The organism is Kitasatospora cystarginea (assembly GCF_039533515.1).
Lineage (GTDB): Bacteria > Actinomycetota > Actinomycetes > Streptomycetales > Streptomycetaceae > Kitasatospora > Kitasatospora cystarginea.
Genome location: NZ_BAAATR010000020.1, coordinates 1 through 167798 on the forward strand (window position 1 = coordinate 1; position 167798 = coordinate 167798).

General features: G+C 71.3%; 152 protein-coding genes, 1 tRNA gene and 1 pseudogene. 89 read left to right on the top strand and 65 right to left on the bottom strand.

Features of this window, described 5'->3' with window-relative positions; all coding sequences use genetic code 11:
• A partial coding sequence (locus ABD369_RS21620; RefSeq protein ID WP_344638134.1) for an amino acid--tRNA ligase-related protein occupies nt 1-831 on the top strand: 831 nt, incomplete at its 5' end.
• A 242-nt stretch (nt 832-1073) separates the two neighbouring features.
• Nucleotides 1074-1934 (top strand): hypothetical protein, encoded by an 861-nt coding sequence (locus ABD369_RS21625; protein ID WP_344638135.1) that lies wholly within the window; start codon nt 1074-1076, stop codon nt 1932-1934.
• On the opposite strand, the gene ABD369_RS41210 is transcribed toward ABD369_RS21625, so the two are convergent.
• From ABD369_RS41210 to ABD369_RS21645, 4 genes are all read right to left on the bottom strand, one after another.
• Nucleotides 1846-2226 carry an NUDIX hydrolase gene (locus ABD369_RS41210; RefSeq protein ID WP_425557714.1) on the bottom strand — a complete coding sequence of 127 codons (381 nt, stop codon included), beginning with the start codon at nt 2224-2226 and terminating at the stop codon, nt 1846-1848. The genes ABD369_RS21625 and ABD369_RS41210 overlap by 89 nt on opposite strands.
• 109 nt (nt 2227-2335) lie before the next feature.
• The gene (locus ABD369_RS21635) at nt 2336-3190 is read right to left on the bottom strand and encodes a hypothetical protein (RefSeq protein ID WP_344638136.1); all 855 of its coding nucleotides are present in this window, start codon (nt 3188-3190) and stop codon (nt 2336-2338) included.
• A gap of 129 nt (nt 3191-3319) precedes the next feature.
• Nucleotides 3320-4033 carry a hypothetical protein gene (locus ABD369_RS21640; protein WP_344638137.1) on the bottom strand — a complete coding sequence of 238 codons (714 nt, stop codon included), beginning with the start codon at nt 4031-4033 and terminating at the stop codon, nt 3320-3322.
• A 106-nt stretch (nt 4034-4139) separates the two neighbouring features.
• Nucleotides 4140-4781, bottom strand: coding sequence for an aldo-keto reductase family protein (locus ABD369_RS21645; RefSeq protein ID WP_344638138.1), 642 nt, complete (start codon nt 4779-4781; stop codon nt 4140-4142).
• On the opposite strand from ABD369_RS21645, the gene ABD369_RS21650 reads away from it, so the two are divergent.
• The 3 genes from ABD369_RS21650 (at nt 4671) to ABD369_RS21660 (ending at nt 8052) form a co-directional block, all read left to right on the top strand.
• Entirely contained in the window at nt 4671-5447 is a 777-nt protein-coding gene (locus tag ABD369_RS21650) for an NsdA family TPR-like regulatory protein (protein WP_486327276.1), read from the top strand. The genes ABD369_RS21645 and ABD369_RS21650 overlap by 111 nt on opposite strands.
• A gap of 48 nt (nt 5448-5495) precedes the next feature.
• Nucleotides 5496-6179, top strand: coding sequence for a RibD family protein (locus ABD369_RS21655; RefSeq protein ID WP_344638140.1), 684 nt, complete (start codon nt 5496-5498; stop codon nt 6177-6179).
• A gap of 208 nt (nt 6180-6387) precedes the next feature.
• Complete coding sequence (locus tag ABD369_RS21660; RefSeq protein WP_344638269.1) at nt 6388-8052, top strand: S9 family peptidase; 1665 nt, start codon at nt 6388-6390, stop codon at nt 8050-8052.
• Nucleotides 8053-8335: 283 nt separating this feature from the next.
• On the opposite strand, the gene ABD369_RS21665 is transcribed toward ABD369_RS21660, so the two are convergent.
• From ABD369_RS21665 to ABD369_RS21685, 5 genes are all read right to left on the bottom strand, one after another.
• Nucleotides 8336-9037, bottom strand: coding sequence for an NsdA family TPR-like regulatory protein (locus ABD369_RS21665; protein WP_486327272.1), 702 nt, complete (start codon nt 9035-9037; stop codon nt 8336-8338).
• A 108-nt stretch (nt 9038-9145) separates the two neighbouring features.
• Nucleotides 9146-9991 (bottom strand): hypothetical protein, encoded by an 846-nt coding sequence (locus tag ABD369_RS21670; RefSeq protein ID WP_344638142.1) that lies wholly within the window; start codon nt 9989-9991, stop codon nt 9146-9148.
• Nucleotides 9972-10817: an aldo/keto reductase gene (locus tag ABD369_RS21675; protein WP_344638143.1), complete on the bottom strand. Its 846-nt coding sequence runs from the start codon at nt 10815-10817 to the stop codon at nt 9972-9974. The genes ABD369_RS21670 and ABD369_RS21675 overlap by 20 nt, the downstream gene beginning before the upstream one ends.
• Nucleotides 10814-12004: a cupin domain-containing protein gene (locus ABD369_RS21680; protein WP_344638144.1), complete on the bottom strand. Its 1191-nt coding sequence runs from the start codon at nt 12002-12004 to the stop codon at nt 10814-10816. The genes ABD369_RS21675 and ABD369_RS21680 overlap by 4 nt, the downstream gene beginning before the upstream one ends.
• Nucleotides 12005-12018: 14 nt before the next feature.
• A complete protein-coding gene (locus ABD369_RS21685; RefSeq protein WP_344638145.1) occupies nt 12019-12159 on the bottom strand; it encodes a hypothetical protein in 141 nt (46 codons plus the stop codon).
• A 252-nt stretch (nt 12160-12411) separates the two neighbouring features.
• Here ABD369_RS21685 and ABD369_RS21690 point away from each other — a divergent pair, with 252 nt between their 5' ends.
• On the top strand, nt 12412-13449 hold the full coding sequence (locus ABD369_RS21690; protein WP_344638146.1) for an NAD-dependent epimerase/dehydratase family protein: 1038 nt from the start codon (nt 12412-12414) through the stop codon (nt 13447-13449).
• 71 nt (nt 13450-13520) lie between these two features.
• On the opposite strand, the gene ABD369_RS21695 is transcribed toward ABD369_RS21690, so the two are convergent.
• Nucleotides 13521-14846: an NsdA family TPR-like regulatory protein gene (locus ABD369_RS21695; RefSeq protein WP_344638147.1), complete on the bottom strand. Its 1326-nt coding sequence runs from the start codon at nt 14844-14846 to the stop codon at nt 13521-13523.
• Nucleotides 14847-15076: 230 nt separating this feature from the next.
• Here ABD369_RS21695 and ABD369_RS21700 point away from each other — a divergent pair, with 230 nt between their 5' ends.
• From ABD369_RS21700 to ABD369_RS21735, 8 genes are all read left to right on the top strand, one after another.
• On the top strand, nt 15077-15247 hold the full coding sequence (locus tag ABD369_RS21700; protein WP_344638148.1) for a hypothetical protein: 171 nt from the start codon (nt 15077-15079) through the stop codon (nt 15245-15247).
• Nucleotides 15244-15636 carry a roadblock/LC7 domain-containing protein gene (locus tag ABD369_RS21705; RefSeq protein WP_344638149.1) on the top strand — a complete coding sequence of 131 codons (393 nt, stop codon included), beginning with the start codon at nt 15244-15246 and terminating at the stop codon, nt 15634-15636. Before ABD369_RS21700 ends, ABD369_RS21705 begins: the two co-directional genes overlap by 4 nt.
• Nucleotides 15637-15737: 101 nt before the next feature.
• Nucleotides 15738-17084 (top strand): Mur ligase domain-containing protein, encoded by a 1347-nt coding sequence (locus tag ABD369_RS21710; RefSeq protein WP_344638150.1) that lies wholly within the window; start codon nt 15738-15740, stop codon nt 17082-17084.
• Between the two features lie 70 nt (nt 17085-17154).
• Nucleotides 17155-17679, top strand: coding sequence for a helix-turn-helix transcriptional regulator (locus ABD369_RS21715; protein ID WP_344638151.1), 525 nt, complete (start codon nt 17155-17157; stop codon nt 17677-17679).
• A complete protein-coding gene (locus ABD369_RS21720; protein ID WP_344638152.1) occupies nt 17679-17897 on the top strand; it encodes a hypothetical protein in 219 nt (72 codons plus the stop codon). Before ABD369_RS21715 ends, ABD369_RS21720 begins: the two co-directional genes overlap by 1 nt.
• A complete protein-coding gene (locus ABD369_RS21725; protein ID WP_344638153.1) occupies nt 17894-19519 on the top strand; it encodes a LuxR C-terminal-related transcriptional regulator in 1626 nt (541 codons plus the stop codon). Before ABD369_RS21720 ends, ABD369_RS21725 begins: the two co-directional genes overlap by 4 nt.
• Nucleotides 19520-20032: 513 nt before the next feature.
• Nucleotides 20033-21901: a glycoside hydrolase family 15 protein gene (locus tag ABD369_RS21730; RefSeq protein WP_344638154.1), complete on the top strand. Its 1869-nt coding sequence runs from the start codon at nt 20033-20035 to the stop codon at nt 21899-21901.
• A gap of 268 nt (nt 21902-22169) precedes the next feature.
• On the top strand, nt 22170-22304 hold the full coding sequence (locus tag ABD369_RS21735; RefSeq protein WP_344638155.1) for a hypothetical protein: 135 nt from the start codon (nt 22170-22172) through the stop codon (nt 22302-22304).
• Between the two features lie 168 nt (nt 22305-22472).
• Here ABD369_RS21735 and ABD369_RS21740 read toward each other — a convergent pair whose 3' ends face one another.
• Nucleotides 22473-22904 (bottom strand): NUDIX hydrolase, encoded by a 432-nt coding sequence (locus ABD369_RS21740; protein ID WP_344638156.1) that lies wholly within the window; start codon nt 22902-22904, stop codon nt 22473-22475.
• 485 nt (nt 22905-23389) lie between these two features.
• On the opposite strand from ABD369_RS21740, the gene ABD369_RS21745 reads away from it, so the two are divergent.
• Nucleotides 23390-24151 carry an SGNH/GDSL hydrolase family protein gene (locus ABD369_RS21745; protein ID WP_344638157.1) on the top strand — a complete coding sequence of 254 codons (762 nt, stop codon included), beginning with the start codon at nt 23390-23392 and terminating at the stop codon, nt 24149-24151.
• 234 nt (nt 24152-24385) lie between these two features.
• On the opposite strand, the gene ABD369_RS21750 is transcribed toward ABD369_RS21745, so the two are convergent.
• Both ABD369_RS21750 and ABD369_RS21755 read right to left on the bottom strand, forming a co-directional pair.
• A complete protein-coding gene (locus tag ABD369_RS21750) occupies nt 24386-25156 on the bottom strand; it encodes a methyltransferase (protein WP_344638158.1) in 771 nt (256 codons plus the stop codon).
• Between the two features lie 94 nt (nt 25157-25250).
• Nucleotides 25251-26495 carry an NsdA family TPR-like regulatory protein gene (locus ABD369_RS21755; RefSeq protein ID WP_344638159.1) on the bottom strand — a complete coding sequence of 415 codons (1245 nt, stop codon included), beginning with the start codon at nt 26493-26495 and terminating at the stop codon, nt 25251-25253.
• A gap of 199 nt (nt 26496-26694) precedes the next feature.
• Between ABD369_RS21755 and ABD369_RS21760 the strand changes: the two genes are divergently transcribed.
• The 3 genes from ABD369_RS21760 to ABD369_RS21770 are packed head-to-tail and all read left to right on the top strand — an operon-like array spanning nt 26695 to nt 29811.
• Nucleotides 26695-28293, top strand: coding sequence for an NAD(P)-dependent oxidoreductase (locus ABD369_RS21760; protein WP_344638160.1), 1599 nt, complete (start codon nt 26695-26697; stop codon nt 28291-28293).
• A complete protein-coding gene (locus tag ABD369_RS21765) occupies nt 28290-28904 on the top strand; it encodes a hypothetical protein (RefSeq protein WP_344638161.1) in 615 nt (204 codons plus the stop codon). Before ABD369_RS21760 ends, ABD369_RS21765 begins: the two co-directional genes overlap by 4 nt.
• On the top strand, nt 28873-29811 hold the full coding sequence (locus ABD369_RS21770) for a DUF3500 domain-containing protein (protein WP_344638162.1): 939 nt from the start codon (nt 28873-28875) through the stop codon (nt 29809-29811). The genes ABD369_RS21765 and ABD369_RS21770 overlap by 32 nt, the downstream gene beginning before the upstream one ends.
• Nucleotides 29812-29889: 78 nt before the next feature.
• Here ABD369_RS21770 and ABD369_RS21775 read toward each other — a convergent pair whose 3' ends face one another.
• The 3 genes from ABD369_RS21775 to nrdR all read right to left on the bottom strand — a co-directional run bounded on the left by ABD369_RS21775 (nt 29890) and on the right by nrdR (nt 34122).
• Entirely contained in the window at nt 29890-30717 is an 828-nt protein-coding gene (locus ABD369_RS21775) for an SDR family oxidoreductase (RefSeq protein ID WP_344638270.1), read from the bottom strand.
• Nucleotides 30718-30850: 133 nt separating this feature from the next.
• Nucleotides 30851-33652 (bottom strand): vitamin B12-dependent ribonucleotide reductase, encoded by a 2802-nt coding sequence (locus tag ABD369_RS21780; RefSeq protein ID WP_344638163.1) that lies wholly within the window; start codon nt 33650-33652, stop codon nt 30851-30853.
• Nucleotides 33649-34122 (bottom strand): transcriptional regulator NrdR, encoded by a 474-nt coding sequence (nrdR, locus tag ABD369_RS21785; RefSeq protein ID WP_344638164.1) that lies wholly within the window; start codon nt 34120-34122, stop codon nt 33649-33651. The genes ABD369_RS21780 and nrdR overlap by 4 nt, the downstream gene beginning before the upstream one ends.
• Nucleotides 34123-34883: 761 nt before the next feature.
• Here nrdR and ABD369_RS21790 point away from each other — a divergent pair.
• Nucleotides 34884-37049, top strand: coding sequence for a B12-binding domain-containing radical SAM protein (locus tag ABD369_RS21790; protein WP_344638165.1), 2166 nt, complete (start codon nt 34884-34886; stop codon nt 37047-37049).
• A gap of 44 nt (nt 37050-37093) precedes the next feature.
• Here ABD369_RS21790 and ABD369_RS21795 read toward each other — a convergent pair whose 3' ends face one another.
• Nucleotides 37094-37708, bottom strand: a complete 615-nt coding sequence (locus ABD369_RS21795) for a hypothetical protein (RefSeq protein ID WP_344638166.1) — start codon at nt 37706-37708, stop codon at nt 37094-37096.
• Nucleotides 37709-37833: 125 nt separating this feature from the next.
• Here ABD369_RS21795 and ABD369_RS21800 point away from each other — a divergent pair, with 125 nt between their 5' ends.
• Both ABD369_RS21800 and ABD369_RS21805 read left to right on the top strand, forming a co-directional pair.
• Nucleotides 37834-38874: an aldo/keto reductase gene (locus tag ABD369_RS21800; RefSeq protein WP_344638167.1), complete on the top strand. Its 1041-nt coding sequence runs from the start codon at nt 37834-37836 to the stop codon at nt 38872-38874.
• Entirely contained in the window at nt 38871-39689 is an 819-nt protein-coding gene (locus tag ABD369_RS21805; RefSeq protein WP_344638168.1) for an endonuclease/exonuclease/phosphatase family protein, read from the top strand. Before ABD369_RS21800 ends, ABD369_RS21805 begins: the two co-directional genes overlap by 4 nt.
• A 154-nt stretch (nt 39690-39843) precedes the next feature.
• On the opposite strand, the gene ABD369_RS21810 is transcribed toward ABD369_RS21805, so the two are convergent.
• From ABD369_RS21810 to ABD369_RS21825, 4 genes are all read right to left on the bottom strand, one after another.
• Complete coding sequence (locus tag ABD369_RS21810; protein ID WP_344638169.1) at nt 39844-40326, bottom strand: SAM-dependent methyltransferase; 483 nt, start codon at nt 40324-40326, stop codon at nt 39844-39846.
• Nucleotides 40327-40355: 29 nt separating this feature from the next.
• Nucleotides 40356-41702: an NsdA family TPR-like regulatory protein gene (locus ABD369_RS21815; protein WP_344638271.1), complete on the bottom strand. Its 1347-nt coding sequence runs from the start codon at nt 41700-41702 to the stop codon at nt 40356-40358.
• A gap of 368 nt (nt 41703-42070) precedes the next feature.
• On the bottom strand, nt 42071-42970 hold the full coding sequence (locus tag ABD369_RS21820; protein WP_344638170.1) for a phosphotransferase family protein: 900 nt from the start codon (nt 42968-42970) through the stop codon (nt 42071-42073).
• Nucleotides 42971-43003: 33 nt separating this feature from the next.
• Entirely contained in the window at nt 43004-44368 is a 1365-nt protein-coding gene (locus ABD369_RS21825; protein ID WP_344638171.1) for an NsdA family TPR-like regulatory protein, read from the bottom strand.
• Between the two features lie 282 nt (nt 44369-44650).
• Here ABD369_RS21825 and ABD369_RS21830 point away from each other — a divergent pair, with 282 nt between their 5' ends.
• The 6 genes from ABD369_RS21830 (at nt 44651) to ABD369_RS21855 (ending at nt 49561) form a co-directional block, all read left to right on the top strand.
• Entirely contained in the window at nt 44651-45256 is a 606-nt protein-coding gene (locus tag ABD369_RS21830) for an ATP-binding protein (RefSeq protein ID WP_344638172.1), read from the top strand.
• A gap of 26 nt (nt 45257-45282) precedes the next feature.
• Nucleotides 45283-45792, top strand: a complete 510-nt coding sequence (locus tag ABD369_RS21835; RefSeq protein WP_344638173.1) for a hypothetical protein — start codon at nt 45283-45285, stop codon at nt 45790-45792.
• A gap of 148 nt (nt 45793-45940) precedes the next feature.
• Nucleotides 45941-46414 (top strand): hypothetical protein, encoded by a 474-nt coding sequence (locus ABD369_RS21840; protein WP_344638174.1) that lies wholly within the window; start codon nt 45941-45943, stop codon nt 46412-46414.
• Nucleotides 46415-46518: 104 nt separating this feature from the next.
• A complete protein-coding gene (locus tag ABD369_RS21845) occupies nt 46519-48039 on the top strand; it encodes a hypothetical protein (RefSeq protein ID WP_344638175.1) in 1521 nt (506 codons plus the stop codon).
• 38 nt (nt 48040-48077) lie between these two features.
• A complete protein-coding gene (locus ABD369_RS21850; RefSeq protein WP_344638176.1) occupies nt 48078-49103 on the top strand; it encodes an asparaginase in 1026 nt (341 codons plus the stop codon).
• A complete protein-coding gene (locus tag ABD369_RS21855; protein ID WP_344638177.1) occupies nt 49103-49561 on the top strand; it encodes a PPC domain-containing DNA-binding protein in 459 nt (152 codons plus the stop codon). Before ABD369_RS21850 ends, ABD369_RS21855 begins: the two co-directional genes overlap by 1 nt.
• 33 nt (nt 49562-49594) lie before the next feature.
• On the opposite strand, the gene ABD369_RS21860 is transcribed toward ABD369_RS21855, so the two are convergent.
• The gene (locus ABD369_RS21860) at nt 49595-50665 is read right to left on the bottom strand and encodes an aldo/keto reductase (RefSeq protein WP_344638272.1); all 1071 of its coding nucleotides are present in this window, start codon (nt 50663-50665) and stop codon (nt 49595-49597) included.
• Between the two features lie 508 nt (nt 50666-51173).
• On the opposite strand from ABD369_RS21860, the gene ABD369_RS21865 reads away from it, so the two are divergent.
• From ABD369_RS21865 to ABD369_RS21935, 15 genes are read left to right on the top strand one after another with little or no spacing between them, the layout of a single operon-like run.
• Complete coding sequence (locus tag ABD369_RS21865) at nt 51174-52475, top strand: ATP-binding protein (RefSeq protein ID WP_344638178.1); 1302 nt, start codon at nt 51174-51176, stop codon at nt 52473-52475.
• Entirely contained in the window at nt 52472-52894 is a 423-nt protein-coding gene (locus ABD369_RS21870; RefSeq protein ID WP_344638179.1) for a roadblock/LC7 domain-containing protein, read from the top strand. The genes ABD369_RS21865 and ABD369_RS21870 overlap by 4 nt, the downstream gene beginning before the upstream one ends.
• Before the next feature lie 35 nt (nt 52895-52929).
• Nucleotides 52930-53268 (top strand): DUF742 domain-containing protein, encoded by a 339-nt coding sequence (locus ABD369_RS21875; RefSeq protein WP_344638180.1) that lies wholly within the window; start codon nt 52930-52932, stop codon nt 53266-53268.
• Nucleotides 53222-53827, top strand: a complete 606-nt coding sequence (locus ABD369_RS21880) for a GTP-binding protein (protein ID WP_344638181.1) — start codon at nt 53222-53224, stop codon at nt 53825-53827. The genes ABD369_RS21875 and ABD369_RS21880 overlap by 47 nt, the downstream gene beginning before the upstream one ends.
• Complete coding sequence (locus ABD369_RS21885) at nt 53824-55122, top strand: cytochrome P450 (protein ID WP_344638182.1); 1299 nt, start codon at nt 53824-53826, stop codon at nt 55120-55122. The genes ABD369_RS21880 and ABD369_RS21885 overlap by 4 nt, the downstream gene beginning before the upstream one ends.
• Nucleotides 55029-56288 (top strand): cytochrome P450 family protein, encoded by a 1260-nt coding sequence (locus ABD369_RS21890; protein WP_344638183.1) that lies wholly within the window; start codon nt 55029-55031, stop codon nt 56286-56288. The genes ABD369_RS21885 and ABD369_RS21890 overlap by 94 nt, the downstream gene beginning before the upstream one ends.
• An 8-nt stretch (nt 56289-56296) precedes the next feature.
• Nucleotides 56297-56752: a hypothetical protein gene (locus ABD369_RS21895; protein WP_344638184.1), complete on the top strand. Its 456-nt coding sequence runs from the start codon at nt 56297-56299 to the stop codon at nt 56750-56752.
• A gap of 29 nt (nt 56753-56781) precedes the next feature.
• Nucleotides 56782-56976, top strand: a complete 195-nt coding sequence (locus ABD369_RS21900) for a DUF5999 family protein (protein ID WP_344638185.1) — start codon at nt 56782-56784, stop codon at nt 56974-56976.
• Nucleotides 56973-57848, top strand: a complete 876-nt coding sequence (locus tag ABD369_RS21905; protein WP_344638186.1) for an SAM-dependent methyltransferase — start codon at nt 56973-56975, stop codon at nt 57846-57848. Before ABD369_RS21900 ends, ABD369_RS21905 begins: the two co-directional genes overlap by 4 nt.
• Before the next feature lie 9 nt (nt 57849-57857).
• Nucleotides 57858-58346, top strand: coding sequence for a hypothetical protein (locus ABD369_RS21910; RefSeq protein ID WP_344638187.1), 489 nt, complete (start codon nt 57858-57860; stop codon nt 58344-58346).
• Nucleotides 58346-58552: a DUF5999 family protein gene (locus tag ABD369_RS21915; RefSeq protein ID WP_344638188.1), complete on the top strand. Its 207-nt coding sequence runs from the start codon at nt 58346-58348 to the stop codon at nt 58550-58552. The genes ABD369_RS21910 and ABD369_RS21915 overlap by 1 nt, the downstream gene beginning before the upstream one ends.
• Entirely contained in the window at nt 58549-59088 is a 540-nt protein-coding gene (locus ABD369_RS21920) for a hypothetical protein (RefSeq protein ID WP_344638189.1), read from the top strand. Before ABD369_RS21915 ends, ABD369_RS21920 begins: the two co-directional genes overlap by 4 nt.
• On the top strand, nt 59085-59588 hold the full coding sequence (locus tag ABD369_RS21925; protein WP_344638190.1) for a hypothetical protein: 504 nt from the start codon (nt 59085-59087) through the stop codon (nt 59586-59588). The genes ABD369_RS21920 and ABD369_RS21925 overlap by 4 nt, the downstream gene beginning before the upstream one ends.
• Nucleotides 59588-60499 carry a hypothetical protein gene (locus ABD369_RS21930; protein ID WP_344638191.1) on the top strand — a complete coding sequence of 304 codons (912 nt, stop codon included), beginning with the start codon at nt 59588-59590 and terminating at the stop codon, nt 60497-60499. The genes ABD369_RS21925 and ABD369_RS21930 overlap by 1 nt, the downstream gene beginning before the upstream one ends.
• Nucleotides 60478-61095, top strand: coding sequence for an HAD family hydrolase (locus ABD369_RS21935; protein WP_344638192.1), 618 nt, complete (start codon nt 60478-60480; stop codon nt 61093-61095). Before ABD369_RS21930 ends, ABD369_RS21935 begins: the two co-directional genes overlap by 22 nt.
• On the opposite strand, the gene ABD369_RS21940 is transcribed toward ABD369_RS21935, so the two are convergent.
• Nucleotides 61081-62367: a helix-turn-helix domain-containing protein gene (locus ABD369_RS21940; RefSeq protein ID WP_344638193.1), complete on the bottom strand. Its 1287-nt coding sequence runs from the start codon at nt 62365-62367 to the stop codon at nt 61081-61083. The genes ABD369_RS21935 and ABD369_RS21940 overlap by 15 nt on opposite strands.
• A gap of 233 nt (nt 62368-62600) precedes the next feature.
• Here ABD369_RS21940 and ABD369_RS21945 point away from each other — a divergent pair, with 233 nt between their 5' ends.
• The 26 genes from ABD369_RS21945 (at nt 62601) to ABD369_RS22070 (ending at nt 93533) form a co-directional block, all read left to right on the top strand.
• On the top strand, nt 62601-62777 hold the full coding sequence (locus ABD369_RS21945) for an FxLD family lanthipeptide (RefSeq protein WP_344638194.1): 177 nt from the start codon (nt 62601-62603) through the stop codon (nt 62775-62777).
• A 79-nt stretch (nt 62778-62856) separates the two neighbouring features.
• On the top strand, nt 62857-64893 hold the full coding sequence (locus ABD369_RS21950) for a lantibiotic dehydratase family protein (protein WP_344638195.1): 2037 nt from the start codon (nt 62857-62859) through the stop codon (nt 64891-64893).
• Nucleotides 64890-65963, top strand: a complete 1074-nt coding sequence (locus tag ABD369_RS21955; protein WP_344638196.1) for a lanthionine synthetase C family protein — start codon at nt 64890-64892, stop codon at nt 65961-65963. The genes ABD369_RS21950 and ABD369_RS21955 overlap by 4 nt, the downstream gene beginning before the upstream one ends.
• A gap of 46 nt (nt 65964-66009) precedes the next feature.
• On the top strand, nt 66010-68064 hold the full coding sequence (gene fxlM, locus ABD369_RS21960; RefSeq protein ID WP_344638197.1) for a methyltransferase, FxLD system: 2055 nt from the start codon (nt 66010-66012) through the stop codon (nt 68062-68064).
• Between the two features lie 3 nt (nt 68065-68067).
• The gene (locus ABD369_RS21965; RefSeq protein ID WP_344638198.1) at nt 68068-69156 is read left to right on the top strand and encodes a hypothetical protein; all 1089 of its coding nucleotides are present in this window, start codon (nt 68068-68070) and stop codon (nt 69154-69156) included.
• 334 nt (nt 69157-69490) lie between these two features.
• Nucleotides 69491-72901, top strand: a complete 3411-nt coding sequence (locus ABD369_RS21970) for an ATP-binding cassette domain-containing protein (RefSeq protein ID WP_344638199.1) — start codon at nt 69491-69493, stop codon at nt 72899-72901.
• Between the two features lie 29 nt (nt 72902-72930).
• The gene (locus ABD369_RS21975; RefSeq protein WP_344638200.1) at nt 72931-74379 is read left to right on the top strand and encodes an NUDIX domain-containing protein; all 1449 of its coding nucleotides are present in this window, start codon (nt 72931-72933) and stop codon (nt 74377-74379) included.
• 65 nt (nt 74380-74444) lie between these two features.
• Nucleotides 74445-74924, top strand: coding sequence for a GNAT family N-acetyltransferase (locus ABD369_RS21980; RefSeq protein ID WP_344638201.1), 480 nt, complete (start codon nt 74445-74447; stop codon nt 74922-74924).
• Nucleotides 74921-75874, top strand: a complete 954-nt coding sequence (locus tag ABD369_RS21985; protein ID WP_344638202.1) for an NUDIX hydrolase — start codon at nt 74921-74923, stop codon at nt 75872-75874. The genes ABD369_RS21980 and ABD369_RS21985 overlap by 4 nt, the downstream gene beginning before the upstream one ends.
• Nucleotides 75875-75899: 25 nt before the next feature.
• A complete protein-coding gene (locus tag ABD369_RS21990; protein WP_344638203.1) occupies nt 75900-76910 on the top strand; it encodes an NUDIX domain-containing protein in 1011 nt (336 codons plus the stop codon).
• Between the two features lie 46 nt (nt 76911-76956).
• Complete coding sequence (locus tag ABD369_RS21995; protein WP_344638204.1) at nt 76957-77214, top strand: hypothetical protein; 258 nt, start codon at nt 76957-76959, stop codon at nt 77212-77214.
• Nucleotides 77215-77705: 491 nt separating this feature from the next.
• Nucleotides 77706-79070 carry an NUDIX hydrolase gene (locus ABD369_RS22000; protein WP_344638205.1) on the top strand — a complete coding sequence of 455 codons (1365 nt, stop codon included), beginning with the start codon at nt 77706-77708 and terminating at the stop codon, nt 79068-79070.
• Entirely contained in the window at nt 79067-79651 is a 585-nt protein-coding gene (locus ABD369_RS22005) for an NUDIX domain-containing protein (protein WP_344638206.1), read from the top strand. The genes ABD369_RS22000 and ABD369_RS22005 overlap by 4 nt, the downstream gene beginning before the upstream one ends.
• On the top strand, nt 79648-80337 hold the full coding sequence (locus ABD369_RS22010) for an isochorismatase family protein (protein ID WP_344638207.1): 690 nt from the start codon (nt 79648-79650) through the stop codon (nt 80335-80337). The genes ABD369_RS22005 and ABD369_RS22010 overlap by 4 nt, the downstream gene beginning before the upstream one ends.
• Nucleotides 80334-81701, top strand: coding sequence for an MFS transporter (locus ABD369_RS22015; RefSeq protein WP_344638208.1), 1368 nt, complete (start codon nt 80334-80336; stop codon nt 81699-81701). Before ABD369_RS22010 ends, ABD369_RS22015 begins: the two co-directional genes overlap by 4 nt.
• 53 nt (nt 81702-81754) lie before the next feature.
• Nucleotides 81755-82543: a class I SAM-dependent methyltransferase gene (locus ABD369_RS22020; RefSeq protein ID WP_344638209.1), complete on the top strand. Its 789-nt coding sequence runs from the start codon at nt 81755-81757 to the stop codon at nt 82541-82543.
• A 29-nt stretch (nt 82544-82572) separates the two neighbouring features.
• Nucleotides 82573-83961 carry a phosphotransferase gene (locus tag ABD369_RS22025; protein ID WP_344638210.1) on the top strand — a complete coding sequence of 463 codons (1389 nt, stop codon included), beginning with the start codon at nt 82573-82575 and terminating at the stop codon, nt 83959-83961.
• A 37-nt stretch (nt 83962-83998) separates the two neighbouring features.
• Nucleotides 83999-84892 carry a protein phosphatase 2C domain-containing protein gene (locus ABD369_RS22030; protein ID WP_344638211.1) on the top strand — a complete coding sequence of 298 codons (894 nt, stop codon included), beginning with the start codon at nt 83999-84001 and terminating at the stop codon, nt 84890-84892.
• Between the two features lie 40 nt (nt 84893-84932).
• Nucleotides 84933-87272 carry a methyltransferase, FxLD system gene (gene fxlM / locus ABD369_RS22035; protein ID WP_344638212.1) on the top strand — a complete coding sequence of 780 codons (2340 nt, stop codon included), beginning with the start codon at nt 84933-84935 and terminating at the stop codon, nt 87270-87272.
• 81 nt (nt 87273-87353) lie between these two features.
• On the top strand, nt 87354-88235 hold the full coding sequence (locus ABD369_RS22040; protein WP_344638213.1) for a glycosyltransferase family 2 protein: 882 nt from the start codon (nt 87354-87356) through the stop codon (nt 88233-88235).
• Nucleotides 88236-88302: 67 nt separating this feature from the next.
• Complete coding sequence (locus ABD369_RS22045; protein ID WP_344638214.1) at nt 88303-89067, top strand: PIG-L deacetylase family protein; 765 nt, start codon at nt 88303-88305, stop codon at nt 89065-89067.
• Between the two features lie 57 nt (nt 89068-89124).
• Nucleotides 89125-89937, top strand: a complete 813-nt coding sequence (locus tag ABD369_RS22050; protein WP_344638215.1) for a methyltransferase domain-containing protein — start codon at nt 89125-89127, stop codon at nt 89935-89937.
• Nucleotides 89938-90073: 136 nt separating this feature from the next.
• Complete coding sequence (locus ABD369_RS22055; protein ID WP_344638216.1) at nt 90074-91048, top strand: hypothetical protein; 975 nt, start codon at nt 90074-90076, stop codon at nt 91046-91048.
• A gap of 113 nt (nt 91049-91161) precedes the next feature.
• On the top strand, nt 91162-92124 hold the full coding sequence (locus tag ABD369_RS22060; protein ID WP_344638217.1) for an endonuclease/exonuclease/phosphatase family protein: 963 nt from the start codon (nt 91162-91164) through the stop codon (nt 92122-92124).
• Nucleotides 92124-92795, top strand: coding sequence for a 2'-5' RNA ligase family protein (locus ABD369_RS22065; RefSeq protein WP_344638218.1), 672 nt, complete (start codon nt 92124-92126; stop codon nt 92793-92795). Before ABD369_RS22060 ends, ABD369_RS22065 begins: the two co-directional genes overlap by 1 nt.
• Before the next feature lie 63 nt (nt 92796-92858).
• On the top strand, nt 92859-93533 hold the full coding sequence (locus ABD369_RS22070) for a 2'-5' RNA ligase family protein (RefSeq protein ID WP_344638219.1): 675 nt from the start codon (nt 92859-92861) through the stop codon (nt 93531-93533).
• A gap of 196 nt (nt 93534-93729) precedes the next feature.
• Here the strand turns inward: ABD369_RS22070 and ABD369_RS22075 are convergent, their stop codons facing one another.
• Complete coding sequence (locus ABD369_RS22075; protein WP_344638220.1) at nt 93730-94116, bottom strand: 6-carboxytetrahydropterin synthase; 387 nt, start codon at nt 94114-94116, stop codon at nt 93730-93732.
• Nucleotides 94117-94343: 227 nt separating this feature from the next.
• Nucleotides 94344-97610, bottom strand: coding sequence for a Helicase associated domain protein (locus tag ABD369_RS22080; RefSeq protein ID WP_344638273.1), 3267 nt, complete (start codon nt 97608-97610; stop codon nt 94344-94346).
• On the opposite strand from ABD369_RS22080, the gene ABD369_RS22085 reads away from it, so the two are divergent.
• The 3 genes from ABD369_RS22085 (at nt 97504) to ABD369_RS22095 (ending at nt 101694) form a co-directional block, all read left to right on the top strand.
• The gene (locus ABD369_RS22085; RefSeq protein ID WP_344638283.1) at nt 97504-99681 is read left to right on the top strand and encodes a hypothetical protein; all 2178 of its coding nucleotides are present in this window, start codon (nt 97504-97506) and stop codon (nt 99679-99681) included. The genes ABD369_RS22080 and ABD369_RS22085 overlap by 107 nt on opposite strands.
• A gap of 97 nt (nt 99682-99778) precedes the next feature.
• The gene (locus ABD369_RS22090) at nt 99779-100513 is read left to right on the top strand and encodes a hypothetical protein (protein WP_344638221.1); all 735 of its coding nucleotides are present in this window, start codon (nt 99779-99781) and stop codon (nt 100511-100513) included.
• 32 nt (nt 100514-100545) lie between these two features.
• Nucleotides 100546-101694, top strand: coding sequence for a hypothetical protein (locus ABD369_RS22095; RefSeq protein ID WP_344638222.1), 1149 nt, complete (start codon nt 100546-100548; stop codon nt 101692-101694).
• A gap of 173 nt (nt 101695-101867) precedes the next feature.
• Here ABD369_RS22095 and ABD369_RS22100 read toward each other — a convergent pair whose 3' ends face one another.
• Complete coding sequence (locus tag ABD369_RS22100) at nt 101868-103049, bottom strand: NUDIX domain-containing protein (protein WP_344638223.1); 1182 nt, start codon at nt 103047-103049, stop codon at nt 101868-101870.
• Between the two features lie 638 nt (nt 103050-103687).
• Here ABD369_RS22100 and ABD369_RS22105 point away from each other — a divergent pair.
• Nucleotides 103688-104992, top strand: a complete 1305-nt coding sequence (locus tag ABD369_RS22105) for a UDP-glucose dehydrogenase family protein (protein WP_344638224.1) — start codon at nt 103688-103690, stop codon at nt 104990-104992.
• 393 nt (nt 104993-105385) lie between these two features.
• Here ABD369_RS22105 and ABD369_RS22110 read toward each other — a convergent pair whose 3' ends face one another.
• The 3 genes from ABD369_RS22110 to ABD369_RS22120 form a co-directional block, all read right to left on the bottom strand.
• The gene (locus ABD369_RS22110; protein WP_344638225.1) at nt 105386-105901 is read right to left on the bottom strand and encodes a glycosyltransferase; all 516 of its coding nucleotides are present in this window, start codon (nt 105899-105901) and stop codon (nt 105386-105388) included.
• Between the two features lie 331 nt (nt 105902-106232).
• Nucleotides 106233-106736, bottom strand: a complete 504-nt coding sequence (locus ABD369_RS22115) for an NUDIX domain-containing protein (protein WP_344638226.1) — start codon at nt 106734-106736, stop codon at nt 106233-106235.
• A 158-nt stretch (nt 106737-106894) separates the two neighbouring features.
• On the bottom strand, nt 106895-107068 hold the full coding sequence (locus ABD369_RS22120) for a hypothetical protein (RefSeq protein WP_344638227.1): 174 nt from the start codon (nt 107066-107068) through the stop codon (nt 106895-106897).
• A gap of 397 nt (nt 107069-107465) precedes the next feature.
• Between ABD369_RS22120 and ABD369_RS22125 the strand changes: the two genes are divergently transcribed.
• Nucleotides 107466-108239, top strand: coding sequence for a phytanoyl-CoA dioxygenase family protein (locus ABD369_RS22125; RefSeq protein WP_344638228.1), 774 nt, complete (start codon nt 107466-107468; stop codon nt 108237-108239).
• Here the strand turns inward: ABD369_RS22125 and ABD369_RS22130 are convergent.
• The gene (locus ABD369_RS22130) at nt 108220-109026 is read right to left on the bottom strand and encodes a class I SAM-dependent methyltransferase (protein ID WP_344638229.1); all 807 of its coding nucleotides are present in this window, start codon (nt 109024-109026) and stop codon (nt 108220-108222) included. The genes ABD369_RS22125 and ABD369_RS22130 overlap by 20 nt on opposite strands.
• A 171-nt stretch (nt 109027-109197) precedes the next feature.
• Here ABD369_RS22130 and ABD369_RS22135 point away from each other — a divergent pair, with 171 nt between their 5' ends.
• Nucleotides 109198-110061: a 5'-3' exonuclease gene (locus tag ABD369_RS22135; protein ID WP_344638230.1), complete on the top strand. Its 864-nt coding sequence runs from the start codon at nt 109198-109200 to the stop codon at nt 110059-110061.
• A gap of 103 nt (nt 110062-110164) precedes the next feature.
• Here the strand turns inward: ABD369_RS22135 and ABD369_RS22140 are convergent, their stop codons facing one another.
• Complete coding sequence (locus tag ABD369_RS22140) at nt 110165-110437, bottom strand: hypothetical protein (RefSeq protein WP_425557720.1); 273 nt, start codon at nt 110435-110437, stop codon at nt 110165-110167.
• A gap of 96 nt (nt 110438-110533) precedes the next feature.
• On the opposite strand from ABD369_RS22140, the gene ABD369_RS22145 reads away from it, so the two are divergent.
• The 3 genes from ABD369_RS22145 to ABD369_RS22155 all read left to right on the top strand — a co-directional run bounded on the left by ABD369_RS22145 (nt 110534) and on the right by ABD369_RS22155 (nt 112844).
• Complete coding sequence (locus tag ABD369_RS22145) at nt 110534-111169, top strand: helix-turn-helix domain-containing protein (RefSeq protein ID WP_344638231.1); 636 nt, start codon at nt 110534-110536, stop codon at nt 111167-111169.
• 131 nt (nt 111170-111300) lie between these two features.
• Nucleotides 111301-111603, top strand: a complete 303-nt coding sequence (locus ABD369_RS22150) for a helix-turn-helix domain-containing protein (protein WP_344638232.1) — start codon at nt 111301-111303, stop codon at nt 111601-111603.
• A complete protein-coding gene (locus ABD369_RS22155) occupies nt 111600-112844 on the top strand; it encodes a tyrosine-type recombinase/integrase (RefSeq protein WP_344638233.1) in 1245 nt (414 codons plus the stop codon). The genes ABD369_RS22150 and ABD369_RS22155 overlap by 4 nt, the downstream gene beginning before the upstream one ends.
• A gap of 386 nt (nt 112845-113230) precedes the next feature.
• Here the strand turns inward: ABD369_RS22155 and ABD369_RS22160 are convergent, their stop codons facing one another.
• The 6 genes from ABD369_RS22160 to ABD369_RS22185 form a co-directional block, all read right to left on the bottom strand.
• Nucleotides 113231-113947: a hypothetical protein gene (locus tag ABD369_RS22160; protein WP_344638234.1), complete on the bottom strand. Its 717-nt coding sequence runs from the start codon at nt 113945-113947 to the stop codon at nt 113231-113233.
• 22 nt (nt 113948-113969) lie between these two features.
• A complete protein-coding gene (locus tag ABD369_RS22165; RefSeq protein ID WP_344638235.1) occupies nt 113970-114662 on the bottom strand; it encodes a pentapeptide repeat-containing protein in 693 nt (230 codons plus the stop codon).
• Nucleotides 114663-114729: 67 nt separating this feature from the next.
• On the bottom strand, nt 114730-114900 hold the full coding sequence (amcA, locus tag ABD369_RS22170; RefSeq protein WP_344638236.1) for a multiple cyclophane-containing RiPP AmcA: 171 nt from the start codon (nt 114898-114900) through the stop codon (nt 114730-114732).
• Complete coding sequence (amcB, locus tag ABD369_RS22175) at nt 114897-116039, bottom strand: cyclophane-forming radical SAM peptide maturase AmcB (protein ID WP_344638237.1); 1143 nt, start codon at nt 116037-116039, stop codon at nt 114897-114899. The genes amcA and amcB overlap by 4 nt, the downstream gene beginning before the upstream one ends.
• 20 nt (nt 116040-116059) lie before the next feature.
• On the bottom strand, nt 116060-116242 hold the full coding sequence (locus ABD369_RS22180; protein WP_344638238.1) for a hypothetical protein: 183 nt from the start codon (nt 116240-116242) through the stop codon (nt 116060-116062).
• A complete protein-coding gene (locus tag ABD369_RS22185; RefSeq protein ID WP_344638275.1) occupies nt 116239-116532 on the bottom strand; it encodes an ATP-binding protein in 294 nt (97 codons plus the stop codon). The genes ABD369_RS22180 and ABD369_RS22185 overlap by 4 nt, the downstream gene beginning before the upstream one ends.
• Nucleotides 116533-117021: 489 nt before the next feature.
• On the opposite strand from ABD369_RS22185, the gene ABD369_RS22190 reads away from it, so the two are divergent.
• The 4 genes from ABD369_RS22190 to ABD369_RS22205 all read left to right on the top strand — a co-directional run bounded on the left by ABD369_RS22190 (nt 117022) and on the right by ABD369_RS22205 (nt 123812).
• Nucleotides 117022-118242: an NsdA family TPR-like regulatory protein gene (locus tag ABD369_RS22190; RefSeq protein WP_486327275.1), complete on the top strand. Its 1221-nt coding sequence runs from the start codon at nt 117022-117024 to the stop codon at nt 118240-118242.
• Complete coding sequence (locus tag ABD369_RS22195; RefSeq protein WP_425557721.1) at nt 118239-118766, top strand: GNAT family N-acetyltransferase; 528 nt, start codon at nt 118239-118241, stop codon at nt 118764-118766. Before ABD369_RS22190 ends, ABD369_RS22195 begins: the two co-directional genes overlap by 4 nt.
• A 312-nt stretch (nt 118767-119078) precedes the next feature.
• On the top strand, nt 119079-122912 hold the full coding sequence (locus ABD369_RS22200; RefSeq protein WP_344638240.1) for a DEAD/DEAH box helicase: 3834 nt from the start codon (nt 119079-119081) through the stop codon (nt 122910-122912).
• A 327-nt stretch (nt 122913-123239) separates the two neighbouring features.
• Nucleotides 123240-123812 (top strand): hypothetical protein, encoded by a 573-nt coding sequence (locus ABD369_RS22205; RefSeq protein WP_344638241.1) that lies wholly within the window; start codon nt 123240-123242, stop codon nt 123810-123812.
• Between the two features lie 63 nt (nt 123813-123875).
• Here the strand turns inward: ABD369_RS22205 and ABD369_RS22210 are convergent, their stop codons facing one another.
• The 8 genes from ABD369_RS22210 to ABD369_RS22245 form a co-directional block, all read right to left on the bottom strand.
• Nucleotides 123876-124529 carry a M15 family metallopeptidase gene (locus ABD369_RS22210; protein WP_344638242.1) on the bottom strand — a complete coding sequence of 218 codons (654 nt, stop codon included), beginning with the start codon at nt 124527-124529 and terminating at the stop codon, nt 123876-123878.
• A 141-nt stretch (nt 124530-124670) separates the two neighbouring features.
• Nucleotides 124671-125987: a hypothetical protein gene (locus ABD369_RS22215; protein WP_344638243.1), complete on the bottom strand. Its 1317-nt coding sequence runs from the start codon at nt 125985-125987 to the stop codon at nt 124671-124673.
• A gap of 13 nt (nt 125988-126000) precedes the next feature.
• Entirely contained in the window at nt 126001-126231 is a 231-nt protein-coding gene (locus ABD369_RS22220; protein ID WP_344638244.1) for a hypothetical protein, read from the bottom strand.
• 472 nt (nt 126232-126703) lie between these two features.
• Nucleotides 126704-126777 (bottom strand) — tRNA-Pro (locus ABD369_RS22225).
• Nucleotides 126778-126937: 160 nt separating this feature from the next.
• The gene (locus tag ABD369_RS22230; RefSeq protein ID WP_344638277.1) at nt 126938-128182 is read right to left on the bottom strand and encodes an MFS transporter; all 1245 of its coding nucleotides are present in this window, start codon (nt 128180-128182) and stop codon (nt 126938-126940) included.
• A gap of 258 nt (nt 128183-128440) precedes the next feature.
• On the bottom strand, nt 128441-129226 hold the full coding sequence (locus tag ABD369_RS22235; RefSeq protein ID WP_344638245.1) for a DUF1684 domain-containing protein: 786 nt from the start codon (nt 129224-129226) through the stop codon (nt 128441-128443).
• A gap of 322 nt (nt 129227-129548) precedes the next feature.
• On the bottom strand, nt 129549-130415 hold the full coding sequence (locus ABD369_RS22240) for an acyl-CoA thioesterase (protein ID WP_344638246.1): 867 nt from the start codon (nt 130413-130415) through the stop codon (nt 129549-129551).
• A 373-nt stretch (nt 130416-130788) separates the two neighbouring features.
• Nucleotides 130789-131493, bottom strand: coding sequence for an alpha-ketoglutarate-dependent dioxygenase AlkB family protein (locus tag ABD369_RS22245; protein ID WP_344638247.1), 705 nt, complete (start codon nt 131491-131493; stop codon nt 130789-130791).
• 248 nt (nt 131494-131741) lie between these two features.
• Here ABD369_RS22245 and ABD369_RS22250 point away from each other — a divergent pair, with 248 nt between their 5' ends.
• From ABD369_RS22250 to ABD369_RS41215, 3 genes are all read left to right on the top strand, one after another.
• Nucleotides 131742-132545 (top strand): MBL fold metallo-hydrolase, encoded by an 804-nt coding sequence (locus ABD369_RS22250; protein WP_344638248.1) that lies wholly within the window; start codon nt 131742-131744, stop codon nt 132543-132545.
• A gap of 264 nt (nt 132546-132809) precedes the next feature.
• On the top strand, nt 132810-133667 hold the full coding sequence (locus ABD369_RS22255) for a hypothetical protein (RefSeq protein WP_425557726.1): 858 nt from the start codon (nt 132810-132812) through the stop codon (nt 133665-133667).
• Nucleotides 133668-134076: 409 nt separating this feature from the next.
• Nucleotides 134077-134847 carry a hypothetical protein gene (locus tag ABD369_RS41215; protein ID WP_425557722.1) on the top strand — a complete coding sequence of 257 codons (771 nt, stop codon included), beginning with the start codon at nt 134077-134079 and terminating at the stop codon, nt 134845-134847.
• A gap of 272 nt (nt 134848-135119) precedes the next feature.
• On the opposite strand, the gene der is transcribed toward ABD369_RS41215, so the two are convergent.
• The 3 genes from der to ABD369_RS22275 form a co-directional block, all read right to left on the bottom strand.
• On the bottom strand, nt 135120-136577 hold the full coding sequence (der, locus tag ABD369_RS22265) for a ribosome biogenesis GTPase Der (RefSeq protein WP_344638250.1): 1458 nt from the start codon (nt 136575-136577) through the stop codon (nt 135120-135122).
• Nucleotides 136578-136739: 162 nt separating this feature from the next.
• Complete coding sequence (gene cmk, locus ABD369_RS22270; RefSeq protein WP_344638251.1) at nt 136740-137453, bottom strand: (d)CMP kinase; 714 nt, start codon at nt 137451-137453, stop codon at nt 136740-136742.
• Nucleotides 137454-137613: 160 nt separating this feature from the next.
• Nucleotides 137614-138699, bottom strand: coding sequence for a prephenate dehydrogenase (locus ABD369_RS22275; RefSeq protein ID WP_344638252.1), 1086 nt, complete (start codon nt 138697-138699; stop codon nt 137614-137616).
• 543 nt (nt 138700-139242) lie between these two features.
• Between ABD369_RS22275 and ABD369_RS22280 the strand changes: the two genes are divergently transcribed.
• The 3 genes from ABD369_RS22280 (at nt 139243) to ABD369_RS22290 (ending at nt 143558) form a co-directional block, all read left to right on the top strand.
• Nucleotides 139243-141546 (top strand): DUF4139 domain-containing protein, encoded by a 2304-nt coding sequence (locus tag ABD369_RS22280; RefSeq protein ID WP_344638253.1) that lies wholly within the window; start codon nt 139243-139245, stop codon nt 141544-141546.
• A gap of 3 nt (nt 141547-141549) precedes the next feature.
• Nucleotides 141550-143133: a mucoidy inhibitor MuiA family protein gene (locus tag ABD369_RS22285; protein WP_344638254.1), complete on the top strand. Its 1584-nt coding sequence runs from the start codon at nt 141550-141552 to the stop codon at nt 143131-143133.
• Between the two features lie 62 nt (nt 143134-143195).
• Nucleotides 143196-143558, top strand: a complete 363-nt coding sequence (locus tag ABD369_RS22290) for a DUF952 domain-containing protein (RefSeq protein ID WP_344638255.1) — start codon at nt 143196-143198, stop codon at nt 143556-143558.
• A gap of 196 nt (nt 143559-143754) precedes the next feature.
• On the opposite strand, the gene ABD369_RS22295 is transcribed toward ABD369_RS22290, so the two are convergent.
• From ABD369_RS22295 to pyrG, 10 genes are all read right to left on the bottom strand, one after another.
• Nucleotides 143755-144735, bottom strand: a complete 981-nt coding sequence (locus tag ABD369_RS22295) for a helix-turn-helix domain-containing protein (protein ID WP_344638256.1) — start codon at nt 144733-144735, stop codon at nt 143755-143757.
• A 243-nt stretch (nt 144736-144978) separates the two neighbouring features.
• A complete protein-coding gene (locus ABD369_RS22300) occupies nt 144979-146202 on the bottom strand; it encodes a pseudouridine synthase (protein ID WP_344638257.1) in 1224 nt (407 codons plus the stop codon).
• A 72-nt stretch (nt 146203-146274) separates the two neighbouring features.
• Nucleotides 146275-147105 carry an SMC-Scp complex subunit ScpB gene (scpB, locus tag ABD369_RS22305; RefSeq protein WP_425557723.1) on the bottom strand — a complete coding sequence of 277 codons (831 nt, stop codon included), beginning with the start codon at nt 147103-147105 and terminating at the stop codon, nt 146275-146277.
• Nucleotides 147102-147977 (bottom strand): segregation and condensation protein A, encoded by an 876-nt coding sequence (locus tag ABD369_RS22310; protein ID WP_344638258.1) that lies wholly within the window; start codon nt 147975-147977, stop codon nt 147102-147104. Before ABD369_RS22310 ends, scpB begins: the two co-directional genes overlap by 4 nt.
• Before the next feature lie 162 nt (nt 147978-148139).
• Complete coding sequence (locus tag ABD369_RS22315; protein WP_344638259.1) at nt 148140-148649, bottom strand: hypothetical protein; 510 nt, start codon at nt 148647-148649, stop codon at nt 148140-148142.
• Nucleotides 148650-148690: 41 nt separating this feature from the next.
• Complete coding sequence (locus ABD369_RS22320) at nt 148691-149860, bottom strand: ParA family protein (RefSeq protein ID WP_344638260.1); 1170 nt, start codon at nt 149858-149860, stop codon at nt 148691-148693.
• Nucleotides 149861-150282: 422 nt separating this feature from the next.
• Nucleotides 150283-151398 carry an alanine dehydrogenase gene (gene ald / locus ABD369_RS22325; RefSeq protein ID WP_344638261.1) on the bottom strand — a complete coding sequence of 372 codons (1116 nt, stop codon included), beginning with the start codon at nt 151396-151398 and terminating at the stop codon, nt 150283-150285.
• A gap of 242 nt (nt 151399-151640) precedes the next feature.
• Nucleotides 151641-154040 (bottom strand): tetratricopeptide repeat protein, encoded by a 2400-nt coding sequence (locus tag ABD369_RS22330; RefSeq protein ID WP_344638262.1) that lies wholly within the window; start codon nt 154038-154040, stop codon nt 151641-151643.
• Between the two features lie 346 nt (nt 154041-154386).
• Complete coding sequence (locus tag ABD369_RS22335) at nt 154387-155028, bottom strand: NUDIX domain-containing protein (protein WP_344638263.1); 642 nt, start codon at nt 155026-155028, stop codon at nt 154387-154389.
• 85 nt (nt 155029-155113) lie between these two features.
• Entirely contained in the window at nt 155114-156790 is a 1677-nt protein-coding gene (gene pyrG, locus ABD369_RS22340) for a CTP synthase (protein ID WP_425557724.1), read from the bottom strand.
• A gap of 699 nt (nt 156791-157489) precedes the next feature.
• Here pyrG and ABD369_RS22345 point away from each other — a divergent pair.
• A complete protein-coding gene (locus ABD369_RS22345; RefSeq protein WP_344638264.1) occupies nt 157490-159481 on the top strand; it encodes a glycoside hydrolase family 15 protein in 1992 nt (663 codons plus the stop codon).
• 57 nt (nt 159482-159538) lie between these two features.
• On the opposite strand, the gene ABD369_RS22350 is transcribed toward ABD369_RS22345, so the two are convergent.
• The 3 genes from ABD369_RS22350 to yczE all read right to left on the bottom strand — a co-directional run bounded on the left by ABD369_RS22350 (nt 159539) and on the right by yczE (nt 163593).
• Nucleotides 159539-160720, bottom strand: a complete 1182-nt coding sequence (locus ABD369_RS22350; protein WP_425557725.1) for a glycosyltransferase family 4 protein — start codon at nt 160718-160720, stop codon at nt 159539-159541.
• A gap of 310 nt (nt 160721-161030) precedes the next feature.
• Nucleotides 161031-162764 carry a DNA repair protein RecN gene (gene recN / locus ABD369_RS22355; RefSeq protein WP_344638281.1) on the bottom strand — a complete coding sequence of 578 codons (1734 nt, stop codon included), beginning with the start codon at nt 162762-162764 and terminating at the stop codon, nt 161031-161033.
• Between the two features lie 172 nt (nt 162765-162936).
• Nucleotides 162937-163593: a membrane protein YczE gene (yczE, locus tag ABD369_RS22360; protein ID WP_344638265.1), complete on the bottom strand. Its 657-nt coding sequence runs from the start codon at nt 163591-163593 to the stop codon at nt 162937-162939.
• Nucleotides 163594-163711: 118 nt separating this feature from the next.
• Here yczE and yczR point away from each other — a divergent pair, with 118 nt between their 5' ends.
• Nucleotides 163712-165214: a MocR-like transcription factor YczR gene (gene yczR / locus ABD369_RS22365; RefSeq protein WP_344638266.1), complete on the top strand. Its 1503-nt coding sequence runs from the start codon at nt 163712-163714 to the stop codon at nt 165212-165214.
• Nucleotides 165215-165353: 139 nt separating this feature from the next.
• On the opposite strand, the gene ABD369_RS22370 is transcribed toward yczR, so the two are convergent.
• From ABD369_RS22370 to ABD369_RS22385, 4 genes and pseudogenes are all read right to left on the bottom strand, one after another.
• The gene (locus tag ABD369_RS22370) at nt 165354-166256 is read right to left on the bottom strand and encodes an NAD kinase (protein ID WP_344638267.1); all 903 of its coding nucleotides are present in this window, start codon (nt 166254-166256) and stop codon (nt 165354-165356) included.
• A 147-nt stretch (nt 166257-166403) separates the two neighbouring features.
• Nucleotides 166404-167210 carry a TlyA family RNA methyltransferase gene (locus ABD369_RS22375; RefSeq protein WP_344638282.1) on the bottom strand — a complete coding sequence of 269 codons (807 nt, stop codon included), beginning with the start codon at nt 167208-167210 and terminating at the stop codon, nt 166404-166406.
• A 77-nt stretch (nt 167211-167287) separates the two neighbouring features.
• Entirely contained in the window at nt 167288-167452 is a 165-nt protein-coding gene (locus ABD369_RS22380) for a hypothetical protein (RefSeq protein ID WP_344638268.1), read from the bottom strand.
• Nucleotides 167445-167798 (bottom strand): annotated as a pseudogene (locus tag ABD369_RS22385) (hypothetical protein); the annotation flags it as partial. The pseudogene ABD369_RS22385 and the gene ABD369_RS22380, both read right to left, overlap by 8 nt.

The following is a 167798-nucleotide window of genomic DNA, read 5'->3' on the forward strand; positions in this document are numbered from 1 at the left end:
GTGAGTTGCCTACGCGTCACACACAGCGTCCTACCGGATTCCGCCTTCGGGCGGGCACGAAACCGCAATATTGATCACGACATCACACAGGCCCTAGCGCAGTCCCCGCAGTTCTTCAAACAGGCCATGGTCGGGGTCTTTGAGCGCGTCTACGAGACAGGCCCTGTGTTCCGGGCCGAGCCGCACGACACTGCCCGGCACCTGGCGCAGTACACGAGTCTGGACGCCGAACTGGGCTTCATCGCCGACCACCGCGAGGTGATGGCCGTGGTGCGTGAGGCGGTCGCGGGGATGGTGGAGTCAGTGGCCGCTCGCGCCGCGCAGGCGGTGGAGCTGCTGGCAGTGAAGCTGCCAGTGGTGCCGGCAGAGATTCCACAGGTCCATTTTTCGGAGGCCATGCGGATGCTGGGGACGGACGAGCCGGACCTTGCTCCAGCACATGAGCGGTGGCTCAGCGAGTGGGCGCTTCGGGAGCACGGGAGTGAGTTCCTGTTCGTCGTCGGGTACCCCATGAAGAAGCGGCCGTTCTACACGCACCCGGAGCCCGGAAGGCCCGAGTACTCCAACAGCTTCGACCTGCTGTTCCGTGGGCTGGAGCTGGTCACGGGCGGACAGCGGCTTCACCGTCATGGGGACTACCTGGCGGCGCTCGCGGCGCGTGGGGAGTCCGCGGAGCCCTACGCGAGCTACCTCCAGGCGTTCGCGCACGGGATGCCACCGCATGGTGGGTTCGCCCTGGGGCTTGAGCGGTGGACGGCCCGGCTTACGGAGGCCGACAACATCCGCCGTACGACGCTATTTCCCCGGGACCTGCACCGCCTGACTCCCTGAACAACGCGCAGGGCGCCCACCCGGACGACGTGCTGACCAGGTGGGCGCCTTGTGCGGTCTCGGCTTCGGTTTTGATGGCTGCGCAGTCAGGCGTGCCGTAGTAGAGGGTTGACCTGCTCGGCAGGGCTGCTGCCTGCCGCGTCAGGTCCGTTAGCTTGGCGACGGTGGCGGACCCAGCATCGAGTTCGACGACTCGATGGGAGCGGGCCTACGCACGGTGTCCCGCTGCTACGGTCGAAGGTATGTCGTTCTCGATGTCCTCCGATCGCGCTGTCGATTTGCGGATTGAATCGGTTGGTGAGGTTCTTGATCGTGTCGAGCGCTCTCTTGAAACTCGCTTAGACCGGGACACAGTGGTGCGTAAGCGCCGTTCTGTCGGGGCCCGCACGGGCCGCGGTACATGGGTACGGATCGAACGGCGAGCGCTCGACAAGATCGGAGGCCAGGGTTGGAACGGCACCGAGTGCGCCGCAGTTCTGGAAGGCATCGCGAAGCCCGCATGGTGCGCGGGCGCCGCCTGGCGGGATCTGGACGAGGCCGTGATGTGGCGAGCCGACGAGACCGGCCTCCTGCCTGGGAAGCCGGTCGGCACTAGCGTGCTGGCCACCGATCCCCGGCTGCCCGACACATGGTGGCAGGCGCTGAACTCCTCGCTGGACGCCCTCGCTTCTCACCACACGACACGCATTGCCACCCCGGACACCGTGGCCATCACCCAGGCTGGGGTCTCCGAGGCCATCCGTACGGCCTTTCCCGGAAACTTCGACACAGACATCACGCACTGGGTGCCAGCCCATGCCGATCTGAACTGGGCCAATGTGACCGGTGATCCACAGTTTTGCCTGTTCGATTGGGAAGACTGGGGGAACGCTCCTCGGGGCCTGGACGCCGCGCGACTCTGGGGCAATTCGCTTGCCGTCCCCGCGCTGGCCGACCGCGTGCGCCGAGAGCGGCGCCACGATCTGGAGAGCCGGGACGGCAGGCTGATGACGTTGCTCGTCTGCGCCGAAATCATCAGTCCTGGCACCCATCCCGAAGACCCCCGGCTCGATCCGGCCCGACGTGAAGCGGCACGGATCTTGGGGGAGCTTGAGGCAGGTTGACGGCGCCCCAGACGCAGAGGAGCCGCCGGTACTCGAGAACCGCGGTATCGCCTACCTCGTAGCCGCCGCGCTCCGGCTTGCCAGGCTCCGAGCCCGTCCTTGCCTGTGGGTTCATCGAGATGAAGCGGGCCTCGAAGACGTGCCGCACTCCGAGGCTGCCGTCCAGCGAGTCGGTGACGAGACGCACCAGCCGAATGTCGCGGACAATGCCAGGCAGCTCCTCGAAGACCTCCCGGTGCAGCGCTGCTTCCACGTCGGCATCCGTCTCCTCGACGCCGCCGCCAACCGTCACCCAGTAGGGAGCCTGTCCCGGCCTGATTCCGCTTGATCAGGAGCAGCTGGTCGCCACTGAGCAAGATCACTCGCGTGCTGCGTCTCACGATCTCCGGGATGTTGGCGCCTCACTTGGCGAATTCGGCCGCAGCGAGCACCGGCGGCTCAACACCGGTCAGTTCACGAGCGCGGTCGGCAAGCAGTGGCGCGAGTTCGGGGTACCAGCCACGGGCGACGGCTTGGAGCATCTCGGCCAGCGCGGCGAGTTCGCCGATCCGGCCAGCAGGAGTGTCGAGCACCGGAGCGAACTCGGACCGGATGCGCGCCGCGATGTCAGGGAGGAGCAGGCTGTTGGCGTGGAACAGGCCCGGGTCGAAGCCGACGGGCACCAGGCCCCAGCGCTCCCAATCGAGGATCATGAGCGGCGGGCCCGTCAGGTTGCCCCAGTGCAGGTCACCGTGACCCGTGACGCGCTCGATCGCCGTCGGCGCGGGAACGCCGAGGAACTGCGGGAAGGCCCTCTCGATCCAGGAGTCCCGCACGGTGCTCCGCGCTCCGTCCGCGTGCCCCTGCCAGCTGAGGGCGGTGCGCAGGGCGTTCCACCAATCGTCGGGCAGGTCGGGGTCACGTGCGAGGTCGGGGCGCCCTGGTGAAACGACGGGGTGGGGAACGTAATCGACCACGTCTGCCTGGTAGGCGTGGGCCTCCTCTGGCCAGTCGAGGACATCGTGAAGCCGCGGCCTTGGGATGTCATCCGAGAGCAGGGCAGCAGCTCCCGCGATGCCCTCGCCAGCGGGTCTGGCCGCGTTGGCTGACGTCGTGGACGCGACGCGCAGCCACCGGTCGCCGGCGCGCTGGCCGATGGTGCAGCCGAGGAACCCCCACACCGGGGCGCCTGTGCAGGTGAGCCCGAGGAGTGCAGCTGCCGTGGCGTGGGCGGCCTCCATTCGGACCCGGGTTGCCTCATCCGCTGGCCAGTACATGGATCACGCTCCTGAGTCGTTCGGCATCCAGCCGGGGTCGGGCACCGGCCACGCGCGATGGTTTGGGAACAGTCCTGCTATTACGACATCGAAGCCAGTGGTACCTGCCGCAGTCGACACGATCACCCCTCACTCTGCGAGTAGATGGCCCAGCCGGTGACGTAGCGGTGCCTCCAGTTCGAGGTTGTCTCCTCGTGTCGCGGTCTGCAACAGCTCGGTGATGACCACGAGTTCGGCGAATCGTCCTGCTGGGGTGTCGAGTAAATTCCCGAGGTGGCGGCGTACCTCGGCTGCGGTCTCGGGCACACGAAGGCTGTAGGCGTGCAGCAGGGCCGCGTCGTAGCCAGCGGGCGCGCGGCCCCAACCTTCCCAGTCGAGGATCGCGAACGCGGGGGCGGTGAGGTTGGCCCAGTGCAGGTCGCCGTGGGCCGTCGACCAGGCGGGGACCGTGGTGTCGATGGAGACGCCGAGGTATTGCGGCATGGCCCGGTCCAGGTATTCCTGGCGGACCGCCACGCGTTCTGTCGGTACGTCGGCGATGGCGTCAACGGCGGTGCTGAGTCCCGACCACCACTTGTGATCGAGATCAGGGGCTGTCCGGAGGATGGGTTCCACGGTGGTGACTGTTCGATCGGCGACCTTGTCATACAGCTCCGCCAGGTAGCCGTAGTCTCCTTCGGTCCAGGTGCGCCGATCGCGCAGGCGGGGGCGGGGGACCGCAGGAGGGATGAAGCGCTCCGCCTCCTGCGGTCCTTCCCAGAGCTTGCCGCCCGCCTTGTCGGCCGGAGCGCACACCAGCCGGAGCCAGCCCGCGCCGAGCGGCGTGGAGACCGGACGGCTCAAGGTGCGTCCTCGCCACCCCCATGCCTCGTCAGGCCCGACCGGAGTGGAGCGGAGAGCGACTGCCGCCGCCGCGTGCGTCTCGCGCATGCGTTTGGCAGTGTCGGGCTCAGGTTCCGAGAACATCCGTGATCCTTCGCAACGTTTCCTGGGACAGCGGCGGCCGACCGACCACGTCGGCAGCCTGCCTCCAGTGTTCCGGGTTCCCCGTCGACAGGAGGACACGACGCACACCTGGAGCTGATGCAACAACTGCCAAGGCAGATTGGACTGGTGTGCTGCCGGGGCTGATCAGGTCGGACAGCTCTTGAGTGATCATGCCGGGGATCTCGCCGCCGTGCAGCGGGGCGGAGGCGAAGACCTCCAGCTCGGCCTCGATCGCGTCGACCAGGACGCCGTGGCCGTCGAGCGCGTGCGCGACGGGCGCCAGATGGACCACCGAGATAGGGAGCTGGATGGCCCGCAGGTGGTGCTGCGGGCCACCGGCCTTGGAAGCGAGTTCGAGAAGAGTCGCTACATCGAGAAGTCCGCTGCTGAAGCCGCGCCACGTCGCGACGCCGTAAGCGCTGATCGTCCCATTGCTGCACGCCTCCTCCAGAGCGAGGAACGCGTCGGGACTGCGCAGGAGCACGTCCGGCTGATCCAGCACCTTCGCGGTGAGGCGACCGGTCGCGACCGGCGGGATCTTCTGCAAGTCCAGGCCGAGTACGCAGAATTCTGCAGCTGGCTGTACCAGGACAGCGGCGATCACGCAGCCGCCCAGTACTGGGCGGACCGAGCCGTAGATTGGTCAAGTGCCGCCGGGAATCAGGATTTGACCGTCTACGTCATGGCGCGGAAGTCGCAGCTCGCCGGCGACATGAAGGACTCTCTCGATGCCGTCGATCTCGCCGAGTCCGCCCAGCGGTTGGCCCGCCCGGGCAGCCGGCTCAGCGCGATGAGCGCGGTCTACGGCGCGCACGGCCATGCCCTCCTCGGCGACGAGATGGCATCACAACGTGCCTATGATCAGGCACTTTTGCTGGTCAGCAGGCCACCGGATGCAGAAGTGGGCCGCGGACGCTGGCTCGATGCGGCCTATGTGGAGGCTCAGCAGGCGCGGTCGCTGTCCCTGCTAGGCCGTCATCACGCGGCCGTAATCGGATTCGAGCGAGCCATCGGTGCCTTGCCAGCCTCCTACCGCCGAGACCGCGGCGTCTATCTCGCCCGTTCGGCCGTCGCACAGCTCCATGCCGGCGGCCCCGAGCAGGCCGCCGTTACTGCCTCGGAGGCCCTGTCGATTGCCACGGTCACCGGATCGGCGCGGATCTTCGGCGAGTTGGCCGCACTCGACGCCCTGCTGCAGCCGTGGCGCAGTGTTCCCGAAGTGGCCGATTTCCAGCAGTCTCTCGACAGCGTCATGCTCCGTGAAGTCTGATCACCAGTGGACTTCTTCTCGCCTCAATCCAAGAGAACGGACCGCACGATGGCCGACCGCCCATTCGTCCTGCTGAGCGTTGCCACCTCCGTCGACGGCCACATCGACGACACCTCCCCGCAGCGGCTGCTCCTGTCGAACGCCGAAGACTTCGACCGAGTCGACCAGGTCCGCGCCGAGTCGGACGCCATCCTCATCGGCGGCAACACCCTGCGCAGCGACAACCCCCGGCTGCTGGTCAACAGCGAGAAGCGCCGGGCCGACCGCGTAGCGGCCGGCAAGCCCGAGTACCCGCTCAAGGTCACAATCTCCGCCAGCGGCAACCTGGACCGGGATCTCAAGTTCTGGCACTTCGGCGACAAGAAGGTCGTCTATACCACCGACACCGCCGCCCCGAAGCTCCGCGAGACCCTGGACGGCCTCGCCGATGTCGTCAGCACGGGCCCGACCGTGGACTTCGGTGCGCTGCTCGACGACCTTGCCACCCGCGGCGCCGAGCGGCTCATGGTCGAGGGTGGCGGACAGATCCACACCCAGTTCCTGTCCCAGGGCCTGGCCGACGAGATCCACCTCGCCATCGCGCCCCTGCTCGTCGGCGACTCCGCCGCGCCGCGCTTCATTCACCCTGCCGACTACCCGGGCGGCAGCACCCGGCGAATGAAGCTGATCGACGCCCGGACGGTCGGGGATGTCGTCCTCCTGCGTTACGCCCCTAAGGAGAGCGGCGCCTGAGCTTTCCCCGCAGCAACAGAGAGCTGGCGAAGCCGCCGGGTAGCCTTCGAAGCCTTGGACATCGACGGGCCGAGGGGATCGGATGACCGGCGAGGAGAGCGGGCCGCTTCCGGCAGGGTGGGTGGCTCGCAAGCAGGTTTCGCATGATGAACTGCTCGCTTCGGGCAGTGCGTTGTGGTGGATCCAGTCCGATCCCGACTTGGGTGGGGTGCGCCGGCTGATGCGCGCGGGCCTCGGTACCGAGGCCCGCGCGCAGACACCGCCCGGCGTGTCCGTAGGTGGGCAACTCCACGCCTACGGCGGAGGCGACTTCGCGGTGGCTGCGGACACCCAGTGGGTGGTCGGAGACGACAGCAAGGTCTACCGGATTCAGGCAGGGTCGGAGCCGGTGCTGGTTGTTGCCGCCGACGACGGCTTCCAGTACGGCGACCTGCACCATGCTGCGAACGTCCTGCTCGCCGTTCGGGGCACCGATGCGGGAGACGAGATCGTCGAGATCGCAGAAGACGGCTGCGATGTCCGGGTCCTGGTCAGCTCCTCTGGTTTCCTCGCGGCACCGCGACTCCGCGACCGTGCGCTCGCGTATCTGGAGTGGGATGCCGACAGGATGCCGTGGGACTCCTCCCGGCTCCGTGTGATCGACTCGTTGCCCGGCCGGCCGGGCGCAGGCCGAGTGGTGGCCGGCGCCGACCAGGAGGCCGTCGTTCAACCGCTGTGGGGACCAGATGGGCTGCTGTACTTCATGTCCGACCGCACGGGGTGGTGGAACCTCTACCGCTGGACAGGCGGCTCTGTGGAGCCGGTCGCACCAATGGAGGCCGACTGCGCACCCGCTCCGTGGGAGGGCGGCTACCAGTCGTACACCTTCACCTCGTCCGGCGAGGTCCTGTTGACCGTCCACGACGGCATCCGCACAGAACTAGTGAGCGTCAACCGCAACGGCGCGCTGATCCGGCGCGCCACCAACCTGACGTCGATGAAGCCCTACGTCGCCGCGCTCGGCGAACAGGCGTTCATCATCGGATCGACCCCGACAAGCCGCCCGTCCGTACGCGCGGTCGACCTAAGCGAACCCAGGCAACCCGCGCTTCCGATCACCGGTGACTCAAAAGGCGAAGGGACCGCTGGGCCACCCGCATCGCCCCCGGCGGTGCGGACAGTCCGAACCGACCGCTCCTCCGTCCGCTACTTGCTCCACGTACCGGACGGTGGGCTGCCTGCTCCGCTGATCGTCCGCGCGCACCCTGGCCCTACCGACGACGTCCCGCTCCGCCTCGACTGGAGTGTTCAGTTCTTCGTCAGCCGGGGCTTCGCCGTGGCCGAGGTAGCGTACCGAGGCAGCACGGGGCAAGGTCGAGCCTTCCGTCAATCCCTGCACGGGCATTGGGGCGAGTACGACGTCGAGGACTGCGCAGCCGTCGCCTACCACCTTCTGGAGAGCGGCGACACGCTGCCGAAGGCCGTCTTCATCACCGGTGCAAGCGCCGGCGGGTACACCGCGCTGCATGCCGCGTGCCGTACGGATCCATTCACCGCAGCGACCGCGACTTCGGCCATCATCGACCCCGCGCGATGGGAGAAGGCCGTCCCGCGCTTTCAACGCCCACACGCCGCGATCCTGGCCGGACCGGCCGGAGAGATCCGCGCGGAGGCTGTCCGCCGGCCGGTCCTGCTGATCCACGGGACCGCTGACGAGATCGCCGCCGCTGACGACGCCCAGCGACTCGCGGAGGGCCTCGAAGCTCTCGGCCGCCCCTACGAGACCCTGTTTCTGGACAGCGTCGGCCACTACCTCTCAGCCCCGGCCGCGCTGGAGCAGGCTCTGCTGGCCGAGCTGGGCTTCTACGAGAGGCTCATGCGCCGCGAGCCATAGCCGTCGCAGCCTGGTCCGCTGCGGGGAGAACGTGCCGCGTGTACTCACGCAGGTCCGCCACCGCGGTGTAGTCGGCGTGGGCGTCGAGGCCCGCGAGAAGGCCAGCGACTCGCTGGACACAGCGCCCAGACGAGGTCCGAGCCGCGTAGCTGACGGCATCGTGGCCCGCCGCGCACGCCTGGTCGAGGTCGCCTGTTCGAAGCCAGGTCGAGGCGAGCAGGGCGGCGTCGATAGCCAAGCGACGGACCTTGTCGCGTCCCACCCCCTCGAGGGCATCAGAGAGTTAGCTTCGGGCGGCCGGGGATCGTCCGAGGTCGTGCAGGCAGTGCGCGACCTCATCCGCCAGGTAGGCGGGCGTGAAGTACTTGATCCATGCGGGCTCGTCCCCCGGCGACGAGGAGTCGAGCAATGACTCCGCCTGCAAGATCAGGGCACTGGCTTCCTGTTCCTGGCCCATCCGGGCGTGCGCGCGGGCTCGAACCGCAGTGATGGCAGCGCGGGTGGCCGGACTCGTGGTGGTGCCGACTGCGGCGCTGGCGGACTCCGCCCAGCGAAGGGCTGTGCGCGGCTGCTCACAATGCAAGGCGAGGTGGCCCAGGTTAACCGCAACGAGGTACGCCCCGTATGCGCGATCATCTGTCGCGGCGGTCAGGGTCAGCGCCCGCTGGTAGTAGGACTGCGCCAGAGCGGGGCTTCCGGTGTCGACGGCTTGGTAGCCGGCCAGTTCGAGGAAGCCGGTGGCCACGCGGGCTCGGGCGTTCACTGCATCGTCGCTCGCCGCAGGTCGTGAGAGAAGGACCGCGAGTTCGGTGTCGATATAGGTCGTCACCTGAGCGGCGAACGGGCCGGCCCCGTGGGTGTGGTCCAGCTGGCGGAACATTCCGAGCAGGCTCTCGGCGACCGACACCTCGTCTGTGGTAACCCACAACCGGCTGTCCATCAGCAACGGTGTAGCAGACGGACGACTGGCCACCCAGTCCGCCACCTGCGCTTCCGCACCACGCTGGCTCGGTCGAGTGCTGTGCCAAGACGCTGCTCAACGCGGTCGACGATGTGGTCGACCAGCTCAGTTCGCAGGTCCACCGCGCGATTATCAGGTACGGAGTTCGTCACGGTCGCTCAACGGCGGGTCGATCCCCAGGTTTCGTGCAGCTTGTGCAAGCAGAGGGGCCATGTCCTCATAGAAGCCGCGGTCGACCGCTTGGAGCATCTCGGCGAGGGCCACCAGTTTGCCGATCCGGCCAGCAGGCGTATCCAGCACGTCCGAGAACTGCACAAGGATGTGGTCCGCGACGGCGGGGACGTGGAGGCTGCTGACCCACAGGACCGCAGGGTCGTAGCCGACCGGCACCAGGCCCCAACGTTCCCAGTCGAGGATCTTGAGCGGCTCGGAGGTCAGGTTGGCCCACTGGAGATCACCGTGCCCGGTGATCCGCTCGATTTCGGCTGGGGCCGGGATACCGAGGTACTTCGGGAAGACCTCTTCGACCCATGTCTGGCGCAGAGTGATCTTCGTGCTCGGTGCTTCCGCGATACCGGCCAGCGCGTTCCGCAGCCCGGTCCACCAGCCGTCGTCCAGGCCGGGGTCATCGCGGAGGTCCGGGGTCGAGGAGACCGCGGAACCTACCAGGTCGAAGACGTCGGCCTGGTAGAACCAGCCGGCCTCCGTCCAGTCCACGGTGTCGTGGAGCCGGGGGCGCGGGACGGATGCGGGTACGAGCTGTTCAGCGCCGAGGGCGCCCTGGCCGGTCGGCCGGGGCGCCCGGAGGCGGCTACTTCTGGAGACCCGGAGCCAGACGTTCTCGGCCCGGCGGCCGACAGTGGTTCCGGAGGTGCCGAAGACCTGCGGTCCAGTGCACACCAGGCCGAGGAATCCGGCGGCCTTCTTGTGCGCTGCCGTCAGGTCGTGCCGGGTGTCGTCATCCGGCTGAAAGGACATCGAGCACCGTCCTGAGTCGTGCGTCGGGGATCGGCTGGGCGAGAGCGTCCCGGGCATCCTCCCAGTGCTGGAGGGTGCTGGTCGAGGTGAGGACGACGTCCAGAGCGGGGCAGGCACCGATCAGCTGGAACGCTGCGGTGTGCGGGGTCGATCCCGGCTGGATGAGGTTCACCAGTTCAGGTGTCATCAGGCCCGGCAGTTCACCGCCGTGCAGGGGTGCGGACGCGAACGTCACGATCCCGGCGTCGCGCGCGTGGACGAGCGGTCCGGCTCCGTCGAGGGCCTGGGCGATCGGCTCGGCCATGACGAGGCTGACCGGCAGCTGTACGCCAGCGAGGTGGTGGTTCGCCGACCCGGCCGCTTCGCCGGCCAGCGCGATCAGTTCGGCGACTGTGAACGCCTGCGTGGTGAAGCCGGCCCAGGTGGCGACGCCGTAGCCCCCGATGCGACCGGCCTGCGCGAACTCCTCCAGCACGGCGAACGCGGCACGGAGGTTGTGATGCAGTTGCTGCCGGTCATGGTTGGACCGTTCGGGGTTGTGGACGAAGACGATGTCGGCACGACCGAGGGCGGCGAGCGATTCCTCCGTCTGGGCGCGGACGTTCACGGGGGCAATGCTGTGGCGGCCGTCCGGGTAGAAGCCGGTCTTCGTCGTCACCTTGGCCGTCGGGTGCTCGGCGAGAACCGGGGCCAGGTCGCAGTGTGCCCGGCCGTGGGCGTAGTTGGGGGCGGTGTCGATCCACTTCGCCCCGGCCGTGAGAGCGGTGCGCGCCGCTTCGCCTACGGCGCGCACCCGGTAGGTCCCCAGGCCGAGAACGGAGCTCACCGGCTGGCCCTGACGACGGCGAGGGCCTGGCCCTGGACGAGGACGGTCAAGACACCAGCCACATCCTTGACCTCCAAGCCAGCGGCTTCGGCGAGTTGCCCGATGCTGACCGGGTCCCCGGTCAGCAGAGCTTGCAGAACGGGCGCGGCGCGCTCGGAGAAGTCCCACGCGGTTCCGGCGGCGGACAGGGTGACGGTCCCGGCGGCCGGGTTGCTCGCGATGTCGGCGCGCGGTGCGGTGATCCGCACCGCGATGTCCCTCTCCGCGGGGAGGGCGTCCACGTAGGGCAGGGACGGAGCCGGTCGGCCGAAGTGGGTGGTACCGGAGGACCAAGCCCAGCGGTCGATCAGGTCGGGGTCCGACAGCGCGGTGAGCACCGCGCTCCGCAGATCGGCCAGGTAGGCGGATTTATCGTCCGTTCCGGCGTGAAGCGGTACGTCCTTCCGGACGGCGGGGCTCTCGTGGAGTTCGTCCACCAGCCAGCCGAGAAGAGTGGCGCCGGTCTGGGCCACGAGCCCAAACGTGAGGTGCAGCGACTCGCTGCCCTGGTCAGCGGTGACGCGGTGCCACCATCCGCGCGGCAGATACAGGACATCGCCCGGGTGGAGGACGAAGTCCGCGACCGGCTCGCCCTCGGGGTCCTCCGGGGAGTCCACGTCGCGGAAGGTCGGGGCCTGCCTGGTCGGCTCCCACAGCCGCCAGCGCTTCGCCCCGTACTGCTGGACCACGACCACATCATGATCGTCCCAATGCCGGCCGAAGCCCTCCTGCTCAGTCCAAGAAGCGTAGGCGTTGGTCTGCACCGGCGTGCCGATGAAGCGCTCCAGCGCTTCGGCGGCGGTGCGGATCGACGGATGGATCTCGTCGATCGCGTCCACCACGAGCGAGGCGCCTTCGGCGAGCCGGGCGTGGAGCTGGGCGGGGTGCAGCCGGTTCCAGGTCACCCCACGCCGGTTGGTCGCGGGGGTCGAGTACCGGCCGACGGGGACGGTCTGCCCGTCCTGCGAAAGCCGCAGCCGGGGCGGCTCGATGCGGTGGGTGGCGAGAATGGTGTTCAGATCGTCCCAGGACAAGAGGGGAGCGGTGTCCGCCCCCTCAGCGGGGATCACGGCGTAGGAGCGGTGGAGCGCCTGGGTGAGGAACTGGTCCCCACCCAGGCGCACCGCCCACGAGGCGGTCTCAGGCATCGTGGGCGTCCTGCTCAGGTGTCGTTCTGGTCGGACTTGCCGCCAGTGTTGTCGGACGGCACGTCGGCCCGCGAACGCGCGGCCCGGATGCCACGGACGGCGACCAGCAGGCCGCCCTCCTCCTCCGGCTGGACCGGGGGTGCGGTGCTCTCCATCGGATCTCCTCTCCCCTTGGCGCTGCCCGGCCTTCCGGGGAATCGGAAGGGATCGCAGCGACTGAGCGCCCCAGTCTTCCGAGCAGTCCATGTCGGGGCCACGTCGTCCACCTGTCATCTCGGGAGCCGATTCGCACAGAGGTGTCATCGGGGTGTCATCTTCGCCACGATCACGCCCACGACGTGCGGCTTCTCGGTCGCCCCGGAGCGAAGGGGTGGCCATTGGGCAGCGGGCTGGGCAGGATTCCGGGCATGGACATCTTGGTGATCGGCGGGGGTTGGTTTCTGGGCAAGGCCGTCGTCGAGGAGGCGCTGGCGCGCGGCTGGGCAGTGACGACCTTCAACCGAGGGCGGTCCGGTGTGATGGTGCCCGGCGTACGGCAGGTGTTCGGTGACCGGACCTCGGTCGAGGATCTCGCCCGGTTGGCAGCGCAAGGCCCGTGGGATGCGGTGATCGACACGTCAGCTGCGGAGCAGCCGCCGAAGGTCGTGCTCGCGGGGGCAAAGGCGCTGGAAGGCACCACCGAGCGCTATGTCTACGTCTCGACGGTGTCGGTGTACGCCGGGTGGCCGGACCATCCGCTCAAGGTGGGTGATCCGTTGATGGACGGGCCGGCCGACGCCGATCGCAAGTACGGCAGGAACCCCGAGGGCTGGCGGGGGCCCAATCTGCACTATGGGAGGCAGAAGGCCGGCGGCGAGCGCGCGGTGGTCGAGACGTTCGGGGCGGAGCGGTCCTGGCTGGTTCGCCCCGGCGTGATCCTCGGTCCCCGCGAGTATGTTGGTCGGCTTCCGTGGTGGCTTCGGCGAGCCGAGCGCGGCGGTCAGATCCTGGCGCCCGGGTCTGCGAGCAAGAGCATCCAGCCGGTCGATGTCCGCGATGTCGCGCGCTTCGCCGTCGATCTCGCTGAACGGCCCGGTGGGGGCGTCTACAACGCCACCGCGCCGATTGGCCGGGACACGATGGGCAGTTTTCTGGGGGCCTGTCTCGCGATGGCGGGTGGCCGGGGCGAGCTGCGGTGGGTGCCGGATGAGGTGCTGCTGGAGCATGGCGTCCGGCAGTGGACGGAAGTGCCGCTGTGGCGGACGGGCGAGGGCGTCTGGCAGGTCAACTCCGAACCGGCGTACGCGGCCGGGTTCACCTGCCGTCCCTTGGAGGAGACGGTGCGGGACACATGGGAGTGGCTCCAGGCCGGCAACGTGCCGGTTCCGCACCCGCGGGCAGCCGCTCTCGGCATCGAGGCGGACCGCGAACGGACGATCCTGGCGGCTGTCGGCTCTCTGCGCTGAACAGGATCCAACGGACTGGGGCGGACTCGCACAAGCGCGGGTCCGCCCCAGTCCGTTGCGGCTGTGTTGTCCTACTCGATGACCAGCCGCGCGGCGGTGCCGCCGAGCTGTCTCGGGGCCGCGACTCGGGTGTACTCCTCCAGCGCCTCTCGAAGGGCGGCAGCGACCGGCGAGGTCCGGACAGGCTCGGTGGTGAGCAGTCTGCCGACGTGGACGACCCGCTCGACCAGGCCGTTAGCGCGCCGGTCGGGTGCGAGCACTGCGATGGGCTTCAGGACTTCGGCCGCTTCTTCGATTTCGCCGCCGAGGATCAACGCCGCTGCGAGGTCCGTGCGAGCCTCGGCGTCGATCCTGGAAATCCTCTGCCCAGCGGGCAGGCTGGCTTGCAGCTCCAGCACCCGCCGGGTGTGCTCCCGCGCGCGGGAGCCATCGCGCAGGAGCACGAACGTGGTGCCGTGAGAGCGGGCGAGCCGCTCGGGACCGTGGAGGAACTCTCCGGCCACCTCGTCATGGAGGCCGTCTCGTTCGAAGGTGTCGACGTCGAGGAAGCGCTCGACCGCCGCCGCGGCCCGCCGCTGGTCGCCGAGGTGCCCGTAGGCCCTGGCCTCGATTGCAGCGATGCGTGCTTGGCCGGCTGTGCCAACACCGGGGAAGGACTGCGCCTGACGGATGAAGCGGATCGCCTCACCTGGGCGCCCTTCCCAGTAGGCGAGCATGCCGAGCGTGCCAGCAGCGAAGGCGGCCAGCGGGGTGAAGCGGGTGACTTCGGCGTACATGCCTGCGGAACGGGCAAGTCGGTTGGCCTCACCGAGGGAGCCGAGGCCGAAGGCTGCCAAGGCCAGCAGCGCCGTCGTCTGACCGATCGCGATCAGCAACTGCTGCTTCTGCTCGGGGATGTGGGTGCGATCCAGAAGTCCTTCGGCGTTCGTCCGAAGCTGCCGGGCTTCGCGGAGCACGTCGAACGGTGGCCGGCTGTTGTAGGTACGGGCGAGTTGGCGAACGTCTTCCTGGACCTGTTCTATGGACAGGTCTGAGAGGAAGGCGGACGCTACGGAAGCGGCGTGGTCTGATGCTTCGCGTGCGGTCATCGCGAGTTCTCTTTCGAGGTCTTGCCGGGATACTGCCGTCGGGTCTCCCTCACGCGGCGGCGCCAGGAGTTCGGCGATCGTCCTGTCGAACATGTGCTGGATCGTCTGGGAGAACACGGAGGTCGGTCGGCTCACCGTCCCGGCGACCCAGCGCCTGAAAGTCGCCTCCGACATATCCAGGTTGCGGAAGCGTGGGTCTTTGAGGGTGCGCGCCAGCTCGTTCCCGGCGTTTCTGAGTTCCCTGTGGAAGTCCGGGAATTCCCATCCCGCCTTCTCGATCAGGGCACCCAGTAACGTCTTACTCGCCATGTCGCACGCCTCCGCCCCCGTGGTCTCGACCTGGCCCGGCCGCCGCCTGTGCGGGGAGAGCCTGGTCTAGCAATACCCGACAAGGGCGTTTCTCACTGCGGTATCTGACGAGATGACACCCCGGTGACGTGGTGATGACTCGGTGAGCGGTCAGATGACACCCAGCTGTTGTGGCGCTGCTTCAGCCAGGGCACGACAGTGGGTGGCCGATCAACGGATCACAGTGCGAAGTGACTCGGCTTCTTCTCACCCGCGTGCTCGGCATCCGGCCGCACCTGGCCGCCCTACCGGCGGTCTCGGCGCTGGGCGGTGACCCCGTGATCGCCGTGCTGGACGACGCTTGGCCGTCCCCTGCGCCGTCTTCCACCGCCACCCACCGACTGGCCAAGGAGCAACCGTGAAGCCCCACCCGCACCTCCCGGTCCTGCGCGATCTGGTCACCGATATCCCCGGTGCCGTCGCCGCCATCCACGTCAGCCCCGAGGGCCTCGTCGCGGGCACCTCCCCCGGAATCGCCCGCGACGAGGCCGACAAGTGGGCCGCCGTGATGGCGGCGCTTGGTGCCGTGAGCGCCAGGAGCGTCGGCATCGTCGGCGCTCATACGTCCGGTGAGTGCCCGTGGGGCCACAGCGTGATCGAGGACCAGTACGGCCAAACCCTCACGCTGGTCGGCGCGCCCGACCAGTCGATGCTCGCCGTGGTCGGTGCCAAGGACGCGGACCTGGGCAAGATCGTGGGCCGGATGATCGAACTTGCGGACCAGGCCCTCACCGCGGCGGCGCCGGTGTGAGCGCGACACCGGCCGGGACCGCCGGCCAGGTCCGCCCGCGCCCGCTGCCGCTGCCCGACGTCCTGGTGGCCCCTCACTTCCCTGACCCGCACAGTCCCGGCATGACCGGCCTCGCGTCCTACCTCGCCCGGCGCGGCGCCCGGGTGACGATCGCACCGCAGCAGGACGGCCGCCGCACCGAGCTGCTCCAGCGGCTCGACCGCACCGGGGCCGTGCTGCATCCCGTGGTCCCGGGCACGACGACCTCGCTGGTCTGGGGCGGGGACAACGCGGCGGTGCCGGAGATCCTGGATCTCGCGACCGGCCGGGGCCTGCCGAGCCTGGGCCACTCCCGGGCGGTCGAGCTGCTGGCCGGCACGGCGCCCACCGTCGTGGCCGTCGCGGGCAGCCACAGCACCGCGATGGCCGCCGCCGCCCTGACGTGCGCGCTGACCGTGCGTGACCCGGGCTGGATTCTCACCGCCGCCCCGTGCGGCGACGCGCCCGGCTATGACGGCAGCGGCGAGGTCCTGGTGGTGGATCTGTGTCCCGATACCGCGCTCCACGAGGCCGCCCCGCCCGGCTGGCGTCACCGCGCCCTGGGAGCGGGACTGCGCCCGGCGGTCACCCTGGTCACCGCCGTGGACGTCGCGCCCCCGGCGTTCGCGACCCGCGAGGAGGCGCTGGACGAGACCGAGGCCCTCGCCCGTCGCAGCGAAAGCGTGGTGGTGTGGGCCGGTCAGCCGGGCTGCGACGAGCTGCTGGAGCGCCTGCGCCGGGCACCGGGCCCCCGGGTGGTGACGGTGGGTCGGGGCGAGGGCGTGGACGTGGCTGTCCTCGGGCTGCTGTGGAGCGGTGAGGACCACCGCCTCACCATCGAGGCCGGCGGCGAGCGGTCCACCGTCACCGTGCCCGTCACGGGCACCCGGTCCGCGCTCGGCGTCGCCGCGGCGTTCGCGGCCGGCTGGGCGCTCGGTGTGTCCCCGGCGGACCTGGCCGACGGGCTTGGGGCGTTCCCGGGGGTCGAGCGGTCGCTGAGCCGCCTGGGCACGGTCGGCGGCGTCACCGTGATGGAGTCCCGTGCCCAGCACCCGGAGGAGATCGCCGCCGATCTCCAGGGCGCCCGGATGCTCACCGAGGGCGCCGTGGTCGCGGTGTACGAGCCGGTCGGCCACCAGCGCACCGTCGCACTCGCCCATCGGATCAGCGAAGCCCTGACCGCCGCCGACCACACGGTGCTGCTTCCCGTCCACTCGACCCCTGCCCGCTCCCAGCGCCACGACGACGGTGCCGAAGCCCTCGCGCGCGCCGGCTCCGGCGGCACGCTCGTGATCCCCGAGCCCGGACCGTGCCAGCCCAGCCCGGAGACCCTGGCCGCCTCCCTCGCCCACCGCGGCGACCTGATCCTCACCATCGGCCCCGACGCCGCCCGCCGGATCGGCCCCCGGCTGCTGGCCGCGCTTGACTAGCCCCGGCCCGCCCAGTAGCGGCCCGCCGACATTCCCGCTTTCACCCGATCTCTTCACGAGGAGCTTCGCCATGCCCGCTGCCCTGCCCGACAAGCCGGACCTGTCCGACGCCGAGGTCCTGCTGCTGCGCCAGGTGGCCGGTGGTCACCTGAACGCGGCGGTCAGCCGCGCCACCGGCATCGCCGAGGCGGCCGTCGGCCCCGCCATCACGGCGCTGACGTTCAAACTCGGCACGCCGCACCGCCACCGCGCCGCCGCCCTCGGCGTCGGCTGGGGGTGGGTACGGGTTGAGGACGTGCCCGTGTCCAACCCCACCAGCCTGCCGCTGCCCCTCCGTCAGCAAGAGGTGCTCGCCGGCCTGGTCGCCGGAGAGGAGCCAAAGGCGACCGCCGAGCGGCTCGGCCTCTCCGAGAAGACGGTTCGCACCTACATCCAGAAGATCCTTCGCACCCTCGGGGTTCGCTCCCGGCAGCAGGCGGCGGCCCTCGCCGTCCTCTCCGGCATCGTGTCGCTGAGCATCTTGGGCGACGGCTGGCCGGACACCACGCTCGGCAAGGCCGACGATCCGGCCGCGCAGCTGGCCGGGGTGAGCTGATGTCGCGCGGCACCCAGCTCTTGGCCGGCTCGCTCGCCGGGATGGCCTGCCTGCTGCTGGCGCTGGCGGCCGGTGCGACGACAGCGGCGGCGGTCCACCACGAGCACGTGGTACACGGACCCGTGGTGCTGGTCAGCACTACCGACGCCTTCGGCACGGTGCTGCTGCTCGCGGCCCGCCTGCTGGGCTCCGGCCTCGCGAGGGGAGGGGACCGGTGAGCGCCCGCGCTGCGCCGGGGAGGCTGACCGCACAGCAGGCGGCCGTCCTGGACCGGGTCGGCACGGGGATGAGCAACCGTGAGATCGCCGCCGCCCTCGCCCTGGGGCCAGACACCGTCAAGCGGTACCTGGCGCAGGCGTTCGTCCGCCTGGACGTGGCGGACCGGATCGCTGCCTTCGTGCGGGCCTGGCAGTCGGACCAGGTCCCACACACGCAACCGGTGACCGAGCCCCCGGCCCTGAGCGACGAGCAGACCCTGATCCTGCGGATCTGGGCGGCCGGCGGCGGAAAGCCGCACACCGCCCGCGCGCTCCGCGTCTCCCCGAGCACCGCGAACCGCCGCGAACAGGACATGCTCAACGCCCTCGGAACTTGCCACCGGGTGGTCGCCGTGCGCACCGCCCTTGAGCACCGGCTGATCGACCCCGACGGCGAGAGCCTGGCCGTCCTGTGCACCACACCCACGGCGGCCGATCCGGGCCAGGGCCGCACCCTCCGACTCCAGGAAGGCGAGACGAGCGATGCCGCACTCCGCACCGCCCGAGCCCACCCGACGCCCGGCCCCGACTCCGCGCCGGCGGGCCGCTTCGAGGAAGCCCTCTGCTCCGTCTCCGGAGTGATCGTGCACCTGGGCGCCCTGGCCGGAGTCGCGCCCGCGCCCAGCCTGCCGGAGATCCTGCTGGGCGCGGCCCCCCGCGACAAGACGCCGGCTGTCGTACTCCTGGTCCACCAGGCGCTGGCGCTCGGAGTGCCGTGCGCCCTGGTTATCCCGCCCGGAGCCGCCGATCCGGTCAAGGCTGTGATTTCGGCGGGCCTGGCCCGCGCCTGGTCGGGCGCCATCCGACAGGGGGCCACCAACCCCGGCAGCGCGTACGTGGTAGCAGCCCACCAGCTCGGCACGGTCCCCGACCAGTGCGTGGTGGTGTGCACCGGCGACCAAGCCCCGATCGCTGCGGAGGCTGGCCCCCGGCGGGTCCTGACCACCGCGACCGCCCCCGTCCGGACAGTGCCCCGCCGCCACCCGCTGCCCGCGATCACCGCGCGGGACCGGCAACTCGCTGAGCTGACCGCGCGGGGCTACGACGCCACCCAGATCGCCGAACGGCTCACCGTCGGCGAGCACCTGGTCCTCACCGAGCTGGCCGCGCTCCGACACCGCTTCGCGGCAGCGGACGACACCCAGCTCGTCGCCCGTCTGATCAGCGCCGAGCTGATCGACACCCGGCACCTGCGCGCCGAACTACCCGACCGCTACCTCGAACTCGACCAGGCGGAACGCGCCGTTCTCGCCCTGATGTGCGTGGGTGCGCTCCACCCGGACGGCGTGCACGCGGCCGGCCTCACCTGGCGTGAGGCCCACGCCGCTGAGGCCCGCGCCGTCCAGACGCTCTCCCCACGTCGCAGCCGCACCCACGCCGTAGCCGTCGCTCTGGTCACCGGCGCCGTCACCCTGCCCATCCCGCCACCCAGCACCCCTCCGGAACCCGAGATGCCTACTGCCGCACTGCCCAGTCGTCCACGCACGCCACCGTCCCGGCCGCCAGGTGGCCGCCTGGCACCTCACACGCACACCTGCCCGACAACCAGGAGCACGCCCACCCCCGCAGCCGCAGCTCGGTGAGGCCCGCCGCCACCGACGTTCTGCAGCACGAGCGGGCACCTTCGCTCCCGGCCCCGGGTAGCGGGCCGGTCGTCCTGCTCACTGGAGCGGCCACCGGACGCCCGAACTGGCAGAGCCAAGCCGTGCGGCTACTCGCCCAGGGCGGCTTCGCCGGGCCCGTGCTCGACCCCTTCGTGCCCGGTGACACCGACCTGCCATGGCGCACCGGCTGGCTCGACCGGGCGGAGGGGGCGGCCGATGTGTTGCTGTCCTGGCTTCCGCTGGGCCCGTGGCCGGTGGTCCGGGCGTACCGCGCCTACCTTGCCGACCACCTGCGCCCGCCGGTTGTCGTCGGCTGCCCGGCCGGTCCGGGCTGGCAGGCCACCACCCGGCTGCCTGGCGATGGACGTGCCCGGCCTGCCGGTGCACTCCACTCTCGACGCCACCGCGAACGCCGCTCTTGGCCAGGTCGCCGCCCGCACACGCCCGCGCCGCTGAGACCACCGCGTCCCTTTCTCACGTCAGGACAACCGGATGACCGTCTCCACCCCGCCGATCGAATCACTCGCCCCGATCGGCAACGGCCGCACCGCCGCGATCATCGACCGCACCGGCTCGATCGGCTGGCTGAGCCTGCCCGACTTCGACCAGCCGTCCGTCTTCGCCGACCTGCTCGGCAACCGCCGCCACGGCTTCTGGTCCCTGGCCCCCGTCGAAGCCCGGTCAGCCCCCGCCGGCTATCGCGCGTACCGGCCGGGCTCCCTCGTCCTCGACCAGGTCTGGGAGCTGCCGAGCGGAACCTTGCAGGTCACCGACTTCATGCCCGCCAGCCAGGACCCGTGCGCCCAGGTGATTCGCATCGCGCAGTGCCTCGACGGGCAGGTAACCGTCTCCTCCCGGCTCCTGCTCGCCCCCGGCTACGGTCTGGCCCGCGCCGTTCTGCGCAGAGTCGACGGCGAGGCGGGCACGCCGAGGTTCGCCGCCGAGCACCAGCGCGCCACGCTGTGGCTGGACGGCCCCGCGCACGCCACCGGCCGGCGCGGCCCCGCCACCAGTGACACCGTCCTGTCCGCAGGGCAGAAGGTGTCGTTCGCCCTGACGTGGCAGCAGCCCGGCGAAGCGGTGCCGCTGGTGCCCGACGCCGAGCGAGCGCTGGCCGACACCCTCGTGGAATGGGAGGACTGGAGCTCCCGATGCACCTACACCGGCCCCGACCGCGAAGCCGTCCTCTCTTCCGCGGCCTTCCTGGGCTCTCTCATCCACGTGCCCACCGGCGGCATCGTCGCCGCCGTCACCACCTCCCTCCCCGAGGAGATCGGCGGCGAACGGAACTGGGACTACCGGTACTGCTGGCTTCGGGACTCCGCGCTCACCGTCAGAGAACTGGTGCGCGCCGGCTCCTACCTCTCCCCGGTGCGGGCCTGGCGAAGCTGGCTGGTTGACACGATCGGCGACCCCGCGACCGTGCGCATCATGTACCGGCTGAACGGCGACAGTGACCTCACCGAGACCCCTCTCAGCCACCTGCCCGGGTACCAGGGCTCCCGGCCGGTGCGGATCGGCAACGGCGCGGCTGGCCAACTCCAGCTCGACGTCTTCGGGTACGTAGCGGACGCCCTGCTGGCCGCCGAGGACGCCGGCCTGGAGCCCGACCCCGACGCCGACGCCCTCCTGCTCGGCCTGGCCGACGTCGTCGCCGCCAACTGGGGCCAGCCTGACCAAGGCATCTGGGAGATGCGTGGCCCGGAACGGCACTTCACCTCCTCCAAGGTGATGGCATGGGTGGCGATCGACCGCACCCTCGCGCTGCTGGAGCGCCGCCCGAACACTGACGCGCCGACCCTGGCAGGCCTTCGCTCGCTCGCGTCCGCCATCCATGCGGACATCCTGGCCCACGGCTTCGACGCCGGACGCAACACCTTCGTGCAGTACTACGGCGGCCAGGAGTTGGACGCCTCGCTGCTGCTCCTCCCGCAGGTCGGCTTCCTGCCGCTGGACGACAAGCGGACGATCGGCACCGTCGAAGCCGTTCAGCGTGAACTGGCCACCTACGACGGACTCGTGCTGCGCTACCGCACGCACCAGGGGGCCGAGGACAACGTCGACGGCCTACGCGGCCACGAAGGCGCCTTCCTCGCCTGCTCGTTCTGGCTGGTCACCGCCCTGGCCCTCATCGGCCGGGACAACGAGGCCCGCGAACGCATGGACGCGCTGCTTGCCCTGCGCTCCGACGTCGGAGTCCTGGCTGAGGAGTACGACCCGAGCAGCGGTCGCCAACTCGGCAACACCCCCCAGGGCTTGAGCCACCTCGCGCTGATCAACGCCGCCTGTGCGCTCGCCCCCACCGCGGCCCCGACGCTAGCCCTCCCGCGCCAGCGCGCCAGCGCCGTCAGCTCTCGCTGACCACGGAACGCCCGCAGCTCCGACCGACTCGGCCCCGCGGCGGGCCCCACCCAGACCACTGCCCGGCGACGTGAACCCGGTGCTCCGCACCCGGAGCCGTGGCCGGCAGCCAGCACTCACATGAAGGAGACAACGATCGAGTGGGAAGACGCTGCTCGTCGGCAGCTTCAACCTGGAGCACGACGGCTACTCGTCCGACGGGCGCGGCGGCGGGAACCTCGATCGGTTCTACGCCGCTCACGAGGAACTCGCGAAGTACCCATTCGCCGTGCCCTTCCGCCAGGAGCTGACACACTCGCGCCAGCAGGGCGGCCAGCTGCTGTTCGAGGCGGAGCGGATGGTGTGGCGCAGGGCGCCGATGTCGGTGATCGTGCGCGAGCCGGTTTCGATGCGGGAGACGTAGCTGGTGGAGCAGCCGAGGAGGTCGGCGAATTCCTGTTTGCGGCAGACCGTGGAGTTCGCGGTAGAGCTGGAGGATCTCGGGCAGGGCGCGGCGACGCAGGATGTCTTGGGCTCTGGAGGTGGTCCAGTGCCAGCGGATGCCGCCGTGGGGATCGATCCGGGCCACCGGTCAGGTGCAGTCGTGCAGTTCGTACCAGCGGGCGATGGAGTCCTTGTAACCCTGCGGCATGTGCAGGCCGGGCACCTCGTCGCGGTGGAAGAGGCCGGCTTCCTTGTGCTCGTGGCTGACGATCGGGGGTCGGTGCGCGTCGGTGGCGGTGCAGCCGTAGGTGACGATGAAGACCTTGCGGCCGGGGATCGGCTCGTACATCCATGCGTCCAGCAGCGGGCCGGCGGTCGCCGTCCATCCGCTCTCTTCCTGGATCTCCGTGACCACCCGTTCCTCGGGTGTCTCCGTCCCCTCCAGCTTCCCGCCGGGCAGCTCCCATTCCTGGCGCTCGTTCTTCAGTAGCAGCACCCGTTGCTGCGGGTCGAGCACGACGCCCTTGATAGAGATCGGGAAAGCCGTTGGCACGTAGGGCTGTTCTGTCTGTCCGGTCATCGCTTCTTCCGGGGCGCGTGGGCGGGCACGGGCCTGTCGAAGGTAGCAGTCCGCCTCTTCTGCGCCCTGGGCACCCGCGGCCGAGGTATTCGCCGAACTGATCACGGACTACCTGAACATCTGACGGACCCGGCCACACGAGGGCGGGGCGCGCGGCGAGCCGCGCATCCCGCCTTTACCAGTGTCGGGTAGAGGAGTGCGGGGCCCTAAAGGAGCGGCGCGACGGTCGGGGTCTAATTGTCGGGGACGGGGCCCGGATCGTCGGTCCAGTAGGTGAATGAGGAGTTCATATCGGGGCGGCCCGGCCCAGAGACACGGTCACCACCCTTTGTCGCTCGCCCTCTGGACAGGCTCGACGGTCAGGCCGCTCCCCGTCCGCAGGGGCGATGTGAGCTGACTGTCCGACACGTCCATCTCGCAGCCGGTAACGTTGAAGGCGAGCCTCTGGCCATCATCCGCGTCGAGCGAACAGGACCGATTCCGCGATGACCAGTGCCACTGATCTGACTGTCGGCTTCTTCGGCACGTCGATCATGGAGCACCTCGAGGCATACAACACGCAGATGACCAATCAGGCCAACCTGCCCAAGGCTGGCACCATGGTCACCGTCGAGGGATGGCACCAGCGCGGCTGGGTCCACCGGCTCGCGCTGTCACTGCGCGCCGCCCGTCCGCATGTCACCTTCGACATTCGCAACCACGGTCAGGGCGGCGCCACAAGCCGTGACATCGCCAGCATCGTCGAAACCGACCGGGCCACCACCGGCACCGACTACGACCTGGTCTTCCTCGGCTGCGGCATCAACGACGTCTGGCGCCGCTACCAAGGCCGGCTGGCCGAGGCGGTCGACATCGACGAGTACAGCCGTCACCTCACCACCATGTTGAAGCAGCTGAGCGGATACTCCCGGCAGGTCGTCGTAGTCAGCGAGACCCCGTTCGGGCCGGTCGAGGCCCCGGGAACCGTCGTGGAGATGAACGTCGAGCTGGTCCGTTACAACAAGGCCGCCCGAGCTGCGGCCGACGTGTGCGGCGCGCTGTTCCTTGACGTGTGGACTCCAGTCGCCGCGGCCGCTCGTCACCTGCCTGCCGACGACGCCACAGCGGGGGTTTGGAACGACGGCGTCCACCTCAGCGAACTGGGCGACACCATCCTCCTCCAGGAGGCCGAACGCTTCCTCGCTGACCGACGAGTCATCGAGCAACTCGTCGACCATCCCCGTTCGGAGCGCGACCGTGCGCTCTAGGTTTACGGTCCGGTGATCGCCCGGAATCGGCCCGACGTTGCCTGACCACTGTCGGGGTGCTGGCGCTGGCCTGCCGACGCGGGCGGGCCGTGTGCACATCCGGGCGCTCGCCGCAGCGTTACGACTGCCCGCACCGGTCGGCAGCGGCGGCCGTGGCCGGAGGCATACCCGCCGAGAGACCGCCGGCCGTGCTCTGAACTGCTGCCGAGGCACAGGTCGCCCTGGCAAGCGGTGCTAGGCATGACGGGACACCAGATGGAACAGGCGCGCGACATCCCTGTAGGGCGAACGGCTGCCCGCCACCCATTCCAGGTCCAGCCATGCAGAGAAGTCTTCGCCTGGCGGTGTGTCGCCCAGGTGGTCGGTGAACACCCGGACGCCATACCACTGCACTGTCTCCAGCCCCTGTTCCCTCAGGCAGCGCTCGATGTCCGTCCGTCGGTGAGCCCGACTTTCTACGCCGAGCTTGCCGAGCTCCGACCGCCGGTTGATCACGTCCAAGGCCTCCTGCGGAGACCCTTCGAGAGCGGGGCGCATGGCCAACGCGTCGGCGTTCTTGGCCAAGATGGAAACTAGGCCGCCGCCCTTGCGAGCGCAGCGGCCGAGGCTGGCGACCAATGCCCCAGCGTCCTGGAGGTACATCAGGACGCCATGGCACAGGACGGCATCCCAATTGTCGCCGACCAGTTCCTGGGCGTCCTCGCCCCGTCCCTCAATCAGGTCCAGCGTGCCGGCGGCGGTCGCTCGCTCCCGTTTCCAGCGTGCCGCAGCGTGCTCCAGCATTGCCGGATCCGGGTCGAGAACTGTCACCGCTCGTCCCCGCGCGGCAAGGCGCAGCGCCTGGATGCCGGTGCCGCCGCCGACATCGAGAACGCGCAGCGGGCCGGGTGGCAAGTGGGTGTCGAGGGCGCGGGCCACCAACGCTTGGCGCAAGGCGCCCCGAAGGGTGGTTGCGTGGTGGATGTAGTCGGTTGAGAGACTGCCGCCGACCCAGCTGTTCTTCACGGGACGAGGGTAGCCAGTCGGTCTGTGCGGCGATCTGATGACACGGCCCACGCCGTTGCCCTCCCTTGTCGAGGGGGAGGGCGACGACGGTGGCCTACGACAGGGTGGCTCGCAGGGGGTCTGCGGACCGGTGAGCTCGGGCGCTCAGGATCTCAAGGACGGCGGTGAGGTGGTCGGCGGTCGGGCGACTCGGGATCGCCTGGTTGATCTGTGCTGCGTCCAGGGCGAGCTTGGCTGCCCGGTCGAGTTCGCCAGCACGCGCGGTCGCGTGAGCGCAGGAGGCCATGACGAGGGCGTCCTCTCGGCTCGAGGTCTGAGGAGCTGCCAGAAGTGCCTTCGTGACGGCGTCGTCCAGGGCAGGGTGGTTGAGGAAGCTGTACACCGAGACCGCTCGGGCGTGCAGCCGGCCTTCGGTGAAGAACTTGGTCCACAATTGGTCTGTGTCCGGGTGGGCCTCCTCGTAGCGGGCGTAGGCCCGTTCCAGGGACATGAGTGCACGCTCGCGTTGGCCGGTGGATGCCGCGTGTTCGGCCTCGAGTGCCGCCAGCCAGGCGGCGGCGGTGGCCAGACCTGGACCGCCCTTTGTGTGGTGCTGGGCGTCGGCGAGGATGTCGGCTGCCTTGCGCGGCGTGAGGGCGTAGGACATGTCGGCCATGACATTCGCCAGGAGCGGTGGGTGGCCGGCCTCCCGGGCTGCGTACCGGGCGACTTCGTAGTAGCTGAACGCCTCCGCGTTGCCTCCGAGTTCGAAGGCTGTGTACCCCGCCAGCGCCGCTGTGCCGGCCGCCTGGAGCGCGATTTCCGCTCGGTGATCGCCAGCGACTGAGAGCAGGGAGGTCAAGTAGTCGAGGTGCGAGTGGACGGGTGCCGTCAGCATGCCTGCCGGGTAGATCTGGCCGAGGGCATGCAGCTCGGTGGTTCGGCTCGCGGCGTCTTCGACGGTGCCCTCGTCTACTTGAGGAGGGATCAATGCTGCGGAGAGTCGGCCCCAGGGTTGGGCGGCCGCGCCGGTGGCAAGGTCCTTGGCGTCGGCGCCGAGTGTGCGGTCACCGGTCTGAGCGTTCTCCGTCATGGCTTCTGTGAGTCTCCGGTAGCGTCGGCTGGCTTCCACCGCACGGCGAATCTCGCCGATGGGGATGTCGTACCCGGCGGACAGCAGCGGGTACCAGAGTGGCTGAGGCAATCGCCGTTCGGTCTCCCAGCGCTTCAGGTTCTCCGGATCGAAATGCCCATCCCTCTTGTAGCCGGTCAGGTGCTCGGCCTGTTGAACTCGTGAACGGCCTGTCGCCTTTCGGGCCGCATGGAGAAGGTTCCCGATCCCGTCGGGGCTGATGGTCACAGCCACCCCCTGTGAGTACATACGTGCAGATACAGGGCTTGCGTGGCCCCCTTGTGGGGGCCGCAGACAGGATTGGCACCCTGCCTGGCACCTCGACGCGGGCGGTACGCCGAGAGTGAGATGACCGTACCGGAGATCCGCGGCGCTCGTATGCCGAAGGGTCAACTCCCATGATTCACAAGCCTTCCGGAGGTTCCCTGTGACGACCGTCATCGCAAACCGGCAGACCAGCAGGCTCACCCACCAGGTCAACTTCCGCGCCACCCCCCAGGAAGCAGCCGACGCCCTCAAGCACTACACCCACCGGTTCATCACCCTCGGGCTCACCTGCTCCAGCAACACAACCGACCACACCGAGGGTGTCTTCACCTCGCAGACCCGCATCACGCTGACCGGCGACCAGCAGCTCACCGCGAACCTGACCATCTGCCAGCCGGCCCGCGCGTTCTCCGCGGACGTCGACACCTACACCGCCACCGCCGTCATCTCCTCCGAGCGCTGCAACCAGGAACTCATCGACAACCTGTACAGCGAGCTCGACCACCTGCCGTACACCGGCACCGAACTCGCCCATCTGCGCCGCCAGTTCCCGCTCTGCCAGCAATTCGCCGCGAGCATGAACCCCGCCACCATGGCGAACGTCGCCTTCTACATGTCGATCCACCACATGGGCGACTTCGTGGCCATGATGGACGCCATGATCGCAATGGGTGCCAACCCGGCTCACATCACGATCATGGACAAGGGCTACCCCTACACCAACCGGGAGCGCGTCGACGGCTGGTTGCGCCACACCCTGGGCATCCAGGTCGACTACTACAAGGACCGCGCTGCATCCATCCGGGGCCACGTCGAGCGCGCCAAGAAGTCCGGCCTGAAGACGCTGATCATGGACGACGGCGGCTACACCTGGCCCGTGGTCGCCGAGCACCTCCCCCACGAGATGGACCACTTCATCGGCATCGTCGAGCAGACCATGTCGGGGATCTGGAAGCTGGAGGGCCAGCCGCTGCCCCTGCCGGTGTTCTCGGTCGCCGAGTCCGACCTGAAGGCGACCGTGGAACCCTACGGCGTGGCCGCGGCCGCGGTGCGCGCCCTGCACGACCGGATCCCCCACGAGAAGCTGGAAGGTCGCCCCGTTCTCGTTCTCGGCTACGGCCGCATCGGCCGACAGGTCGCGCTGATCCTGCGCGACATGCGGATGCGCGTGGCCGTCTACGACCCCAACACCGTGGCCCTCGTCTCCGCCCACGAGGAGGGCTTCGAGACCAGCCGCGACCTCAACGCGCTCATCGAGCGGCACCAACCGCTGCTGGTGTGCGGCAACGCCGGTCGCGGCAGCCTCGGCCGGGACAACCTGAAGGCGTTCAAGAACGACGCCTACCTCGTCTCCGGCACATCGCGCACCTACGAGTTCGACCTCGATGCCTTCGCCCAGGCAGCCGAGGAGGTGGTCGACCACGGCATCCTCGGCCACACCTACAAGCTGGCCGGCGGCGTCGAACTGTGCGTGGTCGGCCACGGTATGCCGCTGAACTTCTACCACGCCGAGTCACTGCCGAACCGGTACATCGACATGATCATCGCCGCGCTGCTCCAGGGCGGGACCACGCTCCTCAGCCCCGACAGCGGAGGCTTCCAGCCGGGTCACAACCTCGAGTTGACCAACGCGATCCTGGCCAGCTCGTCCGTCCTGGACACCTACCTGGACACCTACGCCGATCCGTCCGCCCCGCGCGACCTGCTCCTGCCCGCCGGCCGCCCGTACACCGGCATCCCGTGGACCTTCGACCAGTGACCGAGCGAGTCTTCGACGTCGACGGCGGCCAGGGTGAGGCGCGCACCGGCGTGCGCACCCTGGCCGCCACCGGCGCGAGCTTCTTCCGTTGCCTCCCCGTCTCCGAGCTGCCCGCGTACGCCCTCGCGCAAGCCGCCATGCCCGCGACTGCAGCGGTGACGCTCCACCACAGCACGCCGGCAGCCCCGGCAGGTCTGGATGTGCAGTTCGCTCTCCACCTTGCCGAGCACCGCCGCACCCGACTGGGACTACCCGCGGCGGTGGCAGCCGTCTCGACAACCCGCCCCGAGACGGGCACCTGCACCGACGTCCTCCGCATCCCTCACCTGACCTTGACCCGGGTTCGCGGTGAGACCACGGACACCGTCGTATGGGAGGTCATGGAGCAGCGGGTGGCCGCCGACTGGCTCGGTGGCCAGCCCCTTCCCGATCAGCAGTTCTTCGAGGACCACCTCCACGGCCTGCTCGCGCTTCGACGAGCCCACCGGGAAGGCCGCCTGGCCGAAAGCCGACTCGACCGGGCGCTGCGGGGCAGCTACCTGTCCATCCGCGCCGCATACCTCAACGAGGAGCTGGTCCGTGACCACATCACCGCGCTCACAACGATCTGAACGCCCGCAGGACACCATGGCTGAAGCAGCTGCCGGTCTGCTCGCGGGCCTGCGAGAGAAAGATCGGGTCACAGCGCGCATACCGTTCGACAACACCGAGCTGCGCCATCGCTTCAGCTACCTGCCCCGCCTCCACTCCGGGCTGAGCCTGTCCGGCATGCCGCAGATCAACCGCAAGGCAGTCATGAGGCTGCTCGCAACGGCCCTGAGCCCGATCGGCTATTCCAAGGCCGTTGCCGTGATGGGCCTGGAGGAGCTGCTCGACCGCCAGGAGGACTGGCGCAAGCGCCGGCACGTCCTCGACTACTGGGTGGCGGTGTTCGGCGAACCGGGCGCGGCGCCGTGGGGCTGGCGATTCGAGGGCCACCATCTTTCCGTCACGATGACGATCACCGATCAAGGAATCGCGACCACGCCGCTGTTCCTTGGCGCCCATCCGGCCCGTGTCGAAGGGCCCACCGGGCCCGTCCTGGCCCCGCTCGGCGATGAGGACGAACTCGGCCTGGCCCTCCTGGCCGCTTTACCTCCGGATCTCGTCGACAAGGCGCGGGTGAGTGTGCAGGCACCAGCGGACATCCACTCCGGGGCGAGCCCGCACTTCACTGAGACAATCAAGCCGCAGGGACTGGCCGCCGAGGAGATGCCGGGTGAGGCGCGCATCCTCCTCGGCCGCCTCGTGGACTGCTACGACAGCGTCCTCAACCCTGACGTGCTGGCCGCGCAGCCAGAGCGGCAGACCGGCACCTCAGGCCTGCACTTCGCGTGGGAAGGCCCCGTTGACGGCTCCGGCCCGCGCTACTACCGGGTGCAGGGCAGAAGGTTGTTGATCGAGTACTCGCTGACTACCGGGCTGGCCGGCCACGTGCACAGCGTCCGCCGGGTGCCCGGCCTCGACTTCGGCGCGTAGCCCGCGGTCCCGTCTCCTCGAGGTCTACGCAGTCTCGTCGAGGCTTGAGCGTGGGCGCGCGTCGCATCGACGAGGAGCTCAGGCCCCCATGGCGAGGAACTGACGGGCGCCGCGCAACCCGGTGCGGATCCTGTCTTGAGTGGCACGGCAGTCGAGGCGAACGTCGAGCGCCCCGGGAAGCGCGCTGTCGGCCCGCAGTCCCGCGGGGAGCCGGGAGGCGTCGAGCCCGTCACGCCGGGCGATGAGGACGCCGAGTTCGTGACGGCTCACAGCATCGGCTCCTGCCAGGTGGTGGACGCCGGGCACGTCGCAGGCCGCGAGTTCCAGAAGGGCGGCGGCCACGTCGGCGACGTGCACCGGGCAGCGGATGTCGTCGGTGAACAGGACACCGTTGCGAGTACCGGCCGCGAGATCGTGCACCGCGCGCTCGTGCTCCGACCGCCGGTCACCGATGATCAGCGAGGTGCGGGCGACGACGGCATCCGGGTTGACGAGGCGGACACCGGTTTCCGCTGCCGCCTTCGCCGCGCCATAAGGGGTGAGAGGGTCAGGGAGACAGGATTCGTCGTAGTGGACGCGGGCGCCGGAGAACACCGCGTCACTGGATACATGGACCAGGCGGCTGCCGTACGTTGCCGCAGCCATCGCCAGGCGGACAGGGCCCTCGGCCGTGACCGCCCAATCGGATCCACCGCTCGTTGCGTTGACGATCACGCGCGGTTCCACCTCGGCCATGACTGCTTCGAGGCGGTCGGAGTCCCGCAGGTCCAGGGCGTGCCACGAGACCTCCGAAGTGCTGCCGGGCCTGGTCGCGAAGGTCGCAGCCACTGCTTGACCCGCGGCTGCCGCCTGACGGACCAACTCAGTACCCAGGAACCCGCTGCCGCCGATGATCAGGACTGTCATGACGCGACACAGTAAAGGAGGCGCTACCCAAACCCTGGTGAGACTGCTCAAACGCCACTGAGACGGGTCACCCGCTGGGGGTGGGACAGCACGTGCCGCCCCGCCCCCAGCGATTCGAACAGGATAGTGAAAACTAGCTGCATCCGCTGGTAGACCCGCACCCTTCGCATACGTAGCAGCTGCCGGCGCGGCGCATCTTCGTGCCGCACGAGAGGCAGAGCGGGGCGTCGGTCGCCACGCCGAGTTTCAACTCCAGAAGCTCCGCGGCGCTCCTCGCCGTTCGGGGCTCGGAAGCGGTCGGGACCGCGGGCTGGTTGACCGGCGCGGACTGCGCCAGACCCTCGACGTCGACCTCCTCCTCGTCGACCAGTTCATACGAACCGGTCTCGAGCTGGCGTGTCCGCTCCTCAACGGTGTAGATGCCGAGCGCGGAGCGGGTCTCGAAGGGCAGGAAGTCCAGTGCCAGGCGACGGAAGATGTAGTCGACGATCGACTGCGCCATCCGCACGTCCGGGTCGTCCGTCAGACCGGCCGGCTCGAAGCGCATGTTGGTGAACTTCGAGACGTAGGTCTCCAGCGGCACGCCGTACTGCAGGCCGACCGAGACGGCGATGGAGAAGGCGTCCATCATGCCCGCCAGGGTCGAACCCTGCTTGGACATCTTCAGGAAGACCTCGCCCAGACCATCGTCCGGGTAGGAGCTGGCGGTCATGTACCCCTTCGCGCCGCCGACCCTGAACGAGGTGGAGATTCCTGGCCGGCTCCGGGGCAGGCGCCGGCGCAACGCTGCCGGCGCAGCGGCCGGAGCAGCACCACCGGTGGTGGCGGACGTGGCGCTCTTGGCGGACAGCGGCTGGCCGACCTTGCAGTTGTCGCGGTACACCGCGACGCACTTCAGGCCGAGCTTCCAGCTCTCCAGGAGCAGGTTCTCGATGTCCTCGACCGTGGCCGACTCGGGCAGGTTGCACGTCTTGGAGATGGCCCCGGACAGGAACGGCTGGACGGCGGCCATCATGCGCACGTGACCCATGGGGTCGATCGCCCGCTCGCCGTTCGCGCAGTCGAACACCGGGTAGTGCGCGGGGTCCATACCCGGGGCGCCGACGACATGTCCGTGCTCTGTGATGTGGGCGACGATCGCCTCCCGGCCAGCCTTGCTGTAGCCGAGCGCGGCCAGCGCGCGCTCTACCGTGCCGTTGACCATCGTCATCGAGGCGCCGCCGACGAGCTTCTTGAACTTCACCAGGGAGAAGTCGGGTTCCACCCCGGTGGTGTCGACGCCCATCGTCAGGCCGCTGGTGCCCGTCGGGGCGAGCAGCGATGCCTGGGCGTTGCGCACGCCGTGCTTCTTGGCGAGCTTGCGGGCGTCCGTCCATGCCTGGCCGGCGGCGGCCCACACGTCGCCGTAGGTGTCGCTGGTGGCCCGGTCGTTGGCGGCCTGGTGGAGTTCCAGGACCTGTTGGTGGGCCTTGGCGTTGGGGGCGTAGCCGTCGTACGGGCCGACCTGAGCGGCGATCTCGGCCGATCGCCGGTAGGAGGTGCCGGTCATCAGCGAGGTGACCGCCCCGGCGAGGGAGCGGCCGCCGTCGGAGTCGTAGGGCAGGCCGGCTGCCATGAGCATCGCGCCCAGATTGGCGTATCCGATGCCGAGCTGCCGGTACGCCCGGGAGACCTTGGTGATCTTCTGGGTCGGGAAGTCCGCGAAGCAGATGGAGATGTCCATCGCGGTGATGACCAGCTCGACAACCTTGGCGAACAGGCCGCGGTCGAAGCTGCGGTCCTCGCGCAGAAAGCGCAGCAGGTTGAGCGAGGCCAGGTTGCAGGAGGAGTTGTCGAGGTGGACGTACTCGCTGCACGGGTTGGAGGCGTTGATCCGTCCGGACTCGGGGCAGGTGTGCCAGCGGTTGATCGTGTCGTCGAACTGGACGCCCGGGTCGGCGCACGCCCAGGCCGCCTCGGCGATGGACCGGAACAGGCCCTTGGCGTCGACCTCCTTGACGACCTCGCCGGTCAGGCGGGCGGTGAGCGGGAACCGCCCGCCGCTCTCCACGGCGCGCATGAAGGTGTCCGACAGGCGCACGGAGTTGTTGGCGTTCTGGAACTGCACTGAGGCAATGTCGGCGCCGTCCAGGTCCATGTCGAAGCCAGCGTCCCGCAGAACGCGGATCTTCTCCTCCTCGCGGACCTTGGTCTGAATGAACTCCTCCACGTCGGGGTGGTCGACGTCGAGCAGCACCATCTTGGCCGCCCGGCGGGTCGCGCCGCCGGACTTGATGGTGCCGGCCGACGCGTCCGCGCCGCGCATGAAGGAGACCGGCCCGGAAGCGGTGCCGCCGGAGGACAACAGCTCGCCGGAGGAACGCAGCCGGGACAGGTTCACCCCGGCCCCGGAGCCGCCCTTGAAGATCAGGCCCTCCTCCTTGTACCAGTCGAGGATCGAGTCGACGGAGTCGTCGACGGCCAGGATGAAGCAGGCAGAGACCTGCTGGGGGGACTTCGTCCCGACGTTGAACCACACCGGCGAGTTGAAGGTGAAGTACTGGTGGAGGATCGCGTGGGTCATCTCCTGCGCGAAGATCTCCGCGTCATCGGCGGTGGCGAAGTACCCGTTGTCCTCGCCGGCCTTGCGGTAGACCGACACGACCCGGTCGATGATCTGACGAAGGCTCCACTCCCGATGCTCCGTGCCGAGCGCACCGCGGAACCACTTCGAGGTCACGATGTCGACTGCCGTGTCGGTCCAGAAGTCCGGGAACTCGACGTCCTCCTGGCGGAAGTTCTCGGAGCCGTCGCGCCAGTTGGTCAGCACCACGGTCCGGCGGGTCCAGGTGACCTGGTCATAGGGGTGCTCGCCGACCTTGGTGAAGATCCGTTCGATCGTCAAGCCTTGGCTCGGGCGCTTGGTACGCGGGGCGGCCTGGGTCGAAGTCGTCATGACGTCACTCCAATTCGGTCGGCGGGCGGGACGAGGTCGAAGGTGTCCAGCTCGCGCCGGAAGTCCTCGACGTTCTGGAAGGCCTTGTAGACGGACGCGAAACGCAGGTATGCGACGGCGTCCAGCTGACGCAGGTGGGGTAGTACGGCCAAGCCGATCATGTCGGAGGCGATCTCGGTCTGCCCGGCGGCACGGAAGTGCTCCTCCACGGCGTGGCCGATCTTGGCGAGGTCGTCGCCAGCGACTGGGCGCCCCTGGCATGCCTTGCGCGCGCCGGAGATCACCTTCTCGCGATCGAACACCTCGGTCACACCGCAACGCTTCACCACGAGCAGGACCGAGCTCTCGACCGTACTGAACCGGTGGCCGCAGCGGTTGCACTGCCGGCGCCGCCGGATCGCTCTGCCGTCGTCGGTAGAGCGCGTGTCGATAACGCGGGAGTCAGGATGCTGGCACAGGTGGCAGTGCATGACGAATCCACCCTCAAGGCTAAGTGAAACACATCATCTAGTAGCTGAGTTGGCCTTTTGGACTAGATGTTGTGACGCTACTCGCTGCTCGTGATCAACAGCAAACTCCGTCAGTACCGGCGTGGCGCACCCAGTTGGCCGCGGGCTGGCGCGCGGACGAGCCGCAAAGAGCTGGCCTGACTGGCATTCAGATTTGCCAATCCGTGTCGCGCCGCGACCCCGGCCGAACTGCTGAACCACTCGAACGGAAGGCCTCGCTGGGCGGCCACTGAAATCGAACACGATGGGCTGGATGGCCCCGCTCGGCCCTGTGCGGACCGCTCATTCCACGGTGGCACCGCATCGACCGTCGCCGCACCCGGGAACACCGTCGTTTCGCCGTCGTTCGCTGCCTGGGACGCCTTGCACCACCCCCTGCGGGGGTCAGGAAAACGGTGGATAGCAACTGGTTAGTCCGATATCGTCCGACCCCGCGAACAACGCTCGAACGACGGTCATTTGGGATAGCGACGACGCCCGGACCACGGCAGGGTGAACCCGTCATCGCCCCGACGGTGCTGCCGCCGGCTGCTCAAGAACCCTGGCGGCATGGCCAGTTGATCCAACCAAGGCCATCACTACGCCACGAGTGCCTCTGGCGCTTTCGAGCTGGCCGGATCGCGGTCGAGCTCTGCCGCGTCCAGACCACAACTGCTCAAGGACCGGACAAGGCGGCGATGACAGGTCGCACCAACGTCGACCGGCCATCCTGGGAGGAAGCCATGACCACAGCCGTGCCCCTGTCCGCAGCGGCTCACCGGCTGCGCGACGTACTCGACGTGATCCAACCGGGAACTCCTGAGCACCTGATCGCCGAGTTGGACGGACTTCTGATTGACCCGAACGCGCTGCGGGCCACGCTTGGGCGCCACCTCGGCGAGTCTGCCCACCGAGTCCGGGTGTCGGGGACCCTGGACCGACGGCTCGTCTGCATCGAGCGCCCGGACGGCCGCTGGATCGTCGCAGACCTTGCCGGCCAAGCCCACACGAGCAGGAGCTGGCCGGCCTGGGCCACCGGGCACATCGAGCTCGAGACACCGAACTCCTGGCTCTCGAACGCTCTCATCGACGAGTCAGCGGCCCACCGGCTGTCCAAGCCCGACGTCCTGCTGGCCGCGCTCTACCACCCGGAGAACTTCCCCCTGCCGCGGTTCCCCCTCGGCATCAGCGACGTTGCCCGGGCAGCTCGCTCGACCCTCACCGGCACCGTCCGGCTCGCTGACATGCAGCTGGGCACCAGCATCCACGAACTCGTCAAGACCATTGCTGACCAGACTCCGGACATCCTCGGCATTAGCGCCACCTTCGGGCAGCACGACCTGCTCACCACGTTGTTGGACGCCGCCTTCAGCCTCGCCGAGCCGCCCCTGATCGTGGTCGGAGGGAGCCTGGTCGCCCGCAACGAGCGCATGCTGCTCGACCGCTACCCGGACCTGCTGGTGGCCCGTGGTGCGGGAGAACCGACCATCCGCGACGTCCTCGCGTACTGGCACGGCGAGATCAGCCGGGAGGAGGTGCAGGGGATCGGCTACACCGGCGCTGCCCGCGGCGAGGGAACCTTCCAGATCACCCGGCAGCGCACCACGGCCCGCCCCCGCGCCAGTGAGCAGCCCGCGGGCGACCTCTTCCCCGAACTCGACCTTCTGCCAGCCACGTTGGCGGCGAAGGGCGTCGGGCAGTGCGAGTGCTCCCGCGGCTGCACGAACTACTGCTCCTTCTGCCCGCGCGGCCACAAGGGCGCCTGGTTCGGCGGCGACCCCGGAGCTTTCCCGTGGTTCCTGGCAGAGGTCCGACGCGTCTACGACCGGTACCCGCACGTGCCGAAGGTGCTCTACGCCGTCGACGAGGAGTTCGTGGGCCACGAGGACGGAGCCGTTGACCGCACCCTGGCCATGGCCCGTACCCTGCACGGTGCCGGATTCCAGTGGGAGACCAGCTGCCGCGTCGACCAGGTCGTCCGGCTCGACCGGGACGACGCATGGCACTTGGAGCGGGCGGCCATGTGGCGCGAACTCCAGGACGAGGGACTGCGCCGCTGCCTGTTCGGCATCGAGTCCGGCGTCGACTCGATCCTCGAGCGGTTCAACAAGGAGACCACCAGCGACCAGAACGCCCGCGCGATCCGGACCCTCTCGACCCTCGGCGTGCCCACCAGGTACACCTACATCACCTTCGACCAGCTGATGACGCTGGAGGAGCTGAAGGCCACCTACGCCTTCCAGGGCAGGACCGACCTGCTGCTCAAGCCCCTTCCCCATCTGACGCCGCAGGAGATCGTCCTCGGGGTCCAGGACCCCGCCTTCATCGCGGAGCACTCCACCGGCCGCCCGTTCCACACCGCCGTCTCCTACATGCTGGTCAGCATGGAGTGCCTGACCGGTGCGGCGTACACACGCCAGGCCACGGCCGCCGGCCTCACGGGCGACGAGCTACCGCAGATGGGCCGGGTCGAGGCGCGCTTCCAGGACTGGCGCATCGGCCAGGCCAGCCACTGGGCGCAGCTGTGGGTGGACCGGCACTTCGCGCTCGACTACACGCTCAAGTCCCTGGAGAAGATCCTCGCCGGTGAGACGAGGAAGGCAGTTCGGGCGGCCCGCGTGGTGCTCAAGGACGCCGCCTACACCGTCTTCGGTCACCTGATCGAGGCGATCGATGCGGTTCCGCTCGGCACAGCCGAGTCGCTGGGCGCGGAGGGCATGGACCGGCACCTGCGCCGCACCCTGGAAGGCGACCTTGGGGAACTTGCCGACCGGCTGGCTGGCACCGTCCGCCAGGTCTCCCGCGTGCTGCCCCGCGACCTCGCCGTGCTGCTGGAGCACGAGCACACGCGGTGGGTGGCGAACTCGGACTGGCGCCTGATAAATGCCGCGGAGTCGTGCGGCACCTGATCGTGGTGGGCCGCCCCGGGCGGGGGCGGCCCACCACCGACCTGTCAGGACGCTGCCTTCTCGGGGATCGGCACCCAGTTGAACTCAGGGCAGAACCGGGCGTAGACGACGAGCTTCCACGCTGCGTAGTCCTCCAGTCGGCCGGCCTCGCGAAGGCGGTGCTTGATCCACAGGTGGCAGATCCGCTCCTCCTCGCTCATGCCTTCGGCGATCTGGTCGAGCATCCGGCAGGCGACTGTGAAGTCCTGCTCGGTGAGCGCGCTTAGATCGACCTCGATGCCGTCCAGCTCGAAGGAGAAGACGAGGCGGGTCGTGCTGAACGAGGTCCGCCGCTCGCCCAGGAAGGCGGCCTTGCCGTCGAGCGCGGCCATCAGCTGCTCGCGATCCTCGACCGGGAAGCCGATACCCAGGTCGAGGTCGGAGCTCTCAAGGTTGAGCCGTGTGCCGAGCGAGCCGACGTCCCGCGGCTCGCGGCCGGTCCACGTCCCGATGACGCTGGCCGCCTTGGCTCGGGCGGCGAGCAGCCGGGCATCGTGCTCGCGCATGGATGCGTAGAAGGCGGAGGCCCTGGCGAACTCGTCGTCGCTGAAGTCGGAACGCTCGGCCCAGCCCTTGGCGATGACGGCCTCGATGTCGAGGCCTGTGGGGTGTGTATGCACGAACGCCACCATAGTGAGCTTCATGGCGTTCCGTGGTGCTTTGCATGGACTTCTACCCTTGAGGAGACGAGCAGATGACAACAACCGAACTCCGGACTCTGGCACGCGGGTTGACCGTGAACCCGGTGGGTGTAGGCTGTTGGGCGATCGGCGGGCCGGACACGAACCTCGGCCTGCCGATGGGGTGGTCCACCGCGGACGACAGCGAGTCGCTGCGCGGTCTGGAGCGCGCCCTGGCCCTCGGCGCGACGCTGTTCGACACGGCCGACGTCTACGGCCACGGCCGGTCCGAGCGGCTGATCGGTCGTGCGATCCGAGCGGTTCCCCGCGACCAGGTCGTGCTGTCCAGCAAGGTCGGCTACCTCACCGAGGGCGCGGAGCATCCCTACGAGCCCGCGCACATGCGCCGCCGACTCGAGAGCACGCTCGCCAACCTGGGCGTCGACCACGTGGACATCTACTTCTTCCACAACAACAGCTTCGGCGACGACGACCGGTGGCTCGACGGGGCGATCGAGCAGATGCGCGCCTTTCAGCGAGAAGGCCTGGTACGTGCCGTCGGTATGCGCGGCCCGCACCGGTTCGTCCTCGACCGCCTCACCGTGCCCAAGGAGCAGCGAGAAGACAAGCAGGCCCGCTTCCTGGACCTGTTCCAGCGGATCCGTCCGGACTACATCGCCACCCGGTACAACGCGCTCACCCCCACGCCGCCCGCCGGCACTGAGAGCGTGTTCGACTTCGCAGAACGCCACGGCGCCTCGGTACTGATCAACAAGCCGCTCGCTCAAGGCCTGCTGGTCGGCAAGTACACCCCGTCGGCGCCACCCAGCTTCGGGTCGGGCGACCACCGACTGCGAAAGGCCTGGTTCGCGTCGGCGGCGATCCGCGTGATCGACGAGGGACTCCGGCCCCTGCGCGAACGTTTCGGTGCCTCCACCGGGGACCTGGCGCGTGTTGCCCTCCGCTTCTGCCTCCAGCGTGCCAGCAACGCTGCGGTCCTGGTCGGTTTCACGACCGAGGCCCAAGCCGAGCAGAATTACCAGTCGCTCGGCGAGCCGCTGTCGGACGACGACATCACCTTCGTACGCCAGGTGACAGGCGGTGTGCAGAAGCAGCTGGACTCTCTGGGCGAGGTGTTCCTCGATGAACTGGAGGCTCCCCGGTGACCCAGCAGTTGCTCTTCCCTGCCGAACAGGCCGCGGAGCCGTCGACGACCGAACTGCGCGTCCTCACACTGAATGTGCAGCACGCTTCACCCGCCCGCTCCCGGCGCCAGGCGGCCTGGCTCGCTGAGCAGGCCCATGCCGATGTCGTCGTGCTGACCGAGGTCGGAGCCGGCCCGGGCGGTGACGCGCTGGAGGAGGAACTGCGGAACATGGGGTACCGGTCGATGGTGGCCCCTTCGTCGAATGGCGACTACCGCACGGTGCTGGCGGCCCGTGCCGAGGGCATGACGGCTGCGCCGGCACCCGTGGAAGTACTCCCACACCGCTTCCCCCTCGCCCATCTGGCCGTGAGCGGGCAGCAGGTGGCGGTGGCCGGCCTTTACGTCCCGTCACGAGGCCCGAAGGAACGCCGGAACGAGGACAAGCGGAAGTTCCAGGCCGCCGTTGCATCCGCTCTGCCGGGCCTGCTCACACAACCCGATCGACTGCTGGTGGTGCTGGGCGACCTCAACGTCGTCGAGCCCGGCCACCAGCCGCACCACCCCGTGTTCGGCCCGTGGGAGTACGACTTCTACCGGGCCTTTGCCGAAGCCGGACTGACCGACGCCTACCGCACGGCCAACCCCGACGCAGTGGAGCACAGCTGGTACGGCCGCGGCGGCAACGGCTACCGCTTCGACCACGCCTTCACGAAGACAAACACCGAGCGGATCACGGCGTGCGCCTACCTCCATGAGACCCGGGCCAACGGGCTGAGCGATCACAGCGCGCTGGTCCTGCGGATCACCATCCCCGCGACAGAGCCAAGCCAGTGAACTCAGTGGGGAGTCAGCCGCTGCATGCTCCCCCTGCGGCATAGGGCTACGCCCGGGTGACAGCCGCCAGGAGCCCTGGCGGCACCCACCCTGCCCGCGACTGCAGGGCGCGGTAGGCCGACATGTCGCTGGGGCGCTTCGTCTCCGGCGTCGGTTACCGGGAGGGGTTCCAGTACTCCTGGAGCATCTCCCGGGGCCAAGCGGGTTCGTGGACCGCGCCGCGGGGCCCGAACTCCAAAAAGTACGGTGCGATGTCGATGACCGGGGTGCCGTTGACGGCATCGAGGTCCTCGATATGGATGTCTCGCCCTTCGACCTTGATCAGGCGGGGGTGAGAGATTCCGATCTGCGCCGGCCGCCGGTGGTTGCGGTGGACGAACGTTCCGGTTGGTGACCAGGCCGGGTTGTTGCGGGGGCTTCGCGCGCCCAGGTGGACGTCCGCGGGGCTGGCGAGGTGGAAATGGAAGACCACTTCGAGATGAGAGAAATCCTCGAGGCCTTCGAGCGTGTCAAGCGGCATCTCCGGCACGAGCCGAATGATCGACTGCACTCCGCCCCAGTAGTCGTCGCTGACCTCGCTTCGCGGGCTGACGACGTGGGCGATCACGGGGAGAGCGATTGTCTGCTGCGGACTCATGTCCTTTTCCTACTTCGGGGCTCAGGGGCTCAGACACTCTGAGCGAGGTATGTGGCGGCTCGACTGTCTACCTCGTGCACAGCTCTGATGCCGCGCGGGCGGTACGGAGAGAGTGCCTCACGCATCTGACGGGCGGTCTGCGCCGTTCGGCCGGAACGGACTCCGTCCATCAGATCCAGGGCGCGAGTCCAGGAGTCGCAGGCCTGCTCGATGCTGCCTTGCTGTGCCTGGATCGCCCCCTGGTAGCCGAGAGTCACGGCGTGGGTGCGCGGGAAGGCGGTCTGCCGTGTACGGACGCTGCGCCGGAATTGGCGAAGGGCGCCCTCTAGATCGCCGAGGTCGCGCAGGGTGCAGGCGGTCTCGTGCGCGAGGCTTGCCTCCCCGAAGAACCAGACCCGGCGCGGTTCGGTGTCACGTGCGTCGGCGCTGGCCAGGTCGTCCTCGGCCTGGTTCAAGGCCCGGGCTGCGCCCTTGGGGTCTCCTGTAGTAGCCAGGGTTCGGGCGTGGACGACCCCTAGGAGAGCCTGCTCTCGGCGGCAGGCCTCGCGGTAGCGTGCGCCCTCCACCGAGGCGGCGGCGATCCGAGACGCCGCACGGTGATGGCCGAGGTCATTGGCTTGATGCGCCATGGCCCGTAGCACGTGGCCGGACAGCGGATGGTTCTCGGCCTCCGTTGCCAGCTTCACCGCGTGGGCGAAATACCGCTGGGCTAAGCCGTGCTCAGCTGCGTCGAAGGCCATCCATCCGGCCAGGTATGCGAGCTCGCCTGCGGCAGAGAACGTCTGGCGGCGGAGTTCGTCGGTGACAAAGGAGCCGTGCAGGAGCGGCTCGACTTCGGTGACGAGGTACTGCACGACTGCGGACCTTCCGTGCCCTCCGCCGCGGCGCTGGTCCATCGCCGAGAAGAGCGCGCTCATGTCGCGTACCGCCTCAAGATCTCCCGCACCCACGCGCCGCGTGTGCGGAGACACAGGCGTAGGTCGCGCCCCGCGGGGCCTCGAGAGGCTGGCAGGCGAGGCAAGGGCGCCCGCTTGAAAGGCCAGAACGCTGAGGGCGCGGCGTCGATCTATGCTCAAGTCGGCTCTCCCGAGATCGGCAAGCGCGATTAGCGTATCGGCATCCCAGACATTCCCTGCGTCGTCGACTCCCTTCGTGCCGAACCCCAGCTGGCTCACTGGCACCGGGCGGCCAAGCCTGCGGCTGAAGGCCTGGGCGAGGAACACCGGCGTGCGGGGGTCCTCAGGGATCGCGCCTTCGACCCAGGCTTGGATGTGCGACCGGCCGATCAGAGCCAGCTCTGTGGCTCCGTTCTCTGCGGCCACGCGGGCGAACGCGGTGGCCGCCTTGGCCCGAGACCAGCCGGCCTCGGACAGCATGGCGTCCAACCGGTCGTTCCGCCTGCGAGCCGTCGGCATGGCGTCTCCTTGCCCCGAATGATCTTTGTTCACTTTGTGCAAGCCGAGGGCGTTGACAGCATGCCTCGGCGCCCGTTCAGGCAGTTTGCTCAATGTAGTGACTGCAGAAGCGCTCTGAGTATCCGTCGGCAGCTCTTCACCAGATTGCACCTGCGGAAGCAACGCGTCAGCGCATGGGACTCGTTCTACCCGACCAGGTGAAGAGCTGGCTGCGCGGCACGAATCGCGACGAGCGCGCGAACCGTTCTACGAGGCGAGGGAGGAAAGCGGTGGAAGCACGGGGCCTGGCCGGAGGTCCGGCGGCGCACCGGCGGCCCGCCGCCCGCGGGCTACAGGATGTTCCACGCCAGCGTGGAATCCGCCTGCCGCAGTCCGTCGATTCGGTTCCGGACCTCAGCCAGCGCGGCGGAGTGCGGCGGCGCTTTCTTGGCGTTCGTCGTGATCATGCGCAGCTCCCGCAGCGCGGACAATGTCCGGTAGCCCTCCCAGGCAGTCACGTCGAACCCGTAGGCGGTAGCGAAGGCCTTGTAGTGGTCCTGGCCGTAGCCGAAGCGGCGGCAGTGGATCTCCATGGTCACCAGGTCCCACTCAGGTTGTCCCAGCGAGGCGGTGTCCCAGTCGCACAGGACCGCCCGGCCCTCGAAGTGGAGGGCGTTGCGGTGCTGTGGGTCGCCCTGGATGACGCCGGGCCGCAGTTCGTATCGCACCGACGCGAGATCCCGCTCCAGGCCGTCCACCAGGGTGGAGAGGAACGTGTGCTCGTCATCCGGCAGGACGGCAATCGCGGCCAGGGAGCGCCGGATGGCGCCGACGGTGTCGACGGCGGGAAGCCTGACTGGTGGCTCAGGCAGCGCGTGGAGGCGGCGCAGCGGATCGGCGAGCAGTTCTGCTGCAACCGGGTGCTGCGACTGTGTGAGGTAGGTCCAGAAGGTGACCGGGTGCCCGTCGGGATCCAGCGGCTGGCGGACCGGGTGCAGGGGGGCGGTCGGGAAGTCCATGCTCTGCAGCCACTCGACAAGGCGCACGGTGCGCTGGACGTCGGCGAGTCGGGTTCCGCGGCGCGCGATCTTCACTACGACGGGCGCGGTGGCGAGCCGGACGACGGCGTTGGTGTGGCCGCGCAGGAGGATGGCGCCCGTGGGGTCCTCGCCGACTGCTTCGCAGGCGCGACGGAGGATCTCGGTCAGTTCGAGCGCGGCGAAGCCGCCGGCCGGAGTGGTGGTGGTCATGGTGGCCAGGCTGGTGGAGAGAGCCCGGGGTTGTCACATCGTGCCGGGCGGCAGGGCCAGGATCTCGCCGAGCTGCCGGGCGGGTCGGGCCGTGCGCTGAGAGACGGGCAGTATCGCGAGGACGTCACCGGCACGGGCGCCCAGGATCTTCGTCCGGTGGGCCGCCGGGACCCGGAGGTAAGCATCCACGGCCAGGTCGCAGGCCTCGCTGAGGCTCCGCTCGTGGGCCAGGCACATGGCTGCTTCCAAGCGCAGCAGGGCCGGGTCGATGCCGCTCTGGTCGGGGTACAGGCCCAGGGCCTCCTGCTGGACGCGGCGCGCCATCGTGGTCATGCCGAGGTAGGTGTAGGTGCCGCTGAAGTAGAGCAGCAGCCTGCGCCGTGGGAAGGCCCAGGCGTCCTCCACAGCTGCGCCGTGCTGGCACCGGTCGAAGACGTCCTGGGCATGCCGGATCGCGGTCAGGGCGCCTTCGTGGTCCCGCTGCCGGGCGAGAGCGCGTGCCTCGGCGGCTGCGGCGAAGGCGGCCGTTTCCGTGGGCCGGCGGCTGCTCAGATAGCGAGCTTCGCGCGCGAGCCGGGAGGCGAGGTCCAGCGGGCCGTAGTAGTAGGGCAGCATGGCGGCCTGAGCGCGGACGCGGGCGCGCAGTTCGGCGTTGCCGCTGTCGTCCGCCGCTGCCCGGGCTGTTCCGTACCAGCGCTGGGACTGCTGGATCCTGCCGAGCTTCATGAGTGCGTCCGCGATCAGCGTCGAGAGGACCGCGGTCATCTCGGACAGCCGTACCTGGGTCGCGGCCGGTTGGCGGGAAGCCGCGAGCATGCGGACCTCGCCGAGGTCGGAGAGCAGAAGGACGAGCATGTCGGTCGGTGGCGTGACCATGTAGCTCACGCGCAAGGCGGCCAGCCGCTCCTCGAGCTGGTCGAGTTGGGTGGTGCTGACGGTCGTGTCGGCCAGGGTCCGGTCGACGGCGATCCGCATCGACTCGGCAAGTTCGTCGAGCGACTCCTCGCTGCGAGTGCCGCGCCGACCTGGGGCGGGCTCGCCGGGGCGCGCTGCGACAGCTACCGAAGTGGATCGGGCAAGACCAAGGCCCGGCCGGTCGGTCTCATAGAGCTGGCACAGGATGGTGATCACGCGGTCCCGTGGGCGGCGTCCGGTCTCCCACGCCCGCAGTTGCTCGTCGGTCACGCCACCGGGATCCAGGTTCTGCGACCGGCACATCCCCTTGAGCTCGGTGAGGGCCTGAGCGAGGGTCCAGCCGCGGGCCAAGCGGTGCGCGCGCAGACGGCTCACACGGCAGCACGCTTCGAGCGCGTCCACGATTCTGGCCAGATCCCACTGCGCGGAGGCGGCCTCCGCGCGGAACCTGGTCGCGCACTGGCGCTCATGACTGAACGTCACAGCGGTCACCCCCAACGTCACAGTGACAGCCATCTTAGTGATGGGGCTCACAGTTGGATGCCGAACGGTCAGTCAGATTGGGGAATCAGCGGCCCGAAGTTGGGGATTCCCCAACTTCTCCCGCTTTCCTCAACTTCGGCGAGTTGTCCGATGTCCGCTCGTTCGGGAGCCTTGCGGGTCTCGGCGCTGGCGGCCGGAGCTCGGAAGCGCCGTCTCAGGAACGTCATCACGTCCGGCCTCGGCCTCGCGCCAGGTGCCGAACCAGTCGGAAGGAGCGCTGACATGGGCACGGATCTCCCCAAGATGCCGCCAGATCGGCCGATCGCGGTTCCCGCCCGCGTCTGCACCGCCGACATCGACGGACGGGTCGCACGCTGGCTCGCCACCCTCCCCTGGGACCAGGACCAGGCCGCCACGCCGGACTTCGCCTGTGCGGTGTACGCGGCAGAGCCACTCGCGGCCCGAGCAGCTCGGAACTTCGTGAAGGGCGTCCTCACGGGCTGGGGCCTGCTCGACCGCCTGGACGAAGCTCTCCTGGTGGTGAGCGAACTCGTCACGAATGCCGTCACACACGGCACCGTCACGAAGAGCGGGACGGTCAAGGTCGCGTTGGCCCGCGCCAAGGACTTCCTTGCCATCGTCGTCGAGGACGAGTGCCCGGCGCTCCCCCTTCAACGGGCCGCATCCGCCTCGGCTCTGAACGGCCGCGGGCTGGCACTTGTCGACAACGTCTCGGCCTATTGGACCGTGCTCCGCCGCTCCGGGCGGTTGGGGAAGTGGACGTGTGCCTTCCTGCCGCCGTCGACCGCTGGTGCGGTCGGGACGGTCCGGCCCCGAGATCCGGTGGCCGCGGGCCGGCCCGTGGTCGACCTCCTCGCCGCCGTCTGACGCGACCGATCTGCCCTGGGGGGACAGTGATCATCATGATGGAGAACGGGCCGGCACCGGGGGGTGCTCTGGGCCCCGCTCTCGGCAGGCTGCTCGGCGGAGTCGTGCTGGATATCGAGTACGTTCGCTCCCACGCCTTCCCCGAGCGCTACATCGACCCGTCGCCGGAACAGCGGGGGCTGTGCCAGGACTTCCTCCTCCAGGCCATGGTGTGGCTGCTCGACCGCGATCCGTCCTTGGCCGTCGTCATCGACGGGCTACCCGAAGGCGACCGCCACCATGAACCGATGCGTCGGCTCGCCGACCACTTGGGCCAGCAACTGTGGATCGTCACCATCGCCCAGTATGCCTGGAGCCCCGACGCGGCCAGCCGCCCGGCTGCCTGGCACGACCGGCTCCCGCGACCCGGTGGGACTGCTCCAAGGAACGGGAGCGGGTCGTGCCTGCGGATCACGGTAGAGCCGGGGCTCCCGGTAGAAGTATGCGCAGCGCTGATCCTTGAACGACTCGCCTCGACGCCGCCCGCTCGCGTATGAGGCGGCGACCAACCACTCCCGTAGGCTTCCGGACGAAAGCATGGACGATGCCATTGCCCGCGCCGAGCTCCCGCACCTCGCTGGACACCGTCGCGCACGTCGCACCACGCGTAGGTGACCGCTCCGTACCCGGGCGGGGCGCCGCATGATGCTGACGGTCGAGTCTGTCCTGGCCGGTCAGTTACTCCGGCACGCGAACGAGGTCCGGAGGCTGGCACTCGCCGCCACCCAGGGGCGCTACAGCTGGCTGGAGCAGTACCTGCGGGGGCGCACCGAGGCGACAGGCCTTCTGCGGGAGGTCGTCACCAACCACGGCTGGCCCACCTACTGGCTGGTCGGCGCGACGGCCAGCGACGCCGCCCTGTACCTCCTGCTCGAAGCCACCGCCCTGCACTTCCAGCGGCAATGCCGCGAGCTGATCGCCGCTGCGGTCGCCGGTGGCCTCACCCCGCCCGGCCACCTGACCTGCATCGACCACGTCATCTCTGTGGCAAGTGGCGAGCCGCCTCGCTACGCGGGCCATCCTCGGAGCTTCAGGTCGCCGGCACCGGTGAGCCCCAGCAGCGCCGGGGGCCGTCAGGCGCCGCCCAAGACAACGCGGATGGAGGGGGTTGCATCGTGAGCTTCACGGATTCTCTGGCCGAGGCCGACACCGACGCTGGACGCCGAAAAGCACCGCTGGCGGATGCGCGTGCTGAACGAACCACTGATCGGAGGTCACCGGGGATGACCACACCCCCACCGCCCACGCTGCTGCGAGTTCTGCTGGAGCGCCAGGGCTGTGCCACGTGGCCCTCCTTCCAGATCCACTTCCCGCAGGCCGCGAAGCGGGCCGCCACAGAACTCGGCAACACCCGGCTGGCGACGGTCCGCCCCACCGACAACACCTTCCGCCGGTGGCTGACCGGCGAGCAGGAGCCCCGCGGTGACGGACGGATCGTCTTGGAGCACTGGCTCGGCTTCAGCGTCGAGACACTCCTGCAGCCTGCCCCCTTACGACAGGTGATCCCGGCCCGCCAGCCGAACCCGCGCTCCGTCGCCGCCGCGCACTCGGCCACGTCAGGCTGGATGACCTCCAGCCTGACGCCGACCGAACTCACCCCTGGCACCGGAGGGCATTGGCGGCTCGCCGGCAACCGGGTCTTCGACGGCACGGCCGTCGCCACCCAGCTCTACGACGCGACCGCGAACGGCGACGTCCTGGTCCTCGACCAGGACGACCATCCCCACCTGAGGCAACTCGCCACCTCCTCGAGCCGATCGCTGCTGCTGACGTCCGCCGTCTCCGGCAACGATCCGGGCCTGTTCGTCCTGGACACCGCGCTCACGCGCTCCTACTTGGCTGGAAACCGCCCGGGACAACGCCTGTCAGTACCGACGGCACACCGTCTCGACGACCTGACTTACGGCCTGCTGTGGGCGTTGCTGAACACGGACGACAGCCTGCTGGCCGATGATCACGTCCTGGAGGAGGAGAGCGAATCCGTCAAGCAGTACTTGGCGATGACGCGCTCGGCCCCCTCGCGGGCCTCGATGCCGGACCTGTCCGCAGTCGGAGCGGCCTGGCTCGGCTCCAGCTTCTGCGCCCAGCACATCGTCCGGGGGCTGGAAAGCGCCACTGAGGTGCCTGTGTTCTGGACACGCGAGCAGTACGGGGAGGAAGGGTGTGCCTGGCTGCTCTTCCGCCACAAGCATGACTACCTGAGGACCATCAGCAGCCGGTTCGGCGGATCTGGGCAGACCCTCGGACGGGCGTTCTGCGTACCGGAGAAGGCCGTGCGCGACAGTGAGCGCTACGAGCGAATCCTGTTTTTCCTGTCCGTGGCGCTGATGGAGATGTACGGGCTCAAGGTCTGGTTGTGCACCGAGCCCGACTACGCGGAGGTCGACGGATTCGTCCTCGTCCCCGGCGAGCGGGCCATCCTCGCGAACTGGCTACGTGGGGATGCGATGTGGCACGTCGACACCATCGACAGGCGGGCCGACGTCCTCGGATACGGCCACGTCGTCGCTCACGCCCGCAGCCACTCCATCATGACCGGGGACACGCCCCAGCGACGCCTTCACGCCCTGGCCGACTACCTCCAGCTGGACTGGTCCTGGCTGACCAGCCGCTGCCGCGAGCTCGGGGACGGTGGCGCTGCGAGCATGCTCCGCCCCCGAAGCCGCCTGCTCACCCTCACGGAGGTCGACCGGACGCTGCGCTATGTCGGTGACCTGGCACCAGAGGTGACGAAGCGCCAGTAAGCTCCACCCGACCGAGCCCCCAAACGGAGGAAGCGCCCGTGCCAGTCGAAACCGATCGCCACACCATCCTGGTCGTCACCCTGGGCGGCACGATCGCCATGACGGCCGCCGATGTCGACGGCGGTGTGCGTCCGGCCCTGAGCGCAGAGGACCTCCTCGCCGCCGTCCCGGGGCTGGACCGTGTCGGTGTCGTCATCGAGACGTGGAACTTCGCCAGCCTGCCCGGCGCCTCCCTGACGATCGACGACATCGCCAGCCTGGCCCAGGGCCTGCACGACCGGCTGGCCGACGGCGCCATCCGCGGGGTGGTCGTCACGCAAGGCACCGACACTCTGGAGGAGACCTCTTACCTGCTGAGCCTGCTCTACTCCGGGGACGCGCCGGTGGTCGTCACCGGCGCGATGCGGCATCCACAGTTGGCCGGCGCCGACGGGCCGGCGAACCTGCTCGCCGCCATCACCACGGCGGCCTCCCCTCACGCGCGCGGGCTCGGCGTGCTCATCGCCTTCAACGACCAGATCCTCGACCCGGACCGGACCCGCAAGACCCACAGCACCAGCACCGCGACCTTCGCCGCACCTGACACCGGCGCACTCGGGCACATCGTCGAAGGACAGGTTCGCCTCCTGGCCGTCCCGGCCCACCGTCCCAGGCCGCTCCCGCTGCCCCTGACCCGCACCGCCAAGGTCGGACTGCTGACCGTCGCTCTCGGTGACGACGGCGAGATGCTCCGCGCGACCCAGGGACGGTTCGATGGCCTGGTCATCGCCGCATTCGGTGTCGGCCACGTTCCTGCGGCCCTGGTCGAACCGCTGGAGGAGACCGCCCTCAAGATTCCCGTCGTCCTTGCCTCCCGGACCGGCTCGGGCAGCACGCACACCTCCACGTACAGCTTCGACGGCTCGGAGAAGGATCTCCTCGCCCGAGGGCTGATCGGTGCCGGCTACCTTGACCCGCTCAAGGCCCGCCTTCTGCTCACCGCCCTGCTGCGCACTGGCGCCGACGACGACGCGATCCGCAAGGCGTTCGCCCCGATCGGCACCAGCGAGGATGGGCGCAGCTGATGCGGCACACCGAGATCACACCGGGCCGGCACTTCGCCCTGGCCTTCGACGACGGCGACGACTTCTTCAGCACGCTCCGGCAGTTCTGCGCCGACCACCAAGTCCGCCAAGGCTTCATTCCCATGTTCCTCGGAGGGTTCCGCCGCGTGCAGCTCGTCGGCGCCTGCGGCCCGCTCACCGACCCGGAGGCTCCGGTGTGGGAGCAGGTGGAGCTGTCCACCGTCGAGGCATTCGGAGCCGGCACCATTGCCCAGCACCCGGATACCGGGGCGTTCGACCCCCACGTCCACCTCGCCGTCGGCCTGAAAGCCCACCGAGCGGTCGGACACGTCAGCCATCTGCTGGGCGGGGAAGTGCAGTTCATCCACGAGATGCTGCTCATCGAGGTCATCGGACCTCAGATGCTGCGCCCACGCCTGGGACCCCACTCGGTGCCGACCTTGACCTTCGGCGATTGACCGCCCCCAGCGTGCCTTCGGGCGGCCCGGCGCTCAGCGCTGCCCGAGCACCGGGCCGACGCCTGCCGCGAGTGAGGACCGCAGCCTGGCATAGACACCACTGACGAGCTCGAGCTCCGCTTCGGTGAGCTGCGTGTCCTGACTCGTCAGATTGCTCTCCACCTGAAGCAGGTCGGTGAAGCCGACCAGGACACCCGCGCCGTGACTGCGCTGGAGGCAGTACCGCAGGGCGACGCTGGCGAGGTGACGCGGGTCCCCGCCGAAGCGCTCGCGCAGCGGGGCGAGCGCTCCGTGGACCAGTTCCAGCGCCGGCTGCTGAAACCAGGGGTGCGCCGAGCGATGGTCTCCGGAGCCGAAGCGGGTCTGAGCGGCAGGGTCGTACTTGCCAGTGAGCAGTCCGTGGGCCAGAGGCGCATGGATGAGCACGGCAGTCCCATGCCGTGCCGCGAAGTCGAAGATGTCCTCGTCGCCGATCATCACCGCGGGCCGCAGCCCGCTGAACTCGGTGAACAGCACATCGGGTTGGAGCCGCTCAAAGACTTGGCCGAACTTGGCGTCCCAGGTGGCATCGCCGCAGCCGGGTCCTCGGCTGATCGGGCTCGGCCCGCACATTCCGAGTGCCCCGGCCCAGCCGGCCGCGCGGAACGAGTGCATGGTCTCGATCGCGTCGTCCAGGAACTCCCGGGCGGGGCCGAACGACAGCGTGTCGAACGACACGATGGCGATGCGATCGTCCCCGACGTTCTGTGCCAACTGCTCCATCTGGTGGCGCATGTGGGTCGGCTGGTAGGCGTTGGGGGCCGTGCCGCGGAACCTGCCGATCCGCACACTGATCTGCAGCTCCTCTCCTTCCGACCCCAGCTCCGCACGCAACCGGCCGAGCAGGCGCTCGGAGTGGCCCAGCCCGTAGAGGTCGGAGGTGTCGAAGAGCCGCACACCCAGCTCCCAAGCCCGGCGAAGCCCGGAGAGGGCCTTCTCATCCGAGGCGGTCGACCATCCGGTCGGCACGCCGTCCGACTCGAAGGGGCCACCGATCGGCCAGCAGCCGATGCCTATCCGGCCGGGCGACATAACAGTGTGCAGGGGCGGAGTGGAGGGGGACACGGTCAACGGGGGCTCGCTCTCATCTGCGTGGACGGGGACGGGCGCCCTCATCAAGGGCAGTCCGGCCGCGGTGACCAGGCGCGGTGCGGCCAGGGCGCAGCGCGCTCCTGGGCGAGGTGGAGGTCGCGAACGCCTGATGCTCACGTTGGCATGGCAAGCGGCCTCGTCGCACCCCGCCAGGCCGTCGTTCAGCCGTCGTTCAGAGGCCATGGACAGTGGCGAACCGTCGACTCTTCGTCCTGAAATGCCGCAATAGAGCAGATTGCCTCCGTCGGTGAGGCGCGCCGAACAACGGCCGAACGACGGTCGTACGGGCTACCGACGACGAGGCGGCAGCGGCACTGTGGACACGCTCAATTGATCAATGCCGCTCGCACCATCACGGATACGCGTCGCGGCTTTCTCGGCCGCTCCCGCATCGCCGAGCACCGCCTACGGCTCCGGAAGAGCCCTCACCTCTGGGACCGCCCCCATGCTGATATCGGATGTCCTCGGCACAGCAGCTGCCGTGACCACCGTGTCGACTACCGGGCTGGCCGCTCTCTGGCTGGCCGCGCGTCGGCGCGCTGCGCTCGCCCTCACCACGAATGGCCGCCTAGAGGAACAGCTCGGCAACGCTGTGCGACAGGTCGCGGCCCTGAAGGAGCAGGGCGAGCTCCACGACGCCGAGCTCCAACACTTCACCTCCGTCCGCCTGCCGGCCTACCTCGCCTTCCTGGCGCACCCGCATGTGCCGGTGCCTGGCCCCCTGCATCCGGCCTCCCAGGGAAAACCCGGCGACGAGCCGTACCAACTCGTGCTCCGTCATATGAGCCAGGCCATCGTGGCGGAGCGTCAGCGCCTGAACTCCGCCGGGCAGGCAGTGCTGCGCGGAGCGGCGCAGCGGGTCCAAGCGATGGGCTACCAGCTGCAGGACCTCCTGGCTAACGCCCAGGAGCGTTTTCCCGACGAGAAGTTCGCCGAGGTGCTGCTGAGCGCCGACGCGCTGAACGAGCAGCTGCTGCGTCGGGTGCAGATCACGGCCGTTGCCTGCGGCGCTCCGCCCGGGCTGCGCCGGGACGACTCGCTGCTGGCCGACCTCGTGGCCGGTGCCCGGTCCCGGGTCCAGGGTTACGAGCGCATCCGCGTGACCAACCACCTTCAGCGGCACCTCGGGGTGGCTGCCCGGGCGGCCGAATCGGTCGCGATCATCCTGGGCGAGCTGATGGCCAACGCCGAGTACTACTCGCCGGCCTCACCGACCGTACCGATCGACGTCAGCCTCCACGAGACCGGCAGCGGTGCCGTCATCGTGGTCGAGGACGCGGGCGTCGGCATGACGATGGACGACTTCACCTTCGCCGAGCAGATGATCTCCGGTGCCCGCCCGGTCCTGCTGACCGAGCTCGGCGATCCACCTCGGACTGGGCTGGTGGCCGTCGGGCTCCTGGGCCGCCCGCTGGGGATCACCGTGACCCTGACCCGCTCCCGCTACAACGGCACCGCCACCACGGTGGTCGTGCCCGGTGATCTGCTCGTGCTCATGGATCCGGTGGCGCAGCCGGCATCCGTGATGGCCCCGATCCCGGTGGCCGCCACGGTCGCCGAGCCCGGGCACACCGAAGCCGGCGAGGTCAGGCCAGGACTCGGGCTGCCGCGCCGCCAGGGCAGGCGCGCCGCCATGCCCGAGCCCGTGCACGGGCCCGCCGGCGTGCGACGACGTGATCCCGAAGTCGTACGCGGCACCTACAGCGGGCTGCAGCGCGGTACGGCCGCGGGCCGCACCACGCTCACCCACGCATCCGACCCGGCAGAGAGGCCGATCCCGTGACCCGAGGTGTTCCGCTCGCCGCCGACGTGTCTCCGTTCGCCGACAGGCTCGCCGCCGTCGCCGGAGTGACGGCCGTGGTGTGCCTTTCCGCTGACGGGCTCCCCCTCGGCGCGTCCATGGGGCTGCCTGACGCCGCCCGAGACCGGACGGCCGCCATGGTCTGCAGTCTGCTCTCCGCCGCGGGCAGTTCTAGCCTGGCGATCAGTCAGGACGAGTGCGGCCGACCGGCCGTCGGGCAGGTGACCGTCGAGTTCGACCGCGGCTACCTGATTGTCATGCCGGCCGGGGAGAACAGCACCCTGGCTGTGCTCACCGCACCGGACGCGGACCTCGGCGTCGTCGCGTACGAGATTGCGCGCAACATCGCCACCTTCAGCACCAGGGCCTACGATGCGCCCGCCCGGACGGCAGCGCCATGACGGGCCGCCAGAGCCGACGTATCGTCCCCCCGTACGTGGCCACCGGCGGCCGCTCCCAAGCCCGGCACGACCTGGACCAGCTGACGTTCCTGCGCGTGCGCACCGGAGCGCAGGCACCCACCGGTCTCGACCCCCCTCACCGGCATCTGCTGAACGCCTTGGGTGGACCGGGCATGGCGCTGGCCGAGGCCGCCGCCGTCCTCCGCCTGCCGGTGGCGGTGGTGCGGGTGCTGGCGGGCGATCTGGTGGACGCCGTGCTGATCGAAGCGCACGCCCCGATCCTGCGCACGGACGCTCCCGACGTGGAAATCCTGGAAAGGGTCCTGGATGCTCTTCGAACCGCCGAGCTCGGCGCCCGCCAGCCGTCCGGCTGACGTGCCGGACATGCTCAAGGTGCTGGTCGTCGGCGGCTTCGGGGTCGGCAAGACCACCTTCATCACCACGGTGTCCGAGATCGCACCCGCGTACACCGAGGAGCGGATGACACAGGCCGGCCAGATCGTCGACCGGCTCGAGGACGTCCCGCACAAGACCACCACCACGGTGACCACCGACTTCGGTCGGCGCACTGTCGGGGACGGGCTGATCCTCTACCTCTTCGGCGCGCCCGGCCAGCAGCGGTTCCGCGAGCTGTGGGCTGACACGGCTCGCGGCGCAGCAGGCGTGCTGGTTCTGGTCGACACGCGGCGGCTGGGCGAGTCCTTCGAGGCGTTCGACGCCGTGGAGGACAGCAACCTGCCGTTCGTCGTGGCGGTCAACCGCTTCCCCGGGAGCGAGCCTGTGTCCGACGAGGTCCTGCTCGACCACCTCGGACTACCGCCCGCGACCCCGCTCATCGTGTGCGACGCCCGCGACCTCGCCAGCTCCCTGCGGGCACTGATCGCCCTGACCACCCACCTGATCGCCCTCGCTACCAGGACAAGCCGCCCATGACTGCCACCCCTCTGGCCGCGTTGCACGGGCCGGACTTCGCCCGTGACCCGCAGGCACTGTACGACTGGCTGCGCCTGCACGGCCCCGTCGTCCCGGTCGAGATCGCCCCCGGAATCCCCGCCTACCTGGTGATCGGCTACTGGGCGGCCCGCGAGGTCCTCCAGAACCCCGACATCTGGTCGAAAGACCCGACGATCTGGGCAGGCGGCCTGCCCCCCGACTCGCCGGTCCTGGGCATGCTCGGGCCCCGGCCCAACGCGCTGTTTGCCGACGGGCAGCAGCACGCACGCTACCGACGGGTCGTCACCGACTGCTTGGCCCGGATCGAGCCGCACCGGCTGCGCGACCTCGTGCACCAGGTCGCAGATAGCCTGATCGCCGAGTTCTCCGGCACCGGCACCGCCGACCTCGTCGGCCAGTACGCCCGCCAGCTCCCCCTGATCATCTTCAACCACCTGTTCGGCATGCCGGACGAGCGCGCACCCCAGCTCGTACGGGCACTGGCCGGCCTCATCGAAGCGACACGGGAGCAGGCCGCCCGGGCGACCGCCGACTTCGAGCAGTACCTGGCCGAACTGCTCTCCGCCAAGAAGGCGCAGCGCGGCAACGATCTGCCGTCGTGGCTCCTCGACCATCCTCTCGGACTGACCGAGGTCGAGGTCTTCCACCACATCGTCCTGCTGGTCGGCGCCGGCAACGAGCCGACCACCAACCTGATCTCCAACGCCCTGTCGCGGATGCTCTCCGACGACCGCTACTACAGCACCCTGGCCGGCGGAGCGCTGACCACCAGGCACGCTCTCGAGGACGTGCTGCGCAACGAACCGCCGATGGCGAACTACGGCGCTCACTACCCGCTGCGTGACACCGACCTTCACGGGACGCGCATCCCCGCCCGCCAGCTCGTGCTGGTCAGCTACGCGGCTGCGAACACCGACCCCGCCGGCCTGGACCGCAACCCGCTGGTCAACGGCGGCGCGCACCTGGCATGGTCGGCCGGCCCGCACACCTGCCCGGCCCAGAGCCCCGCAGTGATCATCGCCTCCACCGCGGTCGAGGACCTCACCAGCGCCCTGCCTGACCTTGAGCTCGCCGTTGCCCGCACAGACCTCGAGTGGCGCCCAGGCCCATTCCACCGCGCCCTGCACAGCCTGCCCGTCCACTTCACCCCCATCGCCCCCTCCAGCCGAGGAGCCCAACTGTGGCCCAGCATCGCATCCCGATCGACCCGACCGGCAGCGACCTTGCCGCTGAGGCCGCCCACCTCCGCGGCCTGGGCACCGCCGTCCCGGTAGAGCTGCCCGGCGGCATCCATGCCTGGGCGATCACCCGCCACCAGGCGCTGGCCGACCTCCTCCTCGACGAGAACATCAGCAAGGACCCCGCGCACTGGACGGCGTGGACCAGCGGAGAGATCGCCAGCAACCCCTCCGCCGCGTGGATCTACAACTGGGTCGGCGTCAAGAACATGTTCACCGCCTACGGCCCCGAGCACCGGCGGCTGCGCCGCCTGGTCCAGCCCGCGTTCACCGCCCGCCGGACGGCCGAACTCCAGCCCCGCATCGAGGAGATCACCCTCGCGCTGCTCGCCGACATGCACGCGAAGCCCGACGACGAGCCGGTCGACCTGCGCGCCGCCTTCGCGCACCCGCTGCCGATGGCCGTCATCAGCGAGCTTTTCGGGCTCGACGCGGGCGAGCGCACGGAGGTCGCCGGCTTCATCGAGCTGATCATGGACACCACCACCCCCCAGGAGAAGGCCGCCGCCGTACTCGGCCAGACCCGCGAGGCGCTCGCGCACCTGGTCGCCCGCAAGCGCCGCCAGCCGGGCCAGGACCTGACGAGCGCGCTGATAGCCGCCCGCGACGACCAGGACAAGCTCAGCGAAGCCGAACTCGTCGACACCCTGATCCTCATCCTGGGCGCCGGACACGAGACCACCGTGAACCTGATCGGCAACGCCGTCGTCGCGCTGCTCCAGCACCCCGACCAGCTCACCCTGCTCCTGGACGGCAAGGTGGAATGGAGCAGCGCCATCGAGGAGACCCTGCGATGGGCCCCGCCCATCGCCAACCTGCCCATGCGCTACGCCATCGAGCCCGTCACCGTGGACGGCACCCGCATCGGCAGCGGCGAGGCGATCCTGACCTCCTACGCGGCTGCCGGCTGGGATCCCGAGCACCACGGGCCCGACGCCCACCTGTTCGACATCACCCGTGAGCCCAGCGACCACCTCGCCTTCGGCCATGGCGTCCACCGCTGCATCGGTGCCCCCCTGGCCCGCGCCGAGGCCGGCATCGCGCTGCCCGCCCTCTTCGCCGCATTCCCCGACATGCGCCTGACCGGCGACGGCCTCGACCACGTGCCCAGCTTCATCGGCCACGGCCACCGCAAACCGCTCCTCCACCTGCACGGCGCCCACCCCACCCGCCCTGCCGGGATGAAGGCGCAGCTCCGATGAGACGGCCGGTGCGGACCGACGACGACTCCGACGCGATCGAGGACGAGTACGCCCTCCTCCCGTTCTGGGTTCCGCGCGTCGAGACGACCCGAATCCCCACCGGCCGCCACTGGGCCGCGGTCCGCGTCACCGCGGCGGACGCCGAGAAGGCCCACCGGCTGCTCGGCCCTGACAGCGGACCGGTCATCGCCAACCCGTACGCCGGCGTGTGGTTCTTCCTCCTGGACGACCTCGGCGCCACCTGGGAGCCCACCCGCACCGCCCGGCTCCTGCGCGAGGGCACGCTCATCGCGGTTCACCAGGGCCACGTGCGCCACGGGCGGGACGTGCACTGGGCCGTCCCGCCGGGCCTTGGCAGCACGCTCGCCGACGATCTCCGAGCCGCCCTCGACGGCAAACCCCCGCCGCGCCGTTGGCCACCAGCACGTTCCTCCGGCCAGCCAGGCCACCGCCTCGCGTCGTAGAACCAGCCCACCGAATCGAGACCCGCCGCATGTGCCAGCACAAGCCAACCTGCCCGTCGGCCGACGATGACGCCCGGCTGGCCGCCGTCCCGGTCACCGCTCGCCCCGAGCAGGGCTGGAGCCTGCTCTGCAACAGAGTCGTCGTCTTCGACGACACCGGCGCGCTGCTGCCCAGCGGCAAGAGCATCGCCCCGTACCGACCCGAGCCGGTCGCAGCGGCGTGAACACCACACACCTGCCACCACCGGCGAGGACGCCATGGGGAGCCGTCATCCCCGACCCGGGGGACGACCAGGCCGCGGGCCCGGACTTCAGCCGCGCGTCGTCGGCCCGGCTGACGAACTACCTGCTCGGCGGGCAGTCCCACCTGGCCGCCGACCGGAAGCTCGGCGACGCCCTGCTCACCGCCGCCCCCGACCGGGCCGCCGAGCAGACCGCCGTGGCCTGCCGGGCGTTCATGGCCACCACCACCGTCCACCTGGCCAGCATCGGCGTGCGCCAGTTCGTGGATCTCGGCTGCGGGCTGCCCGCGCCGAGCTGGCGCAAGGACACCCCTGAGCTCCACCAACTCGTCCACGAGTGTGCCGAGGACGCCCGGGTGCTCTACGTCGACATCGACCCGACCGTGATGACCCACGCCCGGGCCCTGCTCCGCGGTGCGCGCCCCGGCACCGTCGGACACCTGGAGGCCGACCTCACCGCGCCCGCGAAGGTCCTGACGAGCCCGGAACTGGCGGGCGCTATTGATCTGAAGGCACCAGTAGCGGTGAGCCTTCACGACGTGCTGCACCTGATCCCGGACCACCTCGCCTACCCGGCGGTGGAGGCCTACAAGCAGGCCCTGCCCTCCGGCAGCACCCTGACGATCAGCCACCAGGGCGGCGACAGCGCCCAACTGATGTCGGCGGCCTACCGGAGCGCAGAGGTGCGCTACCACCCACGCGGCCGCGACGAAGTGGCCCGCTTCTTCGACGGCTGGGAGCTGACCGGGCCCGGCGTCGCCCCGGTCTCGGAGTGGCCGTCCTCCTTGAGTCCCGACCGTTCGCAGGCGCTGCGCCGGGCCGGCGCCTACGCCGCAATCGCCCGGAAGCCATAGGAGGGCACCGTGCGACCACGCGAAACCGCCGCGCGGCTCCCTGCCGGGGCTTCGTTCCCGCACCGGCCCGTGTGGGTGCCGGCCCACACCATCCGGCTCTATTGCGGCCGCGACTTCGAAGCGCTGCGGTGCAACGAGGAGGAGGCGGACAAGGTGCTCGCCGCGATCGCCCCGAACTGCGGGCCGGTGATCACCTCGGCGCTCGGCTACAGCGATCTTCTCCTCCCGCCCGGGGAGCACTTCCGTCAGGACGTGCCTCGGGCCGATGGGGTCCGGATGATGCCGCCCGGCACGCAGATCGACGTGCCGCCCCTGACGGCCACCAGCGCCGATGGCCTGTACTGGCGGGTCCGCCCGGGAGTCGGCTCCACCTCGCTGGCCGCCGTCGCCGTCGCCCTGCGGCCGCCCGCAGTGCCGCGTCCCCAGACGGGTCCTGCCATTCCTCCCAGCCCACACCTCTCGCCTCTCCTCGGCCCGATCGCCCGAAGGATCACGTGATGCCCCGAACTCCCGGTCAGCCAGGACGCAGCACCTTGTCCCAGTACGACGCCCGGTGCCTGGGCGGCCGACGAGCTCAGCTCACTGCCCGCAGGCAGGGCTGGGGACGGCTCAAGAACGGCACGCGGGTCTTCGACGCCGGGGGCACTCTGGGACCCGATGGCCAGGTCATGCCCGCCATGCACGAGCGGGCGGTGACCGCGTGAGCACCGTCGCCTTGGTTCGTGCACTGACCGGCTTCTCCCGCGTCGTATCAACCGCGCCCCGCCTCACCAGCCAGGAGCTGGACACCCTCACGGGCGGCCCAGACGATCACGATCGGTTCGCCAACTGGCTCGCCACAGCCTCGCCCAGCGTGGTTGGAGCCGGCGCCGAGCCGTGGTCGGACCGCACCATGCTGGCCGAGATCGACGGCACGGGCCGGTTCGAGGTAGTGCGCCTGCTCACCCCGGTCGCCACCGCCGCGATCGCCCGGCTGCTGCAGGCGGGCGACCCCGTAGGCCCGATCCTGGCCAACCGCCCACGCCAGTGCTTCGAGTTGCTGTGCGACCCTGGCACCACCGACGACCCCGCGCTGTACGGCGCCGTCCGCTCAGGCCTCACCCTTGTATGCCCGCGCCCCGGCCGCACAGCCCGCGGCCGGTACTGGCTGTCGGTGCCTCAACCCGGACTGCTCACCCGGCCCGCCAACCTTGTTCGGGCGCTGCTCACGGACGCCCCGATACTGGGCGATGCGGAATGACTGGCCCCGCGTACCCCCCCGAGGCCACCGTCCTCGACAGCGCCACCCGCGCTATGGAGGTCGCGAACGAGTGCCAGCTGCCGGTGGCGCTGCTGGCCTCCGCCGACACGCGCTGCAACGGCGCCAACGTCGTGGACCTCACCGGACCGGCGTTCACCGCCTGCGGGTACGAGGACGGCAGCCACACTGAGGTCCACCGCCTTCCGGCCGCCACCGTCCGCTGCGAGTCACGCCGGAACCGGTTCACCCAGGCGGTACTCGCCGCGACCCTGCCCAACGGACAGGTCGACTCGGACGCCTACAGCGTCTTCGTCCGCGGCCGGCTCCAGGACGCCACGGTGAGCGCCGACGGGACGTGGCGAGCGTTCGCGACAGTCGTGAACGGAAGTTGGCTGGTGCTGGCAGTCGTGCCCGACCCCGCTGGCAAGGGCACCGCGCCGAACCTCCGTCTCATCCACCCCACCGCCCCGGCCGGTGCCCAAGAGAAAGGTGCCGTGTGATGGCCCAGACCCGGATGTTCGCCGCGGCCGCGAGCACCGGCGGCACGACGCTCATCCTCGACCCGACGACTGGTGCCGCCCACCAATGCCCGCAACCGGTAACCACCGGCCGAGCCGCCATGGACCACCAGCAGGTCACCGCCTGGGCCGAAGACAAGCAGACACCGATGCTCGCCATCAGCGGCGCCAGTCAGCTCTTCATCGACCAGCACCGGGTCCAGCAGTACCTCACCCGGGCCGGCATCGTCGCCGTGAACCTGCTCGCCGACCGCCTGGACAACGACCTCGTCCGCCTGGCCCAGCGCCTTAACCGCGAAGACGGGCTGCTGGTGACCGTGACGACCAACCAACCCGGCCTGCCGCGACTCGCCGACGCCCTCGCCAGGACCGTCCACGCCCTCCGGGTGCGGCTGCACGCACCCACCGAGAGCGAGCACGACCGGCTGACCCTGCCCCACCAGGGGACCTACCAGCAGTCGCTGAGTGGAATCAGGGCAGCGGTCGACGCCGGCGTGCCCGTCCAACTCCTGGTCGAGGCCCCGCCGCCCAGCCCCAGGGACGCCGCCCGAGCGGCGTTCGCGGTGGCCGCCGCCCACCGCGCCCTCCAGCTCCAGGTGAGCGGTCTCACCCTGCTGCCGCGCCCCGGCAGCGCCGCCCGTCCGGTCAGCCGCGTCGGCTGGCGCGAACCGGCAGGCCGGACATGGCTGCTGCGCCAGGTCCGCACCGCTGACCTGCCCGTCCCGACCCGGGTCGGCATCGGCCGCGCAGAGAGGGCGATGCCCAGCCTGGACGCCGTGGCCGCGTTCATCGCGGACGAGCTCCGGTATCACGCATGGTCAGTTCCGCTGGCTGGCCGCCACGATCGCGTGCTGACCCGTAGGCTTCGGGGATGGCAGCGTACCGTGGCGTGATCTTCGACTTCTTCGGTGTCCTGACCTTCAACATGGTCGAGGTCATCACCGGTTTCGAGACTCGGGAGGGGATTGCCAGCGGCACCTTCCTGCGTGCCTGGGCCGATCCGCGGGGCCAGGAGCTCTTCCGGCAGCTCGAGTTGGGTCGGATCACCCAGGCCGAATGGAACACAGACTTCGGCGCGCTGATGGGCGTCCCGCCGAAGGACTTGCTCGCCCGATACCTGCACGACGCCTTCCCGGTCTACCCGGTCATCGAGGTAGCTCGTCAAGCACGGGCCGCCGGTATCAGGACGGCGGTGTTGTCGAACAGTCTTGGGCGGGAGCCCTACGACCCGTATGCCGGCTTCGACCTGCACGGCACCTTCGACGAGGTGGTGCTGTCCGCAGAGCACGGAGTCCGCAAGCCTGACCCGGCGGTCTTCCGACTGACGCTCGGCAAGCTCGGCCTGCCGGCCGAGGAGTGCCTGTTCGTCGACGACAGCGAGGAGAATCTGGCTGCCGCTGCCGAACTGGGCCTTACCCCCGTGCTCGGCCTTGACGAGAAGGTGGTCGTCAGGCATCTGCGCGAGCTGCTGCGCCTACCCGGCCTCTAGGAAGTCGCGAATGGCGGGGTAAGCCGCGTGCTGGGCGAGCTTCTCCCGTAGGCCCTTCAGCTGGGAGGCCGAACGCACGGAGTCGACAGAGCCGAGGCAGGCCGCCGCGTGGCGTGCGGTGGCCACGGCGCCGTCCAGGTCGTCCAGCGCGAGATGCGCTTCCGCGGCCCGCGCGAGGTAGATGGCATGGCTGCGGGGATACTCCTCGTCGCCCGGATACGACGCCTCCATGCCGGCCTCAAACCGCCGCAGTGCCTCGGCCGGGTCGCCCAGTTCTAGGGCGGACGAGCCAGCGATCATCTCGATCTCGCCGTAATCCACCCAGTAGAGAGTCTTCGGGTCGTTGTCCCGACGCCCCTTGTCCAGGGCCGCCCGAGCAAGGTGGAGCTGATGCGCGGTCTCCTTCTTCGCGCCCGTCTTCGAGAGCGCGCGCGCCGTACGGGCGGCCAGCATGGCCTCCATGCGCGGAGTCCCGATGCCCTTGACCTGGGTGCGCGCAGTGTCGAGGAGAGCGACAGCCCGGCCGGCCTCATGAGCGGTGGAGTAGCACTGGACGGCGGCGAAACTCAGGGTGTAGGCCCCGCTTATCGGATCTCCCGCCTCGGCGGACGCCCGTAGCGAGGCGTCGAAGAAGCGCTGGGCGATTCCGGCGCGGTCCTGGTCGAAGGCGGCCCAGGCGACTTGGCGAGCCGCCTCTGCCGCGATCGAGTGCAGGCGGCCGAGCCCGGCGCTGGTGTAGCGCCGGGTCTTGATCAGCTTCACTGCCAGGGACAGCTCGCTGCGGGCGAGCTGGTAGACCTCGCCGCTGCCGAGTTCGTCGTCGAGGCGGCGCAGATGGTCCAGCCGGTCGTCCATGTGGGCCAGCAGGGCCGGGCTGCTCGGCAGGCCCGCAGGCGTCCGGGCAGGTCGCGACTCAAGTGCCGCGGCCCAACTACTTGCTGAAGCGGACAGTGCGAGACCTGCCGCGAGGAACCCTCTGCGATCCACCCCGCTCCCATCTACCAAATCGGTGAGGACCGACAGGGTTTCGTCCGTCGTCCACGGGGCGCTCCTGCCGGTCGCGGAGGCAGCCGCCAACCTGCTGGCGAACGCCCCACCGGTACGCAGCACCCGGTCGTAGGCAGCCGCCACGTCCGCGGTCACCGAACGGTTGCCGTTCTCAACGTTGCGAAGGTGCGCCTCGCCGTAGCCGGCCTCGCGGGCGAACCTCGCCCAGACCATGCCGAAAGCCCTGCGAGCCTCCCGCATATCGTCCCGAAGCTGGTTGGACATCGGCGGTGGCTCCTCGGAACTGAATCGGTAGTGAATCGGTGCACGCCATTGTTCCCCGGCCGCTGGCGGTGTGTGCTCGGTTCGGCACAGATCGCAACTGTTCCCGCCTCATGACGAGCGCGGGCGAGCTGCGGGGACGGGACGGGAGCTTTCGCCGACCGACTTCGGCAGCACCGGCCGCCCGGACCACCGGGAGGCATGTCCACTGCAACTGTTCCCGAGAAGGAGCGCAGATGAGTACGCCGACCGTCGAGCGAAGCAAGCAGGACGAGGGCGCCGACAACATCGGCGACCCGTTCGGCCTCGACATCACGTTCATCGAGAACACCCCGGCGACCGAGACGGCCCTGATGTGCAGCACCGGTGACACCTGCGGGAGCTCCTGCCCGAGCGCCTGCACGACGTCGTAGGTCGGGCGTGCGGTGCGGGACGTGACGAATCCCGCACCGCACCCCTCCCCCTTGCTCCTCCCCAAGAACGGAGTGGGTGATGACGCGTTCGCGCCCCAGCCTGTACCGCAGCACCGGCGACAGCATGTTGCGCGCCGCAGTAAGCCTGAGCGCGCCGAAGACGCCCGAGTGGCCGGGGCCGGGCGCCACAGGCGAGCAGTGGCGTGCGTGGCTGACCAGGGTTTGGGCCGACAACGCCTTCCGGCAGACCGTGGCCGGTGCCAGCCCGGACCTGGCGCACAGGGTCGAGGAGATCATCGCCGGGCGGTTGCCCAGCGCGCGCCGTCTGCGCCGGGCGGCGCTGGCGGTAGCCCGCTACACCATCCGCTACGCCCAGCGGTCCACACCGTTCGGCCGATTCGCGGGCGTTGCCCTGGTCGGCTTCGGGCCCGCGTCCGCGGTGCGCTTCGGCGACCAGCACGAGATAGTCGGCCGGCCGGACCCGGTAGCGCTGGACGCGGCCATCAGCGCTTGGGAGGCCGACAGCGAGCGGATGGCCGATGTCGAGGTCTGCGTCAACAACCTGGCCCGCCGTCAGAGCGGCCGCGTGTTCGTCCCATCCGAAGGACCGGCCGAGTACTCGCTGGCCCTGTCGCCCGCCCTCGCGCTCATTCTCGACGCGGCCCGGACGCCGATCGCCTACTCGGAGCTGGCGGACAAGCTCGCCGCCGAGTTCCCGCAGACGGAAAAGGCCCAGCGGACGGCACTGCTGGGTCAGCTGCTGCAGGTACGAGTGCTGCGGTCGCAGCTGCGCGCACCGGCCACCGTCGCCAACCCGCTCGGCCCCCTCCCCGGCTTGCCACGGGAGTCCTGCGATCGCACCGCCACGGTGGACCTGCGCCTCGACGCGGCGGTACGGCTTCCGCACGCCGTCGAGCGGGAGGCGCAGACCGCCACAGCCGTCCTGACCCGGCTCGCCACCCACCCGGCGGGCACGCCGGTGTGGCGCCGCTACACCGAGCGGTTCCTCGAGCGCTACGGCGAGGGCGCCGTGGTGGCGCTGGAGCAACTGACGGATCCCGGGCGGGGGCTGGGCCTGCCCGAGGGGTTCGGGCAAGTCGTGGAGCCTCCTCGTCCCATGACCCGCAGGGACCGGCTGCTGCTGGAACTGGCCGGCACGGCCGCCGCAGAGGGCACGCGCGCGGTGATGCTGTCCGGCGCGATGATCGAACGGCTGGAGGCCGCCGCCGGTGAACCGGCGGCGCTCACTCCGCCGCACCTGGAGGTGTGCGTGCAGGTCCAGGCCGGCTCGCTCCGGGCCCTGGACCGCGGCGACTTCCGGCTCCGGGTGGCGACGGTCTCCCGCGCGGCCGGTTCGATGACCGGCCGGTTCTGGCACCTGTTCCCGCAACTCGGCGAGCAGCACGCCACCCTGCCCATGGTCGAGCCCGGTGCCGAGCTGGCCCAGCTGTCCTTCCACGCCGGGCGCGTCCCGGCCGACCTGCTCACCCGCGCCCCGCAGGCGCTGCCCCGGGTGGTCAGCGTCGGGGAGTTCCGCCACCGCGGACCGGGAGTGCTCTTCCCCTGTGACCTGGCGGTCGGCGCCTGCGACGGCCGGCTCTACCTGGCCGAGGCCGCCACTGGCCGGCACCTGGAGCTGCTGGCCCCGACCGCGATCAACTTCCTGTGGAACAACTACACCCCGCCGCTGGCCCGGTTCCTGGCCGAGATCAGCCGCGCCGCCGCGCCGCAGGTGACGTGGTTCGACTGGGGCGCGGCCTGGACCCTCCCGTTCACCCCAGCCCTGCACTACCGGCGCACCGTCCTGGTGGCCGCCCGCTGGCAACTGCCCGCCCGGGCGCTGCCCGGCCGCGCCGCGACGCTCGAGCAGTGGGCGGGGCAGCTGCGCGCCTGGATGGGCCGCTTCAAGGTGCCGGAGCGCGTGCTGCTGGCCGAGGACGACCAGCAGCTGCCGCTCGACCTGAGCCTGGACATGCACCTGGACGTGCTGCGCGCGCACCTGGCCGCGAGCCCGACCGGAGTTGCGGTCCTGCACGAGGCGCCGCCGCCGGACGCGGACGGCTGGATCGGCGGGCGGGCGCACAGCATCGTCGTCCCGATGAAAGCGGCCTCATGACGTCGGCCATCGCCGTGCGGCGGTTCCAGGAGCTGTCCGAGGGGGCACTGGGAGTGGCACTGCTGCACATCGAGCGCGGTGACCTCGCCGCCGCCCGCCGACACCTGGCCCAGGCGGTGGCGGGCGGAGTCAGCACCGGGGGCAACGCGTCGCTGTTCCACGGCGCCCCGGCCGTGGAGTTCGTGCTCGGCCGTGCCGGAGCGCCCGCGCGCCAGGTGCGCGAGGCCGTCGACAAGGTCGTCTCCGCCCGCCTGGCCACCGCCGCCCGACGCCGCGACGGCGGGGAGCTGGCGCGCCTGGCGGAGTTCGACCTGATCCGGGGCCTGGCCGGCCTGGGCGCGCTGCTGCTCGCCCGCGAGCCCCTCTCCCCGCTGCTGCACCAGGTGCTCTCCTACCTGGTCTCGCTGGCCCAGCCGGTGCGCTCATGGGGCCGGGAAGTGCCGGGCTGGTGGTCGGGCGCCGGTCCGGCCGACGAGGAGATGCCCGGCGGTCACGGCAACCTCGGTGTCGCACACGGCGTGGCCGGCCCCTTGGCCGTGCTGGCCCTCGCCGCCCGCCACGGCGCCGAGGTGGCCGGGCAGCGCGCGGCCATCGACGTCTTCACCGCCTGGCTGGAGCGGCACGAGCATGGGTACTGGATCACGCTCGACCAGCTGTCCGCGCCCAAACCGCCCACGCCCGTAACGGCGCGCCCGTCCTGGTGCTACGGCCAGCTCGGCATCGCCCGCACGCGGCAGCTGGCCGCCCTCGCCCTTGGCAACCAGGCCCAGCGCGAGGCGGCGGAGAACGCCGCTTTGCGGGTCCTTGCCGACCCGGCCCGTCTCGACCACGTCACCGACGCCTCGCTGTGCCACGGCTGGGCCGGGCTGCTGGCCATCGTGCGCGCCATGGCCACCGACAGCACTGCCCCCGGCCGGTTCACGCCGTACGTCACTCATCTCACTGCCCGGCTGACGGGCACCCTGGGCGAGCTGCCCAAGCCCGGCTTCCTGGAGGGCCGCGCCGGCGCGCAGCTCGCGCTGGAAGGTACCGACGCCACCGGGTGGACCCGTGCCCTGCTGATCGCCTGAGCCCTGCCCAAAAACCGCGACTAAGAAGTAAGGAGCGCCGACGACCATGGACTTCGACGAGCAGGACCCCGCCATCACCATCGACGATGGCACCTGGTGGTACGCCAGTGTGGCGTTCCCCGGCGGCACGGTGAGCCCCCAGGCCGCCCGGGCCCTGTCGGCCGCCCTCGGCGAGCGGCGGTTCCACTTCCTGCGCAAGGACCAGGGGCTGCGCCTGCGCACCGAGCACCCCGCGGCCGACGTCCTGGACCAACTGGTCGCCGACCAGGTGGCCACCGGCTGGACCGGCAAGATCTACGAGCCGGAGACGGAGGCGTTCGGCGGCCCCGAGGCCATGGCCGTCGCACACGACCTGTTCTGCGCGGACAGCCGCTTCGCCCTGACCGAGACCGGCAACCCAGGCGGGCGGGAGCGCTGCATCCTGCTGCTGTCGATCATGCACCGGGCCGCCGGCCTCGACCCGTTCGAGATCGGCGACGTCTGGGTCAGGTTCGCCAGCACCCGCCCGGCGGTCGTCCCGCCCGCCGGTGCCGCGCGCGAGACGGCGGTCGCGGCCATGCGGCGGCTAATGAACGCCGACGCCGCCCTGCGGCCCGATGCCGAGCCCGGCTGGTCCGAACGCGTGGCCGCCTTCGAGGACGCCGGGCTGCGCCTGCGGCGCCTGGACGCCGACGGGCGGCTGGTGCGCGGCCTGCGCACCGTGCTCGCCCACCATGTGATCTTCACCTTCAACCGCGGCGCCGTCCCCGTCGACAGACAAGCCGCCGCCGCCTGGATGGCCCGTCAAGTCGCCTTCGCCGACGGCGAATCCGCCGACGTGTCGCCCGGCCCCTCTGCCACCCTGACCCCTAACCTCACACGGATGGAGACCACCCTGACCACCCAAGCCGACCCCGCCGACCTGCGCCAGGCGCTCGTCACCCGCCTCGTCGACGCCAACCAGCTGCGCACGCCCGACATCATCGCCGCCTTCCAGAGCACCGAGCGCGAGCAGTTCCTGCCCGGCGTCGACCTGGAAACCGCCTACGTCGAGGACGCCGTGCCGATCAAGCACGACGACAGCGGCGAGATGATCTCCTGCATCAGCGCCCCGTCGATCGTCGCCACCCAGCTCGAGCAGCTGGGTGCCCGCCCCGGCCACAAGATCCTGGAAGCCGGCGCCGCGACCGGCTACAACGCCGCGCTGCTGGGCAAACTGGTCGCCCCCGGCGGCCACGTGTGGACCCTGGACGTGGACCAGGACCTCGTCGATACCGCCGCCAAGCACCTGGCGGACAGCGGGGCCTCCAACGTGACCGCTGTCCTGGGCGACGGCGCCGTCGGCCTGCCCCAGTACGGCCCCTTCGACCGCATCCAGTTCACCGTCGGCGCCGGTGACATCCCGCTGGGGATCCTCGACCAGCTCGCCCCCGGCGGACGGCTGGTCCTGCCGATGCGGATCCGCGGCAGCATCTCCCGCAGCTTCGCGTTCGAGCGCGACGGCGAGGCGTGGAAGACCGTCTCCTGCGAGATGGCCACGTTCGTGCCCTTGCGCAAGGGCGTCTGCGACGACATCTACACCCTCGTCCCCCACGCCGGAGAGGGGAACGTGCGTCTGGAGACCTTCAGCGAGCAGGAGGTCGACCGCGAGGCAATGCGCATCGTGCTGGACCAGCCGCAGACCAAGGTCTACACCGGCGTGAAGTTCCGCCAGGGCGACCCGTGGCAGTGGGTGTACCTGTACCTGGCGTGCGTCCTGCCCAACGGGCTGTCCCGGATGCCCGGTTCCCGTCCGGGGTTCACCCCGCACTTCGGCTGGGGCTCGATGGCCGCCCTCGACGGCGACACCCTGGCCTACCTGACGGTGCGCGAGGGCGAGGACGACCGGGGCCGGTTCTGGGAGATCGGCGTCATCGGCCACGGCTCGCGCGCCGCCGCCCTCGCCGACCAGGTCGCCACCGAGATCCGCGAGTGGCACCAGGGCTGGGGCAACGACGCCCCGGAGCCCGGCTTCCGCATGGCCGTCGGCGACGCCCGCAGCCGGCTGACGGCGGCCGAGCCGCGCTTCATCGTCGAGAAGTCCAATAGCCGCATCGTCGTCGACTGGCCGCGCAGGGGCTGACCGATGGTTCCCGCGATAGCCAGTCGCATCCCGCTGGTGCGCCGCCCCAAGGCACCCGGGTTACCCCTGGAGAGGCGGATCAGCGAGCTCGGCGCGCTGGCCGTGCAGCCTGCGGGTGCGGGCCACCGTGATCTGGTGGCCCGCACCTGCGGGGTCCTCAACTACGCCGCGCTGATCGCCTCCGACGCCGCCCTGCCCGACCTGGCCGCCGAGCTGTGCTGGCGTCAGTACCGGGTCTTCGCCGACGCCGGGGCGCTCTCGGGGGACATCGCCGTGATGGCGCTCATGCCGGTGGTGAACATCGCCCGCCTGATGATCCGCGAAGGCGACGGCGAAGGCGCCTACGACGTGCTCCGGCGGCTCTACCGCGCAGCCCAGCAGCGGGGTGTCGCCGAGATCCGCAGCCACACCGTCGACCTGGCTGAGCTCAGCGCGACGCCGGGCGACCACCGCAAGGTCTGCGAGGAGCTGTGGGTCGCCGTGCTCACCGACGGCGCCCGGGCCCTGGCACGGATCGGCCGCTGGAGCGAGGCAGCCCAAGCTATGACCGCCCACCGCGGCGTCGGCAACCGACTTCTCGACGGCCGCCAGATCATGATCATGTCGCTTATGGAACGCGGCCTCGACCAGCAGGCCCGCGACATGATCGAGGCCACCAGCAGCACGGAGTCGTGGGAGGACTCCGTCGCGGCTCTCCTGCTCGCGTACTGCCGACCCGCCTCGCCACTACCAAAGCACGAACTCGACCGCGCCCTACGGGAAGCACTCGCGCTGACCAGCCCGCCCGACCCGGCCACCGCCGCGTTCCAGGCCCGCGTCGCCGTTGCCGCGCTCGACCTGGCCGACAGCGACACCGAGAGCAGTACCTCGCTGCGGCAGGCCCTCATCGACGTGGCGGCCCTGGACGCCTACGCCGCCCGCGACGTCCTGAACCACCAACAGACCCGATCACACCTGACCGTCGAACAGGAGCATCAGCTGTGCGCCGTGCTCGCCGCATCGGGACTCGGTGCCGGGCTTCGGCAGGAACACGTGGACGCGCTGGCCACCGCCGCGGACACCGCAGAGGAGGCACTTCGCGCCCTGCTCTGACCCGCGAACGATCCCACGCGACACCGTCCGACCGGTAACCCGGCGGCGCTGGAGGTGTCCATCAACTCGCCGGTCCAACACGAGAGTTTCCCTGAAGTGATGACAAGCGCCAGGACACGCCCATGGGCTGGTCCGCGCGCTGCCAGGATCTGCGCACCGACCGCAACGCCACCTTCGACCACCTCGGGAGAGCCATGTCCTCGGGCACGTCCCGCTCCGGGCCGCCGAACGTTCACCGCGCACCGCCGGTCGGCCCGGTAGGTGGTGCGGCGCCGTGCGTGGGCATCGACGACCGGTCACCGGTTCGGGCCGGCTGGAACCAGGACGGGGGTGGGTGTTGACCGGCGTTGAGGCGCAGGAGGCTGTGGAGGAGGACTACGGCCTGGGGCTTGGCTGGGACGCGGCAGACCAGGAGGTACGTGCGGCGAGCGTGCGGCAGATCTCGGCCCGGCTGCCGGGGGTGCTGGGCGAGGCGTTCCGGCTCGCGTGGCGGGTCGACGGCCGCGCGGTGGTGGTGCTGCTGGCGTGCCAAGTCGCCGCCGGTGTGCTGCAGGCCGGCGGGCTGCTGGCCACCACGCGGGCGATCGGGGTGCTGATCGGCTCCGGCGGCATCGGCTCCCGGCTGGATGCCGCGCTGCCTTCCCTATTGGTGCTCGCCTGCGCGGGCGGCGCTCGGGCGCTGCTGGGACTGACGGTCGCGGCGCTGTCGCGCCGGGTCGCACCGCAGTTGACCGCGCAGGCCGAGGCGATGCTGCTGGAAGCCCTGGCCGGCGCGGAGCTCGTCGCGTTCGAGCACCCGGGCTTCAGCGACCGCGCCGAGGCCGCCGAGCGGGGCGCGAACACGGCCGGCGACCTGGTCTCCGGAACTCAGGACCTGATCGCCTCGGCGGCCTCCCTGGTCGGCTCCGCTTTCGTCGTGTCCGTGCTCCACCCCCTTCTTCTGCCGCTGCTGGCGCTGGGGATCGTGCCGCGCTGGATCTCCCTGATCCGCGCGCAGCACGTCGAGTACACCTCCTACCAACGCTCGATCCCCGACCGGCGGATGATGGGCGCGCTGCGCTGGTACCTGAGCGACAAGTACCCGGCTGACCAAGTCAGGGCCGGGACGATGGCCGGCTTCCTCCTGGGCCGCTACCGCCACCACGCCCGGCTGGTGCGCGAGCGCGAGCACCAGGCGGCGTGGCAGTCTGCGAAGATCGCCGCGATCGGATCAACCGTGGCGGGCCTGTCCTCCGCGCTGCTGTGGGGCGCGCTGGTGGCGCTGCTGGCCAGCGGCCACATGTCGCTGGCCAGGGCCGGGACAGCTGTGCTGGCACTCCAGGCGGTCAGCACCGCGCTGTGGGGCATGGTCGTCGCCGCAGGCCGCCTCTTCCGGACCTCGACGTACCTGACCTCGTGGCGCAGCTTCCTGGAGGAGGCCGCCGAGCACCGCCTGACCCGCGGCACCACCCCCGTGGTCGAGGCCCGGGTGTTCCGCGCCGCGAAGATCACCCTGACCTACCCCGACGCGCCCCGCCCGGCCCTGGACGGAGTCACCTTCGAAGTGCGGCGCGGGGAGATCGTCGGCCTGGTCGGCATGAACGGCTCCGGCAAGACCACCCTGGGCAAGTGCCTGGCGGGCCTCTACCTGCCGGACAGCGGCCAGGTCACCTGGGACGGGGTGGACGTGCGCGACTTGGACCCCGCCTCCGCGTGGAAGCGGGTGGCGTACGTGCCGCAGCAGTACGCCAAGTTCCCGGTCACGCTGGAAGCCAACATCACCTTGGGCCAGCCCCACGCCGGCGGGCGCCCCGCGGTGCTGGCCGCCGCCGCGGCCGCCGGCGCGGACCGGGTGATCGGCAAGCTGAGGCGCGGCCTGGACACGCTGATGGCCCGCGCATTCTGGGGCGGCTCCGGAGACCTGTCGGGCGGGGAGTGGCAACGCGTCGCGCTGAGCCGCGCGTTCTACCGCCCCAGCGACCTCCTCGTCATGGACGAGCCCACCAGCGCGCTGGACGCCGAAGGCGAGAGCCGCATCATCACCGGGCTGCGCGAGCAGTCCCAGGGCCGCGCCACCGTGCTGGTCACCCACCGGCTGACCTGCCTGCGGTACGTGGACCGCGTCGTCGTCCTCAAGGACGGGCAGGTGGCGGAGGAGGGCGCCCTCGAAGAGCTCCTCGCCCTCGGAGAGGGCGGTGAACTGGCCAAGCTCTGGGCCCTCCAGCAGCAGGACACCGCCGCCGACACCCCGCCTGTAGGGTCCGCGATTCCGCGAGCAACGTCCGCTGGAAGTGAGCACCGTCCGAGCAATTCCGGGGGTTCGCGAGCAACCACGGCTCCGACCAGCGGCGGTGCGTCGGCCGAGGGCGCACCATCTGATCCCGTCCCTGTCCTTGTGCTCGATTCCGGCGGACGAGATGAGTGCTCAGGTAGTGCGGATTCAGGTGTATCCGCAGGAGGAAGTGCCCACGAAGCTGCGGACCCTACACCGCCGACCGGCGCCCTTCAGGACAGGCTGGCGGACGATGCCGGCCGCGGCCTGCGCGCCCGGCTGGTCGAGCGGCTGGAGACGGAGGCCGGTCTGGTCGACCCGGCGCTGCGCGCGGCGTTCGCGGCGGTGCGCCGCGAGATCATCGTGCCGCGCGGCTACGCCCCCAGGGACCAGGTCACTGGCACCGACCAGCGGGTCTGGCAGCTCCTGGACGCCGGCCACCCGGCCGACCGGCAGGAGTGGCTGGACCTGGTCTACAGCGGCGAGTCCTTGATGCTGCACCTGCCCGACCAGGACCCCGCCGCCGTGACGCGCGGCCACCTCGTGGTCGGCGGCGGCTTCGCGTCGCAGACCACCCACACCACCGCCCTCGTGCACCTCCTCCAGCCCCTGGCTCTGCGCCGTGGTGCGCGTGTGCTGGAAGCCGGAACCGGCGCCGGGACGGTAGCCGCGCTGCTGTGCGAGATCACCGGCCAGGAACAGGTGACCGGCATCGAGGTCGACCCGTTCTTGGCGCGGGCGGCCCGCGAGCGCTTGGCCGCCGCCGGGTACCGGCCGCGTCTGCTGACCGGCGATGCCCTGGCCGGCTGCCCCAGGGAGGAGTTCGACGCCATCGTGCTGTCCTTCTCCGTGCGCAGCGTGCCGGTCGCCCTGCTAGAGCAGATGGCCCCGGGCGGCTCGATGGTCGCGGGCATCCACACCGGATCGCCCTCATGGCCGTCTCACTGCCGCATCACCCGAACCGCCACCGGCTGGGACGCGGTCCTGATCCCCTACGCCCGCGGCGGCACCGCCCCCGCGGCCGGGCAGGACTACTGGCGTCCGCAGCCGCTCGCCGATGCCACCGTGGAGGCGGATCACCGGCGGGTCAGCCGCATCCCGGTTCCGGACCGCCTCACGGACGCCGGGTTCTGGCTGGCCGCCGGGCACCTGCTGGGCGTCGCCACCGGCGTGGCGCAGGACCCGGGGCGGTGGATGCTGCATCAGCCAGCCACCGGTGCGCGCGTCCTGCTGACCGACGAGGACGGCTCCTGGCAGGTGTCCTGGTCCGGTCGCCACGACCTGTGGTCGGACGTCGAAGAACTCCACGCCCGCTGGGAGAAAGCCGGCCGACCGGGCGAGTACCGGCTCGACCTCGCCGACCCCGCCCGGCAGACCGTCCACGCCGGACTGGCCGGCCGGGGCTTGCGCTGGGTGCTGCCCGGCAACCCGCTCACCCCATCGCCCCGGTCGCCCGCCGACGACCTGCCGCACCGGCTCTCGACCGGTCGATGACGCCCCGCCCGAGCCCGAGAGGTCCCGCCATGCCGCCCACCTCCTCCGACATCCACCAGCTCGTCCAGGCCTACCTGCGGCGGCAGCCGCAGGAACGGGTTCGGCTGGAGCCGCTGCTGGCGCTCCTGGGCGCCGTGCCCGAGCCGACCAGCCGCGCGACGCTGCCCGCGCACGTCACGTGCAGCGCCGCCGTGATCCGGCCCGAGGGCCAGGTCCTGCACATTCACCACAAGGCCACCGGCCTGATGATCTGCCCGGGCGGGCACGTCGAGACCGGTGACGAGAGCCTGCTCGCGACGGCCCTGCGCGAGGTCCACGAGGAGGCCGGCATCGCGCCGGGCGACCTGTGCCTGACCCCGCAGATCCTCGGCGTCCCGGTCGACATCGACATCAACGACATCGACCCCAACCCGGCCAAGGGTGAAGGTGCCCACCAGCACTGGGACTTCCGGTTCGCCTTCTGCCTCGCCGACCGGGCCGAGGTCGCGCTGCAGGCGGAGGAGGTCACCGGAGCCGAATGGCGCCCCCTGGAGCGAGTCGCCTCGCCCTCGCTGCGCGCCAAGCTGCTCGCCGCCGGGATCAACGGCCAGGCGGAGCCGGTCAACGCCTCCGTCCTGATCCACGACGGCGCCGGCCGCTACCTCTTCCATCTGCGCGACAACTACCCGGGGCTCATTTGGGCGCCGGGCGAGTGGTCGCTCCTGGGCGGCGGCCGCGAGCCGCTGGACGTCACGCTGACGGACACGCTGCTGCGTGAGCTCGCCGAGGAGGCTCCCGGCCTCGTACTGGACGAGCTTCAGCCCTTCGCCGTGGAGAAGGCCACCGGCGTGGACGGGCTGTGCGTGCCGGTCCAGATCTTCACCGCCCGCTGGACCGGCGACCCCGACGATATGCCCCTGAACGAGGGCGTCATGCTGCGCTGGTTCGAGCCGGAGATGCTGCACCGGCTGCGGCTGCGCCCCTCCACCCGCGACCTGGTGCACCGTCACGTGGTGCAGCACACGGCCGATGGCCGAACACCGAAGGCCCGGCCGGGCGGCAGGGCCGTGCGCAACGTCATCGGCGTCCACCTCTACCTGGAGGACGGCGACGGCCGGGTCATGCTCGGGCTGCGCCATCCGGACTCGGCCTACGCCGGGAACACCTGGCACTTCCTGGCCGGGCACTGCGAGCAGGAATCGGCCGTCGAGTGCCTGATCCGGGAGGCGCACGAGGAAGCCGGTCTGGTCATCGACCCCGCCGACGTGGAGTTCGCGCACGCCGTCCACCTCGTCGACGCCCCGGGCGCCCAGCCCAGACTCGGGATGGTCTTCCGGGTCCGCCGCTGGAAGGGCACGCCCGAGCTGCGCGAGCCGGACAAATGCGTGGCTTGGCAGTGGTGGCACCCGGACGCCCTTCCCGAGGAGATCGTTCCGTACGCCCGAGCCGCGATCGACGGTATCCGCGCCGACCGGCCGTACACCGAGATGGGCTGGTGAACACGGCCACACACCAGGCCCACGCTGCACCGGTTCACCGCCGTCCGACGAGAGGACACCGCCCCGTGAAGCACACCGCACCCACGGCCCGCCTACGCCGGGCCCTGCCATCCGACGCCGCCGAACTCACCCAGCTGCGCCTGGTCATGCTCGCCTCCGCCGGCGTTGTCCCACCGAAGCCCTGGAGTCTTGAGTGCGAGCGGTGGTTCGCCGACCGCCTCGCAGGCGACCAGCGGTTCGCCGCGTTCGTCATCGACGCTGGCGTGGGCAGGCTGCTGTCCTGCGCGGTCGGCCAGTACACCGACCGCATGCCCCGGCCCGGTCAAGGCCCGTACGTCGGGCACATCGCCTCGGTGGCCACCGACCCCGGCCACCGCCGCCAGGGCCACGCCCGGCTCGTCGTCGCGGCCGTGCACAACTGGCTCACCGCCAGTGGCTGCGGTCAGATCAACCTCACCGCCTCCCCGGAGGCCGCGGCCCTGTACCGCTCGCTCGGCTACGCCAACGTGGCGAGCCCGGCCCCGCTGACCTGGAGCGCCCCGTGACCGACATCGACCAGCAACCGCCCTTCGACCTGCTCGCCGACGCTGTAGCCGCCGGCATCCAGCGCCCGGCCTCATCGGTGCTGCTCGTCAACCGCCGCGGCGAACTGCTGCTCGTACGCCGCGCGGCCACCACGCTGCTGGGCGGGCTGTGGGAGCTGCCCGGCGGCGCCATCGAGGACGGCGAGAGCGTGCTGGACGCCGCCCGGCGCGAACTCGGCGAGGAGACCGGTATCACCGGGGCGCGGGTCACCGCCTACCTCGGCCACAGCGACTACGACAACTCTCGCGGGCTGCGGGTGCGCGAGTTCGCCTTCGCCGCCACCCTCGACCACGAGCAGGACGTCGTCCTCAGCGCCGAGCACGACGCCCACCAGTGGGTGCTGCCCGCCGATCTGCCCGATCGGCTCGCCGGCCACGAGCGGGACCTGATCGCCCGCCACGCCGCCCAGCCCAAGCCCTTCGCTGGCTACCAGCCCCTGCCCGCCTACCTGACCGGTATCCCGGCAGCACCGCTGTGGGCCGGGCTCTTCTTCACCACCACCGCAGGTGAGGCGGTCCTGCTGCGCTCTACCAACCGACTCAAGGGCCTGCAATACCCGGGCGGAGACGCCGAGTTCACCGACCCCACCCCGCTGCACACGGCGGTGCGCGAGACCTGGGAGGAGACCGGCATCCGCCTGGCCCCCGCCGCGGAACTGCTGCCGCTGGTGGCCACGGTCGTCGAGCAGCCCCGCGCCGGCTGGCCGACCAAGGTCGGATTCGTGTTCTCCGGCGGGAGCCTCACCCCGGCGCAGCTCGCCGCGATCCGCCTCAACCCGGACGAGCACGACGAGGTCGTCACCGTCTCCGAAGCCGGGCTCAAGCAGCTGGCCGACCCGCACGCACACGACCTGACGCTCGCCGTCCTCGACGCGCTCCGCACCGGCGTCCCCGCCTACGTCGCCCGCTGACCGCCCGCCCGAACCCAGGAGAGCCGTGACCGACACCGCCGAGCCGGACCCCGACCTGGTGCGCTACCTGGCCGCGCACGCCGCACCCGCCGCGGCCGCGGACGCTCTGATCCGCGACGCCCAGGGCCGGGTCCTGATCGTCGACCCCGTGTACAAGGACGGCTGGGACCTGCCCGGCGGCATGCTCGACGACGAGGAGCCCGTCGACGGCCTCACCCGGGAGCTGCGGGAGGAACTGGGCCTGCACGCCGAGATCGGCAGGCTCCTCGTCCACGACACCGTGCCGTCCGACCGGTGGGGCCGCACCATCCTGGCCCTGGTCTACGCCGCCCACCCCAGATCGCCCGTCGACGTCGAGCGCGTGCCGCTGCAGCGCAGCGAGATCCGCGAGGCCCGCTTCGCCACCGAGCAGGAGGCGATGCGGCTGCTCGCAGCCCCGGTCGCCGCCCGCCTGGCCGAGGCATCGCGGGCGGAGCGCGGCGCGCACACCGCGGTACTGCGCGACGGACGCCGCCTCCTGCGGGACGGGCTCGACTACTACCGGCAGCTGCCGGCGCCGATGGCCGCAGCCACCGTGCTCGTGCGGGACGGCGAAGGCCGGATCCTGGTCCTCAATCCGCAATACAAGGACCACCTGGAGCTGCCCGGCGGCATGGTGGAGGCCCACGAGACACCGCGCCAGGCGGCCGCCCGCGAACTCGCCGAAGAGCTCGGCCTGCGCGTGCCGGTCGGCCGGCTGCTGGTCTCCGACAGCAACCCGGCCAGCCTGGCCCGGCACGGCCGCGCCCTGACCTGCCACGTCTACGACGCCGAACCGCTGGACCCCGCCCAGGTCAGGGCGCTGCGCTTTGCGGACGGGGAGATCCGCGCGGCCCGGTGGCTGCCGCCGAAGGACGCCCAGGAGGCGCTGCCGGCGGTGCTCGCCGACCGCGTGGCCGCAGGCCTTCGGGCCCTGGAGTGCGGCACCGTCGTGGAGATCGACCGGAGCACAGGCCCCGGTGCCGACGCCGCTTCCGAGTCCGGGGCGGACGCATGACCGCCCGCGCTCCGGGCCGGGGCCGCCGGCCAGGAAGGCCATGACCATGGCAGGCCGACACAGCCGTCTGCCCGAACCCCGGCAGCAGAGCGACGGTGACACCGACCAGTACCTGAAGGCGCTGACGACCGGCCGCCCGGTCGTCGAGGAGGGCGTCAGCGTCCCGGACGGCGGCGACCGCGTCTTCCTCTCGCGGCGCGTCTTCCACCCGGACGGCCGGGTGTACACCTGCCTGGTCCGCCTCGACGCCACCGGCATCTTCCCGTTCCCGCCGCCCGACCGCCCCCCGATTGAAGAGCCGTGACCGGCCGGCTCCCGCTCGCTGATCCGCCTGTGACCGCTCGTGCTAGATGGCGAGTCGTCTCCGGAGTCCTTGCAGGTCAAAGCAATTCTGCTCACGGCAGTTGGCGGGGCTTGCTCACGATGGTTGGCGAATCTGGGGCTGAAGCCGGGCGCTCGCTCGGGGAAATCGCAGATCAGGCGGTCTTCTCGGCGGCTTCGCCAACAGCAATGAGCGTTCGCCAAGTAGCACGAGCAGTCACACCGCCTTCCGCCGCAGCCCGGAGCGGAGGGGGCCCGAAGGCACGTGAAATCGAAAAGTCCGCCTTCGACCCGGGCTCGCCGGGAACCGCCTGGCTTGATCGGACGACTCGAACAGCGGCAGGATCTCCAGCCTGGCCATCGTTGCCGATGAGGCATCAACTCCCGTGTAAAAACACGGTCATTGACGCTGTCGTGCGACGTGACGGCGCTGGGTCGCGCTGTGCTCACCTTCCAGGAAGAGGGGCTCTACGAATGATCGACTTCGAGGTGCTGACGGCTTCCGCCGGCCGCGAAGGAATCGAACGCTTCGGGGTCGGCGTCGTGGTCCGCGACCGCTCGGGCCGGGTCCTGCTGATCCGGCGGGCAGCCCACGACGTCCTGCCCGGTCTGTGGGAGTACCCGGGCGGCGGCCGGGAGGGCGACGAGGACATCGAGGCCGGCGCGGCGCGCGAGCTGGCCGAGGAGACCGGCCTCACGGGCCTGCATCTGGAGTACGCGCGCACCCTGGACTTCACCAACCACAACGGCCTCCAGGTGCGGCAGTTCGTGTTCACCACGGTCGTCGCGGACGGCACGGCGGCGGTCCTGTCGGATGACCACGACGGCCAGCAGTGGGCTCGGCCCGAGGCGCTGCCGCACACTGGCGACGGGCAGCGCCAGGTCATCACCTGGCTGGCCGACCGCCTCGCCGTCCCCGGCTGGCGGCCCGTCAGCGGCCACCTCACCACCATCGCCCGACCCGCCACCTACGGCTCCTTCCTCGTCACCAACCCCGCCGGCCGGATCCTCGGGATGCGGTCGGCCACCGACCCGGCCGTCTGGGACTTCCCCGGCGGGATGGTCGAGAACGGCGAGTCCCCCTTCGACGCCGCGGTGCGAGAGGCCCGCGAAGAGCTGGGCCTGGATCTGGCCGCGGAGAACCCGCAGGTGCTCCGCCGCCGCCTGGTCGCCGTGATCCACACCCAGGCCGACGCCGACTACCCGGTGCCCGTGGCAGGCCACGTCTTCGACGGCGGCACCCTGACCGCCGAACAGCAGGCCCGCATCCGCCTCGACCCCACCGAGCACACCGAGTTCCGGTTCGAAACGGCCCACGACTGGCGCCACCACATGGACCTGGACCACTACCAGCGGCTGCGGCAGATCCTGCGCGCCCACCGGTGCGGACACCCGCTCTACCTGGAGCGCCCCGCCCGTCCGGACGACGACTTCGAAGGTGTCCTGGTCCTCGTCACCGACCCGGCGGGCCGGCTGCTGATGCACCTGCGCGACACCGGCCCCGGCCCCTGGCCCGGCTACTGGACTCCGCCCGGCGGCTGGCGCGAGGGCGACGAGAGCGCCGAGGAGAGCGCGGTGCGCGAAGTCCGCGAGGAGGCCGGGATCGAGATTACCGGGTTGCGGACCCTCCCTGACCCCCTCCCCGACCACGGTCTCCCGCTCACCCGCGTCCAGCACGCGACCTGGACCGGCTCCGAGAACGACCTCCAGCTCGGCGACGAGGGCCAGGCGCTGCGCATGGTCCCCCTGGACGAGGTGCTCGGCCTCCACGTCCCGCCCTACCTGCAGCACTACCTCCCGCTGCTCACCAGCAGCCAGCCCGAAGGAGCCCGCCCATGAACGCCGCACCGACCGTCACCCGCCAGCCAGCCGTGCCGCTGCCGTGGCAGCAGCACGACCGAGCGACCCTGCTGGACACCGACTCGTACCTGATCCACCGCGACACGGTGACCCAGCCCGACGGCACCGAAGGGTTCTTCGAGTTCCACCAGGCCCGGGTCGACGCGGCGTTGACCGTTGCGATGGACGACCAGGGCCGGATCGCCATGGTCCGCTACCGCTCCTACCTCCACGACGAGGTCCTCACCCCGCCCGGCGGGAAGCTGGACCCGGGCGAGGACCCGCTGAAGGGCGCCCGCCGCGAGCTCAAGGAGGAGTCCGGCATCACGGCCGCCGCGTGGAGCCCGCTCGGCCGGATCGCGCTGATGACCAAGTCCACCGCACACCTGCACATGTTCCTCGCCCGGGACCTGACGGTCGGTGAGCAGGAACTGACCGGCGCCGAGACGGGCATGACCGTAGAGTGGTGGCCGCTCGAGGAGGCGGTGGCCGCCGCGATGGACGGCCGGCTCCTGCTGTCCGGGGCCGTGGTGTCGGTCCTGATGGCCAGCCAGGCCGTGGGCGCAGCGAGGCGCGCGTGAGCGCCCAACCGGCGGCGGAAGCGCCGTCCCAGGTGCACGACTGGGTGATCCCGGAGCGCGAGTACGCCCGCCAGGAGCAGCGCCGGGGACGCCGGCACGCCTACACCCGGCTCGACCCGGTCCGCACCGCGTTGGTGGTGGTCGACATGGTGCCGTTCTTCGACGGGCCGTACGTGCGCGGCATCATCCCGCAGATCGAGGCACTGGCCGATGCCCTGCGCCGGGCCGGCGGCCTGGCGGCCTGGGTGCTGCCGGGCCCCAGTGAGCCGAGCGCGGCCCGCAGGGAGTTCTACGGCCCCGAGGTCGTGGAGATCTTCCGCACCTCCGGCGGCAGCGGCCCGCTCGCCGGGCGCCTGTGGCCGCAGTTCACCGTCGACGAGGACCGCGACCTGCTCGTGGAGAAGGAGGCGGCCAGCGCGTTCTTCCCCGGCCTGAGCCCGCTGCCCGGCCTGCTGGCCCCGCGCGGCATCGACACCGTCCTGGTGTGCGGGGTCGTCACCGACGTGTGCGTGGCCGGGACGGCGCGCGACGCCTTCACCCTGGGGCTGCGGGTGATCGTGGCAGCCGACGGCACGGCCGCCGGCAGCGACGAGGTCCACAACGCCACCCTTCGGACCCTCTACCGGTCCTTCGGCGACGTGCGGCCCACCACAGAGATCCTCGACCTGATCCGGGACGGCCGGTGACCGCGCTCCCGGCCCGCCGTCGGCACACCGACACCGGCCGCCGGCCGGACCGCCCAGGCACGCTGTGGCGGCAGCCGGACTTCCGCAACTACGCCCTCGGGCAGGGGATCTCGATCGCCGGCAGCGGGGTGACGCTGGTGGCCGTTCCGGTCGTCGCCGCGCTGCAGCTGCACGCCTCGACCATGCAGGTCGCCGGCCTGGCGGTGGCCGGCCGCCTGCCCCCGCTGCTGTTCACCCTGCACGCCGGCGTGCTGGCCGACCGCTGGCCCAAGCAGCCGATCGTCATCGGCTGCGAGCTGGCCAGCGGGGCCGTTCTGGCCACCGTGCCACTGGAGTCACTGGTTACCACGCCCAGCTTGGTCCAGCTGTACACGGTGACGTTCCTGGTCGCCTCCCTCCAGGTCCTGGGCAGCACGGCGTCCACCGCCTTCGTGCCGCAACTGGTGGAGCACCACCGGCTGGTGGAGGCCAACGCCCGGCTGGGCACCGGCAACTCGCTGGCGGACACGGCCGGCTCGAACCTGGGCGGCCTGCTGGTCGGCCTCCTCGGCGCCGCCCGCGCCGTCGCCGCCGACTCCCTCTCCTACCTGCTCTCCGCCACGCTGCTGCTACGCATCCAGACGCCGGAGCCCGCCCGGACCGAACCCGAGCAGCGCACAAGCATGGTCGCCGACATCCGCGCCGGCCTCGCCTACACCCTGCGCACGCCGCTGGTCCGCGCCGCCGTGCTGTCCAACGCCGTGAACGCCAGCGCGATGGCCGCCTGCGCGGCGCTGTGGAGCCTGTTCCTGCTGCGCACCCTCGGCTGGCCGCCCGCCGTGCTGGGCCTGGTCATGGGCGCGGGCGGGATCGGCGGAGCGATCGGCGGGATCACCGGCCGCCACCTGGCGGCCCGCTTCGGCCCCGGCCGCGTCATCGTCACCGCCCTAGCCCTGTCCCCCCTCTGCCAGCTCCCGCTGCTCCTGGCCCGCCCCGGCACCACGGGCCAGGTGGCCATCGGGGCGGCGATGGTCGTCCAGACCGGCTGCGCGGTGGCCAGCGGCGCTCTGCTGCGCAGCATCCGCCAGCTGATCACCCCGCCCGAGATGCAAGGCCGGGCCCAGTCCAGCGGCATGTGGCTGGCGTTCGGCCTGCGCCCGCTGGCCGCGCTCCTGGCCGGCGTTGCCGGTGCCGCGATCGGCCTGCGCCCGACCCTGACGGCGATCACCTGCCTGCTGGCCGTCCCGGCGTGGATGCTGTGGCGCTCCCCGATCCGCCACCTCACCTCCCTGCCCGCCCCCGGCGCCGCCCCCGCGACTGCACTCCCGCCGCGGTCTGCCCCCGCCCTGGAATCCGCCGCCGAGCCCGGCGCCCCCGCACCCTGACCCCTCTCATCCCGCCCGGACCGAGCTGCCCGAGCCGACCTGGAGCCATGACCATGTCCCTCTTCCCCGGCGCCGCGCACGCCTACCGCACCTTCCGGCCTGGCCTGCCCGAGGCCGCCGTCACGCTTCTGACCGACACCGTGCGCGGCACGCCCAGCCCGGTGCTCCTTGACCTGGGCACCGGCACCGGACAGGTCCCCGCCGCCCTGCACCAAGCATTCGCGCGGGTCGACATCGTCGAGCCCGACGCGGAGATGATCGCCGAAGCGGAGCAGGTGCTGCGCCCGCTCCTCCGCGACAAGCCACTGGGCGTGCACCACTGCCCGGCCGAGGAGTTCACCGCCCCCTACCCCAGCTACGCGGCGAACCTGGCTTCGATTTCGCGGGCCTTTCACTGGATGAACCAGGAGCGGGTCCTGCACCTGCTCGACGGGGTCACCGCGCCGGACGCGGTCCTCGCGGTCATGGGCGAGGGCAGCCTGTGGACCGCCCAGTCGGCCTGGACCGACGCCCTGCGCGAGCTGATCCAGACCTACCTCGGGCCCGAGCGCCGCGCCGGCACCGAGGGCACCTATACCCGCACCCAGCGCCACCGCGAAGAGGTCCTCGCCGGCTCGCCGTTCTCCCGGATCGAGGAGCATGTCCTGCCGGTGGTGCGCCAGTGGACGCCGCAGCAGGTGCTCGGCTACCTGTCCAGCACCTCCTTCGCCGCCGACCGCCTGTTCGGCAACCAGCTGGCCGCCTTCCAGACCCAGGCCCTTGAGCTGCTGGATCGCCACGCGGAGGCCGGCGGGCTCACCGAGAACGCCGAGTTCACCGTCCTGCTCGCCCGCCGCCCCTGACCGCCCGTCACCACGAGGAGTCCATCATCGTGAGCTCGAAGCCGGCCCCATCCGGGCCGCCCCGCCACGCAGCGCCCGTCGACGCACACCTGATCCTGCGCCGAGGCGAGGACGTCCTGCTCACCCGCCGCGCCGGAGACACCTACGCCACGGGACTCCTGCATCTCCCCTCGGGCCACGTCGAAGCGGTCGAGGACGTGGTGACCGCGGTGATCCGCGAGGCATCCGAGGAGATCGGCGTCGTGATCGACCCGGCCGACGTGCGCGCCGCAGTCGTCCTGCACCACCGAAGCCCGGCCGGCCAGACCCGAATCGGCTGGTTCCTCGAAGCCACCATCTGGTCGGGCACGCCGAGGATCCTGGAGCCGGACCGGTGCAGCCAGATCGACTGGTTCCCACTGGCCGCCCTGCCGGACGACATGGTGGCGTACTGCCGAGCAGGATTGGACGCCTACCGAGCCGGGCAGCACGTCGCACTGCACTTCCAGGAGCCGACCGACGCCATTGCCCACACCCCTGGCGGCCCCGATCGCCTGCGCCCGGTGCCCCTGACCGGTCCGAGGCCGGCGGCCGTCCTCGGACCGGCTCTGGCCTCGTTCGCCGAACGCGCCGTAGGCCCGCTCACCGCGGTCACCGACACCTCCTGGACCAGGCCGGCCAGCAGGGTCTGGCGTCTGACCGGACCAGGCGGCGGCACCTGGTACCTCAAGCAGCACCCCACGCCCAAGTTCCACGACCGCGAGGTGACCGCCTACCGGACCTGGACCGGCGCCCTCCACAATCGAGCACCGCGCCTTGTCGCCGCCGACACCGACCTCCAGGCCGTCGTCACCACCGCACTGCCCGGACACCTCCTGCACGGACTGCCCCTGACCCCACGACAGGAACTGGCCGTCCACCGGCAGCTGGGCCAGCTCGCACGCGCCTTCCATACCAGCGCCCCCGTCCGCCCCGGTGACCACCCGCCAGCAGCGCTCGAGAAGCTCGACCGCCACCTGAACGCCGCCCGTCCCCACCTCACCGACGGCGACGAGAAACTCATCCGGACCTGCGCCGAGCGGCTCACGCTCCTCCCACCGGCCCTCCAGGTGCCGACCATGGGCGACCTGCAGCTGCGCAACGCCCTCATGAACGATCAGGACGAGGTCGCCCTCATCGACTTCGAGCGCGCCGAGTACGGGCCCCGCACCCGCGACTTCGTCCGCCTCGCCGACCTATGGGCGCACCGCCCCGCGCTGCGGCAGGCCTTCTTCGACGGCTACGGCGACGTGCTCACCGCCGAGGAGGCCGAGCGGCTGGACTGCGAGGAGGCCCTGGACGCGCTCAGCGGCATCGCCTACGGCACGTCCCACGACGACCCGGAGGTCGTCGAACGCGGCCGGCGCACCCTGGCCCGCCTCCGCGGCACCCGTCCCTGACCACGCCACCGCGACACCCCACAGGAAGACCACCCGCATGCAGATCGAAGCAGCACCTGGCACGGCCTGCACGGCCACGGTGGCCGGCGCCACCGTGCTGATAGGCGAACGCGCCGGCACCGGACGCCCCAGCGAGGACCGCGTCTTCACCACCGAAAGCGCTGTCATCGCCCTCGACGGGGTGTCCACCGTCACCGACGACGAGCCTCGCGGCGCCTGGTACGCCGACATCCTCGGGACGACGCTGGCCGAACTCCTCACCCAGCAGCCGGACATCGACCTGCGCAAGGCCCTGGCCGCCGCGATTGCCACCATCACCCACCACCACGACCTCGCCCCCGGTTCCTCACCCGCCTCCACCGTGGCGATCGTGCGCCACCGGGCCGGTCGCATCGACGCCGCCGTTCTCGGCGACAGCCCCATCGTCGCTCTCGGCCACGACGGCGCGGTGCACCAGCTGCGCGACGACCGGCTCGCCACCCTGGTGCGGGACCGCCCGCAGGTTGCCGAGTACCGCAGGCTGCTGCGGGAGGGCCGAGGATTCGGCGAGCGGCACCGCGAGCTCCTCCAGGAACTGCGCGGCTTCCAGCAGACCGTGGTCAACCGCCAGCACGGGTACTGGATCGCCGAGGCCCTCTCGCAGGCGGGCCTGAACGCGGTCACCGCCTCCTGGCCTGCCGAGGAGCTGGCCGCGATCCTGATCGCCACCGACGGCGCCGCAGCCGGCGTCGAGGACTACGAGCTGTACTCGTGGCCGGAGATGGCCAAGGCCTGCCGCAGCGACGGCCCCCAGGCAGTCGTCGACGCGATCGACCTCGCCGAGCACGAGGACGCCGAAGGCCAGTGCTGGCCCCGCTACAAGATCGCCGACGACAAGGCGCTCGTCTACTGGCCCCTCGCGCCCACCGCCCTGACCCAGCAGCGCCCCTGACCCACCGACCGGCCCCCACCATCCCGAGGAGACCAGCACCGTGCACACCGTCCCGGCCGAACTTTGGGAGCAGCTCCACACCGACGGCATCCAGTACCGCCGCCTCGGCGACGACGAGCGGGCGCTGCTCGCCGAACACGCCCCCGCACCGGACAGCGGCGCCCGGGCGCTTGACGTCGGCTGCGGCAGCGGGGAGCTCGCCGCCCATCTCGTGGCCGCCGGCTACGAGGTGGACGCCGTCGACATCGCCGACGCCGCCCTCGAACGCGCCCGCACCGCCCACCCCGACGCCACCGGCGTGCGGTGGCTGCGCCTGGACATCGAGCACGACGACCCCGCACCGCTCGGCGACGACCGCTACGACCTCGTGGTGCTGCGTCTGGTGGCGGCGTTCATCTCGGACCGGGTGCGCGTCCTGCACGCGCTGGGCCGGCGTCTGCGCGAGGGCGGCACTCTGCTGGTTATCACCCCGCTGGCCGCCCACACTCCCGAAGAGCGTCGCTCCACCGCCCTGGACGAGGAGGAGATCACCGCGCTCACCTGCGGCTGGACGAGCGTGCAGCGCCTGAACGCCGGGAACCTGGGCGTGCTGGTGCTGCGCGGCCCGTGCGCGGACACCGTCGCCGTGGAACGGCGGCGCCCGCTCACCGGTGCGCCGGCTACCGCCGCCCTAGCGGTCGTCACCGACGAGTGCGGCCGCGTCCTGCTGGGGTGGTCGCACCGCGGGATGTGGGAACTGCCCGGCGGCAAGAACACCACAGGGGAGAGCTTCGAGGCGGCCGCCGTCCGCGAACTCGCCGAGGAGACCGGCCTGCACGCCGACCAGGGCGATGCCACCGTGCTGACCGTGCTCAACGACAGCTCGAACGGAGTGTCCCGCACGACCGCGGTGGTCCGGGTCAGCCAGTTCAGCGGCACCCTCGACAACCCCGAGCCCGACCTGTTCCTGCGCTGGGAGTGGCACGACGTGAACGGCCTGGGCTGCCTGGGCCCGGTGTTCACCCCGGCCGCGCACGCGCTGGACGCCGTCTGGCCGGGCGTACTCCCCTCTTTGCCCGCCGTCCACTCCCACGTGAGCACCACCCAGGCGCCGGCCGTCCCCGGCGAGCCCCCGGAGGCCGCCCGCCGGCGCAAGGCCATGGTCCGGGCCGTCGTCGACGGCGGCTGGGCACCGACCGCCGAGGTCCGCGAGGTGCTGGGCATCGTGCCCCGGCACCGCTTCGTGCCGGAGGTAGACCTCGCTGACGCTTACCACGACGACCTGGCCGTCGTCACCCGCCGCGACGGCGAGCGGGCCACGAGCTCCGTCTCCGCGATCTGGCTGCAGGCGAACATGCTCGAGACCGCCCGGCTGCACCCCGGCGCAGCAGTGCTCGAGGTCGGCGCGGGCGGCTACAACGCGTCGCTGATCGCCCACCTGGTCGGCCCCACCGGACGGGTCGTCACCGTCGACCTGGACCCGTACGTGGTGCACCGCACCCGCCGGTTTACCGCCGAGACCGGCAACCCGGGCATCGTGGCACTCCAGGGCGACGGCGCGCTCGGCGCGCCTGCCGGCCACCTGTCCCCGGGTGGGTTCGACGCGATCATCGTCACCTACAACGCCTGGGACATCGCCCCGGCCTGGTTCTCGCAGCTCGCCGATGGCGGCCACCTGGTCGTCCCCCTCGAACTGCACGGCTACACCAGGGCGATCGCCTTCCAGCGGCGCGGCGACACGCTCGTGGCCCGCGACTGGACGTACTGCGGGTTCATCCGCGACGCCGGTTCCCTCGCCCGCACCGCGCTGCAGACCGAGCTGGCCGGCGGTGAACTGCGCCTGCGGTTCGAGGACGGTCCCGCCGGTGACGCCACCGGCTTGGAGGAGGCCATGCGCGGCACCCGGTACGAGCGGTCCACCGGGGTGACGGTCGGGCGTGGCGAGTCCTTCGCGACGCTGCAGATCTACCTGGCCAGCGTCCTGCACCAGTACGGCTTCTGCCGCCTGGCCAGGGATTCGACGCTGGACACTGGCGTCGCCGAGTTCCCGGCGAGCTTCCCCGCACCGGCACTCCTGGGCGACGCGTCGCTGGCCTACCTCACCTACATCCCCGTCGCCCCCGGCACCGCACCGGAGGGCACCGTCGAGTTCACGGCCCACGCCTACGGTCCCGAAGGCCCGGCGCTCGCGCAACGCCTGGCCGACGCCGTGCGCGCCTGGGACCGGCACGCCCGCACCAGCTACCCGCAGCTGACCGTCCACCCTGCCGCGATGGCCGACACGGACCTCCCCGCCGGCCACCTCCTCGACAAGTCGGCCAGCCGTCTCGTCTTCCAGTGGTCAGCGGATGACTCCCCAGGCGCAGAGACCGTTGACGAGGTCGCCCAGATGGCGATCTGAGCAGCCACCAGCATCCGCTGCAACTCGCCTCGGACCGCGACCGCGCAGAGATCCGGGGCTCCAGCCCGACAGAGGAACCACATGAGGCCGAGCATCGACGTCGTCCTGCTGACCATGAACGACCGTCCCGAGGAGGAGAAGGCCGCGCAGAAGACCCTGCTCGCCCAGGAAGGCGTCGATCTGCGGATCTGTGTCGTGGGCAACGGCTGTACACCCGAGGTCGTGCCCGAGGGCGCCCTGACAGTCGTTCTGGAGCACAACGTCGGCATCCCCGGCGGCCGCAACGCCGGAGCCCGCGCCCTCGCCGCAGCAGAACGACCGGCAGACTGGCTGTTCTTCCAGGACAACGACGCCGAATTCACGAACCCCAACACGCTCGCCCAACTGGTCGCCGAAGCCGACCAGCACCCGGGCGCCGCCTACGTCCAGCCGCGCTTGACCGGTCCGGATGACACCACCACGCCCAGGCGCTGGGTACCGCGGCTGCGGGCCGGCGACCCGGGACGCCCCGGCACGATCACCAGCATGACCGAAGGTGTCGTTCTGGTCCGCCGCGACGCCTTCGAACAGGTCCACGGTTGGTGCGATGAGCTGTTCTTGTACCACGAGGGGTTCGACCTCAGCTGGAGGTTGTGGGCCTGCGGCTACACCGGCTGGTACGCGGCCGGGCTCCGGATGCACCACCCGCTGACCAGCCCCTCCCGGCATGCGCTGTTCTACCGGCTCGCCGCCCGCAACCGGGTGTGGGTGGCCTACCGCAACCTGCCCGCTCCGCTGATCCCTGTGTACCTGGCGGTGTGGACCGCTGTCACCGCGGTGCGGGCGGTGCGCGGCGGCGGCGCCCGCGAGTCCTGGCGGGGCTTTCGCGAAGGGTGGGCCGGCCGCCGCGTCCAGGAGCGCCGACCGATGAGCTGGCGCACCGTGTGGCGCCTGACCGCCGCCGGACGCCCGCCCGTCCTGTGACCACGACCTGCACCAGCGCCCGGCTTGCCGCCGGACGTCGACACCCCCGCTGCTCCAGGAGGTAGCTGTGCCGCACCTTCCCAGCCTGCTCGCCGTGTTCGGACACCCCGACGACGAGTCCCTCGTCGCCGGCGGATTCCTTGCCCAGCACGCCCAAGCGGGAGCGCGCACCGCGGTAGTCACCGCCACCTGGGCCCCCGGCACCCACCGCGCGGCCGAGCTGGCCGACGCCGTCCGGATCCTCGGAGCAGGAGAGCCGAGGATGCTGGGGTACGCCGACCACCGCGTCCCGGAGTCCTCCACCGGCCCACGGCTCTGCGACGCGCCGCTGGAGCGCGTGGTAGAGGACGTCGTACGGCAGATCCGCGAGTTCCGGCCCGAGATCGTGCTCACCCACGACGCGTACGGGGGACTCACCGGTCACCCGGACCACAGGCTCAGCCACCGGGCCGTCGTGCTCGCCGCGACTGCGGCCGGGCTCGAGCACCTCTATCCGGACGCCGGAGCCCCCTGGGGGCCTTCGGCGCTCCACCTGGCGACCCACCCGCACTCGGCCGTAGCCGACCTCGGCCCGCTCCTCACCCAAGTCGACAAGGCGGTGCTCAGCGTGCCCGACGAGAGCGTCGACCTGGTCGCGGACGTGCGCCCGTGGCTGGACGCGAAGTGGGCGGCCATCTGCGCCCACCGAAGCCAGGTTGACCGGGAACGGCCGCTTCCCGGCCTGCTCGCCCGCCTCCCCGCAGACGTCCGGGAGCGGATCATCGGCCGCGAGTACTTCACGCGCATCGACCTGCGCCCGGCGCCGGCCCGCCCGGGCGAGCAGCCCCGCTGACCGTCACCCGCGCCACGCCCACCGCCCGACCTCACCCCCAGCAGGAGCAGACTCAGGATGCGCAGGCCCGCAGCCCACGGCTTCACCGCGGTCGACCAGCAGCCCCGACCCGCCGAGTTCGTCCAGGTCCTCGACACGCTGGACGACCACCCGTTCTACGCGGCCTACAAGGCCCGCCTGCGCGAACTGCTCCATGCCCGGCCCGGGGACCGGTTCCTCGACGTCGGGGCGGGGACGGGCGACGGCGCCCAGGCCATGGCCCGCGAATACGGCAGCACCGTCGCGGCCATCGACCACTCGACCACGATGGCCGGCCAGGCACGCGCCCGCGGGCTGGCGAACGTCACAGTCGCCGACGCCCACCGCCTGCCCTTCCGTGACGCCTCGTTCGACGGAGCCTGGGCCGACCGTGTCGTGCAGCACGTCGCCGACCCGGAGCAGGTCCTCGCGGAGATGCTGAGAGTGATCCGCCCCGGCGGGCGGATCGCGCTCGCCGACCCCGAATACGACACCCAGGTCCTCGACATCGCCGACCAGGAACTGGCCCGCCGGGTCCTGCGGTTCCGGGCCGACGTCCAGCTGCGTCACGGCACCCTCGCCCACCGGCACGCCGGCCTCCTCAGCCGCCACGGCCTGCTCGACGTCAGCACCGAGGCCAGAACGCTCGTCGTGCGCGATCCGCGCGAGGCCGACAACTGCCTGGGGCTGCGGACCTGGGCCCGCACGGCAGCCGAACACGGACACCTCACCAGTGCCGAAGCCGAGCGGTTCACCGGCCAGTTCGACGAGTCCGTTCGCAGCGGCCGGTTCACCTACGCGGTCACCTTCTTCCTCACCGCCGCCACGGCCGCACCCGCCAGCCGCTCATGACACCGCGTGAGGACAAGCGTCCCGCAGCGGGCGGCCCCCGCGCGCCGCCCGGCCTCGGCCGCGCTGCGGCGAATCGCCAAGTCTGAGCGGCCCGTCCCGGGCCGGCGTGCAACACCCCTCACCCAAAGGAGCAGCGGTGTCCGACACCAGCACCAGCGTGACCAGCACGATCCCGGAGACGGTCCGGATCCTGGGCTGCAACGTCCAGCACGGCCGGCGCCGTGACGAAGCCATCGCCTTCATGAAGTCCCTCACCCCGGCGCCGGAGATCATCCTCTGGCAGGAGGCCCAGCCCGGCGATCCGGGCAAGGGCATACCCTCGGACGCCGAGGTGGTCGCCGAGGCGCTGGGGATGGACGCGTACGAGAACGTGCTGACCCCGCACGTGCGGCGCCCGAAGCACAATGTGATCTTCGTGAAGCGCGGAGGCGTGTTCGTCCACGAGGGGACCTACCAGCACCCCGGAGCGCCGCACCAGGCGCCGGCGAACATCGCGGTGCGGCTGCGGCTGCCCGACGGGTCGCTGTCCTACCGCCGGCTGCTGCTGCTGGCCGGCCACGCCTGCTACTACTCGGCGCCGATCCGCTCGGTGGAGGCCGACTTCGTGCTCTCCGTCTTCAAGCACGGGGAACTGGGCTACGCGGAGTACGACTTCAACTCCTACCGCAAGGACCGTCACCCCCGGGACCTGCAGAGCGTCCGTGACCGGACGTTCGCCACCAACCGCTCGCGGCTGACCGATGCCGGGGAGTTCGTCCCCGACGACGTCTTTGACCGGAAACTGGTCAACGCCGGCCTGGTCGATGTCGGCCTGTGGGCCGCGCAGGAGCTGGGGCAGAAGGGCGCGGACGGGCCCACCGCGGGCTGGGGGCCGGACAAGCGCGACCAGCGCGCCGAGCCGGTGGACGGCGAGGACAGCGACCAAGACCCGGCGTCGGCGATCGACCGCGGCTACGCCGTGGCGGAGCTGATCCCCGCGCTGCTGACTGCCGGGCCGATCGACAACGCGGCGACCCGGGCCTTCTCCGACCACCTCCCCGTGGACTCCCTGTGGCGGTACAGCGGCCTGGTGGAGGTCATGGACCGCCGGGTCGACGTCATCGTGCACTGAACACCCCACTGCGGTCGTACGCCCGGCCGCCGTCACGAACCGCGACGTCGAAGTCATCCGGCAGGGACCACCACAACGGTGAACCCCTGCCACCCCGCCCCAAGGAGTTGAACGTGCCGCTCACCAAACGCATCGCCAACCTCAACGCGTACAAGCTCTCACCGAGCCTCGTCGGAACCGCCTCGTGGAAGGCCCGCGTCACCGCCATCCAGGAGATCGCCCCGGACATCCTCGGACTCCAGGAAGTCATCGTGGACGAGACCCTGCCGGCGTCGCAGTGGGCGGCGCAGGCATCGGCGGTCATTGAGCAGCTCGCCGCCGAATGCGGACTCAGCGCCACCACGGTGCGCGCCGACGGCACCCTGGGCCCCACCGCGATGGCCAACAACGCCAACCGCGGCTGGTACACGGCGCTGCTGTGGAACCCGGCCGCGGCGCGCCCGGTGCCGGGGACGTTCCGGCCGTACGGCGCCCCGGACTTCTGGCACGGGTTCACCACCATGGCGTTCGACGTCGGCGCGGTGGAGCCGGTCGTCGTCGGCTGCTACCACGGCGACCCCTTCCGCGGAGACTGGCGCGCAGCCGAATCCCTCCGCCTCAAGTCGGCGTTCCGCACCGCCGGCGGCGCGAAGCCCGGATTTGCCATCGGCGACTTCAACGCCCTGTCCGCTGCCGAGATCACCGGCCCGGACGGCGAGCCGCGCTACTACGACGCGGAGCCCTACCTCGAGCAGGACCACGACGACCTTGAATACCAGCTGCTGCCGGGCACGATCGGCGGCGAACAGCTGGCGGACCGGCGCCAGAGCGAGGCCCTGCTGCGGCGCGGCTTCATGGTGGACGCGGCCGCGCACCTGGCGGCGCCGTGGCACCCGACCGTCGGGCACTGGGAGGACGGCCAGGGCGACCCCGACCCGTGGGGCCCGCGCCGTATCGACCTCATCCTCGCCACGCGTCCGGTGGCCCCGGCACTCGTCAGCTACCGGACCCACCAGAGCCCGGCCGCCGAGGAGGCGTCCGACCACCTGCCCGTGGTCTGCGACTTCGACCCTGCCAAGATCTCCAAGGAGCGGTGATGCGAAAATTCATGGGCCCCAAGCGGCTGTGGGGCAGCGAAGGCGGACCGGCCGAGGACTGGATCAAGCCGCACGTGCTGTGGCTGCCGCAGGACGACCCGCACGTCATCGAGTACTTCGGGCGCCTGCGCGAGGTCGTCGCCCGGTTCCCGGACGTGATCACCCCGATCGCGGACGAGAACCTGCACATGACGATCCAATCCATCCGACCGCTCACCACCCTCGGTGTCCGCGTGGACAGCGAGCAGCTGGCCGTCGCCGCGGCCGCGGTCCAGGCAGAACTCGACGGCATGGCCCCGTTCGACATCCAGATCGGCCCGGCCCGCGCATCCGGGTCGGCGGGCATCGTGGAGATCTGGCCCGAGGACGGACCGGCGGAACTCAACCACCGCGTCCGCAACGGCCTGCTCGCCGCCGGACTGGACCTCCCGCCGGCCGAGGAGCACTTCTGGAGCCACATGTCGTGCGGCTACGGGAACCAGGACAGCGACACCCCCGAACTTGCGACCCGGTCCGACCAGTTCGCCTCCGAGATCGGCAAGAGCATCCGGCCCGCGATCCGCACCCGGGCCACCGTCTCCAGCGTGTGGCTGGTGTGGGAACGCCAACGCCCGGAGCTGAACACCTACACCTTCGAGCGCGTCCACCAGCTGCGCCTCGGCCAGTCCTGACCACCGTGGCGCCCGTACCGCCCGGCACGGGCGCCCGCACCGCATGTGAGGGAGAAGTCCACGATGGAGAAGTTCACTCCGAAGTTCCAGGGCGGGCCCTGGCCCGCCGTCGGCCGCGTCCTGCACGTCTACGCAGTTCCGGACCTGCACACCGACCAGCAGCTCGCACGCCTGGTCGACGAGTGCCACGACGCGATGCGCCCCTTCCCGATCACCTTGATGCACGACGGGACGCTGCACTGCACCGTCGAGATGGTCGCGGACACCACCTCCGACAAGATCACGACCAAGGAGCGCGACGAACTCGTCGCTGCGCTGCGCGCCCATCTGTCCGGCACCGGACCGCTGGAAGTCATGGCCGGCTCCCCGGTCGCCAACCGCGCCGGCGCGTTCCTGGACCTGTCGCCCGACGACGCCTTGGTCGAGCTGCGCGAGCGCGTGCGCGACGCCATCCGCGAAGTCCGCGGGCCCGGCGCACTCCTCCACAACGGCGGCAGGCCCCACATGTCGCTCGGGTACGCCTGGGACGAGGCGTCCTCCGACGCCCTGCAGACGGCCCTGCGGCGGATCTCCCCGAGCCATGCCCCCGTCCGTTTCGGCGCCGTGCAGCTGCTCAACGTGCTCTTCCAGGAGCAGCCCCGTCCCGACGGTGCGACGGCCTGGGAGCTGTCGTGGGAGCCGGTGGCGACCATCGAGCTCGCCGGAGCCAGCGCCCCGCAGACGGCAGCCGCCGGCTGACCACCGGCCGTCCCCCCAATCGGAGCCCTGTCCGGCCGGGGCGGGCAGGGTGTTGCCGGGCAACAACGCCCGCCCGGCCATCGGGCCGTGGCCGACATCCCTCATCCGGCCGGCCGCAACGCCGCCGAGCTGCCAACCGGCGCATGCTTCTTCCGTCGCGGTGGCGATCGCAGCCGGGAAGCCTGTGGGATTCCGGCTACGCTTCGGCGGGGCGGTAGGTCACCCAGACCGACTCGTCCTGGGTGTCTTGTACGCGCACCGCAGCCAGGTCGAGGTAGTGCTGAGCCCAGGTCTCGAAAAGCCAGGTTGCCATCCGTTCGAGCGACATGTTCTCGATCCGCATCGCGCCGTTGAGGTCCCTGCCGGCCAGGGAGCGGTCGGCCCAGTCCTGCAGGGCGGTGCCGAGCTCGTCGCGCTTCAGCTCCAGGTCCCGTTCGGTGTGATCGGGCGAGGGCTGCAGCTCGAGTACGGCGCGGACGGTGATGCCGTGGACCTGGTGGGCGTAGTGCCACCTCGGCAGCGCCGGATTGGAGCAGGTCCCGGTGATTTCACACTCGACCTCCAGGGTGACGGTGGTCGTCACATCTGCCTCCAGCGCTCGACGGTATGCACGACAGTAGCCAGTGGCGGGCGTCAGTGAGGTGGGAACGATCGCTTTCGGGCGCGGTCGGCGCCGGTATCCAGGGTGACGTCAGCCAGCTGGTGGATACGCCGGTACGGGGTGAGCCACCGCTCGGCGCAGACCCCGGGTGCCGGCTGCCCCTACGCGTTTGCGGCGCCTCCCAGCGGACCAGTCCTCCGCCGCCGTGCTCAGGCGGGGCGGTGATGGCCGCGGATCTGGGCGAGGCGAGCGATCTTCTGCCATGTGCCGTCCTTCTCCCACTGGTAGTACCAGCTGCTCACCGTCCCGTTCGAGCCGGTATCGAGCACCATGTCCTCCCACCGGCCACCGGTGCCGAGCTTCCACAGCATGGCCTCGATCACGGCGCGGTGGTCGCTCTCCTCCCATACGGCGCCGCCGCGTACGGGCAGCAGTTCCTTGACCTTCAGCCACGCCGCATCGGTGAGCCGGAAGTACGCCCTGGTCCGCTCGCTGGTCAGCGATGCCTGCTCGTCGTGCCACAGCGGGTCGATCGCAGCCAGCCGCCTGCGCGCCGGCTCCCGCAGCTTGCCCTCGCGGTGCTTCTTGCGCTGCTGGTAGAGCCAGGAGTTTAGGGGGCCGGTCTTGGGGATGCCGATGTGGCCGTTCGCCGCGTAGAACCGCTCCAGCTCGCCGCAGCGGGTGTCCCAGCGTTCCTGCTCCGGATCCCAGGGGAAGTCGATCTTGTCGAGTAGATGCTGGTACCCGTCTGCCAGCGTGCCGCGTCGACGGTTGGTGCGCTGAGCCTTGCTCCATGACCGAACGTTGACGCCATCAACCGTGACGAGGTCCGCGGGGACCTCCCAGTGGCCCTCCTCCGTGTGGAACGCCTTGAGGACCTCGTAGGTCGTGCGCCAGGAGGCGTCGCGCCGGTCGGTGAAGTCGATGCCGATCTTCGCCATCAGCTCAATCTGCCAGGGCGCCAGGCGGCCGTTGCGGAAGCTGGCGCGCTGCCCCTCGATCCAGGTCGCGTCAGGACTGCCGCCGGGCAGGCGAAGCAGGCTCCCGCGGTCGTCGAAGACCGCCTTCAGCTGCTGGTATCGGCGCATCCACCGGTCCTGGACGCCATCCCACGGGAAGCCGATCGCGTCGAGCAGCGCGATCCGCCTGGCCGATACCTTCCCGGCACGGCGGCGGGTGCGCTGGGCCGCGCACCAGTTCACGATGACGACCCCGCGCGAGGTGACGGCGCTCTCGTCGAACACGAAGTGGAGCTGCTCCAGGGCGAGGCGCGTGACCTCCTCGTAGGTGTGCAGCCAGGACTCCTCGAGTTGGTCCCAGACGATGCCGAGCGCCTCCAGGCGCTCGAGGCGGTCCGCCTCCAGAGTGCCGGCGTTGTAGGCGACGCGCTGCCGATTCCACCACGCACCCACCCGCAGGCCCTCGGCGGTCGTCCAGCCTTGCGGGATGTCGGCGTGGCCGTTGTCCCGGTGAAAGGCGACCGCGGCACCGTAATACTCGTCCCAGCTCGGCGTGGTGGCGCGTACGGCCCGAATGGTGATGGACCTTGCGAAGCTGTCGGGCACCTCGATCCCGGTCACCGTCAGCCAGGTCGGCAGCTTCTGCTCCCGGGACAGCGCCTCGAACGGCCGGCCCTCCCCGATGATGGTGCGGTGCAGGCGCAGCTGCTCCTCCAGACGGTCGTCGTGATCGCGCAGCGCGCGCAGGACCTGCCACACCGGCTCCCACTCGCTGCTCTCCAACGCGGCCTCGGGGCTCTCCCCGTCGGCGAGCATCAGCGGGACGACGATCGTGGCCACCTTGTCGGCGCGGCCTCCGGTGCGCAGCGCCCGGCCGACGGCCTGGATCGTGTCGATCGCCGAGCGGCGCGGCCGGCTGAAGACCACCGAGTCGACGGCCGGGACGTCCACGCCCTCGTTCAGCACCTTGGCGTTGCTGATCACCACGAGCTCGTCGCCGGGATCGGCGAGCCGCTCAAGAATGCGACGACGCAGGTGCGGCGCTTGGGCTCCGGAGACGTGGCCGGCCCACACACCGACCGGGCCGCCCGGCATGAGAGCCGCCGTTGCGGACAGGGAAGACGCCCAGACCCGGGCGTCGGCGACGCGGTGGTGGTAGCTGATCGCCTTCCGGACGCCGAACTCGGTCATGGTCCGCAGGACCGCGATCTGCCCAGCGACGGTGGAGGGCTGCAGCGAGGCGGCGCCCAGACGCAGCGCCATGTTCTCGTCAGCGGTGAGCCGGTGGACTTCACGGTCCGTCACGACGGGCACGATGACGCGGTAGTCCGCCAGCAGACGCATGCCGATGGCACGTGAGAATGGCAGCCGGTAGGAGACCTCGCCGAAGATGCCGGTGTCGTCCATCGACACCACGGCATCGCCGCTGGTTGTCGCGACCCGGGGCGTGGCGGTCATGTAGAGGCGCCGCGAGGCGGGCAACTGGGCGTCGTGGTGGACGGTCTTCCACGGACCGTCGGCCTTGCCGGTCGTGCGGTGCGCCTCGTCGATCACCACCAGGTCCCAGGGGGGAAGTTCGTGGTGGGCGTGCGCGGCAGCGATGGCCGGCAGCGAGGCGTAGGTCGAAAGCGCCGTCACCCGGCTCGCCCCGCGGGTCACCGACGCGAGGACGTCGGAGGTGGTGGTCACCACGACATCCGGCTCCCCCTCCAGCAGCTGGATGTCGGCGATGGTGGGGTCACTGCAGACCGCCACCGTCGTCCCCAACCGGCCGTCTGACACCTGGCGGTAGGCGTCCAGGGTCTGCACCAGCAGCTCAATGGTCGGCACAACCACCAGCACGCGCAGGCTCCGCCCGAGCTGGTTCGCCACGGCACCACCGATGCGAGTCTTTCCGGTTCCGCAGGCCGCGATCAGACTGGTGCGCCCGCCTCGGCCCACCTCCGCGATCACCGACCCGACGGCCTCCACTTGGTGAGGCCACAGCTCACCGGCCATCACGTTCCCCCTTCCACTCCCTGTCCCGCGGCGTGGAACAGAATGCCCGGAGCAGAGAGCATCGCACGCTTCCGGCACCAACCTTTCCGTGCCAGTCAAGCGGGGGCTCACCGCCGGAACAGGCCGGCCGAGCCGGTCAGGTGGTCCAGTCAGGCCATGAGGCGGGCACTGGGGCCGGTGTCCAAAGGCCGGTGGCGGGAACCTCCCCGCTGTCCTGCTCGCTGCCCAGGGCAATGATCCGCGCCGACCGCTCCGGCATCCTCGCCTCCGGGAAGTGAGGTGAACACAGCCGGTCAGGTCGCTGCCGACCCGGGCAGTGCCCCAAACACTGGCCCGGATCCGGATCAATCGAAGTCGGCCGGGTGGGGTCGTGGACGCCTTAATCTGGCACCGGACGAGAGGGGGCCTCAGCGTGGGGACGCACCAGCACGAGCCTGTTGAACTGCCCGGCGGGCAGAGCAACCCAGGCGGGCGGGCGGTGAACCAGCGGCTGCTCGGCGAGTTGACCGCGGCGGCCATGAAGGACTGCACCGGGTGTGTGGACCGGCTGGTGGCCGAGGCGGCCGTCGACCCCGTCTGTGTGGCACGCCTGGTAGAGGTCTCCCGGCTGGTCGCCCTGCGCGTCTACCGGGGAGAACTGCCACCATTCATGACGGATGACCACGATATGTCCGGTCCCTCGACGGCGGAGTTCAGGCGCCTCGTACGGGCTGTGAACGCCGCCGAGCCGTTGTTCGAGGAGTGCGAGCAGATGACGGTGGCCGAACGGCTCACCGCCGCGCGCACCGCCCTCGAACTCCTCGTCGGGTATCTGAGCATCGCCGAGCAGGAGGGCGTGGACACCGCCCAGACCCTGTCCCAGGCCTGCGTCGCGGTCAGCTCGATGATGATCTCGTGGTGGCGGCAGGTCACGCCGATGGCCGACCTCGAGCTCTCGCAGCGCTGGAAGGAGCGGGCCTTCGCGCACCGGGACATGGGCCTGCCCCGCGGCGGCCAGGACGCCGTGGCACTGCTCCTGGGTGGTGTGCTCCACCACCAGGCTCTTCGCGATGATGTCACCATCGAGACGCTCGGGGACCTGGTCTTCACCCGCGTGGTGCCCGTCCTGCGCGATCCGGTGCAGACCAGCAGCATCCTGAGCGCGTACACGGCGCCGCCGGAGATCGACGACATCACCGTGCCGGTCAAGCGCCTGGCCCGAGGTGACACCGACTTCCTGACTGAGCTCTGCCTCTTCGCCCGGTACGTGGTCACCGCGCATGCCGTCAACTGCCCGCACGGGCTGCGCGAGAGCGACCACGAGTGCACGCTCGCGCACCGTGCAGCCGCGATCAACGGTGACACGCGGCCCCAGGTAGCCGCGGCCGCCCCGGACGAGGGGCGGCGCGTGGCGCTGCCGGTCACCCGTGGCTACCGCGAGGACGATCCGGTCGAGGGCGCCCCGGCCGGTTACCCCGAGGACCACGTCTGGCAGATCAACGTCGCCCGGATCCTGCTGGAGCGGTGGGACGCCGACGTGGCCCGCTGGAACGAGAACATCTCCGAGGACTCCTCGATCAGCGAGCCCAACTACGACCACGAGGTCGGCCTGGAGGCCCTGGCCTGCCCGGCCTGCGGCAGCCGCGAACACTTCCTCGTCGAGGGCCGGTGGGGCGACCCGCTCACCTTGCACTGCCGCTGCGGGGTCACCGTGATGTCCCCCGTCGATCCGGGCCCCGGAAGCGACCTGGGCCGGCGCCTCCTCCACAGGCTCATCCTGTGCGAGGCGGACCCCGCTTACGCGGCGCGCCGCCTGATGCCTCCCGTGGCGGAGTACCGGGACCAGGGCGAGCGGCACCGCACCTCCGTCTACTACCGGGGCCCGGACGACGAGGACATCGCTCTCGTGTCCGCGATCGACCTGGACACAGACAACTTCGCCTGGGCCCTCATGACCGCCCTGCGGCCGAAGCTGCCCGAGCGCCACGGAGGCCGCGCCCTGACGCTGCTCCTTCTCCAGGTCGCGTACGCGCTGGCCAACCCGATCGTCAGGGACAGCGAGGACGGCCACCGACTGGAGGACCAGGTACGCACCCTGGTGGCGGACCTGAAACGGGAGAGCGACCGGTGGGCCCCGGCCCGCCAGCCGGTACTGGAGCGACTCCAGTCGTGGCAGGACGCGAGCGGCCCCGAGGCGTGGCAAGCCGCCTGGGCCCGCATGCTGGAGGTTGCTGGCGGCCGGTTCACGCGCTACCGCGTGGGCGACGGCAGCCTGAGCGACGGCTGCGCGGCGCTGGCCCTGGCCCTGTACATCCTCTCCGGTGAGACGGGTGCCAGCCCCGATGAGGTGCACGTGGACGAGGTCCGCGACCTCTTGCCCGGGACCACAACCGACGGCGACACACAGGCGGCAGGCGAAATTCCGCGGCAGTGGGGCGCACGACTTCAGGCCCTCGGACACGACCCTGACGCCGAAAACGACCCCGTCACCGCGCTTCTGCGGCATCTGACCACCGAACGGCCGGTCGGCATCCTCGGCGACCGGCGGGCATCGGCCCTGGCGGTGGGGCTCGACAGCGTCCTCGGCCCGATCTACAACATCCGCTTCTGACGCAGTCCCCAGCACCAACCGGCGGAGGGAACGAGCATCGAACCATCCGTCTGCACGCTCGACCACACAACTTGAACGAAGAGGGGAGCTCCACAGAATGGGCAAGGGCAAGCGGCTGCGCGCACAGCGACAGGGGGAGCTTGAGAAGCGGCGCTCCCAGCCGCAGGAGCTGGCGCCGGAGCCCGTCCGGCCGCCCAGCCCAGACGACGCGGGCGGTGGGCGATTGTCCTCATACGCCCGCTGGGAGATCGGCAAGCATGTGTACGCCTGGATGATCCTGCTGTCCTACCTGGAGCTCGCGATCGACGGCCCCGGCGTGCCAGCCGACCTTCTCGCTCCGCAAGGGGCCAGCGAGAACGACGAGGAGTTCGCCGCCCGCCGCACGTCCGCACAGCTGCACGCGGAAGTCGACGCGCTGGCGGGCAGCCCGGCCGAACAGGTGGCGGAGGTCCTCTCTTGGGTGGCACCGTCACAGGCGTCCGCCGTTGTGGAGAACCTTGCCGCCGAGGGCATCAAGCACCTCAACGCCAGCGGGGCCAACTGGCCCGACCCGGCTGAGTGGCAGGCCGGCGCCCGGCCCCTCATCGGCGCACTGTGCCCGGCAGCCCACTGGAATGCCGCACTGGAGCAACTGGACACCCTCGCCGCCAGCCAACTCGCCGTAACGGGAGAGATCATCACGCGCGGGATCGAGCATCCGGTGGCCACCATCCACGCGATCGCCGCGCTCGTCACCTGGCTGCACGGACGCTCGGACATCGTCGCCGACCCCGCCGCGGCGCGCCTCGAACTGGCCGAACAATCAAGCAAGCTCGGCGAGTTCATCTTTTAGGATCGCTGCCCGACCGTCGTCAGGAGTCAGCCATGCCCTCTCGCAGTCCACAGCCCACACCATGGGAGAACGCCATGCGGCGCGCGAGCAACGCAACCGCGCTCGACCGCCCCGGAGGAATGGATGAGACCTGCTGGGACGACGTGGCGATGCGCGGCATCGTTGCGATGGTGCTCTACGCCCTCCATCTGCGGCACCGTCAGCCCGTCGACGAGATCCGCTGGCAGGCGGTGCTATGGCAGCTGCGCGACGACCAACGGGTCGAAGCCCTAGTCACCGCCGTGCTGCCGGACGCTGGTCACGACCTGTCGCGTACGGCGCGGCCTGGCGATCCGGTGGCCGAGTGCTGGCGGTGGCTGACCCGTACCTGGGATCCCCTCGCCCCCGTGAAGTCATCCTTCCTGCAGCCAGCGCTGTCCCGCAAAGCTCCTGGCGGCTGGGTACCGGACACGCCGGAGCCCCGGTGGGGCGGCATGAGCCGGGGCATCGGAAGCGGACTGCCCGACCCTGCGCTCGAGGTGTGCACGGGTATCTGGGCCGCGGGCGTCGTCCAGCGGGCGATCATCGCTGAACGCCAGGGCCACCACCCCCGTGATCGGATCGAGGTCGCCTCCGGGGCCCTCAAGGGACACCGCGGGTACGTACTCGAGACCGGCTGGCACTTCGACGACGCGACCGAGACCGTCGACGGGCCGGCCGGGTATGTAGTCGACCTCGACGAGGTCGAGGGCACCGAACGCATCGACGCGGACCAGGTAGCGGCGTCCTCAAACCTGCGATGGCCGCAGCGTCCCGAAGGAACCCTCAAGGACGGCCCTCCTCCGGGCTTCGACACTCCGTTTCCACCGGCCAAGACCTGCGAGGAGGACCTGGAGGAGATCCTCGGCCGGGCCTCCAACCCCGAGATGGTGCCGGAGCACCTGCGCGGCACCATCAAGGCAGCCCAGCATCATTACCATCTGCAGTTGGACTGGCAGGCGAGCCCCAGCCCGCAGCGGCTCACCTGGCGGGTACTGCTCCACTGGTATCAGCTGACCGAGCACTATGCGGATGATCAGCGCGCTGATCTGTACGAGGTCGTAGTCACCCGCCATCTGCACGATCCCGAGCCGGTCCACAATCTCGCGCTGAGCGAGAATGACGTGCCCGCAGTGATCGCGCGTTGCACGTCCGGGATCTGACCCCACGCCGGTACGACTTCTACACCTACCGAACCTGGGTTGGGAACGGCTGGCGACCAGTGCCGGAACCGGTCCGGGCCCGCGCCCTTATGTCGCGTGCCGAACCACCCTTTGTTGGCGGCGGGCGCCAGGCAGGGCCTCGTCGCAGCAAGCCGCTTGGGCGGACGGCTTGTTCAGGTCAAGGCAGACTCGAGGATCGGGCGGTGCGTTTGGACGAAGGCGTGCTCGCGGCGGCTCCATGCGACGCGTTGGGCGATGACCGCGATGCTAGCGGGGGCTCCGTCGAGGGCGAGTTCCTGCTCGGCCCAGAACCGGGCGTTGCGGATCTGCCTCTCGAGGATGGCGTCGACCAGCGCACCGCGCCCGCGGCTCTCGAGGCCGTAGGCGTCCGCCAGCACCCGGACCTGTGCGGCCTGGTACTTGGCTGGAGGCGCGGTCGCCTTGGAGGTGATGCACCAAGTCCAGGCCATGTACCCGAGGTCCTCCAACGGGGAGCCAGGCGCCGCGGTGTCGAAGTCGATGAAGGCCGTCGGCGTCCCGTTGCGGAAGACGGCGTTGTTCGGGCCCGCGTCGTGATGGCACACCACGGGGAACCGGCCCGCGAGTGCGCTGCCCCGAGTCGCGTCGTGCAGGGCGCGCAGGAGAGCACCGGCGGCGGCCACCTGCTCGTCGGACCACGTGCGGAACCGCGAAGGGACTTCGCCCGGCACGTAGCTGAGGATGTCCGTCGCGCCCTCGCGCCGGAGGTAGCGCGGCGCGCCGTCGAAGCATCGGGCCTCCAGAAGCCCGAGGAGGGCAGCGACGAAGGGGGAGGCGGAGGTGGAGGGGCGGCGGACCGTGGTGCCGTCGCGGACGATGCCCGTGGTCATGCGGCCGCCGGTCAGCGCCACAGTGTTCTGTACGGCGAGCTCCGGCGGTGCACTGGGAGCTGGTCGGTCGGGCCGGTCGGTGTGGTGGACGGTGCCCTCGGCGGCCAGCAGCGGGGCGAGACCGCCGTCGAACCAGGGCAGGTGCGCGTCGACGGCGGAGCGTACAACCCAGGCCGCTTCGCTGATGTCCTCATCCGCTGCGGCAGCTGGCACGCCGTGGACGTAGGTCGCGCGGAGGATCGAGAAGAGGTCGTGCACGGCGGCGAGCCGTTCGCCTAGATGGACCAGGGGGCCGACGTCCACGGCCACACCGGCCTCTTCCAGGGTCTCGCGGGCGGCGGCCTCGGGCAGAGTCTCACCGTCCTCACGCCGACCGCCCGGCAGCCCCCACCGTCCGGTTCGACGATCCTTGACAAGGAGCACCCGCTCCGCTGCGGGATCGGTGACCAGCGCATAGGCCACGTCGACTCGCTCCAGTGCCGCCATCAGCTGCCCTCTCTGATCGTTGTGTTCCAGGCCCTGGTGCGGCCAGGGGTCATGATGTGGGCGAGGTGCATGCCGTCATCAGTTCTGCCCTTCGTCGGGGCTGTTCCATCCCGAGTGCGGGTTCGAAGGGGAGGCAAGTACCTGGGCGAGGCGGTCGGCGATGATGAAGGCGACCTTGGGGTCGGCGAGGAAGACGGCTGGCTCGGTGCTGCGGGTGACGACCGAACCCCCAGAGCATGCGCGGCCAGCTGGCGCCCGTCCACCCCGATCTCCTCTGTCCGGCGGGTCCTTCGCTTCGCTGCGGGCCCACCGGGTTCTCCCCCGCCCTCCCGGCTTTCCAATTTTGGGCCCTCATACCCTGCGGTCAAGCGCTCCGGTCCGTGTACTCGCCTGCCCGCCCGCAAGCTCGCTCTACCGGCTGCGGTACTCCCTCCCGCGCTTGACCTCCGGGCGCTCACCGGGCCCAAGATCTCATTTCGCCGGGGACCGGGGGGAACAGTCAACGGGACAAGAGGCGCGCCCTCTTCGAGGACAGCCGCATCACGAGCACTCTCCGCCAGACGAAGCCCGCGACATGCTCTATGGTCAGATGCGGTTGATAGGCAAAGCGTCTCGAGGCCGGAAAGGTGAACGAACCGATGCTGGGACAACGTCGAATCGCTGTTTTCGGTGCGGGCTACATCGGCCTCGTGACGGGCGCCTGCTTCGCGAAGCTGGGGCATGAGGTCGTCGTTCGCGACATCCAGCAGGAGCGCGTCGAGCTCCTCCAGAGCGGTGGAGTTCCGATCCATGAGGACGGACTGGCGTCGCTGATCGCGGAGAACGCCGACCATCTGACGTTCACCTTGGACGCGGAAGAGGCTGTCCGCGACGCTGAAGTCGTGTACGTGTGCGTGGACACACCCCCGACGCCGTCCGGGGACGCCGACCTGTCCAGGATCTGGCAGGTGATCGAGACCCTGCGGGACGCTCGTCATCTGGCGGCCGTGGTGGTCAAGAGCACGGTGCCCGTGGGCACCGGCGCCAGGGTCAGGGCCGCGATGGACGAGGCCGGGCTCCAGGACGTGGGGTACGCGTCGAACCCCGAGTTCACGGCCGAGGGCAAGGCCGTTCGCGACTTCATGCACCCGGACCGGGTGGTGATCGGCGCCGACGATCCCGAGACGGCGAAGCTGGTCGCCCTTCTACACGAAGGTGTGGACGGCCCGATCGCGGAGATGGACGTCCGATCGGCGGAGATGGTGAAGCTGGCCGCCAACGCGCTGCTGGCCACGAAGATCAGTTTCACCAATGAGATCGCCACGATCTGCGAAGCGACCGGCGCCGACGTCGAACACGTGGTCCGCGCGGTGGGGCTCGACCACCGCCTCGGCCCGCACTTCATGCGGCCCGGCGTCGGCTGGGGCGGCTCGTGCTTCCCCAAGGACTCCCGAGCGCTACGTGCCATGGCCGGCAACGCCGGATACAGCTTCCAGCTGCTCACCTCCGTCATCGAGGTGAACGACCTGCAGCCACGGCGCGCGATTCAGCGGTTGAAGGACGAGCTGGGCGGTGCCTTCCACACCCGGACTGTCGCGCTGCTCGGCATGGCGTTCAAGCCCGGTACGGACGACATGCGCGAGGCCCCAAGCACGATCATCGCCTCGCGGCTTCTCTCCGAGGGCGCGGCGGTCCGCTGCTGGGATCCGCTGGTCGGCGAGCTCGACGCCGCGCCCTGGTCGTCGACCACGCGCTGCGCCACACCGCTGGAGGCTATGACCGGCGCGGACGCGGCGATCATCGTGACCGAATGGCCGGAGCTCCAGGACGTCGCCTGGGACCAGGTGGCGGCCGTCATGGCACGTCCCTTGGTCTTCGACGGACGCAACCTCCTCGACCCGCAGCGGATGGCCGCGCTCCGTCTCACCTATATGAGTGTGGGCCGCACGACCGTCCGCGGTTAAGCCTGACCCTAAACGTCATGGCCGGGGCAGCGAGTGTCGCTGCCCCGGCCATGACGTTCGCCTCCGCATGATGCCGCTTGGGCGATCCACCTCCTCGTCGAGCGGAACGGTGGCGACGGCGGCTGGCCGCACGGCGGTGCCAGTCGCCGACGCTCGTGCGGCGAACTTCCGGGCGGTGTAACCGGTCCACCGTGAACGCGGCCGGCCCAGTAGGCCAGGAGGTCTGTGGTCGCTAGGCGCGGACGCCCTCCAGCACCTGGTCGTACATCTGCGCGTACCTGTCGGTGACGGTCCGCCAGCTGTAGGTACGGACGACGAAGTCACGGGCGTGGCGTCCGCGCCGTTCGATCTCCCCTGGGCAGGTGAGGGCGTCCAGCAGAGTGGCGTGCAGGTCTACGGCGTCACCCGGGACGGTGAGCCACCCGGTGGGCCGGGGCCCGTGGGGCCGGATGGTGGCGAGGGGCCCCCGCTGGCGGTCGCGACGACCGGAGTGGCTGAGGCCATCGCCTCCAGGCAGACCAGCCGAACGGCTCGCCCACGGAGGGCGTCACGAAGGTCGCTGGCGTTGAGGTCGTCGATCAGGTCGCCGTGCGGTCGCCATCCCGCGAAGTACACGTCATCGCCGATGCCGAGGCGTTCGGCCAGGGTGTGCGGGTGCTTGCCTTCCCACTCGCCTGGGAAGCCGCCCAGCACCAGCAGGGCTGGGCGCACCGGCGCGCTCTCCCGGAGGGTGGCGAAGACGTGGAGCAGCCAGTCCAGGCGCTTGAAGCCCAGGAAGCGGCCCATCCACAGCAGCAGGGGGCGCCGGTTGCCGTCGTCATCGCGCAACATGCGGTCCACGTCGGAGTTGGTGTAGGTGATCGTGCCCGGACCGTGGCCGGGCAGCCAGCCTTGCGGGTCCTCGACCACGAAGCAACACGAGACGACATGTGGGATCCGTCAGCTTCCGACAGCCGGGCAGGCAGTACCCCGCTCGGTGCCGAACGGTCACACGGCCGGGCCATCGTGCGCGCGGCCGCGCTGCAGCGAGACGTACTGGCACGGTGAGTGCACGTAGTTTCGTCGGGGTTCGCGGACCCGGCTGCGCGGGGCGGCCGAAGGTTCACGCGATTCCCTGACAAGGAGCCAGCCTTGCTACTGCGCCATGACAGCCGCCGCTGCGCGGCTACGGACGAGTCGAGGTCGCGGGTGAGCGTCACGGGTTCTCCCAGCAGCCCGGGGCGGTGTGCCCCCGGGCAGGTCAGTCGGCAGGCTGGTCGTCGCGATAGGACCACACTCGGCCGGCAGCTGAGCCGGCGAGGTACTCCAGCAGGGGTTCAATCTCGGGGCGGGAGGCTGAGGAGGAAGCCAGGACCCTCCTGGCCTCCTCCAGCGGCAGCAGGACGGCGCCGGTGACCTTGCCGTCCGGGTCGCGGACGGCGATCTCCCCGTCCCAGTCGGTGCAGTCGAAGGTGAGGACCACCGTGGAGGGGTAGCGGGTGGTCGTGGTGTTGACTAGGTAGGCCAGCGGGCCGACTGCCGCCAGGCGCAGGCCGGTCTCCTCGCGGACCTCGCGGATGAGGGCCTCGCCGAGGAGTTCGCCGCGTTCGACTCCGCCGCCGGGGATGGACCACATCTCCTGCCCGTCGTGCTGTTCCTGGACGAGGAGGATCTGGTCACCGCGTCGCAGCAGGGCTGCGACGACCTGGACGCCAGGGCCGGCGCCCTGCGCGGGGACCGGGGTGGCGGATTCGGTTGCGGTCATGGCTCAATCCAGTTCGTCTCGCAGGGCTTTGACGCACCTGGGGTCAGGGTGAGGTCGTGGCCGTGCCAGTACGGGAAGTACGAGAGGTGGATGACCAGGCGGTGGAGGGCGAAGCACTGCTCTAACCTCGGGTCGGCCGAGTGGGCGCGCTGCTGCCATTAGGCGTTCAGCAGCTGTCGGCGGTCCTCGGATGAGGTGAGGCACCAGCGGTCGATCTTGACGAAGTCGCTGGCGTCCTCCGCCGCAGTGGCGTGGTCGGAGTCGAACAGGGCGATCCGGCCGCCGGGTCGGATGGGGATGTTATCGGGGCGAATGTCCTGATGGGTATTCATCATTGAGAGATCGCCGAGCCGCTCGCCCTACAGGTGTGCTCGGAACGCCCGAGCCCCCGTCCAGCCCGTCTGGGTCCGGCAGATCACCGAGCCACCACACCCGTCGCTCGACCGGTACCCTCTGCCCAGCACTCCGTACCATCTCCGCCATGCCGGGCAGCGTACGGGTGGCGGCGGCGGGCCGGAACGCCGAGAGCTTCCCCGATCTGGATGAATCAGGACCGGGCGTGTCCGAACCCGCTCAGCCGAAGACGAGTTCGCGGAAGCGGTTGCGGATGTCGGTCAGCGGCTGTCGGTCGCGGGTGAAGTAGAGCTTGTTGGTCGGGAGTCACCACAGTGCTCGACCCGCACGCAAATCCTGTTGCCCGGTCCAGCCGTCACCCGCTTCCATAGCCTGATGGAGACAACAACTCCCTTTGCTGTCAGCGCATTTCTGCGTGACGGCTACTGCGTTGCGCCTGGCGTCCTGACCACCGGGCAGGTAAGTCGCTGGCGCTCTCTGCTCGCCCGACACCTCATGGCCCAGCCGCCCGCAGCGAACCGCACCGGCCCGTACTTCCTCTGGCCGACGCTCGCCGGCGACGGCGACCTGCGCACCCTCTACGACGATAGTGGCATCGCCGCCACCGTCCGCCCGTTCCTGCGCGCCGGGCTCGGCCTGCCAGCACCCGAGGTCGCCCAGCTGGCGTTCACCCTGCCGCCGCACCCGCACCACCCCGGTGCCCCACACATCGACGGCCTCACTCCTACCGAGGACGACGGCCGCCCAGGCACCTTCACCGTCCTGGCTGGCCTCCTGCTGACCGACCAGAGCCAGCGCGACCGCGGCAACCTGTGGGTCTGGCCGGGCAGTCACCTGCGCACCGGCGCCTGGCTTCGCGAGCACGGGGCCGACGCCCTGCGCACCGCGATCCCGTACCCGCCCGTCGAGCTACCCGCCCCGCGCCAGGTCACCGGGCAGGCCGGGAGCCTGGTCCTCGTCCGCTACCTGCTCGCCCACAACATCTGCGGACATTTCGGCACCACCGCTGACGAACGGCGCGAGACGGTGTACTTCCGGCTGCGCGCTACCGGCCACCGCGGGCGCTGGCGTGAGGCGGTCACCAACCCGCTGTTGGAGTTCACCACACCGGCCGCTGAGCCGGGCCCAGTCACGGGCGGCGGGCGATGATCGCCTCCGTGCGGACCCTCTCCTCGAAGACACCGGAGGGATTGAAGGACAGCAGGGCATCGCGTACGTCACTCACGAACGCCTTCGTGTCCGGGCCGAGTTGGCGCGGACTGCTGAAGCTGTAGGAGAGCTGCAGGCCGACCACCTCGTCCACCGTCCGGGTGATCGTGCGGTCCCAGTGCGCGGTCTCGATGCGGGAGAACGGGGAGCGGGCCAGCACGTCCTGGTGCCGCTCGGCCGGGTGTGTGTAGGTTCCGCGGCCGGCGCGGCGCTCGGGGCCGAGGTATCGCTCCCTGACCGTCCGGATTACCTCCAGCCAGGGCGGCGGCTCCACGTCGCCGGGAGTACCTCCGGAGGCCAGCACAATTGCGCCGCCGTCGTCGATCAGGGCGTCCAGGTCCTGGGCGACGGCGGCGCGGTCCATCCAGTGGAAGGCCGCGCCCATGGCGGCCAGCCGCAACGGCGGCAGAGACATGGCCGAGAGCTGGGCTGCCTCGCCAAGGCGCCACACGACGTTGGTCACGCCGCGGGCCGCAGCGAGCGCGCGGGCCTCGGCGAGCATGCCGGGCTGAGGATCGACGGCGATCACGGACCCCACCAGGCCCGCCAGGGGCAGGGCCACTGCTCCCGTACCGGCGCCGAGGTCCAACGCCCACCCGGTGCCGTCCAGGCGGAGGCACTCGGCAACGTGGGCGAACATCCGCTCGTCGTAGCCCTGCCGGTAAGCCGCGTAATACGGGGCCGTGCCGTCGAACAGCTCCGCCGCCTCGTTCATCGCATCCGCCACCCAGCCATCCTGCCACCGTCGGCGGCCCGCCGACGCGCCGCATCCGAGGCCGCCCATGAGCGCCCGACACCGGGCTGGGGGTGTCACAATGGGGCCGCGACTACACGACCGTGTACCGGCGTGCCCACCTCGGGCGACCGGATCGCCTCTCCGAGTTCGTGAGGTCGCCACGTGCCCGCCCCCATCCACTCACCCGCGCCGCTGCTCCTGGTCGACGGCCTCAACCTTCTCTGGGCAGCCACCTTCGGGTTCCCGGCCGCCATTCGTTCCCGCGACGGTGTTCGCGAGCTGACCGGCCTGTTCGCCTTCTTCGCGCTCCTGCGCGCCATCGTCCGCGACGATCTCGACACCACTGCGCCGGAGGTGCTCGTCATCTTCGACGGCCCCGACGCGAGCACGGCCCGCGGTGCGGCCGACCCTCGGTACAAGGCGGACCGGCCGACGACGCGCGAGGCCCTCCGGCCGCTCGAGTACCTTCCAGCGATTAAGGACGGCCTGGACGCGTGCGGAATCGCCTGGGCGGAGACGGTCGACGCCGAGGCGGACGACCTGATCGCCACCCTCACCAGCGCCCACAGGGCCAGCAGGCCGGTGCGCATCATGTCCCGCGACGCCGACCTCTACCAGCTCCTGACCGACGAGGTGGGGATCGTCAACCGCTCCCGCCGTGCCGGCTCCCGGCTGGTCACAGCAGCCGACGTCGAGCAGCGCTACGGCGTCACACCCGCACAGTGGACCGGCTTCCGCGCCCTGAGCGGCGACCCCTCGGACGGCATCCCAGGCGTGCGCGGCATTGGACCGAAGACGGCCGCGCGCCTCCTCGCGGGCGGCATCGCCCTGGCCGACCTTCCCGCATCGGGAAGGCTCACCGGCGCCACCGGACGAAGAGCCCTCGCGGCTTGGGGCGAGGTACTGCGCTGGCAGGCCCTGATCGAGCTGCGGCACGATCTCGTGCCCGGCCCCGCGCCGAGCGGTCGCCCCAGCCTGGGGCTTCCCCCGGCGCGCACCATCGTCGAAACCCTCGGGCTGTGGTGACACCGGCATACACCGAGGGTGACCGGTCCGCGAGGCTCCGACGGCAGCACGGGGACGGCGAGCATCGGACCGGAGCAGTTGCGGCTGCGCCCGCCAGTCGTGGTCAGGCTGCGGAGGATCGCCGAGCCGACGGCTCGGGCCGGGCGGGGAGGACGAGGCCGAGCTGGAGCGCCACCGCGGCGCTGGAAACCCGGTAGGCGCGCCCGTCCCGCAGGACGGGAACGGGGTAGTCGCCGCGGCGGGCCAGCCTGTATCCGTGGGTGCGCCCAAGGCCCAGAGCCCGGTTCGCGGTGGCGAGGTCGACCACGGTCGGCAGTTCCAGCAGCTGGGCGACGGTCATACGGGGACGGATCTGGTCAGCGGCCTGCTGCGCCATGAGTTACTCCCAAGGACGACGACAAGTGTTCCCTTTCGGAGAACATCCTGTCACATGCTCCCTTTCAGAGCGGGAGACATGTTGTACTGTTCTCATATGGATCAGAAAGAATGGGCTGCCGCCGTCGACGCGGGCATCGCCGCCGAGATCAAGCGGCGACGTGCCGTTCTCGGGCTGTCCGCCGAGGCACTGGCCGCACGCTGCGCCGACCTGGGCTATCCGATGAGCCGGCAAGTGATCTCCAAGCTGGAGTCCGGGGGCCGCAACGGCCCCACGCCGGCCGAACTCCTCGTGCTGGCCCGGGCGCTGGAGATGCCCCCGGTCGCACTTCTCCTGCCTCTCGCCCAGGGCCCGACGACGTACCCGACGCCGCTGACCAAGTGCTCGCCGTGGGAGGCGGTCGCCTGGTTCACCGGCGAGGACCGCGGTGCCGCGGCTGGTGCTCCCGAAGCCGGATCCCCGCAGGCCGCGCTCGACGCGTTCCGGCGCCACGACCGGCTGGTGCGCACCGCGCTGCTGTCCAGCAAGCTCGCCGCCGAGCGCCGCCAGGACGCCCAGCTGGCCGCACCAGAGGACTACGAGCGGGCCAACACCACTGCCGGGCAGTTGGAGGCCGTGGCCCACAACGACCGCAGCGATCTCCTCGCGGCCCGCCGCGCGCTGCGCGAGCAGGGACTCTTCCCGCCCCCACTGCCCGAAGCCCTGGGCCACATCGACCCCGAGTCCGCCTGAGCCACTACACGACCCGCCGGGCTGAGCGCCCATGTATCTGCGGTCTCCGAGACGGCATCCGCCTGCCAGCATCCGTCCGCCCCGGAGACCCGCCCTCCCACAGCCATCGACCGGAGAAGGCCGACACCATAATGCCGCACGCCCCGACGCCGACCGCCCGGGCCACCGTCCATAGCGTCCGTGCCCCGTACACGCCGCCCGCCGCCTCGATATGCATCTGCGCCGACGCGGGCACGCCCTCCCTCCTCTACACCAACGACGAAGCCGCCAAGATCCTCAAGGTGAGCGTCGCGACCCTGCGCCGCTGGCGCACCCAGCAACCCCCGCAGGGCCCCGCCTACGTACGCATCGGCGCCCGGATCTCCTACCGGCACCAGGACCTCGCGGACTACCTGGACAGCCGCCGCACCGTGCCGGAGGTCGCCGCCCGATGACCGAGCCCGATCGCATCGACGCGCCTATCGGCGTCAAGATCTCCACCGACATCGAGTACCGCCCCGACCGCGCCACCCCCTACCGCGCACGAGTGCGCTGGGTCGACCCGACCGACAAGAGCAAGCGACCCTCGCGCTCCACCATGTTCCTCACCGAGGAGGAGGCCCAGGGCTGGCTCGACAAAATCGTCAAGGCAGCCAGCCGCGGCGTCGGCGTCGAACTCGCCACCTCCGACCTCGGCACGTACGGCGACTCGGTCATGGACCTCGCCATGCGCGGCCTCGAACTCAAGACCCACGCCCCGTACATGGCGGGCTGGCACCTGCGCGTGAAGCCCACCGTCGGCCACCTCCAGGTCGCCGGGATCACGGCGGGCATCGCCGACCGCGCCCTCAACAGCTGGATCGCCGACGGGGCGAGCATCTCCACGCTCAAGAACACCATCGCCGTATGGGTCCGCGTCATGGAGCAGGCGATCCGCGACGGCATCATCGAGCTCAACCCCGCACGCCTCCACGGCTGGCAGAAGCTGATCAAGACCGCTGAGGACGAGGAGTTCGACCCCCGCGGCCTCGCCCTGCGCGACTGGGACGTCCTCGACCGCCTCGCCGACGGCCTCGTCGCCGCCTCCTTCAACCAATACGACGGCTGGGGCGACATCGTCCGCTTCGCCGGCGGCACCGGCGCCCGCATCGGCGAAGTCTCCGGCGTGCGCGCAGGCGACATCGACACTGACAACTGGATCTGGAGGGTCTGTCGCCAGACCACCACCGCCCCCGGCGGCCTGATCGACAAGGGCACGAAGGGCAAGCGCAGCCGCCTCGTCCCCATCATTCCGGAGCTGCGGCCGAACATTGCCTGGCGAGTATCCCGCGTCGGCGGCCAGCCCGACGCCCGCCTGTTCACCGGCCCGCGCGGCGGCCGGGTCACCACCGCGATCCTGCGCGACGCCACCCACTGGGACGACGTCGTCGTCAGCCTCGGTTATGAGTACTTGCGCCGCCACGACCTGCGCCACACCGCCCTGACCTGGTTCGCCGACGCTGGCGTTCCACCCCACGTCCTCATGCGCATCGCCGGCCACGGCCAACTCACCACCACCCAGCGCTACCTCCACCCAGATCTACGCTCCATCAAGCGCGCCGGCGACCAGCTCACCAGTTACATCAACGCCACCCGCGGTCTGCCCGGCCCCAAGGTCGAGGTCGAGCAGATCCGCCAGCTAGCCCTCGTGTCCTGACCTCCGCGCACGTGGGTGGACCTGCACTCGGGCCACCCACGTGTGGACCGGCTTCTGCGAGGTCCCGCCCAATGGCAAGACCGATCTCAAGACGCTGGCGGCCGAGGCCGGGGTCCCACGCACCAGGTTCTACCCGAAGAAGAACCGGGACGGCAGGGGGCGACCGGGCCCTTACCAGCGACTACGGGCCTGCTGGCCCACCCGGAGAACGTCACCACCTTGCCAGTCGGGGCCACGCATCGACCCCGGCCGGACCGGCCAGGCCCCGTTTGGTTCATGCTGGCCAGCATCATCGTCCGCTGAATGTATCGGTGCCCTGCACGGCCGCCGCTGGTGGCCGTGCAGGGCACCCGTGTATTGGCCGAAGCGCTTTCGGCCGCGGCGGGTCAGATCAGGGTGGGAAGGATTCCGCGCGGCCAGTGGCCGAGCCAGAACGCGGCGGTGGACGGTTCGCTCTGGTCCTCGGTCGAGCCGTCGTGGGGCAGCAGCTCGGTGGGCGCGATGTAGCCCTCGCCCGGGTCGAGACGAAGGCGGAAGCACCTGAGCGGCTGGTGGCAGGCGGCGTACGTCCGCAGGTCGTCGGTGTGCGGGTACCGGTCTTCCGGGTCGCGGTACAGGGTGCGGCAGATTGCGCGGATGTCGAGGTCCACAAGCAGGATATAGCGAGTGCCAGGGCCGAGGTTGAAGCACAGGCGCCGGCGGCCGGTGTGCTTGGCCTGGTAGTCGAGCTTGTCCCAGTTGTCGACGTGCAGCCCGATCCGGCGGCCGTCCTGGTAGTTCGGGGTGGTGGTCAGGGCCTTGGCTGGGCTGGACGCCTGGCCGAGGTGCACGGCGTCCGGGTCCCCGAGCGGGTCGGCGAGGGCGGCCATGTTGGCCGGTGCCGGACCGTCGGGGAGCCTCACCAGCTCCACCAGCGTCTTGTCGGCGGTCTGAGCGGTCGGCTTGAGCCGCGCGGCCAGCTTCGCGGTCAGGGGCTGCCAGGGGCCGGCTGGCAGGACCGCCCCTGTCTCGTACTCCGGCTCGCCGCTGGAGAGCCGGAGACCAGCGACCTCGCACCGCTTGATGAGGGCGGCGGTGTCGGTGTGGGCGATGGCGAGGTTCATTTCGGGCTCCTCCCGGTTCGGGTCACCGGCCCTCGTCGAGGGTGTCCGCGAAGGTCACGTCCAGCTCCGCGACCAGGGCTTCGGCGAGCTCGGCCTGCTGGGCCCGGTCGATGATGACCTTGCCGAGGTTGGCGACGCCCCGCAGCGAGGTCAGGTCGTTGCCGCGCAGGTCCAGGCCCTGGTACTTGCCCCGGCCGAACTCGGCCAGCCGCAGCGTGCAGGCGTCGACGACCGTGCCGCCGAGGTCGCAGCCGGTGAACGACGCCTCGGTCAGCACGCACTTGGAGAAGGCGACCGGGCCGGTGGCCCGGACCTGCTCGAAGCCGGCGTAGTCGAGCTTGCAGTTCTCGAAGAGCACGTTGTCCAGGGTCAGGCCGGTGAGGTTGGCTCCCATGATCTTGCAGTTGCGGAAGACGACGCGGGACAGCTTGCTGTCGCTGATGCGGGCGGTGGCGAGGTCGCAGGTGTCGAACTCGACGGAGTCCAGGCGGACCTTGTCGAGCTGGACGCGGTCGGCCCGCAGCCCGCTGACGCGGCCGGTGATGAGGCTGGTGTCGGCCAGGTCCAGGTCCCGCAGGTCGGCGTCGCCGTACTGGAAGTCCTGGACGATGCCTCGCGTGGAGTCGAGCGTGCTCACGTTGGACAGGTAGAGGCCGGGCTCGCTCAGGTTGGGCAGGGTGACGGTAACGCGGCCGAAGGTGATGCTGCTGTCCACGGGGGCTTGCTCCGCTCTCTCGGTTGGGGGCCGGTCCCGCACCGGTGTGGTGCGGGACCGGGCGGTGCTACTTGTTCTTGTTCGACCAGTTGTCCCAGGTGGGCCGGTTGTCGAACGACGATCCGGCGTTGTCCCAGGTGGGCCGGTTGTCGAACCCGGCGACCGCGGCCAGATGGCTGGACGTCAGGTCGGCGACCACTGGGGATTCGGTGGCTGCCAGCAGTTCGAGGACGGTCATGCGGCTTGCTCCTCTCGGACGGTATCGGACAGTGCGGTGACAAGGGCCTGCCTGGACACGCGGCAGTAGTTCGTCTCAGTGGTGTCCAGGCGGCCGTTCTCGAAGTAGCGATTGCCGGCCTGGGCTCCCCGGCAGAAGCCGAAGAACTCGCAGGTGGCCTCGCACTTATCCAGGCCGGACAGGAACTCGCGGACGTAACGCAGGTGGTGTGCGCGGTCCAGCATGGAGCCGATGCTCTGCTCCAGGACATTCCCGGCCCGGAAGTCGTCGTACGCCGGGTCCTTGATGCCCGCCAGCTCGGGTGACAGCAGGACCACATCCCCGGCGGAGGAAACGGTCGGTATGGGGTCGATCAACAGCTCGTCCCACGCGGCCAGACCTGCTGAGCGGGCCGCTCGCAGGTAGCCTCCAAGCCGGTCGACCTCCCGGACGGTCAGCTCGCGGTGCTGACGGGACCAGGCGATGGTGCGGCGCCAGAACTCGCGGGCCTGTTCGACGGTAGGAACCGCGCGGTCCGTGTTGACGCCCTCGGTCTCCTCCATGTTCAGCCCCACGCTGTGGCAGCCCAGTCCGGCCATGAAGTCCAGCAGACCCTCCGGATCACCAACGCTCTCCGCGCTGACGACCGCGATCACGGAGAACCTGACGCCGTGCTCTCGCAGCCGGCCGATGCCCTTCATGATCCGGTCGAAGGCCGGGCGCCCGCCCCAGTCGACCCGCTGCTGGTTGAGCGCGGCCGGGCCGTCGATGCTCACCCCGACCCGGAACCCGTACTCGCTCAGGAAGTCGCACCACGCCGGGGTGACCAGTACTGCGTTGGTCTGCAGCGAGTGCTCGATCACCCCGGCTTGCCGCAGCGGCTCGAACGGAGCCAGCAGCTCGGCGAAGCGGCGGCGGCCCACGGCCAGCGGCTCGCCGGCGTGCCAGACGACCTCGACGGGCTGCGGCGAGGCGGTGTCGGCGAACTCGGCGATCGAGTGGGCGACCTCCTCAGCGACTCGGACGGACATCGGCGTACGGCGGCCGCGGTCGGGCAGGTAGCAGTAGGTGCACTTGAGGTTGCAGAAGCCGTCCGGCTGCACGACCACCACTTTCGGATGGCGGGCGATACGGCGCCGGTATCGGGCCAGGGTCTGCATCGTGCTGGCTCCTCGCTAGGTCACAGGGAATCGGCAGGCGGGTCGGCATCCGTCATCGCCGCCGCCACGAGCGGCTGGTGCTCGGTTTGCTGCTCGACTAGGTAACCGAGCAGGCCGAGGACGACGAGGTGGCCGGACACCACCAGGGCTTTCATGGCATCGCCGACCAGGTCACGGCGGGGTCCGCGATGCTGGGCACTCACGCGACGACCCCCAGCTCGGCGTGGACGGTCTTGCCGTGCGGCAGCCGGTCGGCGCCCCAGTGGCCGCGGGTGAGGTGGTGGACCAGGGCGATGCCCCGGCCGCCCTCGACCTGGCCGTCGGCCTCGACCATGACCGGCAGAACGCGGCAGCCGTCGGTGACACGGATCTGGACCGATCTCTCGTCGAGCCGCTGGATCTCGACCCTCATCTGCCGCCGCCAGCCGGTCTTGGCCGCGTTGGTTGCCAGCTCCGAGGCGATCACCTCGGCGTCCTCGACCAGGTACTCCAGGCTTCACTCGGTCAGCTTCGCGCGGACCATCCGCCGGGCCGCCGAAGCGGACTCAGGCCTGTAGGGCAGGTCCGCAGTGGCCGCCTCGGTGACAGTCGAGGCGGCAGTCGCGGTTGCGGCGGTCATGGTGCCTGGAGCCTTCGTCGGGCAACGGACGTGTCCCTGGCTCGCGGGGGCATGCCAGCGGTGAACGTCATGGCGGAACTCCTGGTGAGGGTGCGGATGCGAGTTGGCCGGCGCCAGGCCCGGAACACACGACGGGCCTGGCGCCAGGAGCGCCGCCCCGGGGATGTGGGCGGCGGTTGCGCATCCAGTGAACGACCGTCAGCTGCCTGTCGGTGAGGCAAAGTACGAGATCTTCTGGTCCTCACCAAACCGGAAAACTTGACGGTCTCATTACCCGACCCCCTGCACATCACGTGACAACGCGGCTACGTTGATCGCATGGTGGCCAACGATGCTCTCCGCCTCCGGATGGCTGAACGCCGCATGACGAAGGCAGAGTTAGCCCGCGAAGTGAACGCCGAGGTCAAGATCCTCACGGGGAAGCTCGGCACGGTATCAGAGCGCACAGTGCACAACTGGCTTACCGGTCAGACCCGTTGGCCTCCGGTCAAGATCCGCCTCGCGCTCACGGCAGTATTCGACTGCATGCCCGAGGAACTGGGCTTCGTCCCCACCGGGCGGACCCGCAGCACAACGGAGGAAGACGTGAGGCGACGCGACTTCATAGCGGTTGCCGGAGGCGCGACCGTGGCCACGCTCACCAGCGCCACAGCCGCGGCCGGACCACGTCGGATCGGGATCACCGACATCCAGCAGTTGCAGGCCCGCTTCGCCGAGGTCGTCGCGAGCGACCACCGCCACGGCGGCCGGCTCAGCATCGAGACCCGCGCCGGCCAGCTCGCCGACGAAACCCTCGCCCTCCAAGAGCACGGCACCGCCACCCAGCGGATCAGGGCCCAGCTGTACGCCAGCGCGGCCTCCTTCATGTCGAGCGCGATGTGGGCCGCCATCGACGGCCGCCGCTTCGAAGCCGCCCTCCAGCACCACCAGAAGGCCGCCTCCCTGGCGGCCATGTCCGGCGACAGCGGCATCCAGTTCCGTATCTGGTCCCACGCCGGCAGCCTCTACCGCCACCTCGGCCGCCCCGGCGACGCCCTCGCCGCCAACGACGTGGCCCGCAACCTGCCCATCGCCCGACGCGACCCGCTGTTCGCCTCCCTCGGACACGCCCGCCACGCGGCCATCCACGGCCTGACCGGCGACACCAATGCGGTGCGACGCTCCCTCGGCCACGCGCAGGAAGCCCTTGACCGAGCCGACCCCGGCGCCTCCCGCCCGCTGTGGATAACCGCCTTCTACGACCAGTCGGAACTCGACTCCCTCGCGCTCGCGGCCCACCTCTCCGCCGGGAACTGGGAGGAGGCCGAGGCCCGCGCGCACCGCAGCATGGCGCTTCGCCGGGGCGCCATGCAGCGCTCCTACGCGATCACCACCGTCCGCCTCGCCCACGCCCAGCTCGGCCAAGGCGCCCTCGAGCCCGCCGTCGCCACCGCCATGTCGGTCCCGGCCGAGGTCTCCACGCACCCCCGAGTCACCGGCATGCTGACCGCCTTCGGCACCAAGCTCACCGACCGCGCCGCCGGAAGCGGCCCCGCCCGCACCTGGGCCGAATACGCGCACGAGACCTGGAGGACCAGCACGTGACCATCGAACTCCGCCACCACACCGAGCTGACCCCCGGCGCCCGCCAGGACCTGCTGGACGTGTACGAGGACGTCCGGGCGCCGCTGCTGCACCTGGCCAACTACCGCGTCGAGGCGTTCGCCGAACGCCTCGACCGGCACGTCACCGAGCCCGGCTTCGGACTCGTCCTCGGCTACGACGGCGAAGCACCGGTCGGGTACGCCTACGGCAACACCATCGACGCCGGCGACCGGTACTGGAAGCGCATGGCCGAACCGCTGCCCGACGGCTACACCGACACCCCCGTGCTGGCCATCAAGGAGATCGGCGTCCGCACCCCCTGGCGCGGAACCGGCACCGCCCGCCGCATTCACGACGAACTCCTCGCCCACCGCACCGAAGACCGCGTCACCCTCATGGTCAACCCGCTCGCCGGGGACGGCAAGGTCCAGGCCCTGTATGAATCCTGGGGCTACCAGCCTGTCAACAGCCAGCAGCCCTCACCGGACTCGCCCCGGCTCACCGCCATGATCCGCGCACGCTGACGACAACCGATCCGGCGGGGGGGTACTCCGCGTCTAGTCACACCGACGGCCCCGGGTAACGGACGCATCGACAGGACGGCGACCTGGGCACTCGGCTCGGGTGCTCGGGGTCCGGTAGATCTGCGGGCAGCTGATCGGCACACGAAGCGGCCGGGTGCCGCACGTTCGACACGGGGGCAGTGGGTGCGGAGCGAACACGTGCGGGACCGTCGCCGGGAGGCTCTGCTGGAGTGCTGGCGAGCAATCGAGCTGTTCAGCCCACCGAGCATCCCATCACTGCCACGCCGACGCCGAGCCGCACGCTCCGGTCCCTTGGACGAGTACGTCGTGGACGTGACCCCTCAGCCGGGCCAGGCACTCCTGCCTCTGCCGTGGGACTCGGACCACCCGGCCACCGCCAAGCGCCAGGCACCCTACGGGAAGATGTGGCGCCACGAGGTCTACGGCGGTCTCTTCGATCTGGAGCTGCTTCGCCAGGCAATGATCGCGGTGCTACCCGAAGGCACTAACCCCGATCCCGGGGTGCCGCAGTCGGAGCTGGTGCTGTCCGGGCAAAGCGCCATGTTCGCTCTGGTCCTGGACGAAGAGGGCCGGCCGGTCGACGACACCTCGGTGATCTCTTCGTGCGCGTGGGCCACCGGCCGGCTCTTCGACCCCGGACCGGCCGCATCGGGGTGGCTGGACGGCTTCGACGACCTGAACGACGCCTTCGGCGCCGCGATCGACAAGCTGGCTGCCACCGCCATCCTCTACACCCAGGGGCCGGGTGTCGTGCTCACCCATCGGCCTCACCCGCCAGCGCCAGCGGATCCCGCACCGGCGTCAAGGGCCCCCGGCTGGCGGCAGCTGCTGGCCGAAATCCTGGGCGGTGCGGCCGTAGGCGCAGTCGGAGCACTATTCGGCGAAATCGCCGGCGCAACGGTGCAGGGCGCGGCGGAGCCCCTCGTGCGGCGCGCCGCCGACTGGGCGGCCGCCCGCCGTCGCGCCGCAGAGCACGAGGAGGACGACTGTTCGGGCGACGCCGTGCACGCCGCTGCCGCGGAGCCTGCGGCACCGCTTCAAGGTGCGCTGACGGAGGAGGACGAACCCGGTCCTCGGGCGGTGGGGCTGGCCGACTTGGTGGCGCTGACGGCGCAGATCGCGGACCTGTGCGGGGTAGAGGGGTACCTGCGCCCGCGGGTGATTCGCGTGCGCAGTCGCCTGGTTCACCGTCCGCGTGGCCCCCGGACAAAGGTCGCTGCTGCGGCGCCGTTCCTGAACAGCCTTCTTCCGCCCGACCTGGCCCGCGTACGCGCGGCGGCCGGCAAGGGGATCGGGCCCGCGCTGGACGCCTACCTCACTGAGCGCGACGCCGTTGATGTGTCGGTGCGTACAGATGTGCGGCAGGCACGCGAGGTCGTTCTGGCCGGGGTGGCCCCGACTCTGGTGCCGGCCGGGCGGTGGCCCTCACCGGCGCGGTTCCCGCTCGCGTTGAGCCAGCAGTTCGCGGTCGACCGCATGCTCGCCGACCGTGTGGGCAGCGAGGGCGGGATGTTCTCGGTGAACGGTCCGCCGGGCACCGGCAAGACCACGATGCTGCGCGACCTGGTGGCCGCGTTGGTGGTCGAGCGGGCGGCGGTAATGGCTACGTTCGACCGGCCTGGGCAGGCATTCACCGGCCGGGCATGGCAGGGGTTGGACCGGCAGGGCAAGCACAAGCGCTACGTCGCCCGGCTCGACCCGCGGTTGGCCGGGTTCGAGATCGTGGTCACCTCCTCCAACAACGGCGCGGTGGAGAACATCACCGCCGAACTGCCAGGCCTGGACGCGCTCGGCGAACAATGGCGGGGCGGCCCGGACCACTTCTCCGATCTCGCCTCCGCGCTCCTCGGCGGCGCGCCGGCGTGGGGTCTGGTGGCGGCCGTGCTCGGTAACAAGACCAACCGCAAGGAGTTCAGCGAGCGGTTCTGGTGGGGTCGCCTACCGGAGAAGGAGACCGACGCGCGCACCGCCGCTGGCCTGCCGCCGTTGCGCGGTATGAAGGCGATCCTCAGCGACTGGATCCCGCCGACCGCCATGACCCGCGGACGCCGCCCGGCCGCCGGAGCCGTCGCGCCGGCTGCCCCGGCCCGGCCCGTTCCGCCGTGGCGCCAGGCCGTCTCCGCGTTCCGCGCAGCCGAGGCCGAGGTGGAGCGGCTGCGCGCGCAGCGCATCCGGCTGGCCGCCTCGCTGGAGGCCGTCGAGTCCCCGCAGGCCGGACGGCGGATCGCGGATCTGGAGGCCGCGATCGAGCGGGCCGACGAGCGGGTGGGCGCGTGCACGGCCCGCCTGGAGGCGGCCAATGCCGCCGTCGCCGCGGCCCATGCCGCCACCGCGACCGCCCAGGCCGAGCACCACACAGCCGGCGAACACGTTCCTCGAGCCCGCCAGGAGCTGGCGGCTGCTCGCGCCCAGCTGTCCGGGGCCCGGGAACTGGCCGCGCATCACCGCGAGTACGTGGGCGCGCTGACCGTCCGGTACGACACGCCGCCGACCGTCGAACGCGGCCTGCGCGGCGGGCTGCGCCGGCTACTGCAGAGCCCCGCCGACCGACAGGCCGCCGAGCAGCAACGCGAACGCACCCAGGCCGAGATCATGGACCTGCTGGTCCAGCAACGCCGCGCCCTCGACGGTGCTGTGCGGCAGGTCGCCGACGCTGTCCGTGCCGAGGCCCTGGCCGTCGACCTCCACATCGACGCCGGAACCGCCGTCGTCGGTGCCGCGACCACGCTGGCCACCGCCCAAGCCCGCGAGCAGGCCGCCCTCGCCCAGGAGAATGCGGCCGCCGCCGATCTCGCGTGCGCCCGCACCGCCGCGATGGCGGCCCGGCACGACCTGGACGCCGCCGTCGCCGACCTCGACTCCCGCCACCAGCAGCTGCGGGAGGCCGCGACGACGCTGCCCTCCCTGCCGCTGGGGTGGCTCCACCTCGACGAGCGCGACCAGGAACTCGGCTCGCCCTGGTCCGACGAGACCTGGTCGACCGCCCGCAGCGACCTCTTCCTGCGCGCCCTCGACCTGCACCGCGCGCTCGTCGCGGGGGCCGCCAAGAAGGTCCACGGCAACCTCCAGGTCCTCATGGAACTGATGACGAACGCCAGCGGGCCGATCCCCGACGAGGAGGTCGAGCGTGCCTGGCAGACCCTTTTCCTCCTGGTTCCGGTTGTCTCCACCACCTTCTCCTCCGTCGGCAGCATGTTCGCCCGCCTCGGACAGGGCACCATCGGCTGGGTCCTGGTCGACGAAGCCGGCCAGGCCACCCCACAGGCAGCCGTCGGCGCCCTGTGGCGGGCCCGCCGCGCCGTGCTCGTCGGCGACCCCCTCCAGCTCGAACCCGTCGTCACCATGCCCACCGCCCTTCAGCGCAGGCTGCTGCGTGCCTACGCCGTCGACGAGCAGTGGCTTCCCTCGGCCACCTCCGCCCAGGCCGTCGCCGACCAGACCAACCGCTACGGCACCTACCTTCCCGCCCCCGGCGGCAATGACGAGCACGTCTGGGTCGGATCGCCCCTGCGCGTCCACCGCCGCTGCGAAGAACCGATGTTCACCATCAGCAACGAGGTCGCATATGGCGGCCTCATGGTCTACGGCACCCCGGGCAAACCGTTCCCTGACGAGGAGCGGGACGGCCTGCTGCCCAGCCGCTGGCTCAACACCGACGACCCCACCCGCGCGCCCGACGCTCCCTGGGGCGAACGCGACCGCCGCGCCTTCGAGTTCATCCTCGGCCGCCTCGACCAGCACGACATCAGCCTTGAACGGCTGCGCATCATCGCCCCCTTCCGCGCGCTCGTCGCCGAGTGCAAGAAGATCTGCGGCGACCGCCCCGGCTGGACCTTCGAGGTCCTCGACGAACGCTGTGCCACTGTTCACCGGGCTCAGGGCAAGGAAGCCGACGTCGTCATCCTCGTCCTCGGCGGCGGCCGGGAAGGCGCCCGCGACTGGGCCGCCCGTACCCCGCACCTGCTCAACGTCGCCGCCAGCCGCGCCAAACACCGTCTCTACGTGATCGGCGAGCGCAGCCTCTGGGCCCCGCTCCCCCACTTCGACGTCCTCGCCGCCGAGGTCGAGGTGTTCGATCACCTCCGCGACCGCGATGCCTGGCCTCCAGGTAGCGAGCGCGGGTGAAGCCCATGTGAGCGGAGTTGTGCCGGCAGGCGCTGCTGGGCAACTGCACGTATGGGTCAGCAGAACAGCTGGCTCTCAATTTCGGCGACGAACCTCATGCGTCCTGAACTTCGGTCTTCCGCGTCGTGGTGCCTGTTTGCCGGCCTGGTGTAGCGGTATGTAGCCGGTGATCAGGACGGTCTCATCATTGGCAAGCGTGAGAGCAACGTAGAACTCACGGCACTCGTCCGCGACCTAGCGGGATGGCGGTGGCCTTCCGGGCCAGTAGGACGGCCGCGGTGCATGGAAACCCCCCGAGTTGTCGGCGGTCCATGCGATGGTGTCGGAATGAGCTGCCCTGAGAGCATCACGCTCACCGAACAACAGGTTGACGACCTTGAAGTCAACGGCCTTGTCGAAGACGACGAATACGGCTGCGACCTGACTACTGGACACGAAGGTAGGCATCTGGTCTTCGCCGGTGACATCGCTGCCGACTCGGACATGATGTGGTGGCTCCGCTGGGAGGGCGCCGAGTTCTCCGTCGAGAAGGCGCCGTGTTGTGGTGACTGTGGATTTCCGTTGCTCCCCGCAGATCACGCCGACGGTGAGGGCTGCCGAGCACCGAAGGAGCCGCGCTGTGCGAGCAGCGTCAACCTCAGCGAGACAGAGGTGGCCACTCTCAACGGGCTGGAAGCGGCGGGCTGCGAAGTCGAGGAGAAGGCCACATGCGACCTCAGCCCCTCCCACGACGGCCGCCACAGCGCCTTCGTGCAAGATCAGAACGATGAACTCCTGTGGTGGGTCGCTTGGGACGAAGCAGGGGACCACGTGATTATGATCGCCGACGGGTGCTCTGAACTCATCGGCGAGGACCCATGCATGCTCATGGGCGGTCACGGTGGTGATCATAGGCCCTAGTTGGCTCAGCGACTGCGGCTTCCGCTGCGGCCAAGCTGCCTGCCCGGGTATGGGACTGATGCCCTAGATCAGATCCACGGGCCCGTATAGGGCTGCCTGGGCTCCGGCCGTCAGGGCCCAGTACCGGTCGCCGTACGACCAGTGCCACCACTCCGTGGGGTAGTTGACCAACCCAGCGGCGGTCAACGCCGAGTCCAGTATGTTCCGGTGGTCGCGCGCTTCACCGCTGATGTTGTCCGCCAGCGTGTAGCAGGCGCCTGAGCTCTCCTCCGGGCTGGCGTTCACGCGGGTCCCGAGATCGAGCTCACGGCCATCGGCGTCGATGAGGGTGAGGTCGACGGCGCCGCCGGCGCTGTGCGGTGCGATCTCGGGCGGAGACACGAAGCGGCTGGTCGCGCTGCGCAGCTGGCCAGTTGACCATGCTGGATGATCGGTGCGCAGCTGCGCCGCATAGTCGTCGAAGTACCGGCGCTGGAGAGCAAGCGGCCGGTAGCCCTCGACGAACAGGAGGCGCAGGCCGTCGGGGAGCAGTGTCTGCGCTTCGAGGAGCCGGTTGAGGAGGCCTTGCCGGAGGTGGGCGAAGGCGCCGGCGGGGTCGCGCTTCCGGTCATCTACGCGCAGGCGACCGTCTCGGCGTACGTCCATGAGTGGTTCTCCGCGCTCCTGGACCGGGACTGCGGCAACCCTTGGGTCGGACATCAGGATGATCTCGCTCACGGTGCGAATGATCCCGTAGGGCCTACTACTCGTGGTCCGGTTTGGGTAAACCGGCGCCTGCGTGAGCGAGAACGCCTGCTGCTCGATGGTCCTCGGCCGAGTGTCAACAGAGCAATCGATCGCTGACTCGGCGCATGGCTTTCAGTCTCCGGCGGACGGGAACCTCACCCCGCCCTGCGCCGCGCGTAGCGCGGGCAGCAGGTCCTCGCGGGTCATCCCGAGCCCGGGGTAGGTGTGGACTAGGTCGCCGTGCGGCCACCTGAGTTGGGCGACTGGGTAATCGACCCTGATCTCGTCCGATGCTGCGGCGCCTGCGCCGGCCTCGACGTAGTCGGCGAGGTCCGGCTGGCCGAGCTGTGCCACGAGGTTGCGCAGGAACAGGGCGCACGTTGCCGTGTCGAAGGCGTCCACGTCGTCGCGCTCTAGGACCAGACCGATCCGCTCGCCCTCACGCTCGTCGAAGAAGAAGAGGTTGAGAACCGCGGGAACGCGCTCGATGGTCCACGCGAAGTCGCGGGTGTGCAGGTGTGCGCCGGGCCGCACGGTGGTGAAGAGGTCGCGCAGCGGCTTGTCCATTGGCAGCCGTTCCTGGTTGAAGAGCGCGACCACCTCGCCGTCGTGCGAGGCGACGAGTTCTGCGAGCCGGCGCGCCCAGTCCTCGCCGATGTGCACGATGGTCTGCGTCGCGCGCCGGACGACGTCGGGGTCGGGCCGCTGGGAGGAGCGCTCCAGCCGGGCCTCCTCTTCCGTTGCCATGCGATCGCTCGCCCGGCTCGGGGCATTGCCGTCCGCGACATCCTGCAACCACCGGGGAAGCATGTCCTTGGCCACGTAGTCGTACAGGCCGAAGAACGCGAGCCCCGCGCTCTCGAACGCGTCGATGAAGGCGTCGACGAAGTCGCTGTAGCGGGCCTTGTACTGGCGCGGGGTCTTGCCGCTGAGCACCCACTGGGCAGCTAGCAGCAGCGGCAGCCGTCCGGCCAGCAGGGGGCGCGCCCGGTCAACCAGCTCGTCGCGGCGTCGGCGGGCCGATCGCCAGGAGGACTCCAGCGGATCGCTTTCCAGCGCGTCGATCACGCCACCGAGGGCCGTCAGCGCGCCGAAGGCGATCACCGGCAGCTGGCCATCGTCGAGCTGCTCGCACCCGACATTGGTGGCCTGCTCGTACTTGCCCAGCTTCCCAGCCGCCGTCAGGTAGTCCCTGAGCAGACCAGGCGGTACGCAGTGCAGGTTCTCCGGCAGTCGGCGGTCGGCAAGCGTGCCCTCGACGGGCTGGGTGAAGACCTCCTCCCGGGCCCGGCTGCGCAGCGTGTAGCAGTCCGGGTTGGCGTGCCACTGCTTGCCAGTCTTGCCGCACCAAACCGCGATCTGCGCCCCCGCCCACGGCCCGAGTGGCGCGCCGAGGCCGCTTTCACCGGCGTGCTCCTCCGGCCCAACAGGCGAATCGTGGATCGACACCTACGGTCCCCTCCTACTCGCAGATCTCGGTGCCGCAGCCCGCGTTCCGGATCAGCTCTTGTTGATCCGGTGATGGGCCTTCGGCGACCGGCCCGGCGGATGACCGCAGCTCCGGGAAGAGCGCGGACTCCGGATGCGGCGGCTCGCCATCCGAGCCGTACGGTCCGAACGGGCCCGTCTCGCCGGGGCACCGGGCGCCCAGCAGCAGGCTGCCGCCCTTTTGCCGAAACTCGCCTGCAAGCACGCCTCAGCCTCCGCACGGTCGTGGTCGTCGGCCGATTCTCGCACTCGCGCCGGGGCAGCGATGGTCACTGTGCGTAGATGAATCCGAGATCCGGTCTGCCTCCCGCGCTGGCTCGCCGGAAGGTCCGGGAGGAGCCGCAGGCACCTTCAGCGAGAGGTCACGAAATCGGCTGACGTCTTGACAGATTTCGAAGGGCTCGTTCAACTGCCCCCAAAGTTGGCCGGATTGCGTCATGGGGTGTCGAAAAATCGTTGGTTACGATCCGGTATCGGTCACCGTGGGTAGTCAATTTCCAGGCCTGAACAGGCCCTTATAGGACCCCCTGGTCCCCGGATGCGACCACCTGGGTACCACTTGGTCCCCAAGTGGTCCCCAACAGTGTGCGAACAACTGCTTGTTGAATCTGACGCCGTGTCATACAAAAGGCCGCTGACCTGGGATTTCTCCCGGCCAACGGCCTTTCCGACTCACGTCGGGACGACAGGATTTGAACCTGCGACCCCTTGACCCCCAGTCAAGTGCGCTACCAAGCTGCGCCACGTCCCGTGGTCCTGACGCCTCCGGCTGGTTGCCCTGCGGCCTCCGGTCTTCGGCTTCTTGACCTTGTCCCCGGTTCCCGGCGACGTGGAAAACAATACAGCACAACGGGGGGTGCTCGCTGCCAGGTGTCGCTACTGGCGTGCTGGGGGTCGGTGGGCGGCGCAGGTCAGGGTGTCGGGTGATGGGCGTCGTAGCGGAGGAAGGCGGGGCGGCGGGCCGCCAGGAAGAGGACGGCGGCGAGGCAGGCGAGGCCGCCGGTGATCACGGAGACGGCTGGGGAGGTGAGGGAGGCGACGGTGCCGGACTCGAAGTCTCCTAGGCGTGGGCCGCCGGCGACCACCACGATGAAGATGCCCTGGAGGCGGCCGCGCATCTCGTCGGGGGCGGCCACCTGCATCATCGTGTTCCGGAAGATCATGCTGATGGTGTCCGCACAGCCGGCCGCGGCGAGCAGGGCCAGGCCCAGCCAGAGGTTGTGGACCAGGCCGAAGGCGGCGATGGACAGTCCCCAGGCCGCGACGGCGGCCAGGATGGCGACGCCGTGCCGCCGGACCCGGCCGACCCAGCCGGAGAACGCGGCCCCGAGCAGTGCCCCCACGGCGGGGGCCGCGACCAGCAGGCCGACGGTACCGGGGCCACCGCCGTAGAAGCCGACCGCGACGGCGGGGAAGAGGGAACGCGGGAGGCCGAAGATCATGGCGGCGAGGTCGGCGAGGAAGCTGGTGCGCAGGTTGGGCTGCTCGCGGAGGAAGCGCAGGCCGTCCAGCACCGAGGCGCGCCGCCTGCGCTCGCCGTCGCCGCCGGGCCGCATCGCGGGCAGCCGCCACATCGCGTACAGCGTGGCGCCGAAGGCGAGGGTGTCCACCAGGTAGGCGGCCCGGGCCCCGTACGCGCCGATCAGGACGCCGCCGAGCATCGGGCCCACGGTCGAGCCCAGGTTCATGCTGATGGTGTTCAGGGCGTTGGCGGCGGGCAGCTGACGGCTCGGCACCAGACGGGGGATCATCGAGGACCGGGCGGGCGAGCTGAGGGCGAAGAAGGCCGCCTGCACGGCCACCGCCGCGTACAGCACCGCGACCGTGTGCGAGCCGAGCACCGCCTGCGCCGCCAGGACCGCCGAGACCAGGGCGAGACCGCCCGAGCCGACCAGTCCCAGCAGTCGCCGGTCCACCGTGTCCGCGATCGCGCCGCCGTAGAGACCGAAGACGACCAGCGGCACCAGCGCGAAGAGACCCACCAGGCCGGTGGCGAAGCTGGAGCCGGTCAGTTGGTAGACCTGGACGGAGACCGCGACGGCGGTCATCTGCTGCCCGACCGAGGAGACGGACTGGCCGAACCAGACCCGGCGGTAGTCCGGTATCTCCCGCAGCGGGGTGAGGTCGGCGAGCGCTCCCCTGGTCAGCCGCCGCAGCCGCCCGCCAGAGCGGCCTGCGGCCGGACCGGCGTCCCGGACGGACGCTGACGCATCGGAGCCGGAGCCGGAATCGGAGTCGGAGCGGGAATCGGAGTCGGGGGCGGAGGCGGAGGCCGTAGCCGAGGAGGACGGAGACGGGGACAGAGATGCGGACAGGGACGAGGGCGGAGGCGGAGGCGGATTAGTCGACACGGGAACTCATGCTCGGCCACACCCCGCCCTCGTCGCCACCGCCCCCGCTCGCCGCGTCGGCGGTCACCGGCTCAGCACCTGCTTCTCCCCGGCCTCCACCGCGATCGTCAACCGGTTGTCGGGTGGCGGGAACGGGCAGATGTAGTGGTCGGAGAAGGCGCACGGCGGTAGGTGGGCCCGGTTGAGGTCGAGCACGGTGTGCCCGCTCTCGTCGGGTTCGGGCAGAGTGATGAAGCGGAAGCGGTACGTGTCGCTGCCGCTGGTGGCATCACTGATCACGCCGCTGAGCCACCTACCCGCGCGGCTGACGGTGAGCGTGTGCGGCTCACCGGCCAGGGTGAAGGAGATCTGCCCGGTGACCTCCAGGGGGCGCTCCCGCCCGTCGGCGTTGGGCACGCTGACCGTCTTCTCCGCCTCGAACGGGGTGAAGACGGCCGGTACGGCCCACTCCGGGGCGTAGGGATAGACGGTGATCCCGGCGAAGGCGGCGCGCCGTGCCGAGTCCGGATCGAAGACCCGCAGGGCCAGCTCGCCCTCTCGCTCGATCGGGGCCAGCAACCGCTCCCCCAGCTCGGCCAGGTCGGGGCTGCGCGCGGTGTCCGGACGCAGCGCGACCTCGCCGTCCACCGGCGCCTCCGCACCCTTGATCCGGATGTCGTCATCGGCCTTGGCGCGCAGCCGCACCAGGCCTTCGGAGGCCCACCAGAGCCCGGGCAGGCCCGAGATCTCGATGGGTTCGGAGTCCAGCCAGTGGGTGCCGGTGAGGGCGAGCTGGCCGTGCGGTGCGGTCACCGAGGCGGTGCGGGCCTCGGTCCAGTGCTTCCATTCCTCGGTGGCGGTGGCGGTCACGGTGCGTGCCTCCCGGGTAGCTCGGTACGAGGGTTCGACTCGAGGCGACGGTTCGACTCGGTGCGGCTCGGTACGGCTCGGTACGACCTTTCCGGTCGGTGCACCACGGTCGGTGCACCACGGTCGGCATACGACGGGCGGCGCACGACGGTCCGGGGCGAGGCACGACGATCCGCACACGAAGGTCCTGGTCGGCGTGCGACGATCCGGCTCGATGTTGCGGTCCGGGTCGAGGCGACGGTCCAAGTCAATGCGAGGGTTCGGTCGATGCGACAGTCAGATGGTTCAGCCGTTCGTCGGATCGGGTGATTCGGGGCCACGGTCAGCCGCGGCCGGTGAGAGGCCGGAACAGCCCCTCCTGTACGACGGAGACGACCAGCCGGCCCTTCCGGTCGAAGATCTGACCGCGTGCCAAGCCGCGCGCGCCGTGGGCGATCGGCGACTCCTGCTGGTACAGCAGCCAGTCGTCGGCGCGGAACGGGCGGTGGAACCACATCGCGTGGTCGAGCGAGGCCATGTCGAAGTTCCGCTCGCCCCACAGCGGTTCGATCGGGGCGCGGACGGCGTCCAGCAAGGTCATGTCGCTGGCGTAGGTGAGGGCGCAGACGTGGATCAGCGGGTCGTCGGGGAGGGCGCCGTGGGTGCGCAGCCAGACGCCGCTGCGCGGTTCGACGTCGGCCAGCTCGTCCTTGCTCCAGCGCAGACGGTCCACGTAGCGGATGTCGAAGGGCTGGCGGCGGCTGATGAAGGGCGGCAGCTCGCCGAGCTTGGCGCCGACCTCCTCCAGCGCGCTGGGCAGGTCCTCGGGGTCGGCCACGTCGGGCATCTGGGCCTGGTGCTCGATGCCGCCCTGCTCTGGCTGGTGGAAGTCTGCGGTGAGGGCGAAGATGCTGCGGCCCTGCTGGATGCCCAGCACCCGCCGGGTGGTGAAGGAGCGGCCGTCCCTGATCCGGTCGACCTGGTAGACGATGGGCACGCCGGGAACGCCGGGCCTCAGGAAGTAGGCGTGCAGCGAGTGCACCGGCCTGCCACCCTCCACCGTGCGACCCGCCGCAACCAGGGCCTGCCCCGCGACCTGGCCGCCGAAGGTGCGCTGCAGCGCCTCCTCGGGACTCCGGCCACGGAATATGTTGTGCTCGATCTGTTCCAGGTCGAGCAGGTCGACAAGGTGATCGACGGGTGTCTCCATGGCCACACTTCCTCTCTCGACGGGCTCGTGGGGCACGGTTCACCCGACGACCGCCTCGTCTACACAGAAGTCTGCTCGGCCCGCCGTAATTCCCGCCGCCCGGGGGTACGCGTCGGGCGCGCGTCGGGCGCGCGTCGGGCGCGCGTCGGGCGCGCGTCGGGCGCGCGTCGGGCGCGCGTCGGGCGCGCGTCGGATGGAGGTCGGCGGCAGCCCCGTTCGCCCCACGGCCTGCGGGTACTCCTGGCCACCGGTCCGCCGTACGGACCGGGTCCCGGCTCGCCGTAGGGACGAACTCCCCCGGCTCGCCGTACGGACCGGCTCACCCCCGACGCCCGGCCCGCCGTACCGGCCTACCCGGGACGTACGCCCCCGCTCACGTCAGGCCCGACTGCCGAACGGTGATGTTCAGCCGCCCGACCAGCCCGAGTGCCGGGTCGGCGGTGCCCGGCACGGTCCGCAGCACTCCGTGGTACGCGAACCTGGAGGGGCCGCCGAAGACCAGCAGGTCGCCGCTGCGCAGTTCCAGGTCGGTCCAGGGGCGGGTGCGGGTCTCGGCGTTGCCCAGCCGGAACACGCAGCTGTCACCGAGCGAGAGGGAGACCACCGGGGCGTCGATGCGTTCCTCGCGGTCGCGGTGCAGGCCCATCTTCGCGCCGTGCGGATAGTGGTTCACCACCCCGATGTCGGGCCGGTAGCCGACCGCCCCGGCGATCTCGGGCAGCCGCGGACCGTACGCCTCGGCGAGTGCGCGGACCGCGAGCGCGCCCAGCTCGGGCGGGAACGGCTTGACCGGCGCGCCGTCGCCGTCCACCACGGTGCGGGCGTAGCCGTACGGGTACCAGTGCCAGCCGAGGCTGAGCATCCGTACCGACATCTCGCCACCGCGGGGCATCCGGACGGTGCGCAGCCCGGCCGGCGGGCGGGCCCAGGCTCGGCAGGCCTCGACCAGTCCGCGCTGCTCGGGGAGGGAGAGCCAGTCGGGGACATGGACGGTGCCCGGCGCAGGTTCGGAGCGCTCGCGCGGCTCCGGCGGGAACAGCGACTCCGCGGGGAAGAGGGGGAACGTCTCGCCGTCCATGCACCCATCCTCGCAGCAGTCCGGCCCGCGCCGGCCGGGCGGCGGCGGCCCCGGGGTCAGCCGTTCGGCGCACGCCTGACCGGTTGCGGGTGCAGCGTGCCGGGTCCAGGGCTGAGCTGGGAGTACCCCGACCGGAGAGCCCCGATCGGGATGCCGACCGACGAGCCCGATCGGGAGCCCGACCGAGGTCCGGCCGAGGCACCGGCGCCGAGAAGCCGGTGCCGGGCAGCCCATGCCGAGGAGCCAGCATGAAGACCCTGGATTTCAAGATCATCGACCTTCCCGAGTCCTCCCTCGGCAAGTCGGCCGTGCTGGTCACCGGCCGGCACGAAGCACTCCTGGTCGATGCGGGCTTCACCCGCTCCGACGGCCACCGCCTGGCGGAGGAGGTCAGGGTCTGCGGCAAGCAGCTGACCGCGGTCTTCATCAGCCACGGCGACCCCGACTTCTACTTCGGCTCCGAGGCGATCCACCACGCCTTTCCCAAGGCCAGGTTCCTCGCCGCCCCGGCGATCGTGGCGCACATCAAGGAGACGTACCGGTCGAAACTGGAGACCTGGGCGCGGCTCGGCCCCGAACTCCCGACGCGGCTGGTCCTGCCCGAGCCGCTGGCCGGTGACGCCATCGAGTTCGAGGGCCACCGACTGGAACTGCGCGGCGCGGACTTCCACCTCCCGGACCGGCACTATCTGTGGGAGCACCGGCAGCGGGTGGTCCTCGGTGGCGTGCTGCTGTTCCAGGGGCTGCACGTGTGGACCGCCGACACCCCGACGCAGGCCGGGCGCGGCGCCTGGATCGACCTGTTGGACGGCATGGAGGCCCTCGACCCGTCCTTCGTGGCCGCCGGACACCGCAGGGCGGGCGCACCCGCCGACGTGTCGGCGATCCACTACACCCGGGACTACCTGCGGACGTTCGAGACCGAGGTCGGCCAGGCCGAGAACGCGGCGGCCGCGCAGGAGGCGCTGGAACGGCACTACCCGCAGGCCGGGTTGAAACTCGCGGTGGAACTCGGCACCAAGGTCGCCATGGGTGAACTGCGCTGGCGATGAAGGACCCCGGACCCCACAGGTCACCTACCGACGGGGCTCCCGGCAGCCCGGCGGCCGGCGCCCCGACAACGGCGGAACCCGGTGCGCTCGCATACGGCGTCGACACATTGCGTTCAGGTGTTCACAGCTCGCAGTCGGATTAGCGGCAATTCCCGTCGCGGGTGCGTTCACCCGTGACCCCTGGCCGGGCGGCCCGTTGGTAATGGCGGTCGGACGCGCCCGGCCGCCATTACCTGACGACCCGAGGAGTCCCCCTTGCCGCGCATGCTCGCTGTCAGCGACGAGGTCCGAGCCGAGATCGGCGACGACGAGGCAGACCGCCTGCTCGCCGGTGCACACGCACCCGAAACCTACGACTGCACTTCGTGCCGCGCCCCTGGTGACTCCTCCCAGGAGGCCACCAGTACCGTGCTGTTCGTCGGTGACGAGACGGCGGTACTCGCCTTCGCCCACGCCCGCTGCATTCCCTCGCAGGTGGTACCGGTCTCCGAGGCTCAGCTGCGCGGCGCCGTGGAGAGCATCAACCAGGCCCAGGGCGGCGCTCCGGCCGTCGGCGCGCCCGGGAGCGGGGGTGGTGCCGGGGGTGGCGTCGGAGCCGCTGCGGAGACGGCGCCCGAGGCCGAACGGCCCGCGCCGCCGGCCGCCGGGCAGCCCGCCGTCCTGGGGATCACCTGCGGTCTGGTGATGTGCGGTGACACCGCGCACGCCGCACTGGTGGTCGAACCGACCGGGCCGGTCGGCCGTCCCGGCAACACCTCCGGGGAGGACGAGTTCCTCTCGCTGCTGACCGACCACCACTTCCAGCAGGTCACGGACGTCGACAGGGCCCCGGACTCACCGCTGCCCGGCTGGTCGGTGCTGATGGCGATGGGCAAGCTGCACGCGATCCTGCAGCCCTCGGCGACCGGCGGCAGCTCCGCCTGGTGGCAGGCGCACCAGCCGCTCCAGGTCACCGACGCCTGGCGGCAGGCCGCCAACGCCCAGGCCACGGTGACGATGTACGCGGTTCCGGCCGGCACCGTCGGCCGCCAGCCCCGCGAGGACCTGCTGCGCCAGGCGCTCGACCGTGCCGCTGCCAAGGGCCTGCTGGTCGGTGCCATCCTGCCGCTGGCCGGGACCTGACGGTCCTCCCGCGCGCGCCGGGCCCGTCCCTCGTACCGGGCCGCCGCGCCGAACTCCCGAGCCGCTCCCCGTTCTCCGGCCCCCTCCGGCACCTCGCCACAGGGCCGGAGAACGTCCGTCCGGGCCCGGTGACGCAGCCGTCCCGCCATGACCTGCTGCGGCTCCGCCCGCGCCGCGGCCGGAGGCCGGACGAGCCGAAGCCGGCGCGGGGGACTGGAGGCGAACCGGCGAAGGACCGGCACGACGGGCTGGAGGCGAACCGGCGAAGGACCGGCACGAGGGGCACGACGGGCGAACCCATGGACGAACCGGCGAACACCCTGGCGATCCCGCCACCGAGTGCCGGGAGTGACACAGGACGGCCGTCCCGGCCCCGCATCCCCCGGCCGCCTCGATCGTTGGCCTTCGTGTGTACAGCTACGACGTCGTCACCCACCGCCCCTCCGCCACCGGCGCCCGTTCCATCCCGGGCATGCGCCCGTCGTACGACGCGGAGCACCCCTCCTCGCCGACCCCCATCTACGACGCGCTGTACTCGGAGTACCGGCGACTGTTCCGGGCCCTTCCCGGTGACCGGACCGGCGAGGAGGATCTGCGCTTCACCGGCTTCGCGGTACGGGACACTCCCCGGGCGGGGTACTTCAGCCGGGACGCCCAGCCCGTCCGTGAGGCACTCCCACCCGGGGACTCGTACGCCTCGCGCGGCGAGCCGTACGGCACCCGCGCGGAGTTGACCGCGTACCCGCCGCAGCACCAGGTGTTCGACACCTACGCGGGGCACGCCCAGGGCACGCCGCAGTTCATGCCGAGCCAGCAGGGCGGCGGCAACGGCGGGCAGTACGGGAGCGGGCAGCACTCAACCGGGTCGTTCACGCCGGGGCAGGTGACGTCCGGCCAGTTCAGCGCGGGTCAATTCCTCGCCGCGACCGGGCAGTTCGGGGCAGCGGCGGCTGCCGCAGGGCACCCCGGCGCCGCTCGGCCCGCCACCACCGGCCAACCGGCCGGCAACGGCCAGTACGCGGGCGCGGCCCAGGCATCCGGCGGTCAGGGCTGGGTCGCCTCGGGCTACCTCGCCCCCGCGCAGCCGGTCGTCGGCGGGGTCGGTGAGGTGAACGGCTTCAGCGGGCGCCACCGCGGCGTGCTGTCACTGCCCCCGGGCCGCATCCCCGGCCAGGGCTGACGCCGGTCCGGCCTGCCCGACACCGAACCACCGCTTCCGCCCATGCACTTCACGCCCGGAAACGCCACAGAGTGCCAAGAAGTGCCACGGCGCGTGCCAGCACATGCCACGGGCCGCCAGGACCGGACAGACACGGCACCGCACGACACACCTCATACGACGTGCCACGAGGCGCCGAGAACCGCCAGAAAGCGCTACGGACCCCAAGAGCCGCCGGAGGCCGGGCCCCGCAACGGGTACCCGGCCTCCGGACTGCCGCTCAGGCGGCCTGCTCACTTCTTGCGGCGCTTCTCCCGCACTCGCACCGAGATCGAGATCGGCGTACCGGTGAAGCCGAACTCCTCGCGCAGCCGGCGCTCGACGAAGCGGCGGTAGCCCGCCTCCAGGAAGCCGGAGGCGAAGAGCACGAAGCGCGGCGGCCGGGTACCGGCCTGGGTGCCGAACAGGATGCGCGGCTGCTTGCCGCCCCGGATCGGGTGCGGGTGGGCGGCCACCAGCTCGCCGAGGAAGGCGTTCAGCTTGGCGGTCGGGATGCGGGTCTCCCAGCCCTCCAGCGCGGTCTCGATCGCCGGGACCAGCTTCTCCATGTGGCGGCCGGTCTTCGCCGAGACGTTGACCCGGGGCGCCCAGCGGACCTGGACGAGATCGCGCTCGATCTCGCGCTCCAGGTAGTAGCGGCGCTCCTCGTCGATCTGATCCCACTTGTTGTAGGCGATGACGACGGCGCGCCCGGCCTCGACGGCCATCGAGATGATCCGGGTGTCCTGCTCGGCCAGGGTCTCGCTGGCGTCGATCAGGACGACCGCGACCTCCGCCTTCTCCAGCGCGGAGGCGGTGCGCAGCGAGGCGTAGAAGTCGGCACCGGCGGTCAGGTGGACCCGGCGGCGGATACCGGCGGTGTCCACGAACTTCCAGGTCTTGCCGCCGAGTTCGATCATCTCGTCGACCGGGTCGCGGGTTGTCCCGGCCAGCTCGTTGACGACCACCCGCTCCTCGCCGGCGACCTTGTTGAGCAGGCTGGACTTGCCCACGTTGGGCCGGCCGATCAGGGCCACCCGGCGCGGGCCGCCGACGGGGCTGTCGCCGAAGGTCTGCGGCGGGGCCTCGGGCAGCGCGGCCATGACGGCGTCGAGCAGGTCGCCGGAGCCGCGGCCGTGCAGCGCGGAGACCGGGTACGGCTCGCCGAGGCCGAGCGACCACAGGTAGGCGGCCTCGGCCTCGGTGGAGGGGCCGTCGACCTTGTTGGCGCAGAGCACGACCGGCTTGCCGGCCTTGCGGATGATCTTGACCAGGGCCTCGTCGGTGTCGGTGGCACCGACGGTGGCGTCCACCACGAAGAGCACCGCGTCGGCGGTCTCGATGCCGTACTCGGCCTGGGCGGCGACGGCGGCGTCGATGCCGAGGACGTCGACCTCCCAGCCACCGGTGTCGACCAGCTTGAACCGGCGGCCGTTCCAGGTGGCCTCGTAGGTGACCCGGTCGCGGGTGACGCCGGGGCGGTCCTCGACCACGGCCTCGCGGCGGCCGATGATGCGGTTCACCAGGGTCGACTTGCCGACGTTGGGGCGGCCCACGACGGCCAGCACCGGCAGCGGGCCGTGCCCGGCGGCGTCCAGCTCGGCATCGATCTCGTCGATGTCGAAGCCTTCCTCGGCGGCCAGCGCCATGAACTCGGCGTACTCGGACGCGTCGAGCTCTCCGTGCGAACCGTGCGCGGTCTCGTTGCTCATCTTCGTGTTTCCGTTTCCCGGCACCGGCCCTTCCCAGGGGCGTGCCGTGCGTACCTGCCCCTCGGGGGCAGCGCGGTGCGTGACGCCCTCGTCGCGGGCGGCCGCAGGTCTGTCTGTCAGGGCCCCGGGTACGGGCCCGATGGTCCGGCCGGGGCCGGGTCGTCAGGCGGCGAGGCAGCCGGTCCGTTCCTGGACCAGGCCCACGATCCGGTCGATCACCTGCTCCAGGGTGAGGTCGCTGGTGTCCACCAGGACGGCGTCCGGCGCCTGGGTCAGCGGGTCGGTCTCGCGGGAGGAGTCGGCGGCGTCCCGGCGGGTCAGGTCGGCGGCCATCGCGGCGATGGTCGCCTCGTCCACGCCCTTCGCCCGCAGCTCGGCGGCACGGCGCTCGGCGCGCGCGGCCTGCGAGGCGGTCAGGAAGACCTTGAGGGTGGCGGCGGGGAAGACCACGGTGCCCATGTCACGGCCCTCGGCGACGATGCCGCGCTCGGCGACCTCGGCGCAGCCGCGCTGCAGCTCCACCAGCCGGGCCCGCACCTGCGGGACCGCGGCGACGGCGCTGACCTTCGAGGTGACCTCGGGGCCGCGGATCGGTCCGGAGACGTCCTGGCCGTCGACCGTGATGGTCGGGCCCGCGGCGTCGGTGCCGGAGACGATCACCGGCTTGCCGCAGGCTATGGCCACCGCGTCGGCGTCCTCGACGTCGACGTCGTTGGTCAGCATCCACCAGGTCATCGCGCGGTACATGGCGCCGGTGTCCAGGAAGCTCAGGCCGAGCCGGGCGGCGACCGCCCGGGAGACGGTCGACTTACCGGAGCCAGAGGGTCCGTCGATGGCGACGACGACCGGGGCGGACGCTCGGTCGGCAGTGTCCACGGGGCGAACCTCTCTCTACAGCCTGGGGTTGACCTCACAAGGGTAGTCGAATCCCCGGGTTCACCCATCCGGACCAGCCCGCCGGGCCGCGACCGGAGCCGGGCGGGCGCGCCGGTTCCCGGGAGCCGGGCCCCGGACGGACCACTCCCGCCCCCGGCGCTCAGTCCCGGACGCTCCACCCCTGCTCGCGCAGCGCGCCGATGAGCCGCCGCACCGCCGCCGGGGCGACCGAGAGCTGGACGAAGCCGACCTGCTGGCCGCTGGAGTGCTCGATGGCCACGTCCTCGATGTTGACCCCGAGCGCGCCGACCTCGCCGAACAGCCGCCCGAGCTCGCCGGGCTGGTCGCCGAGGACGACCGCGACCGTCTCGTACCGGGTGGGCGGAGCGCCGTGCTTGCCGGGGATCCGGGACTGACCGGTGTTGCCGCGCCGCATCACGGCCTCGATCCCGGCCGCGCCACTGCGGCGCTCGGTCTCGTCGGCGGCCTCCATCGCGCGCAGCGCGGTGACGGTCTCGCCGAGGTCCGCCGCGACCTCCTCCAGGATGTCGGCGACCACTCCGGCGTTGGCGGACAGGATGTCCACCCAGAGCGCGGGGTTGGAGGCCGCGATCCGGGTCACGTCCCGGACGCCCTGGCCGGAGAGCCTTATGGCGGTCTCGTCCGCGTGCTCCAGCCGGGCCGCGACCAGCGAGGAGAGCAGCTGGGGGGTGTGCGAGACCAGCGCGACCGCGCGGTCGTGCGCGGAGGCGTCCATCACGATCGGCATGGCGCCGCAGAGCGCGACCAGTTCCAGGGCCGCGTTCAGGGTGTCCGTGTCGGTGTCCGGGGTGGGGGTGAGCACCCACGGCCTGCCCTCGAACAGGTCCGCCCGGGCGCCCAGCGGACCGGACACCTCCCGCCCGGCCATCGGGTGGCCGCCGATGTAGTGGGTGGTGTCACAGCCCAGCGAGGCGATGTCGGCCCGCGGCCCCGACTTCACACTCGCCACGTCCGTGTACCAGCGGGCGAGCCCCCGGCGCTGGCAGTCCGCGAGCACCTTGCCCACCAGGGCGGGCGGCACCGCGACGATCGCCAGGTCGACCGGCCCCTCGGGCAGGTCGGTGGTACCGGCACCGAGCGAGGCCGCCGTACGCGCGGCATCCGGATCGGCGTCCTCCAGATACACGCTGAAGCCGCGACCGGTGAGCGCGAGGGCAGCGGAAGTGCCGATCAGTCCGGTGCCGACGACGGCGGCAGTGCGCATGGGGGTTCGTCTCCTGTCAGGTGCCGATCCTGGTGGACGCCAATCCTCTCGCACCGGGGATCATTCTTGGCCACGGGCGCTCGCGCGGGCGGGCCCGGCAGGTTTGGGTCGGCTCGATCCCGCCTGCCCGGAGCGGGTGTTCACGGCAGCGGAGTGATTGCTCGGACACCCGCTCCGCCCGCCGCGGCAGAGCCGGCGAGCACCCTTCGGTCGGTACAGCCACCGCTGCGACGCCCCCGTACCGCCCTTGACGTGGACCGCCCCTGGCCGGACCACTGCCCGACCCCGCCTCCAAACACCGCCCCGGCAAACCGGGTTGACAACACCACGAGGCCCACCGTCCGCCGCCACCACCTCCCGCAGTACCGCCCGCAGTACCGCCCGCCGGAAGCACAAGGAAGCCACACATCCTCCCGGCACCCTCGGCTGTGTCGCGCCCCTCACGGGACACCTGTGCGGCACGCGGGCGAAATCCGCTGACTCCTGGGCGCCCCGGGGGCAGACTGGGCCGCCGGGGGACGGCTCGGACGAAGGGTGGGCGGGGTGGCGGCTGAAGCGGTCCAGGAGGCCGGGCGGGACGCGGCGCGGAGCTGGGGATCGGTACTCGAATCGGTGGTGGTGTACGCATCGGGCGCGCTCTGCCTGCGCCGGGCCCGCGGCACCGTGCCACCGGACGGCCGGGTACGGCTGCCGGGACTGCCCCGGACGCTCGACGGCGGCTCCCTGCGCGCCCGGGTGGTCGGCCAGGGCGCCTGGCGGGTCACCGAGGCCCGGTTGGAGGCGGCCGCCGAGCTGCGCGAACCGGCGGAGCTGCCCGGACTGCGCCGCCGGGCCGAGCAGGCCGAGGAGACGCTGGAGGCCGCCCGCGAACGGCACTCCGGACTGCTCGGCCGGATAGCGGAGATCGCCGCCCTGCGCGTGATCCCGCCGGCCCTGACTCCCGAGCAGCCGCACCGCCGCACCCCCGCCGACGCCTGGCTCGAACTGGCGGACTTCGTCGACGACCGGCTCGCCGCCCTGAACGCCCGCGCCCTGGAGCTCGCCGGCGAGGTCCGCCAGGCGGAGCACGCCCTGGCCGTCGCCCTGGAGGCCCTCGGACAGACCTCCACCGCGGAGCCCGCCCACCCGGTGGAGACCAGCGCCGTCGCCGTGCTCACCCTCACCAGTAGCGAGCACGGCGCGCGTGTCGAGGACGTCGAGGACGTCGAGATCGAGCTGGAGTACGGCGTCCAGGGGGCGTACTGGGTCCCGTCGTACCGACTGAGCCACCGCCAGGGCGACGGCGGCTCAGGATCGCTCGTGCTGCGCGCCTCCGTCCTCCAGCTCAGCGGCGAGGACTGGACGGGCGTGCGGCTGGCGCTCTCCACCGCCGACCTGAGCCGTCGCACCGACCTGCCGCAGCTGCGCTCGATCCGGATCGGCCGTCGCCAGCCCACCCCCGTGCCCTCCGGCTGGCGGGAGGCTCCGGCCGGCCTGTCCGAGCTGTTCGCGGGGTACGACGCGGCCGGCCCGCGCCCGTCGGCCGGGCGGTCCGCCCGGGCCTTCGGCGCGGCCTCCCCCGCACCCGTGCCGCGCGGTCCGCTGGCCCCCGCCGGCGGCGGGACGGCCGGGGTGCCGGAGGTCCTCGACGCCGGCCTGCACGGCTACGGCGGCGCAGCCCTCCCCCAGGCGCCCGCTGGGGCCCCCGCACCGGCACCCGCCGCACCGGCTCCACCCACTGCACCGGCACCCGCCGCACCGGCTCCACCCACTGCACCGGCACCCGCCGCACCGGCTCCACCCACTGCACCGGCTCCGCCCGGTGCCCAGGCCCCCGCCGCTCCCGTCGCATACGGGGCCCCGCCTCCCCCACCCGGCACCGCCGGCGCCCCGCCGCTCGGCCCCGGCGCGCCCGCGCCCGCGATGGCGCCGCGGATGCGGATGGCGGCCGCACCGCTCGCCGCTCCGCCACCCCTCCAGGCCCAGGCGCCCGAGCCCGCCGCACCCGCATACCCCCACCCGGCCCCCGAGTGGCTCGACTACGCCGCACTGACCCTGCGCGGCCCGGATGCCCCGCCCGCCGCCCGTGGCCGCCTGCTTCCCGACCCCGTCCTCGGCCGTGCCGGTGCGGGCCTGCCCGCCGCGGTGCCGCCGGCCCTGCCGGCGCTGCCCGAGCACGCAGTCCTCCCCCACCGGTCGGCCGGGTCGTTCGCCTACCGCTACGAGGCCGCCGCACCCGTGGACATCCCGTCCACCGGCCGTGGGTGGCACACCGTCACGATCGCCGAGGTCCCGGTCGAGCTGCGTACCGAGCACGTGTGCGTGCCCTCCGTCGAGGAGACCGTGTACGCCACCCTGCTGCTCACCAATCCGGGCGCGCAGCCACTGCTCGCCGGGCCGGTCGAGGTGAGCGTGGACGGCGAGTTCCTGCTCACCGCCGCACTGCCGACCCTGGCGCCCGGCGACACCCGGCGGGTCGGCCTCGGCGTGGCGGAGGGCATCCGGGTGGCCCGCCGGACCGAACTGCGCGAGTCCACGGCGGGCCTGCTGAACAACACCACCGTGCTCGACCACCGTGTCCATGTGGAACTGGTCAACCGGCTCGGCCACCCCGTCACGGTCGAGGTCCGCGAACGCGTACCGGTCACCGCCGACGCCGAGATCCGGATCGAGGAGCGGTCCGGCTGGACGGCCCCGAGCAGGCCCGACGGACCGCGACCCGGCACCGAGCCCTCGGACACCTACCCGCCGAGCACCCGCGTGTGGCGGGTGGAACTGCCCGCCGACGGCACCGTCGAGCTGGACGGCGGCTACGAGATCCGAATCCCGGCCGGCAAGGCCATCCTCGGCGGAAACCGGAGGAACTGACCCATGACCAACCCGCCCGCCACGTCCTCCGTCCCGGTCCGCCCGCTCCCGGTCACGGCCGTCACCTGTCTGGAGGACCGCACCCTGGTGATGCGGACCACCACCCTCGATCTGCACCCGGGAGTGCAGCGGCTGCGCCTCGGCCCGATCACCGCGCTCGCCGTCGACCGCTCGCTGCGCGCCGACGTGACCGGCAGCCGGGCCGGGGCCGCCAGGGTGCTGGACGCCCGGATCATCCGCTCCTGGACCCCGCGCGCCCCGCTTCCGCCCACCGAGGCCGACTCGGAGTTGCGCCGCCGGGTGCACGCCCTGGAGCAGGAGCAGCTCACCGAGGACGCCCGCCGCCGCCGGCTGGAGGCCCGGCAGGCCCTGCTCGCCCAGCTGGCCGCCGATCTGCTGCGCGAGATCGGCGAGGGTGCGGGCCACGGCGAGATCGAACGGGCCCGCTGGGGGCGCGAGTTGGACCGGGTGGACGCCGAGCGCGAGTCGTACGGGGAGCAGCTGCGTGCGGTGTGGTCACGGCTGCGGGCCGTCGAGGAGGAGCTGCGGCAGGCCCAGTCGGCGCTGGACCAGGCCGAGGAGGAGCCCGTCGAGCTGCTCGGGTACGTGGAGCTCACGGTCGAGGCCGCCGAGGCCGGCCCGCACGGGCTGACGGTCTCCCACCTCGCGCCGTGCGCCCTGTGGCGGCCCGCCTACCGGGCGACGCTGGGCGAGGAAGGTCTGCTGCTGGAGACCGAGGCGGTGGTCTGGCAGCGCACCGGCGAGGACTGGTCGCAGGTCCGGCTGACCCTGTCCACCGCCCGTTCCGCCCTGCCCGGCGAGCCGCCGCGGCTGGCCGAGGACGTGCTCGTGCTGCGCGACAAGTCCGCCGAGGAGCGCCGCACGGTCGACGTCGAACTGCGCGACGAGGAGATCGGCAGTACCGGGCCGGCCGCGGTGGACGGCCTCCCGGGCGTGGACGACGGCGGCGAGGTGCGCACCCTGCGCGCTCCGGGGCCGGCCTCGGTGCCCGGCGACGGCCGTCCGCACCGGGTGCCGCTCACCGCCTTCACCGCCGGCGCGAGCAGCGAGTACGCCTGCGCGCCAGAACTGTCCCCGCTGGTCACCCAGGTGGTGCGGTTCCGCAACGGCGCCGGGCACGCGCTGCTGGCGGGCCCGGCGGACCTGGTCCGCGGCAGCGGTTTCGTCGGCCGCGCGGAGCTGCGTTTCACCGCCCCGGGCGCACCGGCCGAACTCTCCTTCGGCAGCTCGGACGGCTACCGGGTGATCCGGGAGACCGAGGAGACCAGGGGCAGTGCCGGACTGGACCGCCGCACGGTGCTCACCCGTACGGTCCGGCTGCACCTGTCCCGCCTCTCCGGCCCGCAGGAGCAGGGCGAGCAGGTGGTCGTGGTGCGCGAACGGATCCCGGTCTCGGAGGTCTCGGCGGTGGAGGTACGGCTGCGCAAGGAGGCCTGCTCCCCACCACCGGACGAGCTGGACGCCGAGGGCATCGTCCGCTGGGACGTGGCGCTGCCGCCGGGCGGCCGACGGACCGTCACCCTGGTGTACGAGGTCTCGGCGGCGGCCAGGGTGGCCGGGATCTGACCGGCCCCGATCGGCATCGCACAGAACCATCAACTCCGGTGCGAATCAGGTAAAAAAGACACATGATCTACCATCTCGCACCCCTGGACGACTGGCTCCGTGACCCGGGGCGGCCGTACGCCACCACCTCCCTGCTGACCGACGGGTTCATCCACTGCTCGGCCGACGAGCAGACCGCGCTGGCCGTCGCCAACGCCTTCTACCAGGACTCGCCGGAGCCGCTGATGGCCCTGCTGATCGAGGAGAGCCTGGTGGAGCCGATGGTGAAGTGGGAGGCGCCGCACGGCGCGCCGCCGCCGGGCGCGACCCCGGGCGTGCTGTTCCCGCACATCTACGGGCGCCTCAACCGCACCGCGGTGGTCGGCCTGGAGAAGGTCGAGCGCGGCCCGGACGGCCGCTGGGCCGCCCTCCAGCCCTGGAGCTGAGGCCCCGTTCCGCGCGGCCGGGGAAGCGGTTCACGCAGCAGTTTCACGACCGCGGAAGCGGCTCAAGGGCGGCGAAGCAAGGGCGGGGAAGCGGTTCAGGGGCGCGGGGAACCCCGCCCCTGAAGGCCTCCGTTGGGAAGTCCTGCCCGACCGCCCCGTGCCTACCGCCGCCCACCGCGCGGCCCGTCCGTGCGGCTCACAGCCAGCCGCGCTCCCGGGCCGCCATGCCCGCCTGGAACCTGGTGGTCGCGCCGAGCTGGCGCATCAGCGTCTGCAGCCGCCGCTGGGTGGTCCGGGCGCTCCAGCCGAGCGACCGCGCGATCGACTCGTCGGTGAGCCCGGCCGCCAGCAGGCCGAGCAGCTTGCGGTGGTCCTCCTCGGGGCCGGAGCCGTCGTCCCCGTCGCCGATCGCCGCCTGCAACGGGACCGCCCGCTCCCACTCCGCCTCGAAGAGCGCGTCCAGCCCCTGGAGCAGCGCCGACGGATGGACCACGTACGCGGCGTCAAGCACCGCGTCGCCGACGCTGATCGGGATGATCGCCATCCGGTCGTCGGCCATCATCATCTTCATCGGCAGTACCGGCCGGACCTTGCACTCCTCGCCGTCCGCGACCCCGGGCAGGATGTCCTTCTCCAGCCGCCCGGGCCAGGCCACGGCCTCCTTGTCGTAGATCGCCCGGAACTTCAGCCCGGCCCGCAGCCGCTGGCGCTGCCTGGACAGGCTGGCCACCGGGTCCTGGATGTAGGGCGGGCAGTCGAAGCCGCGCACCTGGTACTGGGCCGTCCCGACCAGGTGCTCCAGCCGCTGGGCGATGGCTTCGGCGCCGGTCAGCACCTCGACCGAGTGGGCGGGGTCGGTGAACCGGCTGGCCTCCCGGAAGGCGTCCATCAGCCGGTGCATCTCGGCGCGGGCGTCCCGCAGCTGGGCCTCGCGGTGGCCGATCAGGGTGCCGATGGCGACGTCGGGGGCTACGGAGAGATAGCGCTCGCGGTCGACCGGACTGCGGGTCACCATGCCCTGCTCGGCCAGCCGGTCGAGGGACTCCCGACTCTGTTGCGGGGTCAGTCCGCACTGCTCGGCGAGCTCTTCTGCGGTGGACTGGGGTGCGGCCACCAGCGCCGCGTAGACCTGTCCGTCCGGCCGGCCAAGACCGAGCACTCCGAATGCGTCGGGCACGACGTTCCTTCCCCCCACTGCTCACCCCGGTTGGCGCACTCCCGCCATCCGGCCGGGCGCCAGTTGCTGGCCATCGTGCGCCACGGATCCACGGGCTGACAAGCCGGGGCAACGGGGGTGCGGCCAGGCTCACACCACATCCCCGCAGTACAGCAGAGGGTCTCCCCGCCGATCGGCGGGGAGACCCTCCTCATCAGGTACTACAAGCCCGGCGGCGCCGGATGGCGGGCCGGCGGCAGGTCCCTACAGGCCGACCTCGCGCATCAGCTGGCCGACCTCCGGGTTGGTGAGCCGGCGCAGCCAGCCCGACTTCTGGTCGCCCAGGGCGATCGGACCGAAGTGGGTGCGCACCAGCTTCTCGACCGGGAAGCCCGCCTCGGCGAGCATCCGGCGGACGATGTGCTTGCGGCCCTCGTGCAGGGTGACCTCGACCAGGTAGTTCTTGCCGACGTTGGAGACCACCTTGAAGCTGTCGGCGCGGGCGAAGCCGTCCTCCAGCTCGATGCCCTGCGCCAGCTGCTTGCCCAGGTCGCGCGGGATCGGGCCCTGGATGGCCGCCAGGTAGGTCTTGGTCACGCCGTAGCGGGGGTGGGTGAGGCGGTGGGCCAGCTCGCCGTGGTTGGTGAGCAGGATGATGCCCTCGGTCTCGGTGTCCAGCCGGCCGACGTGGAACAGCCGGGTCTCCCGGTTGGTCACGTAGTCGCCCAGGCACTGCCGGCCGTCCGGGTCCTCCATGGTGGAGACCACACCGGCCGGCTTGTTGAGCGCGAAGAACAGGTACGACTGGGTGGCGACGGTCAGACCGTCCACCTTGATCTCGTCCTTCTGCGCGTCCACCCGCTTGCCCTGCTCGGTGACCGGCACGCCGTTGACCTCGACCCGGCCCTGCGCGATCAGCTCCTCGCAGGCCCGGCGGCTACCGACACCGGCCCGCGCCAGCACCTTCTGCAGGCGCTCGCCCTCGGGTTCGCCGAAGGTCTTGGGCAGCTTGACGGCCGGCTTGTCGTGCCGGGCCAGCACCGCGTCCTCGATCCGGGCCTGCAGCTCGCGCGAGCGCTGCGGCTGGCGGCGCGGGTCGCCCGGCGCGCCCTGGCCCTCGCGGCGCGGCCGCGGGGCCGGCCCGGGCTTGCGGGCGGCGAAGCCGCTGCGGCCCGGCGTGGCGTTCGGCCCGCCACCGTACTCGGGCCGGTCGTACCGGCGCTCCTCCGGGCGGGGCGTGCCCTTGCGGCCCGAGCCCTGCCGCCGGTCGTCCCGGCCGTAGGAACCCCCGCGCGACGAAGAGTCGCCGCCGTAGGAGTCGCGGTCGCGCCCGTACGAGCCGCCGCCGCGCGAGGACGAGGAACCGTCCCGCCCGCCGCCGAAGGACGAGCCGCCCCGGGAGCCGCCGTACGAGCCGCCCCGGCCCCCGCCCTGTCCACCACGGCCCTGGCCGCCGCCGCTGTTCCTGCCGTTGCCACTGCTACGCATCAAAATGTCCGTACGTCGTATCCGTTGGGAGTAGTGCAAGTCGTTTCGGCCGACCTCACCGCCCCCTGCCGATCAGACGCGAGCCCGACCGGTCTCGTCCGGGCCGCCCGCCGCACGTGCGGCGGCGACCGCCTCCGCGATCATCGTGCCTTCGAGGGACTCCGCTTCCACGTCGTCGACCTCGGGCAGGAAGGGTGCCAGCTCCGGCAGCTCGTCCAGGCCGCGCAGCCCCATCCGTTCCAGGAAGTAGTTCGTCGTCCGATACAGGATCGCACCTGTTTCGGGCTCGGATCCGGTCTCTTCCACCAGTCCTCGCTGTACCAGGGTACGCATCACGCCGTCACAGTTCACACCGCGTACCGCGGAGACCCGGCTGCGCGACACCGGCTGCCGGTACGCGACCACCGCCAGCGTCTCCAGTGCGGCCTGGGTGAGCCGGGCCTGCCGGCCGTCCAGGACGTAGCGGTCCACGGCGGGCGAGCACTCGGCTCGGGTGTAGAACCGCCAGCCTCCGGCCACCAGCCTCAGGTCGAAGCCCCGGCCCTGGGCGGTGTACTCGGCGGACAGCTCGCGCAGCGCCCCGGCCACCTCCGCGCGCGGACGCTCCACCGCCTCGGCCAGCCGCGCCTCGGTGGCGGGCTCGTCCACCACCAGCAGCACCGCCTCCAGCGCGGCCCGCAGCGCCCCTCCGTCCCCGGTCACCGCGCTTCCGCCGGCCGACGGCCCGTCAGCCGGCGGGGCGGGCGCCGGCACCGCTTCCGCGGGCCGCTCCGCGAGCCCGCGGGCAGGCGTCTGCGGGCCGTGGGCGGACTCCTGCCACTCGTGCGCCCTCGGCTGGCCCGGGACGCCCAGGGCCCGCCTGTGCGGCCCCGGCAGGCCGGTTCCCTCGGGCTGCTCCGTCACGATGCCTCCTCAGCCGTCTTCCGGTCCCCGTCCACCGGCCGGCGGTCGAACTCGTCGGTGACCTCGACCGGCCGCCCGGGATCGGCGACCCATCGCACCAGCAGCTCGCCCAGCGCCTGCGGCTGCTCGAAGTCCAGCGCCCGTTCCCGGTACAGCTCCAGCAGCGCCAGGAACCGGGCGACCACCACGAGGGTGGACTCGGCGTCCGCGACCAGCTGGTCGAAGGTCGCCGAACCGAGCGCGGTGAGCCGGTCGACCACCCGGGCGGCCTGTTCGCGCACGCTCACCGGCGGGGTGTGGATGTGGTCCACGTAGACCACCGGCCTGGGCCTGGGCGCCATCGCCCGCGCCGCCAGCTGGGCGAAGTGCTCGGGGCCGATGCCCAGCACCACCTCAGGCAGCATTTCGGCGTGCCGCGGCTCCAGGCCCACGCTGCGGGCGCGCCGCAGCAGCTCGGCCTCCCAGCGCTCGCCCAGCACCGCCGCCACCTGCTTGTAAGCGCGGTACTGGAGCAGCCGGGCGAACAGCAGGTCGCGGGCCTCCAGCAGGGCGAGGTCCTCCTCGTCCTCGACCTCGGCGGCGGGCAGCAGCCGGGCCGCCTTGAGGTCCAGCAGGGTGGCCGCGACCACCAGGAACCCGGTCGCCGCGTCCAGGTCCCAGTCGGGGCCCGCGGCTCGGATGTGGGCGACGAACTCGTCGGTCACCTTGGACAGCGCCACCTCGGTGACGTCCATCCGGTGCTTGGCGATCAGGCTGAGCAGCAGGTCGAACGGGCCCTCGAAGTTGTCCAGCCGCACCAGGAAGCCGGCCCGCGCCTCACCCGCCTCCTCGGCGGGCCGGACGGCCCCGACGGCTTCCCCTGCACTCGACATGACGCCCCATCTTCACCCGCGCCGCGCCCGCGGGCGGCGAGGCAGCGCCCAGGGGCGCGGATCCGGGTGCGATCGGGTGGGCATCCCCGGGGGGAGTGGCGACCCGACGGTCTTCCGCCGCGGCAGGGTGTCCGCGCCGCCGGGAGAGTCCGCGGGACGGACTCAGCGGCCGCGCAGCCGCCGCACCAGGATGCTGGCCTCGCCGCGCTGCTCCAGGTCGGCGAGGACGACGGAGATGGCCTCCCGGACCACCCGGCCCCGGTCCACCGCCAGCCCATGCTCACCGCGCAGCACCAGACGGGCGTGCTCCAGGTCCATGAGCTCCTCGGCGGACACGTACACGGTGATCTTCTCGTCGTGCCGCTCGCGTCCGGTGGGTCGTCGCACGGCCCGGCCCCGGGGGCGGACCCGCCTGGCGGCCTCGCCCGCCTGCTCGTCGGCCTGCGCCGCCGTTCCCGGCCCGGCCGCCGTACCGGGCTGCCCCTGCGGCTGCCGTCCGCCGGTCGGCTGCGGCCCGTCCGGCGCGCTCTCGGCGGGCGTCGCCGGCTGCTCGCCTCGGCTGCCGGAGGCGTCCCGGGCGGTGTCTCGCGGCCCGGTGCCGTTCTCGGCCGCGCGGGCGGTCTCCGCTCTGGGCGCCTCGGCCGGCCGGGAGAGGGAGGGCGAGAGCGCCATCCCGCCCGTGGTCCGGAACAGCTCGTCAGCCCCCGGGAGACTCACTCGGCGGGGCGGCACCGGTCGAGCACCTCCCTGGCGAGCTGGCGGTAGGCGGCGGCACCGACCGAGTTGGTCGCGTACGTGGTGATCGGCTCGCCGGCCACCGTGGTCTCCGGGAACCGGACGGTCCGGCCGATCACGGTGTGGAAGACGTGGTCGCCGAACGCCTCGACGACCCGGGCCAGCACCTCGCGGCTGTGCACGGTACGCGAGTCGTACATGGTGGCGAGGATGCCGTCCAGGCGCAGCTCGGGGTTGAGCCGCTCGCAGACCTTCTCGATGGTCTCGGTGAGCAGCGCGACACCGCGCAGCGCGAAGAACTCGCACTCCAGCGGGACGATCACACTATGAGCGGCCGTCAGGGCATTGACCGTCAGGAGACCGAGCGAGGGCTGGCAGTCGATGATGACGTAGTCGTAGTCGGGCAGCAGCGGCTTCAGCGCCCGGGCCAGCGCGGACTCCCGCGCCACCTCGCTGACCAGCTGCACCTCGGCGGCGCTCAGGTCGATGTTCGAGGGCAGCAGGTCCATACCGGGGATCGCGGTCTTCAGCAGCACCTCATCGGCCGTCAGGCCCCGCTCCATGAGCAGGTTGTAGACCGTGACGTCCAGCTCCATCGGGTTGACGCCGAGGCCGACCGAGAGCGCGCCCTGCGGGTCGAAGTCCACCAGCAGCACCCGGCGCCCGTACTCCGCGAGTGCGGCACCCAGGTTGATGGTGGACGTGGTCTTGCCGACGCCGCCCTTCTGGTTGCACATCGCGATGATCTGCGCGGGGCCGTGCTCGGCCACCGGCGCGGGGATCGGGAAGTAGGGCTGCGGGCGGCCGGTGGGGCCGATCCGCTCGCGGCGCTGGCGGGCCGCGTCGGGGGCCAGGGTGGCGGCGTACTCCGGGTCGGGCTCGTACTCGGCGTCCGGGTCCTCGTACGAGCCGTAGGCGAAGTCGCCGTAGACCAGGCCGTGCGCGGCCAGGTCGGCGTCGTAGTCGGCGACGGAGGTGGTGCTGACACCGGTGCTCTGGCGTGCCTCGAAGGTACGGACCGCGACCGAGCCGACCTCTACCGAACCCACCGTGGCCTGCCGGGCCGTGAGCTCCTCGTTCGGCTGTCCGGCGGTGTGCTCCGCCAGTCCTGGCTGACCACCCCCGGGAGCAAATGTCGACTCATTCACAAGTCGTCTTACCTCCTTGGGCATCCAGGACTCTATGTCGATTCGTCAGCGTGGCAGCATGCCGACGGTTTGCGACTCTAGGCCGTCTGCGGCGTTCGCAGCAACACAATCCACGGTAGTGGGCACGATGTGTCGGCTGTCGGACCGGTCGCTGTCAAGGCCTTAAAGGGCCCTCGGCCCTAACGTTTCCGCGGAGGTCACCGCCCCCGGGCCGGGCGGGCCACCCACCCCGTTTGCGGTCGGCGGGTGACGTGTTGCACATGAATTGACATCGTGACGCCACCCGACCTTCACCACCGGTTCCGGGCACGCCGAAGCCCCCGGCCCGAGGATGGGGCCCCTCCTGCCCGTTGGCGGGCGAGGAGGGAGGGCCGGGGGCATGGCACCGCCTCAGTCGGGCGGACCGTTCAGCTGATGCGCACTCAGGCGAGCACGCTGTCCAGGGAGATGGACTCCAGGCCGAAGGCGTCGGCGACGGCGGCGTAGGTGATCTGGCCCTCGTGGACGTTCAGACCCTTGGCCAGCGCCGCGTCGCGGCGCAGCGCCTCCTTCCAGCCGCGGTTGGCCAGCTCGACGACGTACGGCAGCGTCGCGTTGGTCAGCGCGTAGGTGGAGGTGTTCGGGACGGCGCCCGGCATGTTGGCCACGCAGTAGAAGACCGAGTTGTGGACCTGGAAGGTCGGCGCGGCGTGCGTGGTCGGGTGCGAGTCCTCGAAGCAGCCGCCCTGGTCGATGGCGATGTCGACGAGCACGGAGCCCGGCTTCATCCGGGAGACCAGCTCGTTGGTGACCAGCTTCGGGGCCTTGGCGCCCGGGATCAGCACCGCGCCGATGACCAGGTCGGCCTCGACGACGGCCTTCTCCAGCTCGTAGGCGTTGGAGGCGATGGCCTTGACCTTGGTGCCGAAGATGCGGTCGGCCTCGCGCAGCTTGTTGATGTCGCGGTCGAGCAGGGTCACCTCGTAGCCCATGCCGATGGCGATGGTGGCGGCGTGCCAGCCGGAGACGCCACCGCCGATGACCACGCACTTGGCCGGGTGGGTGCCGGGCACACCACCGGGCAGCACGCCGCGGCCGCCGGCCGGGCGCATCAGGTGGTACGAGCCGACCTGCGGGGCCAGCCGGCCGGCCACCTCGGACATCGGGGCGAGCAGCGGCAGGGCGCCGTTGGCGAGCTGCACGGTCTCGTACGCGATCGCGGTGGTGCCGGAGGCGAGCAGCGCGTCGGTGCCGGCCCGGTCGGCCGCCAGGTGCAGGTAGGTGAAGAGCGTCTGCCCCTTGCGGAGGCGGTGGTACTCCTCGGCGATGGGCTCCTTGACCTTCAGCAGCAGGTCAGCGGTGGCCCACACCTCATCAGCGGTGGGGAGGATGGTGGCACCGGCGGCCACGTACTCCTCGTTGGAGATCGAGGAGCCGACACCGGCGTTGTCCTCGATGAACACCTCGTGTCCGTTGCGGACCAGCTCATGCACGCCGGCGGGCGTGATGGCCACGCGGTACTCGTGGTTCTTGACCTCGCGGGGGATGCCGACCTTCACGGCTAAACACGTCCTCTTGCCATGGGGGTCCCTACCGGAGAAGACCGGCGGGCGACGCGCACGGGGGGAAGCCATCGGAAGACACCGAAAGACACTTCGCTGCGCGACTGCTGTCGAGTGTAATGAAGCCCAGCGAATCCGCCAGCCTTCCAAACTGAATAAATCAGCTTGTTACATTGGCACTTTCGTAGGCTCGTGACGACTGCGCACCGCAGATCGCCACCAACCGCACAGTTACGACATTACTCCCAGGTCGGGTGGTCCGATCCGCCCCCGGCCTGCTGCCGCAGGGCGTCCAGCGTCCCCGCCACCGCCGCCCGGCCGCGCTCGTCGCCGAGGCGGCGCAGCAGCGCCAGCGCGGCCCGGTACTCGCGGTCGGCCTCCTCGAAGCGGCGCTGACCCGCGTGCGCCTCGGCCGTCCTGACCAGTAGTCGGGCCTCCGCCGGACGATCGTTCAGGCCCTGGCGCAGCGCGAGCGCGCGGCCGTACCAGTCCGCCGCCCGCACCGGGTCTCCCAGAGCCCGGTGGCACTCGCCGATCCCCTCCAGCGCACGGGCGCGGGCCGGGTCGTCGGCAGCGGTCCTGGCGTGGTCCAGGGCGGCTCGGTAGCGCGCCGCGGCCTGCTCCCAGCGGCCGGCGGCGGCCTGCAGGTCGCCCAGGTTGAGCAGGGCGGCGGCGGCCCGACGGGTGGCCCCGCCGCGCTCGGCCACCTTCAGCACCAGGCCGTGCAACTTGTAGAGATCGGCCGGGGCGGCGGCGCCGGTGAGCGGCAGGGCGCGCAGCAGCGCGGTGACCAGCCGGCCAGCCGAGCCGTCCAGGTCCGCCTGGCCGATCGCCTCCGCCACCGCGCCGAACAGCGACTCGCGCTCGCCGATCAGCCAGTCGGCGGCCTGCGCGGCGGTCCGCAGCCGGATCGGCCCCGGCAGCGGGTCCGTCACCGGACCGGCTGCCGGGTCCAGCAGCTGCCGGGCCGAGTCCACCAGCCGCACCAGCCGCTCCAGCAGCCGGGCGCGGGCCAGCTGCAGCTCGGCCGGGCGGTCGGCTGCATCGCGCAGCCGTACCAGCCGCAGGTACAGCCGCCCGGGGAGCCGGTAGCGCGGTGTGCCGTCGGCGGCGGGCGGCTCCACGTCCAGCAGCTCCCGCTCGGCCAGCTGCCGCATGACCGCCTCGGCCTCCGGCGGCGGGCAGCCGACCAGCGCGGAGGCGGTCCGCAGATCGGCGAGCTGGGCCGGGGCCAGGGTGAGCATCCGCAGCATCCGCGCCTGTGCGGGGTTGAGCGATCGGTAGGTGAGGTCGAAGGCGGTGCTCAGCGGATCGGTGTCCGGCACCGGCACCGGCCCCTGGGCCGCGGCTTCGGCGTCCTGTCCCCCGCGCCGCCGGCCGGCCTGACCATCGGCGCCCGGTCCGGGCTCCGCACCCGGCAGCCCGCGCCCGTCGACCGGACGCCCCCGCTCCGTCTCCACCGGGCGGCCGCCGGCGGCCTTGGAGATGTCGCCCGCGGCCGCCGGAACCGCACCGGTGCCCGGTCGCCCGCGGTCCGCGCGTCGCGGGCGGCCGTCGCCGGCCCGGACCGCCTCACGGCTGCCCGGCGCCGTAGCGGTTCCCTCGCCCGGGTCGCCGGGCCCGCGCCCGGCGGCGTCGCCCGTGGTCGCGCGCGTCGAGCGGTTCCCGGCTCCGAGCCGCGCCGCCTGGCCGATCAGTCGCGCCACGGCGCCGGATCCGGCGGCCTCGCCGGCCGGCCCGCCCGTCGGAACGGAGACCAGTACGCCGTCCCGCGGTCCCGCCTGGCCGCGCAGGACGGGCTTCGGTGGCTGCTCCTTCACCGCCCCGCTCCGGCCGCCGGCTCCGCCCTGGGCCACCACGGTCGCCTTCGCGGCTGCCGCCGGGGCCGCCTGTGCCAGTGCCCGCACCGCCTCGGTCACGGCGGCCTTGGGGTGGTTGCGCAGCCAGCCGGCCATCAGCCGCAGCGTGGCGGGACCGGAGCCGCAGGCCTCGGCCAGGTCGGCCGCGCCGACCGGGTCGCAGCCGATCCTGGTGCCGCCGACCAGCCCGCTGAGCAGGTCGCCGGCCGAGGGCTGGTCCAGACCGCCGAGGATGACCGGGTCGATGTCCTCGATCCCGGTGAGCGGTCCCGCGGTGGTGGCGACCACCAGGCAGCCGGGCTCGTCGGCGAGCAGCGGCCACAGCTGGCCGGCGTCCCGCGCGTCGTCAAGCAGGAGGAGCAGCCGCCTGCCCGCCTGTGCCTCGCGCAGCGCCCCGCAGGCCGGACCGCTGGCGCCGTCCCCGCTGCCGGGGACCAGCACCGCGTCCGGCACCGGGCCGAGCTGTTCGAGCAGCTGCCGGGCGATCTGCCCCGGCGGGACCCGGTTGCCGTCGGGAGCGGACAGCCGGGTGAACAGGACGCCGTCGGGATAGGCGTGGGCGATCGAGCGGACGAACCGTACGGCGAGTGTGGTGCGTCCCGAGCCGGGCCGCCCGGCCAGCACCACGACCGGGGAGCGGCCCCGCACCGGGCGGGCGGCGGCTGCGGCGAGGGCGGCCAGCTCGGTCCGCCGGCCGCTGAACAGCGCGGGCACCGGGGGCAGCCGGTCGAGTGCGCCGTCTTCGGTGGGCCGTGCGTCCATCGCCGTCTTCCTCGTCACCCGCGTCACTCCTGACCAGCCGACCCGCCCCCGGGACCCGCCGTGAGTCCGTCCGCGAAGCGTAGTTCGGCCGCCCGACGGACCGGTGCGGACACCGGTAGTACCAACCGGCGAATCACTCGTCAGAACCATGTCGAAGAGGACCGCGCGTGCCGTCAACCCCAGGTCCTGGCACGTCTCCTGGCGGCCCGCCAGCCACGCGAACTCCTCGACGGCGCGCGCCGGCCCCCTGGGAACGCGCACGGTCGCACGCTCGGTTCCCGTACGCCCGACCCCGGTCCCTACCGGGCCGGGGGCCGGGTGGGCCGCCCTGCTCCCGCTCCGCCCCGGGGAGCGCGCCGCCGGCTCAGTTCCGCTCGAACGGCCGGGCCGGCCAGGGGGTGTCGCCCGGGCGCAGCGCGTCCAGGCCGGGGCCGGTCAGGGCCGCGTGCAGCGCCAGCGCCCCGGTGACCAGGGTCGGGTTGTGGAGCTCGCCCGCGAGGACGAGCCGGACCAGTTCGTCCAGCGGCACCCGGGCGGTCTCTATCTCCAGCTCCTCGCCGTGCGCCTGGTAGCGCTCGCCCTCCGCCTCGGCGAGGTCGGTGGCGAGGAAGAGCCGCAGCGCCTCGTCCGTCCCGCCCGGCGAGGTGTAGAAGTCGACCAGCACCCGCCACTCCGCCGCCTTGCAGTGCGCCTCCTCGTAGAGCTCGCGCTGGGCGGCGTGCAGCGGGTTCTCGCCGGGGACGTCGAGCAGCCCGGCGGGCAGCTCCCACAGCCGCTGGCGCACGGGGTGCCGGTACTGGCGCAGGACCAGTACCCGCTGCTGGTCATCGAGGGCGAGGACGGACACCGAACCGGGATGGGTCTGGTAGTCACGGCGGGCGTAGCTGCCGTCGGGCATCAGCACCTCGTCGGTGCGCACGCCGGTGACCCGTCCCTGGAAGGGCACCGAGGAGGCCCGTACCGGCCAGTCCTCCGCCACGTCCCTGATCTGCTGGATGTCCGTCATCTCTCTCCCCTTAGCGCTCAGGGCCAACTATGCCAAACGGCGGCCGTGCGAAGATCCGCACGACCGCCGTCCGACGACGGGACGCCTACTCGGCGCCGGTCTTGATCCGAATCGCCGCGGCCACCAGGCCCGCGAACAGCGGGTGCGGGCGGGTCGGGCGGGACTTCAGCTCCGGGTGGGCCTGGGTGGCGACCAGGTAGGGGTGCACCTCGCGGGGGTACTCGACGTACTCGACCAGGTCGCCCTTGGGGGACAGGCCCGAGAAGAGCAGGCCGGTCTTCTCCAGGTCGGCGCGGTAGGCGTTGTTGACCTCGTAGCGGTGGCGGTGGCGCTCCTCGACGTACTGCTCGCCGCCGTACACCTCGCGGACGATCGAGCCCTCGGCCAGCTTGGCCGGGTACAGGCCCAGGCGCATCGTTCCGCCCAGGTCGCCCTTGCCGTCCACGATCGCCAGCTGCTCGGCCATGGTGGAGATGACCGGGTACTTGGCGGCGGGGTCGAACTCGGTGGAGTTGGCCTCGGGCAGGCCGGCCAGGTTGCGGGCGGCCTCGATGACCACGCACTGCAGGCCCAGGCACAGGCCCAGCAGCGGGATCCTGTTCTCGCGGGCGTAGGTGATCGCGGCGACCTTGCCGTCCACACCGCGGTCGCCGAAGCCGCCGGGGATGCAGATCGCGTCCACGTCGCCGAGGTGCTCCTGGGCACCCTCGGGGGTGACGCAGTCGTCCGAGGTGACCCACTTGATCTCGACCCGGGCGTTGTTGGCGAAGCCGCCGGCGCGCAGCGCCTCGGTCACCGACAGGTAGGCGTCCGGCAGGTCGATGTACTTGCCGACCAGGGCGACCTTGACGATGTGCTGCGGCTCGTGGACGCGGCGCAGCAGGTCGTCCCAGGTGGTCCAGTCCACGTCACGGAACGGCAGGTCGAGGCGGCGCACCACGTAGGCGTCCAGGCCCTCGCCGTGCAGCACCTTGGGGATGTCGTAGATCGACTTGGCGTCGATGGCCGCGACCACGGCCTCCTCGTCCACGTCGCACATCAGCGAGATCTTGCGCTTGATGGCCTGCGGCACCTCGCGGTCGGCGCGCAGCACGATCGCGTCGGGCTGGATGCCGATGTTGCGCAGCGCGGCCACCGAGTGCTGGGTCGGCTTGGTCTTCAGCTCGCCGGAGGGGCCGATGTACGGCAGCAGGGAGACGTGCACGAAGAAGACGTTGTCCCGGCCGACCTCGTGGCGGACCTGGCGGACGGCCTCCAGGAACGGCAGCGACTCGATGTCGCCGACGGTGCCGCCGACCTCGGTGATCACCACGTCGACGTCCTCGGTCGCCATCCGGCGGATCCGGGACTTGATCTCGTTGGTGATGTGCGGGATGACCTGGACGGTGTCGCCCAGGTACTCGCCGCGGCGCTCCTTGGCGATGACCGTCGAGTACACCTGGCCGGTGGTGACGTTCGCCGACCCGTGCAGGTTGGTGTCCAGGAAGCGCTCGTAGTGACCGATGTCCAGGTCGGTCTCGGCGCCGTCGTCGGTGACGAAGACCTCACCGTGCTGGAACGGGTTCATCGTGCCCGGGTCCACGTTGAGGTACGGGTCGAGCTTCTGCATCGTCACGCGCAGACCGCGTGCCTTCAGCAGCGCGCCGAGGCTGGAGGCGGTGAGGCCCTTGCCGAGTGAAGAGGCGACACCCCCGGTGACGAAGAGGTGCTTGGTCGTCACGGCGCGGCCGTTCGCTGCCTTGCCGGAATGGGGCTGTGCCAAGAGGGGGCTCCCGTGGGTCGCGTGTCGAAGGTGACTCCGGTGGAGGACTGCCCGCACCCGCGCCGACGAGGAGTTCGCACTCGCCCGGGGAGCCCGAAGAGAGCTCCGACGGGGTCGCCGGGGCGGCGGATCCGGGGTGGTTGATCCCACCAGTCCACGGGGTACCAGCGTATCAGCGAGCGGCACCGATCGCTTTCCGGCCGTCGCGGCGTGCTCGTCCGGGTCGTCCGGCTGCTCCGAACGGACGGCCGGATACTGCCCGGAAGGGGTGGTTCCGACATCACCCCGAGGGGCCCGGAGGGAGGAGCCCCGCCTGGTCCGTCCGGACCGTCTTCGATCCCCCACTCGGGCCACTTTGTCGATCACAGGCGTGATGGCACCCGAACCGGGCGCTCTCCGCGTGCCGCACCCCAGCTCACCGACGTATCCTGCACGGACGCATCGCCGACAGCAGAGCACGCGGAGGGCGAGGGGGTCAGGACGACACCTCTTGGTCCCCGATGCGCGACCGGACACCTCCCGTACCAGTTCACCTGTCCAGGCCAGGGGCGCACACACCGCCCCGCCGGGCGACCCACGGTCCTCCCCGCACACCGGTCGGGGGTCCGGGGGCCGCCCAGCCCGGATCTCCGGCCCCGCAGACCGCCTGCTACCGACCGTCTGCGCTGCCGCCGCCCAAATTGCGAACTGGAGACCCACGTGGCCGGCCGTATCGAGGACTACGCACTCATCGGGGACATGCAGACCGCCGCCCTGGTCAGCAGGGACGGAGCCGTTGACTGGCTCTGCCTCCCCAGATTCGACTCCCCGGCCGTCTTCGCCGGTCTGCTCGGTACCGATGAACACGGGTTCTGGCGGATCGGCCCGGCCGAACCCGTCGGTGAGGAGGTCGCCCCCACCGCCCCGCCGCAGCGCTCGCACTTCACCGATCCGGGTGAGTTCCGGGAGGTGCCGGCCACCGCGGCCGCCCCGGCCGTACCCGCCGACCGGCGCCGCTACCGGGGCGACTCGCTGATCCTCGAGCAGGAGTGGGACGCCCAGGGCGGCAGTGTCCGGGTGATCGACTTCATGCCGCCCCGCCCGCTCGCCGGGGCCGAGGCCGTCCCACAGATGATCCGGATCATCGAAGGCGTCTCCGGACGGGTGCGGATGCGCTCCGCCCTGCGGATGCGGTTCAGCTACGGCCGGATCACCCCCTGGGTGCACCGGGTCGAACAGGCCGACGGCACCCACCGAACGGTCGCCATGGCCGGCCCCGACTCGGTCTGGCTGGACGGCAGGGCCGAGACCTACGGCCGCGACCTCACCACCTACGCCGACTTCACCGTCACCGCCGGCCAGCGGATCGCCTTCGCCCTCACCTGGCAGGCCAGCCACCTGCCCGCCCCCAGCGCACCCGACGCCGAGGCCGCCCTCGCCTACACCGAGGAGTTCTGGCGCGAGTGGGTCGGCCAGTGCACCTACCAGGGCCCCTACCGCGAGCCGGTGGTCCGCTCGCTGATCACCCTCAAGGCCCTCACCTACGCCCCCACCGGTGGCATCGTCGCCGCACCCACCACCTCGCTGCCCGAGGACATCGGCGGGGTGCGCAACTGGGACTACCGCTACACCTGGCTGCGCGACGCCGCGATCACCCTCTCCTCCCTGCTGCGCACCGGCTACCGCGAGGAGGCCCGCGCCTGGCGCGAGTGGCTGCTGCGCGCGGTCGCGGGCGACCCGGAGAACCTGCAGATCATGTACGGCATCGCGGGCGAGCGCGAGCTCACCGAGTCCGAACTCGACTGGCTGCCCGGCTACGAGGACTCCAGGCCGGTCCGGATCGGCAACGGCGCCGCGGGCCAGCTCCAACTCGACGTCTACGGCGAGGTGGTGGAGACCCTGCACCTGGCCCACATGACGGGCCTGTCCCGGCACGACCACGCCCACCAGCTCCAACTCAAGCTGATCAGCTACCTGGAGAAGCACTGGACCGCGCCCGACGAGGGCATCTGGGAGGTCCGCGGGCCGCGCCGCCACTTCGTCCACTCCAAGGTGATGGCCTGGGTCGCCGTCGACCGCACCATCAAGCTGCTGGAGCAGTCCCCCTACGAGGTCCACGGGTTCCCCGGCGAGAGCCCCCTGGAGCGCTGGCGCGAACTGCGCGACCGGATCCACGCGGACGTCTGCGAGAAGGGCTACGACCCCGACCGCAACACCTTCACCCAGTACTACGGCGGCCAGGAGCTGGACGCCTCACTGCTGCTGATCCCGCAGATGGGCTTCCTGCCGCCGGACGACAAGCGCGTCATCGGCACCATCGAGGCGATCCAGCGCGAACTGGCCACCGAGGACGGCTTCGTACTGCGCTACCCCACCCACGACACCTCCGGCGAGAACGTCGACGGGCTGGCCGGCCACGAAGGCGCCTTCCTGGCCTGCTCGTTCTGGCTCGCCGACGACCTGGCGATGATCGGCCGGGTCACCGAGGCGCGGGAGCTGTTCGACCGGCTGCTCTCCCTGCGCAACGACCTCGGCCTGCTGGCCGAGGAGTGGGACCCGGTCGCCAAGCGGCAGGTCGGCAACTTCCCGCAGGCGTTCAGCCACGTGCCGCTGATCGACACCGCGCTGCGCCTGACCGCCTGCGGCGGGGCCTACCTCTCCGCCCAGCCGGACGTCCGCTCGGCCGACCGCACCGAGCAGGCCATGATGTGACCCAGCCGGGCCTACGGCGACGGGGCTCCGCCGGGCGGAGCCCCGTCGCCGTACGGCTCAGGCGCCCTCGCGCTGGACCAGTTCGTCGTAGGTGCTGAGCACCTGCGCCACCGTGGCCGCCTCGTCCGGCCAGGTCTCGGCCTGGACACGGCCGGCCGCGGCGAGCGCGGCCCTGCGGTCCGGGTCGGCCAGCAGCCCCCGTACCGCCGTCGCGAGTGCGGCCGGATCGCCGTACGGCACCAGGACCGCGGCCTCGCCGACCAGCTCGGGAATGCCGCCGACGCTGGTGGCGACCACCGGCACGCCCGCCCGCATCGCCTCCTGGACCACCAGCGAACGGGCCTCCCAGCGGCTGCTCACCACCACCAGGTCGGCGGCGGCGAGCAGGTCGGGCACGTCGGTGCGGTAGCCGAGCAGTTCCACCGGCAGCCGCTCCGCCGCGATCCGCTCGCGCAGTTCGGTACCCTCCGCGCCCTCGCCCGCGATCACCACCAGCGGGTCGCGCTCGCCCAACTGCCCGGCCGCGTCCAGCAGCAGGCCGAAGGACTTCTGCGGGACCAGCCGGCCGATCGCCAGCACCACGGGCCGGTCCGGTCCGCCGCCCAGCAGACGGGCCCGGGACGCCTCCCGGCCGAGGTCGCCGGGAGGCATCGGCGGGGCCGCGACCGGGCCCAGCCTGGCATCGGTGGCACCGAGTTCACGGGCCCGGGCGACCAGGTCGGAGGATGCGCCCAGGACCAGGTCGGCGGCCCGGGCCACCCGGCGCTCCATCAGCCGCTGCAGGCGGCGTTCCACGCCGGTGGCCAGCATCGCGTGGTGGAAGGTCACCACCAGCGGGGTCTGCGGCCGCAGCCCTGGGAAGCGTCCGGCGGTGCGCAGCGCCAGGTCGGAGAGGAGACCGGCGCGCAGGCCGTGGGCGTGCACCACGTCCGCCCCGGTGAAGGCGCGACGCAGCTCGCCGATGGCGGTGGCGTCGCTGCGGGCCCCGGCGGTGGGGGTGATGTCGACCAGGTGGAACCGGGCGCCGGTGCGGGAGAAGCCGAACAGCGAGTCCGTCCCGGCGGGGGCGCAGACGGTCACACCGACGCCGTGCGCCACCAGGCCCTGCGCCAGGGAGCGCACATGCGCTCCGATGCCGCCGGTGCTCGCGGACAGGACGAGTACCACGTGCAGCTGGCCCCGGCTCTCATGGGCCGCGGTGGGGCCGGTGCCGGTGGCCCGGGTCGCGGAATGGTCCACGTCGTCTCGCTCCGACTAGTTCACTTGCCGCACGCCGCCCGCGGGATCTCCGCGAGCGCCGCTCGGGACTGGGGTGCCAGTGTCCAGCCGCCACCATGCCAGGTCGGGAGGCGTCTTGGACAGTCGGCACCCTCGCGGGCGCGTCGTGGGACCCGACCGGGGCACGGGGAAGGGCCCGCGCGGGCGCAACGGCCGCGCGGCAGTCCCGAGCTCGGGACGGCGCGCCAGCCGTGCGGTTCCCGGCGCCCGGCCATGCTTCCCGGGGCCCGGCGAACCGCGAGAGCCCCGCGCCCGCGGGTGGCCAGGGGCGTCAGTCGCCGCGCGGGGAGCGGGCCGCCGCGAGGAGCTCCTCGGCGTGGGCACGGCCCAGCTCCGAGTCCTCCAGGCCCGCCAGCATCCGGGAGAGCTCGCGGACCCGCTCCCCGTCGTCGAGCACCTTGACCCCGCTGCGGGTCACCGTGCCGTCGTTGGTCTTCACCACCACCAGGTGCCGGTCCGCGAAGGCCGCCACCTGCGGCAGGTGGGTCACCACGACCACCTGCGCGCTCTGCGCCAGCTTGGCCAGCCGGCGGCCGATCTCCACCGCCGCCTTGCCGCCGACACCCGCGTCCACCTCGTCGAAGAGGTACGTGGGCACCGGGTCGGCACCGGCGAAGACCACCTCGACGGCCAGCATCACCCGGGAGAGTTCACCGCCGGACGCGCCCTTGGCGATCGGCCGCGGCTGCGCACCGGGGTGCGGGGCGAGCAGCACCTCGACCTCGTCCACGCCGTGCGGGCCGTAGGCGACGGTGCGCCCGTCGATCTCGATGCCCGCGAGGTCGTCGACCCGGCTGACCGCGAAGGTCACCCGGGCGTGCGGCATGGCGAGTTCGGCGAGTTCCGCGGAGACGGCCGTGGCGAAGCGGTCGGCGGCGGCGTGCCTGGCGGCCGAGACCCCGGCGGCGAGTTCGGCCAACTCGGCCCGCAGCTCGGTCTCCTGGGCCCCGAGCTCGTCGATCCGCTCGTCGTCGCCGTCGAGTTCGGCCAGCCGCAGCGCACCGGCCTCGGCCCACTCCAGCACCTCGGCGAGCGAGTTCTCCTCGCCGCCGTACTTGCGCACCAGCTGCGCCAGTACCGCCCGGCGGTCCTCGACCGCTGCCAGCCGTACCGGATCCGCGTCCAGGTCGTCGGCGTACCCGGCCAGGTCGCCGGCCACGTCGGCGAGCAGGTAGCCCACCTCGCCCAGGCGGTCGGCCAGGGCGGCGAGCCGCTCGTCGTGGTGGCGGACGGAGTCCAGGGCGCGGCGGGACTGGGCCAGCAGGGTGCCGGCGTCCAGCGAGTCCGGGTCGGCGGGGTCGCCGGCCAGGGCGGCGTGGGCGAGGGTCGCGGCACCGGAGAGCGCGTCGGCGTGGCCCAGGCGTTCGGCCTCGGCGGCCAGCTCGACGTCCTCACCGGTGACCGGCTCGGCGGCGGCGATCTCCTCCAGGCCGAAGCGCAGCAGGTCCGCCTCCTGGGCGCGTTCGCGGGCCCTGGTGGTCAGCTCCTCCAGGGTGGCCGAGACCTCGCGCAGGCGGCGGTACACCTCGCGGTAGCGGGCCAGCGGCTCGGCCACCGCCTCGCCCGCGTACCGGTCCAGCGCGCCGCGCTGGCGGGAGGGGCGCAGCAGCCGCTGCTGGTCCGTCTGACCGTGCACGGCGATCAGGTCCTCGCCGAGCTCGGCGAGCAGGCCGACCGGGACCGCCCGGCCGCCGACGTGGGCGCGCGAGCGGCCCTCGGCGGAGACGGTACGGCTGATCAGCAGCGCGCCGTCGTCCAGCTCGGCGCCGGCCTCCAGGGCGCGGGCGGCCACCGGGGAGCCGGCCGGCAGCTCGATACGGCCCTCGACGACCGCCCGGTCGGAGCCGCCGCGCACCAGCGCCGGGTCGGCCCGGCCGCCCAGCAGCAGGCCGAGGCTGGTCACCACCATGGTCTTGCCCGCTCCGGTCTCGCCGGTCACCGCGGTGAAGCCCGGTGCCAGTTCGACCACCGCGTCGTCGATGACGCCAAGATCCCGTATCCGCATCTCGTCCAACACGGAGACGACCTTACGAGGTCCGACCCCCAGCGCGCGACGAGCGGAGGTCCCGGCGGTGCAAGTTCATCCCATCCGGCACCGTCCCTGCCGACTCCGTGCGCGGGCGGCCACCGAGCGTGTACCCATCCTCGGGGGGCGAGGAGGCCGCAGGGTGCCGCCGTTACGCGGCCTCGCGCGGCGCGACCGCGCAGTAGCGCAGGAAGAACTGCGCCAGCGGCCCGATCGCCAGCGCGTACGTGATCGTCCCGAGCCCGACCGTACCGCCGAGCAGGAACCCGATCGTCACCACCGTCAGCTCCATGCCGGTGCGGATCAGCCGCAGGGAACGCCCGGTGCGCCGGTGCAGCCCGGTCATCAGCCCGTCGCGCGGCCCGGGCCCAAGCCGGGCCCCGATGTAGAGGCCGGTCGCCAGACCGTTGAGCACGATGCCCGCCGTCAGTAGCGCCGTCCGCGCGAGCCACCCCTCCGGGGCGGCGATCAGGCCGAGGGTGAGGTCCATCGCGGCGCCGATGACCAGGATGTTGCCGATCGTCCCGATGCCCGGCACCTGGCGCAGCGGTATCCACAGCAGCAGCACCAGCGCGCCCGTGATGGTCACCCAGGCGCCCATGCTCAGACCGAGGTGCCGCTGCAGGCCCTGGTGCAGCACGTCCCACGGGTTGACACCCAGCGAGGCCCGCACCATCAGCGCCATGCTCGCCCCGTACAGGCCGAGGCCGGCCAGCAGTTGCGGCACCCGCCGGGCGAGCCGGTCGGTGCTCCAGATCCTCGCGGCGCTGTCGCCCGGAGTGCTGGCGTGCTGGGAGACGGTAGCCATGGTTCGGCTCCTCGGGAGGTGGTGCGGATGTGTATGGCGGCCGAGCGGCCGGACTGCCATCATGAGGGTCCAATCGGACCCGATCCAGGTCCAATCGAGGCCAGGTGGACTGATTCGAATGAGCGAGTGGCAGAGTGCCGTGACCCCGCCCGCGCTGGCCAGGCTGCTGCGCAGCACCCAGCTGCCCGAGCCCGCCGGGCACCGGCCCGCGTACCGGACCCTGGCCGGGCAGGTCCGGCTGCTGGTCTCCGAGGGCCGGCTGCCGGTCGGCACCCGGCTGCCCGCCGAACGCGAACTCGCGCAGGCCCTGTCGCTCAGCCGCACCACCGTCGCCACCGCGTACGAGACCCTGCGCAGCGAGGGCTATCTGCGCAGCCGCCGTGGCTCCGGCAGCTGGACCACGCTACCCGAGGGCAGCAGGCCGCCCGGTGACGCCCTGCACCCCGTCCCGCCGGACGAGCGGGAGACCGTACTGGACCTCGGCGTGGCCGCACTGCCCGCCCCGCAGCCGTACCTCGGCGAGGCGGCGGCCCGGGCGATCGAGCAACTGCCCGCGTACGCCTCGGGGCACGGCCACTACCCGACCGGCGTGCCCGTGCTGCGGGAGGCCATCGCCCGCCGCTTCACCGAGCGCGGCCTGCCCACCACTCCGGACCAGATCCTGGTCACCACCGGCGCGATGGGTGCCCTGCACCTGGCCCGCCAGGCGCTCTCCGGACGCGGCGACCGGCTCGCGGTCGAGGCGCCCAGCTACGCGCACACCATCCAGTCACTGCGCCGCAGCGGCGCCCGCCTGGTGCCCGTCCCGCACGCCCGGCCGGACGGGCCGACCGCCCTGCCGCGCTGGGACGTCCAGGAGTGGCAGCGCGTCCTGCGCGGGGCCGCGCCCCGACTCGCCTTCCTCATCCCGGACTTCCACAATCCGACCGGCGCCCTGATCGACGAGGAGCAGCGCCGCGAGCTGCTCGCCGCCGCCCGCGCCGCCGGGACCGTCGTCGTGGTCGACGAGACACCTGCCGAACTCGCCTGGGGCGTAGGCACCGAGGACCTCCCCAGGCCCATGGCCGCCCTGGACCGCGCCGCCCAGGTGGTCACCGTCGGCTCGGGCAGCAAGCTCCTCTGGGGCGGTCTGCGGGTCGGCTGGCTGCGTGCGAACCCCGCCCTGGTACGGCAGTTGGCCGCCGACCGGGTCTACACCGACGTCGGCACTCCCGTGCTGGAGCAGTTGATCGCCGCCGCCCTGCTCACCGAACGCTTCGACGAGGTCCGTGCCCACCAGCTGGCCAGGCTGCGCTCCAGCGCCGAGGCGCTCATCGCCGCACTCGAACGGCAGTTGCCCGAGTGGCGGTTCGCCCGCCCGCCGGGCGGCCTGTGCCTCTGGGTGTCCACCGGCCGGGTCTCGGGCGCCGCGCTGGCCCAGGCCGGCGAACGAATCGGGGTACGGATCGCGGCCGGCTCCCGGTTCGGCGTGGACGGCGCCTTCGAGCACCACATCCGCATCCCGTTCACCGTCCCCGCACCGGCCGCCGACGCGGCGATCGCCCGTCTCGCCACCGCCGCCGACCTGGCCCAGGCCGGCCGCTGGCGCACCACCGGAGAGGCCCCGCCGCTGGCCGTCTGACCTCCGTCGGCGCGGCCCCGGGGAAGTGGTGAACCGGCCGACGTGCACCGCCCGTCGACCGCGGCCAAAGCCAACTGGCCGACGGGCGGGGGCAAGTAGGCGACAGACATCACGGCGCCTCATGCCCCTCGGGAGCCGTTCAGCAGACCTTGCCGCGCCCGCGCCACCCCGTCACCGGCAGCGCGAACTTGGCCACCAGCCGGTCCGTGAACGGCGCCTGGTGCAGCCGCGCCAGGCGCACCGGCGTACTCCCCCGGCGGACCTCCACCCTTGCCCCGGCCGGGAGTTCGACCGAACGGCGCCCGTCGCACCAGAGCACCCCGTGCGGCGTCTTCGGCTGGACCTCCACCGCCAGCACCGAGTCGGGCGAAGTCACCAGCGGCCGGGCGAACAGCGCGTGCGCACTGATCGGCACCATCAGCAGTGCCTCCACCTCCGGCCACACCACCGGACCGCCGCCCGAGAAGGCGTACGCGGTCGATCCGGTCGGCGTCGAGAGGACCACCCCGTCGCAGCCGAAGTTGGAGACCGGACGGCCGTCCACCTCGGTGACGACCTCCAGCATCCGCTCCCGCGCGGCCTTCTCGATCGACGCCTCGTTCAACGCCCAGTCCTGGTGCACCACATCGCCGTTGGTGCGGACCAGGACGTCGAGCGTCATCCGGTCCTCGATCTCGTAGTCGGCCTTGACCACCCGCTCGACCACGACCGCCAGGTCGTCCCGCTCGGCCTCCGCCAGGAAGCCGACCCGGCCAAGGTTGATGCCCAGCATCGGCAGCCCGGACTCCCGGGCCAGCTCCGCCCCCCGCAGCAGCGTGCCGTCGCCCCCGGCCACCAGGATCAGCTCGCAGCCGTCCGCCGCGCCGTGCCCACCGGGCACCCGCTCCACCCCGTCGGGCAGATCCAGGCCGACGGCCTCCGAGGCGAGCAGTCTGATCCTGATCCCCTCCTTGAGCAGGCCGTGCACCAGCCCCTCGACACTGCGCAGCGCAGCCTCACGGCCGGTGTGCGCGATCAGGAAGACCGTACGTTCCTCGCTCATGCTGCCCTCTCCCTACGCCTGCCGGGTCGCCCTTGCCCCGGTGCGGCCGCCACCGGGCGTGACGGTCGGACGCCTGCACAGCACCCTATCCGGGGGCCCTGACATCCGACCCCCGCCATCCGGCCCGGCCACCGAAGGACCTCCGGCTTACTGCGGCCCCTCCGCCACCGCCCGCTCCGCCTCGGCCGGGTCCAGCCGCGGGGCGCCGCGGCGCAGCCACAGGAAGTACTCGACGTTCCCGGACGGGCCCGGCAGCGGGCTGGCGGTGACCGCCCGGACGCCCAGCCCCAGCTCCCAGGCCTGATCGGCGACCTGACGGACCATCTCCGCCCGCAGCTGCGGGCTGCGGACCACTCCCCCGCTGCCCAGCCGCTCCTTGCCGATCTCGAACTGCGGCTTGACCATCATCACCAGGTCCGCGTCCTCGGCGCAGCAGCCCGCCAGGGCGGGCAGCACCAGACCGAGCGAGATGAACGACAGATCGCCGACCACCAGGTCGACCGGCTCCCCGCCGATCTGCTCCAGCGTCAGCTCCCGGACATTGGTCCGGTCCATCACGGTGACCCGCTCGTCGCTCTGCAGCGACCAGGCCAGCTGGCCGTAGCCGACGTCCACCGCCAGTACCCCCGCCGCCCCCGCGCGCAGCAGTACGTCGGTGAAGCCGCCGGTGGACGCGCCCGCGTCCAGCGCGCGCCGCCCCTCGACCACCAGGCCCTGCGGCACGAAGGCGGCGAAGGCGCCCGCCAGCTTGTGGCCGCCGCGCGAGACGTAGTCGGGATCGTTCTCGTCCTTGGCCACCACGACCGCCGCCGAAATCTCGACCTGCGTCGCGGGCTTGGTCGCCGTGGTGCCGCCGACGGTCACCCGGCCCGCCGCGATCAGCTCACTCGCGTGCTCACGCGAACGGGCCAGCTTGCGGCGGACCAGCTCCGCGTCGAGTCGGCGTCGTGCCACTGCCACTGGTGTTTCAGCTCCTACTGCTTTCGCTACTACCCGTACTGCTGGTGCTCGTACGGCTGCTGCTCGTCCGGTTACCGCTCGTCGAGCGCGGCCAGAGTGCCCACCAGCCGCTGATGTACATCTTCGTACACCGCCACCTGGGCAGCGGTCTCCACCCCTGCCAGCTCCGCCAGCCCGGCCAGCGCGGCATCGACCTCCGGGTGGCCCGTCGGCTCCACCGGCGCCGGCTCAGACACCGCCGCCCTCCTGCTTCGGCGCGGACTTCCTCGCGGAGGCCTTCTTCGCGCCGCCCTTCGCACTCGCGCCACCGGCCCGGCTCCCGGTACCCGGCTTCCCGGCCGCCGCCTTCTCCACCGCCTTCGTCGCGGTCTTCGCCACGGCCTTGGTCGCGGTCTCCGCCACCGCCTTCTTCGCGGCCGCACCATCGGCGGCCGTGCGTCCGACAGTCGGCTTCGTGCCGTTCGCCTTCACAGCGGCGGCCTTGGTGCCGTTCGCCTTCACACCGGCCGCCTTCACACCGGCCGCCTTCGCACCGGCCGCCTTCGCACCGGCCGCCTTCACACCGGCCCCGGCGGCCGGCCG

Coding starts and splice junctions, on each gene's coding strand:
- ABD369_RS21625 (WP_344638135.1), top strand. CDS start 1,074: ATGTCGTTCTCGATGTCCTCCGATCGCGCTGTCGATTTGCGGATTGAA.
- ABD369_RS21635 (WP_344638136.1), bottom strand. CDS start 3,190: ATGTACTGGCCAGCGGATGAGGCAACCCGGGTCCGAATGGAGGCCGCC.
- ABD369_RS21655 (WP_344638140.1), top strand. CDS start 5,496: ATGGCCGACCGCCCATTCGTCCTGCTGAGCGTTGCCACCTCCGTCGAC.
- ABD369_RS21670 (WP_344638142.1), bottom strand. CDS start 9,991: ATGTCCTTTCAGCCGGATGACGACACCCGGCACGACCTGACGGCAGCG.
- ABD369_RS21680 (WP_344638144.1), bottom strand. CDS start 12,004: ATGCCTGAGACCGCCTCGTGGGCGGTGCGCCTGGGTGGGGACCAGTTC.
- ABD369_RS21685 (WP_344638145.1), bottom strand. CDS start 12,159: ATGGAGAGCACCGCACCCCCGGTCCAGCCGGAGGAGGAGGGCGGCCTG.
- ABD369_RS21690 (WP_344638146.1), top strand. CDS start 12,412: ATGGACATCTTGGTGATCGGCGGGGGTTGGTTTCTGGGCAAGGCCGTC.
- ABD369_RS21695 (WP_344638147.1), bottom strand. CDS start 14,846: ATGGCGAGTAAGACGTTACTGGGTGCCCTGATCGAGAAGGCGGGATGG.
- ABD369_RS21710 (WP_344638150.1), top strand. CDS start 15,738: ATGACCGGCCTCGCGTCCTACCTCGCCCGGCGCGGCGCCCGGGTGACG.
- ABD369_RS21715 (WP_344638151.1), top strand. CDS start 17,155: ATGCCCGCTGCCCTGCCCGACAAGCCGGACCTGTCCGACGCCGAGGTC.
- ABD369_RS21720 (WP_344638152.1), top strand. CDS start 17,679: ATGTCGCGCGGCACCCAGCTCTTGGCCGGCTCGCTCGCCGGGATGGCC.
- ABD369_RS21730 (WP_344638154.1), top strand. CDS start 20,033: ATGACCGTCTCCACCCCGCCGATCGAATCACTCGCCCCGATCGGCAAC.
- ABD369_RS21740 (WP_344638156.1), bottom strand. CDS start 22,904: ATGACCGGACAGACAGAACAGCCCTACGTGCCAACGGCTTTCCCGATC.
- ABD369_RS21745 (WP_344638157.1), top strand. CDS start 23,390: ATGACCAGTGCCACTGATCTGACTGTCGGCTTCTTCGGCACGTCGATC.
- ABD369_RS21775 (WP_344638270.1), bottom strand. CDS start 30,717: ATGACAGTCCTGATCATCGGCGGCAGCGGGTTCCTGGGTACTGAGTTG.
- ABD369_RS21780 (WP_344638163.1), bottom strand. CDS start 33,652: ATGACGACTTCGACCCAGGCCGCCCCGCGTACCAAGCGCCCGAGCCAA.
- nrdR (WP_344638164.1), bottom strand. CDS start 34,122: ATGCACTGCCACCTGTGCCAGCATCCTGACTCCCGCGTTATCGACACG.
- ABD369_RS21790 (WP_344638165.1), top strand. CDS start 34,884: ATGACCACAGCCGTGCCCCTGTCCGCAGCGGCTCACCGGCTGCGCGAC.
- ABD369_RS21810 (WP_344638169.1), bottom strand. CDS start 40,326: ATGAGTCCGCAGCAGACAATCGCTCTCCCCGTGATCGCCCACGTCGTC.
- ABD369_RS21815 (WP_344638271.1), bottom strand. CDS start 41,702: ATGCTGTCCGAGGCCGGCTGGTCTCGGGCCAAGGCGGCCACCGCGTTC.
- ABD369_RS21820 (WP_344638170.1), bottom strand. CDS start 42,970: ATGACCACCACCACTCCGGCCGGCGGCTTCGCCGCGCTCGAACTGACC.
- ABD369_RS21830 (WP_344638172.1), top strand. CDS start 44,651: ATGGGCACGGATCTCCCCAAGATGCCGCCAGATCGGCCGATCGCGGTT.
- ABD369_RS21840 (WP_344638174.1), top strand. CDS start 45,941: ATGCTGACGGTCGAGTCTGTCCTGGCCGGTCAGTTACTCCGGCACGCG.
- ABD369_RS21845 (WP_344638175.1), top strand. CDS start 46,519: ATGACCACACCCCCACCGCCCACGCTGCTGCGAGTTCTGCTGGAGCGC.
- ABD369_RS21855 (WP_344638177.1), top strand. CDS start 49,103: ATGCGGCACACCGAGATCACACCGGGCCGGCACTTCGCCCTGGCCTTC.
- ABD369_RS21880 (WP_344638181.1), top strand. CDS start 53,222: ATGCTCTTCGAACCGCCGAGCTCGGCGCCCGCCAGCCGTCCGGCTGAC.
- ABD369_RS21885 (WP_344638182.1), top strand. CDS start 53,824: ATGACTGCCACCCCTCTGGCCGCGTTGCACGGGCCGGACTTCGCCCGT.
- ABD369_RS21900 (WP_344638185.1), top strand. CDS start 56,782: ATGTGCCAGCACAAGCCAACCTGCCCGTCGGCCGACGATGACGCCCGG.
- ABD369_RS21915 (WP_344638188.1), top strand. CDS start 58,346: ATGCCCCGAACTCCCGGTCAGCCAGGACGCAGCACCTTGTCCCAGTAC.
- ABD369_RS21925 (WP_344638190.1), top strand. CDS start 59,085: ATGACTGGCCCCGCGTACCCCCCCGAGGCCACCGTCCTCGACAGCGCC.
- ABD369_RS21930 (WP_344638191.1), top strand. CDS start 59,588: ATGGCCCAGACCCGGATGTTCGCCGCGGCCGCGAGCACCGGCGGCACG.
- ABD369_RS21935 (WP_344638192.1), top strand. CDS start 60,478: ATGGCAGCGTACCGTGGCGTGATCTTCGACTTCTTCGGTGTCCTGACC.
- ABD369_RS21940 (WP_344638193.1), bottom strand. CDS start 62,367: ATGTCCAACCAGCTTCGGGACGATATGCGGGAGGCTCGCAGGGCTTTC.
- ABD369_RS21945 (WP_344638194.1), top strand. CDS start 62,601: ATGAGTACGCCGACCGTCGAGCGAAGCAAGCAGGACGAGGGCGCCGAC.
- ABD369_RS21950 (WP_344638195.1), top strand. CDS start 62,857: ATGACGCGTTCGCGCCCCAGCCTGTACCGCAGCACCGGCGACAGCATG.
- ABD369_RS21955 (WP_344638196.1), top strand. CDS start 64,890: ATGACGTCGGCCATCGCCGTGCGGCGGTTCCAGGAGCTGTCCGAGGGG.
- fxlM (WP_344638197.1), top strand. CDS start 66,010: ATGGACTTCGACGAGCAGGACCCCGCCATCACCATCGACGATGGCACC.
- ABD369_RS21965 (WP_344638198.1), top strand. CDS start 68,068: ATGGTTCCCGCGATAGCCAGTCGCATCCCGCTGGTGCGCCGCCCCAAG.
- ABD369_RS21975 (WP_344638200.1), top strand. CDS start 72,931: ATGCCGCCCACCTCCTCCGACATCCACCAGCTCGTCCAGGCCTACCTG.
- ABD369_RS21995 (WP_344638204.1), top strand. CDS start 76,957: ATGGCAGGCCGACACAGCCGTCTGCCCGAACCCCGGCAGCAGAGCGAC.
- ABD369_RS22000 (WP_344638205.1), top strand. CDS start 77,706: ATGATCGACTTCGAGGTGCTGACGGCTTCCGCCGGCCGCGAAGGAATC.
- ABD369_RS22005 (WP_344638206.1), top strand. CDS start 79,067: ATGAACGCCGCACCGACCGTCACCCGCCAGCCAGCCGTGCCGCTGCCG.
- ABD369_RS22020 (WP_344638209.1), top strand. CDS start 81,755: ATGTCCCTCTTCCCCGGCGCCGCGCACGCCTACCGCACCTTCCGGCCT.
- ABD369_RS22030 (WP_344638211.1), top strand. CDS start 83,999: ATGCAGATCGAAGCAGCACCTGGCACGGCCTGCACGGCCACGGTGGCC.
- ABD369_RS22040 (WP_344638213.1), top strand. CDS start 87,354: ATGAGGCCGAGCATCGACGTCGTCCTGCTGACCATGAACGACCGTCCC.
- ABD369_RS22050 (WP_344638215.1), top strand. CDS start 89,125: ATGCGCAGGCCCGCAGCCCACGGCTTCACCGCGGTCGACCAGCAGCCC.
- ABD369_RS22065 (WP_344638218.1), top strand. CDS start 92,124: ATGCGAAAATTCATGGGCCCCAAGCGGCTGTGGGGCAGCGAAGGCGGA.
- ABD369_RS22070 (WP_344638219.1), top strand. CDS start 92,859: ATGGAGAAGTTCACTCCGAAGTTCCAGGGCGGGCCCTGGCCCGCCGTC.
- ABD369_RS22080 (WP_344638273.1), bottom strand. CDS start 97,610: ATGGCCGCCGCGGTCAACTCGCCGAGCAGCCGCTGGTTCACCGCCCGC.
- ABD369_RS22090 (WP_344638221.1), top strand. CDS start 99,779: ATGGGCAAGGGCAAGCGGCTGCGCGCACAGCGACAGGGGGAGCTTGAG.
- ABD369_RS22095 (WP_344638222.1), top strand. CDS start 100,546: ATGCCCTCTCGCAGTCCACAGCCCACACCATGGGAGAACGCCATGCGG.
- ABD369_RS22100 (WP_344638223.1), bottom strand. CDS start 103,049: ATGGCGGCACTGGAGCGAGTCGACGTGGCCTATGCGCTGGTCACCGAT.
- ABD369_RS22105 (WP_344638224.1), top strand. CDS start 103,688: ATGCTGGGACAACGTCGAATCGCTGTTTTCGGTGCGGGCTACATCGGC.
- ABD369_RS22115 (WP_344638226.1), bottom strand. CDS start 106,736: ATGACCGCAACCGAATCCGCCACCCCGGTCCCCGCGCAGGGCGCCGGC.
- ABD369_RS22120 (WP_344638227.1), bottom strand. CDS start 107,068: ATGAATACCCATCAGGACATTCGCCCCGATAACATCCCCATCCGACCC.
- ABD369_RS22125 (WP_344638228.1), top strand. CDS start 107,466: ATGGAGACAACAACTCCCTTTGCTGTCAGCGCATTTCTGCGTGACGGC.
- ABD369_RS22140 (WP_425557720.1), bottom strand. CDS start 110,437: ATGGCGCAGCAGGCCGCTGACCAGATCCGTCCCCGTATGACCGTCGCC.
- ABD369_RS22145 (WP_344638231.1), top strand. CDS start 110,534: ATGGATCAGAAAGAATGGGCTGCCGCCGTCGACGCGGGCATCGCCGCC.
- ABD369_RS22150 (WP_344638232.1), top strand. CDS start 111,301: ATGCCGCACGCCCCGACGCCGACCGCCCGGGCCACCGTCCATAGCGTC.
- ABD369_RS22155 (WP_344638233.1), top strand. CDS start 111,600: ATGACCGAGCCCGATCGCATCGACGCGCCTATCGGCGTCAAGATCTCC.
- ABD369_RS22160 (WP_344638234.1), bottom strand. CDS start 113,947: ATGAACCTCGCCATCGCCCACACCGACACCGCCGCCCTCATCAAGCGG.
- amcA (WP_344638236.1), bottom strand. CDS start 114,900: ATGACCGTCCTCGAACTGCTGGCAGCCACCGAATCCCCAGTGGTCGCC.
- amcB (WP_344638237.1), bottom strand. CDS start 116,039: ATGCAGACCCTGGCCCGATACCGGCGCCGTATCGCCCGCCATCCGAAA.
- ABD369_RS22190 (WP_486327275.1), top strand. CDS start 117,022: ATGACGAAGGCAGAGTTAGCCCGCGAAGTGAACGCCGAGGTCAAGATC.
- ABD369_RS22205 (WP_344638241.1), top strand. CDS start 123,240: ATGAGCTGCCCTGAGAGCATCACGCTCACCGAACAACAGGTTGACGAC.
- ABD369_RS22240 (WP_344638246.1), bottom strand. CDS start 130,415: ATGGAGACACCCGTCGATCACCTTGTCGACCTGCTCGACCTGGAACAG.
- ABD369_RS22245 (WP_344638247.1), bottom strand. CDS start 131,493: ATGGACGGCGAGACGTTCCCCCTCTTCCCCGCGGAGTCGCTGTTCCCG.
- ABD369_RS22250 (WP_344638248.1), top strand. CDS start 131,742: ATGAAGACCCTGGATTTCAAGATCATCGACCTTCCCGAGTCCTCCCTC.
- ABD369_RS22255 (WP_425557726.1), top strand. CDS start 132,810: ATGCTCGCTGTCAGCGACGAGGTCCGAGCCGAGATCGGCGACGACGAG.
- der (WP_344638250.1), bottom strand. CDS start 136,577: ATGAGCAACGAGACCGCGCACGGTTCGCACGGAGAGCTCGACGCGTCC.
- ABD369_RS22275 (WP_344638252.1), bottom strand. CDS start 138,699: ATGCGCACTGCCGCCGTCGTCGGCACCGGACTGATCGGCACTTCCGCT.
- ABD369_RS22285 (WP_344638254.1), top strand. CDS start 141,550: ATGACCAACCCGCCCGCCACGTCCTCCGTCCCGGTCCGCCCGCTCCCG.
- ABD369_RS22290 (WP_344638255.1), top strand. CDS start 143,196: ATGATCTACCATCTCGCACCCCTGGACGACTGGCTCCGTGACCCGGGG.
- ABD369_RS22300 (WP_344638257.1), bottom strand. CDS start 146,202: ATGCGTAGCAGTGGCAACGGCAGGAACAGCGGCGGCGGCCAGGGCCGT.
- ABD369_RS22310 (WP_344638258.1), bottom strand. CDS start 147,977: ATGTCGAGTGCAGGGGAAGCCGTCGGGGCCGTCCGGCCCGCCGAGGAG.
- ABD369_RS22315 (WP_344638259.1), bottom strand. CDS start 148,649: ATGGCGCTCTCGCCCTCCCTCTCCCGGCCGGCCGAGGCGCCCAGAGCG.
- ABD369_RS22335 (WP_344638263.1), bottom strand. CDS start 155,028: ATGACGGACATCCAGCAGATCAGGGACGTGGCGGAGGACTGGCCGGTA.
- recN (WP_344638281.1), bottom strand. CDS start 162,764: ATGCGGATACGGGATCTTGGCGTCATCGACGACGCGGTGGTCGAACTG.
- yczE (WP_344638265.1), bottom strand. CDS start 163,593: ATGGCTACCGTCTCCCAGCACGCCAGCACTCCGGGCGACAGCGCCGCG.
- yczR (WP_344638266.1), top strand. CDS start 163,712: ATGAGCGAGTGGCAGAGTGCCGTGACCCCGCCCGCGCTGGCCAGGCTG.
- ABD369_RS22370 (WP_344638267.1), bottom strand. CDS start 166,256: ATGAGCGAGGAACGTACGGTCTTCCTGATCGCGCACACCGGCCGTGAG.